The sequence below is a fragment of the Pseudomonas sessilinigenes genome, from assembly GCF_003850565.1.
Lineage (GTDB): Bacteria > Pseudomonadota > Gammaproteobacteria > Pseudomonadales > Pseudomonadaceae > Aquipseudomonas > Aquipseudomonas sessilinigenes.
Genome location: NZ_CP027706.1, coordinates 1,255,793 through 1,480,458, shown reverse-complemented (window position 1 = coordinate 1,480,458; position 224,666 = coordinate 1,255,793). Strand labels below are relative to the sequence as shown.

The 224,666-nt window shown below is 62.3% G+C and carries 229 protein-coding genes and 2 tRNA genes (2 of these 231 running past the window's edge); 77 read left to right on the top strand and 154 right to left on the bottom strand.

Translation table 11 applies throughout. The features are described from left to right. A protein-coding gene (locus tag C4K39_RS06830; RefSeq protein WP_124345934.1) for a lysophospholipid acyltransferase family protein crosses the window boundary here: on the top strand, positions 1–424 show its 3' portion. It extends 371 nt beyond the left edge of the window; 424 of the gene's 795 nt are visible here — the last part of the coding sequence; its start codon lies beyond the left edge, outside the window; its stop codon occupies positions 422–424. 7 nt (positions 425–431) lie between these two features. Here the strand turns inward: C4K39_RS06830 and C4K39_RS06825 are convergent, their stop codons facing one another. Continuing rightward, entirely contained in the window at positions 432–1,022 is a 591-nt protein-coding gene (locus C4K39_RS06825) for an acyl carrier protein phosphodiesterase (protein ID WP_068582039.1), read from the bottom strand. Positions 1,023–1,176: 154 nt separating this feature from the next. Here C4K39_RS06825 and C4K39_RS06820 point away from each other — a divergent pair, with 154 nt between their 5' ends. The 3 genes from C4K39_RS06820 to C4K39_RS06810 are packed head-to-tail and all read left to right on the top strand — an operon-like array spanning position 1,177 to position 3,747. Beyond that, positions 1,177–1,479 carry an ArsR/SmtB family transcription factor gene (locus tag C4K39_RS06820; protein ID WP_068582035.1) on the top strand — a complete coding sequence of 101 codons (303 nt, stop codon included), beginning with the start codon at positions 1,177–1,179 and terminating at the stop codon, positions 1,477–1,479. An 18-nt stretch (positions 1,480–1,497) separates the two neighbouring features. Next, positions 1,498–2,664: an MFS transporter gene (locus C4K39_RS06815; protein ID WP_124345933.1), complete on the top strand. Its 1,167-nt coding sequence runs from the start codon at positions 1,498–1,500 to the stop codon at positions 2,662–2,664. A gap of 33 nt (positions 2,665–2,697) precedes the next feature. Next, positions 2,698–3,747, top strand: coding sequence for an alkene reductase (locus C4K39_RS06810; RefSeq protein WP_124345932.1), 1,050 nt, complete (start codon positions 2,698–2,700; stop codon positions 3,745–3,747). A gap of 97 nt (positions 3,748–3,844) precedes the next feature. Here the strand turns inward: C4K39_RS06810 and C4K39_RS06805 are convergent, their stop codons facing one another. Next, entirely contained in the window at positions 3,845–4,729 is an 885-nt protein-coding gene (locus C4K39_RS06805; protein ID WP_068582023.1) for a DMT family transporter, read from the bottom strand. 162 nt (positions 4,730–4,891) lie between these two features. Then, entirely contained in the window at positions 4,892–5,524 is a 633-nt protein-coding gene (gene emhR / locus C4K39_RS06800) for an efflux system transcriptional repressor EmhR (RefSeq protein WP_068582020.1), read from the bottom strand. Between the two features lie 265 nt (positions 5,525–5,789). Here emhR and emhA point away from each other — a divergent pair, with 265 nt between their 5' ends. From emhA to adeC, 3 genes are read left to right on the top strand one after another with little or no spacing between them, the layout of a single operon-like run. Beyond that, on the top strand, positions 5,790–6,947 hold the full coding sequence (emhA, locus tag C4K39_RS06795) for an efflux RND transporter periplasmic adaptor subunit EmhA (RefSeq protein ID WP_068582014.1): 1,158 nt from the start codon (positions 5,790–5,792) through the stop codon (positions 6,945–6,947). A 3-nt stretch (positions 6,948–6,950) separates the two neighbouring features. Further along, entirely contained in the window at positions 6,951–10,091 is a 3,141-nt protein-coding gene (locus C4K39_RS06790) for an efflux RND transporter permease subunit (protein WP_068582012.1), read from the top strand. Next, the gene (gene adeC, locus C4K39_RS06785) at positions 10,088–11,551 is read left to right on the top strand and encodes an AdeC/AdeK/OprM family multidrug efflux complex outer membrane factor (protein ID WP_068582010.1); all 1,464 of its coding nucleotides are present in this window, start codon (positions 10,088–10,090) and stop codon (positions 11,549–11,551) included. Before C4K39_RS06790 ends, adeC begins: the two co-directional genes overlap by 4 nt. A 75-nt stretch (positions 11,552–11,626) precedes the next feature. On the opposite strand, the gene pcaC is transcribed toward adeC, so the two are convergent. The 9 genes from pcaC to pcaR form a co-directional block, all read right to left on the bottom strand. Beyond that, positions 11,627–12,025, bottom strand: a complete 399-nt coding sequence (gene pcaC, locus C4K39_RS06780) for a 4-carboxymuconolactone decarboxylase (protein ID WP_124345931.1) — start codon at positions 12,023–12,025, stop codon at positions 11,627–11,629. A gap of 21 nt (positions 12,026–12,046) precedes the next feature. Then, on the bottom strand, positions 12,047–12,835 hold the full coding sequence (gene pcaD, locus C4K39_RS06775; RefSeq protein ID WP_068582003.1) for a 3-oxoadipate enol-lactonase: 789 nt from the start codon (positions 12,833–12,835) through the stop codon (positions 12,047–12,049). Between the two features lie 11 nt (positions 12,836–12,846). After that, positions 12,847–14,211, bottom strand: coding sequence for a 3-carboxy-cis,cis-muconate cycloisomerase (locus C4K39_RS06770; protein ID WP_068582000.1), 1,365 nt, complete (start codon positions 14,209–14,211; stop codon positions 12,847–12,849). A gap of 48 nt (positions 14,212–14,259) precedes the next feature. After that, positions 14,260–15,555 carry an MFS family transporter gene (locus tag C4K39_RS06765; RefSeq protein ID WP_124345930.1) on the bottom strand — a complete coding sequence of 432 codons (1,296 nt, stop codon included), beginning with the start codon at positions 15,553–15,555 and terminating at the stop codon, positions 14,260–14,262. Between the two features lie 114 nt (positions 15,556–15,669). Beyond that, positions 15,670–16,875 carry a 3-oxoadipyl-CoA thiolase gene (gene pcaF, locus C4K39_RS06760; RefSeq protein WP_178083982.1) on the bottom strand — a complete coding sequence of 402 codons (1,206 nt, stop codon included), beginning with the start codon at positions 16,873–16,875 and terminating at the stop codon, positions 15,670–15,672. Continuing rightward, on the bottom strand, positions 16,872–17,651 hold the full coding sequence (locus C4K39_RS06755; protein WP_068581991.1) for a CoA-transferase subunit beta: 780 nt from the start codon (positions 17,649–17,651) through the stop codon (positions 16,872–16,874). The genes pcaF and C4K39_RS06755 overlap by 4 nt, the downstream gene beginning before the upstream one ends. Beyond that, positions 17,648–18,508 (bottom strand): CoA transferase subunit A, encoded by an 861-nt coding sequence (locus C4K39_RS06750; RefSeq protein WP_068581988.1) that lies wholly within the window; start codon positions 18,506–18,508, stop codon positions 17,648–17,650. Before C4K39_RS06750 ends, C4K39_RS06755 begins: the two co-directional genes overlap by 4 nt. A 268-nt stretch (positions 18,509–18,776) precedes the next feature. Beyond that, complete coding sequence (pcaK, locus tag C4K39_RS06745; protein WP_124345928.1) at positions 18,777–20,123, bottom strand: 4-hydroxybenzoate transporter PcaK; 1,347 nt, start codon at positions 20,121–20,123, stop codon at positions 18,777–18,779. Between the two features lie 114 nt (positions 20,124–20,237). Beyond that, positions 20,238–21,080, bottom strand: a complete 843-nt coding sequence (gene pcaR / locus C4K39_RS06740; protein ID WP_068581983.1) for a pca regulon transcriptional regulator PcaR — start codon at positions 21,078–21,080, stop codon at positions 20,238–20,240. A 656-nt stretch (positions 21,081–21,736) separates the two neighbouring features. On the opposite strand from pcaR, the gene C4K39_RS06735 reads away from it, so the two are divergent. Both C4K39_RS06735 and C4K39_RS06730 read left to right on the top strand, forming a co-directional pair. Continuing rightward, on the top strand, positions 21,737–21,937 hold the full coding sequence (locus tag C4K39_RS06735) for a hypothetical protein (RefSeq protein WP_068581982.1): 201 nt from the start codon (positions 21,737–21,739) through the stop codon (positions 21,935–21,937). Positions 21,938–22,312: 375 nt separating this feature from the next. Next, positions 22,313–23,788: an inorganic phosphate transporter gene (locus tag C4K39_RS06730; protein ID WP_053135489.1), complete on the top strand. Its 1,476-nt coding sequence runs from the start codon at positions 22,313–22,315 to the stop codon at positions 23,786–23,788. A gap of 148 nt (positions 23,789–23,936) precedes the next feature. On the opposite strand, the gene ccoM is transcribed toward C4K39_RS06730, so the two are convergent. Both ccoM and C4K39_RS31480 read right to left on the bottom strand, forming a co-directional pair. Continuing rightward, positions 23,937–24,053, bottom strand: coding sequence for a cytochrome c oxidase subunit CcoM (ccoM, locus tag C4K39_RS31950; RefSeq protein ID WP_007959205.1), 117 nt, complete (start codon positions 24,051–24,053; stop codon positions 23,937–23,939). A gap of 144 nt (positions 24,054–24,197) precedes the next feature. After that, positions 24,198–24,359, bottom strand: coding sequence for a hypothetical protein (locus tag C4K39_RS31480; RefSeq protein ID WP_164487266.1), 162 nt, complete (start codon positions 24,357–24,359; stop codon positions 24,198–24,200). 164 nt (positions 24,360–24,523) lie between these two features. On the opposite strand from C4K39_RS31480, the gene gcvA reads away from it, so the two are divergent. The 3 genes from gcvA (at position 24,524) to C4K39_RS06715 (ending at position 27,179) form a co-directional block, all read left to right on the top strand. Then, positions 24,524–25,414: a transcriptional regulator GcvA gene (gcvA, locus tag C4K39_RS06725; protein ID WP_437179367.1), complete on the top strand. Its 891-nt coding sequence runs from the start codon at positions 24,524–24,526 to the stop codon at positions 25,412–25,414. 65 nt (positions 25,415–25,479) lie between these two features. Next, the gene (locus C4K39_RS06720) at positions 25,480–25,950 is read left to right on the top strand and encodes a RidA family protein (RefSeq protein ID WP_124345927.1); all 471 of its coding nucleotides are present in this window, start codon (positions 25,480–25,482) and stop codon (positions 25,948–25,950) included. Continuing rightward, positions 25,947–27,179: an aminotransferase class V-fold PLP-dependent enzyme gene (locus C4K39_RS06715; protein WP_068581974.1), complete on the top strand. Its 1,233-nt coding sequence runs from the start codon at positions 25,947–25,949 to the stop codon at positions 27,177–27,179. The genes C4K39_RS06720 and C4K39_RS06715 overlap by 4 nt, the downstream gene beginning before the upstream one ends. On the opposite strand, the gene C4K39_RS06710 is transcribed toward C4K39_RS06715, so the two are convergent. After that, positions 27,149–27,490 (bottom strand): aspartate-semialdehyde dehydrogenase, encoded by a 342-nt coding sequence (locus C4K39_RS06710; RefSeq protein WP_068581972.1) that lies wholly within the window; start codon positions 27,488–27,490, stop codon positions 27,149–27,151. The two genes, C4K39_RS06715 and C4K39_RS06710, sit on opposite strands and share 31 nt — an antisense overlap. A 218-nt stretch (positions 27,491–27,708) precedes the next feature. On the opposite strand from C4K39_RS06710, the gene rapA reads away from it, so the two are divergent. Beyond that, positions 27,709–30,558 (top strand): RNA polymerase-associated protein RapA, encoded by a 2,850-nt coding sequence (rapA, locus tag C4K39_RS06705; RefSeq protein WP_068581971.1) that lies wholly within the window; start codon positions 27,709–27,711, stop codon positions 30,556–30,558. A 69-nt stretch (positions 30,559–30,627) separates the two neighbouring features. Here the strand turns inward: rapA and C4K39_RS06700 are convergent, their stop codons facing one another. Beyond that, positions 30,628–31,974 carry a spinster family MFS transporter gene (locus C4K39_RS06700; RefSeq protein WP_124345926.1) on the bottom strand — a complete coding sequence of 449 codons (1,347 nt, stop codon included), beginning with the start codon at positions 31,972–31,974 and terminating at the stop codon, positions 30,628–30,630. A 313-nt stretch (positions 31,975–32,287) separates the two neighbouring features. On the opposite strand from C4K39_RS06700, the gene C4K39_RS06695 reads away from it, so the two are divergent. Together C4K39_RS06695 and C4K39_RS06690 are read left to right on the top strand one after the other, a co-directional pair. After that, complete coding sequence (locus tag C4K39_RS06695; RefSeq protein ID WP_068581968.1) at positions 32,288–32,656, top strand: YkgJ family cysteine cluster protein; 369 nt, start codon at positions 32,288–32,290, stop codon at positions 32,654–32,656. Positions 32,657–32,798: 142 nt separating this feature from the next. Continuing rightward, positions 32,799–35,075: a putative bifunctional diguanylate cyclase/phosphodiesterase gene (locus C4K39_RS06690; protein WP_124345925.1), complete on the top strand. Its 2,277-nt coding sequence runs from the start codon at positions 32,799–32,801 to the stop codon at positions 35,073–35,075. Here the strand turns inward: C4K39_RS06690 and C4K39_RS06685 are convergent. After that, on the bottom strand, positions 34,969–35,862 hold the full coding sequence (locus tag C4K39_RS06685; protein WP_124345924.1) for an NAD(P)-dependent oxidoreductase: 894 nt from the start codon (positions 35,860–35,862) through the stop codon (positions 34,969–34,971). The two genes, C4K39_RS06690 and C4K39_RS06685, sit on opposite strands and share 107 nt — an antisense overlap. A 197-nt stretch (positions 35,863–36,059) precedes the next feature. On the opposite strand from C4K39_RS06685, the gene C4K39_RS06680 reads away from it, so the two are divergent. Next, positions 36,060–38,240 (top strand): hypothetical protein, encoded by a 2,181-nt coding sequence (locus C4K39_RS06680; RefSeq protein WP_068581955.1) that lies wholly within the window; start codon positions 36,060–36,062, stop codon positions 38,238–38,240. 287 nt (positions 38,241–38,527) lie between these two features. Here the strand turns inward: C4K39_RS06680 and C4K39_RS06675 are convergent, their stop codons facing one another. Continuing rightward, positions 38,528–38,833 (bottom strand): DUF2288 domain-containing protein, encoded by a 306-nt coding sequence (locus C4K39_RS06675; protein ID WP_068581949.1) that lies wholly within the window; start codon positions 38,831–38,833, stop codon positions 38,528–38,530. 338 nt (positions 38,834–39,171) lie between these two features. Between C4K39_RS06675 and C4K39_RS06670 the strand changes: the two genes are divergently transcribed. The 9 genes from C4K39_RS06670 to C4K39_RS06630 all read left to right on the top strand — a co-directional run bounded on the left by C4K39_RS06670 (position 39,172) and on the right by C4K39_RS06630 (position 46,811). Next, positions 39,172–40,299: a branched-chain amino acid ABC transporter substrate-binding protein gene (locus C4K39_RS06670; protein ID WP_068581943.1), complete on the top strand. Its 1,128-nt coding sequence runs from the start codon at positions 39,172–39,174 to the stop codon at positions 40,297–40,299. Positions 40,300–40,529: 230 nt separating this feature from the next. Beyond that, a complete protein-coding gene (livH, locus tag C4K39_RS06665; protein ID WP_068581942.1) occupies positions 40,530–41,453 on the top strand; it encodes a high-affinity branched-chain amino acid ABC transporter permease LivH in 924 nt (307 codons plus the stop codon). Further along, positions 41,450–42,706, top strand: coding sequence for a high-affinity branched-chain amino acid ABC transporter permease LivM (locus C4K39_RS06660; protein ID WP_068581938.1), 1,257 nt, complete (start codon positions 41,450–41,452; stop codon positions 42,704–42,706). Before livH ends, C4K39_RS06660 begins: the two co-directional genes overlap by 4 nt. Beyond that, positions 42,703–43,470: a high-affinity branched-chain amino acid ABC transporter ATP-binding protein LivG gene (livG, locus tag C4K39_RS06655; protein ID WP_068581936.1), complete on the top strand. Its 768-nt coding sequence runs from the start codon at positions 42,703–42,705 to the stop codon at positions 43,468–43,470. Before C4K39_RS06660 ends, livG begins: the two co-directional genes overlap by 4 nt. Then, positions 43,471–44,172, top strand: coding sequence for an ABC transporter ATP-binding protein (locus tag C4K39_RS06650; RefSeq protein WP_068581931.1), 702 nt, complete (start codon positions 43,471–43,473; stop codon positions 44,170–44,172). Between the two features lie 154 nt (positions 44,173–44,326). Continuing rightward, positions 44,327–44,629: a BufA1 family periplasmic bufferin-type metallophore gene (locus C4K39_RS06645; protein ID WP_022642707.1), complete on the top strand. Its 303-nt coding sequence runs from the start codon at positions 44,327–44,329 to the stop codon at positions 44,627–44,629. A gap of 28 nt (positions 44,630–44,657) precedes the next feature. Then, on the top strand, positions 44,658–45,542 hold the full coding sequence (gene bufB / locus C4K39_RS06640; protein ID WP_437179377.1) for an MNIO family bufferin maturase: 885 nt from the start codon (positions 44,658–44,660) through the stop codon (positions 45,540–45,542). Continuing rightward, a complete protein-coding gene (locus C4K39_RS06635; protein WP_124345922.1) occupies positions 45,539–46,291 on the top strand; it encodes an HvfC/BufC N-terminal domain-containing protein in 753 nt (250 codons plus the stop codon). The genes bufB and C4K39_RS06635 overlap by 4 nt, the downstream gene beginning before the upstream one ends. Positions 46,292–46,310: 19 nt before the next feature. Beyond that, the gene (locus tag C4K39_RS06630; protein ID WP_124345921.1) at positions 46,311–46,811 is read left to right on the top strand and encodes a DoxX family protein; all 501 of its coding nucleotides are present in this window, start codon (positions 46,311–46,313) and stop codon (positions 46,809–46,811) included. Between the two features lie 238 nt (positions 46,812–47,049). On the opposite strand, the gene C4K39_RS06625 is transcribed toward C4K39_RS06630, so the two are convergent. Further along, positions 47,050–47,958 carry a LysR family transcriptional regulator gene (locus C4K39_RS06625; RefSeq protein WP_124345920.1) on the bottom strand — a complete coding sequence of 303 codons (909 nt, stop codon included), beginning with the start codon at positions 47,956–47,958 and terminating at the stop codon, positions 47,050–47,052. Between the two features lie 105 nt (positions 47,959–48,063). On the opposite strand from C4K39_RS06625, the gene C4K39_RS06620 reads away from it, so the two are divergent. The 3 genes from C4K39_RS06620 (at position 48,064) to C4K39_RS06610 (ending at position 51,134) form a co-directional block, all read left to right on the top strand. After that, entirely contained in the window at positions 48,064–48,663 is a 600-nt protein-coding gene (locus tag C4K39_RS06620; protein ID WP_068581913.1) for a short chain dehydrogenase, read from the top strand. A gap of 70 nt (positions 48,664–48,733) precedes the next feature. After that, the gene (locus C4K39_RS06615) at positions 48,734–49,408 is read left to right on the top strand and encodes a COG3650 family protein (RefSeq protein WP_068582203.1); all 675 of its coding nucleotides are present in this window, start codon (positions 48,734–48,736) and stop codon (positions 49,406–49,408) included. Positions 49,409–49,520: 112 nt separating this feature from the next. Then, complete coding sequence (locus tag C4K39_RS06610) at positions 49,521–51,134, top strand: NAD(P)/FAD-dependent oxidoreductase (protein ID WP_124345919.1); 1,614 nt, start codon at positions 49,521–49,523, stop codon at positions 51,132–51,134. Positions 51,135–51,174: 40 nt separating this feature from the next. On the opposite strand, the gene C4K39_RS06605 is transcribed toward C4K39_RS06610, so the two are convergent. Then, positions 51,175–52,269: a PLP-dependent cysteine synthase family protein gene (locus tag C4K39_RS06605; protein WP_124345918.1), complete on the bottom strand. Its 1,095-nt coding sequence runs from the start codon at positions 52,267–52,269 to the stop codon at positions 51,175–51,177. A 322-nt stretch (positions 52,270–52,591) separates the two neighbouring features. Between C4K39_RS06605 and nhaA the strand changes: the two genes are divergently transcribed. Continuing rightward, positions 52,592–53,779, top strand: coding sequence for a Na+/H+ antiporter NhaA (gene nhaA, locus C4K39_RS06600; RefSeq protein ID WP_068581907.1), 1,188 nt, complete (start codon positions 52,592–52,594; stop codon positions 53,777–53,779). 77 nt (positions 53,780–53,856) lie between these two features. Here nhaA and C4K39_RS06595 read toward each other — a convergent pair whose 3' ends face one another. Beyond that, entirely contained in the window at positions 53,857–54,321 is a 465-nt protein-coding gene (locus C4K39_RS06595) for an outer membrane lipoprotein (protein WP_031321034.1), read from the bottom strand. Positions 54,322–54,495: 174 nt separating this feature from the next. On the opposite strand from C4K39_RS06595, the gene C4K39_RS06590 reads away from it, so the two are divergent. Then, a complete protein-coding gene (locus tag C4K39_RS06590; RefSeq protein WP_068581899.1) occupies positions 54,496–54,732 on the top strand; it encodes a hypothetical protein in 237 nt (78 codons plus the stop codon). A 10-nt stretch (positions 54,733–54,742) separates the two neighbouring features. Here C4K39_RS06590 and pdxH read toward each other — a convergent pair whose 3' ends face one another. The 5 genes from pdxH to dinG form a co-directional block, all read right to left on the bottom strand. Beyond that, entirely contained in the window at positions 54,743–55,390 is a 648-nt protein-coding gene (pdxH, locus tag C4K39_RS06585; RefSeq protein WP_124345917.1) for a pyridoxamine 5'-phosphate oxidase, read from the bottom strand. A 21-nt stretch (positions 55,391–55,411) separates the two neighbouring features. Then, the gene (locus C4K39_RS06580; RefSeq protein WP_124345916.1) at positions 55,412–56,653 is read right to left on the bottom strand and encodes an OmpA family protein; all 1,242 of its coding nucleotides are present in this window, start codon (positions 56,651–56,653) and stop codon (positions 55,412–55,414) included. Between the two features lie 141 nt (positions 56,654–56,794). Then, a complete protein-coding gene (locus C4K39_RS06575; RefSeq protein ID WP_124345915.1) occupies positions 56,795–57,940 on the bottom strand; it encodes a serine hydrolase domain-containing protein in 1,146 nt (381 codons plus the stop codon). 103 nt (positions 57,941–58,043) lie between these two features. After that, on the bottom strand, positions 58,044–60,404 hold the full coding sequence (locus C4K39_RS06570; RefSeq protein ID WP_124345914.1) for a beta-galactosidase: 2,361 nt from the start codon (positions 60,402–60,404) through the stop codon (positions 58,044–58,046). A 189-nt stretch (positions 60,405–60,593) separates the two neighbouring features. After that, complete coding sequence (gene dinG / locus C4K39_RS06565; protein ID WP_022642691.1) at positions 60,594–62,738, bottom strand: ATP-dependent DNA helicase DinG; 2,145 nt, start codon at positions 62,736–62,738, stop codon at positions 60,594–60,596. 99 nt (positions 62,739–62,837) lie between these two features. On the opposite strand from dinG, the gene C4K39_RS06560 reads away from it, so the two are divergent. After that, positions 62,838–63,302: a CopD family protein gene (locus tag C4K39_RS06560; RefSeq protein WP_068581889.1), complete on the top strand. Its 465-nt coding sequence runs from the start codon at positions 62,838–62,840 to the stop codon at positions 63,300–63,302. Between the two features lie 52 nt (positions 63,303–63,354). Here the strand turns inward: C4K39_RS06560 and C4K39_RS06555 are convergent, their stop codons facing one another. From C4K39_RS06555 to C4K39_RS06545, 3 genes are all read right to left on the bottom strand, one after another. Then, positions 63,355–64,113 carry a hypothetical protein gene (locus C4K39_RS06555; protein WP_068581887.1) on the bottom strand — a complete coding sequence of 253 codons (759 nt, stop codon included), beginning with the start codon at positions 64,111–64,113 and terminating at the stop codon, positions 63,355–63,357. Continuing rightward, positions 64,106–64,384, bottom strand: coding sequence for a DUF1145 domain-containing protein (locus tag C4K39_RS06550; protein ID WP_068581884.1), 279 nt, complete (start codon positions 64,382–64,384; stop codon positions 64,106–64,108). Before C4K39_RS06550 ends, C4K39_RS06555 begins: the two co-directional genes overlap by 8 nt. A 197-nt stretch (positions 64,385–64,581) precedes the next feature. Further along, complete coding sequence (locus C4K39_RS06545; RefSeq protein WP_068581871.1) at positions 64,582–65,271, bottom strand: PA1041 family peptidoglycan-binding anchor lipoprotein; 690 nt, start codon at positions 65,269–65,271, stop codon at positions 64,582–64,584. 190 nt (positions 65,272–65,461) lie between these two features. Between C4K39_RS06545 and C4K39_RS06540 the strand changes: the two genes are divergently transcribed. The 4 genes from C4K39_RS06540 to C4K39_RS06525 are packed head-to-tail and all read left to right on the top strand — an operon-like array spanning position 65,462 to position 67,185. After that, positions 65,462–65,959, top strand: a complete 498-nt coding sequence (locus C4K39_RS06540; protein ID WP_068581869.1) for a DUF6231 family protein — start codon at positions 65,462–65,464, stop codon at positions 65,957–65,959. Between the two features lie 4 nt (positions 65,960–65,963). Continuing rightward, on the top strand, positions 65,964–66,440 hold the full coding sequence (locus tag C4K39_RS06535; RefSeq protein ID WP_068581866.1) for a YchJ family protein: 477 nt from the start codon (positions 65,964–65,966) through the stop codon (positions 66,438–66,440). A 52-nt stretch (positions 66,441–66,492) separates the two neighbouring features. Further along, positions 66,493–66,978, top strand: coding sequence for an LEA/WHy family protein (locus C4K39_RS06530; RefSeq protein ID WP_124345913.1), 486 nt, complete (start codon positions 66,493–66,495; stop codon positions 66,976–66,978). 6 nt (positions 66,979–66,984) lie between these two features. Continuing rightward, positions 66,985–67,185 carry an SEC-C metal-binding domain-containing protein gene (locus tag C4K39_RS06525; RefSeq protein WP_010221064.1) on the top strand — a complete coding sequence of 67 codons (201 nt, stop codon included), beginning with the start codon at positions 66,985–66,987 and terminating at the stop codon, positions 67,183–67,185. A gap of 55 nt (positions 67,186–67,240) precedes the next feature. Here the strand turns inward: C4K39_RS06525 and C4K39_RS06520 are convergent, their stop codons facing one another. Next, the gene (locus tag C4K39_RS06520) at positions 67,241–67,801 is read right to left on the bottom strand and encodes a cysteine hydrolase family protein (protein WP_124345912.1); all 561 of its coding nucleotides are present in this window, start codon (positions 67,799–67,801) and stop codon (positions 67,241–67,243) included. A 134-nt stretch (positions 67,802–67,935) separates the two neighbouring features. Between C4K39_RS06520 and C4K39_RS06515 the strand changes: the two genes are divergently transcribed. The 7 genes from C4K39_RS06515 (at position 67,936) to C4K39_RS06485 (ending at position 75,674) form a co-directional block, all read left to right on the top strand. Then, positions 67,936–68,574, top strand: a complete 639-nt coding sequence (locus tag C4K39_RS06515; protein ID WP_068581854.1) for a glutathione binding-like protein — start codon at positions 67,936–67,938, stop codon at positions 68,572–68,574. A gap of 147 nt (positions 68,575–68,721) precedes the next feature. Then, entirely contained in the window at positions 68,722–71,151 is a 2,430-nt protein-coding gene (locus tag C4K39_RS06510; RefSeq protein ID WP_124345911.1) for a penicillin acylase family protein, read from the top strand. Positions 71,152–71,478: 327 nt separating this feature from the next. After that, positions 71,479–72,261 (top strand): transporter substrate-binding domain-containing protein, encoded by a 783-nt coding sequence (locus tag C4K39_RS06505; RefSeq protein ID WP_031321029.1) that lies wholly within the window; start codon positions 71,479–71,481, stop codon positions 72,259–72,261. A 56-nt stretch (positions 72,262–72,317) separates the two neighbouring features. Further along, positions 72,318–73,046, top strand: coding sequence for an ABC transporter permease (locus C4K39_RS06500; protein WP_068581847.1), 729 nt, complete (start codon positions 72,318–72,320; stop codon positions 73,044–73,046). Further along, positions 73,043–73,753 carry an ABC transporter permease gene (locus tag C4K39_RS06495; protein ID WP_068581843.1) on the top strand — a complete coding sequence of 237 codons (711 nt, stop codon included), beginning with the start codon at positions 73,043–73,045 and terminating at the stop codon, positions 73,751–73,753. Before C4K39_RS06500 ends, C4K39_RS06495 begins: the two co-directional genes overlap by 4 nt. A 24-nt stretch (positions 73,754–73,777) precedes the next feature. Further along, on the top strand, positions 73,778–74,896 hold the full coding sequence (locus C4K39_RS06490) for a succinylglutamate desuccinylase/aspartoacylase family protein (protein WP_124345910.1): 1,119 nt from the start codon (positions 73,778–73,780) through the stop codon (positions 74,894–74,896). Between the two features lie 13 nt (positions 74,897–74,909). Then, entirely contained in the window at positions 74,910–75,674 is a 765-nt protein-coding gene (locus C4K39_RS06485) for an ABC transporter ATP-binding protein (RefSeq protein ID WP_068581838.1), read from the top strand. A 48-nt stretch (positions 75,675–75,722) separates the two neighbouring features. On the opposite strand, the gene C4K39_RS06480 is transcribed toward C4K39_RS06485, so the two are convergent. Both C4K39_RS06480 and dcd read right to left on the bottom strand, forming a co-directional pair. Next, entirely contained in the window at positions 75,723–75,935 is a 213-nt protein-coding gene (locus C4K39_RS06480) for a hypothetical protein (RefSeq protein ID WP_083235678.1), read from the bottom strand. A gap of 105 nt (positions 75,936–76,040) precedes the next feature. After that, positions 76,041–76,607: a dCTP deaminase gene (gene dcd / locus C4K39_RS06475; protein ID WP_012313046.1), complete on the bottom strand. Its 567-nt coding sequence runs from the start codon at positions 76,605–76,607 to the stop codon at positions 76,041–76,043. A 351-nt stretch (positions 76,608–76,958) separates the two neighbouring features. Here dcd and C4K39_RS06470 point away from each other — a divergent pair, with 351 nt between their 5' ends. Next, entirely contained in the window at positions 76,959–77,168 is a 210-nt protein-coding gene (locus C4K39_RS06470; protein ID WP_017902777.1) for a cold-shock protein, read from the top strand. 93 nt (positions 77,169–77,261) lie between these two features. Here C4K39_RS06470 and C4K39_RS06465 read toward each other — a convergent pair whose 3' ends face one another. Then, positions 77,262–78,269: a DUF481 domain-containing protein gene (locus C4K39_RS06465; RefSeq protein WP_124345909.1), complete on the bottom strand. Its 1,008-nt coding sequence runs from the start codon at positions 78,267–78,269 to the stop codon at positions 77,262–77,264. A gap of 160 nt (positions 78,270–78,429) precedes the next feature. Here C4K39_RS06465 and C4K39_RS06460 point away from each other — a divergent pair, with 160 nt between their 5' ends. The 4 genes from C4K39_RS06460 to C4K39_RS06445 all read left to right on the top strand — a co-directional run bounded on the left by C4K39_RS06460 (position 78,430) and on the right by C4K39_RS06445 (position 83,208). Beyond that, positions 78,430–78,783, top strand: a complete 354-nt coding sequence (locus C4K39_RS06460; RefSeq protein ID WP_068581832.1) for an MGMT family protein — start codon at positions 78,430–78,432, stop codon at positions 78,781–78,783. 44 nt (positions 78,784–78,827) lie between these two features. Then, positions 78,828–80,393, top strand: a complete 1,566-nt coding sequence (locus tag C4K39_RS06455; protein WP_124345908.1) for an AmpG family muropeptide MFS transporter — start codon at positions 78,828–78,830, stop codon at positions 80,391–80,393. A gap of 128 nt (positions 80,394–80,521) precedes the next feature. Next, positions 80,522–82,237, top strand: a complete 1,716-nt coding sequence (locus tag C4K39_RS06450; RefSeq protein WP_124345907.1) for a proline--tRNA ligase — start codon at positions 80,522–80,524, stop codon at positions 82,235–82,237. Positions 82,238–82,254: 17 nt separating this feature from the next. Then, the gene (locus tag C4K39_RS06445; protein ID WP_124345906.1) at positions 82,255–83,208 is read left to right on the top strand and encodes a hypothetical protein; all 954 of its coding nucleotides are present in this window, start codon (positions 82,255–82,257) and stop codon (positions 83,206–83,208) included. 44 nt (positions 83,209–83,252) lie between these two features. Here C4K39_RS06445 and dinB read toward each other — a convergent pair whose 3' ends face one another. Further along, on the bottom strand, positions 83,253–84,317 hold the full coding sequence (gene dinB / locus C4K39_RS06440; RefSeq protein WP_124345905.1) for a DNA polymerase IV: 1,065 nt from the start codon (positions 84,315–84,317) through the stop codon (positions 83,253–83,255). Between the two features lie 297 nt (positions 84,318–84,614). Here dinB and C4K39_RS06435 point away from each other — a divergent pair. The 4 genes from C4K39_RS06435 to C4K39_RS06420 all read left to right on the top strand — a co-directional run bounded on the left by C4K39_RS06435 (position 84,615) and on the right by C4K39_RS06420 (position 89,175). Then, positions 84,615–84,691 (top strand) — tRNA-Met (locus C4K39_RS06435). A 198-nt stretch (positions 84,692–84,889) separates the two neighbouring features. Next, a tRNA-Met gene (locus tag C4K39_RS06430) sits at positions 84,890–84,966 on the top strand. A gap of 277 nt (positions 84,967–85,243) precedes the next feature. Beyond that, entirely contained in the window at positions 85,244–87,883 is a 2,640-nt protein-coding gene (mprF, locus tag C4K39_RS06425; RefSeq protein ID WP_068580572.1) for a bifunctional lysylphosphatidylglycerol flippase/synthetase MprF, read from the top strand. After that, the gene (locus C4K39_RS06420) at positions 87,883–89,175 is read left to right on the top strand and encodes an AcvB/VirJ family lysyl-phosphatidylglycerol hydrolase (protein WP_124345904.1); all 1,293 of its coding nucleotides are present in this window, start codon (positions 87,883–87,885) and stop codon (positions 89,173–89,175) included. Before mprF ends, C4K39_RS06420 begins: the two co-directional genes overlap by 1 nt. A gap of 282 nt (positions 89,176–89,457) precedes the next feature. Here C4K39_RS06420 and C4K39_RS06415 read toward each other — a convergent pair whose 3' ends face one another. Beyond that, positions 89,458–91,299, bottom strand: coding sequence for a potassium transporter Kup (locus C4K39_RS06415; RefSeq protein ID WP_430736135.1), 1,842 nt, complete (start codon positions 91,297–91,299; stop codon positions 89,458–89,460). 357 nt (positions 91,300–91,656) lie between these two features. Between C4K39_RS06415 and rimO the strand changes: the two genes are divergently transcribed. From rimO to tsaA, 5 genes are all read left to right on the top strand, one after another. Further along, positions 91,657–92,994 (top strand): 30S ribosomal protein S12 methylthiotransferase RimO, encoded by a 1,338-nt coding sequence (gene rimO / locus C4K39_RS06405; protein ID WP_124345902.1) that lies wholly within the window; start codon positions 91,657–91,659, stop codon positions 92,992–92,994. Between the two features lie 108 nt (positions 92,995–93,102). After that, positions 93,103–93,576, top strand: coding sequence for a GNAT family N-acetyltransferase (locus C4K39_RS06400; protein ID WP_068580565.1), 474 nt, complete (start codon positions 93,103–93,105; stop codon positions 93,574–93,576). An 82-nt stretch (positions 93,577–93,658) separates the two neighbouring features. Continuing rightward, positions 93,659–94,369 (top strand): rRNA pseudouridine synthase, encoded by a 711-nt coding sequence (locus C4K39_RS06395; protein WP_068580563.1) that lies wholly within the window; start codon positions 93,659–93,661, stop codon positions 94,367–94,369. A gap of 61 nt (positions 94,370–94,430) precedes the next feature. Next, positions 94,431–94,892 (top strand): YehS family protein, encoded by a 462-nt coding sequence (locus tag C4K39_RS06390; RefSeq protein ID WP_068580561.1) that lies wholly within the window; start codon positions 94,431–94,433, stop codon positions 94,890–94,892. Between the two features lie 12 nt (positions 94,893–94,904). Continuing rightward, positions 94,905–95,600, top strand: coding sequence for a tRNA (N6-threonylcarbamoyladenosine(37)-N6)-methyltransferase TrmO (gene tsaA, locus C4K39_RS06385; protein ID WP_124345901.1), 696 nt, complete (start codon positions 94,905–94,907; stop codon positions 95,598–95,600). A gap of 67 nt (positions 95,601–95,667) precedes the next feature. Here the strand turns inward: tsaA and fpr are convergent, their stop codons facing one another. Then, complete coding sequence (gene fpr / locus C4K39_RS06380; RefSeq protein WP_003198368.1) at positions 95,668–96,447, bottom strand: ferredoxin-NADP reductase; 780 nt, start codon at positions 96,445–96,447, stop codon at positions 95,668–95,670. Between the two features lie 119 nt (positions 96,448–96,566). Here fpr and C4K39_RS06375 point away from each other — a divergent pair, with 119 nt between their 5' ends. Beyond that, positions 96,567–97,493 carry a LysR family transcriptional regulator gene (locus C4K39_RS06375; protein ID WP_068580557.1) on the top strand — a complete coding sequence of 309 codons (927 nt, stop codon included), beginning with the start codon at positions 96,567–96,569 and terminating at the stop codon, positions 97,491–97,493. Here the strand turns inward: C4K39_RS06375 and C4K39_RS06370 are convergent. Further along, positions 97,490–97,858 (bottom strand): diacylglycerol kinase, encoded by a 369-nt coding sequence (locus C4K39_RS06370; protein ID WP_176719838.1) that lies wholly within the window; start codon positions 97,856–97,858, stop codon positions 97,490–97,492. The two genes, C4K39_RS06375 and C4K39_RS06370, sit on opposite strands and share 4 nt — an antisense overlap. A 68-nt stretch (positions 97,859–97,926) precedes the next feature. Next, positions 97,927–98,577, bottom strand: coding sequence for a response regulator transcription factor ErdR (gene erdR, locus C4K39_RS06365; protein WP_068580553.1), 651 nt, complete (start codon positions 98,575–98,577; stop codon positions 97,927–97,929). Positions 98,578–98,814: 237 nt separating this feature from the next. On the opposite strand from erdR, the gene C4K39_RS06360 reads away from it, so the two are divergent. Beyond that, positions 98,815–99,723, top strand: a complete 909-nt coding sequence (locus C4K39_RS06360) for a DMT family transporter (protein ID WP_124345900.1) — start codon at positions 98,815–98,817, stop codon at positions 99,721–99,723. Here the strand turns inward: C4K39_RS06360 and C4K39_RS06355 are convergent. Then, positions 99,707–100,417, bottom strand: a complete 711-nt coding sequence (locus C4K39_RS06355) for a tRNA-uridine aminocarboxypropyltransferase (RefSeq protein WP_068580549.1) — start codon at positions 100,415–100,417, stop codon at positions 99,707–99,709. The two genes, C4K39_RS06360 and C4K39_RS06355, sit on opposite strands and share 17 nt — an antisense overlap. A 190-nt stretch (positions 100,418–100,607) precedes the next feature. On the opposite strand from C4K39_RS06355, the gene C4K39_RS06350 reads away from it, so the two are divergent. Next, positions 100,608–101,033 (top strand): quorum-sensing-regulated virulence factor family protein, encoded by a 426-nt coding sequence (locus C4K39_RS06350; protein ID WP_068580547.1) that lies wholly within the window; start codon positions 100,608–100,610, stop codon positions 101,031–101,033. Here C4K39_RS06350 and C4K39_RS06345 read toward each other — a convergent pair whose 3' ends face one another. Next, a complete protein-coding gene (locus tag C4K39_RS06345; protein WP_124345899.1) occupies positions 101,034–101,228 on the bottom strand; it encodes a hypothetical protein in 195 nt (64 codons plus the stop codon). Positions 101,229–101,679: 451 nt separating this feature from the next. Here C4K39_RS06345 and C4K39_RS06340 point away from each other — a divergent pair, with 451 nt between their 5' ends. Further along, positions 101,680–102,798 (top strand): LOG family protein, encoded by a 1,119-nt coding sequence (locus C4K39_RS06340; RefSeq protein WP_124345898.1) that lies wholly within the window; start codon positions 101,680–101,682, stop codon positions 102,796–102,798. A gap of 38 nt (positions 102,799–102,836) precedes the next feature. Here the strand turns inward: C4K39_RS06340 and recX are convergent, their stop codons facing one another. From recX to C4K39_RS05955, 79 genes are all read right to left on the bottom strand, one after another. Further along, complete coding sequence (gene recX / locus C4K39_RS06335; protein ID WP_124345897.1) at positions 102,837–103,304, bottom strand: recombination regulator RecX; 468 nt, start codon at positions 103,302–103,304, stop codon at positions 102,837–102,839. Between the two features lie 8 nt (positions 103,305–103,312). Continuing rightward, entirely contained in the window at positions 103,313–104,365 is a 1,053-nt protein-coding gene (recA, locus tag C4K39_RS06330; protein WP_068580539.1) for a recombinase RecA, read from the bottom strand. 83 nt (positions 104,366–104,448) lie between these two features. After that, on the bottom strand, positions 104,449–104,949 hold the full coding sequence (locus C4K39_RS06325; protein WP_124345896.1) for a CinA family protein: 501 nt from the start codon (positions 104,947–104,949) through the stop codon (positions 104,449–104,451). A gap of 114 nt (positions 104,950–105,063) precedes the next feature. Beyond that, the gene (locus C4K39_RS06320) at positions 105,064–105,426 is read right to left on the bottom strand and encodes a hypothetical protein (RefSeq protein WP_068580535.1); all 363 of its coding nucleotides are present in this window, start codon (positions 105,424–105,426) and stop codon (positions 105,064–105,066) included. Between the two features lie 213 nt (positions 105,427–105,639). Continuing rightward, the gene (locus C4K39_RS06315; RefSeq protein ID WP_124345895.1) at positions 105,640–105,822 is read right to left on the bottom strand and encodes a hypothetical protein; all 183 of its coding nucleotides are present in this window, start codon (positions 105,820–105,822) and stop codon (positions 105,640–105,642) included. A gap of 247 nt (positions 105,823–106,069) precedes the next feature. After that, entirely contained in the window at positions 106,070–106,432 is a 363-nt protein-coding gene (locus C4K39_RS06310; RefSeq protein ID WP_176719837.1) for a hypothetical protein, read from the bottom strand. A 17-nt stretch (positions 106,433–106,449) separates the two neighbouring features. Continuing rightward, positions 106,450–106,626 carry a Com family DNA-binding transcriptional regulator gene (locus tag C4K39_RS06305; protein ID WP_083236101.1) on the bottom strand — a complete coding sequence of 59 codons (177 nt, stop codon included), beginning with the start codon at positions 106,624–106,626 and terminating at the stop codon, positions 106,450–106,452. Positions 106,627–106,690: 64 nt separating this feature from the next. Beyond that, positions 106,691–107,701, bottom strand: a complete 1,011-nt coding sequence (locus C4K39_RS06300; RefSeq protein ID WP_124345894.1) for a contractile injection system protein, VgrG/Pvc8 family — start codon at positions 107,699–107,701, stop codon at positions 106,691–106,693. Positions 107,702–107,710: 9 nt separating this feature from the next. Then, positions 107,711–107,923, bottom strand: coding sequence for a tail protein X (locus tag C4K39_RS06295; protein WP_022642643.1), 213 nt, complete (start codon positions 107,921–107,923; stop codon positions 107,711–107,713). Next, on the bottom strand, positions 107,916–108,299 hold the full coding sequence (locus tag C4K39_RS06290; protein ID WP_068580530.1) for a phage tail protein: 384 nt from the start codon (positions 108,297–108,299) through the stop codon (positions 107,916–107,918). The genes C4K39_RS06295 and C4K39_RS06290 overlap by 8 nt, the downstream gene beginning before the upstream one ends. Next, positions 108,299–110,635, bottom strand: a complete 2,337-nt coding sequence (locus C4K39_RS06285) for a phage tail tape measure protein (RefSeq protein ID WP_124345893.1) — start codon at positions 110,633–110,635, stop codon at positions 108,299–108,301. Before C4K39_RS06285 ends, C4K39_RS06290 begins: the two co-directional genes overlap by 1 nt. Before the next feature lie 6 nt (positions 110,636–110,641). Next, positions 110,642–110,767 carry a hypothetical protein gene (locus tag C4K39_RS31945; RefSeq protein WP_022642640.1) on the bottom strand — a complete coding sequence of 42 codons (126 nt, stop codon included), beginning with the start codon at positions 110,765–110,767 and terminating at the stop codon, positions 110,642–110,644. Then, a complete protein-coding gene (locus tag C4K39_RS06280) occupies positions 110,764–111,333 on the bottom strand; it encodes a phage tail assembly protein (protein WP_124345892.1) in 570 nt (189 codons plus the stop codon). The genes C4K39_RS31945 and C4K39_RS06280 overlap by 4 nt, the downstream gene beginning before the upstream one ends. A gap of 247 nt (positions 111,334–111,580) precedes the next feature. Beyond that, positions 111,581–112,087, bottom strand: coding sequence for a phage major tail tube protein (locus C4K39_RS06275; protein ID WP_068580522.1), 507 nt, complete (start codon positions 112,085–112,087; stop codon positions 111,581–111,583). Further along, on the bottom strand, positions 112,087–113,253 hold the full coding sequence (locus C4K39_RS06270) for a phage tail sheath protein (protein WP_022642636.1): 1,167 nt from the start codon (positions 113,251–113,253) through the stop codon (positions 112,087–112,089). The genes C4K39_RS06275 and C4K39_RS06270 overlap by 1 nt, the downstream gene beginning before the upstream one ends. Before the next feature lie 2 nt (positions 113,254–113,255). Then, on the bottom strand, positions 113,256–113,459 hold the full coding sequence (locus C4K39_RS06265) for a hypothetical protein (RefSeq protein ID WP_022642635.1): 204 nt from the start codon (positions 113,457–113,459) through the stop codon (positions 113,256–113,258). A gap of 87 nt (positions 113,460–113,546) precedes the next feature. After that, a complete protein-coding gene (locus C4K39_RS06260) occupies positions 113,547–113,783 on the bottom strand; it encodes a tail fiber assembly protein (RefSeq protein ID WP_053135617.1) in 237 nt (78 codons plus the stop codon). Between the two features lie 11 nt (positions 113,784–113,794). Beyond that, positions 113,795–114,547, bottom strand: coding sequence for a hypothetical protein (locus C4K39_RS06255; RefSeq protein ID WP_085599271.1), 753 nt, complete (start codon positions 114,545–114,547; stop codon positions 113,795–113,797). A 107-nt stretch (positions 114,548–114,654) separates the two neighbouring features. After that, positions 114,655–115,191 carry a phage tail protein gene (locus C4K39_RS06250; protein WP_068580518.1) on the bottom strand — a complete coding sequence of 179 codons (537 nt, stop codon included), beginning with the start codon at positions 115,189–115,191 and terminating at the stop codon, positions 114,655–114,657. Continuing rightward, positions 115,188–115,922, bottom strand: a complete 735-nt coding sequence (locus C4K39_RS06245; RefSeq protein ID WP_124345891.1) for a phage tail protein I — start codon at positions 115,920–115,922, stop codon at positions 115,188–115,190. Before C4K39_RS06245 ends, C4K39_RS06250 begins: the two co-directional genes overlap by 4 nt. Further along, the gene (locus tag C4K39_RS06240) at positions 115,919–116,914 is read right to left on the bottom strand and encodes a baseplate J/gp47 family protein (protein ID WP_068580513.1); all 996 of its coding nucleotides are present in this window, start codon (positions 116,912–116,914) and stop codon (positions 115,919–115,921) included. Before C4K39_RS06240 ends, C4K39_RS06245 begins: the two co-directional genes overlap by 4 nt. Then, positions 116,911–117,243 carry a phage baseplate protein gene (locus C4K39_RS06235; protein WP_124345890.1) on the bottom strand — a complete coding sequence of 111 codons (333 nt, stop codon included), beginning with the start codon at positions 117,241–117,243 and terminating at the stop codon, positions 116,911–116,913. Before C4K39_RS06235 ends, C4K39_RS06240 begins: the two co-directional genes overlap by 4 nt. A 10-nt stretch (positions 117,244–117,253) precedes the next feature. Next, the gene (locus C4K39_RS06230; protein WP_124345889.1) at positions 117,254–117,865 is read right to left on the bottom strand and encodes a phage baseplate assembly protein V; all 612 of its coding nucleotides are present in this window, start codon (positions 117,863–117,865) and stop codon (positions 117,254–117,256) included. Positions 117,866–117,868: 3 nt separating this feature from the next. Next, positions 117,869–118,393 (bottom strand): hypothetical protein, encoded by a 525-nt coding sequence (locus tag C4K39_RS06225; protein WP_124345888.1) that lies wholly within the window; start codon positions 118,391–118,393, stop codon positions 117,869–117,871. Between the two features lie 18 nt (positions 118,394–118,411). Next, complete coding sequence (locus C4K39_RS06220) at positions 118,412–118,927, bottom strand: hypothetical protein (protein WP_124345887.1); 516 nt, start codon at positions 118,925–118,927, stop codon at positions 118,412–118,414. A 30-nt stretch (positions 118,928–118,957) separates the two neighbouring features. Continuing rightward, positions 118,958–119,521: a glycoside hydrolase family 19 protein gene (locus tag C4K39_RS06215; RefSeq protein ID WP_022642626.1), complete on the bottom strand. Its 564-nt coding sequence runs from the start codon at positions 119,519–119,521 to the stop codon at positions 118,958–118,960. A gap of 12 nt (positions 119,522–119,533) precedes the next feature. Next, positions 119,534–120,142 carry a tail fiber assembly protein gene (locus C4K39_RS06210; RefSeq protein WP_068580506.1) on the bottom strand — a complete coding sequence of 203 codons (609 nt, stop codon included), beginning with the start codon at positions 120,140–120,142 and terminating at the stop codon, positions 119,534–119,536. Between the two features lie 7 nt (positions 120,143–120,149). Then, positions 120,150–121,190 carry a phage tail protein gene (locus tag C4K39_RS06205; RefSeq protein ID WP_124345886.1) on the bottom strand — a complete coding sequence of 347 codons (1,041 nt, stop codon included), beginning with the start codon at positions 121,188–121,190 and terminating at the stop codon, positions 120,150–120,152. An 82-nt stretch (positions 121,191–121,272) separates the two neighbouring features. Next, positions 121,273–121,764 carry a tail fiber assembly protein gene (locus C4K39_RS06200; RefSeq protein ID WP_124345885.1) on the bottom strand — a complete coding sequence of 164 codons (492 nt, stop codon included), beginning with the start codon at positions 121,762–121,764 and terminating at the stop codon, positions 121,273–121,275. Beyond that, positions 121,765–122,694 carry a gp53-like domain-containing protein gene (locus C4K39_RS06195; RefSeq protein ID WP_124345884.1) on the bottom strand — a complete coding sequence of 310 codons (930 nt, stop codon included), beginning with the start codon at positions 122,692–122,694 and terminating at the stop codon, positions 121,765–121,767. A gap of 138 nt (positions 122,695–122,832) precedes the next feature. Beyond that, on the bottom strand, positions 122,833–123,351 hold the full coding sequence (locus C4K39_RS06190) for a phage tail assembly chaperone (RefSeq protein WP_068580498.1): 519 nt from the start codon (positions 123,349–123,351) through the stop codon (positions 122,833–122,835). Then, entirely contained in the window at positions 123,351–124,271 is a 921-nt protein-coding gene (locus C4K39_RS06185) for a glycine-rich domain-containing protein (RefSeq protein WP_124345883.1), read from the bottom strand. The genes C4K39_RS06190 and C4K39_RS06185 overlap by 1 nt, the downstream gene beginning before the upstream one ends. A gap of 13 nt (positions 124,272–124,284) precedes the next feature. Further along, positions 124,285–124,683, bottom strand: a complete 399-nt coding sequence (locus C4K39_RS06180; protein WP_124345882.1) for a phage tail assembly chaperone — start codon at positions 124,681–124,683, stop codon at positions 124,285–124,287. 2 nt (positions 124,684–124,685) lie between these two features. Next, positions 124,686–125,624: a hypothetical protein gene (locus C4K39_RS31750; protein WP_225926562.1), complete on the bottom strand. Its 939-nt coding sequence runs from the start codon at positions 125,622–125,624 to the stop codon at positions 124,686–124,688. Positions 125,625–125,634: 10 nt separating this feature from the next. Beyond that, positions 125,635–126,234 (bottom strand): YmfQ family protein, encoded by a 600-nt coding sequence (locus tag C4K39_RS06170; protein ID WP_124345881.1) that lies wholly within the window; start codon positions 126,232–126,234, stop codon positions 125,635–125,637. Continuing rightward, the gene (locus C4K39_RS06165) at positions 126,222–127,262 is read right to left on the bottom strand and encodes a baseplate J/gp47 family protein (protein ID WP_124345880.1); all 1,041 of its coding nucleotides are present in this window, start codon (positions 127,260–127,262) and stop codon (positions 126,222–126,224) included. Before C4K39_RS06165 ends, C4K39_RS06170 begins: the two co-directional genes overlap by 13 nt. Beyond that, complete coding sequence (locus C4K39_RS06160; protein ID WP_124348320.1) at positions 127,252–127,650, bottom strand: phage GP46 family protein; 399 nt, start codon at positions 127,648–127,650, stop codon at positions 127,252–127,254. The genes C4K39_RS06165 and C4K39_RS06160 overlap by 11 nt, the downstream gene beginning before the upstream one ends. Further along, a complete protein-coding gene (locus C4K39_RS06155; RefSeq protein WP_068580487.1) occupies positions 127,650–128,159 on the bottom strand; it encodes a phage baseplate assembly protein V in 510 nt (169 codons plus the stop codon). The genes C4K39_RS06160 and C4K39_RS06155 overlap by 1 nt, the downstream gene beginning before the upstream one ends. An 83-nt stretch (positions 128,160–128,242) precedes the next feature. Then, positions 128,243–129,283, bottom strand: a complete 1,041-nt coding sequence (locus C4K39_RS06150; protein ID WP_085599305.1) for a phage baseplate assembly protein — start codon at positions 129,281–129,283, stop codon at positions 128,243–128,245. Between the two features lie 3 nt (positions 129,284–129,286). Then, entirely contained in the window at positions 129,287–130,525 is a 1,239-nt protein-coding gene (locus tag C4K39_RS06145; RefSeq protein ID WP_068580484.1) for a DNA circularization protein, read from the bottom strand. Beyond that, positions 130,512–132,473: a phage tail tape measure protein gene (locus C4K39_RS06140; protein WP_225926561.1), complete on the bottom strand. Its 1,962-nt coding sequence runs from the start codon at positions 132,471–132,473 to the stop codon at positions 130,512–130,514. Before C4K39_RS06140 ends, C4K39_RS06145 begins: the two co-directional genes overlap by 14 nt. Positions 132,474–132,603: 130 nt before the next feature. Next, positions 132,604–132,900 carry a phage tail assembly protein gene (locus tag C4K39_RS06135; RefSeq protein WP_031321005.1) on the bottom strand — a complete coding sequence of 99 codons (297 nt, stop codon included), beginning with the start codon at positions 132,898–132,900 and terminating at the stop codon, positions 132,604–132,606. Further along, positions 132,897–133,244, bottom strand: a complete 348-nt coding sequence (locus tag C4K39_RS06130; protein ID WP_022642610.1) for a phage tail tube protein — start codon at positions 133,242–133,244, stop codon at positions 132,897–132,899. The genes C4K39_RS06135 and C4K39_RS06130 overlap by 4 nt, the downstream gene beginning before the upstream one ends. Positions 133,245–133,307: 63 nt before the next feature. Beyond that, on the bottom strand, positions 133,308–134,804 hold the full coding sequence (locus tag C4K39_RS06125) for a phage tail sheath subtilisin-like domain-containing protein (protein WP_068580480.1): 1,497 nt from the start codon (positions 134,802–134,804) through the stop codon (positions 133,308–133,310). After that, entirely contained in the window at positions 134,804–134,986 is a 183-nt protein-coding gene (locus C4K39_RS06120) for a DUF2635 domain-containing protein (RefSeq protein WP_022642608.1), read from the bottom strand. Before C4K39_RS06120 ends, C4K39_RS06125 begins: the two co-directional genes overlap by 1 nt. Then, positions 134,983–135,567, bottom strand: coding sequence for a phage tail terminator protein (locus C4K39_RS06115; RefSeq protein WP_124345879.1), 585 nt, complete (start codon positions 135,565–135,567; stop codon positions 134,983–134,985). Before C4K39_RS06115 ends, C4K39_RS06120 begins: the two co-directional genes overlap by 4 nt. A gap of 380 nt (positions 135,568–135,947) precedes the next feature. Continuing rightward, complete coding sequence (locus tag C4K39_RS31475) at positions 135,948–136,118, bottom strand: hypothetical protein (RefSeq protein ID WP_164487265.1); 171 nt, start codon at positions 136,116–136,118, stop codon at positions 135,948–135,950. Continuing rightward, positions 136,084–136,470 carry a hypothetical protein gene (locus tag C4K39_RS06110; protein ID WP_124345878.1) on the bottom strand — a complete coding sequence of 129 codons (387 nt, stop codon included), beginning with the start codon at positions 136,468–136,470 and terminating at the stop codon, positions 136,084–136,086. The genes C4K39_RS31475 and C4K39_RS06110 overlap by 35 nt, the downstream gene beginning before the upstream one ends. Further along, positions 136,470–137,204 carry a pyocin knob domain-containing protein gene (locus C4K39_RS06105; RefSeq protein ID WP_124345877.1) on the bottom strand — a complete coding sequence of 245 codons (735 nt, stop codon included), beginning with the start codon at positions 137,202–137,204 and terminating at the stop codon, positions 136,470–136,472. Before C4K39_RS06105 ends, C4K39_RS06110 begins: the two co-directional genes overlap by 1 nt. Positions 137,205–137,216: 12 nt before the next feature. Continuing rightward, positions 137,217–138,056 carry a hypothetical protein gene (locus C4K39_RS06100; RefSeq protein WP_124345876.1) on the bottom strand — a complete coding sequence of 280 codons (840 nt, stop codon included), beginning with the start codon at positions 138,054–138,056 and terminating at the stop codon, positions 137,217–137,219. 297 nt (positions 138,057–138,353) lie between these two features. Continuing rightward, a complete protein-coding gene (locus C4K39_RS06095) occupies positions 138,354–142,133 on the bottom strand; it encodes a TipJ family phage tail tip protein (protein WP_124345875.1) in 3,780 nt (1,259 codons plus the stop codon). A 60-nt stretch (positions 142,134–142,193) separates the two neighbouring features. Next, complete coding sequence (locus C4K39_RS06090; protein WP_124345874.1) at positions 142,194–142,802, bottom strand: tail assembly protein; 609 nt, start codon at positions 142,800–142,802, stop codon at positions 142,194–142,196. Between the two features lie 64 nt (positions 142,803–142,866). Then, the gene (locus C4K39_RS06085; protein WP_022639480.1) at positions 142,867–143,502 is read right to left on the bottom strand and encodes a tail assembly protein; all 636 of its coding nucleotides are present in this window, start codon (positions 143,500–143,502) and stop codon (positions 142,867–142,869) included. A 55-nt stretch (positions 143,503–143,557) separates the two neighbouring features. Beyond that, positions 143,558–144,334, bottom strand: a complete 777-nt coding sequence (locus tag C4K39_RS06080) for a C40 family peptidase (RefSeq protein WP_124345873.1) — start codon at positions 144,332–144,334, stop codon at positions 143,558–143,560. Between the two features lie 2 nt (positions 144,335–144,336). After that, positions 144,337–145,020, bottom strand: coding sequence for a phage minor tail protein L (locus C4K39_RS06075; RefSeq protein ID WP_053134540.1), 684 nt, complete (start codon positions 145,018–145,020; stop codon positions 144,337–144,339). A gap of 236 nt (positions 145,021–145,256) precedes the next feature. Beyond that, positions 145,257–145,595, bottom strand: coding sequence for a phage tail protein (locus C4K39_RS06070; RefSeq protein WP_022643403.1), 339 nt, complete (start codon positions 145,593–145,595; stop codon positions 145,257–145,259). Between the two features lie 38 nt (positions 145,596–145,633). After that, a complete protein-coding gene (locus C4K39_RS06065; RefSeq protein ID WP_124345872.1) occupies positions 145,634–147,049 on the bottom strand; it encodes a phage tail tape measure protein in 1,416 nt (471 codons plus the stop codon). A 57-nt stretch (positions 147,050–147,106) separates the two neighbouring features. Then, positions 147,107–147,361 (bottom strand): hypothetical protein, encoded by a 255-nt coding sequence (locus tag C4K39_RS06060; RefSeq protein ID WP_031321344.1) that lies wholly within the window; start codon positions 147,359–147,361, stop codon positions 147,107–147,109. A gap of 29 nt (positions 147,362–147,390) precedes the next feature. Then, on the bottom strand, positions 147,391–147,738 hold the full coding sequence (locus C4K39_RS06055; RefSeq protein WP_022643399.1) for a phage tail assembly chaperone family protein, TAC: 348 nt from the start codon (positions 147,736–147,738) through the stop codon (positions 147,391–147,393). An 8-nt stretch (positions 147,739–147,746) separates the two neighbouring features. Then, positions 147,747–148,238 carry a phage tail tube protein gene (locus tag C4K39_RS06050; RefSeq protein ID WP_124345871.1) on the bottom strand — a complete coding sequence of 164 codons (492 nt, stop codon included), beginning with the start codon at positions 148,236–148,238 and terminating at the stop codon, positions 147,747–147,749. A 91-nt stretch (positions 148,239–148,329) separates the two neighbouring features. After that, positions 148,330–148,521, bottom strand: a complete 192-nt coding sequence (locus C4K39_RS06045; RefSeq protein ID WP_022643397.1) for a hypothetical protein — start codon at positions 148,519–148,521, stop codon at positions 148,330–148,332. Between the two features lie 51 nt (positions 148,522–148,572). Continuing rightward, positions 148,573–149,724, bottom strand: a complete 1,152-nt coding sequence (locus tag C4K39_RS06040) for a glycosyl hydrolase family 18 protein (RefSeq protein WP_225926560.1) — start codon at positions 149,722–149,724, stop codon at positions 148,573–148,575. 87 nt (positions 149,725–149,811) lie between these two features. After that, the gene (locus C4K39_RS06035) at positions 149,812–150,855 is read right to left on the bottom strand and encodes a phage late control D family protein (RefSeq protein WP_124345870.1); all 1,044 of its coding nucleotides are present in this window, start codon (positions 150,853–150,855) and stop codon (positions 149,812–149,814) included. A gap of 58 nt (positions 150,856–150,913) precedes the next feature. Then, a complete protein-coding gene (locus C4K39_RS06030; protein ID WP_022643394.1) occupies positions 150,914–151,120 on the bottom strand; it encodes a tail protein X in 207 nt (68 codons plus the stop codon). Then, positions 151,095–151,940 carry a phage tail protein gene (locus C4K39_RS06025; RefSeq protein ID WP_068580453.1) on the bottom strand — a complete coding sequence of 282 codons (846 nt, stop codon included), beginning with the start codon at positions 151,938–151,940 and terminating at the stop codon, positions 151,095–151,097. The genes C4K39_RS06030 and C4K39_RS06025 overlap by 26 nt, the downstream gene beginning before the upstream one ends. A gap of 9 nt (positions 151,941–151,949) precedes the next feature. Next, on the bottom strand, positions 151,950–154,556 hold the full coding sequence (locus C4K39_RS06020; RefSeq protein WP_124345869.1) for a phage tail tape measure protein: 2,607 nt from the start codon (positions 154,554–154,556) through the stop codon (positions 151,950–151,952). A 135-nt stretch (positions 154,557–154,691) separates the two neighbouring features. Next, entirely contained in the window at positions 154,692–154,997 is a 306-nt protein-coding gene (locus C4K39_RS06015; protein WP_022643388.1) for a phage tail assembly protein, read from the bottom strand. Positions 154,998–155,009: 12 nt separating this feature from the next. Continuing rightward, on the bottom strand, positions 155,010–155,519 hold the full coding sequence (locus C4K39_RS06010; protein ID WP_124345868.1) for a phage major tail tube protein: 510 nt from the start codon (positions 155,517–155,519) through the stop codon (positions 155,010–155,012). A gap of 12 nt (positions 155,520–155,531) precedes the next feature. Then, complete coding sequence (locus C4K39_RS06005) at positions 155,532–156,698, bottom strand: phage tail sheath subtilisin-like domain-containing protein (RefSeq protein ID WP_053134521.1); 1,167 nt, start codon at positions 156,696–156,698, stop codon at positions 155,532–155,534. 99 nt (positions 156,699–156,797) lie between these two features. After that, positions 156,798–157,154: a tail fiber assembly protein gene (locus tag C4K39_RS06000; RefSeq protein ID WP_124345867.1), complete on the bottom strand. Its 357-nt coding sequence runs from the start codon at positions 157,152–157,154 to the stop codon at positions 156,798–156,800. Further along, positions 157,154–159,118, bottom strand: coding sequence for a phage tail protein (locus C4K39_RS05995; protein ID WP_124345866.1), 1,965 nt, complete (start codon positions 159,116–159,118; stop codon positions 157,154–157,156). Before C4K39_RS05995 ends, C4K39_RS06000 begins: the two co-directional genes overlap by 1 nt. Beyond that, positions 159,115–159,720 (bottom strand): phage tail protein I, encoded by a 606-nt coding sequence (locus tag C4K39_RS05990; RefSeq protein WP_124345865.1) that lies wholly within the window; start codon positions 159,718–159,720, stop codon positions 159,115–159,117. The genes C4K39_RS05995 and C4K39_RS05990 overlap by 4 nt, the downstream gene beginning before the upstream one ends. A gap of 1 nt (position 159,721) precedes the next feature. After that, a complete protein-coding gene (locus tag C4K39_RS05985; RefSeq protein WP_124345864.1) occupies positions 159,722–160,603 on the bottom strand; it encodes a baseplate assembly protein in 882 nt (293 codons plus the stop codon). Next, positions 160,600–160,926 (bottom strand): GPW/gp25 family protein, encoded by a 327-nt coding sequence (locus C4K39_RS05980; RefSeq protein ID WP_053134502.1) that lies wholly within the window; start codon positions 160,924–160,926, stop codon positions 160,600–160,602. Before C4K39_RS05980 ends, C4K39_RS05985 begins: the two co-directional genes overlap by 4 nt. 4 nt (positions 160,927–160,930) lie before the next feature. After that, positions 160,931–161,116 (bottom strand): hypothetical protein, encoded by a 186-nt coding sequence (locus C4K39_RS05975; protein WP_022643381.1) that lies wholly within the window; start codon positions 161,114–161,116, stop codon positions 160,931–160,933. 43 nt (positions 161,117–161,159) lie between these two features. Beyond that, on the bottom strand, positions 161,160–161,750 hold the full coding sequence (locus C4K39_RS05970; RefSeq protein ID WP_124345863.1) for a phage baseplate assembly protein V: 591 nt from the start codon (positions 161,748–161,750) through the stop codon (positions 161,160–161,162). Further along, positions 161,747–162,268, bottom strand: a complete 522-nt coding sequence (locus C4K39_RS05965; RefSeq protein WP_124345862.1) for a hypothetical protein — start codon at positions 162,266–162,268, stop codon at positions 161,747–161,749. The genes C4K39_RS05970 and C4K39_RS05965 overlap by 4 nt, the downstream gene beginning before the upstream one ends. 185 nt (positions 162,269–162,453) lie before the next feature. Beyond that, complete coding sequence (locus C4K39_RS05960; RefSeq protein ID WP_022642604.1) at positions 162,454–162,804, bottom strand: phage holin family protein; 351 nt, start codon at positions 162,802–162,804, stop codon at positions 162,454–162,456. 522 nt (positions 162,805–163,326) lie between these two features. Beyond that, a complete protein-coding gene (locus C4K39_RS05955; protein ID WP_068580368.1) occupies positions 163,327–164,070 on the bottom strand; it encodes a LexA family transcriptional regulator in 744 nt (247 codons plus the stop codon). 186 nt (positions 164,071–164,256) lie between these two features. Here C4K39_RS05955 and mutS point away from each other — a divergent pair, with 186 nt between their 5' ends. Both mutS and fdxA read left to right on the top strand, forming a co-directional pair. Continuing rightward, entirely contained in the window at positions 164,257–166,836 is a 2,580-nt protein-coding gene (mutS, locus tag C4K39_RS05950; RefSeq protein WP_124345861.1) for a DNA mismatch repair protein MutS, read from the top strand. A 143-nt stretch (positions 166,837–166,979) separates the two neighbouring features. Further along, the gene (gene fdxA / locus C4K39_RS05945) at positions 166,980–167,303 is read left to right on the top strand and encodes a ferredoxin FdxA (RefSeq protein WP_007924025.1); all 324 of its coding nucleotides are present in this window, start codon (positions 166,980–166,982) and stop codon (positions 167,301–167,303) included. Between the two features lie 527 nt (positions 167,304–167,830). Here fdxA and rpoS read toward each other — a convergent pair. The 8 genes from rpoS to C4K39_RS05905 all read right to left on the bottom strand — a co-directional run bounded on the left by rpoS (position 167,831) and on the right by C4K39_RS05905 (position 175,067). Further along, positions 167,831–168,838: an RNA polymerase sigma factor RpoS gene (rpoS, locus tag C4K39_RS05940; protein WP_068580372.1), complete on the bottom strand. Its 1,008-nt coding sequence runs from the start codon at positions 168,836–168,838 to the stop codon at positions 167,831–167,833. A gap of 105 nt (positions 168,839–168,943) precedes the next feature. Then, a complete protein-coding gene (locus C4K39_RS05935) occupies positions 168,944–169,816 on the bottom strand; it encodes a peptidoglycan DD-metalloendopeptidase family protein (protein WP_124345860.1) in 873 nt (290 codons plus the stop codon). A gap of 208 nt (positions 169,817–170,024) precedes the next feature. Beyond that, positions 170,025–170,660 carry a protein-L-isoaspartate(D-aspartate) O-methyltransferase gene (locus tag C4K39_RS05930; protein WP_176719770.1) on the bottom strand — a complete coding sequence of 212 codons (636 nt, stop codon included), beginning with the start codon at positions 170,658–170,660 and terminating at the stop codon, positions 170,025–170,027. Positions 170,661–170,701: 41 nt separating this feature from the next. Next, positions 170,702–171,451, bottom strand: coding sequence for a 5'/3'-nucleotidase SurE (gene surE, locus C4K39_RS05925; protein ID WP_124345859.1), 750 nt, complete (start codon positions 171,449–171,451; stop codon positions 170,702–170,704). Further along, on the bottom strand, positions 171,439–172,497 hold the full coding sequence (gene truD, locus C4K39_RS05920; RefSeq protein ID WP_068580377.1) for a tRNA pseudouridine(13) synthase TruD: 1,059 nt from the start codon (positions 172,495–172,497) through the stop codon (positions 171,439–171,441). Before truD ends, surE begins: the two co-directional genes overlap by 13 nt. Next, positions 172,494–172,967 (bottom strand): 2-C-methyl-D-erythritol 2,4-cyclodiphosphate synthase, encoded by a 474-nt coding sequence (gene ispF / locus C4K39_RS05915; RefSeq protein WP_068580380.1) that lies wholly within the window; start codon positions 172,965–172,967, stop codon positions 172,494–172,496. The genes truD and ispF overlap by 4 nt, the downstream gene beginning before the upstream one ends. Positions 172,968–173,018: 51 nt before the next feature. Beyond that, complete coding sequence (gene fghA / locus C4K39_RS05910; protein ID WP_068580382.1) at positions 173,019–173,864, bottom strand: S-formylglutathione hydrolase; 846 nt, start codon at positions 173,862–173,864, stop codon at positions 173,019–173,021. 90 nt (positions 173,865–173,954) lie between these two features. Further along, entirely contained in the window at positions 173,955–175,067 is a 1,113-nt protein-coding gene (locus C4K39_RS05905; protein ID WP_068580384.1) for an S-(hydroxymethyl)glutathione dehydrogenase/class III alcohol dehydrogenase, read from the bottom strand. 108 nt (positions 175,068–175,175) lie between these two features. On the opposite strand from C4K39_RS05905, the gene C4K39_RS05900 reads away from it, so the two are divergent. Then, complete coding sequence (locus C4K39_RS05900; protein WP_124345858.1) at positions 175,176–176,075, top strand: LysR family transcriptional regulator; 900 nt, start codon at positions 175,176–175,178, stop codon at positions 176,073–176,075. A 26-nt stretch (positions 176,076–176,101) separates the two neighbouring features. Here C4K39_RS05900 and ispD read toward each other — a convergent pair whose 3' ends face one another. The 23 genes from ispD to rpsB all read right to left on the bottom strand — a co-directional run bounded on the left by ispD (position 176,102) and on the right by rpsB (position 202,379). Continuing rightward, a complete protein-coding gene (ispD, locus tag C4K39_RS05895; RefSeq protein ID WP_068580390.1) occupies positions 176,102–176,809 on the bottom strand; it encodes a 2-C-methyl-D-erythritol 4-phosphate cytidylyltransferase in 708 nt (235 codons plus the stop codon). Next, positions 176,806–177,084 carry a cell division protein FtsB gene (gene ftsB / locus C4K39_RS05890; RefSeq protein ID WP_068580393.1) on the bottom strand — a complete coding sequence of 93 codons (279 nt, stop codon included), beginning with the start codon at positions 177,082–177,084 and terminating at the stop codon, positions 176,806–176,808. Before ftsB ends, ispD begins: the two co-directional genes overlap by 4 nt. Positions 177,085–177,256: 172 nt before the next feature. Beyond that, entirely contained in the window at positions 177,257–178,546 is a 1,290-nt protein-coding gene (gene eno / locus C4K39_RS05885) for a phosphopyruvate hydratase (protein ID WP_068580395.1), read from the bottom strand. 155 nt (positions 178,547–178,701) lie between these two features. Then, positions 178,702–179,547, bottom strand: coding sequence for a 3-deoxy-8-phosphooctulonate synthase (gene kdsA / locus C4K39_RS05880; RefSeq protein ID WP_124345857.1), 846 nt, complete (start codon positions 179,545–179,547; stop codon positions 178,702–178,704). Between the two features lie 5 nt (positions 179,548–179,552). Continuing rightward, positions 179,553–181,184, bottom strand: a complete 1,632-nt coding sequence (gene pyrG, locus C4K39_RS05875) for a CTP synthase (RefSeq protein ID WP_068580396.1) — start codon at positions 181,182–181,184, stop codon at positions 179,553–179,555. Positions 181,185–181,458: 274 nt separating this feature from the next. After that, the gene (tilS, locus tag C4K39_RS05870; protein ID WP_124345856.1) at positions 181,459–182,775 is read right to left on the bottom strand and encodes a tRNA lysidine(34) synthetase TilS; all 1,317 of its coding nucleotides are present in this window, start codon (positions 182,773–182,775) and stop codon (positions 181,459–181,461) included. A gap of 134 nt (positions 182,776–182,909) precedes the next feature. Continuing rightward, positions 182,910–183,857 carry an acetyl-CoA carboxylase carboxyltransferase subunit alpha gene (locus C4K39_RS05865; protein ID WP_068580400.1) on the bottom strand — a complete coding sequence of 316 codons (948 nt, stop codon included), beginning with the start codon at positions 183,855–183,857 and terminating at the stop codon, positions 182,910–182,912. Between the two features lie 139 nt (positions 183,858–183,996). Next, positions 183,997–187,521, bottom strand: a complete 3,525-nt coding sequence (gene dnaE, locus C4K39_RS05860) for a DNA polymerase III subunit alpha (RefSeq protein ID WP_068580402.1) — start codon at positions 187,519–187,521, stop codon at positions 183,997–183,999. 205 nt (positions 187,522–187,726) lie between these two features. Then, the gene (gene rnhB / locus C4K39_RS05855) at positions 187,727–188,359 is read right to left on the bottom strand and encodes a ribonuclease HII (RefSeq protein WP_124348317.1); all 633 of its coding nucleotides are present in this window, start codon (positions 188,357–188,359) and stop codon (positions 187,727–187,729) included. A gap of 11 nt (positions 188,360–188,370) precedes the next feature. Beyond that, complete coding sequence (lpxB, locus tag C4K39_RS05850) at positions 188,371–189,501, bottom strand: lipid-A-disaccharide synthase (RefSeq protein WP_124345855.1); 1,131 nt, start codon at positions 189,499–189,501, stop codon at positions 188,371–188,373. 2 nt (positions 189,502–189,503) lie between these two features. Then, positions 189,504–190,280 carry an acyl-ACP--UDP-N-acetylglucosamine O-acyltransferase gene (gene lpxA / locus C4K39_RS05845; RefSeq protein WP_124345854.1) on the bottom strand — a complete coding sequence of 259 codons (777 nt, stop codon included), beginning with the start codon at positions 190,278–190,280 and terminating at the stop codon, positions 189,504–189,506. Then, positions 190,277–190,717, bottom strand: a complete 441-nt coding sequence (fabZ, locus tag C4K39_RS05840; protein WP_068580407.1) for a 3-hydroxyacyl-ACP dehydratase FabZ — start codon at positions 190,715–190,717, stop codon at positions 190,277–190,279. Before fabZ ends, lpxA begins: the two co-directional genes overlap by 4 nt. Before the next feature lie 109 nt (positions 190,718–190,826). Continuing rightward, positions 190,827–191,882 (bottom strand): UDP-3-O-(3-hydroxymyristoyl)glucosamine N-acyltransferase, encoded by a 1,056-nt coding sequence (lpxD, locus tag C4K39_RS05835; protein WP_068580409.1) that lies wholly within the window; start codon positions 191,880–191,882, stop codon positions 190,827–190,829. A gap of 3 nt (positions 191,883–191,885) precedes the next feature. Continuing rightward, positions 191,886–192,389 carry an OmpH/Skp family outer membrane protein gene (locus C4K39_RS05830; RefSeq protein ID WP_068580411.1) on the bottom strand — a complete coding sequence of 168 codons (504 nt, stop codon included), beginning with the start codon at positions 192,387–192,389 and terminating at the stop codon, positions 191,886–191,888. A gap of 45 nt (positions 192,390–192,434) precedes the next feature. After that, the gene (gene bamA / locus C4K39_RS05825; protein WP_124345853.1) at positions 192,435–194,825 is read right to left on the bottom strand and encodes an outer membrane protein assembly factor BamA; all 2,391 of its coding nucleotides are present in this window, start codon (positions 194,823–194,825) and stop codon (positions 192,435–192,437) included. 74 nt (positions 194,826–194,899) lie between these two features. Then, complete coding sequence (rseP, locus tag C4K39_RS05820; protein WP_124345852.1) at positions 194,900–196,252, bottom strand: sigma E protease regulator RseP; 1,353 nt, start codon at positions 196,250–196,252, stop codon at positions 194,900–194,902. A 49-nt stretch (positions 196,253–196,301) separates the two neighbouring features. Continuing rightward, positions 196,302–197,492, bottom strand: a complete 1,191-nt coding sequence (gene ispC / locus C4K39_RS05815; protein WP_124345851.1) for a 1-deoxy-D-xylulose-5-phosphate reductoisomerase — start codon at positions 197,490–197,492, stop codon at positions 196,302–196,304. Then, positions 197,489–198,295: a phosphatidate cytidylyltransferase gene (locus tag C4K39_RS05810; RefSeq protein WP_068580420.1), complete on the bottom strand. Its 807-nt coding sequence runs from the start codon at positions 198,293–198,295 to the stop codon at positions 197,489–197,491. Before C4K39_RS05810 ends, ispC begins: the two co-directional genes overlap by 4 nt. Next, positions 198,295–199,050, bottom strand: a complete 756-nt coding sequence (uppS, locus tag C4K39_RS05805; RefSeq protein ID WP_068580422.1) for a polyprenyl diphosphate synthase — start codon at positions 199,048–199,050, stop codon at positions 198,295–198,297. Before uppS ends, C4K39_RS05810 begins: the two co-directional genes overlap by 1 nt. A gap of 16 nt (positions 199,051–199,066) precedes the next feature. Beyond that, positions 199,067–199,624: a ribosome recycling factor gene (gene frr / locus C4K39_RS05800; RefSeq protein ID WP_124345850.1), complete on the bottom strand. Its 558-nt coding sequence runs from the start codon at positions 199,622–199,624 to the stop codon at positions 199,067–199,069. After that, positions 199,621–200,364 (bottom strand): UMP kinase, encoded by a 744-nt coding sequence (gene pyrH / locus C4K39_RS05795; RefSeq protein ID WP_007924076.1) that lies wholly within the window; start codon positions 200,362–200,364, stop codon positions 199,621–199,623. The genes frr and pyrH overlap by 4 nt, the downstream gene beginning before the upstream one ends. A 208-nt stretch (positions 200,365–200,572) precedes the next feature. Beyond that, positions 200,573–201,439, bottom strand: coding sequence for a translation elongation factor Ts (gene tsf, locus C4K39_RS05790; RefSeq protein ID WP_022642576.1), 867 nt, complete (start codon positions 201,437–201,439; stop codon positions 200,573–200,575). Between the two features lie 202 nt (positions 201,440–201,641). Next, positions 201,642–202,379, bottom strand: coding sequence for a 30S ribosomal protein S2 (rpsB, locus tag C4K39_RS05785; RefSeq protein WP_058434568.1), 738 nt, complete (start codon positions 202,377–202,379; stop codon positions 201,642–201,644). A 405-nt stretch (positions 202,380–202,784) separates the two neighbouring features. Here rpsB and map point away from each other — a divergent pair, with 405 nt between their 5' ends. From map to dapC, 3 genes are read left to right on the top strand one after another with little or no spacing between them, the layout of a single operon-like run. Beyond that, positions 202,785–203,567: a type I methionyl aminopeptidase gene (map, locus tag C4K39_RS05780; protein WP_068580424.1), complete on the top strand. Its 783-nt coding sequence runs from the start codon at positions 202,785–202,787 to the stop codon at positions 203,565–203,567. A 48-nt stretch (positions 203,568–203,615) separates the two neighbouring features. After that, complete coding sequence (locus C4K39_RS05775; protein WP_068580427.1) at positions 203,616–206,318, top strand: [protein-PII] uridylyltransferase; 2,703 nt, start codon at positions 203,616–203,618, stop codon at positions 206,316–206,318. 39 nt (positions 206,319–206,357) lie between these two features. Then, on the top strand, positions 206,358–207,557 hold the full coding sequence (dapC, locus tag C4K39_RS05770) for a succinyldiaminopimelate transaminase (RefSeq protein ID WP_124345849.1): 1,200 nt from the start codon (positions 206,358–206,360) through the stop codon (positions 207,555–207,557). Between the two features lie 121 nt (positions 207,558–207,678). Here dapC and C4K39_RS05765 read toward each other — a convergent pair whose 3' ends face one another. Further along, positions 207,679–209,325: a Na+/H+ antiporter gene (locus tag C4K39_RS05765; protein ID WP_124345848.1), complete on the bottom strand. Its 1,647-nt coding sequence runs from the start codon at positions 209,323–209,325 to the stop codon at positions 207,679–207,681. A gap of 288 nt (positions 209,326–209,613) precedes the next feature. Between C4K39_RS05765 and C4K39_RS05760 the strand changes: the two genes are divergently transcribed. From C4K39_RS05760 to C4K39_RS05745, 4 genes are all read left to right on the top strand, one after another. Beyond that, positions 209,614–209,922, top strand: a complete 309-nt coding sequence (locus C4K39_RS05760) for an arsenate reductase (RefSeq protein WP_241108959.1) — start codon at positions 209,614–209,616, stop codon at positions 209,920–209,922. Between the two features lie 33 nt (positions 209,923–209,955). Beyond that, positions 209,956–210,990 carry a 2,3,4,5-tetrahydropyridine-2,6-dicarboxylate N-succinyltransferase gene (gene dapD / locus C4K39_RS05755; RefSeq protein WP_068583804.1) on the top strand — a complete coding sequence of 345 codons (1,035 nt, stop codon included), beginning with the start codon at positions 209,956–209,958 and terminating at the stop codon, positions 210,988–210,990. 81 nt (positions 210,991–211,071) lie between these two features. Further along, positions 211,072–212,277: an aminotransferase class V-fold PLP-dependent enzyme gene (locus C4K39_RS05750; RefSeq protein WP_068583801.1), complete on the top strand. Its 1,206-nt coding sequence runs from the start codon at positions 211,072–211,074 to the stop codon at positions 212,275–212,277. Then, complete coding sequence (locus C4K39_RS05745; RefSeq protein WP_068583799.1) at positions 212,274–212,681, top strand: SufE family protein; 408 nt, start codon at positions 212,274–212,276, stop codon at positions 212,679–212,681. The genes C4K39_RS05750 and C4K39_RS05745 overlap by 4 nt, the downstream gene beginning before the upstream one ends. Positions 212,682–212,819: 138 nt before the next feature. Here C4K39_RS05745 and tcdA read toward each other — a convergent pair whose 3' ends face one another. Then, entirely contained in the window at positions 212,820–213,629 is an 810-nt protein-coding gene (tcdA, locus tag C4K39_RS05740) for a tRNA cyclic N6-threonylcarbamoyladenosine(37) synthase TcdA (protein ID WP_068583815.1), read from the bottom strand. A gap of 219 nt (positions 213,630–213,848) precedes the next feature. Here tcdA and C4K39_RS05735 point away from each other — a divergent pair, with 219 nt between their 5' ends. From C4K39_RS05735 to C4K39_RS05720, 4 genes are all read left to right on the top strand, one after another. Next, entirely contained in the window at positions 213,849–216,440 is a 2,592-nt protein-coding gene (locus tag C4K39_RS05735; protein ID WP_068583796.1) for a glycosyltransferase, read from the top strand. A gap of 195 nt (positions 216,441–216,635) precedes the next feature. Continuing rightward, complete coding sequence (gene dapE / locus C4K39_RS05730) at positions 216,636–217,787, top strand: succinyl-diaminopimelate desuccinylase (RefSeq protein ID WP_068583793.1); 1,152 nt, start codon at positions 216,636–216,638, stop codon at positions 217,785–217,787. Then, positions 217,787–218,596, top strand: a complete 810-nt coding sequence (locus C4K39_RS05725) for a putative RNA methyltransferase (protein ID WP_068583788.1) — start codon at positions 217,787–217,789, stop codon at positions 218,594–218,596. Before dapE ends, C4K39_RS05725 begins: the two co-directional genes overlap by 1 nt. Before the next feature lie 85 nt (positions 218,597–218,681). Beyond that, entirely contained in the window at positions 218,682–219,059 is a 378-nt protein-coding gene (locus C4K39_RS05720; RefSeq protein ID WP_068583779.1) for a hypothetical protein, read from the top strand. A 94-nt stretch (positions 219,060–219,153) separates the two neighbouring features. Here C4K39_RS05720 and C4K39_RS05715 read toward each other — a convergent pair whose 3' ends face one another. Continuing rightward, positions 219,154–219,363, bottom strand: a complete 210-nt coding sequence (locus tag C4K39_RS05715) for a cold-shock protein (RefSeq protein ID WP_022642562.1) — start codon at positions 219,361–219,363, stop codon at positions 219,154–219,156. A gap of 247 nt (positions 219,364–219,610) precedes the next feature. On the opposite strand from C4K39_RS05715, the gene plsB reads away from it, so the two are divergent. Genes plsB through C4K39_RS05700 form a run of 3 tightly spaced genes read left to right on the top strand, consistent with a single transcriptional unit; the run spans position 219,611 to position 223,279 of the window. Then, positions 219,611–222,115 carry a glycerol-3-phosphate 1-O-acyltransferase PlsB gene (gene plsB / locus C4K39_RS05710; RefSeq protein WP_068595522.1) on the top strand — a complete coding sequence of 835 codons (2,505 nt, stop codon included), beginning with the start codon at positions 219,611–219,613 and terminating at the stop codon, positions 222,113–222,115. Positions 222,116–222,166: 51 nt separating this feature from the next. Next, entirely contained in the window at positions 222,167–222,565 is a 399-nt protein-coding gene (locus C4K39_RS05705; protein ID WP_124345847.1) for a YbaY family lipoprotein, read from the top strand. 24 nt (positions 222,566–222,589) lie between these two features. Then, the gene (locus C4K39_RS05700) at positions 222,590–223,279 is read left to right on the top strand and encodes a DUF4197 domain-containing protein (protein ID WP_068583754.1); all 690 of its coding nucleotides are present in this window, start codon (positions 222,590–222,592) and stop codon (positions 223,277–223,279) included. A gap of 49 nt (positions 223,280–223,328) precedes the next feature. On the opposite strand, the gene C4K39_RS05695 is transcribed toward C4K39_RS05700, so the two are convergent. After that, positions 223,329–224,666: the end of an efflux RND transporter permease subunit gene (locus C4K39_RS05695; protein ID WP_124345846.1), read on the bottom strand. The gene runs 1,719 nt beyond the window's last position; only the last 1,338 of its 3,057 coding nucleotides appear in the window; the start codon falls outside the window, past its right edge; it ends in the stop codon at positions 223,329–223,331.

Here is a 224,666-nt window from a genome sequence, read left to right as displayed (position 1 = left end):
GGATAGCCAATTGATCCGCAAGCAAATGACCCGGCACCTGCAGGAGCAGCATCCCCTGCTGCTGTTTCCCGAAGGCACCACGACCGACGGCCGGGGCCTGCGTACCTTCCATGGTCGCTTGCTGGCCAGTGCCATCGAGGCCGAGGTGTGCCTGCAGCCGGTGGCGATCCGTTACCTGCGCGATGGCCAGATCGATAACCTGGCACCCTTCGTGGGCGACGATGACCTGCTGTCCCACCTGCTGCGCCTGTTCGCCAACGACCAGGGCCAGGTGGAAATCCACCTGCTCAAGCCGATTCCCTGCCTGGGCCAGGAACGCGCGGCGCTGGCCTTCCAGGCCCAGCAGGCGGTGCACAAAGCCCTGTTCGATGATGTATTGCAGCCAGACGAACCGCGCCGCAATGGCGAACTGGTCGCCGCCTGAAAGGGCTTCAGCGCCCCGGCGACGGGGCGGTGTACTGCGCGGCGAAGGCCTGCAACTGCGGGTAGAACTCGCGAAAATCCTCGCTCAAGGGCTGGTATAGCCGCTCCAGCTCGCCCATCGCCGCGGTCAGTTCCTCAGGCCGCGACAGACGCCGGGCAATGCCCCTCAGAACCTGCTCCAGCACCTGAAAATCCCGATAGGACCCCAGCCAGTCATCGGCCGCCATGTAGGGCGCGATCTGTGCCAGGCGCCCTGGTAGCTGCGGCTCGGCGGCCAATACCTGGTACACATTGGCAGTGAACGACTGCAGCGGGTGATCGGCGTACTGGACCCAGTCCCGGGCCAGGCAGTGATCGAAGAACACGTCGATGACGATGCCGGCGTAACGCCGCCGGGTCAGGGAAAAACGTCCCAACGCCGCCGTCACCAGCGCATGGCTGTCGGTGTAGGTGTCGATACGCCGATGCAGCTGGATCGCCGCCTCGACCTCCGGGGTGAACTCCCCTTGCAGGCGGCCTTTGACGAAGTCGCCGTAGAGGCTGCCAAGTAATTGACCCGGGCGCTGGCCGCCGAGGTGCAGATGTGCGAGATAATTCATTTGCGCAGCTTAGCACCGCGCCCACCATATCGTTATAACCCGATATACCGATAAATGCTTAAGTAAGATCAAAATCATATTGGTATATCGCGAAATAACGATTTAAATTTCGCCTCATCGCGATACAACGTTTCATGGAAAAGCGAGCAACGCCATGTCCATCGACCTCGACGAAATAATAAAAGCCCTGGCGCACCCGGTTCGCAGGGAAATCCTGCACTGGCTGAAAGACCCGACAGTCGAATTCCCCGACCAGGCCCACAGCAACGAGCACGGTGTCTGCGCCGGGCAGATCGATCAACGCTGCGGCCTGTCGCAGTCGACCGTATCGGCCCACCTGGCCACCTTGCAGCGCGCCGGCCTGGTCACCAGCCGCAAAGTCGGCCAATGGCATTTTTTTAAACGCAACGAGGACACCATCCAGCAGTTCCTCACGCAAATGAGCCAACAGCTCTGATCTGACAAGGACCCGATAATGCCCCTTTCGCTTCTCATCCTGGCCTTGAGTGCCTTCGCCATCGGCACCACCGAGTTCGTCATCATGGGCTTGCTGCCCGATGTGGCGGCGGACCTCGGGGTGTCGATTCCCGGCGCAGGCTGGCTGGTGACCGGCTACGCCCTGGGCGTGGCCATCGGCGCGCCATTCATGGCCCTGGCCACCGCCCGGCTGCCACGCAAGGCCGCCCTGGTGACCCTGATGGGGATATTCATTATCGGTAACCTGCTGTGTGCACTGGCCAGTGATTACAACGTGCTGATGTTCGCACGGGTGATTACGGCGCTGTGCCACGGAGCCTTCTTCGGTATCGGTTCAGTGGTGGCAGCCGGCCTGGTGCCGGCCAACAAGCGCGCCTCGGCCGTGGCCCTGATGTTCACCGGCCTGACGCTGGCCAACGTGCTCGGCGTCCCCCTGGGAACTGCGCTGGGCCAGGAAGCCGGCTGGCGCTCGACCTTCTGGGCGGTGACGGTGATCGGCGTGGTAGCGTTGATTGGCCTGCTGCGGTTCCTGCCAGCCAAGCGCGACGAGGAGAAACTCGACATGCGTGCGGAACTGGCGGCCCTCAAGGGTGCCGGGATCTGGCTGTCCCTGGGCATGACCGCACTGTTCGCAGCCTCGATGTTCACCCTGTTCACCTACGTGGCCCCGCTGCTGGGCGAAGTCACTGGCGTATCGCCCAAGGGCGTGACCTGGACCCTGCTGCTGATCGGCCTGGGCCTGACCCTGGGCAACATCATCGGCGGCAAGATGGCCGACAAGCGCCTGGGCGCCACCCTGGTGGGCGTGTTCGCGGCCATGGCCGTGGTCTCCACCGTGCTGACCTGGACCAGCGTCGCGCTGATCCCCACGGAGATCACCCTGTTCCTCTGGGCCACCGCCTCCTTCGCCGCGGTCCCGGCCCTGCAGGTCAACGTAGTGACCTTCGGCAAGGCCGCGCCCAACCTGGTTTCGACCCTGAACATCGGCGCCTTCAACATCGGCAACGCCCTGGGCGCCTGGGTCGGCGGCAGCGTCATCGCCCACGGTTTCGGACTCACCAGCGTGCCGCTGGCAGCCGCAGCGCTAGCGATCCTGGCCCTGCTGGTGACGCTGATCACTTTCCGCCAGGGCGGCAATGCCGAACTGGCCCCTGCGACTCACTGAAACGTTCCTTTCCTTTAAAGAAGGCTGCATTCCATGACCACTCTCTTTGATCCGCTCAAACTCGGCGACATCGAACTGCCCAACCGCATCATCATGGCGCCGCTGACCCGCTGCCGTGCCGATGCCGGCCGGGTGCCCAATGCCCTAATGGCCGAGTACTACGTACAGCGGGCCTCGGCCGGGCTGATTCTCAGTGAAGCCACGTCGGTGACGCCGATCGGCGTCGGCTATCCCGATACCCCTGGCATCTGGTCCAACGACCAGGTCCGCGGCTGGGCCAACGTGACCAAGGCAGTGCACGGCGCCGGCGGCAAGATCTTCATGCAACTGTGGCATGTGGGACGGATTTCCCATCCGATCTACCTGGACGGCGAGGCGCCAGTGGCACCCAGCGCCATCCAGCCCAAGGGACATGTCAGCCTGGTGCGGCCACTGGCCGACTTCCCAACGCCACGGGCCCTGGAAACCGCCGAGATCGCCGATGTGATCGAGGCCTACCGCGTCGGTGCGGAGAACGCCAAGGCCGCCGGCTTCGACGGTGTGGAAGTCCACGCCGCCAACGGCTACCTGCTGGACCAGTTCCTGCAAAGCACGACCAACCAGCGTACCGACCAGTACGGTGGCTCCCTGGAGAACCGTGCCCGCCTGCTGCTGGAAGTCACCGATGCCATGATCGAGATCTGGGGCGCCGGCCGCGTCGGCGTGCACCTGTCGCCACGTGCCGACCTGCATGACATGGGCGATGCCGACCTGGCACAAACCTTCCTTTATGTCGCCCGTGAACTGGGCAAGCGTGGCATCGCCTTCATCTGTGCTCGCGAGAAGGAAGGTTCTGACAGCCTCGGGCCACAGCTCAAGGAAGCCTTCAGCGGCCTGTACATCGCCAATGAACGCTTCACCAAGGACAGCGCCAATGCCTGGCTGGCCGAAGGCAAGGCCGATGCCGTGGCCTTCGGCGTGCCCTTCATCGCCAACCCGGACCTGCCTGCCCGCCTGAAAGCCGATGCTCCATTGAACGAGCCGCATCCGGAAACCTTCTACGCCAAGGGCCCGGTCGGCTACATCGACTACCCGGTGCTGTAAGGCCCCGTGAGAAAGAAGCCCCGACTCGCCAGAGCCGGGGCTTTTTATTGCCTGTCGATCATTCGATCCCGGTGCCGCATATGGCAGCGACTCGGGTTCAGCGCTTGCGTTGGGTCCAGGCCACTGCCAGGCCGCTGAGGCAGATCACCGTGATCCCCACGAGCCCATAGTTGTCCGGGGTATGGCCAAAGATCAGGTAGCCGTACATCCCGGCAAACAGGATCTGCCCGTAACTGAAGGGAGCCAGCATGGCGGGCGCAGCATGGCGGAACGCCTGGGTCAGCAGCAGGTGGCCGAGCATGCCGCAAGTGCCCAGGCCAATCATGAACAGGCCATGGAGCAACGTCGGTGTACTCCAGAAGAACGGCAGCAGTGCGCTCATGATCAGGCTGTTGAGGATTCCAGTGAGGAAGTTGCTGGTGGTCGGGCTGTCGATGCCACTGAGCTTGCGGGTCAGCAATTGATAGAAACCGAAGCACAGAGCCGATCCCAGGGGTAGCAGGATCGCCGGGGTGAACAAGGCGCCACCGGGACGCACCACGATCAGCACCCCGACAAACCCGGCCAGTACGGCCAGCCATTGGCCACGGCCGACCCGTTCGCCCAGCAACGGTACGGACAGGGCTGTAACCAGCAAGGGAGCGAGAAAGTTGACGGCGGTAGCCTCGGCCAGGGGGATGTAGCGCAGGCCATTGGTGAACAGCATGCTGGTTCCGATCAGGCACAAGGCCCGGAGAAACTGCAAGCCGGGACGCTTGGTCCGCACCACCGCGGAAAAACCGCTACGCGGCACGAACACCACCAGCATCAGCAAGGTATGCACCACATAGCGAGCCCATACCACCATGACGATGGGGTAAAAGGCCGAGAGGTACTTGGACAGGGTGTCGTGGCTGGCAAAAAGCAAGACGGCCAGGCAAATCAGGACAATCCCCTTCAGGGGCTGCTCTGTGTCGTTGAACGGTGAAGGACTCACACTCATTCACACACCCGCAACAAATTACCTACAAAATACGTAGCTCGCTATCTATCAAGATATGCCTGGCACGGTATATAAAAGCACCCCGCCGCGACCTGGCGAGAGCAAGAGTGAACTCCCTTGTCATAAATCTTGACACAACCAGATTCAATTACGCATTTTGTCTTAATGACGAAGGTTCGGACTCAGGCGCAACATGTCGAGTCCAATGTCAATCCAGCGCTCCGCTTCGGTATGCAGGGCAAAACTGTCCGGGGCCAACAGCCACTGGTAGAGAATGCCATCGATAAAGGCCCGCATGCTGATAGCCGCCCGCCTTGTATCGAGGTTTTCCGGCAACTGGCCGCGATTGACTGCGTTGCTCAGCACCAGTTCGATATGCAGGTTGCACTCCAGGCTGGCCGCACGGCGCTGACGACGCAGGTCGCACATTTCATCGGTGAACTCACACTTATGAAACAGAATTTCATTGATGCGTCGGGTTTTCGGGTCCAGGGCTATTTGATGAAACAGATGAATGAGCAGCTTGCGCATCCAACCCAATGGATCCAACTCTTCTACATTTTCACCGGCGGCCGCCATTTCGCTCAAGGGTTCGCGCATGCTGTCGAACATGGCCTGCACCAGGTCGGCCTTGTTACTGAAGTGCCAATAGATCGCCCCGCGCGTCACGCCTGCCAGCGTCGCAATATCGGCCAGGGTAGTACGCGCCACGCCACGTTCGTAAAAGGCCTTTTCGGCCGCTTCGAGTATCTGGGCACGGGTTTCTTGAGCTTCCTCTTTGGTACGACGGACCATGGCAGTAAAACCTCGATCAGGTCCCTCCAACGATACGCGAGGGCCTTCTGAATAAATATGGAACGACATCTCGGGTGCCGTTTACCCAGCCTACAATTCAACACCAGCGGGAGCTTTTTTAACCGGATGGGTACTCCGCTAAGGTATTTACAAACAACCATGTACGTAAGTATATTCATTAGCAAGCTACTAATCCACTCAGCCAATTCTTTTTATCCTTCCACTTTTCTTGTGCGCATCTTGCGTGCCTGACCCGAGGATCTTCATGCAATTCAAGCCAGCTGTTACCGCCCTGGTCACTGCCGTCGCCCTGGCATCGCTGCTCAGCGGATGTAAAAAGGAAGAGGCGGCCCCTGCCCCTCAAGCCCCTCAGGTCGGCGTCGTCACCTTGCAACCACAAGCCTTTACCTTGACCTCCGAACTCCCGGGGCGGACCACTGCGTTCCGTATTGCTGAAGTTCGTCCACAGGTAAACGGGATCATTCTCAAGCGCCTGTTCAAGGAAGGCGGTGATGTGAAGGAAGGCCAGCAGCTTTATCAGATCGATCCATCGATCTATGAAGCCACGCTGAAAAGTGCCGAAGCGAACCTGCAGTCGACCAAGTCGATTTCCGATCGCTACAAGCAACTGGTCAGTGAACAGGCCGTGAGCCGCCAGGAATACGACACTGCCGTGGCCAACCGCCTGCAGTCCGAGGCCTCGCTGCAAAACGCCCAGATCAACCTGCGCTATACCAAAGTGCTGTCGCCACTGACCGGCCGCATTGGCCGCTCCTCGGTGACCGAGGGCGCCCTGGTGAGCAACGGCCAGGCTACTGCCATGGCAGTGATCCAGCAGTTGGATCCGATCTACGTCGATGTCACCCAGTCCTCGGTTGAGTTGCTGGAGCTGCGGCGCGAGCTGGAAAGCGGTCGCCTGCAGAAAGTTGGCGACAACGCTGCCAAGGTCAAGCTGACCCTGGAAGACGGCAGCCAGTACAAGCTCGACGGCAAGCTGGAGTTCTCCGAAGTCTCGGTGGACGAGACCACCGGCTCGGTGACCCTGCGTGCAGTGTTCCCGAACCCGGAACACACCCTGTTGCCTGGCATGTTCGTACATGCCCAGTTGCAAGCCGGGGTGAACAGCGCGGCGATCCTGGCGCCACAGCAAGGCGTGACCCGTGACCTCAAGGGTGCCCCTACCGCGCTGGTAGTGGGTGCCGACAACAAGGTCGAGCTGCGCCAGCTCAAGGCCAGCCGCACCGTCGGCAGCCAGTGGCTGGTTGAAGACGGCCTGAAGGCCGGCGACCGCCTGATCACCGAAGGCCTGCAGTTCGTCAAGCCGGGCATTGAAGTCAAGGCCAGCGAAGCCACCAACGTACCTGCGAAGAACCCGGCCCCTGCACAGGCAACTGACAAGACTGCAGGCGGCAAAGGGGAGTAAACCATGTCGAAATTCTTTATCGACCGTCCGATCTTCGCCTGGGTAATCGCCCTGGTGATCATGTTGGTCGGGGCTCTAGCGATCCTCAAACTACCGATCAACCAATACCCGAGCATCGCACCACCATCGATCGCGATCTCCGTGACCTACCCAGGTGCTTCTGCACAAACCGTGCAGGACACCGTGGTCCAGGTGATCGAGCAACAGCTCAACGGTATCGACAACCTGCGTTATGTGTCCTCGGAAAGTAACTCCGACGGCAGCATGACCATCACTGCCACCTTCGAGCAGGGCACCAACTCGGACACCGCGCAGGTCCAGGTACAGAACAAGCTGAACCTGGCCACCCCGCTGCTGCCCCAGGAAGTGCAGCAACAAGGTATCCGCGTTACCAAGGCCGTGAAGAACTTCCTGCTGGTGATCGGCGTGGTATCCGAGGACGGCAGCATGTCCAAGGACGACCTGTCGAACTACATCGTGTCGAACATGCAAGACCCGATTTCCCGGACTCCGGGCGTCGGTGACTTCCAGGTGTTCGGTGCCCAGTACGCCATGCGTATCTGGCTCGACCCGGCCAAGTTGAACAACTTCAACATGACCCCGGTGGATGTGAAGACCGCGGTTGCCGCACAGAACGTGCAAGTGTCCTCCGGCCAGCTCGGCGGCCTGCCTGCCATGCCTGGCCAGCAACTGAACGCCACCATCATCGGCAAGACCCGCCTGCAGACTGCCGAGCAGTTCAAGGCGATCCTGCTGAAGGTCAACAAGGATGGTTCGCAGGTACGCCTGGGTGACGTTGCAGATGTGGCCCTGGGTGGCGAGAACTACGCCATCAGCGCCCAGTTCAACGGTAATCCGGCTTCCGGCCTGGCGGTGAAGCTGGCCAACGGTGCCAACGCCCTGGATACCGCAAAAGCACTGCGCAAGACCATCAGCGATCTGGAACCCTTCTTCCCGCAAGGCATGAAGGTGGTATTCCCGTACGACACCACCCCGGTGGTGACCGAATCGATCAAGAGCGTGGTCGAGACGCTGGTGGAGGCCATCGTCCTGGTGTTCCTGGTGATGTTCCTGTTCCTGCAGAACTTCCGCGCCACGGTGATCACCACCATGACGGTTCCGGTAGTACTGCTGGGTACCTTCGGCATCCTCGCGGCAGCCGGATTCAGCATCAACACCCTGACCATGTTCGGCATGGTACTGGCCATCGGCTTGCTGGTGGACGACGCCATCGTCGTGGTGGAGAACGTCGAGCGGGTGATGCAGGAGGAAGGCCTGTCGCCCAAGGAAGCGACCAAGAAGTCCATGGGCCAGATCCAGGGCGCCCTGGTGGGTATCGCCCTGGTGCTGTCGGCTGTATTGCTGCCGATGGCGTTCTTCAGCGGCTCCACCGGCGTGATCTACAAGCAGTTCTCGATCACCGTGGTTTCGGCCATGGCCCTGTCGGTACTGGTAGCCCTGATCTTCACCCCAGCCCTGTGCGCCACCATGCTCAAGGCCATCCCTGAAGGCCATGGCGAGAAGCGCGGCTTCTTCGGCTGGTTCAACCGTACCTTCGACTACAGCGTAAAACGCTACGAGCGCGGCGTCGCCAGCATCCTGCGGCACAAGGCGCCGTACCTGCTGGCCTACCTGCTGATCGTGGTGGGCATGATGTGGCTGTTCACCCGTATCCCGACCGCGTTCCTGCCGGAAGAAGACCAGGGCGTACTGTTCGCCCAGGTACAGACGCCAGCCGGCTCCAGTGCCGAGCGGACCCAGGTGGTGGTCGACGAAATGCGTTCCTACCTGCTGGACAAGGAAAAGGACACCGTTGCCTCGGTGTTCACCGTGAACGGCTTCAACTTCGCCGGCCGCGGCCAGAGCTCCGGCATGGCCTTCATCATGCTCAAGCCATGGGGCGAGCGCTCTGCGCAAAACAGCGTGTTCAACCTGGCCCAGCGCGCGCAGATGCACTTCTTCAGTTTCCGCGACGCGATGGTGTTTGCCTTCGCCCCGCCTGCGGTACTGGAGTTGGGTAACGCCACCGGTTTCGACGTGTTCCTCCAGGACCGCGCCGGTATCGGCCACGAGAAACTGATGGCTGCACGCAACCAGTTCCTCGGCATGGCAGCCCAGAGCAAGGTGCTGTCGCAGGTCCGTCCGAACGGCCTGAACGACGAGCCGCAATACCAGCTGACCATCGACGACGAGCGCGCCAGCGCCCTGGGCGTGACCCTCAGCGATATCAACAACACCCTGTCGATCGCCCTGGGTAGTAGCTACGTCAACGACTTCATCGACCGCGGTCGGGTGAAGAAGGTGTACATCCAGGGCCAACCCGGTGCGCGCATGAGCCCCGAGGACCTGAAGAAGTGGTACGTGCGCAACAGCGCCGGGACCATGGTGCCGTTCTCGTCCTTCGCCAAGGGTGAGTGGATCTACGGTTCGCCGAAGCTGGCCCGTTACAACGGTGTGGAGGCCATGGAGATCCTCGGGGCCCCGGCTCCTGGCTACACCACCGGTGAAGCCATGGCCGAGGTCGAGGCCATTGCCGCCAAGCTGCCGCCAGGTGTCGGTATCTCCTGGACCGGCCTGTCCTACGAGGAACGCCTCTCGGGTTCCCAGGCGCCAGCGCTGTACGCCTTGTCCCTGTTGATGGTGTTCCTGTGCCTGGCGGCCCTGTATGAAAGCTGGTCGATTCCGATCGCGGTCATGCTCGTGGTACCACTGGGGATCATCGGTGCGCTGATGGCCACCAGCCTGCGCGGCCTGTCCAACGACGTGTACTTCCAGGTAGGTCTGTTGGTGACCATCGGCCTTGCGGCGAAGAACGCCATCCTGATCGTCGAGTTCGCCAAGGAACTGCACGAGCAGGGACGCTCTCTGATCGATGCCGCGGTCGAAGCCTGCCGCATGCGCCTGCGGCCGATCATCATGACCTCCCTGGCCTTCGTCCTCGGGGTCGTGCCCCTGGCCACCTCCAGTGGTGCAGGTGCCGGTAGCCAGCATGCCATCGGTACCGGTGTAATTGGCGGTATGCTTACCGCGACGATCCTGGCGATCTTCTGGGTCCCGCTGTTCTTCGTCGTCGTGTCGTCCATGGGCCGCAGGAAAGCGGACCAATCAGAAACCACTGAAAATTCTAATGAGGCTGGCCAATGAGCAAGTCGCTACTCTCCCTGGCAATCACCGCCATCGCGCTAAGTGGTTGCTCGCTGATACCGGATTATCAGCGCCCGGACGCGCCGGTGGCGGCGCAATTCCCCCAAGGCCCGGCCTACTCGCCAAAGGAGGCCGCCAACGTGGCGGCCGCCGAACAGGGCTGGCGGCAGTTCTTCCATGACCCGGCGCTGCAGCAGCTGATCCAGGTTTCCCTGGAAAACAACCGCGACCTGAAGGTCGCGGCGCTGAACATCGATGCCTATGCGGCGCAGTACCAGATCCAGCGGGCGGACCTGTTCCCCGCGGTTTCCGCCAACGTCAGCGGCCAGCGCCAACGCACGCCGGCCCGGGTAAACGGGACAGGTGAGGACCGGATCACCGGCCAGCACTCGGCTACCGTGGGCATCAGTGCCTACGAGCTGGACCTGTTCGGTCGCGTGCGCAGCCTGAGCGAGCAAGCGCTGCAGAACTACTTCTCCACTGAAGAAGCGCGGCGCAGCACCCAGATCAGCCTGGTGGCCAGCGTTGCCAACGCCTACATCACCTGGCAGGCCGACAAGGAACTGCTGAAGCTGACCCAGGAAACCCTGGCGACCTACGAAGAAAGCTACCGCCTGACTTCCCGCAGCAACGAGGTCGGCGTCGCTTCCGCCCTGGACCTGAGCCAGTCGCGTACCTCAGTGGAAAACGCCCGGGTGCAACTGGCCCGCTACACCCGCCAGGTGGCCCAGGATGAAAACAGCCTGACCCTGCTGTTGGGCACTGCGATCCCGGCCAACCTGTCAGCCTCGCAACCGCTGTCGGCCGACCTGCTGAGCGAACTGCCAGCGGGCCTGCCGTCGGAATTGCTACAACGCCGTCCGGACATCCTCGAGGCCGAGTACAAGCTCAAGGCAGCCAACGCCAATATCGGCGCGGCCCGCGCGGCATTCTTCCCGCGCATCAGCCTGACGGCCAACGCCGGCAGCCTGAGCCCGGATCTCTCCGGCCTGTTCAAGGGCGGCTCGGGTACCTGGTTGTTCCAGCCGCAGATCAACCTGCCGATCTTCAACGCCGGCAGCCTGCGCGCCAGCCTGGACTACTCCAAGATCCAGAAGGACATCAGCGTCGCGCAGTACGAGAAGTCCATCCAGACCGCCTTCCAGGAAGTCTCCGATGGCCTGGCCGCACGCCAGACCTACAACCAGCAGTTGCAGGCCCAGCGTGATTTCGTCAGCGCCAACCAGGACTACTACCGTCTGGCCGAGCGCCGCTACCGCATCGGGGTCGACAGCAACCTGACCTTCCTCGACGCCCAGCGCTCGCTGTTCAGTGCTCAACAAGCGCTGATCACCGATCGCCTGGCGCAGCTGACCAGCGAGGTCAACCTGTACAAGGCCCTAGGTGGCGGTTGGAGCGAGCAGACCGCGAAGAACGAGCAAACGGCGGAAAAGAAAGCCCCCGCGCTGCACCTGTTCTAAAGCCTGACCTGGCTGCATGAAAAACCCACCTGACGGTGGGTTTTTCGTTTGTACCTGAACGCCACGCCCCCTCGCCTAAGGCGCCCGGCGAGACTCCACTCCCAACTCGTCCCACACTGACTCGGCCAGGTGAAAGGTGGCGTTGGCCGCAGGAATCCCGCAGTAGATCGCGCTTTGCATGATCACCTCCTTGATTTCCCCCCGGCTCACACCATTGTTGGCAGCCGCCCGCAGGTGCAGCTTGAGTTCCTCGTTGCGATTCATGCCGATCAGCATGGCGATGGTCACCAGGCTGCGGGTATGCCGTGGTAAGCCCGGACGGGTCCAGATGTCGCCCCAGGCATGGCGGGTAATCATGTCCTGGAACTCCGAATTGAACTCGGTCAGGGCCGCCAGGCTGCGCTCGACATGGGCATCGCCCAAGACCGCACGCCGTACTTCCAGACCTTCGGCATAACGCTGTTTCTCATCCATGCAAGGCTCCTTCGATCGATCTCAAGCCAGCAGGAAATCCACGACCCGAGCGCTGAACGCATCGGCAGCCTGGACATTGGAAAGGTGCGCGGCACGAAACTCGGCGTACTCGGCACCCGCTACCTGCTGCTGGATAAAGCGCCCTCCGGCAGGTGGAGTCACCGCATCCTCGCTGCCGGCGATCACCAGGGTCGGCACCTTGATCGCCGCCAGTTGTTCGCGCAAGTCGGCATCACGCACCGCCGCACAGTTGGCCGCATAGCCCTCGGGCGAGGTGGCGGCCAGCATATCGGTGATCAGCTTGGCCTGGTCCGGATGGGCCTCGGCGTAATCGGCAGTGAACCAGCGAGCGATGGAGGCATCCCGCAGGGCTACCATCGCAGCCTGGCCGTCACGCAAGACCGTCTCGATCCGCGGGTTCCACACCGTAGGATCAGCGATCTTCGCGGCGGTGTTGCACACCACCAGCTTGTCCAGGCGTTCACCGGCGTTGATCCCCAGCCACTGGCCGATCAGCCCACCCATGGATAGGCCACAAAAATGAGCTCGCGGGATATCCAGGGCATCGAGCAAGGCCAGGACATCGCGCCCCAGTTGCTCGATGCTGTAGGGCCCATCGGTGACCAGGGACCGGCCATGACCCCGCGTATCCATGCGCAGCACCCGCCAGTGCTGGCTGAAGATCGGCATCTGCTTGTCCCACATGTGCAGGTTGGTACCCAGGGAATTGGACAACACCAGCACCGGCGCCTGCGCCGGGCCTTCCAGTTGATAGTGCAGTTCGCCCCCGGCGAGTTTCACGAATCCCACGGCTTTCTCCTTCAGGCCTTAAAGGCAAAATGTTCAGCCACGGCGCACTCGATCCAGGCTTGCGCCTGGCCCAGGTAATGCGCCGGGTCCAAGAGGCGATCCAGTTCCGCCGCCGACAGTTCGGCGGCGACCTTTTCATCGTCGCCCAATACCGCACGCAGATGGCGCTGTTCGGCCACCGCACGCCTGCAACACTGCTCCAGCAGATGATGGGCGGCCTCCCGCCCCAGCCGTTGGGCCAGGGCGATACTCACTGCCTCGGCCAATACCAATCCCTGGGTCAGCTCCAGATTGCGAGCCATGCGTTGTCCATCCACCTCCAGGCCTTCCACCAACAACAGGCCCTGGCGCAAGGCGCCAGAAACCAGGCAGCAGATCTCTGGAAGGGTTTCCCATTCCGCATGCCATAACCCCAGGCTGCGCTCATGCTCCTGGGGCATGACACTGAACAGGGTCGCCAGTAACCCGGGAATCCGGGTCGCTGCGCTGATCAGCACGGCCGAGCCCACCGGATTGCGCTTATGGGGCATGGTGGATGAACCGCCCTTGCCCGCCGCCGCAGGCTCGAATACTTCCGCAGTTTCGGTCTGCATCAACAGGCTGACGTCCCGCCCCAACTTGCCCAGGCTACCGGCCAGCAAGCCCAGCACCGAGGCGAACTCCACCAGGCGGTCGCGCTGGGTGTGCCAGGGCTGTTCCGGCAGGCGCAGTTGCAACTCCTCGGCCAGGGCCCGGGCCACCGGCAGTGCCTGCTCGCCCAAGGCCGCCAGGGTGCCGGAGGCGCCGCCAAACTGCAGCACCAGAAGGCGCGGCTTGAGTTGTTGCAGGCGCTCGCGACTGCGCGTCAGCGCCCCCAGCCAACCAGCGATCTTCATCCCCAGGGTCACCGGAGTGGCCTGTTGCAACCAGGTCCGGCCTGCCAGAGGGGTCAGGGCATGGCGCTGGGCCTGGGTAGCGAGCACATCGCCCAGGCGCTGCAGGTCCTGCTCCAGCAAGAACAAGGCACTGCGTAATTGCAGGACCAGCCCGCTGTCCATCGCGTCCTGGCTGGTGGCTCCCAGATGCACATAACGCTCGGCCTCGATACTGTGCTGAGCCACCTGCTGGCCCAGGGCCTTGACCAGGGGAATGGCCGGATTGCCGGCCGTGGCGATGGCCTCGCCCAGGGCCTCAAGATCATAAAGGCCGGCTTGGCAGGCAGCCTCGATAGGCCCTAGCGCACTGGCCGGAACCAGCCCAGCCCGCACTCCGGCTCGGGCCAGCCCGGCTTCGAAGTCGAGCATGCCCTGGACCCGCCCCTGGTCGCAGAACACGCCGCGCATTTCCCGGGCAATGAAATAAGCATCGAACAGTTGGTTGCTCGCAGCTGGGGTCATAAACAGTCCTTTGGCAACCTGCTCCCTGTAGCGGTGCAGGTCGGCCAGTCAAAGATCGTGGTGCAGGTACGCGGCTTGCTTGGGCAATCGCAGACTGAACAGGAAGGCGATCGCCATCATCGCCGTAACGTACCAGTAGAAGGTGTTCTCCATGCCCATGTTCTTGAAATTCAGGGCCACCCATTCCGCCGAGCCGCCGAAGATCGCATTGGCCACCGCGTAAGCCAGCCCTACCCCCAGCGCCCGCACCTGTGGCGGAAACATCTCGGCCTTCACCAGACCGCTGATTGAGGTGTAGAAACTGACGATGGCCAGGGCCAGGGTGATCAGAACGAAAGCCAGGAACGGGCTGCTGACGGTCTTCAGGCTCAACAGCAACGGCACCGTGAACAACGTGCCCAAAGCACCGAACCAGAGCATGGAGTTACGCCGGCCGATCCGGTCCGCCAGCATGCCGAACAACGGCTGCATGCACATGTACAGGAACAGCGCGCCAGTCATTACATAGCTGGCCGTCTTGGCCGGCATGCCGGCGGTATTCACCAGGTACTTCTGCATGTAGGTGGTAAAGGTATAGAAAATCAGCGAACCGCCGGCGGTGTACCCCAAAACAGTAATGAACGCCGCCGAATGATGCTTGAACAAGGCGGCAACGCTGCCGGCTTCCTTGTCCTCGCGGGTTTCCCTGCTGCTGGTTTCCTTCAGCGAACGCCGCAACAGCAGCGAGATCAACGCGGCAATGGCGCCGATCACGAACGGAATGCGCCAACCCCAGGCCTTGAGCTCAGCCTCGTCGAGAAATTGCTGGATGATCACCAGGACCAGCACCGCCAGCAATTGCCCACCAATCAGGGTCACGTACTGGAAAGAGGCGAAGAAGCCACGCTGGCCCTTGAGCGCCACTTCACTCATGTAGGTCGCAGTGGTGCCGTACTCGCCCCCCACCGACAACCCCTGGAACAGGCGTGCCATCAGCAGCAGGAACGGCGCCCAGGCACCGATACTGGCGTAGGTGGGCAAAAAGGCGATGACCAGGGAACCGGCGCACATCATCAAGACCGAGATCATCATCGAGTTCTTGCGCCCATGGCGATCGGCGACCCGGCCGAACAACCAGCCACCTATCGGACGCATCAGGAACCCGGCGGCGAATACCCCGGCGGTATTGAGCAACTGCACCGTAGGGTCGTCGGAAGGGAAGAAAGCCGGGGCAAAGTAAATGGCACAGAAGGCGTAGACATAGAAGTCGAACCATTCCACCAGGTTGCCGGACGAAGCGCCGACGATGGCAAAGATCCTTTTGCTGCGTTCCTCTCCGGTGTAGTGACTTGTCGTTGTAGTCATGTCTTTTCACTCATGGGGGACAGTGTGAGTCTAGACACACTTGGCAACATTCCCGTTCCACGCAATCAGTGAACAGCGGCCAGCAGCCGCTGCGGCGGCCACTGGCGCACCGCATCAAACCCGCTCGATGGCCAACGCCAGGCCTTGGCCCACCCCCACGCACATGGTGGCCAGGCCTCGCTTACCGCCGGTCTTCTCCAGCTGATGCAGGGCCGTCAGTACCAGTCGCGCGCCGCTCATGCCCAAGGGATGCCCCAGGGCGATGGCCCCGCCATTGGGATTGACCTGCGGCGCATCGTCGGCCAGCCCCAACTCACGCAATACCGCCAGGCCCTGGCTGGCGAACGCCTCGTTGAGCTCGATCACGTCGAAGGCATCGACTGCCAGGCCCAGGCGCTCGGTGAGCTTGCGTACCGCCGGTACCGGACCGATACCCATGACCCGCGGCGCGACTCCTGCACTGGCCATGCCCAGTACCCTGGCCCTGGGTGTCAGGCCATGCTTGTGCACCGCCTCGGCAGAGGCCAGGATCAGCGCCGCAGCGCCGTCGTTGACTCCAGAAGCATTGCCGGCGGTGACGGTCTTGCCTGGCCCGTTGATCGGCTTGAGCTGCCCCAGCGCCTCCAGGCTGGTATCCGCGCGGGGATGCTCATCCTGTGCCAACAGCGTCTCGCCCTTCTTGTGGACGATCCGCACCGCAACGATTTCCTCGGCGAAGAAGCCAGCGGCCTGAGCGGCAGCGGCGCGTTGCTGGCTGCGCAAGGCGAAGGCGTCCTGGTCTGCCCGGGAGACCCGATAGTCGTCTGCCACGTTGTCGGCGGTCTGTGGCATGGCATCCACGCCGTACTGGGCCTTGAGCAGCGGATTGATGAAACGCCAACCGATGGTGGTGTCCTCCAGCTGCATGCTGCGGGAAAAGGCACTGTCGGCCTTGCCCATGACAAAGGGCGCGCGCGACATGGACTCGACACCGCCGGCGATGGCCAGCTCCATCTCACCGCAGGCAATGGCGCGAAACGCCGTGCCGATGGCGTCCATGCCCGAGGCACAAAGGCGGTTCAGGGTCACCCCCGGTACGCTGTCGGGCAGGCCGGCGAGCAACAGGGCCATGCGCGCCACGTTGCGATTGTCCTCGCCAGCCTGGTTGGCACAACCGAGGAACACTTCATCCAGCGCACTCCAGTCCACTCGTGGATTGCGCTCCATGAGTGCCGTGATGGGCAGCGCCGCCAGGTCATCGGCCCGTACAGTCGACAAACCACCGCCAAAGCGGCCGATGGGGGTGCGAATGGCATCGCAGATGAATACGTCGCGCATCAGGCTTCTCCTGGGGCTTGGCCATGGGCCTGGGCGGTGCGCGCCTCCAGCTCACGCAAGGCCGTCAGCTCGCGAGCGGTGGGAGCGGCGGTCTCGGCGACTTCATCGGCGAAACGAATGGCCCAGCCGGTGGCGGCCGTTACCTGCTCGCGAGTGACCCCAGGGTGCAGGGAGGTGACGATGAACTCGTTGCTATCGGCCTCGGGCTCCATGATGCACAGGTCGGTGATGATCCCCACCGGCCCGGCTCCCGGCAGCCCCAGGCGCTTGCGTGAATCACCGCCCTCGCCGTGGCCGACCGAAGTCACGAAGTCCAGTTTGTCGACGAAGGAACGAGCGGACTGCTTGAGGATGATCAGCACGCTTTTTGCCGAGCCGGCGATCTCCGGAGCACCACCGGCCCCGGGCAGGCGAACCTTGGGTTGGTGGTAGTCACCGACTACCGTGGTGTTGATGTTGCCGAAACGGTCGACCTGGGCTGCACCGAGAAATCCTACGTCGATCCGCCCACCCTGCAGCCAGTAGCGGAAAATCTCACCGGTGGGCACCACGGTATCGGCGGTCTCCGCCAGCTCGCCATCGCCAATGGACAGCGGCAGGACACTGGGCTTGGCACCGATGGGACCAGACTCATAGATCAGCACCACATCGGGCGAGGAAGTCAGGCGCGCCAGGTTGGCGGCCTTGGATGGCAGGCCGATACCGACGAAACACACCGAGCCGTTCTGCAACCGCCGGGCCGCAGCGACAGTCATCATCTCACTCGTGGAGTAGGTCATTGCTTGGCCTCCGGGGCTGCGGCCAGCTTGGCCTGGAATTCACTGAAATCGGCGGTGCCGCGGATGTAGTGGTCGATCCATGCGGTGAACGTCTCGCGATCCCGGGCAATCGGGTCCCAGGCCTGATAGAAACGGTTGTCACGCTCGGAGTAACCATGGGCGTAGGACGGATGAGCACCGCCCGGCACATGGCAGACCGCACTCAAGGCCCAGGTCGGCAGCACACAGGCGTTCATCGGCGCGGCCAGGTCGTCGACGATTTCCTCGACGGTGACAATGCAGCGCTTGGCCGCCAGGGCTGCTTCCTTCTGTACCCCGAGGATGCCCCACAGCAACACATTGCCCTTGCGGTCGGCCTTCTGGGCATGAATCACCGTGACATCGGGACGAACCGAAGGTACTGCCGCCAGCACCTCGCCAGTAAAGGGGCACGTCACGCTCTTGATCAGCGGATTGACCTTGGGCAGGTCGGAGCCGGCATAGGCGCGAAGCACCGCGAACGGCAAGCCCGAAGCACCGGCGACATAGGCGTTGGCCAGGTCGGCATGGCTGTGTTCTTCGATCTCCAATGGCCGCGGCCAGTGTTTCTCCACGGCATCGCGCAGGCGGTGCAGCGACCCCACTCCAGGATTGCCCCCCCAGGAAAACACCAGCTTGCGAGCACAGCCGGCACCGATCAACTGGTCGTAGATCAGGTCCGGGGTCATCCGCACCAGGGTCAGGTCCTGCTTGCCCTGGCGAATGATTTCATGGCCTGCGGCCGTAGGGATCAGGTGGGTGAAGCCTTCAAGCGCGACGGTATCGCCGTCGTGGATGAACTGCTTCACGGCCTCGCGTAGCGAGAGGATTGCAGCCATGGATGGATCTCCCGGTTGGTGTCCAGCGACTGGAAAAAGACGCCGTGGCGCCTGGCAGTGGCTGAAGGTTAAGCCGGGCAAAAACGTCGAACAATCCGATAATCGACTAAGTGTTCGATTATCGAACATATTCTTGCAAAGCTATCGATTGCTCTTTCAGCGCGGGAATTCCGGGTCCTGGACAGGTCTGTCGGCTCTGACAGGCGCTTGCCCTCGCAATGACCCTCCCCGGCGGCCAGGCGCGACCTGCAATCGCCAACGGTGGATTTCAGGTGGCATCAGCCCGGCTGACCAGGCCCTTGATCACGACCGCGGCAGTGGCCAGGACTGCTGGAACCACCAGGGCCGTCAGGACTTGCTCGAAGCTCCACCCCAGGCCCAACAGGGTCGCACCCATCCAGGCTCCGAGGATGGCGCCGAAACGACCGATGCCCAGCATCCACGAGACTCCAGTGGCCCGGCCCTGGGTGGGATAGAAGCGTGCGGCCAGGGATGGCATCGCCGACTGCGCGCCGTTGACGCACATCCCGGCGATCAGCACCAGGGTGGCGAGCAATGTGATATTGCCCAGGCTCTGGCCGATGGCATAAGCCAGGACCCCGGCCAGCAGGTAGCAGGCTCCAATGACCCGGTGCGGATCACAGCGATCCATCGCCCACCCCACCAGCACCGCGCTGAGCACGCCCCCCAACTGGAACAGGGCGCCGATGACGGCTGACTGCTCCATGCTCGCCCCGCTGTCGCGCATCAAGGTGGGCAACCAGCTGGTAAGCAGGTAGACAATCACCAGCCCCATGAAATAAGTCAGCCACAGCAGCAAGGTGCCGATGCCGCTGGTCGCGCCAAAGATCACGGCCAAGACATTGCGCGCCTTGACCGCTTGCAGTTCCGGCACACTGAAACTGCCGGCCTGATGGACCATGGACGGAGCGATCGGTGCCAGGGCCTTGCGCACCTTGTCGGGAGCATGATGGCGAACCACCAGGTAACGCGCCGACTCCGGCAACCACACCATCAGCACCAGGGCCAGGAAGATCGGCAAGATGCCACCCACCAGCAGCAAGCTGTGCCAACCGAAGGTGGGGATCAATGTGGCAGAAATGAATCCGCCACCGGCCATGCCCAGGTTGAAACCGCAAAACATGCCGGTCACCAACAACGACTTGTGGCGTTCGGGGGTGTACTCGGCAAGCAACGTAGTGGCGTTGGGCATTCCCGCTCCCAGCCCCAACCCGGTCAGAAAACGCAGCACCAGCAACTGATCGACGCTAGTGCTATAGGCCGAGGCGAGGCTAAAGATGCCAAATAGCAGCACCGCGCCTACCAAGACCATCTTGCGCCCGAAACGGTCAGCCAGCGGGCCGGAGCCCAGGGCTCCAAATACCATGCCGATCAATGCGGCGCTCATCACTGGGCCAAGGCTGGCGCGCTCGATCCCCCAGTCCAGGGACAGCGCCGGGGCGATAAAGCCCATCGCCGCGGTGTCCAGGCCATCGAGGAAGACAATCAGGAAACACAACAGCACCACGCGCCACTGATACAGCGACAAGGGCTGGTTATTGATAAAGGACTGCACATCCAGGCAGTTTCCTACAACGGATTGCGGCTGGTTCATTGTTATTGTTTCCAGGCTGGAACACAGGTCACCCATCTCGCTGCAGCGACATTAAAGAGCCAGGGGAAACAGCGTCAATTCACCAACGGCATATTCGTGCGTTTATCGAACGACTTAAGCGAACAACTGGGCACTGAGCTCACGACTAGCGCTGAGTAGGCCAGGCAGGAAACGTTGCTCCAGTTCGCCATGGCTGACCCGAGCAGCATGGGTGCTGACATTCAGCGCCGCCAGCACCTGCCCCGAAGCGTCGTACACCGGCACCGCGATAGAACGCAGCCCTTGCTCCAGTTCCTGATCGACAATGCACCAACCCTGCTGGCGAACCTGGTGCAAACACTCGAGCAGGGCCTCTGGGGTATGCAGGGTACGACTGGTCTTGGCTTGCAGATCGGCACGCTCGAGGTACTCACGCAACGATGAGTCATCCAGCGCAGCCAGCAGGATCCGACCCATGGAGGTGCAATAGGCTGGCAACCGCCCGCCCACCGAAAGGTCGACGGAAATCAGCCGCTGGGTGGTGGCCGAACGAGCGATATAAAGGATGTCATCCCCCTCCAGGGTGGCCATGTTGCAAGCTTCGTGCAGTTGCTCGCTCATGCGATCGAGGTAAGGCTGCGCGGACACGGCCAGGGGCGTGGACGACAGATACGCGTGGCCCAGGGTCAGGACCTTGGGCAACAACGAGTAGGTACGCCCGTCGGTAGTGGCATAGCCAAGCTTGATCAGGGTGTGCAGGCAACGCCGCACCGCTGCCCGGGGAATCTCCGTACGGTGGCTGATCTGGGCAATCGTCAGGTGCCGCTTGCGCTCCTGAAACGCCTGTATCACCGCCAGGCCCCGGGCCAGGGAGGTCATGAAGTCCGGGTCACCGGCAAATGCCTGAATCCTCTTCGCCGCGGACGCTACGATCGGCGGCGCCGCCGAGGTGAAGGAGTTGCGCATCTGGTCGTTCATGGCGGGCTCTGTGCGGCGAAATTCTGCCGTATTACAAACTGCATTGGAGATGCAGTACAAGTTCTTGCCAGCGACCCAGGGCGATTATCGAACTATGGGGCGCTCATCGTAGCCTATGGATTCGGGCACGGTATCCCTGCTTCATGGGCCCGCATCGCTGCCAGTGGAAGCTCTATGCGCTGCAATGCCATTTTTGTAACCCGTAACCGGTAGATTCACTTCATTTGGACTTGTACAAACCGACACTAGGCGCTCCTTTTTTGAGCAACCATTACACTTCTATGTAACAAAACTCTCATAATAAAGTTGGCTATTTTAAGCTTCTCAGTCATAGAGTTATTCTTTAGCAAAGCTATACTAGTCGAGTGTGGAGTGCAGAATCAGTTCTGCGATATCTCGCCCAGGTGACCTCAAGCTTTAGTTGGTCGCCGAATGCAAGCGCTTGACCCTAAACTAGATTCGGTTCATTCGCCTGCAACAAACAACACTGTTGCTACGACAGTTGTCTTCATCCGGTGGCGTAGCCGCATACAACAAGAAGGTACGAGCGAAAGAGCCAGGAGCAAGGAGCTCTAGTGGGCGATGCCCAAGCTCTTTACAGCCGTACCCAGCCATGCGTTACACCGGGATGGACCTTTACTCAATTAGGTAACACTGTGACGAAAGACGAACTGCGCGCGGAACTTGAGCGCCAGGAACAACGTTACAAGGAAGTTTACGGTGGCGAAGTCACCCTTTATGCCGCCCAACCAGAGCCTGAACGTAAACCTTGGCGCAAACGTGCAAGCATCGCCGACCAAGCCTTCAGCCAAGAACTGCAAAAGATGGAAAAAGAGCTCAAGACCGAACAACCGTGACGTTATCGGCCTGACACGCCTGGGGCTTGCTCCTGGTCCGATCGATGATCTCGACGGCCAGGCCAGTCATCGACGCTCAACACCCCGAGCCGCTCTCTGTCTAGCTCCATCCTGGCGAGAGACAGCACCCGACAAGCCCTTTCCCTGAAATTTCATACAAACGTTTTAACCTCGAGAAAACCTGGCTCCGACTTGCGTTCAACCCGCCCTCCCCCAGTGAAATCAGTGGGTTGCGGCCTCTGTTGTGGATCGGAAAAAACTCTGCCCTGGGTCAGCTTTTTCGTTGAAGAATGTTACCGGTGAGCACCTTGTGCATTGATTAGCAGGGTTTTCTGGCATAATCGCGCCCCCTTATGACCGGGTCAGAAAACCTTCATGATCGATTTATTCAGCGGACTGGATGCTTGGGTGCTTGTGAGCCTCTTGCTCGCCCTGGCTTTTGTCCTCGCCTACGAGTTCATCAACGGCTTTCATGACACCGCAAATGCGGTTGCCACTGTTATCTACACCAAAGCCATGCCGCCGCACCTGGCCGTATTCTTTTCCGGTGTATTCAATTTCCTCGGCGTGCTCCTTGGCGGTGTCGGCGTGGCCTATGCCATCGTCCATCTGCTGCCGGTCGAGTTGCTGATCAACGTCAACACCGGCCACGGCCTGGCCATGGTCTTCTCCTTGCTGGCCGCGGCCATCGCCTGGAACCTGGGCACCTGGTACTTCGGCATCCCGGCTTCCAGCTCTCATACCTTGATCGGCTCGATCCTCGGTGTCGGCCTGGCCAATGCCCTGCTCAACGACATCCCCCTGGGCGACGGGGTGAACTGGCAGAAGGCGATCGATATCGGTGCATCCCTGGTGTTCTCGCCCATGGCCGGCTTCATTATTGCAGCGCTGGTATTGATCGGCCTGAAGTGGTGGCGCCCGATCTCGAAGATGCACAAGACCCCGGAGCAACGGCGCAAGGTCGACGACAAGAAGCACCCACCGTTCTGGAACCGCCTGGTACTGGTGATCTCGGCCATGGCCGTAAGCTTCGTCCACGGCTCCAATGATGGCCAGAAAGGCATCGGCCTGATCATGCTGGTGCTGATCGGCATCGTGCCCGCGCAATTCGTGCTGGACCTCAACAGCACCACCTACCAGATCGAGCGTACCCGCGACGCCACCCTGCACCTGAGCCAGTTCTACCAGCGCAACCATGAATCCCTGGGCGAGTTCCTGGCCCTGGGCAAGAGCGTGAAGGACGACCTTCCCGGCAAGTTCCGCTGCAACCCACAGCAGACCGAACCGACCATCAGCGCCCTGCTGAGCAGCCTCAAAGGCGTTTCCGACTACCACTCGCTGTCCCCGGAAGACCGTATCGAAGTGCGTCGCTACCTGCTGTGCCTGGACGACACGGCGAAAAAGGTCGGCAAGCTGCCTGGCCTGGCCGCCCGTGAAAAGGCCGACCTGGACAAGCTGCGCAAGGACCTGACCGCCACCACCGAGTACGCACCATTCTGGGTGATCCTGGCCGTGGCCCTGGCCCTGGGCCTGGGCACCATGATCGGCTGGAAACGCGTGGTGCAGACCATCGGCGAGAAGATCGGCAAGCAAGGCATGACCTATGCACAGGGCATGTCGGCGCAGATCACCGCAGCCGGCCTGATCGGCCTGGCCAACGTGTTCAGCCTGCCCGTCTCCACCACCCACGTGCTCTCCTCCGGCGTGGCCGGGACCATGGTCGCCAACAAGAGCGGCCTGCAGAGCGGCACGGTGAAGACCATCCTGATGGCCTGGGTCCTGACCCTGCCCGCCACCGTAGCCCTGTCGGCCGGCCTGTTCTGGGCCGCTTCCAAGGTCCTGGGCAGCTGACGAGCGAGTCCCGGCCAGAAAAAAGGTGCGCCCCAGGGCGCACCTTTTTTATGCCTGGCATTCAATGCCGGACCACTTTTTCGCGGGCAAAAAAAAGGGCAACCGAAGTTGCCCAAAATGCCTTGCGTGCTCGTTGCTCTGGAGAGACTTAAGGTTTTTTACGCTTGTTTGCGTCTTTCCAGATGAAGAATCCAAAACCTGCGAAGAACAAAACCATGAGGCCGACTGTCAGCACTCCGGCGAACACCACATTGTCGAAAAACATGACCAGCCTCCTGCTCGTGCCTCGTTGCGATGGAGCTAAGTTAACCAAAGAGGCGCAGGGGAAAATTGACCGGCGTCAATGACGCCAAAGACGGGGAACGAGGAAGGGGGAATAACTGACCTATATCAACGGAAAACGCCCTGATCAGCGCTTTTTCGGTTTGTTTTTTGGCTTTTTCTTGGTCTTGCCCAAGGGCATCGCCTGTTCGAAAGCCTGGCGTACTTCATTCAGGCGCTTCTCATTGAGGTCATGTACGCGCTTGGCGCGTTCGGCATTCAGATCGATCAGCTTGGGTTCTTGATTCATGGCTTGCCTGGTATCACAGAGGTTCAATGGCGAATGGGATCAATAATGCGGTTTGACGCGGCCCCTGACCAGCCATCAGACCCGCAACCGGGCTATAAAATCGCTGCCGCCGGGATTTTTTATCCGCACAATGGCCCATTCGGAACCGCCCCAGGAAACGCTTAGTGGACATGCCCAAGCACCTGCCGCCACTGTTGGCGCTACGCGCCTTCGAAGCCGTGGCCCGCCACCTGAGCTTTATCAAGGCCGCCCACGAACTGTGCGTGAGCCAAAGCGCAGTCAGCCATCAAGTCCACAAGCTTGAGGACTACCTGGGTCAATCGCTGTTCGTCCGCCGCACCCGGGCCATCGACCTGACTGCCGTGGGAGCCGCCTATTACCAACAGATCCGTCCAGCCCTGGAGCAAATCGCCCTGGCAACCCAGGAGCTGCTCGCCCCCAGCACCCGGCAGGTCCTGCGCGTGGGCCTGCTGGCCTCCTTTGCCACCTTGTGGCTGGCACCGCGACTGACGGACTTCAGCCGACGCCATCCAGAGATCCAGCTGGAACTGCAGCCGGCCATCGAACTGGCGAACGTCGCCGGCGCCGAAGTCGACCTGGCCATTCGCTACGGCAAGGGCCCCTGGCCGAAGGTCCATGCCACACGTTTTCTCGCCGAGCAGTTGTCTCCCGTCTGCAGCCCTGAACTCAAGGCCACCACCCTGGCTCAGGCACCGCTGTTGATGTCCCGCTCCCACCAGCCCTTTGAATGGGACGACTGGAGCGCCAGGTACGGCGTCAACCTCGCCCCGCACCCGCAGGTGATGCTGCACGACTACAACATCGTGGTGGAAGCTGCGGTAGCCGGCCAGGGCATCGCCATGGGGCGCCGCCAACTGATCCAGCGCCACCTGGCCCAGGGCAGCCTGGTAGATGCGTTCGACCTGCCCGCCCTGGAAAGCCAGATCGGCTACTGGCTGGTCAGCGCCGAAGATCGGCTGAATCCGGCGGCGCAGTGTTTCGCCCAATGGTTATCGGGACAGGCACCCATGAGAAATATAGATACGTCGGATTAGATCTATCCGTTTGTCGCTCCTGGAGCGAAGGCCGAAGCTGCCAGCCTTCCACTCGAGGACCGACCATGCACGACTCACTCAAGCAGCGCATACGACAACTGGGCCTGGAACTGCCTGAACCCAGCCAGCCCGCCGCCAACTACGTCAACCAGGTGCGCAGCCAGAACCTGCTGTTCATTTCCGGGCAGATTCCCCTGCAACAGGGCCGCCCGGCCCTGCTCGGGCGGCTTGGCGAAAGCCTCTCGCCGGAACAGGGCGCCGAGGCTGCCGAGCTGGCCGCACTGGGCTTGCTGGCCCAACTGGGGGCGGCCCTGGACGATGACTTGGCACAACTGCAACGCATCGACCGGCTGGGCGTCTTCATTGCCGCCAGCGGCGACTTCCAGGACCACAGCACCGTGGCCAATGGCGCCTCCAACCTGCTGGTCAACGCCCTCGGGGAGAAAGGGCGGCATGCCCGTACCGCCGTTGGAGTGGCCAGCTTGCCGGCCGGTGTTGCCGTAGAAGTGGACGCGATCTTCGAGCTCAGGCCATGAACAATCTGGACCCGGGGCACCTCGCTCGTTTGCGCCAGGCGACCCCTGGCTGCGCCCGGGTCTGCCACTTCAACCACGCCGGAGCGTCGCTACCCAGCCAGGGCACCCTGGATGCCATGCTTGGGCAACTGCAACACGAGGCCCATGCAGGGCCGATGGAGGCCGCAACGGCTACAGACTGGTCGGAACAAGCCCGCCAGGCCGCAGCCCGCCTGCTCAATACTTCAACTACCGCCATCGCCTTGACCAGCAGTGGCTCGGCTGCCTGGGGCATGGCCTTCAGCGCCCTGCCCCGCTGGCAACCCGGCGATCGAATCCTCGTGGGACGACATGAATGGGGCGGCAACCTGGCCTGCATGGCCAGTGCCGTGGCGGCCGGCGCCCAACTGGAGGTGATTCCCTGCGACAGCCATGGCGCGGTATCGGTGTCGGCATTGGAGTCCATGCTCGATGCCCGAGTCCGGCTGATCGCCCTCACCTGGCTTCCGGCCAATGGCGGCCTGATCAATCCGGCGGCTGCCATTGGCCAGGTGGCGCGCCGCTGGCGCATTCCCTACTTCATCGATGCCGGGCAGGCCCTGGGGCAGATACCCTGCGATGTCCAGGCCCTGGGCTGCGACGTGCTCAAGGGCGCTGGACGCAAGTACCTGCGCGGCCCACGGGGCACTGCACTGCTCTATATCAGGCCTGGCTTCCTCGAACGCTTGCAACCCCAGCCCCGGGATGTGCTGTCGGCCCCCTGGAATGGGCAAGGCTTCAGCCTGCGTGGCGATGCCAGGCGCTTTGAAACCAGCGAGATGTCACAAGTACTGCTGGCCGGACTGGCCAATGCCCTGCAGGAACTCAACGCGATCGGCATCGCGGCCATCCACCAGCGCATCCGAGACCTCAGCGACCGGCTGCGCCCGGCCCTGGACCGCATCCCCGGCCTGCAACGCCAGGACCTGGGCACACCCGGGCAGCAATCGGGGTTGATCGCCTTCACGCTGGCAGGTTGGGACAGTTTTGCCCTCAAGGCACAGCTGGCGCGCCAGGGCATCAATATCGGAGCCAACGGCGTGGCCTACACCCCGCTGGACATGCAGGCCCGCGGCCTGACCAGCATTGCGCGGATCGCCCTGAGCCACTTGACCGGCGAGGAAGAAATCGAGCGCCTGCTGCAAGCGCTTCGGGAACGGGCCGCTTGCGGCCCCGGGAGTCAGACCTCGACGTCGACCCACAACCCCTGACGCGGGGCATCTTCGATCAATGGCACCACCGGCACCGTGTTGTCGGCATTCAATTCGTCGCCGGGCACCGCCAGATGCTGCTCCGGATCCTCGTGCTCTTCACGCTGGCGACGTTGCCGCTCCTGCTGGCGTTGCTGCTCCTCGCGCAAAAGCAGGGCCGACTGCTCGGCATCGCGCTTTTGCAGGTCGATCGTGCTTTCGTTGGAGCTCTCCTGCACCGGCACCACAGGCGGGATATCCGGTCGCTGGCGGATCGGATCCTGCTGGGAGGTGACGGGCACGGCGCTCAAGGGGAGCATCGGTGGCAACATGTTATTGGTCTCCTGTCGGCAGGCTGTCGGCCGCGGCATGGGCGACTTGAGCCATCGGTCGCAAAAGTGTGACCCAGTCGTCAGCCAATAGTGCCCTGCGCCCCGACGAATACGCCGCTTACGCTACTTTTTCTCCAAGGGTTTTAATCAGAGTTCTTTGGACTGCAAGCTACGTTCCGTTAAGATAGTCGGCTTTTTCAAAGCGGGAGTCAGGCAGCATGGCGCAGCAGTATCAACCGGGGCAACGCTGGATCAGTGACAGCGAAGCCGAGCTAGGTCTAGGCACCGTTCTGGCACAGGACGGCCGCTTGCTGACCGTGCTCTATCCGGCCACTGGCGACACTCGCCAGTATGCGCTACGGAATGCGCCCCTCACTCGCGTGAGGTTCTCGCCGGGTGACAGCATCACCCACTTCGAAGGCTGGAAAATGACCGTCCAGGAAGTCGAGGACGTCGACGGCCTGCTGGTCTACCACGGCCTCAATGGGCAGAACGAACCGGTCACCCTGCCGGAAACCCAGCTGTCGAACTTCATCCAGTTCCGCCTGGCCAGCGATCGCCTGTTCGCCGGGCAGATCGACCCGCTGGCCTGGTTCTCGCTGCGCTACCACACCCTGGAACACACCAGCCGCCAGCTGCAATCGCCACTCTGGGGCCTGGGCGGCGTGCGTGCCCAACCCATTGCCCACCAGTTGCATATCGCCCGTGAAGTCGCCGACCGTATCGCGCCACGGGTCCTGCTGGCGGACGAAGTGGGCCTGGGCAAGACCATCGAGGCCGGCCTGGTGATCCATCGCCAGCTGCTGTCGGGCCGTGCCAGCCGGGTGCTGATCCTGGTTCCGGAGAACCTGCAGCACCAGTGGCTGGTGGAAATGCGCCGGCGCTTCAACCTGCAGGTCGCACTGTTCGACGAAGAACGCTTCATCGAAAGCGATGCCAGCAACCCGTTCGAAGACACCCAGTTGGCCCTGGTGGCGCTGGAATGGCTGGTGGACGACGAAAAGGCCCAGGACGCGCTGTTCGCCGCCGGCTGGGACCTGATGGTGGTGGACGAAGCCCACCACCTGGTCTGGCACGAAGAACAAGCCAGCCCGGAATACGCCCTGGTCGAGCAACTGGCCGAGACCATCCCTGGGGTGCTGCTGCTGACTGCGACCCCGGAACAACTGGGCCAGGATAGCCACTTCGCCCGCCTACGCCTGCTGGACCCGAACCGTTTCCACGATCTGGCGGCTTTCCGCGCCGAGAGCGAGAACTATCGGCCGGTGGCCGAGGCCGTGCAAGAACTGCTGGACCAGGGCCGCCTGTCTCCCGAAGCGCACAAGACCATCCAGGGCTTCCTCGGCAACGAAGGTGAAGCCCTGCTGGCCGCCGTCAATGATGGCGACAGCGAAGCCAGCGCACGCCTGGTACGCGAACTGCTGGACCGCCACGGCACCGGCCGCGTGCTGTTCCGTAATACCCGCGCCGCGGTCCAGGGCTTCCCGGAGCGCAAGCTGCACGCCTATCCGCTGCCGTGCCCGGACGAATACCTGGAACTGCCCCTGGGCGAACACGCCGAGCTGTACCCGGAAGTCAGCTTCCAGGCCCAGCCCGATGCCGGCGACGACGAACAGCGCTGGTGGAAGTTCGACCCTCGGGTCGAGTGGCTGATCGACCAACTGAAGATGCTCAAGCGCACCAAGGTCCTGGTGATCTGCGCCCACGCCGAGACCGCCATGGACCTGGAGGACGCGCTGCGCGTACGGTCCGGCATCCCGGCCACGGTCTTCCACGAAGGCATGAACATCCTCGAGCGCGACCGCGCCGCCGCCTACTTCGCCGACGAAGAGTTCGGCGCCCAGGTGCTGATCTGTTCGGAAATCGGCAGTGAAGGCCGCAACTTCCAGTTCGCCCATCACCTGGTGATGTTCGACCTGCCCTCGCACCCGGACCTGCTGGAACAGCGGATCGGCCGCCTGGACCGGATCGGCCAGAAGCACGTGATCGAGCTGCATGTGCCGTACCTGGAGACCAGCCCGCAAGAGCGCCTGTTCCAGTGGTACCACGAGGCGCTGAACGCCTTCCTCAATACCTGCCCGACCGGCAATGCCCTGCAGCACCAGTTCGGCCCACGCCTGCTGCCATTGCTGGAAAACGCCGACGACGGCCAGTGGCAAGCCCTGATCGACGAAGCCCGTGGTGAACGCGAGAGCCTGGAATCGGAGCTGCACGCAGGTCGCGACCGCCTGCTGGAGCTGAACTCCGGTGGTGCCGGCGAAGGCGAGTCCCTGGTGGAAGCGATCCTCGAGCAGGACGACCAGTTCGCCCTGCCGATCTACATGGAGACCCTGTTCGACGCGTTCGGCATCGACAGCGAGGACCATTCGGAAAACGCCCTGATCCTCAAGCCCAGCGAGAAGATGCTCGACGCCAGCTTCCCCCTGGGCGACGACGAAGGCGTGACCATCACCTACGACCGCGGCCAGGCCCTGTCCCGCGAGGACATGCAGTTCATCACCTGGGAACACCCGATGGTGCAGGGCGGCATGGACCTGGTGCTGTCCGGGTCCATGGGCAACACCGCCGTGGCGCTGATCAAGAACAAGGCGCTCAAGCCCGGTACCGTGCTGCTGGAATTGCTCTACGTCAGCGAAGTAGTGGCTCCGCGCTCGCTGCAACTGGGCCGCTACCTGCCGCCGGCCGCCCTGCGCTGCCTGCTGGACGCCAATGGCAACGACCTGTCGCCACGGGTGGCCTTCGAAACCCTGAACGACCAATTGGAAAGCGTGCCCAAGGCCAGCGCCAACAAGTTCATCCAGGCCCAGCGCGACCAGCTGGCGCCGAAAATCAACGCCGGCGAGGCCAAGGTCGCCCCCCGTCACGCCGAGCGCGTGGCCGAGGCCCAGCGTCGCCTGGCCGCCGATACCGATGAAGAACTGGCGCGCCTGACCGCGTTGCAGGCGGTCAACCCTACCGTCCGCGACAGTGAACTGGTCGCCTTGCGCAAGCAGCGCGAGCAAGGCCTGGCCATGCTCGAAAAAGCCGCCCTGCGCCTGGAAGCGATCCGGGTCCTGGTGGCCGGCTGACCACCGGTTGCGCCGCCATGAAAAAGGCCCGCTCATGCGGGCCTTTTTTATCGTCGTCCGTAGGAGCGATCAGGCGGTCGCTGGCGCTCCAACCGGTTCGCCCGGCGCCAGCCCCTCGCGCATGCGCTGGGCATCACGCACGAAGCTGCGTGAAGCCATGAGCAGGAACACCAAGGTCAACAGCAGCGCCACCGGGATCAGGTACATGGCGTCGTGCAGGCCGATGGCCTTGAACGCTTCGGTCATCTGCCCCGCCTCGGCGGCATACATCGCCGAATGGGCGAAGTGATCGGACAGCGCCCCCACCACCACCGGCCCCAGGCCGCCCCCCAGCAGGTACAGACCGGCGAAGAACAGCGCCATGGCGGTGGCCCGCAAACGGGGCTCCACCACATCCTGGATCGCGGTGTAGACGCAGGTATAGAAGTTGTAGGCAAACAACCAACCGATACTGAACACCGCCACGAACACGCCAATCTCGATCCTTCCCGCATGCAGGGCCCAGGCCGTGCACAGGGTAGAAATCAGCAGGCTGGCGGCGGCGAACAACAACCGGCCGTTGGCGACGCGCTGGTGAATCTTGTCGGCCCCCCATCCCCCCAGGGTCAGGCCGACCAGGCCGGTTACCCCGACGATCAGCCCCGTAGCCACCGCCGCCTCCTGCAAGGGCATCAGGAAGTAGCGCTGCAGCATCGGCACCAGGAACGAGTTGCAGGCATAGGTAGCGAAGTTGAAGGTCAGGCCCGCCAAGGTCAGCCAGAGAAAGGTCGGGATCGCCAGTACCCGGCGGATCGGCCGCTCGATTCGCTCCTGGGACACCTTGGTCGCTTCCGCTGCCCCACGCTTGGGCTCCTTGATGAAGAACATGAACACCGCCAGCAGCAGGCCCGGTACTGCGGCGATGAAGAACGGCGCGCGCCAGCTATCGAATGCCTTGACCATGGCGCCGATGGTGAAGAAGGCCAGCAACAGGCCCAGGGGCAGGCCAAGCATGAAGATGCCCATGGCCCGGGCCCGACGGTGGGCCGGGAACAAATCGCCGATCAGCGAGTTGGCCGCCGGAGCGTAGCTGGCCTCACCGATGCCGACGCCCATGCGCACCAGCAGGAAGCTCCAGAAGCTGCCGACCATGCCATTGACCGCAGTCAGCCCACTCCAGACCGCCAGCCCCCACCCCATCAGTTTGCTGCGCGAGCCGGTATCGGCCATCCGCCCCAGGGGCAGGCCGGCGATGGCGTAGACGATGGTGAAGGCGGTGCCGATGATCCCCAGCTGGAAATCGCTCAAGTGCCATTCCATGCGGATCGGTTCGATGATGATCGCGGGGATGGTGCGATCGAAGAAATTGAACAGGTTGGCCAGGAACAACAGGAACAGGATGCGCCAGGCATTTGCCGCTTGAGTCGAGTTATCCATGGGTCGACCTCTTTTATTGTTATTGGACCAGGCACGAGCCTGGACACTGCAATCTAGTCAGCCGCGCCGCGCCTGTCTGTGATCATTCGCCAGCCTGATACCCGGGCATCCCGCCAGGCTCTCGCAGAGGCGCCTGCGCCAGGCTCTCGAACGTCGCCACAGCCCCCGCATCCCGGGGCTTTGCTAGTCTTTTCAAGGGCTTGGCAGAGGTCAAAAAAATACCTTGCGCCCCCCCTTCCCAAGGCCGATGCGAAGCCTAGAATAGCCGCCTTGCCTGCCCCCTCATCCACACCTTCCTCCGTTGAATACGCCTATGTCCGAAGCCAGTCCGTGTCTGAATTGCGGTGCCTGCTGTTCATACTTTCGTGTGTCTTTTTTCTGGGGCGAATGCGCCTCCTCGGGCGGAACGGTCCCCGACGAACTGGTCCAGAGCATCAGCCCCAGCCGGGTGGCGATGCTGGGCACCGACTGCAAGTCGCCACGCTGCATCGCCCTTGAAGGGGAGGTCGGCAAAGGCGTGAGCTGCTCGATATACGCCCAGCGCGCCAGTCCGTGCCGGGAATTCGAGGCCTCCTGGGTCGACGGCCAGCACAACGGCGATTGCGATGCAGCCCGCGCCGCCTTCGGCCTCGCCCCGCTGGAACCGGCAAACGACGAGCCCTGGTACGAGGAAAGCGCTTAGCACTATTGGCGATAGGTTCAATAAGCAAATCATTAGAACCAAAGTGCCACCGCCCATTGCAGCCACCGGGTGCCTTCTATACTCCAAGCACTTATTGGCGCACGAGTCCGCCAATGCCAGATGACTCAATAATGGGCACGCTATGGATTGGCTGGGTTTGCATTTCATTACCGAGCTTCCGGACAGCGGGCAGGTGGTTCTCCATTGCAGCCACAATCCGGTGCTGGTACTCCTGGCTTACCTGGTGGCCTGCGCCGCCAGCTTCGCCACGCTCGACATGGCCGAGCGCGTCAGCCATGTCGAACACGCCACCAGCCAACGCCTGTGGCGCTGGGTCGGCGCCTGCTGCCTGGCTGGCGGTATCTGGGCCATGCACTTCATCGCCATGCTGGCATTCGAGGCCCCCTTCGAGATCAGCTACGACCTGCCCCTGACCCTGTTGTCACTGTTCATCGCCCTGGTCGCGGCCTGGATGGCGATGGATACCCTGAGCCACGCCCAGTTGCCGCTATGGCGCTATGCGCTGGCCTCGTTGTGGATCGGCCTGGGCATCAGCGCCATGCACTACGTGGGCATGGCGGCCATCCGCTCGGTCGCCAGCCAGTACTACGAACCTTCGCTCATGGTGTTGTCGCTGCTGGTGGCTATCGCCTGCAGCCTCGCCGCCCTGCTGCTTTCACGCTATTTGCGTGACGGCAGTGGAATGTTCCATCAATTGCTCAAGTACGCCAGCAGCCTGGTACTGGGTGGCGCCATCGTACTCATGCACTTCACCGGCATGTGGTCCATGACCCTCGTCCTGCCAGCCGGCAACCCGCCCGGCCCGATAGTGCCCAACGGCCACCTGCAACTGGGGCTGACCCTGTGCGTGATCATTCTGCTGATCATTGGCAGCGGTATCAGCGCAGCCCTTGCGGACAAGAAGCTGCAGCACAAGGAACGCGACCTGCGCCGGGTCAATACCCTGCTCTCGCAACTGGACCAGGCCCGGGTGTCGCTGCAACACGTGGCCCACTACGACGCCCTGACCAACCTGATCAACCGACGCGGATTCAACCAGCTGTTCGCTGAAAAACTCATGGAAAAGTCCACCTTCGGCGGCATGCTGGCGGTGATGTTCCTCGATATCGACCACTTCAAGCGTATCAACGACAGTCTCGGCCACGATGCTGGGGACGAACTGCTCAAGGTGATTGCCGGGCATATCAAGAACTCCACCCGCAATCACGAGGACGTGGTAGCGCGCCTGGGGGGCGATGAGTTCTGCATCCTCATCAACCTGTATGACCGCGAAGAGGCACGGAACATGGCCCATCGCATCATGCAAAAGATGAAGGAGCCGATCGAGCTGGGCGGCCGGCGCATGGTGATGACCACCAGCATCGGCATCAGTATCTTTCCCGACGACGGCAAGACGTGCGAGGAACTGCTGAAGAACGCCGACCTGGCCCTTTACCAATCCAAGGATGCAGGTCGCAACAACCTGCACTTCTTCAGTTCCAGCCTCAAGACCAGGGCCACCCTGGAGCTGCAACTGGAGGAGGAACTGCGTAACGCCCTGCGTGACAACCAGGGGCTGCAGCTGTACTACCAGCCGATCTACGATCTCAAGGGCGCCAGGGTCACCAAGCTCGAAGCCCTGGTGCGCTGGCAACATCCGCAGCACGGCCTGCTGAGCCCGGATCGCTTCATCAGCATCGCCGAGGCCAACGGCATGATCGCCGAGCTGGATAACTGGGTGCTGCGCAAGGCCTGCCAGGACCTGGCCTACCTCTCGCGCCACGGCCGTGGCGAGTTGAAGATCGCAGTCAATTGCTCGGCCCTGAACCTGACTCGCGAGGAACTGGCAGGAGAAATCGAAAGCGCCCTGCACAACGCCCAGGTAGCGCCGCAACGCCTGGAGCTGGAGGTCACGGAGAACGCCTTGATGGGCAACATCTCCAGCACCCTGGCATTGCTCAAGCAGATTCGCGGCCTGGGCGTGTCGTTGTCGATCGACGACTTCGGCACCGGCTATTCATCCCTGGCCTACCTCAAGCGCCTGCCACTCAATACCTTGAAGATCGACCGCTCGTTCATCCAGGACATTCCCAAGTCGACCCAGGACATGGAAATCGTCCAGGCGATCATCGTCATGGCCCATACCCTGCATTTGCAGGTGGTCACCGAAGGGGTCGAGACCCTGGAGCAGCAACAGTTCCTCGAGCACTACGGCTGCGACTACCTGCAGGGCTACCTGCTCAGTCGCCCGGTCACGCTGCAGGAATTGCATGCCGTGCTGGAGGAGCTCGACCAGCGCCATGCCGGTGGTGTCAACCCGCTGACGGGTCTCGGAATAGCCGAACCAGAGTCGCTGGATCTTTTTCCAGATAGCCTTGCCCACCATGCAAGCGCATCAACTGCGCAGCTAACCCGCTGATCGGCGTCGCGGCGCCCTGCTCCCGGGACAGCTTCACCGCGCCGTCCAGGTCCTTGAGCAGGGTGCGCACATGCCACTTCACGGGTTCGAAACGGCTTTCGGCCATTTGCGGCGCCAGGATCTGCAAAGGCCTGGAGTCGGCGAACCCTCCTGCCAGGGCCTCGGCCAACAAGCGTGCGTCGACCCCGGATCGCTCGGCCAAGGCCACGACCTCAGCAATCACCAGGGCGTTGCAGGCAACGATCATCTGGTTGCAGGCCTTGGTCACCTGACCCGCCCCCACGGCCCCCATGTGTGTCACCCGCTGCCCCATGGCCAGCAGCACCGGACGCACTCGCTCGACGTCTGCCGGCTCGCCACCGACCATGATCGCCAGGCTCCCGGCCTCCGCCCCCTGGGTCCCCCCGGACACCGGAGCGTCGACCCAGCCCATGCCGGTATCGCGGGCCAGCGTGGCGGCCATTTCCCGGGTAGCGGCCGGCTCCAGGCTCGACAGGTCCAGCAACAGTTGGCCAGGTCTGGCGCCCTCGGCGATGCCGGCGGCGCCAAAGACCACCTCGCGTACCACCTCGGTATTGGCCAGGCACAACAGCACCAGGTCGGCCTGCTCGCAGAGCTGCGACGGCGCGGCAACTTGTCGCGCCCCGGCGGCCACCAGCGGTGCGCACTTTCGCGGATCGCGGTTCCACACCGTCAGCGAATAGCCCGCAGCCAGCAGGCGCCGGCACATTGGCAGGCCCATCAGGCCAATTCCGGCAAAACCGAGCGAAGGTAACGCTGACATCATATTGCCCTCATTGGATTAAAGATCATTGAATACTGGCCGATCCATGATGATTCAGGAAAGGATTCCCCCGAGCGTCTTTCAGAAAACCTTTGGCGCCTTGGGCAAAATTCGCGCTCCACCCAGCGACGAGGTCCCATTCCGTGATGGTTCGACGACACCTTGTCCCCGAGCCAACCTGACCAGGCATATGGCGCACAATGACTTCTAAGAATAATCCTGCCAACGCAGTTTCCGAGATGACGCTGACCTCTCCCCTTCCAAGCCACTCAGATACGAAGCCATTGTCCAGTTCACGCCCTCAGTCGCCCCAGCAATACCTGTACTTCACCGAAACCAATACCGACCGCATCCTCGACAACCTCGACGGCCTGCGCGACACCGTTTTCCCGCGCCCGGCGCACCTGGAGGACGAGCAGGAAAACCGCCGCGACCAGGAGTTCCCTTCGGTCTGCCTGATCGGTCTGGGCCGCTGCGGCTCCAATATCGCCCTGGACGTCGCGGAGCTGGTGTACAACGCCCGCAAGTTCTACCTCAACGAATTCAACAATGAGGACAAGGCCTACGAGGGCAGCTACAGCCCCGGCCAGTGGATCCGCCAGAACCTGCGCCTGGGACAGAACAAGGCCAGCAAGCCGGTGTTCCTGGTCGAACCGCTGGTGATGCTCGGCGACCTGGACAAGGACATCGCCGGCCGTATCCGTTTTTCCCGCAAGGGTGAAAAGAGCGGCTTCATCCGCGACTACAGCAAGATGAAGATCATGGACCTCTCCGAGGTCCATGCTGGCGGTGCCGGTAACGCACCGATCCTCGGCCAGTACCTGGCCAAGATCATCCTCAACAAGGACACCCAGCGTTTCTCCAGCCCCGACTGGAAGATGATCCACTCGTACCTGATCGATTCCTGCGGGATCAAGGCCAACCAGTCGCGCCTGTATTTCTCGATCTTCAGCGCCGGTGGCGGTACGGGTTCGGGCATGGCCTCGGAGTTCGGCCTGGCCCAGCAGTACTCGTACATGAACAAGACCTTCGACACCAAGCCGATGGACGAGCACGACAGCAAGAGCGGGCACTCCTTCGTCTTCGAGCCGATCTTCACCAGCGGCATCTGCGTGCTGCCGAACATCTCCGACCATCGCAGCGAGATGTCCGAGGCCCTGCACATCAACGCCGGCCGCCTGTTGTGCAAGTACCTGTCCGAGGAGTGGGACTTCTCCTACAACTTTGATAACGAAGACAGCAGCGAAGCCAGCGTGATGGGGCGGATCCGCCCATGGAACGCGATGATGCTGATCTCCAACGACATCATGCGCTACGCCGAAGAAAGCGATGACGGCAACATCCAGAACATCGACGTCAACGCCATGGAGAAGCACGCCAACCAGTACATCTCCCAGCAGATCTTCAACATCCTCACCGCCCAGGCGGTGACCACCGACTACGACCAGAACTACTTCCGCCGCGCCGGTATCGATATCGGCGAGACCATCCGCCTGGATGCCAACGACCTGTTCATGAGCCTGGCCGGCCCGGTGGCGATCGCCTATGCCGAGTCCGTGGTGCCCGAGCAACCGGTGCCCACTGGCGACAAGTTCAAGGTGTTCGAGAAAGAGCCGCAGCGCCTGAACATCGACGACCTGTTCTTCCGCTCCATCGACCTGCCGCACTTCAACAAGCAGACCCAGGCCATCGAGGGCATCAGCCTGCTGCCCATAGAGTCCAAGCGCTATCGCGCGGCACTGGAGCAATACAAGGCCTCGGGCTTCGACGCCGCGGCGCTGCACGACCTGCACTTCTTCAAGAACTGCTCGTCGGTGGTGTCCATCGTCTCGCTGCCCAAGGACTACAAGCTGTCCTACATGGACCTGAACCGGCTCAAGACCCACCTCAACAGCCTGTTCCCCAACACCACGCTCAAGCGCTACGCGTTGGTGATCGGCGCCTCGGCCAACTTGTCGCTGACCACCCTGATCGCCAAGAGCCCCTGCCTGTCGGATGACTTCCTGACCCTGATCGTGGCCTTCATCAAGCGCTGCTTCGCACGCAATCCGTACCGCTTCGACGACACCCTGGACAATTCCGTCCTGGATTTCATCACCAGCGACCACTTCGAAGAAGACCGTATCGACGACTTGCTCAACGAGTTCGAGAACCCGGCGAAGATCCTGGATACCAACTGGTATGCGATCAAGCCGATGTACGAGAAGAAGTACCGCGAACTGATCAACGACAAGGACAAGTTCGTCTCGATCAATGACATCCGCCTATCCCGGGATTGCGTGAAGAAGGCCATCAAGTACCTGCGGGAAATCTACCGTCATCGCATCGGCAAGACCCGGGTCATCTCCCTGAATAGCCACACCGGCAAGACCGCCTATTGAGGCCTCGCCAGCCCGCCGGCTCCACTACGAACCGAGGCAGCAGCCTCGGTGACGCACGAGCCGGCGAGCCAGCGAATGAATCGCTCAAGGCCGGCTGGCATGTTCAGGTTGCACAACAATTGAGCAGCCCGTCGGCTGGGCTTGAAACTGTTCCCATTCCGTGAACGTCACCCTGGCCGAATAACGGGTGGGGCGTTTCTCTACGGCAAGATGCCATCACTGGATTCACGGTTACTCGGCTACACACTTTTGTCCGACAAAAGCACGCACCAGATCGGCGCACAGCCTCAGCTCGACGCTCGTTCCTGGGTCAGGATCCAGGGCGATACCACCACCGCCCACAGCGTCGGATCACGCTCCAATAGATCGGATGCCCGCGTCGCAGACAGCTTTTCAACCTTCCCTTCGGCCAACCAGGCCGCCACTTTTTCCGCCTGATTCTCGGCCACCGCCTGGGCGGCTTCGATCAGATCCAGGTCGGCATCGACCCACAATAGGGCACCCTTGGCGAAGAACGGTTCCAGTTCCTTCCAACTGATCGATGCGGTCTCACCAAGCAGCTTGGCATAGAGGGTGCTAGGTTCTTGAGTCATGGGACTGTCCAGAAAAGAAATCGGCGCAATCATAACGTCGGTGCCCTGGCAGAAAAACCCAGAAGCAAAAGCGTCAAAGATCGAGAAGCTCAGAAGCGCCAGGGATTGACGCCGATTCGTTGCGAAAGCCACGCCGCAAATCTGTCTTTTTCTTTCAAGCAAGCGACATTCCGCGTTTTTGCCCCCAGCAGCCAGCTTTTCAAGCGAACGACCGGCGCACTACACTGTACCGGTACAGTTGCCAGGGACATTTCCGAGGGATATCGCGATATCTGACTCGGTTCTGCGACTCAAGGCCGCCGGAACTATAAAAATTACAACAGTAAGAGTGGAGCACTATGAATAAGGCTACTAAGCAGATTTCCAAACTGTTTGCCGCTATGGTCCTGGCAGGTGTTGCCGGCCATTCGTTCGCAGCTGACACCATCAAGATCGGTATCGCCGGCCCCAAAACCGGCCCTGTAGCACAGTACGGAGACATGCAGTTCAGTGGTGCCAAGATGGCCATTGAACAGATCAACGCCAAGGGCGGCGTCAACGGCAAGAAACTCGAAGCCGTCGAATACGACGACGCCTGCGATCCAAAACAAGCCGTCGCAGTCGCCAACAAGGTAGTCAACGACGGCGTCAAGTTTGTCGTCGGCCACCTCTGCTCCAGCTCCACTCAACCAGCCTCCGACATCTATGAAGATGAAGGCGTGGTCATGATCACCCCCGCCGCCACCAGCCCGGACATCACCTCCCGTGGCTACAAGATGGTGTTCCGCACCATCGGCCTGGACAGCGCCCAGGGCCCGGCCGCCGGCAACTACATCGCCGACCACGTGAAGCCCAAGATCGTCGCCGTGCTCCACGACAAGCAGCAGTACGGTGAAGGCATCGCCACCGCCGTGAAGCAGACCCTGGAGAAAAAAGGCACCAAGGTTGCGGTGTTCGAAGGCATCAATGCCGGCGACAAGGACTTCTCCTCCCTGATTGCCAAGCTCAAGCAAGCCAACGTCGATTTCGTCTACTACGGCGGCTACCACCCAGAGCTGGGCCTGATCCTGCGCCAAGCCCAGGAAAAAGGCCTGAACGCCAAGTTCATGGGTCCGGAGGGCGTGGGCAACGACTCCATCTCGCAGATCGCCAAGGAGTCCTCCGAGGGCTTGCTGGTCACCCTGCCGAAATCCTTCGACCAGGACCCGGCCAACGTCGCCCTGGCTGACGCCTTCAAAGCCAAGAAAGAAGACCCGAGCGGTCCTTTCGTATTCCCTTCCTACTCCGCAGTTGAAGTCATCGCCGGCGCCATCACCAACGCCAAGAGCGAAGACGCGGCCAAGGTGGCTGAAGCCATCCACGCCGGTACCTTCAAGACCCCGACTGGCGACCTGAGCTTCGACTCCAAGGGCGACCTGAAGGACTTCAAGTTCGTGGTCTACGAGTGGCACTTCGGTAAGCCCAAGACCCAAGTCTCGCCCCAGTAAGGCTGCGCCTGGCTGACTGCCGATAGAGCCCACGGCTTGCCGTGGGCTTTGTTTTACGAATCTATGGGCCGTGCTCCCGTGATCCGGAAGCCTGTCCACCTGAAAATCTCAAAACCGTCATCAGCGGTTCGCTGGCAAAGTCCAGCCCGAAGTGGGTGCAGACCCACGGGGCCTGGGCGGGAAAATGACTCCACCAGTGAAATGCGTATCAGGTTTTTAGGAGCGTTGTAATGCCTGACATCTATCACTTCTTCCAACAGCTGGTTAACGGCCTGACCGTTGGCAGCACGTATGCCCTGATCGCCATCGGCTATACGATGGTCTACGGCATCATTGGAATGATCAACTTCGCCCACGGCGAGGTCTACATGATCGGTTCCTATGTGGCGTTCATCGCCATCGCGGGGCTGGCCATGATGGGACTCGACAGCGTCCCACTCCTGATGACCGCAGCCTTCATCGCGAGCATCGTCGTCACCAGTGCCTATGGCTACAGTATCGAACGGATCGCCTACCGCCCCTTGCGTGGCAGTAACCGCCTGATCCCGCTGATCTCCGCCATCGGTATGTCGATCTTCCTGCAGAACACCGTTCTGCTGGCACAGGACTCCAAGGACAAGTCCATTCCCAACCTGATCCCGGGCAGCTTTTCCATCGGGCCGGGTGGCGCACAAGAAGTGCTGATCTCCTACATGCAGATCGTGGTGTTCGTGGTGACCCTCATCGCCATGCTCGGCCTGACCCTGTTCATCTCCCGCTCTCGCCTGGGCCGCGCCTGCCGTGCCTGCGCCGAGGACATCCGGATGGCCAACCTGCTGGGGATCAATACCAACAACATCATCGCCCTGACCTTCGTGATCGGTGCTGCGCTGGCGGCCATCGCCGCCGTGCTGCTGAGCATGCAGTATGGCGTGATCAACCCCAACGCCGGCTTCCTGGTGGGCCTGAAGGCCTTCACGGCGGCGGTCTTGGGCGGCATCGGCAGTATCCCGGGCGCGATGCTCGGCGGGCTGGTGCTGGGGGTGGCCGAAGCCTTTGGTGCCGACGTGTTCGGCGACCAGTACAAGGATGTCGTGGCGTTCGGCCTGTTGGTTCTGGTGCTGTTGTTCCGGCCGACCGGCATTCTGGGCCGTCCGGAGGTTGAGAAAGTATGACTAGGAATATTAAGCAAGCGCTCTTCAGCGCACTCTTGGTATGGGCCGTGGCGTATCCGATCCTGGGCCTGAAACTGAGCATCGTCGGCATCAACCTGGAAGTCCACGGCACCAGCCCGGCCATCCTCACCACCATTGCGGTGTGTTCGGTGCTGATGTTCCTGCGGGTGCTGTTCCATACCCAGGTCAGCGCCATGTGGAAGTCCTCGCCGAAAATGCCGCTGATCCCGGCCAAGGCCAGCAACTTCCTGACCCTGCCGAGCACCCAGCGCTGGCTCATCCTGGCCCTGATCGTCGGCGCCCTGGTCTGGCCGTTCTTCGGCTCCCGGGGAGCGGTGGACATTGCCACGCTGATCCTGATCTACGTGATGCTCGGCCTGGGCCTGAACATCGTCGTAGGCCTGGCCGGCCTGCTGGACCTGGGCTATGTGGGGTTCTATGCCGTTGGCGCCTACAGCTACGCGCTGCTGTCGCACTACTTCGGCCTGAGCTTCTGGATCTGCCTGCCGATCGCTGGCCTGATGGCGGCCACCTTCGGCTTCCTGCTGGGCTTCCCGGTGCTGCGCCTGCGCGGTGACTACCTGGCGATCGTGACCCTGGGCTTCGGTGAAATCATCCGCCTGCTGCTGCGCAACATGACCGACCTCACCGGTGGCCCCAACGGCATCAGCAACATCGAGAAGCCGACCTTCTTCGGCCTGACCTTCGAGCGCAAGGCTGCAGAAGGCCTGCAGACCTTCCATGAGTTCTTCGGCCTGGAATACAACTCGATCAACAAGGTGATCTTCCTGTACCTGGTGGCACTGCTGCTGGCCTTGTTGGCGCTGTTCGTGATCAACCGCCTGCTGCGCATGCCGATCGGGCGTGCCTGGGAAGCCCTGCGTGAAGACGAGATCGCCTGCCGCGCCCTGGGCCTGAACCCCACCGTGATCAAGCTCTCGGCGTTCACCCTGGGTGCCTGCTTCGCCGGTTTCGCCGGCAGCTTCTTCGCTGCTCGCCAGGGCCTGGTGACCCCGGAGTCCTTCACCTTCATCGAGTCGGCGATCATCCTCGCCATCGTGGTGCTCGGTGGCATGGGCTCGCAACTGGGGGTGATCCTCGCGGCGATCGTGATGATCCTCCTGCCTGAACTGATGCGTGAATTCAGCGAATACCGGATGTTGATGTTCGGCGCCATGATGGTGCTGATGATGATCTGGCGTCCCCAAGGTCTGCTGCCCATGCAACGCCCTCACATGGAGCTGCGAAAATGAGCCGCGAGATCCTCAAAGTAACCGGCCTGTCCATGCGTTTTGGCGGCCTGCTGGCGGTTAACGGCGTGGCCCTGACCGTCAAGGAAAAACAAGTGGTGGCGCTGATCGGCCCGAACGGCGCCGGCAAGACCACCGTGTTCAACTGCCTCACCGGCTTCTACCAGCCCAGCGCCGGCAGCATCCTGCTGGACGGCGAGCCGATCCAGGGCTTGCCCGGCCACAAGATCGCCCGCAAGGGAGTGGTACGGACCTTCCAGAACGTGCGGTTGTTCAAGGACATGACCGCGGTCGAGAACCTCTTGATCGCCCAGCATCGCCACCTGAACACCAACTTCCTGTCCGGCCTGTTCAAGACCCCGGCGTTTCGCAAGAGCGAGCGCGAGGCCATGGAGTACGCCGGCTACTGGCTGGACAAGGTCAACCTGCGCGAGTTCGCCAACCGCCCTGCCGGGACCCTGGCCTATGGTCAGCAACGGCGCCTGGAAATCGCCCGCTGCATGATGACTCGCCCGCGAATCCTCATGCTCGACGAGCCGGCCGCCGGCCTCAACCCCAAGGAGACCGAGGACCTCAAGGCCCTGATCAGCATGCTGCGCGAGGAGCACAACGTCACCGTGCTGCTGATCGAGCACGACATGAAGCTGGTCATGAGCATTTCCGACCATATCGTCGTGATCAACCAGGGCACGCCACTGGCCGACGGTACGCCGGAGCAGATCCGCGACAATCCCGAAGTGATCAAAGCCTACCTGGGGGAAGCGTAAATGCTGCAGTTCGAGAACGTTTCCACCTACTACGGCAAGATCCAGGCGTTGCACAGCGTCAACGTCGAGATCCGCCAGGGCGAGATCGTCACCCTGATCGGAGCCAACGGCGCCGGCAAGTCCACCCTACTGATGACCCTCTGTGGTTCGCCCCAGGCCCACAGCGGCAGCATCCGCTACCTGGGCGAGGAATTGGTAGGGCAAAGCTCGGCGCACATCATGCGCAAGAGCATTGCCGTGGTGCCCGAAGGACGCCGGGTATTCGCCCGCCTGACGGTAGAGGAAAACCTGGCCATGGGCGGTTTCTTCACCGACAAGGGCGACTTCCAGGAGCAGATGGACAAGGTCCTGCACCTGTTCCCACGGCTCAAGGAGCGCTTCACCCAGCGTGGCGGCACCATGTCCGGCGGCGAGCAGCAAATGCTCGCCATCGGCCGGGCGTTGATGAGCAAGCCCAAGCTGTTGCTCTTGGACGAACCGTCCCTGGGCCTGGCGCCGATCATCATCCAGCAGATCTTCGACATCATCGAACAACTGCGCCGTGACGGCGTGACGGTGTTCCTGGTGGAGCAGAACGCCAACCAGGCGCTGAAGATCGCCGATCGCGCCTATGTCCTGGAAAACGGCCGGGTGGTGATGCAAGGCACCGGCGAAGCCTTGCTGACCGATCCCAAGGTACGCGACGCCTATCTCGGCGGCTAAGCGCCAGCGGAACCAGAAACGGCCCTTCGGGGCCGTTTTTTTTCAGGGCCAATAAAAAATCGCCAGGGGCTGTAACGAATCGCCAGGTGCCATCTCTAGTAGGACAAGCGAGCACAAATGCTTCCTTGTCCAAACCCAAACCTGGAGAAACAACATGAGCCATCCTCGTACCCTGTCCGCCACTGCCCTGGTCCTGGCGCTGGGCTCTGCCCTGAGCATCGCCGCCCTGCCGGTCACGGCCCATGCCGAGGGCGACATGGAGAAGTGCTTCGGCGTCGCCATGAAGGGCAAGAACGATTGTGCGGCAGGTGCTGGAACCACCTGCGCGGGCACCTCGAAGACCGACCATCAGGCCAACGCCTGGAAACTGGTGCCCAAGGGCACCTGCGAGAAAACCGCCAGCAGCACCTCCCCCACCGGCTTCGGCCAACTCGCGGCCTTCAAGGCCAAGTCCTGATGCCGCGGCCTGAGTGTCGATCATGAACATGCCCCTGAACCCGCACCGCCACAACGACACTCGGGCCTTGGCGCCAAGCCTGCCGCCTCGTGCTGGCCTGGGGCTCAAGACCGAGCACTTCAAGCAAGTGCTCGGCCAACGGCCCGACATCGGTTTCTTCGAGGTCCATGCCGAGAACTACATGGTGGACGGCGGCCCCTTCCATCACTACCTGGGCCTGATTCGCGAGCACTACCCGCTGTCGCTGCATGGTGTCGGCCTGTCCATCGGTGGCGAAGGCCCGCTGGACAACCAGCACCTGGCGCGCCTGGCGGCCTTGATCGAGCGCTACCAGCCCCAGTCCTTTTCGGAGCACCTGGCCTGGTCCAGCCATGGCCCGGTGTTTCTCAACGACTTGTTGCCCCTGGCCTATGACCAACCGACCCTGCAACGGGTCTGCGAACACATCGACCAGGTACAGCAACGCCTGGGTCGCCAGCTGTTGCTGGAGAACCCGGCCACCTACCTGCAGTTCCAGCGCTCGACCCTGGATGAGCCGGACTTCATCAGCGAGGTGGTCCGCCGCAGCGGTTGCGGCCTCTTGCTGGACATCAACAACCTGCATGTCTGCTGCGTCAATCACCAGCGTGAGCCGCTGGCCTACCTACAGGCGCTGCCATTGCATGCCGTAGGGGAAATCCACCTGGCAGGCTTTGCCGAGGACCGCGATGGGCTGGGAGATCGCCTGTTGATCGACGACCACGGCGCCCCGGTGGACGATGCCGTCTGGGCCCTGTACCAGCAAGTCCTGGAACGTATCGGCCCCATGGCCACGCTGATCGAAAGGGACAATCGCATTCCGCCCTTCGCCACCCTCCAGGCCGAAGCCGGCAAGGCCGAGGCGTTGCTGCGCCAGCTCAAGGAGCGCACATGAGCAGCCAGGCTGATTTCACCAGGGCCCTGCTGGACACCGGGCAGGCCTGCCCGCCGGGCCTGTACAGCAGCAACGGCGCCGATCCGGCCAGCCGCTTCGCGGTCTATCGCAACAATGTGCAGGGCTCGCTGATCAACGCCCTGGCAGACAGCTACCCGGTGGTGGAGCAACTGGTGGGCCAAGCGTTTTTCAGGGCCATGGCCCGAACCTATATCGAGCGCCAGCCTCCCAGCACCCCACGGCTCAACGATTACGGCGAGGGGTTTGCCGAATTCATCGATGACTTCGCTCCGGCCGCCTCCTTGCCCTACCTGGCCGATATCGCCCGCCTGGAACGCTTGCGGGTCGAGAGCTATCACGCCGCCGATGCCCGGCCATTGGCAGCGGCGCAACTGCAAGAAGCCATGAGCCGACCGGAGCAGCTTGGCCGGTTGCACCTGCACCTGCATCCATCGCTGCGCAGTCTGCAATCGAACTACGCCGTGGCCAGCCTGTGGGCCGCGCACCAGGATGGCCGGCAATGGCCATCGTTCTACCTGCATCGGGAACAACACATCCTGGTGCTACGCAACGCCCTGGAGGTCGAGGTACTGGCCGTGGATGCCGGCTGCCTGGCCTTCACCGACAGCCTGCGCACCCGGCAACCGCTGGCGGTCGCCGCCGCCCAGGCCCTGGACGCCCAAGCCGACTTCGACCTGGGCCGTTGCCTGGGCCTGCTGCTTGGCCACGGCGCACTCATTGACTTGTAACCGCAGAAGAAGACCGATCATGAATACCCGGACCCACTCCCCTATCGCCAGCCTGCTGATGCGGGCCTGCCAGAAACTGGAACTCATCCCCTACAGCCTGGTGGCCTTCATCGCGCGCTTCAGTATCGCCGCGGTGTTCTGGAAATCCGGGCAGACCAAGGTCGAAGGACTGGCCATCGACCTGGTTTCCGGGACGTTCGAGTTCGGTTGGCCGCACCTGGCGGACTCGACCATTCCCTTGTTCCAGAGCGAGTACCACTTGCCGATACTGGCTCCGGAACTGGCGGCGCACCTGGCGGCCTTTGCCGAGCATTTTTTCCCGGTGTTGATTCTGTTCGGCCTGGCCACGCGCTTTTCTGCCCTGGCGTTGCTGGGCATGACCCTGGTGATCCAGCTGTTCGTCTACCCGGACGCCTACCCGACCCATGGCACCTGGATGGCCATTCTGCTGTTGCTGATGGCTCGCGGGCCTGGGGTGCTGTCTGTCGACCACCTGCTGCGTCGCCGACTTGGACATTGAAGCGACTCTGCATCCTGTAGCCGGATCGATTGAATAATGAGCTTGGCCGGGCTGGCGCTGGAAGCTCCTGCGGACCTTGGCGCAGCCTCGCAGGCTCGGCAGCGGCTACAACAGCCAACTCGTTTCGTGTAGCCGCTGCCGCAGGATCGTCCGGAGAACCCGCCTGAGCGGTCGTGCGCAAAGGCCCTACGCCAAGCTCGCTTCGTGTGGCCATGGCCGGCGGATCGGCTCGAGGCGGCTACAAGCGGTCCAGGGCTTCGCCGCTGCGGCGGAACCAGTCCATCAGGTAATCGGCCAGGACCTGGGTGCGCCTGGGTAATCCCCCCTGGTAGGGATGCACCAGGTACATGGGCATGCTGCGGGTCTGGTAGTCCCGCAGCAGCCAGCGCAGGCGACCATCGGCCAGCTCGCCATGCAGTACATAGGATGGCAGCCGGGCGATACCGGCCCCCACCAGGGCGGCCTTTTTCAGCAGGTTGTAGTGATTGCTGGCGAACGGCCCGTTGACCCGCACCCGCAACAGCTCGTGACGCTGGTGGTAGAGCCATTCCTCACGCCCGCTGTAGTGACTGTTGAGCAGGCAGCGATGGTTGGCCAGCTCCATGGGTGTGCGGGGCTCACCGTATTGCTCCAGGTATGCCGGACTGGCGCAGGTCATTTCATGCCAGGCCAGCAGCGGCCGGGCCACCAGGCGCTGGTCATTGTCCACCGCGGAGCGCACCGCCAGGTCGAAGCCCTCCCGGGCCAGGTCGCGGTAGGCATTGCTCAGGTCCAGTTCGATCTGCACCTGGGGATACTGCCGGGAGAACTCCAGCAACAGGCCGTCGAAAAAGGTTTCCCCCAGGGACACCGGCACCGTCAGGCGCACCGGGCCTGCGACATCGTCCTTGAGCCGGGCCAGGGCCTGGTGGGCGCGCTCCACCTGGGCCACCAGCGCCTGGGCCTGGGGCAGCAGCGCGGCACCGGCGGCGGTCAGGTCCAGGCGGCGGGTGGTGCGTTGCAGCAGCACCACTGCGAACCGCGCCTCCAGGGCGCTGATGCGCTTGGACAACTGGCCCTTGCTGCACCCCAGGCGCTGGGCCGCCAAGGTGAAACTGCCTGCCTCCACCAATACGGCAAAAGCCGCGAGGTCATCCATCTCGCTCATGGATTGTTTCCACCAGAAAACCAAAGGTTGCCTATTAGCGCGTTAATTCATGAAAAAAACCACTCTAGACTGCAACCTCATCTCCCTTCTCACGAGGAACAGCCCATGAAGATTCTCCTGATCGGTGCCAACGGCACTGTTGGCTCGGCGGTGGACCGGGAACTGGCACAGCGCCACGAAATCGTCCGTATCGGCCGCAGCAGCGGCGACTTCCAGGTGGATATCAGCGACAGCCAGTCGATCCGCGCCCTGTTCGAGAAGACCGGCCGCTTCGATGCCCTGGTGTGCGCCGCCGGCAACGTCACCTTCGCGCCCCTGGGGGAGATGACCGCTGAGCATTTCCAACTGGGCCTGCAAGACAAACTGATGGGCCAGGTCAACCTGCTGTTGATCGGCCGCGAATACGCCAACGATGCAGGCTCCTTCACGTTCACCAGCGGCGTGCTGAGCCATGACCCGATCCGCAGCGGGGCCTCGGCCGCCCTGGTCAACGGAGCCATCGACAGCTTTGTCCGCGCGGCGGCCATCGACCTGCCGCGGGGCCTGCGCGTCAACTCCGTGAGCCCCACCGTGCTGCTGGAGGCCATGGACAGCTACGCTCCGTACTTCCGCGGCTTCAAGCCCGTAGCGGGCGCCGACGTGGGCCTGGCCTATGCCAAGAGCGTGGAAGGCTTGCAGACCGGCCAGACCTATCACGTCGGTTGAGCGCTGAATCCGGGGTTGTGGTGAGCGGTCGGGCTGCGTAACGTGTCGGCTTCCGCCTGGAGGCCCCATGATGCGCACCGCCCGTTCCCTGCTTTGTTTTGCCTTGTTGCCGCTGTTTGCCGGCTGCCAGGTGCTGCCCCTGTTCAATGATCAGCCTAGCGCCCCTTCCATGGCCGGCCTGACCCGGATGCAGGGCGAACTCAGCGCCGCCGACGGCCAGTTGCTGTTCAAGCCTTGCAGTGAAGATCGCCGCTACGTCATCACCGATGGTGGGGGCACCAGCGTGCTGCAAGAGGCCGCGACCCTGGCTGAAAAGCAGGGCAAGCTGTTCGCCGACCTGCGAGGCAAGTTCTCTGCCAGTGGTAGCGGCGATGGCCAACTGGACCTGCGCCAGTTGTATCGGGTCGAGCGTTCCAGTGCCTGCGGCGATCCCAACTTCCAGCGCCTGATCCTGCGGGCCAGTGGCAAGAACCCGGTGTGGAACGTCGATGTCAGCACCCGGGGCATGATGATCGAACGAGTCGGCCAACCGACCCTGGCCCTGCCCTATCTGGAAGAACAGCTGGGCGACGGCCGCTTCAACCTCACCAGCGAAGCCAACCACCAACGCGTGGAACTGTGGGTTGCACCACAACGCTGCGTCGATAGCGTCACCGGCAGCGTCCAGCACCTGAGCGCGGAGCTGCGGGTGGATGGCCAGGTCCAGCGCGGTTGCGGTTATTTCGGGGCCTCGCGCAACGACTGATTCGACGAGCAACCGTTTTAGCCTCACGGCAAGGGTGGATTGCGGCTTATAATCGCCGGTTTGTGCAAAGCAAGCCGGCGCACTGTTGCGCACCGCCTACCCGGACCCTGTCATGTTACGAATCACCGAACTCAAGTTGCCGCTCGACCACCCCGATGAAGACCTGCGCGCCGCCATCGTGCAGCGCCTGGGCATCGCCAGCGACGACCTGCTGGACTTCACCTTGTTCAAGCGCAGCTACGACGCGCGCAAGAAGTCCTCGGAACTGTTGTTCATCTACACCATCGACCTCACCGTACGCGACGAGGCGGCCCTGCTGCAGAAGTTCGCTGACGACCGTAACGTCAACCCGGCGCCGGATGTCAGCTACAAGGTCGTGGGCCAGGCCCCGGCCGACCTCCAGGAACGGCCGATCGTAGTGGGCTTCGGGCCCTGCGGGATCTTCGCCGGCCTGCTGCTGGCGCAAATGGGCTTCAAGCCGATCATCCTCGAGCGCGGCAAGGAAGTGCGCCAGCGCACCAAGGACACCTGGGGCCTGTGGCGCAAGAGCGTGCTCAACCCCGAGTCCAACGTGCAGTTCGGCGAGGGCGGTGCCGGAACCTTCTCCGACGGCAAGCTGTACAGCCAGATCAAGGACCCCCAGCACCACGGTCGCAAGGTCCTGGTTGAGTTCGTCCGGGCCGGCGCGCCGCAAGAGATCCTCTACATCAACAAGCCGCACATCGGCACCTTCCGCCTGACCAGCATGGTGGAGAAGATGCGCGAAGAGATCATCGCCCTGGGCGGTGAAGTGCGCTTCGAGCAGAAAGTCACCGACCTGCTGGTGGACGGCGAGCAACTGACCGGCGTGGTCCTGGAAAGCGGCGAGCAGTTGCATTCGCGCCATGTGGTCCTGGCCCTGGGCCACAGCGCCCGCGACACCTTCCGCATGCTCCACGCCAAGGGCGTGTTCATGGAGGCCAAGCCGTTCTCGGTCGGCTTCCGCATCGAGCACCCGCAATCACTGATCGACAGCGCCCGCCTGGGCAAGTACGCTGGGCACCCGAAACTCGGCGCCGCCGACTACAAGCTGGTGCACCACGCCAAGAACGGCCGCTCGGTGTACAGCTTCTGCATGTGCCCGGGAGGCACCGTGGTGGCGGCTACCAGCGAGCCGAACCGCGTGGTCACCAACGGCATGAGCCAATACTCGCGTAACGAGCGCAACGCCAACTCCGGCATCGTGGTGGGCATCACCCCGGAAGTGGACTATCCGGGCGGCCCGCTGGCGGGTATCGAGCTTCAGGAACGCCTGGAGTCCCACGCCTTCGTCCTCGGCGGCAGCAATTACCAGGCGCCGGCGCAGCTGGTGGGTGACTTCATCGCCGGCAAGCCCAGCACCGCCATCGGCAGCGTCGAGCCGTCCTACAAGCCTGGGGTAAACCTGGGTGACCTGGCGCTGGCCCTGCCGGACTTCGCCATCGAAGCCATCCGCGAAGCCCTGCCGGCCTTCGAGCGGCAGATCAAGGGTTACTCCCTGCATGACGCGGTGCTGACCGGGATCGAGACCCGTACCTCGTCACCACTGCGCATCACTCGCGATGCCTCGATGCAGAGCCTGAACCTCAAGGGCTTGTACCCGGCCGGTGAAGGCGCCGGTTATGCCGGGGGCATCCTGTCCGCCGGCGTCGATGGCATCCGTATCGCCGAAGCCGTGGCCCGCAACATCCTCGGTATCCAAGGCTGAGGTCGGAATGAGGGAGCTGCCGGTGCAGCTCCCTCATCATTCAGATACCAGCGCGCAATACGCTGGCAGGCAAGGCAGCCCCCTGCTCTACGCTCGCGGCCACTGCCTCGATCAAGGCCGCCAATTCATAGCCCTGCTCCGCCAGCCACTGCTCATCGTAGTAGGTGGTCGCATAACGCTCGCCACCATCACAGAGAATCGCCACGATCGACCCCGCCTCGCCGGCAGATGCCATCTGCTGCGCGGCCATCAGGGCACCGATCAGGTTGGTGCCGCTGGAACCACCGACCCGCCGCCCGAGGCGCTGGGCCAGGTAGTGCATGGCCGCCAGGGACAGGGCGTCCGGGACCTTGACCATGGCATCGATGACCTGGGGCAGGAACGAGGCTTCGACCCGGGGCCGGCCAATGCCTTCGATCCGCGAACCGCAATCCAGGCGCAAGCTGGCATCTCCGCTGTTGTAGTAGTCGAAGAACACCGAGCGCTCGGCATCGGCGCACAGCACCCGGGTCTGGTGCTGGCGGTAACGCACATAGCGCCCCAGGGTTGCAGTGGTGCCGCCAGTACCCGGGCTGGAAATCAACCAGGCAGGCTCCGGGTAACGCTCGAAGCGCAATTGCTGGAAGATCGACTCGGCGATGTTGTTGTTCGCCCGCCAGTCGGTAGCGCGTTCGGCGTAGGTGAACTGGTCCATGAAGTGCCCGCCGCTTTCACGGGCCAAGCGCTCGGACTCGGTGTAGATCTGCGTGGGGTCCTGCACCAGATGGCTCTTGCCGCCATAGAAGGCGATCTGGGCGATCTTTTCCTGGGAGGTGGTGGCCGGCATCACCGCGATAAAGGGCAAGCCCAGCAGTCGCGCGAAGTAGGCCTCGGAAATCGCCGTGGAGCCGCTGGAGGCTTCGATCACCGGCGCCCCGGGCTTGAGCCAGCCATTGCACAAGGCATAGAGGAACAGCGAACGGGCCAGGCGGTGCTTGAGGCTACCGGTGGGATGGCTGGATTCGTCCTTGAAGTACAGCTCGATGCCCGGACGCCCAGGCAACGCCAACGGGATCAGGTGAGTATCGGCGCTGCGCTGGAAATCGGCTTCGATGATGCGGATGGCCTCACGGGCCCACTGGCGATTGTCGCTCATGTTCTATTCTCTGCGGATCGAACGCCATACCGGCGCAAGAAGATGAAATGCACCCTGCATAGGTGATCCAGGCCCGGGACGACAAGGCACTTCCCGTTGTCGGGAAAGGCCCTGCAAGCCACGGGGATGGACATGTTAGGAAATATCTTCCAGCCCTGACAGGTACAGCTGTGAAGCAATTGGAAACACAACTGCCAGCGGACTTTTTCAGCAGGCCGCTTGCTTCCTGCTTATAACAAAAAAGAATATAACTTTTGTTTTAACAACCAAGTGTACGGGTTAGGGTGTGCCACCTTTGTCTGGTTTTAAATGGAGAGCGACCTTGCCTCTGCGTAGTACTTTCACCCGTTTCTTTGCCATGGAAGCCGCCAGCGGACTGCTGTTGATCGCTGCTGCCGTCCTGGCCTTGATCATCAACAACTCGCCGTTGTCCTGGCTGTACAACGGCCTCCTGGAAACCCCGGTGGTTGCCCAGGTGGGCGCCTTGAAGATCGCCAAGCCGTTACTGCTGTGGATCAACGACGGCCTGATGGCGCTGTTCTTCCTGCTGATCGGCCTGGAGGTCAAGCGGGAAGTCCTCGATGGCCAGTTGTCCAAGCCTTCGCAGATAGTCCTGCCTGGCGCTGCGGCCATTGGCGGCATGCTGGTGCCGGCATTGATCTACTGGTACCTGAACCGCGACAACCCGCCAGCCCTCAGCGGCTGGGCGATTCCTACCGCCACCGACATCGCCTTCGCCCTCGGGGTACTGGCGCTGCTGGGCAAGCGGGTACCAACCTCGTTGAAGCTGTTCTTGATGACCCTGGCGATCATCGATGACCTGGGGGCGATCGTGATCATTGCGATCTTCTATTCAGGCGCCCTGTCGACCCTGTCGCTGATGCTGGCGGCAGCTTGCATCGCCGCCCTGGTCGCGATGAACCGAATGGGCGTGGTGAAGCTCGGACCCTACATGATCATCGGCCTGATCCTCTGGGTCTGCGTACTCAAGAGCGGTGTCCATGCCACCCTGGCAGGCGTGACCCTGGCCTTCTGCATTCCCCTGCGCACTCGTAACGCCGAGCCGTCGCCACTGCTGGCCCTTGAGCATGCGCTGCACCCTTGGGTGTCGTTCGGCATCTTGCCGTTGTTCGCCTTTGCCAACGCCGGGCTGTCGCTCAGCGGCGTGACGCTGGAGAGCTTCACCCACTTCGTACCGATGGGCATCGCCGTCGGCCTGCTGCTGGGCAAGACGGTCGGTGTATTCGGCCTGACCTGGCTGGCGGTCAAGACCGGTCTTGCCGCACTGCCTGCCGGCGCCAATTGGGGACAGGTGTTCGGTGTGGCGATTCTCTGCGGAATCGGCTTCACCATGAGCCTGTTCGTCGGTTCCCTGGCCTTTGTACCTGGCGCCAGCGAATACGCGGGCATGGATCGCATGGGTATTCTCACCGGCTCACTGCTGGCCGCGCTGATCGGTTATGCCGTGACGGCTGCCGCCAGCCGCAAGAGCAATCCAGTAGCCTCCTGATATCCCAAGGAGCCCTGGCTTAAAAAACAAAACCCCGGTCAGTCGCCTGGCCGGGGTTTTGTTTGGCTGATGGAAAATCAGCGAGTTACACGACTGGTGCCGTTGACGGTCATGATGCGAACGCGGTCGCCAACACGGAACACTTCGTTTTCCTGAACTTGTTGTACATAGGCGCGCATGCTGCCGTCGTCTTCACGCACGGTGATCTCCACGCCCTGGGTACGGGTCAGCCCTTCTTCGGTAGCCGAGCCGAGCAGGCCGCCAGCCACAGCACCGATGACTGCAGTGACGATACTGCCACGGCCACCGCCGATGGCGCTGCCACCCACACCGCCGATCACTGCGCCAGCAGCGCCGCCGATTGGGGTCTTGGTGCCTTCGATCTTCACTGGACGCAGGGATTCGATGGTGCCCAGACGCACGTTTTGCACACGACGCGCTTCATCACGGGAATAGGAATCACCGGTCAGGTTGGAGGCGCAACCGCCGAGCAACATGGCCATCGTGGTAAAGGACGCAACCAGCAAAACAGACTTACGCATAGGATCAACTCCAAGGGACAATAAATCATTAGACTCCGCAGCTTGACACCTGTCACGGCGCGGCCCGGATAAAATTGCTTTCATTCAGCCCAAGTACAGGCTGAATGAGCACCTGGCACCCTCGCTACGGTAGCCCCAGCCTCCAGCATAACGCTATCGAACAAAGGATTTTCCATGGATTACTTCATCATCTTCGTGGTCACGGTCGCCGGCCTGTATTTCCACTGGTGGCTGTACGTACGCATCAAGCGCTGGACAGACCGGGACCTGGCGCTGTCCATGGCAGGCAGCGACGAACAGAAGAAGCAGTACATGTTGCAGCGACTGGCAGAAGCCCAGCGCCAGAAAGTAAAACGCCGGGACCTGCCGCAATGGCTGGAGGCCGCTGCGGCCGGTTATCCCGGCGAGTGATCGGCAAGGTTCAGGGAGCCAGGCGTTCGCGGACCCACTCCCCGGCCTGCAGGCGGTAGTTCAAGCGGTCATGCAGGCGACTGGCACGCCCCTGCCAGAACTCGATGCGTTCCGGCACCAGGCGATAGCCTCCCCAATGCTCGGGGCAATCGGGCTGGCTATCGCTGAAGCGGGCCTCGGTGGCCTTGAGCAGCTCCTGCAACTCGGCACGATCGGCAATCACCCGGCTCTGCGGTGATGCCCAGGCTCCCAGGCGACTTCCCAGGGGACGCACCTGGTAATAGGCATCCGATTCCTGCGCACTGACCTTCGCTACCCGCCCCTCGATCCGTACCTGGCGCTCCAGGGTCGGCCAGAAGAAGGTCATGGCGGCAAAGGGCCGTGCAGCCAGTTGCTGTCCCTTCGCGCTGTCGTAGTTGGTGAAAAAGGTAAAACCCTGTTCGTCCAATCCCTTGAGCAGCAGCACCCGGCAGTGGGGACGGCCGTCGGCATCGACGGTCGCCAGGGTCATCGCATTGGCCTCCACCGGTGGCTGCTCGGTTTTCACCGCATCGGCAAACCACTGGTGGAACAACGTGAAGGGCTCGACCGGGGCCTGGGCCTCGGACAAGCCGTCACGGGTATAGTCGCGGCGCATATCAGCCAGAGACTGAGTCATGCTGCTTCCTTATCCTGCAAATCAGTTCTTGGCCTGGGCGGTGGCCGTAGGGTTCTTGGCAGCCGCGACGGTTTTCTTGGCCGGAGCCTTCTTGGCCGCTGGCTTCTTGGCCGGGGCCTTCTTGGCGGCAGCGGCTTTCTTGCTGGCCGGGGCTGGGACCGGAGGCTTGGCGTCCTGCACGGCAACCATTTCAGTCTCGGACGGCGTCGGCTGGTTGTACTTGCTCAGCAGGCCAAGCATGGTGCTGCGCTGGGTCAGCATGATTTCCACGCGACGGTTCAGCGAGCGACCTTGTGGGCTGTCGTTGGCGGCACGCGGCATCACCGCGCCCATGCCACGCAGCATCAGGCGGTCTTGCTTCAAGCCGCTGAGGCTGAAGATAGCAGCCACGGACTGGGCACGATCACGGCTCAACTTCTGGTTGGCCAGGGTCGGGCCGGTGGCGTCGGCATGGCCGAGAATCAGCACGGCAGTCTTAGAGTCGCCTTCCACCGCCTTGGCCACGCGAGTGAACGGGCCGAGGGTGACGGGCAGCAGCATGGCCGGACGATCCGGGTTGAAAGAAGCATCGACCAGCGCGGTAACCACCAGCACGTTCTCGCGACGCTCCACTTGCAGCTTGCTGTCCTTCACCGCTTCACGCAGGCGAGGCTCGTAGTCGTCCAGCCAGGCCTGGGTGATTTTCGGGTCAGGCATCGGAATGTCCGCCACGTTGACCTTGCTCAGGGGCTTGGGCTGGCTCTTGCCAAATGGCCACCACCAGTTGCTCTCGGAGTCGGCGGCCTTGGCCACCGCTGGAGCTGGAGCTGGCTCGGCCTTCTTGGCATCGACTACCGGCTTGTCGGCCTCATCCTTGGAGGAAGAGAACGGCCACCACCAGTTGCTGCTCTCGGCCTTGGCGACCGGAGCGGCTGGAGCTGGGGTTGGGGCTGGGGTCGCGGCGACAGGAGCCGGGGCAGGCTCGGCAGCGGCGGTTGCAGCAGGCTTGCCAGCGGAAGGCTTGGCGGCAGGAGCGGCCTGCTTGGCCGACGCGGTGGCCTTGCCAGCAGCAGCCGGAGCGGCTGGCTTGCTCGCCGGGGCAGCCGGAGCGGCTTCGGCGGTAGCGGGTTTGTCGTTGGCAGGGGCAGCCGAAACTTCCTTGCTGCTGGCCTTATCGGTACCGAACGACCACCAATGGCCGCCGTCCGCTTCATTTTGTGGGGTTTGTGCACAACCGGTTACGGTCAAGCAGATGGCCAAGGCTAGAGACTTGTTCGACGACATGGGATATCCACAAAATGAGATAAAAAATTCGGTCTAAATAACCGTTATAAACAGACGCTTGGAAATTATAAAAGCCACAGGGTTCCATCCTGCAGCTTTCCACGCATGTTTAAGCAAAAAAAGTTCTTAACAGCAACCTTTTTACAGACAATCCGACAAAATCCGCACCAGTTTCTGTGCACGAGGATCCATCAACACGTAGGGTCCCAGGGTATTTGTGACAAATCCGAACGCTACATCGCGCTCCGGATCGGCAAAACCTACCGAACCACCCGCCCCCGGATGCCCGAAGGCCCGCCCACCCAGACCGAAAGTGGCATTGGCCACATCGGGCTGGTCCAGCATGCAGCCCAGGCCAAAGCGCGTCTGGGTCAACAGGGTCTTGTCCATGCCCAGGCTGTGCTCGCGGGTCAGCTCATCGAGCATCTCGGCCTCCAGCAAACTGCCATCGAGCAAGCCACTGTAGAACCCGGCAAGGCTGCGGGCATTGCCATGGCCGTTGGCCGCTGGCTGCTGCATGCGCCGCCACTCCGGCTTATTGGTGCTGGTCAGGATAGACGGAGGATTGGTAAAGGCCCGGGTAGTCATCGCCTCAGGCTCGCGCATGGTCACTTGCAACAAGCGCTGGGCCGCAGCGTCGCCGACATTGCCCTTGCCCCGTGCGACATGCGCCACCCGGTGGAACTCCTCGTCGGCCAGGCCGATATGGAAGTCCAGTCCCAGGGGCTTGGCTACGCGGGCCACGATGGATTCGCCCGGGCCGCGGCCATCGGCCCGCCGGATCAGCTCGCCCACCAGCCAGCCATAGGTAATGGCGGCATAACCGTGCCCCTCCCCCGGCGTCCACCAGGGTTGCTCGGCCGCCAGGGCGTCGACCATGGTTTGCCACTCGTACAGCGCCTGGGGCGGCAACATCTCGCGCAGGGCTGGCAAACCGGCCTGGTGGCACAGTAACTGGCGCAAGGTGATGGCCGCCTTGCCCGCCGCGGCGAACTCCGGCCAGTAGTCGGCCACCGGCGCGTCCAGCTTGAGCTTGCCCTCGGCCACCAGTTGCAACGCGGTCACGGCGGCAAAGGGCTTGGTGCAGGAAAACAGGTTGGCGATGGTATCGCTGTGCCAGGCCTCGGCGCCGTCCTTGTCAGCCGTGCCGGCCCAGAGGTCGACCACGGTTTCCCCGCCGACCTGGATGCACAGCGCGGCGCCACGCTCCTGGGGATCTTCGAACAGCGCTGCGAAAGCCTCGCGTACCGCCTCGAACTTGAGCTCGTAATGACCTTGAATCTGCACCCCTGAATCCCCCTGCGACAATGCTCGGCAACGTGGCGCGCATTGTTTCAGCCTCGAGGGGATTTGGGAACAACCGGGCCCACCCGGCGGGGCCCGAAAGTCGTCAGTGGCCGTTGCCGGAATGGCCACCGGCGTGCGCTTCACCCGTGGCGCTCGGTGCGTTCCGGTTTTGCGCCGCAGGCCCGCTGGCGGCCGCCTGCTCGGCCTGGACCCGCGCGAGCTGCGCCGCCTTGCCCAGTTGCTCCAACGCCAGCAGGTTGCCCTTGCGCACGGTCTCGACAAAGCCCTGGAACGGCACATCGGTAATACCCACCAGGCCGAAATGACCGTTCTCACCGTCCAGCAGGCGTCCGGTCACCGGCTGGTCCAGGTATTGGAACCAGTGCACACCGACGATGGATGGCTCGCTCAGCGCCTGCTTGAGGAAGTTGGCATAGGCCGGTCCCCGCTCCTCCTCCCGGGCCAGTTCGGTGACTGCGCCCCAGAACGGGCCGCGATCCCGGGAGCCAAAGTTGAACTCGGTGACCAGCACCGGCTTGTCGAGACTGCGCAGGTAGGCGAAGTCCTGCCCGTCCTGGGGCTTGAGGGTGTACATATTGAAGCTCAGCACGTCGCAATACTGGGCGCAGGAAGCCACCGCCTCAGGTGTGCTGACGGCAAACCGCCCTCCCAGCAGCAGGTGGTTGGGGGCGTGCCACTTCAACGAATCGGCGATGGTCTTGAAGTAGGTATCGGCGAAGACTCGCTGGAAATGCCGGTAGTCAGCCTCGATCTCGGGATGCTCAGGGCTTGGCAGCGGCGCCTCGAAGCCCGGGTCTTCCAGCAACTCCCAGGCCGGCAGATCGATCCCCCAAGCCTTGGACAGCCCCTGCTGGTTGCGATACTTGTCGCGCAGTTGCTTGAGGAAAGCGCGCTTGGCCGGGACATCGGTGGTCAGGCGCAAAGTGCCGTAGGCCAGGGCGAAGCGAGATTTCGCGTCATTTCCCGGACCTGCCCAGGCCAGCTCGTTGTCGGCGAAGTAACCGATCAACCACGGATCGTCACGATGATCCCGGGCGGCGATGGCCACGGCGCGCTCGGTGGCCATGGCAAAGCGCGGATCGAAGGGATCGGGCATGCCGCCCCACCAATCGCTGCCGGTACTGATGCTGGCGTAGTCGCCGACGATCGACAGCGGCAGGGTGTAGGGCACCCGGGCGGCCAGGCCCAGGGCCGGCGCGCTCCAGTTGCCGATGGTGTTGAAACCCCAGGCTTGCAGGCGGTCCAGGGTGTGGCCGAGCCAGCGCTTCTGGTCGAACCCCGGTGCCGCGCAGGGGGCCGCCTGGTCGGGCGCCGACACGGCCGCGCCAGCAGCGGCGCAAGGTGCGCCATAAGTACGCTGCAGGTTGGCCCGGTAGAAGTCATACCAGCGCCCGCTGTTGTAGCCCCGGCCCCGGTCGGCGCCGTTGCCACCACGGTTGTCGCCGTCACCGTAGTAGGCCGCCAGCGGCTCGCCGTCCTTGGGCAGGTCGCTGAACATCCATTCGCGCCCGGCGACATAGGTGCGGTTGTTGTCCGCAGTCAGGGTGTTGACCCCCAGGGAATAGAACGGATGCCCCTCGGGAGTCACCAGGAACCAGCGACCATCACGCTTCTGGGTGCGAAAGAAGCCGCTGGCCTTGAAGGCCGGCCCCTGGCTCAAGCCGCCGAAGCGATCCAGGGGGGCCTTTTCGCGCTCGGCGAGCCAGCCCTTGAGCTGTTGCTGCTCCTTGCTGGCTGCAGCCTTGAGCTGCTCGTCGCTGGCGACCTTCTCCGGCCAGCGGTCCCGGGTCGACTGGCCATAGCCATCCACCAGGGAGCCATACACGGCACGAACCACACCCTCGCTGTCCTGCACACCAAAACGCTCGAGGAGGATGCTTTGCGAAGCCTTGGGGTTGTCCAGAGAGAGGGTCACCGATACCACCTGGCTGCGGTCCAGCTGCCCTTCGCTGCTGGCCAGCAGGATGCGCTGGCCGTCCACGGTCATGGGCATCGGCGGCGCAGCCTTCATGCCCTGCTCCAGGGCACTGCTGGCCACCAAGGGCACCAGCAGCGTCTGCGCCGGGCCGGCGGGTAAATCGACTCGGCTGACCAGGGTCTGGCCATCGTTGCTCTGGATGGTCACGTAGAGGGTCAGGGCCCAATTCATCGCACTCTGGATACGCAGGCTCATCAGCCCCGATTGCGACCAGTCCCAGGCACCCTCCTGGGGGCTCAGGCGCAAGCTGGGACGCAGCGTCGGGTTGAACGTCACCCGCCGCAGCACTTCACCCTCGGCCGTCTGTTCGGCGTTGTACTGCGGCAGGTTGGCATCCTGGGTCGCTACCTGCACCACCGAGGCCGGGCGGACAAAGTTGAACAACGTTTGTTGTCCGGCAGGGGCCGCCAACACAGGCGCGGCAAACAACAGGGCAAGTACGACGGGCAACGAGCGGCGAATCATATGGGCCGGTTTCTCCTTGTAGGGCCGCTGGGCGGCCGGTGCTCAAGCATTGACGTGAAATAGACAGCGGGGCGCGCAAAGGCGCGGCCCTGCCCGGTAAACCAGGGAAAATACCCTGGACGATGTGGATACCCCAGCCGTCGCCGGGCGGCGTGCTCGCCTGCCCGGCGCAATGCGGTCTGGGCCAGCCTAGGATATTTCCCGGCGAAAAGGCGGCAGGGCGTTGAGGATCGCCTTGCCATAGCGCTGGGTGACCAGGCGCCGATCCAGCAGGGTGATGGTGCCGCGGTCCTGCTCGGTACGCAGCAGCCGGCCACAGGCCTGGACCAGCTTGAGAGAGGCATCCGGCACCGAGATTTCCATGAACGGATTGCCGCCCCGGGCCTCGATCCACTCCGCCAGCGCGGCCTCCACCGGATCGTCCGGAACCGAGAACGGGATCTTGGCGATCACCACGTGCTCGCAATAGGCGCCAGGCAAGTCCACCCCTTCGGCGAAGCTGGCCAGGCCGAACAGCACACTGGAATCGCCACCATCGACCCGGGCCTTGTGCTTGTTGAGGGTCTCCTGCTTGGACAGGTTGCCCTGGATGAACACCTGCTTGCGCCAGTCGCGATCCAGGCCGTCGAACACGTCCTGCATCTGCTTGCGCGAGGAGAACAGCACCAGGCTGCCCCGGGAGCCTTCCACCAGTTCCGGCAGGTCGCGAATGATCGCTGCGGTATGGGCCGCGGCATCCCGTGGGTCGGCCCGCAGGTCGGGAACCCGCAGCACGCCAGCGTCGGCATGGTGGAACGGGCTGGGCACCACGGCGGTGACCGCTTTCTTCGGCAAGCCGGCACGCATGCGGAAGCGGTCGAAGGTGCCCAGGGCGGTCAGGGTCGCCGAGGTCACAAGGGCGCCGTAGGCCACGTTCCACAAGTTGCGGCGCAGCATTTCCGCGGCCAGGATCGGGCTGGCGTTGACCTCGATATCGAACAGCGAGCCACTCTCGGCCAGGGTCAACCAACGGGCCATGGGCGGGTTGTCCTCCGGGTCCTCGACGGTGAAGGCCGTCCACAGTTCCCAGTTGCCCGAGGCCCTGGCCAGCAGGCTGCCGAACAGCGGGTACCACTCCTCGGCCTGGTTGCTGGCGATGCCGATGTTGACCTCGCCATCCATGCCTTCCTTGAGCAGGTCGGTCAGGCGGGTGAACAGGTCGGTCAGGCGCGAGAAGCCTTTCTTCAGCTCGATGCCCATCTCGCGCATGTGATCGGGAATCAGCCCGCCGACAAAACGATGGCGCGGCCGCTCGCGGCCTTCCATGTCTTCACCGGTCTTGAAATCGGCGATCTGCTCGCAGGCGGTGAACATGAACTGCTGCTGGGTCTTGATCTCCCGCGCCAGCTCCGGCACCTGCTCGATCAGCCGCCCCAGGTCACCCGGCAGCGGGTGCTGGGCCAGGAGCTTGGTGAGGTTTTTGGCGGTCTGTTCCAGCCAATCGGCGGTGGAGCGCAGCCGGGTGTAGTGGGCGAAGTGGCCGATGGCCTTGTCCGGCAGGTGATGGCCTTCGTCGAACACATAGAGGGTGTCGCGCGGGTCGGGTAGCACGGCGCCGCCGCCCAGGGCCAGGTCGGCCAGGACCATGTCGTGGTTGGTGACGATCACGTCGACCTTGCCCATGCCTTCCCGGGCCTTGTAGAAGGCGCACTGGCCGAAGTTGGGGCAATGGCGATTGGTGCACTGGCTGTGGTCGGTGGTCAGGCGCGCCCAGTCGGCGTCTTCCAGGGCGTTGGGCCAGCTGTCGCGGTCGCCGTCCCACTTATTGCCGGCCAGTTTCTCGATCATGCTGGTGAACAGCTTCTGGCTGGCCTCGTCCACCTCGATCTTGAAGCCTTCTTCCTCGAACAGCTGGGCGGTGGCGGTCTGCGCGTGGCCTTCCTGCAGCAGCATGTCGAGCTTGGACAGGCACATGTAGCGCCCGCGCCCCTTGGCCAGGGCGAAGCTGAAGTTCAAGCCGCTGTTGCGCATCAGGTCGGGCAGGTCCTTGTAGACGATCTGCTCCTGCAGGGCGACGGTGGCGGTGGCGATCACCAGGCGCTTGCCGGCGGCCTTGGCCGTGGGGATCGCCGCCAGGCTGTAGGCCACGGTCTTGCCGGTACCGGTGCCGGCCTCTACCGCGACCACCGCCGGATCGCCGCTGCGCCGGCCCTCGTCGTCGGTATCGACGTCACCCAGGACCTTGGCCACCTCGGCGATCATCAGGCGCTGGCCATAGCGCGGCTTGAGGCTCTTGGCTTCGAGAAAACGCGAGTAGGCGCCCTGGATCGTGGTTTTGAGTTCGTTGCTGATCATGGTTCTTCAGGCGCACAAAACGCTGGATAAATTTTCAGTGGTTCGAATCGGCCGCTATCATACCCCGCTAATTCATCCTGCGCAGAACGGAGTACCCGAATGACCGCTTTCGCCCTCGCCTACAGCTTGCACGTCCTGGCCGCCCTGGTCTGGGTCGGCGGCATGTTTTTCGCCTGGATGGTCCTGCGCCCTGCAGCCGTGGCGGCCCTGGAGGGTCCACAGCGGCTTCAATTGTGGGCCCAGGTATTCCCGCGTTTTTTCGCCTGGGTCTGGGTAGCGGTGGTGATCCTGCCGATCAGTGGCATCGGCCTGCTGCATTTGCGCTTCAACGGTTTTGAAACCGCTCCGCGCTATGTGCAGATCATGATGGGGATCTATCTGGTGATGACTGCCCTGTTCATCCGCATCCAGTCGCTGCAACTGCCGGAGCTGCGCCAGGCAGTGGCGAGCCAGGACTGGCCGGCCGGGGCCGCGGTGCTGGGGCGCATCCGCCGCCTGGTAGGCATCAACTTGATCATCGGCCTGCTGCTGGTGGCCCTGGCGGCAGCCCGACCGACCTTCTGAAACGAAATCGCCCGCGAAAGCGGGCGATCTATATAGGCGACTGACGGAACGGCTACAGGCGCTGCACCGTCAGCGACCCTGCCGCGCCCACCGCCCCGGGCTCGCCTTGGGCGCCGGGACGCCCGCTCTTGCCGCCATCGGTGCGATAGACCAGGCAGCCCTTGGACTTGCCACCGGCCCCCGGCTTGCCACCGACACCGGCCAGGCCACCGGCGCCACCATCGACCAGGACCTTGATCTGCTCACTCGGGAAATCCCGCGGCAGCTCCAGGCGAACCTGGCCACCCGCCGCGCCTGGGTGCCCGTTGCCGCCATTGTCGCCATCGGCACCACGCCCGGCCTCGCCCCAGGTGCAGCCAGGCTCCTGGCCATTGGCACCATCGAGACCGACATACCCTGGTGCCCCGGCACCGCCCCGGGCATCCACCGACAACTCCTGGGCGTCCAGCGACTCGATGCGCAAATTCAGGTTGCGACCGGGCTTGGCCGTCTTCTCATAGGTACCCGGCGCTCCTCGGGAGGTGATCTGGCTGCCAGCGTCCAACTGCGCATGTCGGACCAGCAACTGCAGGCTCTGCTGCGTGGGCACGATGGCAATCCGCGCTTCGCGCCCCAAGTGCATCTGCTCGACCTTGAGCTCGGTCACATTGGCCGGCACCAGCAAAGTGGCATGGTCGGCGACGTCCAGCCGCTGCAACTGCAAGGTGCTGGCGGTATTGGGCAACCGCATGAACGAGTTGGTGTCGACCTTGACGTCCTGGGCCATGGCCAGGGGGCTACACAATAGGGCGAGCAGGCAGAGCTTACGCATGGTCGGCCTCGACAACGACAGGGGTTGGAAGGGTTTGCAGGTGGAAGACGCCTACCAGCAGGATCTGCAAGCGATCACGCCAGGGATGCGCCCGCCCCGTGAGGCTGCCATTGAACAGCGCCAGCTCCAGCAGGTGGGTCAGCAACAAGAGACAACCGGCCAGATTGACCAGCAGGTGCAGCGGGTTGATCAATGGCTTGGCCAGGTTGATCAACACCACCAGCCAAAACACCAGCGTTAGAAACTTCCCCAGCCCCCATAAAACCTTCATATGCTCCCCTTGTGAATTATTCTTTGCGCGCACAGTAACGACTTCTTACCGGGATAAGCCAGAGGGCGATGCAAATTCTCCCCGACGACAGTTTAGCTGCCGGATCGACGAGGATCGCGCCCCTGATCTTCTGGTCACCCTCTCTGAAATGCCCCCGGGACCCCGCGCGCTCCATGGGACGCGCGGGGCGATATGCCTCAACGATTGATCTGGATTTCGGTGCGCCGGTTCATCGCCCGTCCTTCAGCTGTCTTGTTATCCGCCACCGGCTTGCTGGCACCGGCACCGGTGACCGAAACGAAGCTGGAGCGGGAAACGCCGTTCTCGATCAGGTACTCCACCACCGAGTGAGCGCGTTTATCAGACAGTTTCTGGTTATAGGCTGCCTTGCCGACGCTGTCGGTATGGCCAGTCACGCGCAGCTGCGCCGAAGCGGACTCCTGCTTCAGGCGAGTCACGATGGTGTTGAGCTTGGCCTTGTCGGCATCGGTCAGCTTGGCCGAGTCGAAATGGAAGTGCACATCGCGAATGACGATGGTTTCTTCCTTGACCACCACGACCTCTTCCACCACGGGTGGAGGCAATGGGCAGCCGTTGGCATCGACCTGCACGCCTTTGGGCGTATGCGGGCACTTGTCGCGACTGTCCGGCACGCCATCGCCGTCCTCGTCGCCATCGCCATGCACCCAGCAGTAGGCGCCTGCCAGGCCGCCGACAAACAGTGCGCCACCGCCCGCCCATGCCGAGCTTTCGGTGGCGCCCAGCGCCGCGCCCGTGACGCCACCCACCGCGGCACAGATCGGCCAGTCGGTTTTCTGCAGGCCTGCACAACCAGTCAACACACCGGTCAACAGAACCAGGGGTACTGCCGTACGAATGATGCTCATCTGATTTCTCCTCAGGGATCGGCTCGAGGCCGATTCACGGAGTAAAGACCTGGCTATTGATCTGCGCCAGCAAAGGGCCAGCCCCGGTTTTGTCCCGTAAATACGGGGGGATCGTGGATTAATTGGCGAACCGCTCTAGGCCCGAGGATGCCGGCACGCTAGTCTTGGGCGCTCTGACCGAGGACCGATGATGAGTGCCAGCATTTCTTCCCGAACACCACAACAGGCACTGGCCGCCCTGCTGGAGCGCTATGCACCCAAACAGCTGCTGCTGATCGGGGCCAGCGACTTCCCGGCCCTGGCTGCCTTCAAGCAAGCCCACCCTGCATGCGACGTCTTCCAGGCCGCCCCCGGCCCCTTGCCGGCAGACCTGGCGGCACGACGCTTCGACCTCGCCCTGGCGGTGGATTGCCTGGAGCACCTGCCCAAGCGCGACGGCTTGAACCTGTTGGGCGGCATTCGCAATCTCAATGCCAGCCGTATCGCCGTGCTGGCCGACCTGGCCGCCTGCAACTGGCAGGAAACCGATTTTTTCTCCCTGGCCCTGCAAGCCAGCGAACGCTTCCAGCGGGAACAGCAGGTGCTGACCCTGTTTACCTACGATCTGCTTGAATACAAGCAAGTGCCCGACTGGCTCAACTCACGCTTCTGGGCAAACCCGGAAAATTTTGGAAAGTACTGGTGGTAACACAATGAGTGCCTCGATTTGTCCCTGCGGCAGCGGCAACCTGCTGGATGCCTGCTGCGGCCACTACCACGCGGGCCATCCGGCGCCCTGCGCCGAAGCCCTGATGCGCTCGCGCTACAGCGCCTATGTATTGGGGCAGGTGGATTACCTGCTGGCCACGACCCTGCCGGTGCAGCAGCCGGGTCTGGATCGCCAGTCCATCAGCGACTGGAGCGCGCAAAGCACCTGGCTGGGGCTGCACGTGGAAAGTTCGGAGGTCTTCGGCGGCCAGCCCGAACACGCCTTCGTGACCTTCACCGCCCGCTGGCACGATAGTCAGGGCGAGCACAGCCATCGCGAACGCTCGTCCTTCGTCCAGAACCAGGGACGCTGGTATTTCATCGACCCCACGGTGCCCCTCAAGGCTGGGCGCAACGACGCGTGCCCCTGTGGCAGTGGACAGAAATACAAGAAGTGCTGCGCCAGCTACTTCATCCGCTGAAGATCGATCCAGGCCCAGGATGGGCAGCAGCCACTACAAAGGGAGTCTTGCAATGTTCGGTGAGCTACGCCTGCTACGCGCCATCTGCCTGCCAGTGATCCTGGGCCTGTCCGGTTGCGCGTCCTGGTTCACCGACGAGCAGCCCGACCCCGAGGTGCATCTGGTGAAGGTCGAGGTGGTCAAGGCCAACCTGCTGGAACAGCGCTTCACCTTGCACCTGCGGGTAGACAACCCTAACGACGACGACCTGACCGTGCGCCGCCTGACCTATCGGGTCTACCTGGAGCGCTTCCTGCTCAGCGACGGTGAGCATGAGCAATGGTTCACCGTCAGCCCCCACAGCAGCCGCTACTTCAAGGTGCCGGTACGCACCAACCTGTGGCCGCAGATTCGTGACCTGGTGAAACTCCTGCACAAGCCCGACCATCCCATTCCCTACCGCCTCGAAGGAGAACTGGAGGTGGGATTATTCATCGGCAAAGACGTGCACCTGAAGCGCAATGGCGTGATAATTCCCGGCGATTTTATCCCGGAGTGACCCGCAATGACCCAGCAACCCCATGTCCATGGCCCTGACTGCAACCACGATCACGACCATCATGATCACGACCATGGCCATGTTCACGGCCCGCACTGCAACCACGGCCACCAGGAGCCTGTGCGCAACGCGTTGAAAGACGTCGGTCGCAACGATCCTTGCCCATGCGGCAGCAGCAAGAAGTTCAAGAAGTGCCACGGCGCCTGATCAAGTCGTGAACCGACGCCTGCCGGCACTGGCTTGCCGGCAAGCGCTCCCCCTATCAGGCAGTTCCTGCAAGGAGCTGTTCCAGATTCACCACCGTGGCGTACTCGCCATGCAGATTGGCCAGCGACATGTCATGTACCTCCTGGGCCGTGCGTCGCCGTCCGGCAAAATCGGGCTTGTCGAAGGTGTAGCAGGCATCGGCCACCACCCACACGGCAAACCCCAGGTTGCCAGCCGTCCGCGCCGTTGCCTCTACTGAGTTATTGGTGGCCACGCCGACAATCACCAATTGCCCGATCCCCTTCTGGCGCAACTGCGCTTCCAGCGAGCTGGCGCAAAATGCGTCCGGCACCTGCTTCTGGAGCAGCCCTTCGGCCTCCTGCGGGCGAAAGCGTGGCTGGAACTCCACTCCGGCTTGCCCGGGCCAGAACACCGACTCCGTGGAGCGCGACAGATGCTGTACATGAATCACCAGCCAGCCTCGGTCACGCCAGTGGGCCAGCAACTGCAACATGCGTTCCTCGGCCTGAGGGTTGTTGCGCGGGCCAAGCCGCGGGTGCAGGATGCCTTGTTGCTGGTCGATGATGATCAGTGCCGTATCAGCGTTGAGGGACATGGAGTCGATTCTCCCGGGACGATCAGCGGATTGTACCCACTTCAGCATGGCCTCCCTCGCCCAGCGAGCCATCGAGTACCCAGCCCCCGAATTTGCTGTCGTCGACCCCGGATACTTCCCACCTGGAGCACTGCATGATCGACCTGTACTACTGGACCACCCCCAACGGTCACAAGATTTCCCTGTTCCTGGAAGAGGCCGGACTGCCCTACACCCTGTACCCGGTCAACATTGGCCGGGGCGAACAGTTCAAGCCTGACTTCCTCAGGATCGCCCCCAACAACCGCATACCGGCCATCGTCGATCACCAACCCCTCGACGGGGGCGCGCCCCTGTCTCTGTTCGAGTCCGGCGCCATCCTGCTGTACCTGGCGGAAAAAACCGGCCAGTTCCTGCCCAAGGACCTGCGCGGCCGCCAGGAAACCCTGCAGTGGTTGTTCTGGCAAATGGGGGGCCTGGGACCGATGGCCGGGCAGAACCATCACTTCAGCCATGCCGCACCGGAACAGATTCCCTACGCGATCAAGCGCTACATCGATGAAACGGCGCGGCTGTACGGGGTGCTGGAGCGGCGCCTGGCAGACCGGCCGTTCGTCGCCGGCCAGCAGTACAGCATTGCCGACATGGCGATTTATCCATGGGTCGCGTCCCACAAGAAACAGAGCCAGCGACTCGAGGACTTCCCCCGCCTGCACCGCTGGTTCGACAGCATCCAGGCGCGTCCGGCCACCGAGCGTGCCTATGCCCTGGTGGAGCGGGTCAACCCGGCCTGATCAAGGCGTCCGCCCACCGTCCACCGGCCTGCTGGCGAAGGTCATGTGCGCAGCGCCCGACAAATACCTGTCGCCCCGCTTGCGCGGCACTCGCCTGCTCACTAACGTAGCGCCTTTATCGACGCTACCCCCCGCAGGAGCTTTGCCATGGCCTCGCCAGCCTTCTTACATTTTCTTCCCCGGTTCGGCGTCGCCGCAGCAGTGGCCGGCGCCCTGAGCCTGGCCGGATGCCAGTCCTGGAATGCCCAGGACAGCCTGCCTCCGGCCTCTGGCGTGCAACCCCTCAAGGGCCTGGCACAGAACGTTTCCGTGCGACGCAACGCCGTCGGCGTTCCCCTGATCGAAAGCAACAGCTTCCACGATGCCCTGTTCACCCTGGGCTACGTGCATGCCAGCGATCGCATCGGCCAGATGGTGACCCTGCGCCTGCTGGCCCAGGGCCGCTTGGCCGAGATGTCCGGTGCCGAGGCCCTGGACGTCGATCGCCTGATGCGCGCGGTCAACCTGAAGAAAAGCGCCGACGAGCTGTACAAGGCCTCGTCGCCACGGATCAAGCGCTTCTTCGAAGTCTATGCCCGGGGCGTCAACGCCTACCTGTTCCGCTATCGCGACAAGCTGCCACCGGACCTGGCGGCCCATGGCTATACCCCCGAATACTGGAAGGCCGAGGATTCGGCGCTGATCTTCTGCCTGTTGAATTTCGGCCAGTCCGCCAACCTGCTCGAAGAGATCAATACCCTGGTACTGGCGCAAAAAGTCGGCACCGACAAGCTGCCATGGCTGACCCCCAGCTACCCCGATGAGCCTCTGCCCCTGGCCGAGGCCGACAAGCTCAAGGGCCTGAACCTGGCCATTCCCGGGCTGGGCGACGTCAGCCAGGCGGCCAACCGGCTGGCCCAGCTCAACAGCCTGGGCCTCAGCGGCGGCAGCAGCCTGGCCATCGCTCCCCAGCGCAGCCGCAGTGGCCGCAGCCTGCTGGCCAGCGACAGCCAGATCGCCGCCTGGCACTACGTCCAGATCCGGGCGCCGAAGTACCAGGCCGCCGGCGCCTCGATCGCCGGCCTGCCAGCCATTCTCCAGGGCTTCAATGGCAAGGTGGCCTGGAGCCTGAGTTCGGTGGTGGGCGACAACCAGGACCTGTTCCTGGAAAAACTCAAGCGCCAGGGCAACTCGCTGTACTACCAGAACAACGGCAAATGGCAGCCGGTGACCGTGCGCAATGAGACCTACTTCGTCAAAGGCCAGCGGCCGATTCGCGAGGCGGTGTACGAAACCCGCCACGGCCCGCTGCTCAACAGTGTCCAGGGGTATGCACTGGCCAACGGCCTGGGCCTGGCGCTGCAGACCCCCGAACTCAAGGACGACCGCACCCTGGACGCCTTCTTCGACCTGTCCCGGGCCCAGAATGCCGAGAAGGCCTCGGACGCCAGCCGGGAAATCCGGGCCATTGCCCTGAACCTGGTGTTCGCCGATGCCAGCAACATCGGCTGGCAAGTCACCGGCCGCTTCCCCAATCGCCGTGAAGGCGAAGGCCTGCTGCCCTCCCCGGGCTGGGACGGCCGCTACGATTGGGATGGTTATGCCGACCCGATGCTCCACCCCTATGACCAGGACCCGCCCCAGGGCTGGATCGCCATTGCCAACCAGCGAGTGATCCCCCATGGCTACGGCATGCAGCTGTCCAATTCCTGGTACGCCCCGGAACGCGCCGAGCGCATGACGGCACTGGCCTCCAGCGGCAAGCAGGACAGTCGCAGCCTGATCGCTTTGCAATACGACCAGACCAGCCTGTTCGCCGCAAAGCTGAAGACCATGTTCGAAGCCCCCGGCATGGCCCAGCCATTGAAGAAAGCCATCGAGGCCCTGCCCGACGCCGAGCGGGCCAAGGCTCGCGAGGCCTACAGCCGGTTGATGGCGTTCGACGGCAAGATCAGCGCGGGCTCGGCGGACGCAGCGCTCTATGAGTTGTTCCTGCAGGAAAGTGCCCGGCAGATCTTCCTCGACAAACTGGGCCCGGAATCCGCAGCGCCCTGGCAGGCCTTCATCGCCAATGGCGAGCAGTCCTACGCCGCCCAGGCCGATCACCTGCTGGGCCGGGAAGACAGCCCATTCTGGGACGATTCGCGCACCCCGCAGAAGGAGGATAAACCGGCGATCCTGGCCCGCAGCCTGGCCGCCAGCATCACCAAGGGCGAGCAGTTGCTGGGCAGCGATCGCAAGTCCTGGCAGTGGGGCAAGCTGCACAGCTATCGCTGGACCGACGACAACGGCAAAGCCATCCGTGGCCCGCTGCAGGCCGGGGGCGACCACAACACCCTCAACGCGGCGCCGTACCACTGGGGACAGGATTTCACCATCACGGCGACTCCGGCCCTGCGTTTCATCGTCGACTTCGGCCTCAGCGAACCCTTGATGGGCCTCAATAGCAGTGGCCAGTCCGGCAACCCGGTCAGCCCGAACTATGCCAACGGTATCGATGGCTGGCTCAAGGCCCAATACCTGAGCCTCCCGATGCAACCGCAAAACTTCGACCGTAGCTACGGCAAGACCCGCCTGACCCTGGTTCCTGGCAAGTAACACCGCACGCCAGACTCTCCCGCCTGCGCCCTGCGCAGGCGGTTGTGCCTCGATAACCAGCCGCACCAACCCAGGGCAACATCCGCCCCTGGCACCGCATCGCGCGCCCGTGGAGCACGCTCTGCCTGCACCCCGCACCGTCCTGGCCCCTCCCCAAAACCGCCCTCTTTCAGCGCACGCCGCTGCTTGTCCGCCGCCCAGCCCGAGCTTTTAAAACACCTGTTCGGGACTCTGGTTCGGAAATTGCTACTTTCATTAAGTCTCATACGCTGCAGTAACAGCACCCATGCGCCACAAGCGCTCATATCGGCTCTTAGGGATTGAATAATGAAAAAAGCATTGCTGACCCTCTCTGCACTGGCTCTGTGCATGGCCGCCGGCTCGGCCCTGGCCAAGGAGTACAAGGAACTGCGCTTCGGCGTCGATCCCTCGTACGCCCCTTTTGAGTCCAAAGCCGCGGACGGCAGCCTGGTGGGCTTCGACATCGACCTGGGCAACGCCATCTGCGCCGAGCTGAAGGTCAAGTGCAAATGGGTCGAAAGCGACTTCGACGGCATGATCCCGGGCCTCAAGGCCAACAAGTTCGATGGTGTGATCTCGTCCATGACCGTGACTGCGGCCCGGGAAAAAGTGATCGATTTCTCCAACGAGCTGTTCTCGGGCCCCACCGCCTTCGTGTTCAAGAAAGGCTCGGGGCTGAGCGAAGACACCGCCTCGCTCAAGGGCAAGACCATCGGTTACGAGCAGGGCACCATCCAGGAAGCCTACGCCAAGGCCGTGCTGGACAAGGCCGGGATCAAGACCCAGGCCTACCAGAACCAGGACCAGGTCTATGCCGACCTGACTTCCGGGCGCCTGGATGCCTCGATCCAGGACATGCTGCAAGCCGAGCTGGGCTTCCTCAAATCGCCCCAGGGCGCCGACTATGAGATCAGCAAACCCGTGGACGACCCCCTGCTGCCGGCCAAGACTGCAGTGGGTATCTCGAAAGGTAACAAAGAGCTGAAAGCGCTCTTGGATAAAGGTATCAAAGCGTTACACGATGATGGCACCTACGCCACCATCCAGAAAAAACACTTCGGTGACCTGAACCTCTACAGCGGTAAATAACCTGCCGGCGCCCATCCTCGATGGGCGCCTTTTTTATCGTCACAGGTCACTGATCGATGCTCGAACAACTCCTAACGAACCTGGGGCTTTCCGCGTTCAGCCTGAAGGGTTTCGGCCCCTTGCTGCTGGAAGGTACCTGGATGACCGTCAAATTGTCGGTCCTGTCGCTGCTGGTCAGCGTGCTGCTGGGCCTGATCGGTGCCAGCGCCAAACTCTCCAGCCTTGCCTTGCTACGCATACCTGCCCAGCTCTACACCACCTTGATCCGCGGCGTGCCCGATCTGGTGCTGATGCTGCTGATCTTCTACAGCCTGCAGACCTGGTTGACCTCCTTCACCGACTTCATGGAGTGGGAATACATCGAGATCAATCCGTTCAGCGCCGGGGTGATCACCCTGGGCTTCATTTATGGTGCCTATTTCACCGAGACCTTCCGTGGCGCGATTCTCGCCGTGCCCCGAGGCCAGGTGGAAGCGGCCACCGCCTACGGCCTCAAGCGCGGCCAACGCTTTCGCTTCGTGGTCTTCCCGCAGATGATGCGCTTTGCCCTGCCTGGTATCGGCAACAACTGGATGGTGATGCTCAAGGCTACGGCCCTGGTGTCGATCATCGGCCTGGCCGACCTGGTCAAGGCCGCCCAGGATGCCGGCAAGAGTACCTACCAGCTGTTCTACTTCCTGATCCTGGCGGCGCTGATCTACCTGCTGATCACCAGCGCTTCCAATTTCGTCCTGCGTCGGCTTGAACGGCGCTATGCCGCAGGCGCCCGGGAGGCCGTGCGATGATCGAACTCCTGCAGGAATACTGGCGCCCGTTCCTCTATAGCGACGGTTACCACATCACCGGCCTGGCCATGACCATGTGGCTGCTCACGGCCTCGATCGCCATCGGTTTCCTGGTGTCGATCCCGCTGTCGATCGCCCGGGTCTCGCCCCGGCGCCTGGTGCGCTGGCCGGTGCAGTTCTACACCTACCTGTTCCGCGGCACGCCGCTCTATATCCAGTTGCTGATCTGCTACACCGGCATCTACAGCATCGCCGCCGTCCGCGCCCAGCCCGTACTGGATGCGTTCTTTCGCGATGCGATGAACTGCACCATCCTCGCCTTCGCCCTGAACACCTGCGCCTATACCACGGAGATCTTCGCCGGGGCGATCCGCAGCATGGCCCATGGCGAGGTCGAGGCCGCCAAGGCCTACGGCTTGAGCGGGTGGAAGCTGTATGCCCATGTGATCATGCCCTCGGCCCTGCGTCGCTCGCTGCCCTACTACAGCAATGAAGTGATCCTGATGCTGCACTCCACCACGGTGGCCTTCACCGCGACCATTCCCGACGTGCTGAAAATCGCTCGCGACGCCAACTCGGCGACCTTCCTGACCTTTCAGTCGTTCGGCATCGCCGCCCTCATCTATCTGTGCGTGACCTTCACCCTGGTGGGCCTGTTCCGCCTGGCCGAACGTCGCTGGCTGGCCTTTCTCGGCCCGGCTCACTAGGACTTGCAGCAGGAAACCCAAGCAATGCGTCATGAAATCCACGACCTGCTCGCCCCATTGCCGGGCACCGCGCGGCAGGTCCACAGCTTTCACTTCGGCCCCGCCCAGGCCCAGGGCAAGATCTACATCCAGGCCTCCCTGCATGCCGACGAAATGCCCGGCATGCTGGTGGCCTGGCATCTCAAGCAACGCCTGGGACAACTCGAGGCCAGTGGCCGCCTGCGCCATCAGATCGTCCTGGTACCGGTGGCCAATCCCATCGGCCTGGAACAGGTACTGATGGACGTTCCCCTGGGACGCTATGAACAGGAGAGCGGACAGAACTTCAATCGCTGGTTCAGCGACCTGAGCGAGCAGGTGGGCGACGCCGTCGCCGGGCTGCTCAACGACGACCCGCGGCACAACCTCGAGCTGATCCGCCGACACTTGGCCGATGCCCTGTCGCGCCAGCACCCCGAGACACAATTGCAATCCCTGCGCCTGGTCCTGCAGCGGCTGGCCTGCGATGCCGAGATGGTGCTGGACCTGCATTGCGACTTCGAAGCGGTTGAGCACCTCTACACCACTCCCGAAGCCTGGCCACACGTGGAACCCCTGGCCCGCTATATCGGCTCCCAGGCCAGCCTGCTGGCCACCGACTCAGGGGGCCAGTCATTCGACGAATGCTTCACCCTGTTCTGGTGGCGGCTGCAACAACGCTTTGGCGAGCGCTTCGCCATTGCTCCTGGAAGCTTTGCGGTCACGCTCGAGTTACGTGGCCAGGGCGATGTCGATCACCCCACCGCCAGCCAGGACTGCCAGGCCCTGCTGGACTACCTGACCCACTACGGCGCCATTGACGGCCAGGCGCCGGAGCTGCCCGACCTGCCATTCCCGGCCACGCCCCTGGCCGGGGTCGAGCCGGTGGTGACGCCAGTGGGCGGCCTGCTGGTCTTCACGGCCTTGCCAGGGCAGTACCTGGAAGCCGGACAGCAATTGGCCGAAATCATCGACCCGATCAATGATCGGGTCACTCCCATTCATTGCACCAATGCCGGGCTCATGTACGCCCGCTCCCTGCGCCGCATGGCCACGGCCGGCATGGCGATCGCCCATGTCGCAGGCCATGCGGCCTATCGCAGCGGCTATCTACTTTCGCCTTGAGGATGCACGCCCCATGTACAAATTGACCGTTGAAGGCCTGCATAAATGCTATGGCGATAATGAAGTGCTCAAGGGAGTTTCCCTCAAGGCCAAGACTGGCGACGTGATCAGCCTGATCGGTGCCAGCGGCTCGGGCAAGAGCACCTTCCTGCGTTGCATCAACTTCCTGGAGACCCCGAACGATGGCGCCATGAGCCTGGACGGCCAGCAGATCCGCATGGTCAAGGACCACCATGGCATGCATGTGGCCGATCCCGCTGAGCTACAACGAATACGCACCCGGCTGGCCATGGTGTTCCAGCATTTCAATCTGTGGAGCCACATGACCGTGCTGGAGAACATCACGATGGCCCCGCGCCGGGTGCTGGGGGTCAGCACCCAGGAGGCCGAGGAACGGGCCCGACGCTACCTGGACAAGGTCGGCCTACCGGCCCGGGTCGCCACCCAGTACCCGGCCTTTCTCTCCGGCGGCCAGCAACAGCGGGTAGCCATTGCCCGGGCCCTGGCCATGGAACCGGAGGTCATGTTGTTCGATGAGCCCACATCGGCCCTGGACCCGGAACTGGTGGGAGAAGTGCTCAAGGTGATCCAGGGCCTGGCGGAAGAGGGCCGGACGATGATCATGGTGACCCACGAAATGAGTTTTGCCCGCAAGGTCTCCAGCCAGGTGCTGTTCCTGCACAAGGGCCTGGTGGAGGAAGAAGGAGCCCCCGAAGACGTACTGGGCAATCCCAGGAGCGAGCGACTCCAGCAGTTTCTCAGCGGCAACCTGAAGTAGCAGCCAAGGTTTGCCCGTATCCGCAACCTGGATACGGGCAAGGAAGAGTCAGGCCACGGGGACCGGTGGCGGCTCGTCCGGCAATGTCGGTTCGCCCGGTTCGTGGGGTTCGGGAGGCTGGGGGGAATCAGGATCTGGCTGACCAGGAATACCGCCGGCCATGCTGACAGGAGGGTGCGCCAGGAGGGTCCAGGCCAGTACCCCAACCTGATTGGGTTCCAACCTCGCCAAAGTGGCACTTATTAGAGGATCTATCTTCATGGGGCACTCCTGGGCTGTACCCGGTACGCCTTGCGCGTACCGGCAGACACTTCAATAGAGTGTCTGCCTGCCCAGGAATTCCCGCTGTTCGTCAGACGAACGGATTCAGGTGCGTGGCAGGGTCACGCCACGTTGGCCCTGGTACTTGCCGCCACGATCCTTATAGGACACTTCGCACTCTTCATCCGACTCCAGGAAGAGCATCTGCGCCACACCTTCGTTGGCGTAGATTTTCGCCGGCAAGGTCGTGGTGTTGGAAAACTCCAGGGTCACGTGGCCTTCCCACTCCGGTTCCAGCGGGGTCACGTTGACGATGATGCCGCAACGGGCATAGGTGCTCTTGCCCAGGCAAATGGTCAGTACGTTGCGCGGAATACGGAAGTACTCGACGGTACGGGCCAGGGCGAAAGAGTTCGGCGGGATGATGCAGACATCGCTCTTCACATCGACGAAGCTGCCGGCGTCGAAGTTCTTCGGATCGACGGTGGCCGAATTGATGTTGGTGAATACCTTGAATTCATCGGCGCAGCGTACGTCGTAGCCGTAGCTGGAAACGCCGAAGGAAATGACCCGGCTGTCGTGCTCGCCACGCACTTGGCGCTCGACGAACGGTTCGATCATGCCGTGCTCTTGCGCCATGCGGCGAATCCACTTGTCCGATTTGATGCTCATGGCGGATGTCCTGAAATAACGAGGTGAAAAATTCTGAACGGCATCTTACCGGGGCGCGAGGCAGGGTTCAAAGTCCAGGGGGCTTTTCTTGCTCCATCCCACGATTTTCAAGGGCTGGAAGGCTGTCACCCAGCCATCGATCACGAAAACTGAGAAACCTTCGCACTGACCATTGGCACGTTCAGGAAAAAGGGTTAAGGTGGCGCCACTGTGCTGCTTGTGTCACTGAGAATCTCTACACGATGTTGAATTTCGATCCAACCATCTCCAAGAATTTTTCCTGCTCTTTGCACTCAGTCTCGGCCCAGGCTTTTCCTGAGTCGCAGTTAACTTTGTCCAAGGAGATACACCATGTCTAATCGCCAAACCGGTACCGTTAAGTGGTTCAACGATGAAAAAGGCTTCGGCTTCATCACCCCACAATCCGGTGACGACCTGTTCGTACACTTCAAAGCCATCCAGGCTGACGGTTTCAAAACCCTGAAAGAAGGCCAGCAGGTTTCTTTCATCGCTACCCGCGGTCAGAAAGGCATGCAAGCTGAAGAAGTACAAGTTATCTAACTTGCACTGATCCAGTAAAAAGCCCCGCTCTCATCAGCGGGGCTTTTTTGTGCCTGCAGGTTTCCCCTCCCCCGCAGGCCAGCAGATCCGAACTTACCAAGCCACGCCGAAACCTACGGTGTAGCGGGTCTTGTCCAGGTCGCTGCTTTGCGTACCACGAATCAGGTCCTTTTCTGCCTTGAGGTTCAGCGAAGCCCAGTCAGTGACCTTGTAACGCAACCCCAATTCGGCATCGAGGGCATAGTCGGCTACCCCGGAAAGCGGCTTGCTGACCTCGCCACCAGTGAAGAACTCGACCCGTTTGCCAATCAGGTAACGGTTGTAGTCCCACTTCATGGCCAGGGAATAGAAGTTGTCCTTACCGCCACTGGCATAGGTGTAGTCCGTCCGGTTGAGTAGCCCCCCCAGGGAGAAGGCGCCCAGTTCATCGTCCCAGAACTGGTAGCCGGGACCGGTACCCACCACCCGCTGTTGCTTGAGGTCCTCGACTTTGTCGCGCTTGTAGGTCAAGCGCCCCTGCCAGAACCACTGCTGGGTAATGAAACGGTCCAGGGCGTACTCGGCGCTCCAGTTATCAGTGGTCACCACCTTGTTCTGGAATTCGCGGTTGTACTCGCCTTCGGCGTTATGCCTCCAGGCACCATGGCGCGCCGAGGTCTTGAAGTCGATGTCATAACGATCGGTATCCTTTTCCGCCCGCTTGTAGTCCAGGGCAAGGTCGACATTGCCCTTCCACACGATGTCTTCCACCAGCGGCTTGGGCTTCATGATCTGCTGGATACTCGCCAGTTCCACGGTCCTGGGCGCTTCGCCATTGGCCAGGGTGACCTTGCCCTCTGCCGCCGGCTGCAACGACTTGGCCTTCTCTCCGGAGTAGGCGTCCTGCTTGACCAACAGCTCCTGATCGCTCTCCAGGGTCTTGACCTGCTTCCAGTCAATCGAGATGGCGCCGCCATAATCAGTCTGGATCAGTAGCTTGCCACCATCGAAAACCTTGATCTTGCCACTGAGGCGGTCGCCATTTTTCAACCACACGGTATCGGCCCAAACCGGCATGGAGGCGCCGAGTACCGCGAAACACAGCAAAGTTCTAGACAACATAAGTAAATACAGGACTCGATCTTGCAAAAAAGCGGCATTATTCCCACCGAATAATGCCTTAATCACGACTGACCAGGGTATTGAGAGTGAGTTCAATCCTCATTTGCCTTTCATCAGCACAATCGAGCAGGGCCTCTTCCTTTTATCTGGAACCGCGAATGTGACCGAGCCCACCGAAGCGCCACAAACCCCGGCACAAATCCGACGCACGGCGCTGTACCTGACCCTTGCCCAGGTTCCCCAGGGCAAGGTGGTCAGCTATGGCCAACTGGCAGAAATGGCGGGCCTGGGACGGGCGGCCCGCTGGGTAGGCCGTACCCTCAGCCAACTACCCGAAGACACCAGCCTGCCCTGGCACCGGGTGCTGGGTGCCGGCGGCCGCATCAGCCTGCCGGCCGGTAGCCCATCAGGCGACGAACAGCGCGCGCGACTGCGCGACGAGGGAGTCCCTGTACGCAACAATCGCGTGGATATTCAACGTCATGGCTGGCGCCCGGTAGAGCACAGCGGTTAGAGTGCGCGCTTTGTTTCCGTAATTCTTGAGGCAGACTCCAGCCCATGCCCCGTAAAACCTGGCGCGCCGCACTTGCCGCCTATGCCAGCCCCTCGACGCTCGTGCTGTTGCTGCTTGGTTTCGCTGCCGGCATGCCCTACATGCTGGTGTTCTCGACGCTTTCAGTGTGGTTGCGCGAGGCCGGTGTGGCCCGCGAGACCATCGGTTATGCCAGCCTGATCGGCCTGGCCTATGCCTTCAAATGGGTCTGGTCGCCCCTGCTCGACCAATGGCGCCTGCCGTTGCTGGGCAAACTGGGGCGACGACGTTCCTGGCTGGTGCTGGCACAAGCGCTGGTGATCCTGGGCCTGATCGGCATGGGTTTCTGCGATCCGCAGAAGCACCTTTCCTGGTTGATCGCCATCGCCGTGGTCGTAGCCTTCGCTTCGGCCACCCAGGACATCGCCATCGACGCTTACCGCCTGGAGATCGCCGACGATAGCCGCCAGGCGGCCCTGGCAGCCAGCTACATGTCCGGTTATCGGGTAGCGGTGCTGCTGGCTACCGCTGGCGCGTTGTTCTTTGCCGAGGGCTTCGGCTCCACCGGCTTCAGCTACAAGCATTCGGCCTGGACCGGCACCTATGTGCTGTTCGGGGTCCTGATGATCCCGGCCCTGGTCACCACCTTGCTGATGCGTGAACCGGCGGTGCCGTTGCGCACCCAGCTATCGGCCGGGCGCTACAGCTTCGCCCACCAGTTGATCTCGGTATTCGTATTGATCGTGCTGCTGGTTTCCGTGCCCGCCACCTTCACCCAGTTGTACAACACCGACTTCGCCAGCGTGATCTTCCATGGCGTCAGCCTGCTGGACCTGCTGCAGGAAGACCGGGCCTTCCTGCGCGCCATTCTCTACATAACCCTCACTGCACTGTGCTTGTCGGCCATGGGCCGTCGAGGCCTGGCACCGGTGCTGACGCCCGTCAACGACTTCATCCTGCGCTACCGCTGGCAAGCCTTCCTGTTGCTGGGGCTGATCGCCACCTACCGCATGTCGGACACCGTCATGGGGGTCATGGCCAACGTGTTCTATATCGACCAGGGCTTCACCAAGGACCAGATCGCTGGGGTCAGCAAGATCTTCGGCCTGATCATGACCCTGATCGGTGCCGGCATGGGCGGCCTGCTGATCGTGCGCTTCGGCATCCTGCCGATCCTGTTCATCGGTGGCGCCGCGTCCGCCGCGACCAACCTGCTGTTTCTCATGCTCGCCGACATGGGGCCGAACCTGAAGATGCTGATCGTCACCATTTCCCTGGACAACTTCAGTTCAGGCATGGCCACTTCAGCGTTCGTCGCCTACCTGTCGAGCCTGACCAACCTCAAGTTCTCGGCGACCCAATATGCGTTGCTCAGCTCCATCATGCTGTTGCTGCCACGCCTGATCGGCGGCTATTCGGGAGTCATGGTGGAGAAGTTCGGCTATCACGATTTCTTCTTCATCACTGCGATGCTCGGAGTACCGACACTGATCCTGATCGCCGTGCACTGGTTCCAGGAAAGCCGCCGCGACGGTCCCAAGCCTGAAGCCGAAACCACCACCAACGGCAATGCCGTCGGCGAAGAATCCTAGAAAATCCCGGGGGTTGCGGGCTTTTCGCTCCCCTTACCCCCCCTCCAAGCACAGTTCTGTACGCCAACGGAACTCGCCCGTACAATGCTCCGTCACTTCCAGTCTTAAGCAACCGACAACGGCCTACCATGCGCACCAGTCAATATTTGCTCGCCACACAAAAAGAAACGCCTTCCGACGCGGTCGTGATCAGCCACCAGCTGATGCTGCGCGCCGGCATGATCCGCAAACTGGCTTCCGGCCTGTACACCTGGCTGCCGATGGGCCTGCGGGTAATGCGCAAGGTCGAAGCCATCGTTCGCGAAGAAATGAACGCCGCGGGTGCGCTTGAAGTGTTGATGCCGGGCATCCAGCCCGCGGAGCTGTGGCAGGAATCCGGCCGCTGGGAACAGTACGGTCCTGAGCTGCTGCGCCTGAAAGACCGCCATAACCGCGACTTCTGCGCCGGCCCGACCCACGAAGAAGTGATCACCGACCTGGTCCGTAACGAGCTGAGCAGCTACAAGCAGTTGCCGCTGAACCTGTACCAGATCCAAACCAAGTTCCGTGACGAGATTCGTCCACGCTTCGGCCTGATGCGCGGTCGTGAATTCATCATGAAGGACGCCTACTCCTTCCACGCCGACCAAGCGTCGTTGCAGGTCACCTACGACCGCATGCACCAGGCCTACTGCAATATCTTCACCCGCCTGGGCCTGAAGTTCCGCCCGGTGGAAGCGGACAACGGTTCGATCGGCGGCGCCGGCTCCCACGAGTTCCACGTACTGGCCGAATCCGGCGAAGACGACATCATCTTCAGCAATGGCTCCGACTACGCGGCGAACATCGAGAAAGCCGAGGCCCTGCCTCGTGAAACCTCGCGCCCTGCACCAACCGAAGCCATGCGCCTGGTAGACACTCCTGACGCCAAGACCATCGCGCAACTGGTGGAAGGCTATAACCTGCCGATCGAGAAGACCGTCAAGACCCTGGTGGTGCATGCCGAAGAGCCAGGCAAGCTGATCGCCCTGATCATCCGTGGCGACCACGAACTCAACGAAATCAAGGCCGCCAAGCAACCTGGCGTTGCCGATCCGCTGGTCATGGCTTCCGAGGCCGAGCTGCGCGCCGCCATCGGCGCTGGCGCCGGTTCCCTGGGCCCGGTGAACCTGCCATTGCCGATCATCATCGACCGCTCCGTGGAGCTGATGAGCGACTTCGGTGTGGGCGCCAATATCGACGACAAACACTACTTCGGCGTGAACTGGGAACGCGACCTGCCGGTCCCAGCCGTGGCCGACCTGCGTAACGTGGTAGCCGGCGATCCAAGCCCGGACGGCAAGGGCGTGCTGGAAATCAAGCGCGGCATCGAAGTCGGGCACATCTTCCAGCTGGGCAACAAGTACAGCCAGGCGATGAAGTGCGAAGTGCTGGGCGAGAACGGCAAGCCGGTCACCCTGGAAATGGGCTGCTACGGTATTGGCGTCTCCCGCGTGGTCGCTGCCGCCATCGAACAGAACTACGACGAGAAAGGCATCATCTGGAGCGATACCCTGGCGCCATTCCAGATCGCCCTGGTTCCTCTGCGCTATGAAACCGATCTGGTTCGCGAAGCGACCGACAAGCTTTATGAGCAGCTCACCGCCGCCGGCTTCGAGGTCCTGCTGGACGATCGCGACAAGAAGACCAGCCCGGGTATCAAGTTCGCCGACATGGAACTGATCGGTATTCCACACCGGATCGTGGTCAGCGACCGCGGCCTGGCCGATGGCAACCTGGAGTACAAGAGCCGTACCGAGGCCGAGGCACAAGCGCTGCCTGTAGCCGACGTATTGTCCTTCCTCCAAGCCCGTATCCGTCGCTGAAACCAGATAGAGACGTCATGCTCAAGCGAAACACCTTAAGCCTCGGTGGCGCCGCCTTGTGCGGCGCCCTGCTGGTCAGCGGCTGCGCCAACCAAATGTCGCAACGCAGCGAACACGAGGAGCGGATCGAGCGCAAACTGCTCGACCACAGCCTGCAAATCGATGTCGGTGAGCCTAAGGTGCTTGAGCTGCCGCAACGCCGGGTACGCATCCACGAGCAAAAGACTTTCGAAGTGACCGAGTTCGAAGTCACGCGCCGCTACGACCGCTATACGCCCTACCAGCCCTGGCGCAAGGTCTACGAGATCCCGCTGGGCGCAGTAGCCCTGGTGGCCGGTGCTGGCGCCAACGTGGTCAATGTATTCGCCCTGGGCAACCTGCCGGACAGCGTCACCAAGGACTGGCTCAGCTACGGCGTATCCGGGCTCAACCCGTTCATGAACATGCCATCCCATGGTCGTGCCCAGCAGAACCTGGCGGCGATCGACGAAGTCCAGCGTGACAAACGCGTGGAATATTCGAGCCTGCCCTGGAGCGAACGCCCGGTACAGGTCAAGGCCGGCAAGCAAAGTTATGAGTTGAGCACCGATCGCAATGGCATCTTGCGCCTGAACCTGTTGGACGATCCTTTTTCCGAACAGGACCTGAAGCAAATCGGCAAGCTGCAGATCAGCGTCGAGGATGCACAGGATGAAGTGCATTCGGACTCATCCCTGAGCATCAGCAATGGCTTGCGCAGCAAATTGCTGGAAGCCCACGCCCTGATCTACGACGATCTTGAAGACGACGAAGTGAGCGAATGGGTACACCGGGTCAAGCGCCTGTCGCAGCTGGGCCTGGAAGAAGAAGCGAGCGAACTGGAGCAGAGCCTGATCGAGCTGACTCGCAACGATCCTGAGCTGCAAAAAGAGTTTCTCAAGTCACTGACCAAGAATGCAGGCCGCCTGGTAGCCGATCCCGGCAGCAACTGACCCTCCCCACCGTGCCATGGACCCGCCATGGCACCCAACGCCCGCTACTGGCCCTGGAACAACTCCAGCTGTTCATGGCCACCGCGCAAGTCATGCAGACGCACACCAACCCCCAGCAAGCGCACGGGCTTGCCACCACGCTTGAAGGCCTGGCTGAGCAACTGCCGATAACTGTCCAGGTCACGCCCGGCCCCGGCCTGCTCCAGGGTGGTCTGGGTAAAGTCATGGAACTTCACCTTGACGAACGGCTTGCCTGGCCGATAGCTGCTATCGATGCGCTCTATCCGCCCGGCCAGGGTTGCCATCAGCTCGGGCAATTTCTCCAGGCAGCTCTCTAGATCCGGCAGGTCAACATCGTAGGTATTTTCCACGCTGATGGATTGCCTGCGGCTGTCATTGTGTACCGGTCGCTCATCGATACCCCGGGCCAAGCCCCAAAGCCGTTCGCCAAAACTGCCGAATTCGCGCACCAGCGCCAGCTTGCCCCAGTCCCGCAGTTGCAAGCAGTTGGCAATGCCCAGCCGCCCCAGCTTGTCCGCAGTCACCTTGCCCACGCCGTGCAATTTTCCCACCGGCAGTTCGGAGACGAAATCCTCCACTTGATCCGGGGTAATCACAAACAGTCCGTTGGGCTTTTTCCAGTCGCTGGCGATCTTGGCCAGAAACTTGTTCGGCGCGACACCGGCCGACACCGTGATATGCAACTGGTTGGAGACCCGGCGACGAATGTCCTGGGCAATGCGCGTGGCGCTACCGGAAAAACTCAAGCTGTCGGAGACATCCAGGTAGGCTTCGTCCAGCGATAACGGCTCGATCAAGTCGGTGTAGTCGCGAAAGATCCCATGGATCTCTTTCGATGCCTCACGATAGGCATCCATTCTCGGCTTGACGATGACCAGGTCCGGGCACAAGGCCAGCGCATGCCGCGATGACATGGCCGATCGCACACCGTACGCCCGCGCCTCATAATTGCAGGTAGCGATCACTCCCCGCCTCTCTGCTGAGCCGCCCACTGCCAAAGGCTTGCGGGCCAGCTGCGGGTCATCGCGCATTTCGATGGCCGCATAGAAGCAATCACAATCGATGTGGATGATTTTGCGTTGCATCATATGAAGGCAGGGATCATGAAAAGACGGGGGCTTGAGTGGAAACAGAAACAAGTATCTACCTACACCTGTATATAGCACCAGTACCTTGCATCATCGCCAGGCAACACAGGCGAGCCAGATGAAATTTATTCGCTCAATGGCCTCACAGCCTCCAATAGAGCTGAAAGCCCCGCCCCACCTGGCCCCAAGCCATTTGAAAAGCCCTTGATCGAGTGCTAAGCATTTGAACAGGAAGCCTTTTTTAAAATTTAATGATTGACACACTTAAAATCCTCTGTAGAATTCCGCCACATCAGACGCGGGATGGAGCAGCCTGGTAGCTCGTCGGGCTCATAACCCGAAGGTCGTCGGTTCAAATCCGGCTCCCGCAACCAGATATAGAAAAAGGCCACTTCTTTGAAGTGGCCTTTTTTTTTGCGTGTTCGTTTTCCAAAAACTCACTGACCCAAGCGATAAACTCTTTGCCTGGCCTTCAGTTAGAGAGCGAACCGGGGCATTCGACACTTATTTGACCCTTTTGGGCATTAACGGTTGACACTCGACGGTTCGCCTGTAGAATGCCGCCCCACAGACGCGGGATGGAGCAGTCTGGTAGCTCGTCGGGCTCATAACCCGAAGGTCGTCGGTTCAAATCCGGCTCCCGCAACCATATATCAAAAAAGGCTGCTCGAAAGAGTGGCCTTTTTTGTGTGTGTGAAAAAATCCTTTCGCAACAATGACCTGCAAAAGTATTACGTACCTTCAGCGATACTTCGACTCTTCAGTATGCGAGCTATGCTCTGTCTCGAGTACCTGCCTTGTTGCTGGTCGCACAAGGTCGCCGGGCCACGGTGAGACGCGTTAATATTTGAAATTATTTTTTCTACAGGGATTGGTAACTTGGCTGGATACCCCCATCCTGTCGCGCACAATCCACGAGGTGATTGATGCGCGCCAACACGTCTGACTCACAAGACACCGATACCGTACAACCCATTGCAGCCACTCGTTTGCGCTGGCTGGACCTGTTGAGCAAATATCGCCAACCACTGGGGCTGGTGGTGACACTCCTGCTGTTCGCCATTGCCTTGATCGCCTGCCGCCACCTGCTCAGCGAACTGGACTTCTACGCACTCCACGATTCAATCCTGGAAGTACCCAAGCCAACCCTGCTCGGTGCATTGGGCGCAACCATCGCAGGCTTCATCATCCTGCTGGGCTACGAGTGGTCCGCCAGCCGGTACGCCGGTGTCAGCCTGAGTGGACGCACCCTGGCCCTGGGTGGTTTCACGGCCTTCGCCATTGGCAACGCCATCGGCTTGTCGCTGCTCTCCGGCGGCTCGGTACGCTACCGCCTTTATGCGCGCCATGGCCTGGGGGCCTCCGACGTCGCCCACATGACCCTGTTCGCCAGCCTTTCCCTGGGCTGTGCCTTGCCGCCCCTCGCGGCCCTGGCAACCCTGAGCAACCTGCCGGCGGCCTCCGTGGCCCTGCACCTGCCTGAAAGCCTGTTGGCGGGCATTGCACTGGCGGTCCTGCTACTCGGCGCCGTCCTGGCCATCGGTATCTATCGGCGGCGCCTGCCCGAACAACCCCTGCGCGACAACCTGCTGGTGCGAGTCGGACGCCGTACCCTGCGCCTGCCCGGGCCACGCCTGACCTTCCTGCAGTTGATCATCACCGCCCTGGACGTAGCCGCAGCCGCCACCGTGCTCTACCTGCTGCTGCCCGAAGCCCCACCGTTCGGCGCCTTCCTGCTGGTCTACCTGCTGGCCCTGGCTGCCGGGGTGCTCAGCCATGTTCCTGGCGGTGTCGGGGTATTCGAAGCGATCCTGCTGGCGGCGTTCGCCGATAAGCTCGGTGCCGCTCCCCTGGCCGCCGCGCTGCTGCTGTATCGCTTGATCTACGTAGTGCTGCCCATGCTCGTGGCCTGCGTGCTGTTGCTGATCAATGAGGCCCAGCGCCTGTTCCAGACCCGGCAATCGCTACGGGTGGCCTCCGGCCTTGCTGCGCCTATCCTTGCCGTGCTGGTGTTCCTCTCCGGCGTCGTCTTGCTGTTCTCCGGCGCCACTCCGGAAATCGACACACGCCTGCAACATGTAGGCTTCCTGATTCCCCACCGCCTGGTGGATGCTTCGCACTTCGGCGCCAGCCTGATCGGCGTACTCTGCCTGCTACTGGCCCAGGGCCTGCGCCGGCGCCTGTCGGCCGCCTGGATGCTCACCACCATCCTGTTGCTGGTGGGTGCCCTGCTCTCGCTGCTCAAGGGTTTTGACTGGGAGGAAGCCTGCCTGATGACGCTGACCGCCAGTCTGCTGGCGGTCTTCCGTCGCTCGTTCTATCGCCCTAGCCGCCTGACCGAACTGCCCTTCTCACCGCTGTACCTGGTGGCCAGCTTCTGCGTGCTGGGAGCCTCCATCTGGCTGCTGTTGTTCGCCTACCAGGATGTCCCCTACAGCCACCAGCTGTGGTGGCAATTCACCCTGGATGCCGATGCGCCCCGTGGCCTGCGCTCATTGCTGGGAGCCGCAGTGCTGTTGCTGGTGGTATCCCTGACCTGGCTGCTGCGCACCGCGCGCCCCGTGATCCACCTGCCCACAAGCGAGGAGTTGGACAAGGCGGCGAAGGTCCTCATGGCCTCGTCCCAACCCGATGGCGGCCTGGCGCTGACCGGCGACAAGGCGCTGCTGTTCCATCCCAACGACGATGCCTTCCTGATGTATGCCCGTCGTGGCCGCAGCCTGGTAGCGCTGTACGATCCGATCGGTCCGACCCAGCAACGCGCCGAGATGATCTGGCAGTTCCGCGACCTGTGCGATGTGCATCACGCGCGCCCGGTGTTCTACCAGGTGCGGGCGGAAAACCTGCCTTACTACATGGACATCGGCCTGACGGCGATCAAGCTCGGCGAAGAAGCCCGGGTCGATCTCAAGCGCTTCGACCTCGAGGCCAAGGGCAAGGAGATGAAGGACCTGCGCTACACCTGGAACCGTGGAACCCGCGACGGCCTGTCGCTGGAAATCCACGACGCCGGGCAAGCGCCGATGGACGAGCTGAAGGTCATCTCCGATGCCTGGCTGACCGGCAAGAACGTCCGGGAGAAAGGTTTCTCCCTGGGCCGCTTCAGCGACGAATACCTCAAGTACTTCCGTATCGCGATCATTCGCTTTGAAGGACGCCCGGTGGCCTTTGCCAACCTGCTCGAGACCTACAACCATGACCTGGCCAGTCTCGACCTGATGCGCGCGCACCCGGATGCTCCAAAGCTGACCATGGAGTTCATGATGGTCGGCCTGATCCAACATTATAAAAATCATGGATATGCCCGCTTCAGCCTGGGGATGGTGCCCCTTTCCGGCCTGCAACCGCGCCGTGGAGCACCGCTGACCCAACGCCTGGGCTCGATGGTGTTCCGCCGCGGCGAGCAGCTCTACAACTTCCAGGGCCTGCGCCGCTTCAAAGACAAGTTCCAGCCTGACTGGGAACCCCGTTACATGGCCGTGCCAGCAGGGCTGGACCCGCTGGTCGCACTGGCCGACACCGCCGCCCTGATCGCGGGCGGCCTGACTGGATTGGTGAAACGCTGATGATTCAACGTTCTTTGCGGTATCTGCTGGCCACCCTGGTGGTCCTGGCTGTGATTGCGGGTGGCGGCTATTGGTGGTGGAACCGCCCGGCACCGGAACCAGCCCTGGAGCAACTGACCCAGGCCGACGGCTCGACCCTGACTCGCGTAACCCCCGGCACCACTGCCAAGGCCCACGTCATCGTGGCGGTACTGCCGGACTCGACCCTGAGCGACAAGCAACTGCTGGCCCTGAGCCGTAGTGGCGCGGCGCAAATCGTCCAGGTAGTCCTGCCCAAGGATGACTGCAAGCTGCAGGAGCAAGCGCTGCAAAACGCCCTGCCGCAACTCAACGGCCCCGCTACCCTGGTCAGCGGTATCGGCCCGGGCGCGGCCCTGGCCTGGCGCTGGATCGCCTCCCAAAGCGACGACAAGGCCCAGGCGGTATCGGTGGGCTTCACCATCAACCCGGCACCCGGCTGCACCGACCCACTGCCCAAGACCCTGGCCCACGGCCACTGGCTGGTCGCCTGGAACGACAACCCGGACGACGAGAGCGCCGGCTTCGTGCGCGACACCCCCAACGCCACCACCAGCATCAGCGACTACGACATCCACCTGCCACAAGTACTGAACAACGAACTGCGCAAGCTGCTGGTAGGTTCGGACAATGGCGGGCTGAACATCCCGGTGGTGGAAGTCCCGGCCGGCCAGGCCAAGGACACCGTGACCCTGTTCCTCTCCGGGGACGGCGGCTGGCGCGACCTGGACCGCGACGTAGCCGGGGAAATGGCCAAGATCGGGTATCCGGTGGTGGGTATCGATACCCTGCGCTACTACTGGCAGCACAAGACTCCGGAACAAAGCGCCACCGACCTCACCGAGCTGATGCAGCACTACCGGCAGAAGTGGGGCACCAAGCGCTTCGTCCTGACCGGCTACTCCTTCGGCGCCGACGTACTGCCAGCTATCTACAATCGCCTGCCGGAAGCCGAGCAGCAACGAGTGGACGCCATTATCCTGCTGGCCTTCGCCCGCACCGGCAGCTTCGAGATCGAAGTCGAGGGCTGGCTGGGCAACGCCGGCAAAGAAGCCGCCACCGGGCCGGAAATGGCCAAGCTGCCAGCAGCCAAAGTGGTGTGCATCTACGGCGTTGAAGAGGTCAACGAGAGTGGCTGCACCGACAAGACCGCGGTTGGCGAAGCGATGAAGCTGCCAGGCGGCCACCACTTCGACGAGAACTACCCAGCCCTGGCCAAGCGCCTGGTGGAGATCATCGAGAAACGCCAGGGCAAGGAAAACGCCAGCAACTAAGTGGCACCCGGGTCACCGGACACGGTGACACCCGCAAAATAGAAGCCCTCCCAGCGAGGGCTTTTTTTCGCCTGGTACAACACCGCCCGCCCTATAGGCAGGCACAAAAAGGCCCCCGCCAGGTGGTAGTGCTTGATCCCGTTTAGGAGCAGCCGGTCGACGCTCGATTGCTCGCGATGGTCGTAGCACGTGTCTACTGGGTAAACGCAGCGCTCTGAAGTCCATCGCGGGCAAGCCTTGCTCCTACACTGAGCCAGGCGGGGGCTTTTTGTTTGGGCGGCCTCAGATCTCGACCTGGGTTCCCAGCTCGATCACCCGGTTCACCGGCAGCTTGAAGAAGCGCAGGTTGCCGTTGGCGTTCTTCAACATGAAGGCGAACAGCACTTCGCGCCAGCGGGCCATGCCCACCAGCTTGGAGGCGATCACCGTCTCGCGACTGAGGAAATAGGTGGTGCGCATCGGGCTGAAGTCCAGCTCGTCCAGATGGCACAGCTTCAGCGCTTCAGGCACGTCCGGCTCGTCGGTGAAGCCAAAGTGCAGGATCACCCGGAAGAAGCCTTCGCCGTAGGAGTCCACCTCGAACCGGCGTTGGGTCGGCACCCGCGGAATGTCCTCGTAGACCACCGTCAGCAACACCACTTGCTCATGCAGCACCTGGTTGTGCAACAGGTTATGCAGCAAGGCATGGGGCACGGCATCCGGACGAGCAGTGAGGAACACCGCGGTGCCCTGTACCCGATGCGGTGGCTGCACGCGGATGCTGCCGATGAAGATCGGCAATGGCAGCCCCCCTTCGTCCAGGCGATCCACCAACAGCTCCTTGCCGCGTTTCCAGGTGGTCATCAGGACGAACAGCACGATCCCCGCCAGCACCGGGAAGGCACCGCCCTGGACGATCTTCGGTACGTTGGCGGCGAAAAACAGCCCATCCACCAGCAGGAAGCCCAGCAGGATCGGCATGATCAGTACCGGCGACCACTTCCACAGCAACAGCATCACCGCCGACACCAGGATGCTGGTGATCAGCATGGTGCCGGTCACCGCCACGCCATAGGCCGAGGCCAGGGCGCCGGAGGACTCGAAGCCCAGCACCAGCAGGATCACCCCGACCATCAGCGACCAGTTCACCGCACCGATGTAGATCTGTCCTTGCTCGGCACTGGAAGTGTGCTGGATGTACATCCGCGGGATGTACCCCAGCTGGATGGCCTGGCGAGTCAGGGAAAAGGCCCCGGATATCACCGCCTGGGAGGCGATCACCGTGGCCAGGGTCGCCAGCCCCACCAGCGGGATCAGGGCCCAGCTCGGTGCCAGCAGGTAGAACGGGTTGCGTGCCGCCTCGGGGTTTTCCAGCAGCAACGCGCCCTGGCCGAAGTAGTTCAGTACCAGCGCCGGCAGCACCAGGGCGAACCAGGCCCGGGCAATGGGCTTGCGCCCGAAGTGGCCCATGTCGGCATACAGCGCCTCGGCACCGGTCAGGGCCAGTACTACGGCCCCCAGGATCGCCACACCCATGCCCGGATGGGAGATGAAGAAGCGCACGGCCCATACAGGGTTCAACGCCTGCAGCACTTCCGGATGCTGGGCGATACCGTGGATACCCAAGCCTCCAAGGACCAGGAACCAGGCCACCATCACCGGACCGAACAGCTTGCCGATGCGGTCGGTACCGTGTTTCTGGATCAGGAACAGTGCCACCAAGACCACCAACGCCAACGGCACGACCCAATGCTCCAGGCCACTGAACGCCAGCTCCAGCCCCTCGACCGCCGAGAGCACCGAGATCGCCGGGGTAATCATGCTGTCGCCATAAAACAACGAGGCGCCGATCAGGCCAAGGATCACCAGCACCGAACGCAGTCGCGGATACGACGCCGATGCCCGACGGGCCAATGCCGTCAGGGCCATGATCCCGCCCTCGCCCTGGTTGTCGGCGCGCAGGATGAACAGCACGTACTTGATCGAGACGACCCAGACCAGCGACCAGAAGATCAGCGCCAGGATGCCGAATACGCCATCGTGGTTGACCTGGACACCATAACTGCCGGAAAAGACTTCTTTGAGGGTATAGAGCGGGCTGGTACCGATGTCGCCATAAACCACCCCTACCGCGGCGACCAGCATGCTCAACGGCCGTGCGGCCGAATGCTCGGCGCCCGCCGCCTGACTACTTGCCTGACCCATCCAATACTCCTGATTCCAGACCCGGCTTTTTAGAATGAAACGCTATGCTTTGGTATTGCAGCATGTGCGGCTTTACTTGTTGTTACAGACGTTTGATTGACTGCAAGAATTCTCATGCATGCAACGGCGCGAAGCATAGCGCAGCACTCGTCGTATTTCCCCGCATAAAGCTGGTCAAGTGCGCTGCTCATCGCTAGAATTGCGCACTTTTTGATCAGAGGCGCCCAAAGCGCCCGTTCACCGCCAGCGCATCCATCCAGATCGCCGAGCGGCCAGACACCTATACCGAGGTTAGACATGTCCACCCCTACTGCGCCAGCCAACCCCAAGGTCGGCTTCGTTTCCCTGGGTTGCCCCAAGGCTCTGGTCGACTCCGAGCGCATCCTCACTCAACTGCGCATGGAAGGTTATGACGTGGTGTCCACCTACCAGGACGCCGACGTCGTGGTGGTCAACACTTGCGGCTTCATCGACTCGGCCAAGGCCGAATCCCTGGAAGTGATCGGCGAAGCGATCAAGGAAAACGGCAAGGTCATCGTGACCGGCTGCATGGGCGTGGAAGAAGGCAATATCCGTGATGTGCACCCCAGCGTGCTGGCTGTAACCGGACCACAGCAGTACGAACAGGTCGTCAGCGCCGTGCATGAAGTGGTACCGCCCAAGCAGGACCACAACCCGCTGATCGACCTGGTGCCGCCACAAGGTATCAAGCTGACCCCACGGCACTACGCCTACCTGAAGATTTCCGAAGGCTGCAACCACAGCTGCAGCTTCTGCATCATCCCGTCGATGCGCGGCAAGCTGGTCAGCCGCCCGGTGGGCGACGTGCTTGACGAGGCCCAGCGCCTGGTCAAGTCCGGGGTCAAGGAACTGCTGGTGATTTCCCAGGACACCAGCGCCTATGGCGTCGACGTCAAGTACCGCACCGGTTTCTGGAACGGCGCACCGGTCAAGACCCGCATGACCGAACTCTGCGAAGCCCTGAGCACCCTGGGCGTCTGGGTCCGCCTGCACTATGTCTACCCGTATCCGCACGTCGACGAGTTGATCCCACTGATGGCCGCCGGCAAGATCCTGCCGTACCTGGACATCCCGTTCCAGCACGCCAGCCCGAAAGTGCTCAAGGCCATGAAGCGCCCGGCCTTCGAAGACAAGACCTTGGCCCGCATCAAGGCCTGGCGCGAGATCTGCCCCGAGCTGATCATCCGCTCCACCTTCATCGTCGGTTTCCCCGGCGAAACCGAGGAAGACTTCCAGTACCTGCTGGACTGGCTGACCGAGGCCCAGCTGGACCGCGTCGGCTGCTTCCAGTACTCGCCGGTAGAAGGCGCCCCGGCCAACGACCTGGACCTGGAAGTGGTGCCGGACGACGTCAAGCAGGATCGTTGGGAGCGCTTCATGGCGCACCAGCAGGAAATCAGCTCGGCGCGCCTGCAACAGCGCGTCGGCAAGGAAATCGAAGTACTGATCGACGAAGTCGACGAGCAAGGCGCCGTAGGCCGCTGCTTCTTCGATGCCCCTGAGATCGACGGCAACGTGTTCATCGACAATGCCAGCCACCTGAAGCCGGGCGACAAGGTCCGCTGCCGGGTGACCGACGCCGACGAGTACGATCTCTGGGCCCAGATCCTGTAAGGCGTAAAAAAACTGCCGAGCCCCGCTCTCGCGACGAGATGCGGGGCTTTTTTGGGTCTATCGTTTGCTCTGGACTACGCGTCAATCCTTAACCCAGGAGCAGGCGGCATGCGCCAACATTCGGTCATCCAGACTCCGAAATTCAGTGACTACGCAGAACTGACCCAGGTCTGGGAAGCCTCCGTACGTGCCACCCACGACTTTCTTCCCGACAGCTACATCGAGCAACTGCGAAAGCTGGTGCTGACCCGCTACCTGGATGCCGTGATGCTGATCTGCACCCGCGACCAGCGGCAACGCATCACCGGTTTCGCCGGCGTCGCGGCAGGCAAGGTCGAAATGCTGTTCATCCATCCCGCCCACCGCGGCCTGGGCCTGGGGCGACAGTTGCTGAACTATGCCGTGGAGCACCTGAATGCCCGGCAACTGGACGTCAATGAGCAGAACCCCCAGGCCCTGGGCTTCTACTTCAAGCAGGGCTTCGAGATCGTCGGGCGTTCGGCGCAGGACGGCATGGGCCAGCCCTATCCCCTGCTGCACATGCGCCTGAAACCTGCGCAGTTGCAGGTCGGACGCGGCTAATGGCCACAGCCCGCAAATGGACTCGCGATTAACCGACGCCAGGCAGGTACAATAGTCGCCCTCTTTTGCAATGGTTTGCGTCATGACTGACCCGATTCGCCTTTCCAAACGCCTTATCGAACTGGTTGGCTGCTCCCGCCGGGAGGCCGAACTGTTCATCGAAGGTGGCTGGGTCACCGTGGATGGTGAAGTCATCGATGAGCCACAGTTCAAGGTCGGAACACAAAAGGTAGCGCTAGACCCCGAAGCCAAAGCCACGGCACCGGAACCGGTCACCATCCTGCTCAACGTACCGGCTGGCCAGGATCTGGACAGCGCCCGGCTCTCGATCAATGCCGCCAGCCTGTCGGATGAACACCGCTTCGGCAAGCGTCCGCTGCGTGGGCACTTCGTGCGCCTGAGCGCCAGTGAGGACCTGCAGGCGGACGCCAGTGGCCTGCTGGTGTTCACCCAGGATTGGCGAGTGCTGCGCAAGCTCACCGCCGATGCCGCCAGGATCGAGCAGGAGTATGTGGTGGAGGTTTCCGGGCAAATGATCGAGCATGGCCTCAATCGCCTGAGCCACGGCCTGAGCTACAAGGGTCGCGAGCTGCCTGCGGTGAAAGCCAGCTGGCAGAGTGAAAACCGCCTGCGATTCGCCCTGAAGAACCCTCAGCCCGGGATGATCGCCCTGCTCTGCCAGGCCGTCGGCCTCAAGGTCGTGGCCATGCGCCGTATTCGTGTCGGTGGCGTGTCCATTGGCAAGGTGCCATTGGGCCAGTGGCGCTACCTGTCGACCAAAGAGAAATTCTGAACGCCTTCCCTGCCCCGTGCCCTTGCGCGGGCGCTCCATGCGCATAGACCAGGACCCCAACATGATTCATAACGATGTACTGCGCAGCGTGCGCTACATGCTCGATATCAGCGACAAGAAAGTCGTCGAGATCATCAAGCTCACCGGCTTCGACGTCAGCCTGGAACAGATCGTCAGCTACCTGAAGAAAGACGAGGAAGAAGGTTTCGTGCATTGCCCTGACGAGGTCATGGCGTATTTCCTCGATGGCCTGGTGATCTTCAAGCGGGGCAAGGACGAAAGCCGCCCGCCGCTGCCTGTCGAACTGCCAGTGACCAACAACATCATCCTGAAGAAACTGCGCGTCGCCTTCGAACTCAAGGAAGATGACCTGCACGCTGTGCTCAAGGCTGCCAACTTCCCGGTATCCAAGCCCGAGCTGAGCGCACTGTTTCGCAAGTTCGGCCACAACAACTACCGTCCTTGCGGCGACCAGTTGCTGCGCAACTTCCTCAAGGGCCTGACCCTGCGCGTACGCGGCTGAGCTTCCCGGACCATGGCCTACAGCGTCTCCCCCATCGGCTTCGTGCGCTCCTGCTTCAAGGAGAAGTTCGCCATTCCACGCCAACCGCAACTGGCCCCGGCGGCCCGCGGCGTACTGGAACTGGTGGCGCCCTTCGATCAAGGTGAGGCGGTGCAGGGCCTGGAGCAGGTCAGCCACGTCTGGCTGCTATTCCTGTTCCACCAGGCCCTGGAAGACAAACCCCGGCTCAAGGTGCGCCCACCGCGCCTCGGGGGCAACAAGTCCATGGGCGTCTTCGCCACAAGAGCCACCCACAGGCCCAATGGCATCGGCCAGTCGGTGGTCAAGCTGGACAAGGTCGAAGCGGGACGCCTGTGGATTTCCGGCATCGACCTGCTCGATGGCACGCCCATCCTGGACATCAAGCCCTACGTGCCCTATGCCGACATCGTCAGCGGGGCCTACAACGAGATCGCCAGCGCCGCGCCGCAGCTCATTCCAGTGCAATGGCAAGACCAGGCATTGGAGCAGGCGAAGATGCACGCCCTGCGACTTCAGGAACCGTTGGTGGAGCTGATCGAGCAATGCCTGGCCCAGGACCCTCGCCCGGCCTACCAGACACCTGGCCCCGAGCGAGAATACGGCGCCCAGTTCTGGGACCTGGACGTACGTTGGCATTACCCCGAGCCGGGGCTAATCCGGGTGCTGGAAGCCGTGCCCGCCAACTGAAACCCGAAAACAAAAAAGCCCGCGTTGCCTGGAAAGGCAACGCGGGCTTTTTATCTGATACGGGTGCTTACTTCTCGACGAAAGCGCGCTCGATCAGGTAGTCGCCTGGCTCACGCATGCGTGGCGAGACGGTCAGGCCGAAGCTGTTGAGCACTTCGCTGGTTTCATCCAGCATGCTCGGGCTGCCACACAGCATGGCGCGGTCGTCCTGAGGGTTGATCGGCGGCAGGCCGATATCCCGGAACAGCTTGCCGCTGCGCATCAGGTCGGTCAGGCGGCCTTCGTTCTCGAATGGCTCGCGAGTCACGGTGGGGTAGTAGATCAGCTTCTCGCGCAGGGCCTCGCCGAAGAACTCGTTCTGCGGCAGGTGCTCGGTGATGAACTCGCGGTAGGCGACTTCATTGACGTAGCGTACGCCGTGGCACAGGATCACTTTTTCGAAACGCTCGTAGGTTTCCGGATCCTGGATTACGCTCATGAACGGTGCCAGGCCGGTACCGGTGCTGAGCAGGTAGAGGTGCTTGCCTGGCTTCAGGTCATCCAGTACCAGGGTACCGGTTGGCTTCTTGCTGATGATGATCTCGTCGCCTTCCTTCAGGTGCTGCAGCTGGGAAGTCAGCGGACCGTCAGGAACCTTGATGCTGAAGAATTCGAGATGCTCTTCCCAGTTCGGGCTGGCAATGGAGTAGGCACGCATAAGCGGACGGCCGTTGGGCTGTTGCAGGCCGATCATCACGAACTGACCGTTCTCGAAGCGCAGGCCCGGATCGCGGGTGCACTTGAAGCTGAACAGAGTGTCGTTCCAGTGATGAACACTGAGGACACGCTCGTGGTTCATGTTGCTCATGTACGGGGACTCCTAGAAATTGCCTGCGCTGACCATGAGCGCAATTGCACAGCATTCTAATGGCGGCGACAATATCTGTTAACTGGATTATTAAGATAAGGGTTATCGGTTATATCGATATGCGATTCACTATCCGTCAACTCCAAGTCTTCGTCGCCGTCGCCCAGCAAGAGAGCGTTTCCCGGGCTGCCGGGCTATTGGCCCTGTCGCAATCGGCGGCGAGTACCTCGATCACCGAACTCGAGCGCCAGTCCAGTTGCCAATTGTTCGACCGGGCGGGCAAGCGCCTGAGTCTCAATGCCTTGGGCAAGCAATTGCTGCCCCAGGCCGTGGCGCTGCTGGACCAGGCCAAGGAAATCGAAGACCTGCTCAATGGCAAGTCCGGCTTCGGCTCGCTGTCGGTGGGCGCGACCCTGACCATCGGCAACTACCTGGCAACCCTGCTGATCGGCAGCTTCATGCAGGTGCACCCGGAGAGTCAGGTCAAGCTCCATGTGCAGAACACTGCGCATATCGTGCAACAGGTTGCCCACTACGAAATTGATCTGGGTCTAATCGAAGGCGACTGCAATCACCCGGACATCGAAGTGCAAAGCTGGGTCGAGGACGAGCTGGTGGTGTTCTGCGCACCGCAACACCCCTTGGCCAAACGCGGCCACGCCACCATGGAGGAGCTGACTCGCGAAGCCTGGATCCTTCGCGAACAGGGTTCGGGAACACGCCTGACCTTCGACCAGGCCATGCGTCACCACCGTAGTGCGCTGAATATTCGCCTGGAGCTCGAACACACCGAGGCCATCAAGCGCGCCGTGGAATCAGGATTGGGGATTGGCTGTATTTCCCGGCTGGCGCTGCGCGATGCGTTTCGTCGCGGCAGCCTGGTACCGGTGGAGACACCGGGCCTGGACCTGGCCCGGCAGTTCTACTTCATCTGGCACAAGCAGAAATACCAGACCTCGGCCATGCGTGAGTTCCTGGAGCTGTGCCGTTCGTTCACGGCAGGCGTGCGACGCAGCGACGAGATCGTCCTGCCAAGCATTCCCTAGATCAGGATGACCGCCCAGACGATCGTGATCATGCTCAGGGCGACGAACTGCGCGGCGCTGCCCATATCCTTGGCGTTCTTCGACAAGGGGTGACGATCCAGGGAAATCCGGTCGATGGCCGCTTCTACCGCCGAGTTGAGCAGTTCCACGATCAGCGCCAGCAGGCACACGGCGATCAACAACGCCCGCTCGACCCGGCTGACGTTGAGCAGGAAGCTCAGGGGGACGAGGATCACATTGAGCAGTACCAGCTGCCGAAAGGCCGCCTCGCCTGTGAAAGCCGCGCGCAAGCCATCGAAGGAATAACCTGCGGCATTGAGGATACGTTTAAGACCGGTTTGACCTTTGAAAGGCGACATAAGCAGAGCAACTGAAAAGAAGGAGTGAGGAAACTAGTTCAACAAAAGTCAAAAAAGCGTGAACGAACCGCCGATCAATGACCGGAAATTGACTCAAGTTGTTGCAGGAGCAAAGCAGCCTGGGTACGGGTACGAACCCCCAGCTTACGAAAGATCGCGGTCACATGGGCCTTGATCGTCGCCTCCGACACACTCAACTCATAAGCGATCTGCTTGTTCAGCAAACCTTCGCACACCATGGTCAGAACCCGGAACTGCTGGGGCGTCAGGCTCGCCAGGCCTTCGCTAGCGGCCTTGGCCTCTTCCGAGACGCTGACTTCTTCGAAGGCTTGCGGCGGCCACCAGACATCACCATCCAGCACGTTGCGCACGGCTTGCTGGATAACCTCCAGGGAGCTGGATTTGGGAATGAAGCCACTGGCACCGAACTCGCGGGAACGGACCATGACGGATGCTTCTTCCTGGGCCGAGACCATCACAACCGGAATCTGCGGGTACTGGCCTCGCAGTAGCACCAACCCGGAAAAGCCATAGGCGCCGGGCATGTTCAGGTCCAGAAGGACCAGGTCCCAATCGGCTTTTTCGGTAAGGCGGGTTTCCAGTTCGGCGATGCTCGCCACCTCTACCAGTCGCACATCAGGCCCCAGGCCCAAGGTAACGGCCTGGTGCAGCGCACTGCGAAAAAGCGGGTGGTCATCGGCAATCAGGATTTCGTATGTGGCCATTTTTCAGATGATCCTGTTTTCATGGCTGGGCCGATACATTCAGCCCAGGCCAAAACAATCAGGGTACTCGCCAGAATGCGGTACCCAAAGAGCAAGAACGCCGCGAAAAGCCTGAGTAAAAAGGCGGTTCAAACAGCGCTGGCGCCCTAACCGGCGCCAAGCATGCCCAGCGAAGCCGGGGTGGTCAAGTTTCAAGCTTTGCGGCATCTTGGCCCGCTAACTAATAAGAGAGCTCCCATGCGCAAACAAGCCTTGCGTGCCGATGTCCTGATGCTGATTACCGCAGTGATCTGGGGTTCGGCTTTTGTCGCACAAACCTCCGGCATGAATCACATCGGTCCCTTCCTTTATTCCGGCTTGCGTTTTGCCTTGGGCTCACTTTGCCTTTTACCGCTGGTGCTACGTAGGCCTGCAACCGATCGCCCAGCCGAACCCTTTCTTACCCCGGGCCTATTAAGGGGGGGCATGCTCATGGGGCTGGCCCTGGCCCTGGGAATCAACCTGCAACAAGTCGGGCTGATGTTCACCAGCGTCACCAATGCCGGATTCATTACCGGTCTCTACGTCATTGTAGTGCCGCTACTGGGCCTGTTGCTTGGCCACAGGACTGCACTGGGCACCTGGCTTGGGGCGGTGCTGGCGGTGGTGGGCATGTTCCTCCTGAGTGTCGGCGAGGGTTTCCATGTCGCCTCCGGAGACTGGTTGCAGCTGATCGGGGCTTTCGTCTGGGGTGGGCACGTGATCCTGGTAGGCCTGTTCGCCAGCCGGCATGACCCGATCCGCCTGGCCTTCCTGCAATTTGCCACCTGCTCGGCAGCGAGCCTGACCCTTGCCCTGTGCCTTGAGCCGATCCATTGGCCGGCCATCGTCGGTGCCGGTCCGGCCATTCTCTATGGTGGCGTCGTTGCCGTTGGCATCGGCTACACCCTGCAAGTCATCGCCCAGAAGCACGCCATCGCCTCCCACGCGGCCATCATCCTGTCCCTGGAAGCGGTATTCGCCGCCATCGCCGGAGCCTGGTTGCTGGATGAGTCCCTGCAAATGCGCGGCTACATGGGTTGCGCCTTGATGCTCAGCGGAATGCTGGTTGCCCAGCTATGGCCACAAAAACCATCCCAGGCAGGCAGCTCTACACAAAAGGCTTGAGTCGAGTGTGAACCTCATCATCCGGGTCGATCGCTTTCTGGAACTTCGCTGACAGGTAATGGGTGCTGAATACATCAAGGTAGGCATCCAGGACCTGGCTGACCTGCTCATCCCCCGCCAACTCCAGGCACAAGGCTGCAACTTCCGCGGTGCAGAAATGATCATCACGCTTGGAACGCCGTAGCTTGTAGCGCGAGAGCTTTTCGGACGAAAGGCTCAAGACCGGCAAGTGCTCCAGGTAAGGACTCTTGCGGAACATCTTCCGCGCCTCGCTCCAGGTCGCGTCCAGCAGGATGAACAACGGACGCTTGCCCTCTTCCCGGCTGACCTCGCTGACGACTCGCTCAGGGGCCACGAACTCTCCCGGGAACACGATATAGGGCTGCCATTGCGGATCGGCGAGCAAGGCCAGCAATTGCGGATCGACCTCGGTACGTGACCAGTGAAAGGCCGAGGTATCGGTGACCACATCGGCAATCAGCCAACCGGTATTGCTCGGTTTGAGCGGTTCGACATCGTGCATGATCAGGCACATGGCCGAATCGCTCCTGACGTTTGGCCGCCAGGCACACAGGCAATGAGTGGGAATCACCCGGCAACGAGGGCAACGCTCAGCCCGGGAACCCCTGGCTAAAAAGGGCTTGACCACACGAGCCATGCGCTGGTCGCGCAAACGGGAAACCGCATGGCTCATTGCTGGCCGCACCAAAGGAGGGAGAGATTCGACACGAAAATGACTCGAGAAAAGAAAAGTCCGAGAAGTTTATCAGAGCCGTCCATGCAAACCTGTACCGCCTTCCCGACTCTCCCCCTATAATCCGTCGCCACTGAACGCACAGTCGAGTGACTGGTCGAAGCATCAGTCACTGCACCAGGAGAGTTTCATGTTGCGCTTTACCATTCCTACCGTCGCCCTTCTGCTGGCCCTGCCCCTGGGCGTCCAGGCCGCATCCCTGCAAGAGTTCGAACTGAGCAAGATGCTGGAGAAGGTCGCAGAAGAGAGCAACATCGGCACTCCTCGGGAAATCAACGAGAATATCCTCGATCAAGGCTATACCGTTGATGGCAAGGAGCTGATCAACCACCTCAGCGTCCAGGCCGGGCATGCTGCCGAAATGCGCGCCAACCCCAAGGCGGTTTACCTGCAATTGGGCGCCAGCGTCTGCCGTAACCCCAACTATCGCAAGCTGATGGCCAAGGGCGCGGTCATGCGTTACGAGTTCACCGAGAACCGAACCAACCGTCCAGTCGCTTCGGCGCGTTTCCAAGAGTCGGACTGCCCTTCGCAGAGCGCACCCAAGAAGAAATAATCATGTACGGGTTGCGCGCCGCTGTTGATCATCGGCGCGCAACTCCGCTACCAAGGCCTGCAGGTATCTCGAGGGCCGCTCCTCTCCCGCCAATCGGCGCCGGCACTCCTCTTCCAGGCTCAATCGATGGGCCAGCGCAGCTTCTTGCAACAGCAGGTAAAGCTGTGGATCGATTTCCAGCACCACAGTGGTCATCCATCGCCTCCATGCCCTTGGCCTGTACCGACAAGAGCGACCTGGACCGCCTCCCGGATACCGCTTCCGAGCCAAGCGCTACAGCTCAGTAAATCAGAGCCTCAGAGGGTTGCCGCCCGTTCTGATAAGCGGCGTTCATCCCTTGAAAACCCAGCAAGAAACGGTTGCCAGCCAAGACTTTATGGGCACATGATCAAGTCATGTTCGAAGGTTCCCATCAACTGCCCAACGGCGGCCCAGGAGTCCGCCACCTGAGTCTTGAGTGCACGTTTTTCTCACATAAAGGAAAGCAGAACCTCTGAGGATGAGCCGGGCACACCCAACGACCCACCGGTGATCGGCTCGAAACACTGCTCGGGCGTTGGACCAGGCAGGCAGCGACACAGGCAGTGTCGTGGCGCGCTCGAACATGTCGAGCGTGCGCAAGGTTCTGTGCAGAAGGAGAAGCTGAATGCCCTACCAAACGAATGACCTCTTGGCCCGTCATTTTCAAAGCAACGGCGTCGACCTCACAGGCCAGGTCGAAGAACAACTCAAGCGGGTTGCTCCCAACAGCCCGAATCTCCCCCTCTACCGCGATATGGTCCTTACTGTCCTGCGCATGGCGGAAGAGGATCTCAATCGCTGGAATGCCAAGATCGTCCTGCAGGCGCTGCGCGAACTGGAACATGCCTTTCGGGTGCTGGAACAGTTCAAAGGGCGGCGCAAGGTGACCGTCTTCGGCTCGGCACGCACCCCCAGCGAACACCCGCTGTATGCCATGGCCAAGGAATTGGGGGCCGCCTTGGCTCGTTCCGACCTGATGGTCATTACCGGAGCCGGTGGCGGCATCATGGCGGCAGCCCACGCTGGCGCCGGATTGGAACATAGCCTGGGCTTCAACATCACCCTACCATTCGAGCAGCACGCCAACCCGACCGTAGGTGGGACGGAAAACCTGCTGTCATTCCACTTTTTCTTTACCCGCAAACTGTTCTTCGTCAAGGAAGCCGATGCGCTGGTCCTCTGTCCTGGGGGCTTTGGCACCCTCGATGAAGCCCTGGAAGTGCTGACCCTGATCCAGACCGGCAAGAGCCCGTTGGTACCGGTGGTGCTGCTGGATACCCCTGGCGGGCAATTCTGGCAAGGCGCGCTGGACTTCATCCGCGACCAGCTGGAAGCCAATCGCTATATCCTGCCCAGCGACATGAAGTTGATGCGCCTGGTACACAGCACCGAAGAAGCGGTGCAGGAAATCCAGCAGTTCTATGCCAATTTCCACTCCAGCCGCTGGCTCAAACAGCAATTCGTCATCCGCATGAACCACCCCCTCAATGAGCAAGCATTGGCCGTCATGCAGGACGAATTCGCCGATCTGTGCCTGAGTGGCCAGTTCCAGCAGCAGGTCTACAACCCTGAGGAACAGGATGAGGCACAGTTCAGTCACCTGACGCGACTGTCATTCGCCTTCAACGCTCGAGACAATGGTCGTCTGCGGGAGTTGATCGACTTCATCAACCTGCCGGAAAACGGGCCCAGGCATCAGCCCCGACCAACTCAACGGGAAAGGGAAACCAGCAAGGTCAACTGATCGGCGACCGCCCACTGCACCCTGCAGTGGGCACTGCCTCAATCATCCAGGCTGCGACGACTCAGCAAGCGGTTGATCATGTCCATGGAATACCCGCGATAAACCAGGAAACGTCCTTGCTTGGCACGCTCCCGGGCATCTGCGGGCAATTGTCCGGAAAACTTGCGCTGCCAGACATCCCGCAATTGCTCTTGCCAGTCGATTCCGCACTCGCGCAAGGCCTGCTCGATATCAACACGCTGTAAACCACGCTGGCCAAGTTCCTCACGGATCCGCATCGGTCCATAACCGGAACGGGCGCGATAAGAGATGAAACTTTCAAGATAACGGGATTCAGACAACAAGCCTTCTTCCGTCAAGCGGTCAAGGGCAGTGTCGATCATTTCAGGAGAGGCGCCGCGCTGACGCAGTTTACGCGTCAGCTCGACTCGACCATGCTCGCGTCGCGCGAGCAGGTCCATTGCAGCTCGCCGCACAGCGACGAGGGTATCGAGTACGGCGATCATGGGGTCAATCAGAAGTCAGCGTCGGCCATGTCGTCTTCGGTCTCTTTGACCGGGTTGGACTTGAGGTCCGGCGAACCGCTCAACAGCTTGTCGCGGATCTGCTTCTCGAGGGCATTGCCGATCTCAGGGTTGTCCTGCAGGAACTTGGCAGAGTTGGCCTTACCCTGGCCAATCTTGTTGCCCTGGTAGCTGTACCAGGCGCCGGATTTCTCCAGGAAACCATGCAGCACGCCCAGGTCGATGATCTCGCCGTTAAGGTAGATACCCTTGCCGTAGAGGATCTGGAACTCAGCCTGACGGAACGGTGGAGCCACCTTGTTCTTGACGATCTTGACCCGGGTCTCGCTACCCACCACCTCGTCGCCTTCCTTCACGGCACCGGTACGGCGGATGTCGAGACGAACAGAAGCGTAGAACTTCAGGGCGTTACCACCGGTGGTGGTTTCCGGGCTACCGAACATCACGCCGATCTTCATACGGATCTGGTTGATGAAGATAACCAGGCAGTTGGCGTTCTTGATATTGCCGGTGATCTTGCGCAGCGCCTGGGACATCAGGCGAGCCTGCAGGCCCACGTGCATGTCACCCATTTCGCCTTCGATCTCGGCCTTGGGCACCAGGGCCGCCACGGAGTCGACGATGATCACGTCAACCGCGTTGGAACGCACCAGCATGTCGGTGATTTCCAGGGCTTGCTCGCCAGTGTCAGGCTGGGAAACCAGCAGGTCGTCGACATTGACGCCCAGCTTGCCAGCGTATTCTGGATCGAGGGCGTGTTCGGCGTCGACGAACGCACAAGTGGCGCCGGCTTTCTGCGCCTGTGCAATGACCGACAAGGTCAGGGTAGTCTTACCGGACGACTCAGGACCGTAGATTTCAACGATACGGCCTTTCGGCAGACCGCCAATGCCCAGAGCGATGTCCAGACCCAGAGAGCCAGTGGAAATGGCCGGGATCGCCTGACGGTCGTGATCGCCCATACGCATTACGGCACCCTTGCCGAATTGACGTTCGATCTGACCCAGGGCCGCAGCCAAGGCTTTCTTCTTGTTGTCGTCCATTAAAGTCCTCACGTAATCAATAAGGCCTGACGGCCAACACCTGTATAAGTAGCCAGTATTATTCCACAGCGTTCGAGGATCGCCTACCCCTGATTTGCGATTTCTGCCGCCGCATGTTGCAGCAGCCCCTCTAGGGCGGCCTTCACCGTTTGTCGGCGGACCTCGTCCCGGTTCCCCGGAAAGTGCCGGCACTCGGTAATCAGCCTATCCCCCACGCCCCAGGCCAGCCACACCGTGCCCACGGGTTTGTGCGGTGAACCGCCATCCGGCCCGGCAACGCCACTGACCGCCACGGCAAAACGCGCACGACTACGAACCTGGGCACCACGGGCCATGGCCTCCACCACCTCGCGACTGACCGCCCCCACCGACTCGAAAAGCCCGCTGGGCACCCCCAGTTGCTCGGTCTTCTGGCGATTGGAATAGGTCACATAGCCTGCCTCGAACCAGGCCGAGCTTCCTGGAATCCGGGTGATCGCCTCGGCGATCCCGCCCCCGGTACAGGACTCTGCCGTGCTGACGTGGGCATTGAGAACCTGCAGGCGACGGCCAAGTTCCGCGGCAAGCTGAGTGATTTCTTTCACATTGATCTCCTGATGAGGCGGGCATGTGCCTAACCTACACCAGGCCCCATGGCTTGCAAGTGACAAGCCGTCCCAGGGCCCTCAACCCTCGTGAGGCCCAGGCCCTGGGGCAGATCAACCCAGGAAGTCCCAGGTCAGGGCAATGCCAGCGGGTCGTGGGGTACTGGCAGGCACCGAAGTCCCCAGCCACAGCCCTTTACCCGCAGGAACGAACAACGGATAGGGCAGCACGACTTCCGAATGCGACCCGGCGGCGCTGTTGCCATTGCCCGAGAAAATGATGGGCACGGTCCTGTCGCCGGGGATTGTCGGCGCCACCTGACCACAGTAGAGGTCGACGGCGCCGTTGGATGGCGCGATGTACCCCGTGCGAAGGGTGACGCCATGGGTGTTCTTGGCCGGGTCCACGATGGTGGTGATACCGGCAGGAATCGGATAGATCGATACGAAGTGGTTACCCACTGGAACTGCTTCCATTTTTTCACCTTGAAGTCGATTGTCCTGCGCAGGATTGCGCAGGGTCTGTCGCTCAAAGGCGATAAGGCGGAGCTCCAGGCTCTCTCGTTTGCCACTGTGCCGGGTGTCCCGTGCCCAGTGCACGCCACAGCTTGCGCAGGGCTCTGATCCGTAGCGTTCGATGGCAACCACACAGGACTGCCACACTCACGGAACGCTGCCTGCCACGGCAACCTACACCGCGTTCAACGCCACCTTCAGCGCCGCCAGGGTGTTGGTGACCTGGTAGTTGTTGGTGTCCGACCCCTGGTAGATCACGCGATAGTTACCCTGGTCGATCACTTTGGAAACGCTGCCCACGGAAACCAGCGCTGCCTGACCGTTCACGGCGGTCACCGAAATGTATTTCTCAGCCATGTTTGTTTCTCCTTGTGATTGAAATGCTCCCCGGACACCCTTGCCCGGGAAGTTTTTTGCACCCGACCAGCCACGCGGCAGATCACCGCCCCAGCGGTCGTTAATGGCACAAAACAGAGAGCTACCGCCCGGCCAATCGGCCTTGGGCAATAGCCTTGGCCGCCTGTCGCGGCAAGATCGTGCGGCATCCAACAGCTTCAGTATCCAAGCCGTTATCCGCACATAGAGGACGGTCCCGCCCCAGGCGTCAGCCCAGCAAATCCCACGACAGCCCCAGGCCACCGGTGGGGGCCGCGCCAGCCTGGAAGCTGCCGCTGCTGGCCCAGATACCGTGCCCTGCCGGAATCAGCAGCGGATAGGGCAGGAACACCTGGGACTGCTCGCCGGCACGCCCCGGGTTGTTGCTGCAAAAGACGATACGAGTGTCGATATCGCCCGGGCTGGAAGGTGCCTTGGGCGAGGCATAGAGGTTCACATAGCCGTTGCCGGCAGCGGCGTTGGCGTAGCGAATGCACAGGCCGTCGGTGTTCTCCGAAGGGGCGACCAATTGCACCACGCTCCCGTTGGGGTACAGCGCACGAAAGTGTTTACCGATTTTTGCAGCTTCCACAGTTTCACCTATTGAGTTCAATGATCTGGCGCGCTGGATTGCGCAGCCATGTCGCTCGATGGCGATCGCCCGAGGTTCAAGCCCTTCACATGATTCAAGGTGCCGCAACGCGAGCACTTGATCTGGAGCTCCGTAAACTCGCCCACCCGGGCGAGCAGTCGTTTGCAACTACCGCATCTGCATTCTTTGAGCATTTCTCAACTCCTTTGATTTCAACCGTCCTGGCCCGCAACGCCCAGGCCACGCGCCACCCCGCCCCTAGTCACCCAGGCAGCTGGCGTTGACCAGGCAGCGATAGCTCTGCTCGTGGCTGCCGCTGGCCGTCACCTTGTCGATCGACCAGCGCCCCTGCATGAACCCCGGCCAGCTTGAGTCCAGCAGCAGCAAGCCTTCGGCCGCCAGGGCGGGATTGCCCGGGCAGTCGATGTTGACCTTGCGCGCCGCCCGCTCCAGCTTGCGTATCTCGCCTTCCGCCGCTGCCCGTGCCTCGGCCTCGCTCTGATACCGCTGGCGCAAGGTCTTGAACGGCTTGATCCCCAGGCTCACCCGCCGCTCCTGACCCGCCGCAGCGTCCCACCAGGCCGTGATGCAACCGCTGTACTTCATCCGTGCTTCCTCATCGAGTGAGGCGGTGATGAAGGCCCGGTCCCCCGGTCGGTTGTCACGGGTCACGCTCAGCGTCACATCTTCCAGCGGCTTGCCCGAGAGGGACTTGACCTGGCCGCTGCGGGCCAGCACATAGAGCCCGTTGATCGGCTTGGTGACCGCGTCGTAGCGCCGAGCCAGGCGCGTCAGGAAGCCCATGTCGGTCTCGTTGGACTGGTCGATGTGCTCGATGGCCTTGCCTTCGAGCTCCGGGGCCACCCGGGGCGAAAAACCATGGCGGCTGACCAGTTGGCGAAACAGTGCGCCCAGGGTCGTTGGCCCATGGCTGGCACTGCGACGCTGGCGGAAACCACTCTCATCGGCCGCGCCAAAGGGCGCGGCGGTGGCCACCAGCTTCAAGCGCATGGGGAACAGCAACGGGGTGCGCTGGTTCACCACGAACAAGCCCTTGTCCACCAACCCGGTTTCCCGATAGCCGACCCGCAAGCCGATCTTCCCGCCCAGGCTCGGCAGGCCCTCCAGGCCCTCGATGTCCAGAGTCAGCTTGAGCTGGTCGGACTCGATGCCCGCGGCATCCACATGCTGCCAATCCAGCAAGCGCTGCATGATCAGCTCCGAGTTGGCGCCGTAGATCTCCACCACGGGTGTAAATCCAAGTGTCATGTGGCCTCCTCAATCCCAGGCCGAAACCGGCGCCAGCGCCCGCGGCCGCGCTTCCACTTCCGGCAGCAGCACCCAGACTCCGGCCGGCAACACAGGCCCCAACTCCGCGAGACCGGGATTGAGGCGCCAGAACGCCTCCTCGACCTCGTCGTCGCTGCGGGCCAATTCGCGGTACAGCAACAGGTTCGCCGAATCGCCGGCGATGCTTCGAGCCCTACGCATTGACGAACTCCTCCAGATCCAGCACCCAATCGATCAGCATCGCCGTACCGTCGTCGATGACCGAGCTCTGGGTTTCGGTGACGCTCTTGATCACCCAACGCCCCCAGTTGCGCCCCACACCGTCGATCAACGGCAGCGGCACGCGGCGGGCTTGCAAGGCGCGCAACTCGTCCAGACGCGCCATGGCCACGCCGTACATGGCCTTGCCGGTGATTTTCAAGGTTTCCAGGCCCTGCCCGCCCTGGTTGGTGCGCGGTTTGCTCACCAGGATGTTCAGGGGCTTCCAGCCCCCATCGGTGGTGCGCACCAGGGAGTCATAGGCAAAGCTGCGGGACAGGCCGAAGATGAAATCTCCCAATGCCATCTGCTGTTTCATCACGCCACTCCATCGGTCAACGCCGCGCCACGCCGCACGGCCAGTGAATCGCCCATCAGCGGCAGCCACTGCGCCTGCAGTTGCTGAACCACCCGGTCAGCCAGTTGCTGGGCACTGGCCTGGTCCTGGCCGTGGATATGCACCACCGGGGCAAAGTTGATCTGCCGGTTCTCCGCCTGGGCTGCCGCCAGGTTCTGGCTGACCGCCGCCGGCGCGGCCAGGCGGTCCGCCTGGCGCCCAAGCTTGTCACCGAGCCAGGTACCGGCTTCGCCGCCGGCCAGGCCACCCAAGGCGCCACCCAACAGGCCACCGATGGCAGTACCGACACCCGGGAAGATCAGCGTGCCGATCGCCGCTCCGGTGCTGGCCCCGGCATACGTGCCCGCCAAGCCACCGCCGACCGAACCCACGGCGGCCCCGACCTTGCCGGAGTCACCCTCGCGCCAGCCCTGTACCAGGTCGACTCCAGCCTCGATCAGGCTCAAGGGGCGGAATAGCTTGCCCATCAGCTTGCCCCCGGCCCCTCCTGGAAGTCGCGGCGCCCCGCCGGAAAAACGCCGGCCCATCGTGGAACCCACCCGCTCAGCGGCCAGGCGCGCCATGGCCGTCGCTCGGGTGGCCAACCCGGCCATCGCGGTTCCCAACCGCGATGACAGCTGCCCGGCGCTGGCAGCCACCCTGGCAGAAGCCTGCCGGGTCATCGTGGCCAATCGGGTCCCGAGGCCAGACACCGCCGCGCCCAGCCCCCTGCCCGCCGCTTGCACGGCGGCCGCGCTCCTGCCGGCCAGGTTCGCAACCGTGCCCGCCATGCGCGAGAACACCGGGCCCAGCCGTGAGCGAATACCACCGCCACCCGCCCCTCCCGCCGGAGGTTGGGGCCCGCGAGGCTTCTTGCCCAACGAGAACAGGTCACTGACATCGGTGTAGAGGCCCTTGAGCTTCACCAGCGCCGAAACCGCAGCCACCGAGACCGCCAAGGCAGCGGCCACATGAGGGAACATCTGCGCCAGTTCGCCGAACTTCTGCAGCACCGCCCCAGCGCCGGTCAACGAATTGCCATAGTCGGCCAGCACCGCCGAACCCACGGAGCTCTTGAAGCCATCGACCTGGGCATCGAGGCGGTTCCACTGGGCCTGGGGCGTTTGCGCGGCCTCCTGGGCAGCCTTGGCCACCGCCCCCTGGCCATCCCGCAGCGAGCTGGCGTACTGCGGCTTGTCCGCCACCAAGGCAAAGGCCTGGGCCAGCCCGTCCAGGCGTGGCAACAGCGCCTGCAACGCGCCATTGTCGGCGAACAGCTGCGCGGCGATGGCGCCCTGGCGTTCGGCCGGTTGCGCCTGCAACGCCGCAAGCACCGACTGGATCGTCTGCGGCGCCTGGGTTTGCATATCGCGAGCCACGGCTCGCGGATCGAGCTTGAGCTCACGCCAGGCCGCAAGCTGCTCCGGCGAGGCCTTGTCACCCTGGACCAGGGCCTGGCTGAACTGGGCCAATGCCACTCCGGCACTGGCCTGGTCGGCCCCCGACTTGAGCAAGGCGGCCAGCAGCGCGGCCGCTTGTTCCGGGCTCATGCCCGCGGCCATGGCGTTACCACCATAACGGCCGAGGATCGAACCGATGTCCGCCGCCGAGACCTTGAGCCCGCTGCCCAAGTGCTGGGTGGCATCGGCCAGGTCCAGGCGTTGGCCGCGGTCGAGCTGCATCGCACTGCGCCAGCCCAACAGCAAGTCCCCCGCCTGCTTGACCTTCAACTCCAGGCCGGAGCCGACCAGCGCCGCATCCCGGGCAAAGTCCAGCACCTGCTGCGGCTGGTACTGGGCCGAAGCGCCCGAACCCTCGACGCCGACCCCAGCCTTGGCCGCCGCCAGCCCGACCCGCACCAGGTCGGTGGCCGTGGCACCGGTGGGCGCCACCAAGGGTTCGTTGGCCAGCTTGATGTGCTGCTCCACCATCTGCCGCTGCTGCTCGGCGGTCAGCGGCAGCACCCGCTTGAGCTCCACCATCGCGGTATCCAGGCCGATGGCCGGCTTGAGATGGCTCAGGGGCTTGTTGTCCAGCACCGAGGCCTTGGCTGGCTGCGTCGCAGCAGGTGCGGCCAGGACCTGGCGGTCATTGAGGGTCATCAGCAACGAACGCTGGGAGACCAGCACGCCCCTTAGGGATTCGACCACCGCCAGCAGTCGTTCCTGCCCGCGAACCAGCTGCCTGAGCCCGCCGCCAAGGGCGCCATCGCGCTCCGGCAAAGGGGCCGACCACTGCAACGTCGCTGCAACATCGGCGGACAATCCGCCAGCCTGTTGCACCGCGGCGAACCTCAGGGAAAAGTTACCTTGTGCCATCGCACGCTACTCCTTGTTCAGGCCCAGGCGGGTCATCGCTATGTCGTAGCGACGCATTGCCTTGCCGGCGTCCCACTCCAGGATCTCGGCCTCGGTCACCGAGTAGATCAGCGGCACCACATCGAGGATCACTTCGATGTCGCGCTGCGAAAGAAGTCCGCCGGTTTGTTTAAAAAATCGTCGATGCGCACCTGCAACTGGGTCCAGTCCGGCACGGTCAGCATGGCCAGGTCCGGGATCATCAGACCGGTGCAATGGGCGGTGATGAACTCGGCCCGTTCCTTGGGCGTCGCGAGTTTCTTCATCACCCTGGTCGCGCGCAGCGCTGGCATCTCCAGGGTCAGCGACGTCCGGCCCTGGCCGGCCAGGGCCAGCGGCAACAGCAGCGGTACCTGGTCCGGGTCGGCCTGCTCGTCCTGCTCCAAGAAGTAGGAAGTCGGACGGGTCGACATATCGTGTACGTACTGGGCAATGCTCACGTAGTCCGGACGTTTGAGCTGGTCCAGCTCCTTGTCGGACAGCCCCGTGGCGAGCTTGGCCAGGGCGAAGAACTGATCGTCTTCATCATCCCCGGCACGGGCCAGGGCGTCTTTTTGCGCAGCGTAGAACAAAGGCTTGAGCGTGATCCGCTCAAGGGTGCTGCCATCGTCGCCGGTAATCGGCGCCAGCAGCACATGGACCGGAGGTGTCCAGGACATGAGATCAATTCCTTGGAAAAACAAAAACGCCGCCGGCGGCAGAACACGTCAGGCACCGGAGGCATGGAAGGGCAATGCCGATCAGTTGGGGAACTTGCAGGAGCGAGGCTTGCCCGCGATGGACGCCAGAGCGCTGGGTTTATCCACTGGCTTTAACGCCCCTCGCGAGCAATCGAGCGTCGACCAACTGCTCCTACAGGGGATCACCGCGCTTGACTGACTGGCATTAGCAGAAGGGTCGCGCCTTTTAGGGCAGCAACACCGCACGCCGCGCCGCGCCGAGGATGTCGACCCCGTTGAGCATGAACTTCTGGGTGCGCACATCGACGTCGATCACCGGCACGCCGTTTTCCAGGCGGTTGTAGGTACGGCAGCTCAATTCCAGGGTGGTCTTGGGCTGCTCGCCCATCTTCAGCGGAGCCTCTTCCAGCGACTTCAACTTGCCGCCCACGGTGTGGTAGATGAAGTAGGTGTTGCCGTCCTGGTCCTGCCCGGCTTCCCGGACGTTGAGCAGGATGTCGTCACCCACGCTGACGCCCAGGGCCAGCATGATTTCCGGACCTGCGCCCTGCAGCACCAGCTTGGCCCCCAGGACCTTGCCGCCCTTGGCCATTTCCTCGCCGATGAAACGCCCACCACGCATTTCCTGCATCTCGAACTCGATCTTCGGTGGCGTGAACTCCTCCACCGTCGCCGACAGCGGCAGGCCTTGCAGGGTGGCCGCGATGGCCTGTCTGACTCGGTTGGTAAACATTAGAGAACGTCCTCCAGGAACTGCTCGATGATTTCATCGCGGGCATTGAGTTGATAAATCATGTGCTCGTTCGGCGCGTAGCGGCCGTAGTCGATGACCACGTACCAGGTGCCGTTCTTGTACTTCTCGACGCTGTTGAGCTCGGGGTGCAAGTAGACCTTGCCGCCCGGGATGGTCTCGTCGGCCACCAGGGTCTGCAGCCAGTCGTTGATGCGCTTGACCTCCTGGTCCATGAACGACTTGGTCAGGTTCTTGGCCATGGCCTTCTGCCCGGCCTTGACCAGCTTGCGGCTGATGGCGTCCTCCAGGCCGACGTAGCTGATGAACTTGCCGGTGATGGAGCGGTTGCCCAGCAGCGAGAAGCCGCCCAGCACGGTGCGTGCGTAGTAGCTGATGCCGTAGCGGTTGAGCAGGTCGCCCTCGGTGGAGGTGTCGAGGATGTTGTATTCCACGCTGCGCGAAACATCTTCGGCGAAGGTCACCTGGTTACCCGGGCTCTCCCACTGCTTGACCTTGGCCAGGGCCGCGATGGCCAGGCTCGACGGGGCCAGGAACACATTGGCCTTGGCCGCCTTGGAGTACACCGCCGGCAGGTTGTGCACCACCAGGCAACGGTCGAAGCCCAGGTCGGCGCCGCCCAGTTCCTTGCTGTACGCCACCTGGTCGGCCACCGAGGCATCCTTGCCATCGAGGACCACCCGCGCCTTGATGCGCTTGCCGAACGCGGCGAACTCACCGGCCACCGCCTTGCTGCCGGTGAAGCCCGGGGCGCCGATGATGGTCAGGTCCTCGGGCACGCTGCTCAGGGCCGCCAGGCCCAGCTTGCGCCCGGTCACCGCCTCGTCGCCGCCGATCACGTTGTTCAGGGTGTCGGCCGGGGTCGCGCCCTCGTCGACGATCACCACGTAGACCGGCACCTTGACCACCTTGAGGATCTGCAGCACCGCCTGGAACAGCGTGCCGGCCTCGGCGCCGGTAGGGTCCAGCAACGCCTGGGTGCTGAAGTTGCTGATGCGGATCGGCGTGTTCTTGGCCAGCGAGGCATGGGCGTTGGGCGCGGTGCCCACCAGGCCAATGACGTTGTCACCCAGGCCACCCATGGCCTCGGGGGATTCGCTGGCATTGACGGTAATGCCGTTGTGCTCGAAGTTCAAAACCTCAGCCATGGTCAGTCAGCCTTCTTGGTCGCGGCCTTGGCGGCCTTGGTGGATGGGGTCTGCGCCGCAAGGACGCTGGTCAGCTCCAGGCGCCCGGCACTGCGCAGCGCGCTGGCCTGGACATCGAGCAGGTCGAGTTCTTCGCCGACGCTCGACCAATGCCCACCACCGGTGGGGAATGGCACGAGCACGGTGTATTTCTGGCGGATAGCCATATGCATGTTTCTCCAGAGACAAAAACGCAAAAACCCCGGGACGGGGCTTTGTTCAGGCGTAAAAAAACCGCTTGCGCGGCAGAAGGGTTACTTGAGGAATTCCGGCTTGGCCGGCCAGGCGACCGCATCCGGATCGCTGCCCTGCTCGGGAATATCCCGCAGCCCCTGGCGGTAGGCGGCGAACGCCGGACGATTGGCTTCGCCCATGGGGTAGTCGGGCATGGCGGCATAGTCACTGGCGGCCAGGTCTTCATCGCGCGCCTTGCGAATCATTTCCCACTTGATGATCGGATGCAGCTCGGCAGGTACAAAGGTAGGTTTCATGGTGTTGTTCCTTAGCTAATGGCCAGCATGGTGCCCCAGTCACCTGGATTGGTGACCGCGCCGGTGCAAGCACCGGCCAGCATGATTTCAATCAGTCCGTTGGACGAAGTTCGCATTGGATGCAAGTGGAAATAGGCTCCAAACAACGCCGAAGGAGACATCACGGTCGAGCACCAGCGCCATTTGCCCTTCTCGGCACCGTGACTCCAGGCGCCAGCGATCGACCCTTCAATCACTCGCACGAAAGCACCCAGGGTCAGCGAGGTGTTCAGCGGTACCGCAGCGGCACCGTTCGCCAATGCCTGGTCGCTGGCGTAGGGAAAGGCCAACCAGGGGCTGGAGTCGATCTGGGTCCATTTCATTTGCCAGACGTTGATCGCCCCGCGCCAATAGTCCGATGCCCGGATATCGAAATTCGGATACTGCTCCCGGACATCCGCCTGCACCTTCAGCATGAAGTCGACATCCGCAACCGGGCGCCCCATCGCCTGGGACACCGAAGAAATGGCACGCAGTTGAGTCGTGGTGACCTGGGCATGAATGCCCCAGTTGTCGATCAGTGTCCCGGCCGAGTTGGGTAAAAGGGTGAAGTTCTTGGTAACGGCCAGGCGTGGCAGGCGACCCTGGAGATCCGCAAGTTGCGAGTCATATTGCTGGCGAGCCTTGGCAATGGCCTGGTCGATCTCGCCGATCTTGCCCGTGACAGTATTGGTCAAGTTGTTCGCCGCGTTTACCACCGCGGCCAGTTGCTGTTCTGTACTCAAAGTCCTAACTCCTTAGATTGCGTTGCGACTGTTCACAACGGCGTTGCCTATTCAGCACCAGTGACTGAACCACTTCACTGGCACCTGCAAGCCTGATTCGAGGCCCGTCAGACGGTCCTTTTTTCCAGGGCTCGCAGGCGAAACAGCACGTCGAGGCCCCGGTTCATATGGTCGATGCTGGCCGCCGAGAGCGTGGCCAGCTCATCTGCCAGCAAGATGTTGAGATTCTCGCTCCCGACCACCACGGTCACGCTCTGGGCCGGCAACGGCGAGATATCCAGGGTGAATTTCTGCAGCACCCGGGCAGCGGCGGCCTTGTACGTCAGCAGCTTGCCGGCCACCGAATACACCGCCAGCAACGTACCGCTGGCCAGGTAGAAACCGAACTCGCCAATCTCGTATTCGTCCGCGCCATCGAACAGCGCCGCCATCCGTAGCTGGTTCGAACCCAGGTCCTCGTAATCCACGATTGCCACCCGTTGCCGCTCATCGCGAAGGCTGGTTTGCGAACCGCTCGGATCGTAGCGACCGGTACCGGCGCCGATGTGGGTGATCTGCCCTTTCAAGCCTTGGTTCTTGGCCGCCAGCACTTCCTCCAGACCGGCGGAAGTGAAGCGAACCAAGCGCGTAATGTCTTCTGTCATAGCTGCGCCCTGAGGTCGTAGTCGTTGATGGTGTAGTGCTGGGCAACCCCAGCATTGTTGAGTCGGGCATCGAGCCCGAATTCAGGCAGCACGCCGGCCAGGCACAGCTCGCCATCGCTCAATGGCGTACCGGCCCCAGCGCCCAGGCCCAAAGCCCCATGCAGGCGGATCTGCGGCAATGCGCCCGGGTGGCTGTCGTCGCCGATGCTCAGGCCCGGCTCGGCCGCCGCAGCCACGCCCAGGCCGGCAGCGGTCTGGTGAACCACGGTGATGGTGCCCTCGTCGCGCTCGCTCCTGGCGGCGTTGATGCGCCGTATCAAGCGGTTGTGATCGCCACTGGACCAGTCCCGCACGATGACGGCCTGCACATCGAAGGTGTAGGGGTGTGCCTGGGGCCGTTGTTCGTACCAGGCCGCGATATTGGGCTTAAAGCCCAGGGACTCGACCGCATGGCTCAAGGCCTTGTGGGTCCCGGCCTGGCGCTGGATCTGCCAGGACAACGCCACGGTCAGGCGCTTTTCGGCTTCACCGGCTCCGGCATCCCACTCGTTGACCCCACGGTCTGCGGCCAGGTAAGGCAGGAACTGCGCCGGGGTACGGGCCGGGTCCATCAACTGGGGAAACGGCGGTGCCACACGCTCCAGCAACCGGGCAAACCCCAGGTCGAGAGCCTTTTCCAGTGCCGAGCTGTTGCTCGGTAGCAAGCTCGAAGGTGCATTGTCTTCGTTCATAGAATCCGCACCTCCACTTCAACCCCCAGGCAATAAGGCGCCTGGAATGCACTGGTGACTATGGGCTGCAAGGGTTCGAGGATCTCCAGTTGCACCGCGCCGGCCTTGTGCAAGGTGAAATCGATCCAGCTCGGGTCGACCCGCCCCTCCAGGCGGTGACAGCTGTCGGCGTAGGCCTGGAGCTGTTGCTGTGTCGCGACCTTGGTCAATCCGGAATCGGGTCCCGGATTGATCTTGGCCACCACGCGAATCCGGTAGGGCAAGATTTGCGCTGCCTGGACGGTGACCCGATCCGTTTCCGGCTTCACATCCGGGCGGGCGAAGTGCCTGCGCACGCCATCAAGCAACTCTGCCGATGGCGTGCCATCCCCGGAGCGTGACAGCACCGTCACCATCACCTCCCCCGGCGCCGTGCGCCGGGCGTTGCCATCCTTGACCTGGGCGGCGAAGCCATCCGGGTCGAAGGTGTAGGTGACCGTCACCACCCCGGCGGCGCCGGAGTCGACCTTGACCACCGGCCGCTCCCCCAGGGTGAAGATCTCCCGTCGATACTGCATGCGCGAACCGGCCGCTGGCGCGTGGGGCGCCAGGTAGTAGCGCAGCCGCGCATCGTCGTCGCTTTCGTATACCGGCGGCACCGGCGGAAAGGCCTGGTCGTCGCCCGGCACCAGCAGCTGGCGCTCCAGGCCCATGTCGGCCAGGCGCGCGTCCAGGTTGCTGCCGGTGGCCCACCACGCCAGCATCTGGCGGATCCGCGCGTTGTACTTGCGCTCGTGGGTCTGCAAGCGCACGCAGAAGGCCTCCAGCGCCATGGTCAGCAGTTCGCTTTCGTTGTCCAGGCTGGTGCGCAACTTGGTCGCCTGCTCCGGGGAACGGGCAGCCACATAGTCAAGGACGAAGGCCTTGAACTCGGCCAGCAACGGCTCGAACTCATCGACCTTGACGATCTCCGGTTCTTCGAGCTGGTTCTGCCCGGGAATCAGCATGCTCATGTCACCACCTCGAAGGATTGCCGGCGGTTGTTCCAGGTCCCGGCGAAGCGCAGCAGCAAACCCGCGCCCTGGCGGCTGGCGACGATGACCTCGGGCTCGAAGTCGGCAATGCCGTTAGCCTTGTTGTAGAACGCCTCGGCGGCGTGGCTCTGGGCCAGGACCAACAGGTCGTCGCCAAGATTGCGCCCCAGCAACTGGGGAATCAGCGAACCGTACAGCGGCCGCTTCTGCCGGGTGCCCAAAGGGGTGGTCAGCGCCCGGGTGGCACGCTGGACAAATTGCAGCCAGTCATCGACCGCTGCCCCGGTGTATCTATCAACGCCGATCATGGCGAACTCCTTATGCGGTACTGATGACTCGGCCCTGGTGCTCCACCAGCGGGCCGCGCAAGTGCACACCTCCGGCGTCCAGCCGCAGGCCGCTGGCGCCCAGGCTCAGGTCCACGGCATCGGCAGTCATCACCAGGCGGGCATTGCCAAGGCTCAACTCCAGCGCCTCACGGCTGCCGCTGAATGCCGCCGGGCCGTTGCTCCAGTTCAGGGTGTGGCTGGTGTCGTCGTAGCTGCTCTGGCTGCCGTCGCGGTATTGCCGACGGGTCAGGCCGGCGACCGTGGCGGCCGGGGGAAAGCGCTGGCTGTTGAGGCCGAACAAAGCCACCGACTGGCCCCCGCCCTCCCCCGCGCCATGGTTGAGCAACAGGCATTGCTCGCCCACCGAAGGAATGCGCGACTCGCTCTGCTCCCCGGCGCTGGGGTTGAAGAAACGGATGGCCGGGGTCAGCAGGTCGCCATGGCTGACCCGGCAGGTATTGCTGGCGGCGTCCACCGAATGGCAAATGCCGATCCGGCAGAAACTCTCGGCACGCCGATGCAGGTCGTCCAGCTCGGTTTCCATCTCGGCCAGGCGCTCGATGATCGGGGCCAGTTGCACCCTAAGGAAGGCATCGAACATGGTTCAGTCCTCCAGGGCTCGGTATTGGCTCGGATCGTCGATGCTGGAGACTTCCCAGGTACGAGCGAACAACGGCTTGCCCACAGGGTCATCCAGCAGCGCCGGCCCCAGGTAGATGGCCTGGTCGAAACTCAAGCTCCAGGCGTCATGGGTCGTCTGCGGATCGGTCACCGGCAAAGGCTGCGCGACGATGTTGCCCGCCGCGCCACACTGCTCGGCCGACCAGCCCCAGCGGTTATCCGCCAGCACCGTCAGCAGCCGGCTGGCCAGGTCCCAGGCGGCCTGGGTCGAACCCGCCTGGCGCGGCACACACAGCTGCAGGACGATGCGCAGCAACTGCACCTGGCGCCCCTGGGAGGAACGCGGGGCCTGCTGGTTACGCTCGATATCCAGCAAAAACCACGGCTGCCCGGAGGTGTTGCCGAAGTCCTGGCGCGTGCCCACCTGCAGGCCTGGTTCGGCCTGGCGCAAGCCTCGCTCGATGGCCTGCAGCAGTTCGGAAGGTTTACGAATATCCGGTACGGACATGAAAGTCTCCTGTTCCCCTCAGGGATGCCGGGCCACCGCTGGGGCGCCCTGCAGCAGCGCCTGGGACTCGCGCACCCACTGCTGCAACGCCTTCAGTTGCTCGGCGTTGGCGTGGCACTGGTTGTAGTTGTCGACGACGCTGGCGGCGACGGTAGAGAGTGCAAGGCCCGAGGCGGCGCCATCAGTGCCGCGGGGGCCTCCGGCCACGGGCAGGTTGCGGGCGCCGGCGTCGTGCACCCGGACAAAACCGGCAGGCACCACGCAAGCACTATCAGCGGCTTGGGAAACATAGATAGGAACCTCCTTGGTAATCGTGGCGCCCGCCTGGTAGACCTTGACGATGCGGTCGACGTACTCGACCACCACCTTCTCCTTGACCGTACCCAGGGCCTGGCCCTGTTCGAAGGACTGGCGCAGGCGCGCCTCGTCCAGGACGTGGTTGCGGCTACGCTCGCTGCCAACCCCGGTGATGTAGCCCAGGGCATAGAGCAGCCCGGCCATGACCGCCACGGCCAGCCAACTGCGAATGTTCATGCTGATTCTCCTTGGCGCACGCCGGCAGCCTCAGGCGGCCGGCAGGCCCAGTACCGAGCGCGCCCGGCCCCAGAGCTGGCGGCGATCTTCCAGGCCGTTCAAGCCGCCATTGATGCGCCGGGTGATGGCGTTGAACTCATCACGATCGGCCAGGGCATTGAGCCCCGCCCGCTCCCAGAACCAGGCTGCCGATTCGGCGGCCCATTGCGCCTGCTCCAGCAGCTCGGGCAACTCCAGCAGGCGCTCGTCGCCGAACAGGCCGAGGCTGCACTGGCGATAGTTGCTGCGCCCGGTGACCTGGATCAGCCCACGCCCGCGATAGCGCTGGCCGTCGCCATCGGCCTCGGGGGTATTGCCCAGCCGCGCGGCCAGGGTGCCGGTGTCGTACTTGCTCAGGTACTGGTCGTTGCCCAGCTCGCGCACGTACTGCAACTGCCCCGATTCATGGCCGATCTGCGCCAGGAACGCCGCCTGGCGCTTGGGCGTATCGATCTGCCGGCGAGCCATGGCAGCGTTGAGCGGGGATACGAAAACGCCCGCTTGGCGGCGGGCGTTCGGCATGATCTTGAGCAACTGCTCTTCAGTGATCGACATAGAGAATTCCTTTCATTTGTTCTTCCCACGAAACAGCGCGAACAGTGGGTTGGATGGAGCCTTCAATACGGAAGGCGCCAGTACCGGCCACTCGATCTCGGACGGATATCCGGGCTGCTGTTCGATACGATTCAAGGCGATGCAATAGCGCTTCCAATCGAGCAAGGCGTTTTTCTCCTCGGTAGAGGCCTCTCCAAGGTCGACGGCGTACTGCAGGGGGGCCAGGCGGATAGCTGCCTCACGCAAACGGTTGTCTCGCTCCAACAGCAGCTGTTCCAGAGTCGCGGACTCCCGGGCCTCACGGTCAAGCTGCCAGCGATCATCGTGCCAAACGTGATAGGGATCGGGACGGGGCTGGGTGGTCAGTCCCTCGGGCAGATCACCCAGGCGCTCCCAGGTACTTGCCGCGCCACCATGGATCTGGAATACCTGGCCGCGATGATCAGGCAACAGTTGGGGAGCACCATCGACCCAGGCCCAGGCAAATCCCTTTTCGGGCGGACTCAACTCGCTGGGCAATTCCACGGCATTGGCCGGCAACTGCACACCCAGCCCGGGAACCACAGGAAATACCACCGGCCCGATCAACGCTCCGGCAGGGCTCACAAGATATTCAGGCATGAGAACCTCAGATAAGTTTGATACGGCCGGGATAGGCGATGTTTCGCGGACGCACCATGCCCCAGTAGATACTGGAGATCACCTGCGTCGCACCCGCAGCGTTGTAATAGATCATTCCATTGAACGAGGTCGGATCGACCCCCACGTTAGCCAGTTCGCCAATACCGTGCACCGCCGGGGCCTGGCCGTTGTCGCCGGTGATATTGGTCCCGGTTTGCCAGCTGCCCGCCCCACGCCCGACATCGACCCCACGATCCTCGTCAAGTACCCGCAGGAATTCGCCCTGGGCCTCGGGCAGGCGAAAAGTCGATACACCATCACCGTAGCTCCAGCCCCCCGCACGATCGTTGTCGGGGCGCAACATGCCCGATTGCTTCGCGTGATCCCACAACCAGGGCCAGTCGGCGCGGTTCAGCAACTTGCCGTTCAAGGCGCCATATCCACCCGGGCTGAACTGGGTCGTGGTCTCGAAGAACATTCGCCCAAGGGCAGCGTTGTCATAGCGCCCGACCGGCCACCAGCCTCCCGCCCCATCACTGCGCAGATGCCAAAAATCACCAGCGCCCATCAACACCAGGAAACCGTACCCTGCGGCACGCAGATGGGTGTGGAACTTGATGGTGTCAGCCCCCGTGCATTGCACCAGTACCCGGTTGCCACCGTTGTCGAGCCGCCGCACGATCACGTCGCGCACACCCAGTACCGAGTCCGCCGCAGGTAGCGTCAGCGTAATCGGTTCCTGTGCGCCGTTGACCATCACCAGACCCAGGTCCTGCGCGGCCAGGCTTCTGGAATGGTTGATCTGGAGCACGCGCGAAAGCATGGGACTGGCGTTGGCCAACATGACCTGCAACGCCTTGAGCAGCTGAGCGGTATCCGCTTCATCCGGTACAAGCCCGGCGCGGCCAATCACCGTCAACAGCTCCTGGGTAATGCTGTTGCCCCAGGCGGCGGGGATCAGCGACCCGGGAGTTCCGGCCACAGGATTCTCATCGACGAACTTGCCGTTGAGCAGGCCTATGCCAGGAACGCTTTTGGGATAATCCACTGTTCTACTCCTGCATGTTTTTTCCAATGAACAAGGCCTGGGCATGCCGCCCCATCGGCCTCACGACGCCTGCTGGCCCGCATCAGGACGCTGCATCCGGTGCCGGTTGCGCGGGCTTTCTGGCCCGGGTGCGCTTCACCGCGGGAGCCGCTGCCGGTGCCGGCATCACTTGTACGGGGCGCTTGTCGCTAGCGGGGAATTCGTCCTGGGCCGGCCATTGGCGCAACAGCCGCCGATAATCCTGCAGGCTCTGGAATTGAGCCGCCGACAAGCTGGTGGCGCCACCGGCGTCCAGCTCATCGCGATGGCGCGCCACCACGCCGTCGGTCTCCTGCAATTGGCCGTCGCGCCAGGCCCGCTCGATCAGCGCCAAGGTCTCGGCCGAAGGCCCGGGGCGTTCCACCAGGATCGGCCGGCCCAACTCGTCGGCAGCGATGGCCTGGCCCTGGGCCTGGCCCTCGAACAGCTTCTGGTACTCCAGGTCGGTAATCTTCACCGCCTGCTCCAGCAGCGCCGGTTCATGCTCGTCGGAGCACAGGAAACCCAGGGTCTGCGCTAGAAAATACTTGCTCATTCAATACCCCCAAACCAGGATGCGGCCGCCAATGGGATTGGGCACCGGTACGTTGTTGCCGATGATGTCCCGGGACTTGGCCACCACCACCGCCTTGTTGCTGCTGGGCAGGTCGAAGGCCCAGACCGTGGTCCGGCCCGTGGTTCCCCAGCCCTGGGGATGACTTTCGTTGGCGATGCCGCCCAGCACTGCGTTGGGAAACTGGATGGGGAGCGACAGAGTCATGTTGCCATTGCTGTCGGAACCGCCGATGAGCCATTGCACGATCAAGCCACTGGGCAATTTCTGGTACCCCGTGGTGTTCAACGAACAGGCAAAACCCGGCATGTAGCGCATCGGTACGCTGCCCAGCAGCGCCGTCCACTCGCCATTGAGATGCTTGACCAGCACCACCGAATCGCCCACGCCGAACTCGAAGCTACTCAGGTAGCCGTTGCCGACGGCGATCTTGTCGCCACCATTGACCACCACGGTCATGGCCCCGGTGCCGGTGTTCATCAGGTACAGGGCGCTGCCATTGGCGATGGCCGGTCCGGCCGCGGGCAAGGTGATGCTGTAGCCGCCATAACCGAAGCGCACGCAACGACCGATATCGGCGGCGGTCAGGGTGGTGGCCGCGTTGTAGACCGCCACATCGCGCAGCGAGCCCAGGGCGCGTTGCACGAACTCGGTGGTGGCCGCCGACTTGCCGTTGTCGAACTGCGGTTTGGTCTGGAACAGCGCACCGCTGCGCAGCGCGGTGATCAGCTGGTTGTTGCTGCCTTCCAGCGGAGCGATGCCCGCGGCCGACAGCACATTGAGGATTTCATCGGTGATCGCGTTGCCCCAGCTGGCCGGGATCAGCGACCCCGGTGTGCCGGCAACCGGGTTTTCATCGATGAACCGGCCATTGACCAGCCCGGAGCTGGGCACGCTTTTTGGATAGTCCACAGGTGATGTCCTGATAAGGACGCCCACCGCTACGTCCCGGGTGCAACGCGGCTCGGCCAGCGGCCAGGCAACGTCGGCACCCGGGTGGCGGGCAGGCGTCTTGAGATGATTGAAAACGGCTCGAGGGATTCGCGCCGGTCATTGGCCAGGCAGGTTGCCTGGCAACCATTGGGGGGCTTGCGGGCGCGCCGCCACGGCCGGAAACCCCTGGCAACCGGGCCATTCGCGCAAGGCCTGGCGATACTCCAGCAACTCCAGGTACTGCTGCGCGCTAAGGCTGGTGCCGCGACCCAGGTCCTGTTCATCGCGGTGCCGGGCCGCCAGCCACTGGCTGGCTTCCAGGCTGTCGCTGCGCCATTGGCGCTCCCGGGCTTCCGCCCCCTGGGCCACCACTTCGGCCACATGGGCCCGGGCCACGGCCTCCAGCTTGTCGCCTGGCGGTGTCGCCAGCGGCGCAGCCACCGGCTCACTTGCTTCAGCCACCGAAGCCGGCACAGGGCTGGCCTGCAACTCCATGCCCACCCGCACTTCGCGCCCCGGGGGCGCAGGGTGGATTGACGCGAGGAACTGCGGGGCGAACAAATCAGCGATGGCGTAGTCGCCGGTCTCGATCAACTCGACCACCACGCCCTCTTCCACACGGACATAACGGGCCATCACGCGTACTCCCAGATTTCACAAAAGGCACCGCCACCGGCGCCGCTCAAGCAGGCAGCGCTGGCGTTGTATGAACAACTACCGCCACCGCCCGAACCCCGCACCCCGGCGAAGCCTGTGGTGTTCAAGCCCGTAGCCGCTGCCCCGCCGTCGAACGGACTGGCTGCGCCGCAGCCCGCCAGCGTGCCCCAGTTCGGATTGCTCATGGCATAACCGCCCTGTATGCCACGGGCGCTGGAAAGGTTGCCGCCCGTCACCACGCCGCCGCCTACGCCCCCCTGGACGAATCCGGGGGCAGTCGAAACAAAGGTGATCACCTGGCCCCCCGTACCTCCAGAGGCACTCATGTAGCTGCCGAAAGAGGCGCTACCGCCGCTGGTGCCCGCGACTGCACGCGCCTCGCCACCGGCACCCAGGGTAATAGGCACCCCCGCCAGCATCTGTGGGGTCACGTCGAACAAGCCCTCGGCATAGGCGCCGGAACCACCGCCGCCGCCCACGGTGAAACTACCTGCGGGCACCGGCTGGCAGCCGCCGCCGGAACCACCGGCGCCCACCAGGCGTACGCGAATGCGCTTGGCCCTGGGATCGGGTCGGTACAGGGTGATGCCCACGGTTTCGAACTGCTTCACCGCCAACAGACGCCCGCTGGCATCGCTGATGCCGTAGCCGCCCAGGGTGGTGGGGGTGTTCTTCAAGCGCTTGAAGTCGAGCAACTCGCCAATGGCCTGGGTCAGCTGGTCAGTCTTGCGTTCATCCGGCACCAGGCCGGCCGCCTTGATGACGTTGAGGATCTCCTGGGTGACGCCATTGCCCCAGTCGGCGGGAATCAGCGATCCCGGCGAGCCGGTCAGCGGGTTTTCATCGACGAAGCGGCCATTGACCAGGCCCGCACTGGGTACGCTTTTCGGGTAATCCATGGTTCATGTCCTGTCAGTGGGGCAACTTCGCCAGCCACTTGGGCGGCTCGGGTCGCGCTTGGGTTTGCGACTCGCCGGCCGAGGCCGGCCAGTCCCGCAGGGCCTGGCGGTAAGCCAGCAGCTTGGCAAACTGCTTGCGTCCCAGGGTCGCCGGGGCATCGGCGTCGAGTTCATCGCGGTGGCGGGCCACCAGCCAGTCGGTCCCGGCCAGGGCCGTGCGGCGCCAGTCGCGCTCGGCTTGTAAAAGCGGCTGCTGTGGTTCGGCGGCAAGGCTGTCCGGAGCCGGGCTGAACAGCTCATCCTGGTAGCGCCAGCCGACGGTCACCGCAAGGCCTGGCGGCAGCTCGACGCCACCGTCGATATCGCCGCTCACCAGGGCCGTCACGACGCCCTGTTCGATAAAGGCTTTCATTCCTAGGCCTCCCATCTGACACGGGCGTTGATCACCCCTGCGCTACTGGTGTTCTGCGCCCAGGACAGGATCAGTACACGCCCCATGTAGCGATCGCTGAAACCACCTTCGGGCATGACCGATGTCGCCGCCCTGAAGTTATGGCCAGTGTCCTCGGCCACGATGCTGTAGTCGGTCTTGACGAGATCGTCGTAGTCCATCATTCCCGCAACGTAGGCCCGGGGTTTCCTGGCCCAGTTCAGAGGCAGCGAGTAACTGCCGCTTGCTCCGGACCAGACCCCCACGGCTTCCAGCCGCGCCTTGTTGGCCAGCAAGGTCAGCTTGGGCAAGGTCCCGGCACCGGCGGTGACCACCTTGGCCAGGAGCAGGTCGATGCAGGTGGAATCGAAACCACCTCCGGAGGCGCCGGCGGCGCCCTTGAGCGCAGGGGGAACGGCGTCGTTGTCGGAGCCCTTTTGCAGGTAACAACCCAACGCCCCACCCATGACCTGCATGCGCAAGAAATACGTGCTGTTGATATCCAGGTCTGGGGAAATCCAGGGCACACTGTACAGCGCCCGCGGACGGGCGGTGATGCCCACCAGGGCTTCTTCGCCCAGGCTGACCAGCACCCCGCCGGGCACCATGACCGTGCCGCCCGCCGCAGCCGTACCCGGTGTCACCGCGATACGCCCGTCGGCCGTGGCCACGGTGGGAAAAGCCAACGCGGCCAGGGGCTGGGCATCCTGGGCCAGCACGCCCTTCAAGGCCCTGAGCAGCTGGTCCGATTCGCTTTCGGCTGGCGTGATGCCCGCCGCACGAATCACATTGAGCAACTCCTCGGTCACGCCATTGCCCCAGGCGGCGCTGATCAACGAGCCCGGCGTCCCGGTCAGCGGGTTTTCGTCGGCAAACCGGCCGTTGACCAGCCCCGCGCTGGGCACACTTCTGGGAAAGTCCATCACCTGCCCTCTAGTCGTAATTGATATGCACCCGGGTATGGGCCGGGGCGCTGCGGTGGATCAGGCACTCCAGGGCCGATCCGGGGTTCATGCCGAAGCGTTCGCCCCAGTAGCTGGCGCCGTAGCGCCGCCCGAGCAGCAGCCGGCCGCCGGTGTTGAGCGTCCACATGAACTGCGCCTGCCAGGTGCCGAAGTGCGCCGAGCCGAAGCGGGCGCGGCCCATGCGCGGAGCCTCCAGTTCGGTAATGGTGGCGTTGGGGTAACCCTGGCTGCGGGCGATTTCCACGTAGTAGCTCAGCGCCTGGCTACCCACCGCCAGCAAGCGCCGGCGCACCGCCAGGCGGCGGTCGTCGAACAACGGCGTGGCCCCCAGGCAGGGGTCGGGCAGCTCCATCACCCGCTCCCAGTCCGGCACCAGTTCGCTGACCCCGGCCGGGTCCATCTCGTTGAGCAGGTCGGCGGCCCTGGCATCCAGGCGCGCCAGTTCCTGGGCGATGCCTTCGAGCACCTGCTCCAGTTCCGGTACGTGCTCCGGGTCCCAGGCTGGGCCGCTGGGCAACAAGCTGCGCAGTTGTTCCTGGTACTGGGCCGCGCTTCTCATTCCAGCCATACGCAACCTCCGAAGGTCAGCAGCTGGTTGTTGGCGGCCGGTACGTCGGCGCTGGGCGCCATCAGCTTGTGGTCGTTCTCGCCGGCGGCACTGCTGATGGCTTCGGCGATATGGGTCAGCAGCAAGGTTTCGCCGAGACCGGCTTCACGGTGGTGCAGGTCGCGCAACTGGGCTTGCACCGCGGCGCGCACGGCGCTGGTGTCCGGGCTCAGGCGCAGGCGATAGGTCACCGGCTGCTGCACCGGGGCCAGTACGTGGACCTCGGCGGTCACCGGTCGCAGCGGCTCGATATGCGCTTGCACCTCGGCCAGTTGCGCAGCATCCGGCACCGGGTGCGGATCGTCGTCACGCATCACGAACAGGCCCACGGTGCCCGGCCCGAGGTAGCTGCCGCGGCACCAGGCGCGGGTCACGCCGGGGCACTCCAGGGCCCAGGTCTCGTAGTCCTGGGCCGAGCCGCCATGGGGAATGACCCGGTACGAACGGATCACCCGCGAGCGCAGCGACTCCAGGCTTTCGCGCGCGACGCCGCCCACCAGCCCTGGCGCCAGCACCGTGAAACTGCCGCTAATGCCCTGGATCGGCTGCACCGGGATCAGGCTCAGGCCGGCCTCGGCATTGCCCAGGGAACCGGCATCCAGGGCAGCGATGCTGGTGCTGTTCAGGCCGCTGCTGGTGGTCCGCGCGGCGGTTACCTTGTAGCTGCGGCCATCGCTGGACTGCAGCAGCGTATCGACATCCAGCACCGCCCCGGCCGACGCCATGAAGCTGACGTTGCCGCTGGCCGCCTGGGCGGCCTTGCGTGGCTGGTTCAGGCGCAGCGCGGCGATCCGTTCCAGGGTCGACTCATCGGCCTTGTCCGGCAGGATCTGCTCGGCGATCCAATCCAGGTAGCCATACAGGCCAAAGGCGGCGCCGCTGAGGGTTCGGGCCAGGACTTGGGCATCGGACTGGCGCAGCGAATCGCTGGCCAGGTCGCTTTGGGTGCGCTTGATCAGCACCGGCAGCGAAGGCGTTTCAAACGGCATAGGTCACCTGCCAACTGTGTTCGGGGTTGATGTCCAGGCGCTCGCCACCGGCCAGTCCCAGCACGATGCGCAGGTTCAGGCGTTGGGCGTCGAGGCGTTCGCTGCTGATGTCGACGGCGCTGCAATGGCCATCGTCGATCAGCCATTGCAGGGCTTCGCGGGCGTAGAACTCGGCATCGAGCTGGGTCTGGCGGGTCAGCTTGACCCGGCGCAGCAACCACAGCCGCGAGCCGATGCGGTCGTCGGCCACCGTGGGAAAACTGTCGCCCCACCAGCCGAAGCGCTCGTCATCGTCGAGCACGTCATCGTCGGCGGCGCGGCGCCAGGTGTAGAGGCTGATCAGCACCGCGCGGGTCAGCGCGGTCTTGAGGTCGTGGCTGAGGAACATCATGGGCCTCCCACCGGTGCGCCGGTCTGGCCTGGGCCCGGCTGCACGCCGGCATGCGGGTGGCGCATCTGGCTGATGCCGCCGGCCACCTGGTCGCCCTGGGAGACGATCTTGCCGGTCTGGGTCAGGGTCGGTGTATCGATGTTCACCGCCGTGGCCGCCCGGATGTTCAGGGTGTCGGTCTGGATATCGATCACCCGGCCACGCTTGAAGTGCACCTTGTCGCCTTCGTCGGTGTAGATCGCCACCTCGCCGGGCGCCAGGGCCTGGAGGCGGTAGCGGCGGTCAGCGACCACCAGCACCACGGCGTGGGAGCGGTCGCCACCGAGGAAGGTGGCGATGCCTTCGGCCCCGGCCAGCGGATTGCTGGTGAAACCGTAGGGCTCGAAATGCTCCATGTCGTCATTCACCTCGCCGGCGGTCAGGCGCATCTGGAGCGATTGCAGTTTGTTGGCCGAGTTGGCGAGCACGACGGTGCCGCGCGCCAACAGGCGTGTCAGTAGGCTCATGGTGGATTCCTTGGCTGGCCCGGGCCCGACGCATCGGGCAGGCAATGGCAGGCCCCGGTGGCCTGTACGCCGCCGGGGGCGGCTCAGGTTTTCGCGGGGACGGGGTTGGCGTCGAAGGTGTGCGGCGGCGCCACTTGCAAGGTGGTGATCGAGCCTTGTTCGGAGAGCGAATAGGTGACCTTGGAGATCAGCATGTCCTGGTCGAAGCCCAGGACCTTGTCGATCACCCGCACCAGGGTGTTGTGCCGCCACAAATCACCGTTGCCCTGGCGCCAGCCCTGGACCCGATAGCTGGTGGTCAGCGCCTTGCCCATGCGGGTGGCGCTCTCCCAGTCGGCCCGCTGCTGGGCCAGTTCGGGGGTCAGCTGCGCGCTTTCGCTGATCACCGTGACCCGCTTGCGCGCCATGCTCGGGTCCCGGGCCTGGCCCGAGACCTCGGCGACCGCAGCGCCGCTTTTCTGGTCGCTGCCCTTGTGCTGGCCGATGACCCGGTACTCGGAGAACACCTGGCTGAAATCCATCGGCGCATTGGCCGACAGGATGTTCTTGCCCAGCTCCAGGGCATCGCTGGCCCGCCCGCTACTGCCGGGCTTGGCCAGCAGCACGCGGCCCTCGGCGTCATCGGTGGAGAACACCCGGTACAGGGTCAGCAACCGGTCGATGGACTGGAACACCGTCTCCCCGGGCACGATGCTGTGCTTGCCAAGCTTGGCGGTCTGCGGGATCTCGCTGACCACGCCCACGCCATAGGCGCCCGCCAGGGCCTGGACGATGCTCAACAGGCTCTGCTCCTGCCACTGGCTCGGGCGGTTGATGGCTGCGCAGTCGGCCAGGTCCTGGGTCAACGAACTGCCTTCGATGCTCAGGCTGACCTGGTGCGCGTCATAGCTGACCGGCGCCTTGTACACGTAGCCGGTGAGCACCAGGTCGCTGCCGATACGCACCTGGCAACGCGAGCCGGGCTTGATCGGCTTGACCTCCAGTTGCCCCGGCCACTGCCAGGTGATGTTGAGGCTGAAGCTGCGGAATTGGCGCTCCAGGTCCGCGCTGATCTCGACGCTTTTCCAGCCGCCGTAGTCCAGGCCGTCAACGGTCAGGGTGACGGCATCTTGTGCTGGGTTCATGGCCTACACCTCGGCGATTTTCAGGTCGGCCGGCGGCAGGAAGCCTGGATGCACCGCCTTGTTGCGCTGGCTCACCTCCCCCACCCGGGTGGCATCGCCAAACCGCTGGTAGGCCACCACCAGGGCCGGCAGGCTCTGCTTGGGCGACAGGGTCAGCAGCCGCACCCCGGTGGACGACACCGCCGTGAGATGGCCGAACAGCTGCTGGCGCAGGCTGTTGAGCGCCTGGTAATGCAGGGCATCGGCCTTGAGCGCGGCCTGCCAGATCACCTCATTGAGGGCATCGCGCAGGCTCAGCACATCCTCGGCCACCGGCACATCCAGGCGGCGTACCGGCTGGACCGCCTGCTGGGCCACCGAAGGCGTGGAGTTGAGCTTGACCACCGGCGCCGCCGCCGGCATCTGCGCGACCTGGTAGCCGAGCTTCACCAGCAGCATGTCCTGCACCAGGTTGGCCATGGCCTGGGCCGCGGCCACCGTGTCCTTGCCGGTGGTGAGCTTGGGCGTATCGATCTTCTTCGCCGCCTCGACCTGTTGCGAAGCATTGGCCAGCACCCCGCGATAACCCTCGCGGGCGAAGTCCTTGAGCTCGCGGATGTCCTTGAGCAAGCCCTTGAACTCGGCGCTGACCTCCCGGGGCAACTCCTTGAGCGCCAGCACCAGCTGGCGCAGGTCCTTGTAGGTGTCGATCAGTTCCTTGAACTCATGCTCGATCACCGCGTAGACGTCCTTGAGGCAATCGCGCAGTTCCTTGACGGCGATCCGTGCGGCCTTGATCAGGCTGATGGCCTCCTCGAAGCGCCGTACCGCCGAACCCAGCAGGCTGTCGGCGGCCACCAGCAATTGCTCGCGGGAGTTGACCACCGCCGTGGGGAACAGCAACGGCTGGTCGGGGTGGAACTTGAGGGCGAACGTCACCAGGCCGCCGTCCTGGCGGGTATGGGTCATTTCGCACTCGCCGACCTTGACCTGCATCCGTCCCAGCCAAGGGTGGACCAGTTCCCCGGCCCCCTGCTCCAGGGCCTGGAGCAGCTGGTCGCGCTGCTCCAGGCAGTTCTCGCCCACGATGAAGGCCGTCAGGTCGTGGACCTTGGCCTGCTGGCCGAGCCCTTCGTAGAAGGGCTGGTCGCGCTGGGGGTACTCATGCAACTGGCCCTTCTGGCCCACCGGGGTCTTGGCCTGGTCGACCCAGAAACCGACGCCGCGAAACGACGCCGGCAACAACCGATCACGCCAGCTCATTGGAACCTCCTAGGGAAAGTGAGCGATAGCCGATGCGCGGAGTCACCGCCAGGCCCGGCTGGTTGGTCTGCGGCTGGCTGGTGCGCATGCCCGCCGGGGCGTTTTCGAAGCGCACCGTCAGGCCGCCTTCGAGTTGCGTGCGGTTGTTGGCCGCACTCTGTTGCACCAACGCACCAGAGCCCTGGGTCAGGTTGCGCGCCGCCGGCGAAGCCTCGGCACCGAAGAATGCCGGGGCCAACTGGCCCTTGCCTTCGGCGTTGGTCCGCTGCTGGGCCTCGGTCAGGCCTTCGACCTTGCCGGTGATCTTGGCGATGAAGCCGCCAAAGCTGCCGCCGAGCATTTCCCGGATGCCGCCCAGGGTGCCCTTGAGCTTGTCCCAGAACGCCGAGAACCAGTCGGCGATCGGCTGCCAGTTGGCCGTGACCATGTCCATGGGCGACCAGTTGAACAGCTCCTGGAGGAACCCCTGGACCGGCGCCGTGATCGCCAGCAGCGAGTCCCACAAGCCACTGAAGAATCCGGCTACGGGCTCCCAGGCCGCATTGATCAGCGGCATCGGCGACCAATCGAACAGCGCCCGAAAGAACTCGCCCACCGGCGCGCTCAGCGCCAGCAACTGGTCCCAGGTGGCCGAAAAGAAGTCCATCAGCGGTTGCCAGTTATTGATCACCAGGCCCAGGGGCGACCAGTCGAACAGGGTCTTGAAGAACCCCAACAGCGGTTCCGCCTGGGCCCGCAGGCCATCCCAGCACTGCCCGAAAAAGCCCAGCAGCGGCTGCCAGTGGTTGATCACCAGGCCCAGGGGCGACCAGTCGAACAAGGTCTTGAAGAAGCCCAGCACCGGTTCCGACAGCGCCCGCAAGCCATCCCAGCAGCGCCCGAAAAAGCCCAGCAGCGGCTGCCAGTTATTGATCACCAGGCCCAGGGGCGACCAGTCGAACAGGGTCTTGAAGAAGCTCATCACCGGCACCGACAGTGCCCGCAACAGCTCCCACAGCGCCGAGAACAACCCGGTCAATGGCTGCCAGTTATCGATCACCAGCCCCAGCGGGCTCCAGGAAAACAAGGTCTTGAAGAAATCCAGCAGCGGCAACGCCAGGGCCTGGATGCCCTGCCACAAGCCACTGAAGAACTCGCTGAGCGGCGCCCAGGCCTGGGTCGCCTCGCCGACCACCGAGCTCCAGAGCCCGGAGAAGAACCCCGTGAGCGCGCCCCAGGCACCGGCCAGGGCCTGCAACGGGCTCCAGCCGAACAGGCTCTTGAAGGTGGCGAAGGCCACCTGCGCCGCCTGCTGCAGGCTATTCCAGATCCCGCTGAAGAACTCGGATATCGGCTCCCAGTAGGCCACGATCAAACCGGCGGCCACGGCGATCGCCGCCGCCACGATCCCCACCGGCGAGGCCAAGAGGCCGACCACCGCCGCCAGGCCCATGGCCCCGGTGGTAACCACGGTGAAGGCCACGGCCGCAGCGGCCAAGCCTTCCACCAGGGCCGGGTTGTCGGCAACGAAGGCACCGACACTGCTGATCAGCGGGGTCAGCCCGGTGATCAAGTTGTTGACCGCCGGCAGCAGTGCCTGGCCCATCTTCAGCGACACCCCTTGCAAGGCGTCGTCGAACTGCTTGAGGTGGGCCGAGGTTTCTCCCAGGGGCACTTGCGGTGCCTTGAGCTGGGTGAGTTGCTGGCTGCTGGCTTGCAGGTCGTCCTCGGCCTTGATCGCCTGTTTGATGCCATGGATGAACGGCTCCAGCAAACCGCCGCCCTTGATGAAGCCGCCCAGGTCGAGGGAGCCGAGGCCACTGTCCTCGATGCTCTTCTTGAAGGCGCCGATCCTGGCGCGGATCCCCGACATCTGGGCTTCGAGTTTCTGTGCGCCGAGCACCACCACGGACATGTGCACCGTGGTCTGGATGTTCGTCAGGCTCATGCTTTGTTGAATATTCGCCATCACTGCACCTGCTGCATCGCATTGATCCGTTGCGCGTGCTCCAGTGACTCGCGGAGCACATCCAATGGCCTGGCCATCATCTGTTCGGGGTCAACCTTCCAGAACCAGGCCAGGTCATAGGCGGCCGCGATCAGGTCGCCGATGGCTGCGACGCCGCACTCATGAAAAAACTCGCGACGGCCCAGCTCAGGCCGTTGAGGTCGGCCAGGTCCAGCTGGTTCACCGAGGACGGTGGGATACCGGCGCAGACCGCGATGTACTTGGCCGCGACATCCATGTCCAGGCTCACTTCCTCGCTCTTGTCGATCCGATACGGCAGCGCCTTGATGTTGCGCACCTCCTGCACCGTCGGGCGGCGCAGGGTCAGTTCGTCGAGCGTTTCGCCGTGGGCTTCGATGGCCACTTGCAGCTTCACGACTTGAGTCATTGCCAGGTCCCCTTCACGCCGTTGAACACCAGCGCGATGCTGGCGTCGTCGCCCTTGGATACCGGCTCGTCCACCAGGTAGGCGCCGGCCAGGACGAAGACCTTGCCGTTGTTGAATTCGCAGGTGACGGTCATGTCGGTACCGGCCACCAGCTGCTTGAGCGGAAAGTCCGGGGTGTGCAGCGCCGTGACCTTGAACGTCGGGGTGACCTCGACTTCCTTGTAGAAACCCGGCACGACGGTTTCACGCTTGGTGGACATCAGCGGCGCCTCGCAGCCGCCGTTGATCGTCAGTTGAGCACCGTCGACCTTGACGTAGCAGGTGCCCGCAATCACTTGACCCATGGTGTTTCTCCCTTCAATAAAAAGCCCACGCAAGGTGGGCTGGATTCACAGTCGAACGTGCGTTCAGGCGACGTTGTCGTACTGCAGGCGGAACTGGTTGAGCAGCGCGAACACTCGCAGGCCGTTGATGTAGTCCGGCGGGAACAGCACGTTGATGCGGTTCGGGTCCCGGGCATCGCGTTCCACCACCAGGTGCTCGGCGAACAGCTCGGCGTTTTCCACATGGCCTTCCAGCTCCAGCTTGGCGTACTGGGCGATCAGCTCGCCGCGAATGGTGCTCGGGGTGACGATCGGCTGGCCGGCGCCGAAGCGGGTGCCGTCGGCGGCCAGCTTGTGGCGCCCGTACTTGCTGGTGATCACGCTTTGCAGGCGGCGCACGATGTAGGCCGACTGGTGCAAGGTCTCGCTGTCCAGGTAGGAGTTGTCCGCCTGGCCGAAAGCGTTCTTCTGGTAGGTGGTGATCGAACGCTGGATGCGCACGTAGCCGCCTTCGTAGTAGGCGGTGGCGATGCCGTAGTTGAGCAGCGACTGGCGCTCGGTCAGGGTGAAGCGCTCGCTGGCCGCGGCCGGGTCCAGGCCTGGCAGGCTGCCGCTCTGGGTCGGACGGCTGGCATCGGCGGAGATGAACACCGCGGTGCGCGCGGCCAGTGCCGCAGCCTGGACCCAGGCCGGTTGCGGAACGCCCGGTTCCAGGGCCTGGATGGTCATGTGCTGGTCGTTACGCGCCTGCCCGGCGGCGACCAGGGTGCCCACGGTGCCGCGCTTGGCGGTGTAGACATGGCCGAACAGCTGCTTGGCCCAGGACCAGCGACCCACGCTGTCATCCATGACCGCTTGCCAGGTGTTGAGGCTGGCGACGTCGGTCCAGGGCATGCAGATGAACTCGAACGGCTCATCGCCCAGGGCAGCGACCGCGGCGACCTGGTCAGGCACGCCGGCACCACCGGCCATCTTGCCGATGACGATGGCCAGGCCTTCCGGGGTGCTCTCGCCGTTGCTCTTGCCCAGGCGATTGAGCTGCAGGCTGATGTCGTTGCCGCTGTCGCCGGTCCACTTGGCGTTCAGGGTCACCACGCCTTCGGCGGCGCTGGCACTCAGCGGCAGGTCGGCCGAGGTGTTGATCTTCTGCACCAGGGCGGTGGCCGCCTGGGCTGCGGTGGCGCCCTTGACGATGGCGGCCTGGACCCGCACGCCGCCCACATAGAGGTTGAGCACGCCGCTCTCGGTGGCGCTGCCGGTCAGGGTCAAAGTGCCCTTGGCCACGCTGCCTTCACTGTTGTGCAGCGGCAGGCACCAGATCTCGCCGACCGGGTCGGTCTTGCGGAAGGTCTCGTACATGGAGGCCAGCATCGAACCCTGGCCGCCGATGCTCTTGGCCAGGGCCACGCTGGACACCAGCACCAGCTTGCCCACGTCGCTGGCGGGCACATTGTCGTTGACCTGGGCGACGATCAGGCGGCGCATGGCCGACGAGGCGCTATTGGCCGCCGAGTTGTCCATCTCGGCATAGAACAGCGGAACACGAATGTCCGCGGGGATATTGCTGAATCCGATCGCCATTATTGGGCTCCCTTCGGTTGTGCCGCTTGCACGGCGTTGATGGTGATATCGCCATCGGCCAGACGGCGACGCCACCAGGCGTTGTCCGTGACTTCACGGCCGGTGACCGGCAGCAGGTCGCCCGCTTCCGGATCGGGTACGGCACGGCCAGCGGCCGGCAGCACGGTGATGCGTTTGCTCATTGCTTCAGCTCTCCTGAGAAAGTCAGCTCCAGGCGCCCATCGGGACCCGGGCTTTTCAAATTGGGGTCCGCCGGATCGATGGCATCGACCCGCACCGTGACCCCGGTAAAGGACGGCAAGCCGTCGAGTTCACGTTCATGCCAGGTTTCCGCCGGCTGCCCGGAACGATTGCGCCCCAACTGGAACTCGGCGAAAAAGCGCAGGCGATAGAGCAACCGCTCATTGCCCACCGGCACCAGCTCACCACCCTCGTACTGAATCGGGCTGTACTCGGCCCCGGGCTTGAAACCCACCAGCGCACGCCAGACCTCGGCCCGCAGGTCATGGAGCTGGTCCAGGGCCTGTTGCGGGTGAGTGGCATCGAGCAGCAAGGCGACTTCGAAGCGGTCGCGGATGATCTGGCGGAAGGTGTTTTGTGCGGTGGAGGGGGTGGCGAGGTCGTTGATTGGAGCGAGGTAGGCAGCGGGAAGAGCTTGGGTAGTGTTACTTGTCGATACTCCTGGGCTAAATCCAATAACGAAACGATTCGTTAATAGAGGGCAATGCTCTTGGAGTTGCCTTAGACATGAATCGAATAACATAAATCACCATCAAATAATTAGACAAACCTCACAAAAAACCTCAAAACCTGAGAAAGCCAAACATTAAACAACAGCAATACACAACAACATCAATTAAAGCCAATTAAACAAATAAGCTTAACACCCCACAGCAATCCAACCTAACGCTCCATTACGCAGAACTATCGACACAACCAGTTCGCAACACCCAATATAACGCCTAAAATATTGATTAACACTTCAAGTGCTACAACAATATTCTCCCTATAAAAAATCATTTGGGCTCTGACTACGCGGGAAAGCAGCCCTATACACTAAAACGGGATTGATCGAACGCGACAGTGTTGCCTTAGATAAAAATATGTACGTGTGGTGACAGGTAGCATGAGATGTCATTGGGCCTAGAGTTGGTTACGTGCCTCAACACGCTTCTCTGCGATATCGGCGGGGATCTCCTTGCCGATTTCCAACTTACGTACCACCAGCCAATCGGTCTGGCGCAGGTACTCCCGGGCCTCGTTGGCTTTCTGATCCTGCTCAGTGAAGGTTTTCTTGCTCTGAGAGAAGTCCATGGTTGTCCTCGACGGTTGGGGTTACGGGGGGCTGTGCGGGGTGATCGGTGGGGATTTCCACCGGGCCGGCAGCGGTGACGGTTACAGATTCAGGGAAGCGAATGGCGTCAGTGGCCACGGTTTCGTCGTAGGGCATGAGGATCGCCACGGAAAGCACGCCTTCAAACGACATGACGGCGCGATCTACAAACCAGTCCGACTTAATGTCGACCTGTTCAAGCTGGTAGCCAGGCTGTAGCTCGGTGAAGTCGAACACCTCGCCGTTAAGCGTGATGGCGTAACCCTTGACGGATAGCGATTTGAGCGGCTCAAGGGTGGTCGATGCGATGGGTGAAAAGCGGATGTTGATCATTATTTCCAGCGCCCTGTGGCGAAATACTGAGGGTAGGCGGTGGCAGTGCCACTTGGCGATACCAGGTTACCAATGGTGATCGTGTCGTTTGATGCTGCATGAACACCCCATACGAGCGACCCGGCCGCACCACTTGTGCTCCAGGTGACAACTGGAGCCGAAACGAACGGAACAGGGAACGTATAGGTGTACTGAGGCGAGCCGAATAGCGACCCAATCGGAAGCGTTGTAGCCCCTGCTGATCCAGAACTAAACCAGCATTGGAGCGCTCCGCACTTGTGCTTAATAGCCCTGCCATTGGCATTCTCGATGTATTGAGCCTCGTCACCAGCGATCAGAAACTCGCGCCAGCCGCCCCAGCCACCAGCCTTAATCCGGGTGTAGAACTGGCCGCTACCGATGTTGATTGCCGTCTGACCAACGTACGATGCGTTGAGCGGGTACGTTACAACGTAGTAGTCGGAAGCGCTCGGAAGCCTTGACAGCCCCTTGTTCCTGACGAGCGCCGAGCATGTCACATTGATCCAGTCGACCAGATCCTCGCCTATATCAAGGATCGATGACCCAATGCCGTATTTGAGGAGGATGGCTTTCACGGCATCCTCATGCCCTTGCCCTGTAGTAAGTCCGTACAGCTCCGTTGTCATGTCGTTTACTTTGACCATTGCCGAGCGAAATGTATCGCCGCCCTGGCCGCTCGGGATGACTCCAAGTTCAATGTTTTTGCGTGCCATGATTTAACTTCGCTAAGTGTTAAATGGGTATGGATATTCGGAAAGTTCAATATAAGAGCATGCCGGCCTTAGGTCGTTTTGCATATTAAACCACCCAAAACGTGTTGTTGTGTGCACCGAGGCAAAGCTAGTTTCGGGTGATGCCCAGATTATGTGTGCAACGGCCCCATCCTCACCGTAACATCCCTCTTCCCCGCCACCACGCCACCTGTCTGTGCCAACACCAGAAAGATACCCAACCCACTCTACACCACGGTTCCACGGTATATGAGCCGCATACTTCTTTGACGCGTCAAGCGGAACGCGTATTCTCGTTGAAAATATTCCGGCCCTTGACCCGTTACCGCCTGCTGGCAGCATTGGCCAATCCGGAGGGTTTGTCCCACCAGTAAATGGCCATAGTGTTCCGTTATCGAAGTATTTTACTGGCGGAGGTGTTGACGTGCCTTTCACGTTGAGCGGAAATTGCAAGCTATTAAATGTAAGTCCGCCATCTTCGCCACGCGTCTTTAATGCCGGCCCCGTAAAAATTGGGCGCATCAGATCGAAACAATAGACCTGTATGCCTGACACTGGACCGGCAAAGTAAAATACCTGCTTGTTCCCTTCCATTGACTGGAACGGCTTTCCGCTTTTTCCATAAACAAATACGATAGGACTTACTGCATTCTCGACTTCGAACTTGTATATATCATCAGCGAAGTACGACGGCTTATTGCCTTTGTTCGGGTCTAGTCGATTCCACTGCCCGGCGGCCACTACAGGACCTGCCTTGATGAGCCCATAAGCTGCTTTCGAGGTGTCGTACAGTATTGAGTTGTTAGGCTTTCGAACGATTAATGCGGCTACCATATCAATAATACCCGTAGTAAACCCTGCACTTCATGGCGAAGCCACTTGGCATTAGGTATCTCCATGAAATTAGATCCTTTGTTAATGTAATCCCTGGCCTCTTACCCTTAGTTCGTTGAGCGTCTTGAAGCGGGACAATGATGTAAAAGTAATTACGACCTACTGGTAGCGAGATTACTTTAGATCCAGTTAATGAGACTGCTGGGTTAGTATCAACAAAACCAGCAGACTGACTAAGAAATTTAGTCATATCTGCCGTAATCTTGTTATCACTGTTCCTTGTGACTAAGCCGACCATTACGAAGCATCCACGCTAAGATCAATCGCCTTAACGCCGTTCGGGTAATAGATATAAATTCCGCTGTTGTTGATCACCAATTTATTACCCCCTGGCGCAGTCGCCATCATCTGAAAAGTCCCGTCGGGCAGGAATGCCCAGCCTTGAACGTCTTTTTCGTAGTTGCTTGAAGTCAGGTTGTTACCGATCTTCAGCATGTTGATCGAGCCGTTCTGTATGAATGCTGACTTCATGAAAACCTGGCCGCCTTCAACAGTGAATGGAACATTGCCGCCCTGCTGAATTGCGAACATGTCCGCGTCAATTACGAACTTCGACTGCACTACGCCATTGGGGCCGTTCTCAATGCTCAGGCCAATACCTGCGAACTTGTATTCTCCAGTTCCAGGGTTGTACTGCAGGCGCATAGACCACATTTGCGAGAACTTGCCGTTGACTTCCTGGGCAACACGAAGCCCCTCGTCGGCCTTCAGCGATACGCCGTTGAGGTTCGTCTCAACTGTGCTTGTGCGCTGCGCTACAGCGCCCACCGCGTCAACCCGGGCCTTCGTTTCGTCACGGATGGCCGCGGTGTTCTGGCCGACCTTGGCGTCCACCTGAGTGATTCTTTCGCCCAGGGCAGAATCAGCCGTAGCCATTGCTGTAGTTAGGTCCACGACCCTAGCGTTTGTCTTTCCAAGATCGGCCTCTACGGTCTCCGTCTTCTTTGCTTGTACGTAGTCGCCCTCGGCAACGGCGGACCACACCGACCACACCCCCGCGTAGCCAGTGTCCTGGCCCACAAGCTCGTTGCTGTCGCCAGCCATTTTGGGATTGAGCTGTACAAAGACCCCGTCAACCTTTTCAGATACCGCCGTCAGCTTGCCGTCGATGTTGGTGATCTGTTGCATCAGGTTGTGCACCTCACCAGCCAGGGCGTTGGCTTCTTCGAGAATCGTCCCGACGTCTTTCCAGTACTGCGCATTCGGCGGTTGGGTGCCAGCAGGAACCGGGCCGAGGGCCTGGTACAGATTCTGCCCCTGCCGCACAATCTCGCCCTTGCTGTAGGTCTTCGCAGAGTCCCAGGCCAGCGCGTCGGTGTACTGCTTGATTAGGTCCTTGATCGCTTCCAGGCGTTCGTTGATCGATCCCGGGCCGTCGCCGCTGATCTTGTCGATCTCGTCCTTCAAGTGCTGGCCGAGCGAGGATTCCTCGATCTTGCCCTTGATGTAATCGAGGATTAGGTTTGCGTCGGCGCTGGCCTGCCCTCTAACGCCAGTACCAGACGGATAAAGCGGCCCGACATTACCAGTACGATCCACCAAGCGTGCCCAGAAGAAAAACTGAGCACCTGCAGCTAACCCTTGCATCGTGGAATCAGCTTGTGGGTAAGCGTAATCACCGAGTTTAGAAGCAGTTTCAACTTGATCAGTTGGGCTGTACCAGATCTCGGTCCGTTGCAGGTCGGCGGTGCTCAGCCCGGCCGGGATGCTCCACTTGAGCTTGATGCCGAACACGATCGACTCGGCGTTGAAGGAAGCCACCATCGGCGGCGGTGTGGTCTTGCCACTGAGCACCGTCTCGGCCGAGGTGGCGAACACCGAGCCGATGTCCAGGGCGTTGATCGCCCGGACCTTGGCCACGTAGCGCCCGGCATAGATACCGCTGACTTCGAAGGCGTTGCCCCCGGTACGTCCGGCGAACACCCAGTCCCCGTCGTTCTTGCGCCAGTGCACCTCGTAGGCGATGGCGTTGTCCGGGCGTTCCCAATCGATGGTCATGACCCCGACCGCGCTGCCCTGGTCGACGAAATGCTCGTTGCGCACCCGCACGTTCTTCGGTGGGTTCTGCACGCTCGGCGGGATCACCGTCACCGGTGGCTGGTCGATGCGCGCGCCGTTGTCGATCGCCGCGAACTTGGCACCGACATGCTTGACCGCACTGATGCTGTACTTGATCGCCGAGTCGGAAAAATCCTCGGCCACCGACAACACGCGAAACTGCTGGACCGCCAGGGTCGGCGAATCGATGGCCCACATCGAGTGCACCGGTGGCAGCTCCTCGAGTTTTTTCTCCAGCACCACCCGCTGCACTTCAGCGGGAAAGCCGGTGGTGTCGAGGGTGGTGGCGCCACTGTCCCAGGTGATGCCGGTGCTGTCCCAGGTCAGTGGGTAGCCCACGGACTTGATCACCCGGGAGATCGCCTTGCCGGTGGGCATGATCAGGGTCAGGGTATCGCCGGGGTAGGCCTTGACGTCGGCATCCAGCACCAGGGCGTCCAGGGTCGCCGAGCGCAGGCGCCCGCCGATCCGCCGGCCGGCCCGGTCGTTGTCCGCCACGCGGATCACCTGCCCCGGACGCACCAGGGTGCCGTCCAGGCCCACGGAAAAACTCACGCTTTCGGTTTCCAGGCGGTTGGTCAGCAGCGCCCACTTGCCGATGCGCTGGGCCTGGGCCTGGGAGGTGCAGCCAGTGGCGGTGATCTCGGTCTGCTGCACGCCATAACGGGCGATGCCTTCCGGATCGTCGACGTACTGCACCTTCTGCCGGTAGAAGTCCGCCGGGTCGTTCCAGCTCACCAGGGCCACGCTGTAGCGGGTCTTTTTCGCCGAGCCGCCGTAGACGAACTTGCCGTCGATCACGTTGGCGTTGCTGTAGGTGTACACCGGGTCTTCCGGCATGTCGGCCACCGCCATCACCGAGCCTGCGCCCCAATAGGCCATGCCGCGGAAGGTGGTGGCCAGGTCCTGCAGCACTTTCAGCGCATCGGCGCGCACCGAGAGGTAGAGGTTGCAGGTAAAGCGCGGCTCGGTGCCGCCCTTGCCATCGGACACCGGCTGGTCGCAGTACTGGCCGATGCGGTACAGCTCCCACTTGTCTACCTGGCCGGCGTTGAGCAGGTGCCCGAGGCCATAACGCTGGTGCAGCAGCAGGTCGTAGTAGATCCAGGCCGGGTTGTCGGTCCAGGCCGACTTGAAGGTGCCGTCCCACACGCCGCTGTAGGCCCGGGTGGCCGGATCGTAGTTGCTCGGCACGCGGATGATCCGCCCTTGCAATTCGAAGGAGCGGTTGGGAATCGACTGGAACTGCGAGGCATCGAACTGCAGGCCGATGATCGCCGAACCCGGGTAACGCAACTTGGCGTCGATCACGTCGGTGATGGACTCCACGCTGGTGGTATCGGCGATCGCCCCGCTGCTGGAGTTCGCCGTCAGCCGGCGCACCCGCACGGTCCAGCCGGCCTTGGCCGCTGGCAGGTCGACCCGGTGGGAGCGCTCGTACTTGCTGGAGCTCTTGCCGCTGAAGGCCGATTGCAGCACTTCGACGAACGCCCCGCCATCGGTGGACAGCTCGATGACATAACGCACCGTGTAGCCGTTGGTGTCGCCGTTGCTGGTGTTGGTCTGGGCCAGGCGCGAGACCGCCAGGCGGATACGCACCGCCGACAGTTGCAGGTTGGTGATGGCGCGGGTCCAGGGTTGGTCGCTGCGCAGTTCCACCGCCACCTGGGACTCGTTCTCCACCGCCGGAAAGCCCGGGATGTAGGTCTGGTCCTGGCTGCCGTTGCGGGTCTCGAGGCTGACCCCGGAGAAGTTCAGGCTGCCGTCGGCGTTGGCCAGAGGCGTCTCGTTGAGGAACACCGAGCGCTTGCCGTTCTTCAGGCCCACGATCTCGCCTTCACTGACGAGATCGAGGATCCGGGCATAGGCCGTGCTGTGCAGGCTGTCCGGGGCTTCCACGGAGGGACGGGGCGGCTTGGCGCCGCCGCCCTTGCTACCGGCGAGAATGGGGTCGGTCATGGCTTTCCTTCAGGCGAAATGAGGCCCGCGGCATCGCAGGCAGGTGGAAGACGGGAATGCTTAGAGTTGGTCCTGGGCGTAGATGCCGGAGCTGATCACGGTGCTGCCGATGGTCAACTGGCCATAGAGCAGGCCCACCGGATTGCCCTGGGCCGTGGTATTGACCGACCCGTTGAAGCTGTAGCTGGGGCGGTTTTCCGGGCGTTCCTGGGCGCCCAGGCCCTTGGGCATGGGCGCGAGCATCTGCGTCACGCCGCCCATCACCATGGTCGCTCCGGTCATCATCATGGCAGTGACTGCCGGGCCGGTGAGAAAGCCGAAGGGGTTGTAGTAGGCCACGGCCATCAGTACCGCCCCGAGAATGGTCTGCAGGCCCCCAGCGCGCTTGGAGCCGCCGAGCACCGGGGCGATGCGGATCACCTGCTTGCCCAGGGGCTGGTGGATATCGGTCTCGGACAGGTTGCGCCGGCCGTTGAACACGGCAAAGCGCAGGCCCTTGTCGGCGCTTTGCACCATGTAGCGCTCAAAACCCGGGAACTGCCGGAAGTAACCCATCACGTCCTTGAAGCCTGCGCTGATGGCCACCCGGTGTTCACGCCCGAACAGCCGTGCCAGGGAGCCGGACAGCAGCACGGTTTGCATCTTTTGTGGTTCTACGGCCAAGCCCATGGGGTTCTCCTGGCGATAAAAAACCCGCTGCGGCGGGTTTGGATGGACAACGCAGACCGCTGTTTCAGAGCTGGTCCTGGGCGTAGATGCCGGCGCTGATCACCGAGCTACCGACGATCAACTGGCCATAGAGCAGGCCCACCGGGTTGCCCTGGGCCGTGGTGTTGACCGGGCCGTTGAAGCTGTAGTTGGCGCGGTTGTCGGGACGGTCCATGGCCCCCAGGCCCTTGAGCTGCGGCGACATCATCTGCATCACCCCGCCCATGGCCAGGGAAATGCCCATGCTGGCGGCGAAGGTCCAGCCGCTGGAAGCGCCGGTGCCGATCAGGCCTGAGGCAGTACTGCCAGTGGCGGCTATGCCACCGGTGAAATAGGAGGCTGCCACCACCAGGGCGACGCCGATGATGGTCTGCAACCCGCCTGAGCGCTTGCTGCCGATGAGCAGCGGGGCAATGCGGATATCGCTGTTGCCACAGGGAGCGTGCAGGCGATCCTGGCCCAGGTTGTCGCGTCCGAGGAACAGCGAGTAGGTCACCCCGCGATCCTTGGATTCCATCAGGAAGGCCTCGAATCCCGGCACCAGCACGCACAAGGCGCGGATCGCCTCCGCAGCGCTGCCCACCGCCAACCGATGCACCCGGCCGAAGCGGGCTCCCAGCGAGCCGTACAAACGCACGACCCGGACTTTTTGCTGATTCATCACATGACTCCCAGGAAGAAAGATCCCCGGTTGGCAGCCGGGAAAGGCAGCGGCCTCAAGCCGACGCCATGAGCTGGCGATGGCGCCAGATGCTGACCGTGACCTCGTCCCAGTAGCCGCCATAGGTGTCGCGCTTGCTGTCGCGGCCATAGAGGTGGTGCAGGATGGAGCCCGGCGCCGGGTAGTGCGCCGGCTCACTCTTGAGCACGCCGTCGGCCAGGTAGATGGCCGCGTGGTTGGGTACTGGCGAGCGGATCTGCATCAACACCACGTCGCCCTGGCGCAGGTCCCCTACCCGCTCGAAACCGGCCTCGGGCAAGTGCTCCAGGTACAGGTTGCCGCCCTTGTCCCACCAGCCGTCCTCGCGCTGGTAGTTGCCCAGGTCGATGCCCAGCTCGCGCCGGTAGTAGTCGAGGATGATGCTCAGGCAGTCGTGCACGCCATGGGCGAAGGCCCGGCCAACCAAGGGTGCCTGGTAGCCGTTGGGCGCCAGTTGGGCCCACTGGCCAATACGCGGCTGGCCGGCGTCGTCCGCCAGCACCTGGACGATGTGCCAGGGCAATCCGGAGGCCTCGCAGGCCACCCGGTCCGCCTCGCTGGGCGTGGCCGGGTAATCCGGGTGGCTGTGGATCACCGCCAGCACCTCGCCGCGCTCCTCGGCTGCCGCGTAGTCCGCGGGAGCCAGGCGAAAGTGCTCGCTGGGGGTCGCGGCGGTATTGCGACACGGCACATAGACCCGCCGCCGGCCCTCGCGAATCAGCAACCCGCAACACTCGCGGGGGTATTCGGCCAGGGCGTGGCGCTCGATGGCCGCAAGGTTCGCCTTGTTCATGTTCAGCTCCGTAGCAGGCCCGCCGCAGGAAACGAACCGTAGGGCAGCGGGTTGTTCTCGCCGAAACGCAGCTTGCAGCTGCTCAGGCGCCCGCCGCATTTATCCTTGGCGGCATCGGTGACGATCACGTCGTTGACGTCCGCCACCGGGCCGCCGTTGTAGCCACAGTAAGGGCCGCGATAACCGCCGCAGCTGAGCCACCAGCAGACGTTGGCGACGATCTGCCGCCGTGGCAGCTGCACGCCGTTGAAGTCCAGGGCGCTGGACAGCTCGAACTGCACCACCTCGTTGTCTTCGGCGACCTTGCGCTCGACGTACCAGATGTCCGGCGGCAGCTCCTCCTCGGGGTCGGCTTCGGGCTGGCCGTCCAGGTACTTGCCCAGGGTCCGGTGGCGAATCAGCCGGGCCCCTACCAGGTCTTCGAAATACAGCACCAGGGCGGTGATGAAACCATCGACGTTGCCCACCGACAGGGTCGGGGTCGGCTGCGAGCCCTTGCCGGTCATTTCGAAGCCCTCGGCCTGGATCGGCCAGGGGGAATACTCGAGCCCCTGCCAGAAGATCGACGACTGCTGGGGGTAACCGTGAAAACGGTAGAGTTCGGCGCCGAGGCTGGTGGCGTCGAGCTCGAAAAGCTCCACCCACGCGCCAGGCTCCAGGGTCTGGATATCGGCCGTAATTGGCATCGTGTTTCCTCAAGGCAAAAAGAAACCCGCGCGATGGCGGGTGGGGTGGGCGCTGGCTGTGCCTAGATCAGGCTGCGGGCCTCTGCGCGTTTCTCTGCGATATCTGCCGGGACTTCTTTACCGATCTCAAGTTTTCGCACCACCAGCCAGTCGGTCTGGCGCAGGTATTCCCGGGCCGCCCATAATTTTCTGACTTACATCGTTGGGCTGGGCGCCCGCCTTGATGGTTTTGAGGGTCATGGATGGAAGGCCTGTTCGAAGGTGGCGCTGAGAGTGTACATCCCTGCGCCCAACGGCGAGGGCTGGTAGGTCTTGCAGCGGTACAGTCCCTGTTCTCCCAGGGGTGGGGTCCAGTAGAACGGCGTGGCGCCGCGATGGGCGTCGATGAAGGCGATGATCGGCTTGATCCGGCTTTCGTCGCCGACGAAGGTCAGCGGCCAGGACTGGGTCTTGTTGTTGATGCCGTCCTGGACCACCTGCTGGTAGCCGTCGCCGAAGCGGGCCGACTTGAGGCGGAATTCGACGGTGCCCACGGGTTCCACCTTGGGCACCCAGGCGAAGGTTTCGATGGTCATGCTTTTCTCCGGGCGTGAGCCGTCGCGGCCGCTGGGTATCAGCGGCCGTTGATGACGGACCAGATCTGGCCGCCCGGCTTCAGGTCACGGGCGATCTGTTCGGCAGCGCCTTGTCGGGCGGCGCTGGCATAGGCGTTGGCGAGGTTCTGCTGGTTGGCGCCGGCTCCCTGGGCAGCGCCCTGGCCTTCGCCGACGTTGATGGTCTGCTGGATCACCACCTGCTGGTTGCTGGTGCTGCCGGCCGGTGCGCCCCCCAGCGCCACCACGCCCAAGGAACCATCGGCACCCCGGCTCAGGGGCATGATCGCCTCGGGCCCGGCTTCGCCGAACAAAGCCATGGGCGCCAGGGTCGGAGCGCTGGCCACGGTGTTGCTGAAGACCCCGCCCTTGGCATGAGCGAATACCGGCATCGGCATTTTCGAAGTGTCAATCTGTGAGTTGAAGACAGTGGTGGCATCCCCCACCTTGAACTGCTGGGCAGCAGGAGACGCAGCAGCAGAACCCGGCCACAGGCTCATCAGGGCCGAGCCGGCCATGCTGAACAGCGAACTCAACGCCCGCGATGCGGCCGTCTTGGCCGCCAGCATCGCCATGTCCTTGAGTACCGAACTGGCGAAGTCGGAAAAGGAAAACTTGCCCGTGGTGGCGAACTGCACGATACCCGCGCCCATCTTGTCGAAGGCGTTGGCGAACACGGCCTTCGACTGGGCTGCGGTGTTGTCGGAGGCGTTCATGTAGTCGTCGAAGGCTTCCGAGGCGCCGTTCTTCCAGTCCTGCATCGCGTCCGTCATCTGCTGGTAGTTGCTCTGGATCTGCAGTGCGGTTTCGTTGTGCTTGGTCTTGAGCTCTTCGAGCCTGGTGGCGTATTCGTCACCCTGTTCACCGCCTTTGCCGTAGGCATCGCCGGAGGGGAACTTGATCCCGGCCTGGTCGGCATAGGTGGCCGGCGCCTGGGTCGCTCCCGTTGGAAACTGGGCATCCAGGGCCTTGCGGGCCTGGGCATACTTCAGGTCGTTGTCGCTCAGGAGCTTGGCCCGTTCCTTCTGCCGCGCGCCCATGCCCACCTGGGCCGCTGCCAGCGCGCCGTCGCTGCGCAACTTGTCGAATTCATCGGAATACGTCGCGAGTTTTTTCCCCGATTTTTCCAGGGTCTGCGCGTAGTCGGTTTCAGCGCTTTTGTTCTGCTTGAGCAACGCCGCCAGGCTGCCCTGTTTCTTGATGTACTGGTCGACCGCGGTGGTGGCCGGGTCATAGGCCTTGCGCATGTCGTCGAAGGCACTGGCGCTGGCGTCCAGCGCCGAGGCGGACGACAGGGTCATGGACTCGGCGATTTTCTTGCCGGCCTCGTCGATGCGCCGCTGCATGTTGCGCATGGCCTGGTCGGTGATGCGCTGGGCCTTGTCCAGGGCCCGCTCCAGGCCGCTCAGGTCCAGCCCTTGGGAAGCTGTTGCCATGGGGTTCTCCGGGTCATGAAAACCCGTCGAAACGGGTTCGGGAAAAGTGGCCTGGGATCAGCGCCACTCGTTCATCGCGCGTTCGAGCGACAGGCCCAAACGTTGTTCATGGGGCATGAAGTCCAACAACTCCGCCACGCCCCCGCCCAGCCGGTGGGTCTGCAGCGCCACCAGGGCGCTGCCCGCCTCCAGCCGCCTACCGGTATGCAAGGAGCCATATCGGTCGATATAGCGTCCCCATGCCAGGGCTTCGTGGTAGGTCATGCGTTCCTTGGCTTCGGCAATCGTCCGGCCGCCGACTCCGTTCAGCACCAACTCGTGCCAGAACTCATCGGCGGCCGTCAGTTTTTTGCCGCACCGCCGGTGCCGTTGACCTCATTGACCGCATTGAGGATCAAAAACCCCAGGGTCGGCTCCAGGCCGTAGGCATCCTCGTAGCTCAGGGCCTCGCCGCCATCGGTGCCCAGTGCCACCGAAGCGGCGATGTAGCGGGCGTTGCGGCTCTGCTCGTTGTCGCTGTCGGCGAACAGCCGCTCAATGACCCCGAAGGACTGCCGGCGGATGTGCAAGGTGAAGGTGTCGGTCACCTCCTTGCCGGTCTTGCTGTCCAGGTGAGTCCAGCTCACCTGTTTCTTCACGGGCAGGGCATCGACGATGCCGCCCTTGGCTTTGAGTTGCTTGAGGTTCATGGCGATGCTCAGGCCTTCTTGATCCAGGTGGAGCCACCGGTGCGCTGGATGGTCACGGTGGTGGTGACCACGGCGTTGAGGGCGAAGTTGAACGGGAAGTCCGAGACGTAGCCGTCGAAGGCGAACCAGGTGCGAGTGGTGGGCAGCTCGAAGTTGTCGCCCTTGGTGTTGACGGTCGGCGCGATGCCCTTGCCGTCGGACCAGCCCACGACCCACTTGATGCTGGTCTCGCCATTGGCTTCGGACAGCTGGTGCAGGCGCACATGGCTGGCATTGGCCGGGTCGGCGTTGAGCCCCAGGCTGGCAGTGCCAGGGGTACGCAGGCCTTTCTTGTAGCTGCGCTCCTGGGCGTCGAGGGTGGTGTCCTCGATCTGCTCGGCAGGTGCGCCGCCGGGCTCGAAGGAAGTGACGTGCTCGACTTCCAGCACGGTGTAGGGGCCGCTGCCGGTCACAGGCGGGACCAGGGCGAAGATTTGCGTACCTTGGGTAAGAATCGACATCGGGTGTTCTCCAGAAAACAATGAAAAACCCGCGGTTGGCGGGTCGAGGGTGTGTTGCTCGGGTGCGGACCAAAGGCGCCGGTGCCAGGGCTCAGGGAGTTGGCGAGCCGTCCAGGTAGGGTGGCGCGTTGGGGTCCGGCTCTCGGCTCTTGATCAGGTCCACCAGGGCCTGGTTGCTCTGCGCCAGCAGGCGGATCGCGCCGTTCAAGGCGGACTGGCCATCGGCCTGGGCCTGGAGGGCGGCGATCAGACGATTGATGGCCGCCAGTTCTTCGTCATTCATGGCTGGGTGCTCCGTATCCATCGAAGGTTATTGGGCGAGCGCGGGACTGCGTCATTCGCGTCCGCTGGGCAGCAACGCCGGGGCCTTGGCCAGGCCGGCCTGCAGTGCGCTCCAGAAACTTGCGTCTTCGTAGCCCATGGCCCAGACGCTGGTGCCGCCCAGGCCCAGGCGCCCGACCAGGGCGGCCTTGCTGCGAATGCTCTGGGCGTCGTCATACCAGAGCACCGGCTGCGCTCGCTCCGCAGTCCACTCGACGCCGTCGGTGAAGCTGTTGACCGGACCCCAGGTGGCGTAAGGAGTGGCCGAGGGGGCGTCCAGGTGGGTGACGGCGTTGTGCTCGGCGATGATTTCCTCATAGGCCGACCAGTGCACCCGATTGCCGATGCTGTAGTCCTGGCCGTAGGCCGCCAGCCCGGACAGCAGCTTGCCGGCCGGTACTCGCGTTACCGCGTAGGCCAGCAGCGCTTGCTGCCAGTCAAGGCCCGAGCCCGGGCCCGGCCAGACTTCGCCGTGGAAGCCGCCGCTGCTCCAGCCCGGGCCCACCTGGTCGTAGGTCATCAGCTGGAAGTAATCCACCGCTGCTGCCAAGGCCCGGTAGTCGTAGCCTTGCAGGTATTCGGGCTGCTGGTCGTCGAGCTTGGGCGGCACGCTGATGATCAACTTGCGCCCTTGCGCATGCAGGGCCTGGCCCAGGGCTTTGACATAGGCGGAAAACGCCTTGGCGTTGCGCGGTTCCACCTGTTCGAAGTCCAGGTTGATACCGGCGAACCCGTTATCCCGGGCCAGCGTCACCAACTGCTTGATGGTGCTGGCACTCAAGGCCTTGCTGTTGACGATGGAGTGGGAAATGGCCGGGTCGAAAGCCGCGATGTCCTGGTTGTAGTCCGATACCGTCGGGTACAGCGGCAAGGACTTGGACTTGGCGAACGCGATGATCTGGCGAGTGGTGTCGTTCATGCCCTCCTGGTGCAACTGGCCGGTGACCGTCAGGCCGTAGGTGCTGCCCAGGCCCACGGCCGAGAGGTTGCGATAAAAAGCCTTGAGGTTGCTGTAGGAGGTCTCGACCTGGCCGTCGGTGTAGGCCAGGACCAAGGGCGCGGCCTGGGCCGCACTGGCCAGTGCCAGGGCGCAGCCACCAAGCAGGCCACGCAAGAACCGCCGGATGCCTCGCGTCGAGGCCGGCTGGATGATGTTGGAATTCATGAAGTCTCCTGCGGGTGAACCGCATCGGGAAAAAAACCGGACGTCCGCAAAGGGGCCGCCCAAAGGCTTGCAGCGGGCGCCGCCGACCTAGAGTTGCAGCACCTTCAGCGGCTTGGCCTTGGGTTTCGGCTTGCCCTTGGCCCGGGCCTTGCCCTGCTTGCCGCCATTACACTCCACCGTGGTGCTCCAGCCCGACGGGCTGAAGACCTGCTCCACCGAATCCACCAGGTACTCGCCATCCAGCCCGGCCTTGAAACCCTGGGCGTCGATCAGGCGTTCGGCGAACAGGTCGATGCGCCCGGGCAGATCCAGGCGCAGGGCCGCGGTGCTGCGGTTGAACGCCGCCAGGCGCGCCTTGGCGGCCTGCTCTGCCGCGGATTTGTTCGGGTAGATATGCCGGTCGGTGTGCACCGCGGGCACCCCGGCCGGGGCACTGTCGTTACCCAGTTCGATCACCTGCAGCTTGCCGCTCTTCTTGTCCTGGTGACGGGTCTGCACCGCCTTGTGGCTGCTGGTGTCGCCCAGGCGAAACTGATAGCGGCTCACCTCGCGGCGGTGGATGGTGACCTTGCCCAGGGCCTTGCCGCTGGCGCTCTGTCCCGCCTGGCGCGGCAGCACCAGCAACTTGCCTTCGGCGACCTTGGCGGTGCAGTCGTATTGCCGGGCCAGACGGGTGATGAAGTTGAAATCGGACTCGTTGAGCTGGTCGACCCGCAGGACCTTGATCGCCACCGGGCACACCGGGGTCCAGCCGTTACGGGCCGCCAGGTCGCGGACCACCTGTTGCAGCGGTACGTCTTCCCAACTGCCGCTGCGGGTGGTCTTGCCACTGCCGCGCATGTCGCTGGCCTTGCCGCGGATCTCCAGGGTGTCCGGTGGCCCGGAGACCACCACCTCATCCACGGTGTAGCGCCCGAGGCGGGTCAGCCCCTGGCCGGCATACCCCATGAACACCTCGATGCTGGCGCCACGGCTGGGCAGCGCCACTGCACGATCGCGGTCGTCGATGCGCAGCTCGAATTCGTCCGACTCCATGCCGGGTTTGTCCGAGGTGCGCAGGGACAGCAACCGGTCGTTGATCTGGCTGGTAATGTCCCGGCCATCGGCAACGATACGAAACTCTGGGGTCATAAAACGCCTCGCACTGGGTGCCGATCAGTAAAGGAATTTGCAGGAGCAAGACCAGGGCTCAGTCCCATAGCTGGACCAGCGCCTGCTCCGGCGCCGGCAGGTCCGGCAAGAGGATCAGCACCCCGGCCCGCAATGGCTGAGGCTCGTCGGCCAGGCCCTGGTTGGCATCCAGCACTGCCTCGACGGTGCCGTTCAAATGCCCGTAATAGTGCTGGCACAAGGTGTCGAGCAGATCGCCGTCAGAGGTTCTGCAAGTCGTCGCCATAGCTTACGAACTCCAGTGAGAAGGCCTGTTTGCGTGGAATGCCGCCGGCCAGCAAATGGCCCTGGTCTTCGTCGATGCTGGTCAGGCACCAGGTGCCCAGGACCTCGCCGTAGCCGGTGGTCAGGCTCAAGGGGCGCAACTGCCGGCCGATGCTGCGCAAGGCCTGCAACTGCCCCAGTCCGCCCTTGAACCCGGGGAAGATCGCACCCTTGAGGCTGATGCGTTCGTCGCCCAGGCCCACCGCCTGCTGGGCACTGCTGCGCCCCAGGCGCTCCTGGCCAGTCCAGCGAAAGCTGGTCTGGCGCCGCAGTTCATCGAAGGCCGCCGTGTCCAGGTTGAAGTAATAGGGTTGGGAAGCAGCCCCCAGGGGTTGGAGGATCAGCAGGTGCGGGAACGGCTTGACCGCTTCGGCGGTGGGCGTTTCCTTGGCAGCGAACAGGCTGCTGGGAAAAATCGTGCCCAGGGCCGGGCTGATCTGCCCGCCAATACGGTTGATCGCCGCCCCGACCTTGGCCGTCTGCTCTTGCAAGGCGCCGAGGCGCTGTTGCACCTGCCCGGCTACCGTGACGGCCTGGTTGTACTGGGCCGCCACCTCGCCGACCCGGCTTTGCGCGGCATCGATACCACGCAGGATGCGGCGCAGCCGGGTGCCGACTTGCGGCCCGACCACGGGCAGGTTCTCCAACTCCAGGGCGGCGCCGGTGATATCGCCGATGGCCCCGTTCATGGGGCCCAGCATCTCGTCCGCGCTGCGCCGCCCCGCCTCCGCTGCCGCCACCAGGGATTGCAACCCCGATTGCAGCTGTTCCATGTAGGCCATGGCGTCTCCTTAAACATGAGGTGCATCGGACAGCTGGCGAGCCGAGGCCTGGCGGCTGTACTCGTCGAACTGCCAACGCAGGTAGGGCTCCAGTTCCCGGGCCAGTTGCGCCGGGTCCTTGACATCACCCTGGACCGTGACCGATATCGCCGGCGCAAAGCTGAACTGCTGCTCGATCGCCGGCGCCAAGGGGGCCTTGAAGGGTTCGGCCAGGGTGCTCGACGTGCCGGGCGCCGACGGCATGGAACGCACCACCTGGCCCATCAGCGGCGGGGTCTGCCCGCTCTTGAAGGAGTTGGCGATATCGTCCATGACCGGCGGGATGTTCTTGCCGGCGTCACGCATCATCAGCGGGCCGGCGACGGGCATCGACTTGAGCGAGTCATCGCCGCCGAACATCGATTTGCCAAGGCGCCCACCCAGGGCATCACCGCCCCAGTAGCCAAGAGCGCCCCCTACCAGGCCGCCTACGCCTGCGCCAATGGCGGTTCCAAGCCCTGGGACGATAGAGCCGATAGCAGCCCCTGCTGCCATACCGGCCTTGGTTCCGAGCATGGCGCCTGCCAGCCCACCTGCGGCGCGACCATAGCCTTCGGCCTTTTCGTCCTTGGTCTTGGCATTCAGGTAGGTATCGGCAACCTGGAGACCCGCACCCAGCACAGCCTGCGCCACGTTGCCCCCGCCCTTACCCTTGATCTTGGGCCACAGATACTGAGCCACCGTCTTGATCCCTCGCCAAGCCGACATGCCCAGATTCGCAGCCCCCCTGAGCGTCGACATGCCCAGGCTGGCCGCTCCTTGTGCAACCCGTCCCACAACGCCCGGCCTGAAGGCATTTCTAACCGTCTGGGCGGCTCTACCGGGCCAGCTGCGGCCTGGTTTAGCGCCCCGGCCACCCCTGCGTCCCTTGCCTCCTTTCTTGTCACGGCTGGTGTCGATGTCGTAGTCACCGCCACCCAGTGCCCCCGGGTTGGTGACCAGCACCTTCTGGATGAAGTCCGGGTTGCCCATCATCGAGCCCCGGGCCACGTTGAACAGGCCCTTGCCGAGGGTGTAGGCCGCTTGCAACTTCTTCAGCGCCAGCAGGCTGCCGGCCAGGACGGTCACCCCCAGTACCGCCGGAGCGGCCTGGTGGGTCAGCTCGGTCATGCCATTCGCCAACCAGGTGATGCTCTGGCCCAAGCGGTCCGTGGCCGGGGTCAGAGCCTGGCCGAACGCCTGCTGCAGGTTGTCGACCGCACCATCGGCTTCCTTCCAGATCTGCGCCGACGTCCCCCGGCGCTCGGCCTGGTTCTTGTCCAGCACACCGGAGGCCGTCAGCGAGTCCTGCTTGAGCTTCTGGTACCCATCCTGGCCCTGGGCGTAAGCCTGCAACGCCGCATTGACCTGCATGTTGGCGAACAAGTTGTCGCCGCGCAGCGACTGCGCCAGGGCGGCCAGCATCGCCTGGGCCTTCTGCGGATCGGTTTGCTGGCTGATCTGCGCCTGGGCCGCGGTCATCTGCGCGGCCTTGGCCGGGTCGGTGACCTGGATGTACTTCATGGCCAGGGCGAAGCTCGCCTCCAGGGTCGACATGCCTTTTTCCAGGCCGGTCTGCAGCGATCCCTCATAGTCGATGCCGGCCTTGGCATAAGCCGCGGCAGTGGCCGGTGAGCGAATCTCGCCCATCCAGTTCTTCAGGTTGCCGGCGGCCTCATCGGCGCCGTTGGCCGTCGACATCTGCAATTGCAGCATCGACCCCACCTGGCTCACCGCATCCATGCCGGTGAGCTTCATTTTCGCAGCGCTCTCCAGCAGGTCGGGCAGCAAGCGAGCCATGTCGGCCGCCTCGAAGTTGCCCGCCTGGCCTTGCAGGGCCATGGCTTCCAGGGCCCGCTCCAGGGTCTTGGGATCGGTGATCCCGGCCTGCGTCTCCAGGGCCCGGATCAAGGTCGCGGTGTCGCCGACGCCGGCCCCCTGGCCAACCACGAACTTGGCCGCCAGCCCGGCGTACTGCTGGGCCTTGTCCAACGACGTGCCATTGGCGGTCATCCCGGCGATGAGGCTGGCGACCTCGCCGCGACCCAGCCCGGAGTCCCGGGAAACCTGGAGGACATTGCGTGCCAGCTGCGCCTCTTGCGGGGTATTGGCGATATTGCCCTTGATGGCGATGTCGCGGATCGTCGCCTGGTAGTCGGCGTTGATCTTGACCGGCACCGCCAGCGCCCCAACGGCTTTCTTCGCCAGCTCGTAGCTGGACTTGAGGTCCGTCTTGCCCTGCTCGATCTGCCGCTGGCCCGTGGCCCTGAGCTCAAGGCTCCGGGCCGCACGGCCCAGGGCCTGGTACTCCTGGTTCAGCTTGCGTACCTGGATGCCCTGCTTGCGTAATCCGTCCAGGCTGCTGTCCAGCTTGGCCTGCAAGTCACCGACCGAGAGCGCGCCTTGTTTGCGGGCCTGGTTCAGCTCCCGGCGCAGGCGCTGGGTTTCACCGATGGCCGTCGCCAGCCCCCGGGCCTTGCTGGCCTGCTCGTCGAGCGCCTTGATCCGGTCTTCCACCGTCTTGGTGGCAGCAGCCCAGGTCGCGTCCAGGGCGCCGCCGATCTTTATCACTGTCGATACCAGCGTGTTGTTCGCCATTTGCCGCCCCCGTGGTGACAGGCTCAATCCGTGAGCCACCAGACCATGTCGCAATAGCGCATGGTCATGATTTCCTCAGCGCAAAAATGCAGCTCGCGAGCGAGCCGCTTCGCCGCCACCTTCATCACTGCCGGGTCAAAGCTCGTCGTCTTGCACCAGGCGAAAATAACCGGCCTGCAGGCGTTGGTAGTCCTTGAGGGTCAGGCCCTCCAGGTCCTTGCTGCCGACCTCGGCCAGGCTGGCGAACAGCATCAGCTCGCGCTGTTCGTCATCGCCAGCCGCCGCGCTGTTGGCAGCGCGGATATCACGCACGGTGGGGGCGCGCAGAGTGAGCTTGTCGCACTGCACGCCGTTCATCGACACCGCCTTGCTGAGGCTGATCACCACGTTCTCGGGGCTCAACACCATCCAGGACGGCGTGCCATTGATTGCTTCAGACATCGAGGAAGTTCCTTACAGGCCCAGGGCCGAACGTTGGGCGGCGAGCTGGTCGACACCGTTGATCACGCGTTTCATGCCCAGGGCATCGATCTCGTAGATCAGGCGCCCGTCGACTTCCAGCTTGTAGTAGCTCACGGCGACGCTGTGCTTGATCTCGGCCTTGTCGCCGGACTTCCAATCGCCCATGTCGACTTCCTTGAGCAGGCCGCGCAGGGTCACGATCACCGGGGTGGTCTTGCCCTTGAGGCCCTTGAAGGCGCCACGGAACACGCCGTTGAAGGCGCTGCTGTCGGTCAGGCCGAACAGCTTGAGGGATTCGCGGCGCACACCGGTGGTGGTGAAGCCGGCTTCTTGTTTCTCCATGCCCATGTCCAGCTCGATGGGCAGGTCCATGCCGCCGACCCGGTGTTCCTCGGTCTTGAGGGTGAGCTTGGGCAGGGTCAGGCTCGGCACGTCGCCTTGAAAGCTGATGCCATCGACGAACAGGTTCATGTTCGCCAGGGTTTCGGGAATCATTGCCATTGCTGCGGCTCCTTAAGCGGTTTTATCGAGGACTTCGGTCAGCCACTGGTTGGTGACTTCGACGCGGAAATTCGGGTTCTCGGCAGGCGGTACATCGGTGAAGCGGATGTTCCAGTACACCTTGCCCTGCTCCAGCTGGCTGGCGGTGTTCAACTCAGGGTCGGCATAGACCTCGAAGTTGATGATCGCGCCCTGGTTCTTCAAATCGCGCATGAAGGCCTGCAGGCCCTCGGTGACATCCTTGACGTAGGTGGCGGTGATGGAGCGGTCCACTGCCCACTTGTGGCCGTAGAGGATCGCGTCCATGACGATGTCCATGGTCCGCACCCGGGTGACGAAGGCCCATTTCGGATCGCTGGACAGCGTGCGGTTGCCCCACAGGCGGAAGCCGGCATCACGAATGATGGTGGTGATGTTGGCGTTGTTCAGCAGGTTGGCGCGGCAGGTCTCGTCGCCGTCCAGGAACTCGATGGCCCGGGAGGTACCGGTGACCCCGACGAACTCCTTGTTCGAAGGCGAGGCCCAGAAGCCGTACTCGTTGTCGGTCCAGGCGAACAGGCCGGCGACCCAGGCCGAGGCCGGGGCATCGACAGTGGCGCTGGCGGCGGTGTCCCAATACTGGATGCCCGGGTCGACCATGAACGCGCGCTTGGCGCCGAAGTTCTTGGCGTAGGCCATGGCCGCTTCATCGGTGCTGTTGGGGCCGTCGATGATGGCCAGGCCGCGCAGCTTGTCCGCCAGGCCCACCAGGGCCGTACCGACCGCCTGGGTGGCACTGTGCTTGGGCGCCACCAGCAGGCGTGGCTGGGCGTTGAAACGGCTCTTGCCGTCCAGCAGCGCTTGCAGGCCGGTGCGCTTGCCGTTGGCCAGGACGCCGCCGATGATCGCCGAAGCCTGCTGCTCGGCATCTTCGACCTTGGTCACGCCACAGGCGACGATCACCGCCTTGGCCCGCTGGTAGATGGCCTGGCAGGCCTTGGTGATCGCGGCATTCGGGCCCCAGGCCGCAATGGCTTCGCGCTCGCTGGTGATCAGCAGCAGGTCATTGGCCTTGGCGCTGACGCCCGGGCCCTCGGTGAAGGTGTCCACCAGGCCGATGATCGAGGACGTGGGCAGCGCGATGGTGCGCGCGCCGGTGTCCACGTTGGTGACGGTGACGCCGTGGAAAAAACCACTCATGGATAAACTCCAGACATGAAAAAGCCCCGGGTGGCGGGGCTGGAAGAGAAGACGGTGCGCTAAGGCGCGGATATGAAAACGCCCCGGATGGCGGGGCGTTTAGGGGGTTTGTTCACCAGGCACCGGTGGCCATACGATGGAACTAGGAAAACCTTGTTGCAGTTCGATACGGTTCAGTTCGATTCGGTAGTCTTTCCACATGTCCAGCATCCTGACTTCGTCTGGAGTGGCCTTGTTGCGTTCCACCGCATCTTGAAGGGGCCCCATTCGATTTGCTGCGACGCTTAACAGTTGTTCTCGCGCCTCCCTGGCCCGGTTTGCCGCCTCACCCGCGCTAAGCGGCAAGGCAATCGGAGTCGGTGGTACACCTTCATAGTACGTTTCATGTGATTCAATATCCTCCGGACCATCAATAGCGCGGAAGCCCTGACCATCTTTTCTAACCGCATAACTCATCAATACAACTCCCACCCCGTAATAGAAATCCCAGAATTGGCACCATTAATTGCCACATAAATATTTGTACTTTGCAGACACATACTCAATGGGGTAGACATCGCCGCATAATAACCTGGCGACCCTATGCTCTGAATTGAAAAAGAGACATGATTCAAAGGAGTAGGTGCATAGTAGTCACCTGCCACTGAACCATTCGGATTAATAAGAACCGTAGAACCTGGCATGTTTGCACAATGCGACGTCATTGAAATAGAACAAGCACCAGGGGGAACATGGGCAGTAACAGAAACAGGAACAAGCGAAATCGGATTAACCGTGCCCTGAATACCCGCCACAACAAGTGGAAAAGTAGGAAGGTTTCCCGAAATCCCCGGTGTGTATTGAGCCTTTTTGCCCATCTGTATGAAAGGCAAAATAAATCGGTTGGCTGTCCCATCAGTCCGCGCATATCCCAGCCGGGCCTTGCCCGTATAACCAGGTGGCATGACTGGATCAGAGTCACTTAATGATGCAAGAAGTGCGAAGGCAACACCCGGAGCTTCGATCATCCAGATCGAATACCACCGTGAAGGCTCTAGAACCCCGATATCAAGTCCATTGGCCCCCGAAGCCATAAGATTGACAGCCCCCGACCATCCCGGGACAGTCCGATAGTTACCATCTGTATGCCTAATGGCAACCTCTTCAAAGCTGACATTAACCATCGCGTTTTGGCCAGTCGCTAAAAGTTTTAGCTTCGAAGCAGTTCCACTGACGGGGCCGTTATACAAAACGCTTGTATAAGAAACCTTGTTTGCTAACTCATTGGCCAGCTCGTTCTTACTCACTCCATCCGTGATTCCATAACCTGTTAAAGTCGAAGACTTGTTAGCCTTATCCTGTGGATTGAAATTACCCGAATGCCAAGCCGTACTACCGAAAAATGATGCAGACTTTCCTGGAACATCAATCACCAACGGAAACTCGGTTTGTCCGTTGAAGTAAGAAAAGAACCGAAGAGTTCTATTTATAACATCGGCATAGACTTCAAGTTCCGGCGTCTTCCACGCTATTTCTGGAGAGTCCCCTGTTCCATTTGCCAGATAAATAGGACCCGAGACTATACCGCCAGCTTTAGGCAGTAACCCGCTGACTGCGCTATTAAGGTCCGATTTGGTCGCTCCATCTACGATTCCGTAGCCCCCTAAAGTCGTCGCTTTGTTGGCTTTCGCCGCAAGGGCGTTGGTCATGGTGGTAGCAAAATTCGGGTCGTTGCCCAATGCGTCCGCAAGTTCTTTCAGGGTGTCGAGAGTGCCCGGGGCCGATGCGACCAGCGCAGCCACCGCCTGCTGGATCGCTGCTGTGGTTTCCGGCTTGGTGTACGCATCGGTAATGCCATAACCGGCCACTGTCGTCGGGTTGGTCCCGGTGAGTACGACACCGCGTTTATCAATGGTGACCTGCCGATAAGTGCCTGCTGCTTTGTTCGCTGGCAGCGCTGTGGCCAGCGAGTCATCCACATACTGCCGGGTGGCCAACACCACCGACGGATCGATCTTGAGCACGATCTGCGCGGTGTTCGACACGATGAAGTTCATGCGGATGATCTGGGTCTTGCCGGTGCCCTGGGCCAGCAAGGGCTTGAAGGTGGGAGCACAGTTGGCCACCGCCACCAGGTCACCGTCGGCATCGAACAGGCCGATTTCACGAATCCAATGCCCACCGACATCAGGGGGGATCACCTGCTCGGTGATGATGACATTCGGGTTGGCGGGGTCGGTTCGCACTTGGTTGACCGGCGCCCGACGCCATTCGTTGATCAGCTTGGTCTGCCTCTTGTTCGGCACGGGGTCGGTGCCATTGGCATCCCCCACCGCCATCTCCTTGAAGGTCCAGGGAATGCCCAGGGCGGTGGCGTTGGCCTGCTTCGCCTCGCCCAGCGCGGTGAGGGTGGCGAAGAACTGACTGTTGGAATCGATCATGGGTACACATCCAGGGTGTCTATTTCGTCAATGCACACGACCGGCGCCAAACGGCCGATCACTTCGATATCGCGAGATGCCGGGGGATACACGTCAAGCTCTTCGCCCTGCTCCAGGAAGACGCCGTAACCGATAGTCCCGGCGGTTTCCAGGCTGATGGCCAAGCCACTCATATGGCGGCTGACCGGCTTGGCGTCGTCGATCAGTTGGGTCAGCTCCTGGTAGGTCGCTTCGGAAATGCCGGTCTGCATCACTCCAACTTTCAGGGCGAAGGTGCCCGGCTCGCCCTGGGGCACCATCTGCCACCACTCGACCACTTCGATCAGGTAGCCCAGAGGTTCCACCACCCGGCGCAGCGCACCGATGGTGCCCTTGCGGGCATGGATGAAGAACGAGGCCTTGATGGCGTTGCGCTTGACCGTCTCGGACCAGGTCGGGTCCCAGCGGTCCACCGACCAGGCCCAGGCCAGTTGCGAGAGCAGGTGCGCCGGGCAGGTGTCGGGGTTGTACAGGGTACGCAGGACGACGGCGGTGTCGCCGGTGCTGGCGGCGGCCAGGGCGCGCTCCAGCGGGGTGGCGTTGATCGGCAGCAGGCTGCTCATGTCAGCCTCCCAGCGTGATGCTGTAGCCGGTGCAGTAGGCTGCCTGGGCCGGGGTCGGGGCGATGTCCTGCCAGTTGGCCAGGTCGACCCGGGAGACCCCGGCGACGTGCAACTGGGCATCGATGGCCGAGCGCGGCACTTCCAACCCGAGGCGCCGGCGTGGATTGATCCAGGCCGCCAGCTTGCGCCGGGCCTCGGCCAGCGCGGCATCGCTTTCCGGCCCGGGGCCTTTCATGTGCAGCACCGCATCGATGCGGTAGGGCAGCACCTGGGCGCTCTGTACCGTGACCCGATCGCCCAGAGGCCGCACGTCCTCGTCGTTGAGGGCGGTGGCCACCGTCGCCAGTAATTCGGGGGCGACACTGCCATCGCCCTCCAGCCCCAGCACGGTGACGGTGACGCAGGCCGGCGACGGGCTCTGGGCCGCGGCATCGGCCACCAGGGCCGAAGCGTTGCGGGCATGCAGGATGTAGCTGTTGCGCGGCCCGGCAGTGGTCAGGCCTTCGTAGGCCAGCTGGATGCGTTCGCGCAGGGCGTCGTCGGTCTCCTTGACCTCCGGCGTGGGCGGCAGCGCCTGCGGGTCGGCCGGGCGGATGACCAGGCGCTTGAGCTTGACGTTGGCCGCCAGTTGGTCGAGGTCGCTGCCCTGGGCGTGGGCCAACAGCAGGGCCTTGGCCGCATCGTTGACCCGGGCCCGCAATTGCAGGTCGCGGTAGGCCGCCAGCTCCAGCAGCTTGACCACCGGGTCGCTCTCCAGGGCGGCGCTCCAGTTGCCGCCCATGTGCTGGCGGAAGGTCGCCAGCTTGTCTTGGTACAGCGCTTCGAAATCCAGGGCTTCCAGCACCTGTGGCGCCGGTAGCGCCGATAAATCCAGGGTGCTCATGCCGTCACCTCCAAAATCGCACTATTGCCCAGGTATTGGCCCGTCAGTTGAAAGGTGATCTGGCCCGCCACCACCGAAACCACCTGCACCTGCTCCAGCTTCAGCCGCGGCTCCCAGCGCAACAGCGCCCGGGCGACTTCGGCCTGTACTGCGCTTTTCCAGCCACCGGTCACTGGCAGGTCGACGAAGCGCCGCAGGTTGCTGCCGTATTCCGGGCGCATGCGCCGGCTGCCCAGGGGCGTGCTCAGGATGTCCTCGATGGACTGGCGCACATGGGCGATGCCCGACAACGACTGGCCGGTGCGGCGATCCATTCCGATCATCGCGTCACTCCTGCGCTTGCAGATCCGGGTGCTGGCCCAGGTAATCCCGGGCGAGGTTGTCACTGGCCTCGACCGCGACCTGGCCATTGGCGACGTTCAGCATCCGCCCATCGGGCAGGACCAGGACGCGGGAGGTGTAGACCGTGTCGCGGAACACGACCGGGCCGGTGTTCTTTTTCTTGCTGCTCATGGTTGCTCCAGGCATAAAAAAGCCCGCGGTGGCGGGCGGTTGGTCATTGCGGCGTGGCAGTCGAGCCACCGCCGGGCATCACGCCCGGATGGGTATGGGTGGAACCGACGTTCACCCCGTTGTGCTGCAGGTTGGCGCCGTTGATCTGCACATCACCGTTCAAGGTGATGTGCCCGGTCAGGCTGATGGTGTCGGCCTTGGCCGTGATCGCGCTATCGGTGATCACCGCCAAGCTGCCGGCCACCTGGATGGTCACTGTGCCGCTGGGCAGGCTGATGCTGTAGCTCTTGGCCTGCCAGTCGTAGACCAGCGAGCCGCCATCGTCGAAGCGCCAGACCTCGACGTGGTCGCGGTTGTCCGGCTGGGTCCCGGCGTTGCCATACAGCCCCGGGACGAAGGTGCCCTGGGCCGGCTCGCCGCTGGGGCTGATCAAGGCCCCCTGCTCGCCCAGGCTCGGCGCCCGCCAGTGCCGGGCCTTGCCGGCGGCCTGGCTGTGCCAGCGCACCCAGGCGCTGGTCCAGCCGGCGCCGTCGGACACCCGCACCATGGCGGCGGCCAGGTCGACCCCGACCACGCTGCAGGGAATGATCAGGCCGGCGAGCATGCGATCGTGAGTCGCGGCGACAAAGCTCATGCCAGCTGCTCCGGAGAGAAATAGCTGTCTTCCTTGCCGGGTCCGGTGTCAGGGCTGAAACCGAGCAGTAGCGATCCCGGCCCCTGGTTGTCCCAGGGCCACTGTTCCTGGCCGAGGTACATCAACTGCTGCCATTGCACGGTCCAGGCCTTCTTGCGCCATGACTCGCTGGTGGCGTCGGCAGGCTTGGCCCGCACGCTGGTGGTGCCCTCGACGAAGTCGAGGTTCCAGTGCTGGCAATGCAATAGGTCGGCCATTTGCGCCGCCAGTTCGACAGCTTGCAACGCGGCCCCTGGCAGGTTGGCGTCCACCAGCATGCTGGCCTCGAACGTGGTCTTCACGCAGCTACGGCCATCGCCCGGATCAGCCCCCGGGTCCATGGCGGTGATGGCAAAGACGATTGCCGGCCTGGCCAGGCCATCGGGTGTCTCGGGGAACGCCTCCACCGCTCGGACAGCGGGCATCGCCGCCTTGATCGTGGCGGCGATAGCGTCGTGCAATATCGTCAGTTCGCTCATTATCCAGTCCTGGCATCGGGCCGACGGCGACACCGGCGAAGACCTGGCCCGCAGGCCGGCGCGCTGGTACCACTGTCGATCAAGACGCATGAAAAGCGCCGGCCGGCGCTCGACCGGCCAGGCACAGGCAAGGGGCACCCGCCCGGGCTTGCCGGCCGGTGCAAACGGGGTTGATGAAAGGCCGTTCAGGATCGATCGGAGTGCGAGTCACGCTCGGGCACCTCGCACACACCGATGCGTTTGGCCGCCCAGCGCTCGTAGAGGCCGATGGCGACGTCGGCACCGGCCATGGCGGTCAGGCAACCGAAGGCGCAGGCGGTCCAGATCGAGACGCCGGCGGCATACAGCAGCATGATCGCCGAGACACCGCAGATCACACAGGCTCCAGAACGCAGCACCAGGCGTCGCAGCAGTGCCCAGCCACGGGCGCCCTCCTTGTCGGCACGCCACATTTCACCGGACACGCCACCCAGCAGCGCCAGGACGATGACCATCCAGATCGGCATATCCAGCAACGCTTGTTGCTCGTTTGTCATTCAGGTCTCCCGTGTGGATTGGGGCCAAAGCAGCGGCCGGTTGATGAAAAACTCGAAACGATGATTCAAGGGGTCCCTGTCTATTGGCGGCCCACGTTAGGCAGGCATTCCAAAAAGCCCGGTCGCCCGGGCTTTTCAGTAATGCAATCCTTGGTCTTTCGGCGCTACTGGCGCGGTACGGACCCATTTAAATTGTTCCTCCGACCGCGACCCCTGTCCGCCGGATAACTGCTTCTGGTGCTTTACGCTGCACACCCGGGTCAGTTGCCAACCCTCTGAACCGTCGAGGCCGGTTCATCGCTGCCTTTTGCTTGTGCCACTAAAGAGCGTTGTTGCAGCCGTTTTCGAACGGCTTGAGACGAATATTATGCATTCATGCATATGCAGTCAATGCGTAAATGCATTTATTTATGCGCATTTTTTGCTCCCATGCATGGAGGCCGCATAGGCGCTGGGGGTGAAGGGGTTTTTCAGGACAAAAAAAAGCCCGCTCAGGAGCGGGCTTGGCTTGCAGGTGACGGGTTAGCGGGCGTACATGCCCCACCAGAAGACGTGACCGAGGATGCTGATCTGCTCTTCCTGGATATCCTGGAAGCTGTAGTCCTCGTCAGGGTGCTCATCGCGGTTGAAGCTGCGCAGGCGAATACCGGTGGGCAGGCGGTACAACTGCTTCACCCGCAACTGGCCATTGTGATTGATGGCATACAGGTCGCCATCGACGATATCGCCAATGGCACATTTACCGGCATTGACCCCGACCGTGGCGCCATCACGCAGCACCGGCAACATGCTGTTGCCGCGTACCGTCACGCACTTGGCCTGGTCGAACTGCACGCCGTTGTGCCGCAGGCTGCGCTTGCCAAAGCGCAGGCTGGCGCGCTCGCTTTCCTCGATGACGAATCTTCCTGATCCAGCAGCCAATTCAACCTCGCGCAGAAAGGGAACCGACACCTCGTCGTCATCGACGGGGGTGTCATCGTCCCACAGGCTTATGTCCTTGAGTTCCGAATGAATCTCGTCGCGCACCGCACTGCGGACCGGCGCAATAGCCGCACGTCCACGCAGTTGATCGGTGCTCACCTGGAAGTACTCGGCGATCCGGGAGATGTGTTTATCCGAGGGATCGACGATCTTCCCGCTGAGAATCCGCGAGAGGGTGGATTGAGGAACGCCGGTGCGACGGTGAAGCTCCGTGGGGGAGATCCCATCGCGATCCAGCAGTTCTCTTAAGACGGTAGAAACGTTGCGTATTTGCATAAAGCGCATATTGCGCGAACTTTCAAGGGAAGACAAATGCTGATTTGCATATTTAATGCATTTGCCCGACAAGCGTAGCGTCCCCTGGCGCCTGCGAGGCCGCGGGAACCCGTGGTAACCTTGCCGCCATCAGCAAAAAGCCAGGCTCCTGGGGCCCCTTTGCGTCAGCCATTCAACGAATCCGCCTATATACCAATGAGTAAAAATACCTCCGACTTGTCTTCCCACACGCCAATGATGCAACAGTACTGGCGTCTCAAGAATCAACACCCTGATCAGCTGATGTTCTATCGCATGGGCGACTTCTACGAGATCTTCTACGAAGACGCGAAGAAGGCCGCCAAGCTGCTGGACATCACCCTGACCGCACGGGGACAGTCGGCAGGCCAGGCCATTCCCATGTGTGGCATCCCCTACCATGCCGCCGAGGGCTACCTGGCCAAGCTGGTCAAGCTTGGCGAGTCGGTGGTGATTTGCGAACAAGTGGGCGATCCGGCCACCAGCAAGGGCCCGGTGGAGCGCCAGGTCGTGCGTATCATCACGCCGGGGACCGTAAGTGACGAGGCGTTGCTGGACGAGCGCCGGGACAACCTGATCGCTGCGGTACTGGGTGACGAACGCCTGTTCGGCCTGGCCGTGCTGGATATCACCAGCGGCAACTTCAGCGTCCTGGAAATCAAGGGCTGGGAGAACCTGCTGGCCGAGCTGGAGCGCATCAATCCGGTGGAGTTGCTGATCCCGGACGACTGGCCACAGGGCCTGCCAGCGGAAAAGCGCCGTGGCACAAGGCGGCGTGCCCCCTGGGACTTCGAGCGCGACTCGGCGCACAAGAGCCTTTGCCAGCAATTCTCCACCCAGGACCTCAAGGGTTTCGGCTGCGAGACCCTGACCCTGGCCATCGGCGCCGCCGGCTGCCTGCTCAGCTATGCCAAGGAAACCCAGCGCACCGCCCTGCCCCATTTGCGCAGCCTGCGCCACGAACGCCTGGACGATACCGTGGTGCTGGACGGCGCCAGCCGACGCAACCTGGAACTGGATACCAACCTGGCGGGCGGTCGCGACAATACCCTGCAATCGGTGGTCGATCGCTGCCAGACCGCCATGGGTAGCCGTTTGCTGACTCGCTGGCTGAACCGGCCGCTGCGTGACCTGAAGGTCCTGGAGGCGCGCCAGTCCTCTATCACCTGCCTGCTCGATGGCTATCGCTTCGAACGCCTGCAGCCGCAGTTGAAGGAAATCGGTGATATCGAGCGGATCCTCGCGCGGATCGGCCTGCGCAACGCTAGGCCACGGGACCTGGCCCGCCTTCGGGACGCTCTCGCCGCGCTACCGGAACTGCAAGTGGCCATGGCCGAGCTGGAAGCCCCCCACCTCAAGCAGCTGGCCATCACCACCGCTACCTATCCGGAACTGGCGGCTCTGCTGGAGAAAGCCATCATCGACAACCCGCCAGCGGTGATCCGCGACGGCGGCGTGCTCAAGACCGGCTACGACAGCGAACTCGACGAGCTGCAATCGCTGAGCGAGAACGCTGGCCAGTTCCTGATCGACCTGGAAGCTCGGGAAAAAGCCCGGACCGGACTGTCCAACCTCAAGGTCGGCTACAACCGCATCCACGGTTACTTCATCGAATTGCCGAGCAAGCAGGCCGAACAGGCCCCTGCGGACTACATCCGGCGCCAGACCCTCAAGGGTGCCGAGCGCTTCATCACGCCTGAACTCAAGGCTTTCGAAGACAAGGCACTGTCGGCCAAGAGCCGTGCCCTGGCGCGCGAGAAGATGCTCTACGACGCGCTGCTGGAAACCCTGATCAGCCACTTGCCTCCCCTGCAGGACACCGCAGGGGCCCTGGCTGAGCTGGATGTGCTGAGCAACCTGGCCGAACGGGCGCTGAACCTGGATCTCAACTGCCCGCGTTTCGTCAGCGAGCCTTGCATGCGCATCAGCCAGGGCCGTCATCCGGTGGTGGAACAGGTGCTGACCACGCCGTTCGTGGCCAACGACCTGAGCCTGGACGACAGCACCCGGATGCTGGTGATCACGGGGCCGAACATGGGCGGTAAATCCACCTACATGCGACAAACCGCGCTGATCGTGCTGCTGGCCCATATCGGCAGTTTCGTGCCGGCGGCAAGTTGCGAGTTGTCCCTGGTGGACCGGATCTTCACCCGGATCGGCTCCAGCGACGACCTGGCCGGCGGGCGCTCGACCTTCATGGTGGAAATGAGCGAAACCGCCAACATCCTGCATAACGCCACCGAGCGCAGCCTGGTGCTGATGGACGAAGTCGGTCGTGGTACCAGTACTTTCGACGGTCTTTCCCTGGCCTGGGCTGCGGCAGAACGTCTCGCCCACCTGCGGGCCTATACGCTGTTCGCCACCCATTATTTCGAGCTGACGGTACTGCCGGAAAGCGAACCGTTGGTGGCCAACGTGCACCTCAATGCCACCGAGCACAACGAACGAATCGTCTTCCTGCACCATGTGCTACCCGGACCTGCCAGCCAGAGCTATGGCCTGGCCGTAGCCCAGCTGGCTGGGGTTCCGAGCGCTGTGATCACGCGCGCACGAGAGCATTTGAGCCGCCTGGAAACTACGAGCCTGCCCCATGAGGCCCCCAAGCAGGCCCCTGGAAAAGCCTCGGTCCCGCAGCAAAGCGATCTATTCGCTAGCCTGCCGCACCCGGTACTGGAAGACCTGACCAAACTGGATCTGGATGGCATGACACCCCGCCAAGCACTGGAAATGCTCTATACATTGAAGACACGCATCTAACGCGAACGCCTTCAAGCTGTTAGAATCTCGCGCGGTTTGGGATGCTGTGGACTATTAGCCTGGTCCACAGACTATCGCTCCCAAACCTGGCGACCCCAATCCTGTAGGGGCTCCGCTGCCGCCGCCTGAGGAGAAAATTAGAAATGACCTTCGTCGTCACCGACAACTGCATCAAGTGCAAGTACACCGACTGCGTAGAAGTCTGTCCGGTGGACTGCTTTTACGAAGGCCCGAACTTCCTGGTAATTCACCCGGATGAGTGCATTGACTGCGCGCTGTGCGAGCCTGAATGCCCTGCTGTAGCCATCTTCTCCGAGGATGAAGTCCCGGAAGAGATGCAAGAATTCATTCAGTTGAACGTCGAGCTGGCAGAGATCTGGCCGAACATCACTGAAAAGAAAGATTCGTTGCCCGATGCCGAAGAGTGGGATGGCGTCAAAGGCAAGATCAAGGATCTCGAACGCTAATTGCTGCCGCGTTCCTGAAAGGCCCCTTGCGCGGGCCTTTTTGCATTTCTGGGACCTGGAATTCTGCGAGCCACTTTTCTACAGGCGAAAAAAGGGGCGGTATGACCCGCCCACATTTTTTCCCTAGTCCCTGTGTTCCTTGTCATCGTCCTGATGAATCGCTTCTTGCGATGTCCTGACCATCGTCCTTGATGGCTGTGTCTATCCGTCGACACAGGGCTGATATTAGAGATTTCCCAGATAACGGCAATCGCACTATCAGCGGGAAATTCTGTCCAATCAGTTCAATACAAAACAAAAAATCCTTTTAAATCAATAAGATAAAAAATACCTCAAGCTTATCTAGACAACTCAGAAGTCGCAAAAAACCAATAGATTACGAAAAAGTAATCTTTGGCTTACATAGCGATTAAGAACACTTCCGTTTCTCACCCCTAGCGTCTGGCAACGCGCTTTCATACCGCCCATGAAAAAGCCCCGAACCAGTTGTAATGCCAGTCGGGGCTTCTTGTCGGCCGGTTCAGAGGCTACTGAAACAGCGACTCACTGGACAAGCCGTTCTTCTCGAGAATTTCCCGCAGGCGCTTGAGGCCTTCCACCTGGATCTGCCGTACCCGCTCACGGGTCAGGCCAATCTCCAGGCCAACATCTTCAAGAGTGCTGCTCTCATGGCCGCGTAAGCCAAAACGGCGCACCACGACCTCGCGTTGCTTCTCGGTCAGCTCGGAGAGCCATTGATCGATACTTTGCGAAAGGTCGTCGTCCTGCAACAGTTCACAAGGATCCGTCGGGCGCTCGTCGGTCAACGTATCCAGCAAGGTCTTGTCCGAATCCGGCCCCAGCGAGACATCCACCGAAGACACTCGCTCATTCAAGCCAAGCATACGTTTGACTTCTGCCACCGGCTTCTCGAGCAGGTTGGCAATTTCTTCAGGAGAGGGTTCGTGATCGAGTTTTTGCGTCAGCTCACGAGCGGCGCGCAAGTAGACGTTGAGTTCTTTGACCACATGGATCGGCAACCGGATGGTCCGGGTCTGATTCATGATCGCCCGTTCGATAGTCTGACGAATCCACCAGGTGGCATAGGTCGAGAAGCGAAAGCCGCGTTCCGGGTCAAACTTCTCCACCGCCCGTATCAGGCCCAGGTTGCCCTCTTCGATCAGGTCCAGCAGCGACAACCCGCGATTGACATAGCGCCTGGCGATTTTAACCACCAGTCGCAAGTTACTTTCAATCATGCGTTTTCGCCCGGCAGGATCGCCACTCTGCGACAGACGCGCAAAGTGCACTTCCTCTTCGGGAGAGAGCAATGGAGAAAAGCCGATTTCATTGAGATACAACTGTGTCGCATCGAGCGCACGAGTGTAGTCAATATATTTGTGTTGCTTTACTGCAGCGGAGCTTTTGGATTTGGTGCGAACGGAAGGTGGAGTTGCCCCCTCATTATTCGACATCGAATCCATATCGATTCCGCTCTCCATCAGGAGAACTTCATCGTCGATGTCAAACTCCGGCACTTCTTTACTGAGAGCCATTGTTATAGTCCTTTGGTGAGTTCGACCTCAGGCTCAAGCGGCGCCTTTATCCTTGGCATCGCTGGAACCTGTTCCCTCTACGTGACGGAACAGGCTGGTAACGGATCAACGACGTGGCAGGAATTGCAGCGGATCTACAGGTTTACCTTGTCGGCGAATCTCAAAGTGCAGTTTCACCCGGTCTGTACCAGTTGATCCCATCTCGGCAATTGTCTGTCCGACTTTGACCTGCTGCCCCTCCCGAACCAGTAGCTTACGATTGTGACCATAAGCGCTGACGTAGGTTTCGTTGTGTTTGATGATGACTAATTCGCCGTAGCCCCTTAAGCCACTCCCGGCGTAAACCACCGTCCCATCAGACGCAGCTAAAACAGGCTGTCCCAAATCCCCGGCGATATCAATGCCTTTATTCAAACTACCGTTTGAAGAAAATTTTCCAATGAGAACGCCACTCGAAGGCCAGCCCCAACCTGTCGGCGCAGGGCCTGCGGGCACCGCTGGAACGGGCGCCGGAGCTGGTGCGGGCTTGCCAGCGGGGCTGGAATTGGCACCTGTTGCAGGAGTTGTAGTCGTCGTCGCCGGACGACGAATGACCGTCGTCTTGCTGGAAGAGGAAGCACTGGTTTGGGTGCTGGTCACCACGGTCGCCGGTGCTGTACCAGTACGCCCATCAAAGCGAATGGTTTGCCCCGGATGAATGGTGTAGGGCTCGGCAATGTTGTTACGGGCCGCCAACGCCTTGTAGTCCCAACCGTAGCGAAAGGCGATGGAAAACAGCGTATCGCCGCGACGCACCACATACTGGCCAGTCGTTACAGTCGGACGCTGCGGCGCCGCATTACTGTTGCGATCAACCACACCCACGCTGCTGGACTTGGTGCTGGAGCAACCGACCAACAAGGAACTCAAGACAAGGCCAATCATCAGTCGCTGAAAGCTTGTTGTACCCATACGCTGCGCAATGACTGTGAGACTCACCCGCCGCTCCCTTTCTGGTGTTTGACGATATAGATTGCCTGGCTCAGGCACGAAATGACGCAAGTATAACCGGGTGCCAGCGCTTTACCGCCGGCACAGCGTACGACACAACCAGTGTTTGTTACGGGTCGTAGCCCCACTCATTGACGATCAATACGCCAGTAAGACACAGCCAATCGGAGAGAATTCACCCCGCCCCGAGAAATGCTCAGGCCAGAGGGCCATTGAGCAGGGGCACAAAACGCACTGCTCCCAGGACATGCCGGGCAAAACCGTGTTCTTCACGAATGATCAGCATCAACTGCTGTACCTCGCCAGCGCCGACCGGAATCACCATCCGCCCGCCGGGAGCGAGCTGATCGAGCAGAGCCTGGGGAATATCGGTAGCCACGGCAGTCACGATGATACCGTTATAGGGCGCCAGTGCCGGCCATCCCTCCCAACCATCACCCCAGCGAAACACCACATTGCGCAGGTTAAGCTCCTGCAGGCGCTCCTTGGCCCGATCCTGCAGAACCTTGATCCGCTCAACCGAAAATACCCGCTCCACCAACTGCGACAGTACTGCCGTCTGGTAGCCCGATCCGGTACCGATCTCCATCACCTTGTCCAACGGGCCGGCCTCCAACAGCAGCTCGCTCATGCGTGCCACCATATAGGGCTGGGAGATGGTCTGGTTATGGCCAATAGGTAGCGCCGTGTCTTCATAGGCACGATGGGCCAAGGCCTCATCGACGAACAGATGTCGCGGTGTACGCCGTATGACCTCCAGCACCTGGGGATTGGACAGCCCTTCATCATAAAGCCGCTGGATCAAGCGCTCACGGGTGCGCTGGGAGGTCATGCCGATCCCCCGCCGTAACAGATCGTCTTGCTCGCGGGCCATCAGCGCAGCCCCTCCAACCAGCCATCCAGGCTCCTGAATGCATCATTGAAGGTGCGATCCAGCTGCAATGGCGTGACGGACACGTACCCCTGCATCACGGCATGAAAGTCGGTACCAGGACCGCCATCCTCGGCGTCGCCAGCAGCGGCGATCCAATAGCCGGCCTTGCCGCGAGGGTCCACCACCTTCAGGGGGGCGGCGGCACGGGCTCGATGCCCCAGGCGAGTCAGTTGGATGCCACGAATATGATCGAGAGGCAGGTTGGGAATGTTCACGTTCAACACCGTCCGTGGTGGCAAGTCCAGCAAACCTTGTGCTTGAACCAGCTTGCGCGCGAAATGAGCGGCGGTGGCAAGATTTTCCACCTGCCGCGATACCAGCGAAAAAGCAATGGCCGGGCGTTGCAGGAAGCGCCCTTCCAAGGCCGCAGCAACGGTTCCCGAGTACAGCACATCGTCCCCGAGGTTGGCCCCCAGGTTGATACCCGATACCACCATGTCCGGCTCATGCTCCAACAGGCCATTAAGCCCCAGGTGAACGCAATCGGTGGGCGTGCCGTTGATGCTGATATAGCCATTACCAAGAGTATGCGGGTGCAACGGGCGGTCGAGCGTGAGCGAGCTGCTGGCGCCGCTTTTGTCTTGGTCCGGTGCGATAACCACACATTCGGCGTGATCAGCCAGCGCAGCATGCAGCGCGGCGATACCGGGTGCAGTTACCCCATCATCGTTAGAAATCAGAATACGCATGGGCTGTCCGTCTGCCCTGCCGGCACCAGATCGACGAGCTCGCGCACCAAGGCGGTGGCGAAACATCCGGCCGGAAGGACGAATTCCAGTTGCAGAATATCAGGCACGGGATAATGCCACGTCAAACCGCCAATGGGCAGCCGCAGGATGCGTCGTTCGTGCGCCATACCAGCTTTTATCAACCATTTGCACAACGCTTGCTCGCGATCGGCAACGCCTTGCTCCACTGCCTGGATTGCGCCCCCGGCAGGGGAGTCGCCCTCGCCCCACAACGGCCCGGTGGGATGCAGGTCGAGGATATCCAGCCGCGGGTCCGAACACTCGGGTTGTCCGGCCATGAAAAAGCTGCGGCTGTCGGTGAATGCCAACAAGTCCCCCACTTGCGCTCGCCGCCAACTACCGTCGGCCACTCGCGTTGCCAATACCTGATTGAATACGTAGCTGCGAGCCGTCGAAAGCAATCGCGAACGAACGTTGCGTTGCTCTGGCAAGGCCTCGCGTGCCGCCCAATCACGAGCATCGACCAGGTTACCGCCTTCATGACCGAAACGCTGGGCACCGAAGTAGTTGGGAATCCCCTGCTCGGCGATCAGTTTCAGGCGCTCATCGATGGCCGCGTGATCGGCCTTGAGCTCCGTCAGACGCAAGGTAAAGCCGTTAGCCGCATGGGCTCCGCGCTGCAGCTTGCGCCTGTGGCGCATGGCCTTGAGAATCTTCAGGGTGTGGTTTTCAGCGGCGGCAAGATCCGGATCGGCCTTGCCGGGCAATTGCACACTGAACCACTGACGGGTCAAAGCCTGTCGATCCTTGAGCCCGGCATAGCTGACCGTGCGCAATGGCACCCCGGCCGCCTTGGCGATCCGGCGTGCCGCTTCCTCGGTGTTCAAACCGCGCTTTTCCACCCACAACCACAGGTGCTCGCCATCGCCGCTAAGTGGGATATCGAGGACTTCATCAACCTGGAAATCCTCGGCCGTAGCCTTGAGCACAGCGCTTCCCAGGGCCTCGCCATAGGCCAGTGGGCCCAACAGTTGCAGTTCGTTCATGTGCGTTGCAACAAGGCCACGGAATGTACCGCGATCCCTTCCTCTCGACCGGTGAAGCCAAGCTTCTCGGTGGTCGTCGCCTTGACGTTCACTTGATCGAGCTCGACCTGCAGGTCGGCGGCAATCAAGGCCCGCATGCTTTCTATATGGGGCGCCATCTTCGGAGCCTGGGCAACGATAGTGTTGTCGACATTGCCGACCTTCCAGCCCTTGGCATGGATCAGGGCGACAACATGCCGCAGCAAGACACGGCTGTCGGCCCCCTTGAACTGAGGGTCGGTGTCAGGAAAGTGCTTGCCGATATCGCCCAGCGCGGCGGCGCCCAACAAGGCGTCGCTGAGTGCGTGCAGCAACACATCGCCATCAGAATGGGCCAATAGCCCGGAATGATGGGCGATACGCACACCCCCCAAGGTGATGAACTCGCCCTCAGCGAAACGGTGCACATCGTAGCCGTGGCCAATACGCATAAAAAACGCCCCGAAAAAGTCAGGGCGTGATTCTACCTGCTTTGGCGAGCATTAGGCGTTAAGAGCGCGTGCATGGTGCCGTAGGTGGTCGTCGATGAAACTGGCGATGAAGAAGTAACTGTGGTCGTAGCCCGGCTGCAATCGCAGTGTCAGCGCATGCCCCGCATTCTTCGCCGCCTGTTGCAGGGCCTCGGGCTTGAGCTGGCTCGTCAAGAAATCATCCCGATCGCCTTGATCGACCAGCAGTGGCAGTTTCTCGCTGGCCTCAGAGATCAAGACACTGGCATCCCACTCGCGCCAGCGCGAGCGCTCCTCGCCCAGGTAACGGGAAAATGCCTTCTGTCCCCAGGGGCAATCCATGGGGTTGCTGATGGGGGCAAACGCCGACACCGATTGGTAACGACCTGGATTACGCAACGCACACACCAAGGCTCCGTGCCCGCCCATGGAGTGTCCGCTGATACCTCGCTTGTTCGAGGCGGGAAAATGAGCTTCCACCAGCTCCGGCAGCTCATTGACCACGTAGTCGTGCATCCGATAGTGCTGGGCCCATGGCGCCTGGGTCGCGTTGAGATAGAACCCGGCGCCAAGGCCAAAGTCCCAGGCTCCGTCCGGATCGCCAGGCACCCCGGCACCGCGAGGGCTGGTATCAGGAGCGATGATGATCAGCCCCAACTCTGCCGCCATGCGCTGGGCACCGGCCTTTTGCATGAAGTTCTCGTCGGTGCAGGTCAACCCGGACAACCAATACAGCACCGGTAGCTTGCCACCTTGCTCGGCCTGGGGAGGCAGGTAGACAGCGAACACCATGTCACAGCCCAGCACCTGGGAATGATGCTTGTAGCGTTTATGCCAGCCGCCGAAGCTTTTCTGGCAGGAAAGATTTTCCAGACTCATGGCAGACCTCCAGCCACAAGCCGCAAGCGTCAAGCTGCAAGCAGGTAGCGAACCCTATTGCAGCCCATGGCTTGCAGCTTGACGCCGCTCTTAGAAGTGGATGACCGTACGGATGCTCTTGCCTTCGTGCATCAGGTCGAAAGCCTTGTTGATATCCTCCAGGCCCATGGTATGGGTGATGAAGGTATCCAGCGGGATCTCGCCCTTCTCGGACATTTCCACATAGCTGGGCAGCTCGGAGCGGCCACGTACGCCACCGAATGCCGAGCCGCGCCAGACCCGACCGGTCACCAGTTGGAAGGGACGGGTGGCGATTTCCTGGCCGGCACCGGCCACGCCGATGATCACCGACTCGCCCCAGCCCTTGTGGCAACACTCCAGCGCTGCCCGCATCAGTTGCACGTTGCCGATGCACTCGAAGGAAAAATCCACACCGCCATCGGTGAGATCGACGATCACTTCCTGGATCGGGCGATCGTAGTCTTTGGGGTTGATGCAGTCGGTAGCGCCCAGCTGGCGGGCGATCTCGAACTTGGCCGGGTTGATATCGATGGCGATGATGCGAGATGCCTTGGCCTTCACGGCGCCAATCACCGCCGACAGGCCGATACCACCCAGGCCGAAGATCGCCACGGTGTCACCCGGCTTGACCTTGGCGGTATTGAGCACCGCGCCAATACCCGTGGTCACGCCGCAGCCCAGCAGGCAGACCTTCTCCAGCGGCGCTTCTTTCTGGATCTTGGCCACGGAGATTTCCGGTAGCACGGTGTACTCGGAGAAGGTCGAGGTGCCCATGTAGTGGAAGATCGGCTGGCCTTTGTAGGAGAACCGGGTAGTGCCGTCCGGCATCAGCCCCTTGCCCTGGGTCGCGCGGATCGCCTGGCAGAGGTTGGTCTTGCCCGAGAGGCAGAATTTGCACTTGCCGCATTCCGGGGTGTACAGCGGAATAACGTGGTCCCCCACGGCCACCGAGGTCACGCCCTCGCCCACCGCTTCCACTACTGCGCCACCTTCATGGCCGAGAATCGACGGGAAGATCCCTTCCGGGTCGGCACCCGACAAGGTGTAGGCGTCGGTATGGCAGACCCCGGAAGCCACGACCCGCAACAGCACCTCACCGGCCTTGGGCATGGCGACATCGACTTCAACGATCTCAAGGGGTTTCTTGGCCTCGAAGGCAACGGCAGCGCGCGACTTGATCATCCTGGGTCCTCCAGTGAATAAAAACGAGACAGGGAGTGTAAAACAGCGCCCTGTGAGGGAATAATCCGGACAAAAGCAAAACATTATTGCCATACAGGGATAATCGACATGAACGAAAGCCGCTGGGAAGGCATCGATGAGTTCGTCGCCGTTGCCGAGTGCTGTCAGTTCACCGCAGCAGCGGAGCGCCTTGGAGTCTCCCCCTCCCATATCAGCCGACAGATCGTTCGCCTGGAAGAGCGCCTGCAGACGCGTCTCTTGTACCGCAGCACCCGGCGGGTGACGCTGACCGAGGCCGGTCAGACGTTCTTGCAGCATTGCCAGCGCCTGCAGGATGGACGCGAAGAAGCGCTACGTGCGGTAGGTGACCTGGGCAGCGAACCCAAGGGCATGTTGCGCATGACTTGTGCGGTAGCCTACGGCGAGCGTTTCATCGTGCCGCTGGTGACCAGCTTCATGGGCCTCTACCCACAATTGCGGGTAGATATCGAGCTGAGTAACCGCACCCTGGACCTGGTGCATGAAGGGCTGGACCTGGCGATTCGCCTCGGGCGGCTGCAGGACTCGCGACTGGTGGCCGCAAGGCTGGCGCCACGGCGCATGTACTTGTGTGCTTCGCCGTCTTACCTGGAGCGTTACGGACGCCCCCATAGCCTTTCAGAGTTGAGCCGCCACAATTGCCTGATCGGTAGCTCGGATATCTGGCAACTGGAACTGGACGGTCGGGAGTTCGCGCAGCGGGTGCAAGGCAACTGGCGCTGCAACAGTGGGCAAGCGGTGCTGGATGCTGCTCTGCAGGGGGTCGGACTATGCCAGTTGCCGGATTACTACGTGCTGGAACATCTGCAGAGTGGCGCGTTGATTTCCCTGCTCGAAGCCCATCAGCCGCCCAATACCGCAGTGTGGGCGCTCTACCCGCAACAACGGCACCTGTCGCCCAAGGTGCGCAAGCTGGTGGACTATCTCAAGGAGGGCCTGGCCCGGCGTCCGGAATACCAGGAGCGGTAGACGCAACAGGCTGGCTACAGGGGGGATCAGCGGCGGTTGGCCCAACGCTGGCGCAACCACTCCAGGTCTTCGGGACGTGTGACCTTGAGGTTGTCGGAGCGTCCTTCGATCAGGCGCGGTGCCTGCCCGGCCCACTCCATCGCCGACGCTTCGTCAGTGATCGCGACGTCAGCCACCAGGCTATCGGCCAGGGCTCGATGCAAGGCGCCGAGACGGAACATCTGCGGGGTATAGGCTTGCCAGATCAAGCTGCGATCCACGGTTTCCAGGACCCGGCCATGCTTGTCGATGCGCTTGAGAGTGTCCCGGGCCGGCACTGCGAGCAGGCCACCCACAAGATCGTCAGCCAGCTCAAGCAGTAGCTTGTCCAGGTCTGAGCGGGCTAGGTTCGGTCGTGCCGCATCATGCACCAGCACCCAGTCATCATCGGCTGCCCCCTGGGCATGCAGGTGAAGCAGGGCATTGAGCACTGAGCCAGATCGCTCCGCGCCACCATCGACCCGCTGGATCCGCGCGTCCTGGGCACAAGCCAGGGTCGGCCAGTAGGGATCGTCCGGTGCCACACTGACGACCAGCCCCTTGAGACCGGGGTGGTCGAGAAAGCAGCCGAGGCTGTGTTCGAGAATAGTGCGCCCGCCCAATTGCAGATACTGCTTGGGGCGGTCCGCAGCCATACGGGCACCCACGCCCGCGGCAGGAATCACGGCCCAGAAGGCCGGCGACAACTCGCTCATTGGGCCAACTGGTAGAGGGTCTCGCCCTCCTTGACCATGCCCAGTTCATGACGAGCCCGCTCTTCGACGGTCTCCATGCCCTTCTTCAATTCCATGACTTCCGCATCGAGTACGCGATTACGCTCCAGCAGGCGCTCGTTTTCAGCGTGCTGGTCGGCAATCTGCTGGGTCAGTTCTGCTACCTGGGCCAAGCTGCCATTCCCCACCCACAGGCGGTACTGCAAGCCAGCCAGCAGCAAGAGCAAGACCAGGAACAACCAATTGGGACTGCGCATCGAATATCGGGTATCCAGTGAAAAAAGACAGCCATGCCTACAACTTCGGTCCTACTGATAGCACGAAGCCTGGAAGAACCAGGCTTGTGCTCTTAAGGCATCAGATTAGTGGCAAAAAACTCGCTGTAGCGATTTTCTCGACACAATCCGGTGTCTTTTTACCATCTACTGCTTAGCCGCGAAACTCGCTACGACCGTTGTACTTGGCCTTGCCGTTCAACTGCTCTTCGATACGCAGCAGTTGGTTGTACTTGGATACGCGATCGGAGCGGCACAGCGAACCGGTCTTGATCTGGCCAGCTGCAGTACCCACGGCCAGGTCGGCGATGGTGGAGTCTTCGGTTTCGCCGGAACGGTGGGAGATCACGGCAGTGTAACCAGCGGCCTTGGCCATCTGGATGGCTTCCAGGGTTTCGGTCAGGCTGCCGATCTGGTTGAACTTGATCAGGATGGAGTTGGCGATCTTCTTGTCGATGCCTTCCTTCAGGATCTTGGTGTTGGTCACGAACAGGTCGTCGCCCACCAGTTGCACCTTGTCGCCGATCTTGTCGGTCAGGATCTTCCAGCCAGCCCAGTCGGACTCGTCCAGGCCATCTTCGATGGAGATGATCGGATAGCGCTGGGTCAGGCCCTTGAGGTATTCGGCGAAACCTTCGTTGGTGAACACTTGGCCTTCGCCAGCCAGGTTGTACTTGCCGTCTTCATAGAACTCGCTGGCAGCGCAGTCCAGGGCCAGGGTCACGTCGGTGCCCAGGGTGTAGCCGGCGTTGGCCACGGCTTCGGAGATCACCTTCAGGGCGTCTTCGTTGGAAGCCAGGTTCGGAGCGAAACCGCCTTCGTCACCTACAGCGGTGTTCAGGCCACGAGCCTTCAGCACAGCCTTGAGGTGGTGGAAAATCTCGGTGCCCATGCGCAGACCTTCCGAGAAGGACTTGGCGCCAACCGGCTGCACCATGAACTCCTGAATGTCGACGTTGTTATCGGCGTGCTCGCCACCGTTGATGATGTTCATCATCGGTACCGGCATCGAGTAGACACCAGGGGTACCGTTGAGGTTGGCGATGTGGGCGTACAGCGGCAGGTCCTGGTCCTGGGCGGCGGCCTTGGCGGCAGCCAGGGATACGGCGAGGATCGCGTTGGCGCCCAGGTTGGCCTTGTTCTCGGTACCGTCCAGCTGGATCATCGCCTGGTCCAGCGCCTTCTGGTCGATCGGGTCTTTACCCAGCAACAGGTCGCGGATCGGACCGTTGATGTTGGCTACCGCCTTGAGCACACCCTTGCCCAGGTAGCGGCTCTTGTCGCCATCACGCAGTTCCAGTGCTTCACGGGAACCGGTGGAAGCACCGGACGGAGCGCAAGCGCTGCCGATGATGCCGTTGTCGAGAAGCACGTCCGCTTCGACAGTGGGGTTGCCACGGGAGTCGAGAACTTCACGACCTTTGATGTCGACGATTTTTGCCATTGTTGTAAACACTCCAAAGTTGACGAAAACGACGCAGCTGTAGGAAATCTTCTACCGTCGGCAAGGTAGGGAAAGCAGGCAGTCTTGCAGACGATAAGGCTCAGGCCCGGGGGCCTGAGCAATAATCGTGCGGTACTTTACCGGAGAAACCGGTCTTACGCGGTTTCTACCGTCGGAAAACTCTTGACCAGCTCGTCCAGGGCCTTGAGCTGGGCCAGGAACGGCTCGAGCTTGTCCAACCGCAGGGCGCAAGGGCCATCGCACTTGGCGTTGTCCGGATCCGGATGGGCCTCGAGGAACAGGCCGGCCAGGGACTGGCTCATGCCAGCCTTGGCCAGGTCGGTGACCTGGGCCCGGCGACCGCCGGCCGAATCGGCACGACCACCCGGCATCTGCAGGGCGTGGGTCACATCGAAGAACACCGGGTACTCGAACTGCTTCATGATGCCGAAGCCGAGCATGTCCACCACCAGGTTGTTGTAGCCGAAGCTGGAACCGCGCTCGCAGAGGATCAACTGGTCGTTACCCGCTTCCTCGCACTTGGCCAGGATGTGTTTCATTTCCTGGGGTGCAAGGAACTGGGCCTTCTTGATGTTGATCACTGCGCCGGTCTTGGCCATGGCCACGACCAGGTCGGTCTGACGCGACAGGAAGGCCGGCAACTGGATGATGTCGCATACCTTGGCTACCGGCTCGCACTGGTAAGGCTCATGCACATCGGTGATCACTGGCACGTTGAAGGTCTTCTTGATCTCCTCGAAGATCTTCAGCCCTTCTTCCATGCCCGGACCACGGTACGAGGTCACCGACGAACGGTTGGCCTTGTCGAAGCTGGCCTTGAACACGTAGGGGATACCGAGCTTCTCGGTCACCCGTACATATTCCTCGCAAACCTGCATGGCCATGTCGCGGCTTTCCAGCACGTTCATGCCGCCGAACAGCACCATGGGCTTGTCGTTGGCGATCTCGATGTTGCCTACGCGGATGATCTTCTGCGCCATCAGGTTCACGCCTTCTTCTGGTGTTGAGCCAGGGCCGCCTTGACGAAACCGCTGAACAGCGGGTGACCGTCACGCGGGGTGGAAGTGAACTCCGGGTGGAACTGACAGGCGACGAACCATGGATGATCCTTCGACTCGACCACTTCGACCAGTGCGCCGTCTTCGGAACGGCCCGAAACCACCAGGCCGGCTTCGACCAGTTGCGGCAACAGGACGTTGTTGACTTCGTAGCGGTGACGGTGACGCTCGGTAATCACATCCTTGCCGTAGCAATCGTGGACCTTGGAGCCGGAAGCCAGTTGGCAATCCTGCGCGCCCAGGCGCATGGTGCCGCCCAGGTCGGAGGCTTCGGTGCGGGTCTCGACCGCGCCGGTGGCGTCGGACCATTCGGTGATCAGGCCCACGACCGGATGGCCGCTGGCACGATCGAACTCGGTGGAGTTGGCGTCTTTCCAGCCCATCACGTTACGGGCGAACTCGATGACCGCCACCTGCATGCCGAGGCAGATACCCAGGTACGGAACCTTGTTCTCACGGGCGTATTGCACCGCGGTGATCTTGCCTTCCACGCCACGCAGGCCGAAACCGCCTGGAACCAGGATGGCGTCAGCGCCTTCCAGCAGGCCGGTGCCCTGGTTCTCGATGTCCTCGGAGTCGATGTAGCGCAGGTTGACCTTGGTACGGTTGGTGATGCCGGCGTGGCTCATCGCTTCGATCAGCGACTTGTACGCGTCCAGCAGCTCCATGTACTTGCCGACCATGGCGATGGTGACTTCTTTCTCGGGGTTCAGCTTGGCGTCCACGACCTTGTCCCACTCGGACAGGTCGGCGCTGTTGCACTGTAGGCCGAAGCGCTCGACGACGAAGTCGTCCAGGCCCTGGGCGTGCAGTACGCCAGGAATCTTGTAGATGGTGTCGACGTCTTCCAGGGAGATCACCGCACGCTCTTCAACGTTGGTGAACAGCGCGATCTTGCGACGCGACGAAGCATCGACCGGGTGGTCGGAACGGCAGATCAGCACGTCAGGCTGCAGGCCGATAGAGCGCAGTTCCTTGACCGAGTGCTGGGTTGGCTTGGTCTTGGTCTCGCCAGCGGTGGCGATGTACGGAACCAGGGTCAGGTGCATCAGCATCGCACGCTTGGAACCGACTTCGACCCGCAGTTGGCGAATGGCTTCGAGGAACGGTTGCGACTCGATGTCGCCCACAGTGCCGCCGATCTCTACCAGGGCCACGTCGGCATCGCCGGCGCCCTTGATGATGCGGCGCTTGATTTCGTCGGTGATGTGCGGGATCACCTGGATAGTGGCGCCCAGGTAGTCACCGCGGCGCTCTTTGCGCAGCACGTGCTCGTAGACACGGCCGGTGGTGAAGTTGTTGTTCTGGGTCATGGTCGTGCGGATGAACCGCTCGTAGTGGCCCAGGTCCAGGTCGGTCTCGGCGCCGTCATGGGTGACGAACACTTCACCGTGCTGGAACGGGCTCATGGTGCCCGGGTCGACGTTGATGTACGGGTCCAGCTTGAGCATGGTGACCTTAAGTCCCCGCGCCTCCAGGATGGCCGCCAATGAAGCCGAGGCAATGCCTTTCCCCAATGAAGAAACAACACCGCCCGTGACGAATATGTAGCGCGTCATGAAAAACCCTAGAAGTCTGCGTTAAAGCGGTCAGTGCCGCCGGGGAAAGCGAAGGAAGGCCGAAGCCCCCGATCACCTGCATTAATCACAGTGCATCTTTCAAAAAAACCGCCGCGTTGTGACAGACCGGATGCAAAAACACCGGTACGTTGCTCGCTACACATTTTTTGGAATCGCCCAGCAAAGACTGCTTGGTAATCGGCAACTCCTGCAATTCAGGCGAATCCACAGAAGTTGTATCAAGAAGGGAGCGTAGTCTACCGGAAAGCCCCTTTCAGCTCAAACCTTGATCGCTGGTCGGTGGTCGCCAATGCAATTGCCAGCCTGCCTGGGTATTCGCGCCAGCCATCGGCAGGTTCGCCACCGCCAGCAGTTGATCGCCCGCATACAGCAGCGGCAATCTGCCACGGACGAATCCCGGCACCCTGGCTTCGTTCAACAGCCGCTTGAGATCACGATGACCACGCCCGGCCAGTTGCATGACTTCGCCCCCTTGGCGATAGCGAATGCACAATGCCCCCTCGGGCCTGGGTCCGATCAGCGAGACCTGGCCATTCCCGGGCAACAGCAATGGGCAAGATGGGTCGCTCCATTCAACTCCCCCCCCGACCGGTCGCAGCCAGGGACCGCGAAGCCACCAGACATTTCCCGCAGCACGATGCAATTCGCCATCCGCCAAGCGCCAGATCGGTCGCCCCTCTTCCCGGGCATCGCGCACGCTCTCCCAGCCTCGCCAATGATCGGTATCCGGCAAGCGCGTGAACCCGCTCAACCAGTAGCGCAAGCCATTACGCTGGCGCGCTGGTGATAGTTGCCGCAATGGCTCCAGGGCCAAGGCAGGGAGGCCGAGCCAGGAAAACTCAGGACATTGGGCCGCGCTTGCCAGGTCCATCCGGGCCAACTCGTCGAGCAAGCCCTGGGCCTCGCCAAGGTGCTCGGCGCTACGGCTCATGCTCGCCGCAGCCTGGGGCCAGTGCGCGTGCAGCATGGGCAAGACTTGATGCCTCAGGTAGTTACGCGAGTACCGCTGGTCGGCATTGGAAGGGTCCTCGATCCACTCCAGGCCGTGCTCGGCAGCATAGCGCTCAAGCTCAGCACGTGGCACGTCGAGCAGGGGCCGAAGCAGATGTCCGGCCCCCAGCGAACGACTCCGCGGCATCGCTGCCAACCCGCGGGCTCCGGCGCCTCGCAACAGACGAAACAGCAGGGTCTCGGCCTGGTCGTCCCGATGCTGTGCCATCAGCAGCAGGTCACGGGGAGCCAGGACCTCCTCGAAAGCCGAGTAGCGCGCCTCACGTGCCGCCCGCTCAAGACTGGCACCACCCCGCACCTGCACCCGCACGACTTGCAAAGGAATACCCAGGGCCTCACAGATTGCCTGGCAATGCGGCGGCCAGGCATCGGCCACCCCTTGCAAGCCATGGTGGACATGCACGGCCGAGAGGGGCGGAAGGGAATGTTCGGATGCCAGGCCGGCAAGCACATGCAGCAAAACGGTGGAGTCGAGCCCCCCCGAGAACGCAATGCGCCAGGCAGCGGCTTCACGCCAGGGCGCCAGGTTTCGCAGCACAGTGTTGGAAAGAGAAGTCATCACGCTATCAGGACCTGCATGAGCGATCGGGCAACCTTGCGCTGGTCCCACAAATAACATGGCGCCGTGATCGAGTCGATCAACGGCGCCAGGTTTCCAGCACGCCTACTCCTGCAATGCAGGGTAGCGGTCGATCAGAGACCGTAGCTCATCAAGCGGTCATAACGACGAGCCAGCAAGGTGTCGTTATCCATTTCCTTGAGCATGGCCAGCTGCGAGCTGAGCTCGGCACGGATCAGCGCGGAGGTCGCTGCCGGATCGCGATGAGCACCACCCAGTGGCTCTGCAATCACCTTGTCGACAATGCCCAGGCCCTTGAGACGCTCTGCGGTGATACCCATGGCTTCGGCGGCATCAGGAGCCTTTTCTGCGGTTTTCCACAGGATGGAGGCGCAGCCTTCTGGCGAAATCACCGCATAGGTGGAGTATTGCAGCATGTTCAGTTGGTCACACACACCGATGGCCAAGGCACCGCCGGAACCACCTTCACCGATCACGGTGGCGATGATCGGGGTCTTCAGGCGCGCCATGACCCGCAGGTTCCAGGCAATGGCTTCGCTCTGGTTACGCTCTTCGGCGTCGATGCCTGGATAGGCACCCGGGGTGTCGATAAAAGTCAGGATCGGCATCTTGAAGCGTTCGGCCATTTCCATCAGGCGGCAGGCCTTGCGGTAGCCTTCCGGACGCGGCATGCCGAAGTTGCGGCGAACCTTCTCGCGCACTTCGCGGCCCTTCTGGTGGCCGATGATCATCACCGGCTGCTCGTCCAGGCGGGCAACGCCACCGACGATCGCGGCGTCGTCGGAGAAGTGGCGATCGCCATGCAGCTCGTCGAACTCGGTGAAGATGTGCTGGATGTAGTCCAGGGTGTAGGGACGACGCGGGTGACGCGCCAGACGAGCGATCTGCCAGCTGGTGAGCTTGCCGAAGATGTCCTCGGTCAGGGTCTTGCTCTTGTCCTGCAGGCGGGAGATCTCATCGCCGATATTCAGCGAATTGTCATTACCGACCAAGCGCAACTCTTCGATCTTGGCTTGCAGGTCGGCGATCGGCTGTTCGAAATCAAGAAAATTCGGGTTCATAGGCGTCCGTCTGGGGTCGACATCCAGTGAAGCTGGGGCCGGCCGGTTGTCTGTTCGCGCCCTACCTTAAGGGACAGGCGCGATGAGGTCGATATTAAAAATTCAAGTAACGACGAGGCGCACTGATGGCACCTCACCGTCAACGGTATTGCAGGAAGACGTTGTCTTTCCCGAACTGGTCACGCAAGGCCTGAATCAAGCTGTCCGCCGGGTCGATGCGCCAGGCCTCGCCGAACTGCAGCAGGGTCTTGGCATCGTCGCGACTGTACTCCATGGAAATCGGGCACGCGCCGCGATGGCGCTTGAGCAGATCGCCCAGCCAGCGTAGCTGATCGCCCTTCAGGGCATCGCTGTGGACTTTCAGGCGCAGGCTTTCGGCCAGGTTGGTCCGGGCATCCTCCATGCTCATCACCCGCTTGACCCGCAGGCGCAGGCCACCGGAGAAGTCATCGTTACTGACCTCGCCCTCCACGACCACCATGGCGTCGGTCTGCAGCAGGGCCTGGGCAGCCATGAAGGAGTCGGCGAACAACGAGGCCTCGATCCGCCCGGAACGGTCGTCGAGGGTGATGAAGCCCATCTTGTCGCCCTTCTTGTTCTTCATCACCCGCAGGGCAATGATCATCCCGGCCACGGTCTGGGTGTCGCGCGCCGGCTTCAGGTCAATGATGCGCTGGCGGGCGAAACGACGGATCTCGCCCTCGTACTCGTCGATCGGGTGGCCGGTCAAATACAGGCCCAGGGTGTCCTTCTCGCCCCGCAGGCGTTCCTTGAGGGTCAGTTCGCGAGCCTTGCGGTGGTTGCCATAGACGTCGGCATCCTCCTCGACGAACAACCCGCCGAACAGGTCGGCATGGCCGCTATCGGCGGTCCGGGCAGTCTGTTCGGCCGCCTTGATCGCCTCCTCGAGGGCCGACAGCAATACCGCGCGGTTGCGATCAATATTGGCCTGGTAGGCCTTGAGCTCGTCATGGAAGTAAGGCCCCAGGCGGTCCAGGGCGCCACTGCGGATCAGCGCATCCAGGGTGCGCTTGTTGATGCGCTTGAGGTCGACCCGGTCGCAGAAGTCGAACAGGTCCTTGAACGGACCGCCTTCGGCCCGGGCCTCGACAATCGCTTCCACCGGGCCTTCGCCCACGCCCTTGATCGCCCCCAGGCCATAGACGATACGACCATCGTCGTTGACCGTGAACTTGAAGTCGGAGCTGTTCACATCCGGCGCATCGAGGCGCAGCTTCATGCTGCGCACTTCCTCGATCAGCACGACCACCTTGTCGGTGTTGTGCATATCCGCCGACAGTACCGCGGCCATGAACGGCGCGGGGTAGTGGGTCTTGAGCCAGGCGGTCTGGTAGGAAACCAGGCCATAGGCCGCCGAGTGGGATTTGTTGAAGCCATAACCGGCGAATTTTTCCACCAGGTCGAAAATGTTACCGGCCAGGTCCGCTTCGATGTTGTTGGCTACACAACCCTCGATGAAACCACCGCGCTGCTTGGCCATCTCCTCGGGCTTCTTCTTACCCATGGCTCGACGCAGCATGTCCGCACCACCCAGGGTGTAGCCGGCCATGACCTGAGCGATCTGCATCACCTGTTCCTGGTACAGGATGATGCCGTAGGTGGGCGCCAATACGGGCTTGAGGCCTTCGTACTGATAGTCCGAATGCGGATACGCCAGTTCGGCACGGCCGTGCTTGCGGTTGATGAAGTCGTCCACCATGCCCGATTGCAGAGGGCCCGGACGGAACAGCGCCACCAGTGCGATAAGGTCTTCCAGGCAGTCGGGCTTGAGCTTCTTGATCAGCTCCTTCATGCCGCGGGATTCGAGCTGGAACACGGCCGTGGTCTCGGCCTTCTGCAGCAGCTCGTAGGTTTTCTTGTCATCCAGCGGGATGAAGTCGATGTTGACGTCGGGCAGGTTGCTCTTGGCCTGCTCGCGGTTGATGGTCTCCATCGCCCATTTGATGATGGTCAGGGTCCGCAGGCCGAGGAAGTCGAACTTCACCAGGCCCGCCGCCTCGACGTCGTCCTTGTCGAACTGGGTCACCAGGCCGCCGCCCTCTTCGTCACAGGCGATCGGCGAGAAGTCGGTGAGCTTGGTCGGCGCGATTACCACGCCGCCGGCGTGCTTGCCGGTACCGCGGGTAACCCCTTCGAGCCTCAAGGCCATGTCCCAGATCTCGCGGCCGTCCTCATCGGTCTTGAGGAAGTCGCGCAGCATCTCCTCCTGCTCGTAGGCCTTCTCCAGGGTCATGCCGACCTCGAAGGGGATCATCTTCGACAGACGATCGGCCAGGCCGTAGGATTTACCCTGGACCCGCGCCACGTCGCGCACCACCGCCTTGGCGGCCATGGTGCCGAAGGTGATGATCTGGCTTACCGCGTTGCGCCCATAGGCCTCGGCCACGTAGTCGATCACCCGGTCGCGGCCGTCCATGCAGAAGTCGACGTCGAAGTCGGGCATGGAAATACGTTCAGGGTTGAGGAAACGCTCGAACAGCAGGTCATAGGCCAGCGGGTCGAGGTCGGTGATCTTCAGCACATAGGCCACCAGGGAACCGGCACCCGACCCCCGGCCCGGACCGACGGGGACGTCGTTGTTCTTGGCCCACTTGATGAAGTCCATAACGATCAGGAAGTAACCTGGGAAGCCCATCTGGATGATGATATCCAGCTCGAACTTCAGGCGATCCAGGTAGAGCTGGCGCTTCTCTTCATAGTTGGGCGTGGTGTCCTTGGGCCAGAGCACCGCCAGGCGCTCTTCCAGGCCTTCGTGAGACACGTGGCGCAGGTAATCGTCGATGCCCATGCCGTTGGGCGTCGGGAAGTCAGGGAGGAAGTACTTGCCCAGCTGCACCGTGATATTGCAGCGCTTGGCAATCTCCACGGTGTTTTCCAGCGCCTCTGGCAGGTCGCTGAACAGCTCGGCCATTTCCTCGGCGCTCTTGAGGTATTGCTGGTCGCTGTAATTCTTCGAGCGGCGCGGATCATCCAGGGCACGGCCTTCACCGATGCATACCCGGGTCTCGTGGGCCTCGAAGTCGTCCTGCTTGATGAAACGCACATCGTTGGTCGCCACCAGGGGCGCGCCGATCTTGTCGGCCAGAGCCACCGCACCGTGCAGTTGCTCTTCGTCATTGGGCCGGCTGGTGCGCTGCACTTCCAGGTAGAAGCGATCCGGGAAAACCGCCATCCACTCCAGGGCCAGGGCCTCGGCGACCTGCAGGTCACCATCCACCAGGGCCATGCCGATCTCGCCCTCCTTGGCTGCCGACAGCATGATCAGGCCTTCGGCCGCTTGTGCCACCCACTCGCGCTCGATGATGGTCAGGCCATTGCGCTGGCCCTCGGTAAAGCCACGGGAAATCAGCTCGGTGAGGTTGCGATAGCCCTCGGCGTTCATCGCCAGCAGGCTGATACGGCTGAGGGGGCCGTCCTGATCCTTGCTCGACAGCCACAGGTCGGCACCACAGATCGGCTTGATCCCAGCCCCCATGCTGGTTTTGTAGAACTTGACCAGGGAGCACATGTTGCTCTGGTCAGTGACGGCTACCGCTGGCATGCCCATGCCAGCCAGGGCCTTGACCAACGGCTTGATCCGCACAAGGCCGTCGACCAGGGAAAATTCAGTGTGCAGGCGCAGGTGAACGAATGAAGCCGGCATAGTGATCCTGTAAATAGCGCGAAAACAACAAGGCCCGGACATCGGGCGGTTTAAAGACTCGAACTCGGCGCTACCGCGCAGGCCAACCCGCGTAAACGCTCATCGGCCGAGGCCAGGTGCGCTTTATCGCCAGTGTTTTTCTTGCCGTCGTTCTTGGAGCTTCAAAGCAGCCGGATTGTACCGGGCCTTAATTAAAACATCAGCCTCAGGACTGAACCTGGCCCAGCGCTTCTCGCGCCTCATAGGCCAGACGTACGGGAGCGAAGGAACGCCGGTGAATCGGTGTTGGCCCCAGGCGCGCCAAGGCTTCCAGATGCACAGGCGTCGGGTAACCCTTGTGGCCGCCGATGCCGTACCCTGGGTAGATCAGCTCGAAAGCCGCCATCTCCCGATCGCGGCTGACCTTGGCCAGAATCGACGCCGCGGCGATCGCTGGAACCTTGCTATCGCCCTTGACCACCGCCTCGGCCGGCATCGCCAGCCTTGGGCAACGATTGCCATCGATCATGGCCAGCTTGGGAGTCACGCTCAACCCCTCGACCGCCCGCTGCATGGCCAGCATCGTGGCGTGGAGGATGTTCAGCTCATCGATTTCCTCGACTTCCGCCCGCGCAATGCACCAGCTCAGAGCTTTTTCGCAAATCTCGTCGAACAACTGCTCACGACGGGCCTCGGTGAGCTTCTTGGAATCGTTGAGACCGAGAATCGGCCGCTTCGGATCGAGAATCACCGCCGCCGTAACCACCGCCCCACACAGCGGGCCACGCCCGACTTCATCGACACCGGCGACCAGGTCTTCGGCATCAGCGACCAGGGTGAAATCCAGCCCCATCTGCATCTTGGAGTTGCTCATTGGGCTTTACCTATCAGTCCGAGTACCGCTTGTGCGGCCTGGTTGGATGCATCTCGCCGCAAGGTGCGCTGAATCTGGTCGAAACCGCTGGTCTGCTCCTGGCCCCCATCGATCAATGGCAACAGCGTCGCAGCCAGGGCGTCGGCCGTCGCATCGTCTTGCAGCAATTCAGGCACCAGCAAGCGCTGGGCCAGAAGGTTCGGCAAGGAAATATAGGGGCTCTTGACCATGCGCTTGAGAATCCAGAACGTCAGCGGCGCCAGACGATAGGCCACCACCATCGGTCGCTTGTAGAGCAGGGCTTCGAGCGTCGCGGTACCAGAGGCAATCAGCACGGCATCACAAGCTGCCAACGCCTTGTGCGACTGCCCATCGAGCAGGGTCAATGGCAGGTCGCGCCCCGCCAGCATCTCTTCCAACTGCGCACGACGCTGGGCGTTGGCACATGGCAAGATGAAGTGCACGCCAGGGCGCAAGGCCAGCAGGCGCTGGGCAGCATCCAGGAACAGGCTGCCCAGGCGCCCGACTTCGCCGCCCCGACTGCCGGGCATCAGAGCCACCAAGGGGCCCTCGGGCAATTCCAGTTCAGCACGAGCCCCGGCACGATCCGCATCCAGAGGAATGGCATCGGCCAGCGAGTGGCCAACGAATTTCACCGGCACGCCTTTCTCTTCGTAGAACTTGGCCTCGAAAGGAAACAAGGTCAGCATCAGATCGCAACCCTCGCGGATCTTCAGCACCCGTTTCTGCCGCCAGGCCCACACCGACGGGCTCACATAGTGCACCGTCTTGATCCCGGCCTGACGCAGCTTGAGCTCGATGTTCAGGGTGAAGTCCGGTGCGTCGATACCGATGAACACATCCGGCTTTTCTGCAATCAGTGTCTGGACCAGCTTCTTGCGCCGCGCCAGCAGTTCACGCAGGCGCCCGAGAACTTCCACCAGCCCCATGACCGCCAGGCGCTCCATGGGGAAATAGGAAACAAGCCCCTCGGCCTCCATCAACGGACCACCGACACCGATGAACTCCACCGCCGGATGCTGGGCCTTGAGGGCGCGCATGAGACCGGCGCCGAGAATGTCGCCGGAAGCTTCGCCAGCTACCAGCGCAATACGCAGAGTGCTCATGATTAGCGGGTGATGCCGCGGGTCGAAGACTGGATCGAGTCACGAAACAGTGCGACCTCAGGATACAGCTCGGCCGACTCGGCCAATTCGGCCAGGGCCTGGTCCACCGTCAGCCCCTGGCGATAGACCACCTTGTAGGCGCGACGCAGGGCGTGGATCGAATCATCGCTGAAACCACGACGGCGCATGCCTTCGAAGTTCATGCTGCGGGCTTCGGCCGGGTTGCCGAACACGGTGACGAACGCCGGGACGTCCTTGCCGATGGCGGTACCCATGCCGGAAAAGCTGTGGGCACCGATGTGGCAGTACTGATGCACCAGGGTGAAACCGGAAAGAATCGCCCAGTCATCCACATGCACGTGGCCGGCCAATGCGGTGTTGTTGACCAGGATGCAATGGTTGCCGATCACACTGTCGTGGCCGATGTGGGCATAGGCCATGATCAGGTTGTGGTCGCCCAGGGTGGTCTCGCAACGGTCCTGGATGGTGCCACGGTGAATGGTTACGCCTTCGCGGATCACGTTGTGATCGCCAATCACCAGGCGAGTTTCCTCACCCTTGTACTTAAGGTCGGGCGTATCCTCGCCTACCGATGAAAACTGGTAGATGCGATTGTGCTTGCCGATCCGGGTTGGCCCCTTGAGAACCACATGGGGCCCGATCACTGTACCCTCGCCGATTTCCACACCAGCGCCGACGATCGACCATGGGCCAACCTCAACGTCGTCGGCCAGGATGGCCGTCGGATCGATGATTGCGCGAGGGTCAATCAAACTCATAGTTTGCGTTCCGCACAAATGATCTCGGCGGAACAAACGGGCTTGCCATCAACCGATGCCTGGCACTCGAACTTCCAGATCTGGCGCTTGCAGCTAATGAACTTGGCTTCGAGGATCAGTTGATCGCCCGGCAGTACCGGCTGGCGGAAGCGCAGCTTATCGGAGCCTACGAAGTAGTAGAGGGTGCCATCAGCCGGCTTCACGTCGAGCATCTTGAAACCAAGAATGCCCGCAGCCTGGGCCATCGCCTCGATGATCAGCACGCCCGGCATGATCGGGTGCGCAGGGAAGTGGCCATTGAAGAATGGCTCGTTGATGCTGACATTCTTGTAGGCACGAATGCTCTTGCCCTCAACATCCAGGTCCACCACCCGATCCACCAACAGGAAAGGGTAACGGTGAGGCAAGTATTCGCGAATCTCGTTGATGTCCATCATTTCGGGGGGAAGCCTGTAGTAAAGATTGGGAGCACGCGGTTAACGCACGCTCCTCTAGCAAATCAAGGAGGCAGTCTAGCGGCTGTGCACACTTGATGTGGAAATGGTATCAGCCATCTGATGAAGCATTGCCGTCGGGGGTCACGTCCCCAACACGCTTTTCCAACTGGCGCAAACGCCGCGCAAGATCGTCGAGCTGACGGATGCGTGCCGCGCTTTTGCGCCACTCGGCAGCCGGTTGCATGGCTGTACCGGAAGAGTAGGCACCCGGCTCGGTAATCGAGTGGGTCACCATGGTCATCCCGGTGAGGAACACGTTGTCACAGATTTCAATATGCCCAACCAGGCCGACGCCGCCAGCAAGCATACAGTGCTTGCCAATCTTGGTACTGCCGGAGATGCCTACGCACGCAGCCATCGCAGTGTGATCACCGACCTGGACGTTGTGAGCGATCTGGATCTGGTTGTCGAGCTTCACACCGTTGCCGATGATGGTATCGGCCAGGGCACCACGGTCGATGGCCGTGTTGACGCCGATTTCCACATCATCGCCGATGGTCACGCCGCCGACCTGGGCAATCTTGTGCCAGATGCCCTTGGAGTTGGCAAAGCCGAAGCCTTCACCACCCAGTACGGCCCCGGATTGGATGACCACGCGCTTGCCGATGCGCACATCGTGATACAAGGTCACGCGCGGCGCCAACCAGCCACCTTCGCCGATCACGCTACGAGCACCAATCACGCAATGAGCGCCGATGGTTACGTCGGCCGCAATCTGAGCGCCGCTCTCGATCACTACGAACGCACCAACGCTGGCTGTCGGGTCCACCACGGCATCAGCCGCGACTACCGCCGAGGGATGAATGCCGGCTGGCGCCTTGGGCTTGGGATCGAACAGGTGGGAAACACGGGCATAAGACAGGTAAGGGTCCGCCACCACCAGTGCATCACCGGAATAGGACTGCGCTTCGGCTTCCTTCAACAACACAGCACCGGCCTGACTATCGGCCAGATACTTGCGGTATTGGGGATTTGCCAAAAAGCTCAATTGAGCTGGGCCGGCTTCCTGCAAGGTAGCCAGCCCAGTGATTTCCTTTTCCCCGTTGCCATGCAAGGTGGCACCGAGGAACTCGGCCAACTGGCCGAGTTTCATGGTTACAGTCATGTCTTACTTCAGCTGATTCATGCGCTCGATAACTTGGCGAGTGATGTCGTACTGAGGCTTGACATCAATCACTGCGCCACGCTCGAAGACCAGGTCGAAACCGCCCTTCTTGATGACTTCTTCAACAGCGCTGTCCAGCTTTGGCTTGAGCTGCTTGAGCATCTCGCGGTCAGCCACGGCCTTGGCTTCGTTCAGTTCCTTGGATTGGAACTGGAAGTCGCGGGCCTTCTGCTTGAATTCGAGCTCCAGGCGCTCACGCTCGCCTTGCTGCATCTTGTCGCCACCGGCCACCAGACGATCCTGGATGCCCTTGGCACTGCTTTCCAGGGTCTTGAGCTTGTTCAGCTGAGGACCGAACTTCTTCTCGGCATCCACGGCGTACTTCTTCGCTGCGTCCGATTCCAACAGGGCCATCTGATAGTTCAGGACGGCGATTTTCATTTCGGCAAATGCCGGGCTCGCGACCAGAACGGAGGCCAGGAGAACCAATTGAGTCAACTTACGCACGATGCACTCCTACAAAATCCATTGTCGTTATCTTGGGTCAGGCGCTTAGAAGGTCTGGCCGAGAGAGAATTGGAACACCTGAGTTTCAGCGTCGTCCGGTTTCTTGATTGGCATCGCCAGGGCAAAACTCAATGGCCCCAGAGCGGTTACCCAAGTCACACCGACACCCACCGAGCTGGCCAGGTTGGTGAAGCTGATATCGTCGCACTTACGTTTCAGGTTCGACGAAGGGATGGTGTTGGACGTGCTCTCGCAACGAGAGTCGAAGACGTTACCCACATCCCAGAACAACGAGGTACGCAGGGAACGCTGATCCTTGACGAACGGCAGCGGGAACAACAACTCGGCGCCGCCCTGGATCAACACGTTACCACCGAACGGCAACGGATCCTGATCCGAATCATTGATTGTCCCGGCGTTACCAGTCACACCCACACCACGGCTAGGCGTACTGCGCGGACCCAGGGTGCTGTCCTTGAAACCACGAACCGAGTTGAAACCACCGGCATAGTAGTTCTCGTAGAACGGCAAGCCCTTGGTATCGCCAAAGCCATCGCCATAACCCAGCTCGGTATGGAAACGCATGGTGTAGTTGTCGCTCAACGGAGTGAACAACTGGCCACGGTAATCGAGCTTGAAGAACGACAGGTCACTACCCGGCGTCGTGGTTTCCAGCACCAGGCTTTGCGAGTGACCGCGAGTCGCCAGTACGCCTTTGTTCAGGGTCGACTCGGACCAGCCGGCAGACGCCTTGAAGTTCAGGTAGCTCTTGCCCTGCTTGTTCACGAAGTCGAAGATTTCGTCGACGGTGTAACGACCCGTCTTGATCTTGTCTTGCTGCGCGCTAAGACCGAAGGTCAGGCGCGAAGTCTCGCTGATCGGGTAGCCCACATTGACGCCGGCACCCAGGCTGTCCACCGCATAGCTGGCTATGTCGGAATTAAGTTCCTTGTAGTCGGTGGTGCGATAGAAAGCGTTGTAGCCCAGGCTCACGCCATCGGCAGTCCAGTAGGGGTCGACATAACCGAAGTTGTAGCGGCTCTGGTACTCACTGCGGGTCAGACCGATGCTGACCTTGTTACCGGTACCCAGGAAGTTGTTCTGGGTGATGGAACCACCGAGGATCAGACCAGCGCTCTGGGCGAAACCGACACTGGCGGTGATCGAACCGGAGGCCTGTTCTTCCACGGCATAGTTGACATCGACCTGATCGTCGACACCCGGAACAGCCGGAGTCTCGACGTTGACTTCCTTGAAGAAGCCCAGGCGCTCAAGACGGGTCTTGGACTGGTCGATCAGGTAGGTCGATGCCCAGCCCCCTTCCATCTGACGCATTTCCCGACGCAGCACTTCGTCCTCGGACTTGGTATTGCCGCGGAAGTTGATGCGATTGACATAGGCACGCTTGCCTGGATCCACCACGAAGGTGATATCGACGGTGTGATCGTCATCGTGAGGCTGCGGCACGCCGTTGACGTTGGCGAAGGTGTAGCCATCGTTACCCAGGCGACGGGTAATCAACTCGGAAGTGGTGGTCATCAGCTTGCGCGAGAACACCTGCCCTTTCTCTACCAGCAACAGCGCCTTGACCTGGTCTTCAGGCACTTTCAGGTCACCGCTGAGCTTGACGTCACGAACGCTGTACTTCTCGCCTTCGTTGATATTGACGGTGATGTAGACGTGTTTTTTATCCGGGGTGATGGACACCTGGGTCGAAGCGATATCCATGTTGATATAGCCACGGTCCAGGTAGTAGGAACGCAGGCGCTCCAAGTCACCGGAAAGCTTTTCACGGGCATACTTGTCATCGTTCTTGAAGAACGACAACCAGTTGGTGGTCTTGAGTTCAAAGAGGCCGATCAGGTCTTCGTCGGGGAAAACGGTGTTGCCCACCACGTTGATGTGTTGGATGGCCGCGACGGTGCCTTCATTGATCTTGACCTTCAGGCCGACACGGTTGCGTGGCTGCGGAACCACCTCGGTTTCAACGGTAGCCGAGTAACGTCCCTGGGCGACATATTGACGCTGCAGCTCGTTACGCACCCCTTCGAGGGTCGCACGCTGGAAGATCTCGCCTTCGGCCAGGCCAGACTGTTTCAAGCCTTTCATCAGGTCTTCGGTAGAGATCGCCTTGTTGCCTTCGATCTCGATACTGGCGACCGATGGTCGCTCCACTACCGTGATGACCAGGACATTGCCCTCACGCCCCAGTTGGATGTCTTGAAAGAAACCGGTCTTGAACAGCGCACGAGTGGATTCCACCAGGCGACGGTCGTCCGCCTGTTCGCCGACGTTCAACGGCAAGGCACCAAAGACGCTACCCGCGGAAACGCGCTGAAGGCCGTTGACGCGAATATCGGAGATAGTGAAGGACTCGGCGTGAACTTCGGCGATCATCAATACGGAGAGAACCGCAGTTAGCAGCAGACGTTTCATGAAGTCCTTTCTTATTCCAACTGGCAATAAACAAACTGCCGCAAAATGCGGCAGATTCGCAATTCAGCGAAGCATTACAGACGACCCAGATCGTTGACCAGAGCAAGCAGCATGACTCCGACCACCAAGCTGATACCGATCTGTACCCCCCAACCTTGCACCCGATCCGACAAGGGACGACCACGCGCCCACTCGATCAGATAAAACAGCAAATGCCCCCCATCCAACACCGGGATGGGCAACAAATTCAGAACGCCCAGGCTAATACTCAGATAAGCAAGGAAATTCAAGAAATCAGCAATGCCCGACTGGGCAGAAGCGCCCGCCACTTTAGCAATGGTTATCGGTCCACTCAAGTTTTTTACCGAGAGCTCGCCGAACAACATTTTCTTCAGAGATTCGAGGGTCAGGACACTCATGGTCCAAGTACGCCGGGCACCTTCGCCGATCGCCTCGATCGGCCCATAACTGACCTCGCGAAGCATCTGTGGCGGCCAATCCACGGCCTTCACACCAGCGCCCAAGTATCCATTTGGCGCCTTGCTTTCGCCGCGACTGGACAGGGTTACAGGGATGTCGAGTTGAGCGCCATCGCGCTCGACATGCAGCACGACTTTGGCATCCGGGCGCACGCGCACCCAATCGACGACCTGCTGCCAGTCATCCAGGGGCTTGCCATCAAGCGCCAGCAGGCGATCGCCTGTTTTCAGACCAGCGGCCTGGGCCGGCCCTTTCGGGTCCAGCTCCGCCAGGACCGGCGGCAAGGCAGGACGCCAAGGACGAATCCCCAGGGAACGAATCGGATCCGGCTCATCGGCTCCCTTGAGCCATTTGTCCAGAACCAGTTGGCGCGACGAATCCGCGGTAGCCCCTTGCTCCCGGACCACCAACTGCAAGGTTCCACTCTCGCCAAGACGCCGTACCAGCTGCAGGTTCACCGCCGCCCAACCGGAAGTTGGCTCACCGTCGATGGAGACGATTTCCTGACCTGAGCTCAAACCAGCCTTATCGGCGAGACTACCGATCTCGACCTCGCCAATGACCGGCTTGACCTGCTGGCTGCCCAGCATCGCCAGGGCCCAGAAGAAAACCAGCGCCAGGAGGAAGTTGGCAATGGGGCCGGCAGCGACAATAGCGATACGCTGACGAACGGACTTGCGATTGAAGGCTTGGTCGAGCTCACCGACGGGCACTTCACCCTCACGTTCGTCCAGCATCTTCACGTAGCCACCCAGGGGGATGGCGGCGATAACGAACTCGGTACCCTGACGATCGCTCCAGCGAACCAGAGGCATGCCGAAGCCCACGGAGAAACGCAGCACCTTGACGCCACAACGCCGGGCGACCCAGAAGTGACCGAATTCATGGAAGGTGACCAGCACGCCCAGGGCTACCAGGGTGCCGATAATCATATAGAGAGCGCTCATCTACTTTCTCCGCAATCCTATTCGCCGTCACTCGTGCGGGTCGCGAATCCTATCGCCCGTTACGTTGCAGCCATTGTTCAGCCAGGACCCGAGCCTTGGCGTCCGCCGCGAATACTGCGTCCAGCTCATTGACTGCGACCGCAGCCTCGCGGCTCAAAACCTCGTCGATGATACTCGCGATTTCCAGATAACGAATACGCTGATCGAGAAACGCCGAGACAGCCACCTCGTTGGCGGCATTCAACATTGCCGGCGCACTGCCCCCGGCCTCGGCCGCCTGGCGCGCCAGGCGCAGACAAGGGAAGCGCTGCTCGTCAGGCACTTGGAAATCCAGGCGCGCAATGGCGAACAGATCCAACGGTGCCACCCCGGAGTCAATACGTTCCGGCCAGGCCAGGGCATTGGCGATCGGGGTGCGCATATCAGGATTCCCCAACTGCGCCAGCACCGACCCATCGACATAATCCACCAGCGAGTGGATCACACTTTGCGGGTGCACGACCACCTCGACCTGTGCAGGACGAGCATCGAACAGCCAGCAAGCCTCGATCAGCTCCAGGCCCTTGTTCATCATGCTTGCCGAATCCACCGAGATCTTGCGCCCCATGGACCAGTTCGGATGGGCACAAGCCTGCTCCGGCGAAACGTGCTCAAGCTCGGCCAGTGGAGTCTGGCGAAATGGGCCGCCCGACGCGGTCAGGAGAATCCTCCGCACGCCAACCTGACTCAAACCACGGGAAAAGTCTGCTGGCATGCATTGAAAGATCGCGTTGTGTTCACTGTCGATCGGCAGCAGCACCGAACCGCTGCGCTTTACCGCCTGCATGAACAACGCGCCGGACATCACCAGCGCTTCTTTATTGGCCAGAAGGATCTTCTTGCCCGCGTGCACGGCCGCCAGAGTCGGGCGCAAGCCTGCAGCACCGACAATCGCAGCCATCACGGCATCGACTTCGGGGTCAGCTGCGACATCACAAAGCCCCTGCTCGCCTACCAACACACCCGTTGGCAAACCGGCCGCCCGCAACCCCTCCTCCAGGAGCCTGGCTGCCGCCGCATCAGGCACCACCGCGTAACGGGGTTCATGACGTACACATAGCGCCAACAACTCGGCCAGACGGCTGAAACCTGTTAGAGCGAACACCCGATAACGGTCAGGATGACGAGCGATGACATCCAGCGTACTCAGGCCAATGGAGCCGGTGGCCCCCAGCACGGTAATCTGTTGCACGGCATTCACGGCGCAGCCATCCACAGCAGCACGGCAAATACCGGGATAGCTGCCGTCAGGCTGTCAATACGATCCAGGACACCGCCATGACCCGGCAGCAGGTTGCTGCTGTCCTTGATACCAGCCTGGCGCTTGAACATGCTCTCGGTCAGGTCGCCGACCACCGAGATGAAGACCACCACAGCCGCCCCCAGCAACCCCATGAAGAGCTGCGCAAAACTCCAACCACGCACCAAGCCGACCACTGCGGTGATCACCAGGCACAAGGCCAGGCCTCCATACACACCTTCCCAGCTTTTGCCTGGGCTGACTTGCGGGGCCAGCTTGCGCCTGCCAAAGGCCTTGCCCGAAAAATAGGCACCGATATCCGCCCCCCAGACCAGTACCATGACCGCCATGATCAACCAGTTACCCATAGGAAGCTGCTTGATGAAGACCAACCCCTGCCAGGCCGGCAACAGGATCAACAGGCCGATCAGCAGCTTGGGGGCTGCGCCAGACCACTGCTCGCGAGTGCGCGGATAGGTCAGCACCAGGAACGTCGCCACTCCCCACCACAGCACCGCCGCTCCCAAAACCCAAGGCGCAACGCCCGGAACCAGGTGCATCAGGAACAGCAAGGCCGCCACCACCAGCGCATAGAGCACTCGAGCCGGCTGCGCGTCAAAACCTGCCAGGCGCGCCCACTCCCAGCCTCCCAGAGCCACGACCAAGCCAATGAACAAGGCAAAGCTGGACCCTTCGAGCAGGAAAAAACCGCACAAGGCGATTGGCAGCAAAACCAGCGCAGTAATGATTCGTTGTTTAAGCATTAACTCCGGGCTCCAGCCTCGACCTGCTCGCTCGTCTTACCGAAGCGCCGCTGGCGAGATGCGTAATCGGCCAGCGCATCGCGCATGGCATCGTGTTTGAAGTCCGGCCAGAACAGGTCGGAGAAGTACAACTCGGCATAAGCCAGCTGCCACAACAGGAAGTTGCTGATGCGGCGCTCGCCGCCGGTACGGATACACAAGTCCGGCAGCGGCAGGTCGCCAGTGGCCAGACAGGTCTGCAGCAGTCCCGGGGTAATGTCTTCCGGGCGCAAATGACCGGCCTGGACCTCACGCGCCAGGCGCTGGGCAGCCTGGGCGATATCCCACTGCCCACCGTAATTGGCAGCGATCTGCAGGATAAAACGATCACTGCCAGCCGTAATGGCTTCAGCTTCACGCATCGCAGCCTGCAGCTCAGGGTGAAAGCGCGAACGGTCGCCAATGATCCGCAGGCTGATGTTGTTGTCGTTGAGGCGCTTGGCCTCACGACGCAACGCCTTGAAGAACAGGTCCATCAAGGCGCTGACCTCATCAGCTGGGCGCTGCCAGTTTTCACTGGAAAAGGCAAACAGGGTCAGAACCTCGACCTTGGCCTCGGCACACACTTCGATGACTGCACGTACCGCGTCAACACCCGCCTTGTGCCCGGCAACGCCCGGCATGAAGCGTTTTTTTGCCCAGCGGTTGTTTCCGTCCATGATGATCGCGACGTGGCGCGGCACCGAAGACGGCACAGGCTGTTTGGTCTTTTCCATGAAAACGTCCTGATCCTTATACGGCCATCAGGTCTTTTTCTTTTTCCTCGGTCGCCTTGGCGATCTGGCCCTCGAACTCCTTGATCAGCTTGTCGATTTCGGCACCTGCGCGGCGCTCCTCGTCCTCACTGATAGCCTTGTCCTTGGACAGTTTCTTCAGCTCGCCCAAGGCATCGCGGCGAATGTTGCGCACTGCAACCCGGGCATCCTCAGCGGCGGCACGCGCCTGCCTGGTGAAGCCCTTGCGGGTCTCCTCGGTCAGCGGCGCCATCTTGATCAGCAGCAGCTCACCCAGGTTGGTCGGGTTGAGGTTCAGGCCGGCACTGCCAATGGCCTTGTCGATCGCCCCCAGCATGTTGCGCTCGAATGGCACGACCTGCAGGGTTTGGGAATCTTTTACAGTAACGTTGGCGACGCCGCTCAACGGAGTGTCGGCACCATAATAAGGCACCATCACGCTGCCCAGGATGCTTGGATGCGCCTTGCCAGTACGGATCTGGCCAAATGCATGGGCCAGGGACTCCAAGGACTTCTTCATGCGCTCCTGAGCGTCTTTCTTGATTTCGTTGATCATTGTTCGCCTTCCTCGATCAGGGTTCCTTCAGCGCCACCATGCACGATGTTCAGCAGGGCGCCGGGCTTGTTCATGTTAAATACGCGCAATGGCATCTTGTGGTCGCGGCACAGGCAGATAGCCGTCAGGTCCATCACGCCCAGCTTGCGATCCAGCACTTCATCGTAAGTCAGATGATCGAACTTCTCGGCATGCGGGTCTTTGAACGGATCTGCGGTGTAAACACCATCGACCTTGGTGGCCTTGAGCACGACATCGGCGTCGATCTCAATGGCCCGCAGGCAGGCTGCAGAGTCGGTGGTAAAGAACGGGTTACCAGTACCAGCCGCGAAAATTACCACCTCTTTGGAGTTCAGGTGGCGCATCGCCTTGCGACGGTCATAGTGATCGGTCACGCCAACCATGGAAATAGCCGACATCACGATGGCCGAGATATTCGCACGTTCCAGCGCATCGCGCATGGCCAGGCCGTTCATCACGGTGGCCAGCATTCCCATATGGTCACCGGTGACCCGATCCATACCGGCAGCACTCAAGGCGGCACCACGGAACAGGTTGCCACCACCAATCACCAGGCCGACCTGGACGCCGATGCCAACCAGTTGACCGACCTCCAACGCCATGCGATCCAGCACCTTGGGGTCGATCCCGAACTCTTCCGAGCCCATCAGGGCCTCGCCGCTAAGCTTGAGTAGAATGCGTTTATAGCGAGCTTGATAACCACTGCCCTGCTGAGCCATTGCGAATCTCTCCTGCGGCGTATTTAAAAAATTCTTTGCGGACTGTTTTCAGTCAGCTTTCACTCTAGCTTGACGCTGTCACAGCGCCATCAGAACACGACTTTGCGGGCCGGTTCCGGGAGCGGGAAACTAAATTGCCCCGCCCATTTGAAAAGAGGCTGCGCGCGTGAGCGGGCAGCCTCTTTCGGGCGACAGTTGTAAAACCGTCTTACTGTTGCTTGGCAGCAGCCAGTTGTGCAGCAACTTCTTCGGCGAAGTTGTCTTCTTTCTTCTCGATGCCTTCGCCTACGGCGAAGCGAGTGAAGGAAACGATTTCAGCGCCGCCTTTCTTGGCCAGAGCACCAACGGTGACTTCTGGATCCTTGACGAAAGCTTGCTCAACCAGGCTGGCCTCGGCCAGGAACTTGCTGATACGACCAGCGATCATTTTTTCAACGATGTCGGCTGGCTTGCCTTTCATCTTGTCTTCGTTCAGCTGCAGGAAGACGCCTTTTTCGCGCTCGATGGCTTCGGCGGAAACTTGCGATGGCAGCAGGAACTCAGGGTTGCTGGCAGCTACGTGCATGGCGATGTCTTTGGCCAGTTCTACGGAACCGCCTTTCAGGACAACCGCAACACCGATCTTGTTACCGTGCAGGTAAGTACCGACCACGTCACCTTCAACGCGAGCCAGACGACGGATGTTGACGTTTTCGCCAGTCTTGCCAACCAGGATCAGGCGATCAGCTTCTTGAGCTTCGATCAGCGGAGCTGCATCGGTCAGCTTGTCAGCGAAGGCTTTTTCAACGCTGGCAGCGACGAATGCCTTGAAGTCATCCTGCAGAGCCAGGAAGTCGGTCTGCGAGTTAACTTCCAGCAGAACGGCGGCTTTACCGTCGTCCTTGATGGCGATAGCGCCTTCAGCAGCAACGTTGCCTGCTTTCTTGGCAGCCTTGATCGCGCCGGAAGCACGCATGTCATCAATGGCTTTCTCGATGTCGCCGCCAGCCTTGGTCAAGGCTTTCTTGCAGTCCATCATGCCTTCGCCGGTACGCTCGCGCAGTTCTTTAACCAGCGCTGCAGTAATCTCTGCCATTTTCAAAATCCTCTTGGATAGGTTTTCAACCATTCCACCCGATCGAACGGGCGCTCAATTCTTGGGCACTACCCCGAATCACTTCATAGCAGCCGCGCATTACAGAAACTGTCGGGGCGCTACGACGAAATGATTTTCGAGTTGGCAAAAAGGGGGCCAAGCCCCCTTTTTGCGTACTGAGTAAACGCTAAGCGTCAGTTACTCAGGCTTCAGCCGCCGGTGCTGCAGCTTCTTCGAACACTTCGGTGCCGCCAGCAACGTTGTTGCGACCACGGATCACGGCATCAGCCATCGAACCCATGTACAGCTGGATGGCGCGAATGGCGTCATCGTTACCTGGGATGATGTAGTCAACGCCTTCTGGGCTGCTGTTGGTATCGACAACGCCGATGACCGGGATACCCAGCTTGTTGGCTTCGGTGATCGCGATGCGCTCGTGATCAACGTCGATTACGAACAGCGCGTCAGGCAGACCGCCCATGTCCTTGATACCACCCAGGGAACGATCCAGCTTTTCCAGATCGCGAGAGCGCATCAGCGCCTCTTTCTTGGTCAGCTTGGCGAAAGTACCGTCTTCAGCCTGGACTTCGAGGTCACGCAGACGCTTGATCGAGGCACGGATGGTCTTGTAGTTGGTCAGCATGCCGCCCAACCAGCGGTGATCGACGTACGGCGAACCGCAACGTGCTGCTTCTTCAGCAACGATCTTGCCAGCGGAACGCTTGGTGCCGACGAACAGAATCTTGTTCTTGCCCTGGGCCAGACGCTCTACGAAGGTCAGAGCCTCGTTGAACATTGGCAGGGTTTTTTCCAGGTTGATGATGTGAATCTTGTTGCGCGCGCCGAAAATGTACTTGCCCATTTTCGGATTCCAGTAACGGGTTTGGTGACCGAAGTGCACACCGGCCTTCAGCATATCGCGCATGTTGACTTGGGACATGATAGTTCCTTAATAAGTCGGGTTAGGCCTCCACGTATCCCAATGACCAACCAACAGCTTAGGCTGAGGGCACCCAGGTCATCGTGTCGACACGTGTGTGGGTTTGTGCTTTTCGAGGTCATCCCCGGAAAGCGGCGCATTTTATACCACAGCAAGGGCGAAAACGGAACCCGGATTCACACCCACCGATCAGCCTGTTCTTTTGCACGGCCATTGGGTTCGCCTCAAATGCAACACTGTATAGAAGCAAGCGCCGGCAGAACCTCAGATTTAGGCCGTGCCTCTGTTAGAATCTCATCTTTGCGGCTTCTGAAACCTCGCTGTCCAGTCTCGGGCCGAGCCTTGGGCAGGCGAGTTTTCTAGCCATTCCGTGTTTACCGCGCCCTGAGCGTCAAGAGAGCCTGTATGACCGTCACCCTCAAAACTCCCGAGGACATCGCTAAAATGCGTGTCGCCGGCAAACTGGCCGCCGAAGTGCTGGAAATGATTGCCGAGCATGTCAAACCCGGCGTCACCACCGAAGAACTGGACCGCATCTGCCACGACTACATCGTCAACGTGCAGGGTGCGATCCCGGCCCCCCTGAACTACAAGGGCTTCCCGAAGTCCATCTGCACCTCGATCAACCACGTGGTGTGCCACGGTATTCCCAACGAGAAGCCGCTGAAGGACGGTGACACCCTGAACATCGATGTCACCGTCATCAAGGACGGCTACCACGGTGACACCAGCCGTATGTTCCACGTCGGCACCGTACCCGTCTGGGCCGAACGCCTGTCGCAGATCACCCAGGAATGCATGTACAAGGCCATCGAGCTGGTCAAGCCGGGCTGCCGCCTGGGCGATATCGGCGAAGTGATCCAGAAGCACGCGGAAAAGAACGGCTTCTCCGTAGTTCGCGAATTCTGCGGCCACGGCATCGGCAAGGTATTCCACGAAGAACCACAGATCCTGCACTACGGTCGCGCGGGCACCGGCATGGAACTCAAGGCTGGCATGACCTTCACCATCGAACCCATGATCAACCAGGGCAAGGCCGACACCAAGGTCCTGGGCGACGGCTGGACCGCCATCACCAAGGACCGCAAGCTGTCGGCGCAGTGGGAACACACGCTGCTGGTGACCGAGACCGGCTACGAGATCTTTACCTTGCGCAGCGACGACACCATTGCCCGAGTGTCCGCCTGACCCAACACGCCGCGTCCCGACCTTATAGATAGAAAGGAAAGCCAATCGATGCCGCAGGTGGATCCCGAACTCTTCGACCGCGGCCAGTTCCAGGCGGAACTGGCCCTGAAGGCCAGCCCCATCGCGGCCTTCAAGAAAGCCATCCGCCAGGCACGGGAAGTGCTCGACAACCGCTTTCGCAGCGGTCGGGAAATCCGCCGGCTCATCGAAGATCGCGCCTGGTTCATCGACAACATCCTGCAAAAGGCCTGGGATCAGTTCAAATGGAGCGAAGAGGCCGACATTGCCCTGGTGGCTGTCGGAGGCTACGGTCGCGGCGAGCTGCACCCCTATTCGGACATCGACCTGCTGATCCTCCTGGACCAGGCCGATCATGAAATCTTTCGCGACTCCATCGAACGCTTCCTCACCCTGCTCTGGGACATTGGCCTGGAAGTCGGGCAAAGCGTGCGTTCGGTGGACGAGTGCGCCGAACAGGCCCGCTCGGACCTGACGGTCATCACCAACCTGATGGAAAGCCGCACCATCGCCGGCCCCGAGCGCCTGCGCCAACGCATGCTGGACGTCACCAGCACCGAACACATGTGGCCAAGCAAGGATTTCTTCCTCGCCAAGCGCGCGGAACAGAAGGCTCGCCACCACAAGTACAACGACACCGAATACAACCTGGAACCCAACGTCAAGGGCTCGCCCGGCGGCCTGCGCGATATCCAGACCATTCTCTGGGTCGCCAGGCGCCAGTACGGCACCCTGAACCTGCGAGCCCTGGCGGGAGAAGGATTCCTGCTGGAAAACGAGAATGCGCTGCTGGCCGCCTCCCAGGAATTCCTGTGGCGCGTACGCTACGCCCTGCACATGCTCGCCGGACGCGCCGAGGACCGCCTGCTGCTCGATCACCAGCGCTCTATCGCCTCCCTCCTGGGGTTCGAAGGCGACGACGCGAAGCAGAGCATCGAAAGCTTCATGCAACAGTACTACCGCGTGGTGATGAGCATCGCCCAACTGAGCGACCTGATCATCCAGCACTTCGAAGAAGTGATCCTCGCCCCGGAGGATGCCGCGCCAGTACAACCGATCAACGCGCGCTTCCAACTGCACGATGGCTATATCGAGGCGATCAACGACAACGTGTTCAAGCGCACGCCGTTCGCCATGCTGGAGATCTTCGTGCTGATGGCCCAGCACCCGGAAATCAAGGGTGTGCGCGCCGACACCATCCGCCTGCTACGTGAGCACCGGCACCTGATCGATGACGACTTCCGCCACGATATCCGCAACACCAGCTTGTTCATCGAACTGTTCAAATGCGAGATCGGCATCCATCGCAACCTGCGCCGGATGAACCGCTACGGCATTCTCGGACGCTACCTGCCCGAGTTCGGCTTCATCGTCGGGCAGATGCAACACGACCTGTTCCACATCTATACCGTGGACGCCCACACGCTGAACCTGATCAAGCACCTGCGCAAGCTGCAGTACACGCCCATTTCCGAGAAATTCCCGCTGGCCAGCAAGCTCATGGGCAAGCTGCCCAAGCCGGAGCTGATCTACCTGGCTGGCCTCTATCACGACATCGGCAAGGGCCGTCACGGCGATCACTCGGAAATCGGTGCCGTGGATGCCGAGGCCTTCTGCATCCGCCACCAACTGCCACTGTGGGACACCCGGCTGATCGTGTGGCTGGTACAGAACCACCTGGTGATGTCCACCACGGCCCAGCGCAAGGACCTGTCCGATCCGCAGGTGATCCACGACTTTGCCCAGATCGTGGTGGACCAGACTCGCCTGGACTACCTCTACGTCATGACCGTGGCCGACATCTACGCCACCAACCCGACCCTGTGGAACTCCTGGCGCGCCAGCCTGCTACGCCAGCTCTACACCGAGACCAAGCGCGCCCTGCGTCGCGGCCTGGAAAACCCGGTGGATCGCGAGGAGCAGATCCGCCAGACCCAGAGCGCAGCCCTGGACATCCTGGTACGCAATGGCACCGACCCGGACGAAGTGGAACAACTCTGGTCGCAACTGGGGGACGACTATTTCCTGCGCCATACCGCCGGCGACGTCGCCTGGCACAGTGACGCCATCCTCCAGCAACCGGCCGACGGCGGCCCGCTGGTGCTGATCAAGGAAATCACCCAACGCGAGTTCGAAGGCGGTACCCAGATCTTCATCTACGCGCCCGACCAGCACGACTTCTTCGCGGTGACCGTGGCCGCCATGGACCAGCTCAACCTGAACATCCATGACGCCCGGATCATCACCTCCAGCAGCCAGTTCACCCTCGACACCTATATCGTCCTGGACAACGACGGCGAATCCATCGGCAATAACCCAGAGCGGGTCGAGCAGATCCGCAAGGGCCTGACCGATGCCCTGCGCAACCCCGACGACTACCCGACCATCATCAAGCGCCGGGTGCCGCGCCAACTCAAGCACTTCGCCTTTGCTCCCGAGGTGACCATCCACAACGACGCCCAGCGTCCGGTGACGGTGCTCGAGCTCAGCGCTCCCGATCGCCCAGGCCTGCTGGCGCGCATTGGCAAGATCTTCCTGGAATTCGACCTGTCGTTGCAAAACGCCAAGATCGCCACCCTGGGCGAGCGCGTAGAAGACGTGTTCTTCATTACCGACGCGCACAACCAGCCCCTTTCCGACCCCCAGCTGTGCAGTCGCCTGCAGGATGCGATCGTCAGCCAGTTGAGCGTCAGCCATGAACCGACTATCGAAATGACCCGCCTGAGCATCTGACAGGTCATGAACCGACGCTTTGATTGAGACCCCGCATCGATGAACAACGCTCTGAACCAGTTGCAACCTTACCCGTTCGAAAAGCTCCGCGCCTTGCTCGGCGGCGTCATTCCCAACCCTGGCAAGCGGCCCATCGCCCTATCCATTGGTGAACCCAAGCACCGTTCGCCGAGCTTCGTCGCCGAGGCCCTGGCCAACAACCTCGACCAGATGGCGGTGTACCCCACCACCCTGGGCATCCCCGCCCTGCGCGAAGCCATCGGCGCCTGGTGCGAGCGGCGCTTCGGCGTACCGGAGGGCTGGATCGACCCGGCGCGTAACGTGCTGCCGGTGAACGGTACCCGCGAGGCGCTCTTCGCCTTCACCCAGACCGTGGTCAACCGTGGCGAGGACGCCCTGGTGGTCAGCCCCAACCCGTTCTACCAGATCTACGAGGGCGCAGCCTTCCTGGCCGGAGCCAAGCCGCACTACCTGCCCTGCCTGGACGAGAACGGCTTCAACCCGGACTTCGACGCGGTACCGGCCGAGATCTGGCAACGCTGCCAGATCCTGTTTCTGTGCTCGCCGGGCAACCCCACCGGCGCGTTGATTCCGCTGGCGACCTTGAAGAAGCTGATCGCCCTGGCCGATGAGCATGACTTTGTGATCGCCGCCGACGAATGCTATAGCGAACTGTATTTCGACGAGCAATCGCCGCCGCCCGGCCTGCTCAGCGCCTGCGCCGAGCTGGGCCGCAAGGACTTCAAGCGCTGCGTGGTGTTCCACAGCCTGTCCAAGCGCTCCAACCTGCCAGGCCTGCGCTCGGGCTTCGTCGCCGGCGATGCCGAGATCCTCAAGGGCTTCTTGCTGTACCGCACCTACCACGGCTGCGCCATGCCGGTGCAGACCCAACTGGCCAGCGTCGCCGCCTGGAACGACGAAGTCCACGTGCGGGCCAACCGTGCGCTGTACCGCGAGAAATTCGATGCGGTATTGGCAATCCTTACACCAGTGATGGACGTGCAGCGCCCGGACGGCAGCTTCTACCTGTGGCCGAACGTGGCCGGTGATGACGCAGTGTTCTGCCGCGACCTGTTCGAACAGGAACACGTGACCGTGGTCCCGGGCTCCTATCTTTCCCGCGATGTGGACGGCACCAACCCCGGCGCCGGCCGCGTGCGCATGGCCCTGGTGGCACCACTGGCCGAATGCGTCGAGGCCGCCGAGCGGATTCGCGATTTCGTCCAGCGCCACAAGTAATATCACGAACCTGTAGGAGCGAAGCTTGCTCGCGATGAACGATAACGCGGTGCATCAGGTGCATTGCGCCGTCTGTATCGCGGGCCAGTCGGATCGCCGCCCGCTCGCTCCTACACCAGCGTCACTTCACCTGCCCCAGGTTCGCCTCGCTCAAATCCAGTTCCGCCAGCACTTCACGCAACACATCGTCGCCGATCTGATGCTGGCGGCTCAGTCGATACAGCTCCAGCCGTTGCGCCCGCAGGGCCTTGAGCCGCAGGCGCCGCTCCAGCAAGTCCATCTGCTGGGCCAGGGCCTGGGCCTCGGCAGAATCGTTGTAGACCTCCAGCTGGTGCCGATACTCGGCCATCAACCGGCCCTTGAGCTCGCTGCTCAGGGCGGCCTGGGCGGCATCCGGAGCCTCGCCGGACTCGGCGACCTCCTCGGCTTCGAGCGCATGGATCGCCGCCTCGGCAGTCTTGCGCCAGGCATCGCGCACTTCACCCCGACGCTTGTCGTCAGGGCTCTTGACGATGCCACGCAGCAACAGCGGCAAGGCGATGCAGGCCGCTACCAGGGACAGCAGGATCACCCCGGCGGCAATGAAGATCAGCAGGTCACGTTCGGGAAAGGCTTCACCCGCGCCCAAAAATAGAGGCACCGACATCACGCCGGCCAGCGTCACCGCCCCGCGCACCCCGCCCACGGTCAGCAGCCAGCAGGAGCGCGCGGTGGGCACCAGGGTCAGCTCGCCCTTGCCGCGCCAGCGCCGCAGCAGGCCCGACAGGCGCCAGATGCTCTGCACCCAGATGAAACGCAGCACCAGCAACACCAGGAAGATTGCCACCACATCCAGGCAGCGATAGGCCAGGGTCGGCCAGAGTGAAGTCTCGTGGCTGACCACCGCCTTGATGATGTCCGGCAGTTGCAGGCCCAGCAGCAGGAAGATCAGGCCGTTGAAAGCGAACTCCAGCAACGACCAGACACTGCGATTGAGCAGGCGGGTGCTGGTCTGGCGCGGCAGCAGGTCGAGCCAGCTCTGCATCATCCCCGCCGCCACCGCCGAAAGGATGCCCGAGGCCCCCAGGCGCTCGGCCAGCACATAGGCGGCGAACGGCAGCAGCAACATGAACACCACGTGAGTTGCCGGATCGTCCCAGCCACGGGCGATCATCCAGGCCCGCAGGCGTCCCACCAGCCAGCTCAGAGCCACGCCCACTGCCAGGCCACCCACCGCCACCAGGACGAAAGTCAGGCTGGCATTGGCCAGGGAAAATACCCCGGTGACCGCCGCCACCAGGGCGAACTTGAAGGTCACCAGGCCCGAGGCGTCATTCATCAACGCCTCGCCCTGGAGCATGTGCATCAACGGCGTCGGCAGGCGATTCTGGGAAATCGCCGAGACCGCCACGGCGTCGGTAGGCGACAACACCGCCGCCAGGGCGAAGGCCACCGGCAAGGGGATGGTCGGCAGCAGCCAGTGGATGAAATAACCGGCACCGACCACGGTAAACAACACCAGCCCCACGGCCAGGGTCAGGATCGGGCCACGCAAGCGCCAGAACTCGCGCTTGGGCATGCGCCAGCCATCGGAAAACAGCAGCGGCGGCAAGAACAGGAACAAGAACAGCTCCGGGTCCAGGGCCACGTGCAGGCCCAGGGTCGGCCAGGCCAGCAGGGCCCCGGCACTGATCTGCACCAGGGGCAGTGGCAGTGGAATCACCCGCCCGACAAGACGCGAGAGGCTCACCAGCATCAGCATGATGAGGACGGTATAGGCGGTTTGCATAAAGCGGGGTTCCTGGTTCGGACTTTCAGAACAGACACACAAACGCGGCAACAATTCGCCGCAGAAGTGCCATATTAGCCCCTTAAGCTGCACTCACACCGCTGCACGAAAGTCGCAACGCCCAGGTCCGCGCAACACAATGCGACAAAGCCCCGCCGCCGCCGACGCCTAAGCGCCGCCGTCGTGGCATAATCCCGGACCTTTGATTACCAGCACTCCAGAGGGGGCAATTCCTTGACCGCTTCAAGCAAAACGTTGCACCTTTTCGGCATCAAGGCCTGCGACACCATGAAGAAGGCGCGCACCTGGCTCGATGAACACGCTGTCAGCTATGACTTCCACGACTACAAGACCTCCGGCATCGATCGCGAGCACCTGAACCAGTGGTGCGCCGAGCACGGCTGGGAAGTGGTGCTGAACCGCGCGGGTACTACCTTTCGCAAGCTCGATGACGCCAGCAAGGCCGACCTCGACCAGGCCAAGGCCGTCGAACTGATGCTCGCGCAACCGTCGATGATCAAGCGTCCGGTGCTCGACCTCGGAAACAGAACCCTGATTGGCTTCAAGCCAGACCTTTACGCAGCGGCGCTCAAGTAAGCCTGCTCAATCAATTTCGCAAGAGGTAACTGCATGTCCACTACCCTGTTCAGCCTGGCATTTGGTGTCGGCACCCAGAACCGCCAAGGCGCTTGGCTGGAAGTGTTTTACGCAGCACCGCTGCTCAAGCCAGCCGCTGAAATCGTCGCCGCCGTAGCGCCGATCCTCGGCTACAGCGAAGGCAACCAGGCCATCACCTTCAGCACCACCCAGGCCGCGCAGATGGCCGACGCCCTCAAGGGTATCGACGCCGCCCAGGCCGCCCTGCTGACTCGCCTGGCCGAAAGCCACAAGCCCCTGGTCGCCACCCTGCTGGCCGAAGACGCCCAGCTGACCAGCACCCCCGAGGCCTACCTCAAGCTGCACCTGCTGTCCCATCGCCTGGTCAAGCCCCATGGCCTGAGCCTGGCCGGCGTGTTCCCGCTGCTGCCGAACGTCGCCTGGACCAGCCAGGGCGCCATCGACCTGGCCGAACTGGCCGAGCGCCAACTCGAAGCACGCCTGCGCGGCGAACTGCTGGAAGTGTTCTCGGTGGACAAGTTCCCGAAAATGACCGACTACGTCGTGCCAAGCGGCGTGCGTATCGCTGACAGCGCACGGATCCGCCTGGGCGCCTACATCGGCGAAGGCACCACCGTGATGCACGAAGGCTTCGTCAACTTCAACGCTGGCACCGAAGGCCCGGGCATGATCGAAGGCCGCGTATCGGCTGGCGTGTTCGTCGGCAAGGGTTCGGACCTGGGCGGCGGCTGCTCCACCATGGGCACCCTGTCGGGTGGCGGCAACATCGTGATCAAGGTCGGCGAAGGCTGCCTGATCGGTGCCAACGCCGGCATCGGCATCCCGCTGGGCGATCGCAACACCGTGGAATCGGGCCTGTACGTGACCGCCGGGACCAAGGTGGCGCTGCTGGACGAGAACAACCAGCTGGTCAAGGTCCTCAAGGCCCGGGAACTGGCCGGCCAGCCTGACCTGCTGTTCCGTCGCAACTCGGAAACCGGCGCGGTGGAGTGCAAGACCCACAAGTCGGCCATCGAGCTGAACGAAGCGCTGCACGCTCACAACTAAGCGAGCCCAGCACTCGGTTCCACCGGAACCCGCCGGGCGCTTATCATCAGCGCCCGGCCTGTTCGAACGAGTTTCGCCATCATGCTTTTACCCTCCCCCTGGCGCGCCGATTTCCCGGCCATCGCCGCCCTGCAACGCCAGGACCAGACCTACCTGGACAACGCCGCCACCACTCAGAAGCCCCAGGCCCTGCTGGACGCCCTGGCGCACTACTACGCCAATGGCGCGGCCAACGTGCATCGTGCCCAGCACCTGCCCGGCGCCCATGCCACCCAGGCCTTCGAAGACAGCCGCAGCAAGGTCGGGCAATGGCTGAATGTCGGTGACAGCGGGCAGGTGGTCTTCACCCACGGCGCGACTTCCGCGCTGAACCTCTTGGCCTATGGCCTGGAGCATCAATTCGAGGCTGGCGATGAGATCGTCGTCAGCGCCCTGGAACACCACGCCAACCTGCTGCCCTGGCAGCAACTGGCCCAACGCCGCGGGCTGAGCCTGGTGATCCTGCCTCTGGACGCCGATGGCCTGGTGGATATCGACGCCGCGAGCCGCCTGATCGGCCCGCGTACCCGATTGCTGGCGGTCAGCCAGCTGTCCAACGTACTGGGAGCCTGGCAACCCTTGACCCCGCTGCTGGCCATGGCCAGGGCCCAGGGTGCGCTGACCGTGGTCGATGGCGCCCAGGGCGTGGTCCATGGCCGGCACGATGTGCAGGCCATGGGTTGCGACTTCTATGTGTTCTCCAGCCACAAGCTGTACGGCCCGGAAGGCGTCGGCGTGCTCTTCGGTCGTCATTCGGCGCTCAAGGGCCTGCGCCATTGGCAATTCGGTGGCGAGATGGTCCAGGACGCCGACTACCAGCACGCCAGGTTCCGCCCGGCGCCCCTGGGTTTCGAGGCTGGAACCCCAGCGATCGCCGGGGTCATCGGCCTCGGCGCCACCCTCGACTACCTCGGCGGCCTGGACCAGCAAGCCGTGGCCGAACATGAGGCGAAGTTGCATGCCTACCTGCTGCACGGGCTGCAGGCGCGCAACGGCATCCGGCTGCTGGGCACGCCGCAGCTGGCGCTGATCAGCTTCGTGGTCGACGGCGTGCACAGCGCCGACCTGGCACACCTGCTGACCGAGCAGGGTATCGCCGTGCGGGCCGGCCATCACTGCGCCATGCCCTTGCTCAAGAGCCTTGGCTTGCATGGAGCGATCCGCGTGTCCCTGGCGCTGTACAACGATTCAGAGGACCTGGAGCGCTTCTTCGAAGCCCTGGACCAGGCCCTGGAGCTGCTGCGATGAGCCTGCCGGAAGAGGCCAGCACGGCGCTGCGGGTCTTCCAGGAAGCCGCGGGCTGGGAACAGCGGGCGCGCCTGTTGATGCAATGGGGCGAACGCCTGCCGGCCCTGGACGACAGCGCCAAGGTCGAAGCCAATCGGGTGCACGGTTGTGAAAGCCAGGTCTGGCTGGTGGCGACCCTGGATCAAGGCCGCTGGCAGTTCGCCGCGGCCACCGATGCCCGGCTGATCCGTGGCCTGGTGGCGCTGTTGCTGGCGCGGGTCAACGGTTTGTCGGCGCAAGAGCTGCGTGAGGTGGACCTGGCGGACTGGTTCAACCAGCTGGGGCTGTCGCGCCAGCTCTCGCCATCGCGCGCCAACGGCCTGAATGCCGTGTTGCAACGGATGGGCGAACTGGCCAGCGTGTAACTCACCGCCGAGCCCGCGAGGCTGCGACAAGGCCCGAAGGACCCTCAGCGGATTCAAGACCCAGCGGCCGCTGCGCGCCCGTACACAGCCTGCGGCAGCTGTTACACGGGCCAGTCCGTGATGCCTATGGCCGCAAGGCTACACCGCCTTGTTGCGCTCGGACGGACGGCGCACGCCCGCTACCAGCTTGTCCACCGCCTTGGTCGCCGCGACCATGCCGAACGTCGCGGTCACCATCATCACCGCACCAAAACCACCGGCACAATCGAGCTTGACCCCATCCCCGACGAAGCTCTTCTGCAGGCAGATGCTGCCGTCCGGCTTGGGATAGCGCAGTTGCTCAGTGGAAAATACGCAAGGCACGCTGTAGTGCCGGGTCACGGTTCGCGAAAAACCATAATCGCGCCGCAAGGTAGAGCGCACCTTGGAGGCCAGTGGATCGTTGAAAGTGCGGTTCAGGTCGCAGACCTGGATCAGGGTCGGGTCGATCTGCCCGCCGGCCCCACCCGTGGTGATGATCTGGATCTTGCGCCGCTTGCACCAGGCGATCAGCGCCGCCTTGGCGTTCACGCTGTCGATGCAGTCGATCACGCAATCGATATCTGGGGTGATGTACTCGGCCATGGTGTCACGGGTGACGAAATCCGAAACCGCATGCACCGTGCAATCCGGATTGATGCCTCGCAGGCGCTCGGCCATGACCTCGACCTTGGGCCGGCCCACGGTGCTGTCCAGGGCATGCAGTTGGCGGTTGCTGTTACTGACGCAGACATCGTCGAGGTCGAATAACGAGATTTCCCCTACCCCGCAACGGGCAATGGCTTCCGCCGCCCAGGAACCGACGCCGCCGACACCAACGATCGCCACATGGGCCGCCCGCAGCCGCTCCAGGCCCTCGATGCCATACAAACGAGCGACACCAGCAAACCGTGGATCTTCTGTACTCATGACCATCACCCAAAAAAACCGGCGCGCATTATAGGGCTTCGCCGCGACAAGTTTTAAGTCGCAAGCTACAAGTAAAGAACTTAAACCCAATTACGGTGCCCAAGGTCTCGCTGTCCCCTGTGCGCTGTACGCTCAGTTGAGGGCCAGTGTAGGATGCGCGCCGTTTTGGCGCCTGCCGCCCCTTCCCTCGTTCCACACTTCTTGGAACCCGAAATAGCTATGTCATCGCGTAAATTTGGACTCAACCTGGTGATAGTGCTGGCCATCGCCGCGCTGTTCACTGGTTTCTGGGCGTTGATCAACCGCCCGGTCTCGGCCCCCGACTGGCCGGAACAGATCTCCGGTTTCTCCTACTCGCCCTTCCAGCTGGGTCAGTTCCCACAAAAGGACCAGTACCCGTCCGACGATGAAATGCGTCGCGACCTGGAGATCATGAGCAAGCTGACCGACAACATTCGTACCTACTCGGTGGACGGCAGCCTGGAGGACATTCCCCGGCTGGCGGAAGAGTTCGGTTTGCGGGTAACCCTGGGGATCTGGATCAGCCCGGACCTGGAGCGCAACGAACGCGAGATCATGCGTGCCATCGAGCTGGCCAATACCTCACGCAGTGTCGTGCGGGTGGTGGTGGGTAACGAGGCGATCTTCCGCAAGGAAATCACCGCCGACCAACTGTCCGTGGTCCTGGACCGGGTCCGCGCCGCGGTGAAGGTGCCCGTCACCACCTCCGAGCAGTGGCACGTCTGGGAAGAGCATCCGGAACTGGCCCAGCACGTCGACCTGATCGCCGCGCACATCCTGCCTTACTGGGAGTTCATTCCAGTGAACAAGGCCGAGCAGTTCGTGCTCGACCGGGCTCGCGACCTGAAGAAAATGTTCCCGAAAAAACCGCTGCTGCTGTCCGAAGTGGGCTGGCCGAGCAACGGCCGGATGCGTGGAGGGGCTGACGCCAGCCCGGCGGACCAGGCGATCTACCTGCGGACCCTGGTCAACCAGCTCAACCGCCAGGGCTACAACTACTTCGTCATCGAAGCCTTCGACCAACCGTGGAAGGCCAGCGACGAAGGTTCGGTGGGCGCCTACTGGGGCGTGTTCAACGCCTCCCGCCAACAGAAATTCAACTTCGAAGGCCCGGTCGTTGCCATCCCGCAATGGCGGGTACTGGCCATCGGCTCGGTGGTCCTGGCGATGCTGTCCCTGGCAATCCTGCTGATCGACGGCTCGGCCCTGCGCCAGCGTGGCCGGACGTTCCTGACCTTCATCGCCTTCCTCTGCGGTTCGGTGCTGGTCTGGATCGGCTATGACTACAGCCAGCAATACAGCACCTGGTTCAGCCTGACCGTGGGCTTCCTCCTGGCCCTGGGCGCCCTTGGGGTGTTCATCGTCCTGCTCACCGAGGCTCACGAACTGGCCGAGGCCGTGTGGGTGCGCAAGCGCCGGCGCGAGTTCCTGCCGGTGGAAGGCGATTCCGGCTACCGGCCGAAAGTCTCGATCCACGTGCCCTGCTACAACGAGCCACCAGAGATGGTGAAGCAGACCCTGGATGCCCTGGCCAACCTCGATTACCCGGACTACGAAGTCCTGATCATCGACAACAACACCAAGGACCCGGCCGTCTGGGAACCGGTCCAGGCCTATTGCCAGACCCTGGGCCCGCGCTTTCGCTTCTTCCATGTCTCGCCCCTGGCCGGTTTCAAGGGCGGCGCGCTGAACTACCTGATCCCGCATACCGCCAAGGACGCCGAGGTGATCGCGGTCATCGACTCCGACTACTGCGTGGAGCGCAACTGGCTCAAGCACATGGTGCCGCACTTCGCCGATCCGAAGATCGCCATCGTGCAGTCGCCCCAGGATTACCGCGACCAGAACGAAAGCACCTTCAAGAAGCTCTGCTACGCCGAATACAAGGGCTTCTTCCATATCGGCATGGTCACCCGCAACGACCGGGACGCCATCATCCAGCACGGCACCATGACCATGACCCGGCGCTCAGTGCTCGAAGAGCTGGGCTGGGCCGACTGGTGCATCTGCGAGGACGCCGAGCTGGGCCTGCGGGTGTTCGAGAAGGGCCTGTCGGCCGCCTACCACCACGAAAGCTACGGCAAGGGCCTGATGCCCGACACCTTCATCGACTTCAAGAAGCAGCGTTTCCGCTGGGCCTATGGCGCGATCCAGATCATCAAGCGCCACACCGCCAGCCTGCTGCGCGGCAAGGACACCGAGCTGACCCGCGGCCAGCGCTACCACTTCCTGGCGGGCTGGCTGCCGTGGGTGGCCGATGGCATGAACATCTTCTTCACCATCGGCGCACTGTTGTGGTCGGCGGCGATGATCATCGTGCCCAAGCAGGTGGACCCACCGCTGCTGATCTTCGCCATCCCGCCCCTGGCGCTGTTCGTGTTCAAGGTCGGCAAGATCATCTTCCTCTACCGCCGTGCGGTAGGCGTGAACCTCAAGGATGCCTTCTGCGCGGCCCTGGCCGGCCTGGCCCTGTCCCATACCATCGCCAAGGCAGTGCTGTACGGTTTCTTCACCAGCAGCATCCCGTTCTTCCGCACGCCGAAGAACGCCAACAGCCATGGTTTCTGGGTGGCGATTTCCGAGGCTCGGGAAGAGCTGTTCATCATGCTGCTGCTGTGGGGCGCGGCGTTGGGGATCTTCCTGGTCCAGGGCCTGCCGAGCAACGACATGCGCTTCTGGGTGACCATGCTCCTGGTGCAGTCGCTGCCCTACGTGGCGGCACTGGTCATGGCCTTCCTGTCGTCGCTGCCCAAGCCGGCGCCGGAGCCTGAACCGGCCCCTGCAGCCTGAATCGACGCAAAGCACTAAACGGCGGCCTGAGGCCGCCGTTTTGCTTTAAGATATCCGCCATTTTGCGCGCCTTGCCCCCATTACAGTAGGAGCCAGGCTTACCCGCGATGAAACCTTTGCGGCGCCTTGGGCAAACCGCTTCGCGACCATCGCGGGCCAGCCTCGCTCCTACCTATAACGTCTCCGGAGTTTCCCATGACGGCCCATGCCGAGCTTTCGCCGACCCTGCAACTTGCCTGTGACCTGATCCGTCGCCCTTCGGTGACCCCGGTCGATGCCGACTGCCAGAAACTGATGATGCAGCGCCTGGGCGATGCCGGTTTCCAGCTGGAACCGATGCGCATCGAGGACGTGGACAACTTCTGGGCCACCCATGGCAAGCACGAGGGCCCGGTGCTGTGCTTCGCCGGCCACACCGACGTGGTGCCCACCGGCCCGGTCCAGGCCTGGCAGAACGATCCGTTCGAGGCCCTGATCGACGAACACGGCATGCTCTGCGGCCGTGGCGCGGCGGACATGAAAGGCAGCCTGGCGGCGATGCTGGTGGCCGCCGAGCGCTTCGTCGGCGATTACCCGGACCACAAGGGTTCGGTGGCGTTCCTGATCACCAGCGATGAAGAGGGCCCGGCGCACCATGGCACCAAGGCCGTGGTCGAACGCCTGGCGGCACGCAAGGAGCGCCTGGACTGGTGCATCGTCGGCGAGCCGTCGAGCACCAGCCTGGTGGGCGATGTGGTCAAGAACGGCCGTCGCGGCTCCCTGGGCGCCAAGCTCACGGTCCGCGGGGTCCAGGGCCACGTGGCCTATCCGCACCTGGCCAAGAACCCGATCCACCTGGCCGCCGCGGCCCTGGCGGAACTGGCGGCCGAGCACTGGGACGACGGCAACGCCTTCTTCCCGCCCACCAGCTTCCAGATCTCCAACCTCAACTCCGGCACCGGCGCCACCAACGTGATCCCCGGTGAACTGGTGGCCCTGTTCAACTTCCGCTTCTCCACCGAGTCCACCGTCGAAGGCCTGCAGCAGCGGGTCGCGGCGATCCTCGACAAGCACGGGCTGGATTGGCATGTGGAGTGGGCGCTGTCCGGCCTGCCGTTCCTCACCGAGCCCGGCGCCCTGCTGGACGCGGTATCGGCCAGTATCAAGCAGGTCACCGGCCGCCAGACCAAGGCCTCCACCAGCGGCGGTACATCCGATGGCCGCTTCATCGCCACCCTGGGCACCCAGGTCGTGGAGCTGGGGCCGGTCAACGCCACCATTCACCAGGTCAACGAGCGGATCCTGGCCAGCGACCTCGACGTGCTGACCGAGATCTACTACCAGACCCTGGTCCGGTTGCTCGCCTGATGCTTGCCTGTCCTCTTTGCAGCGCGCCGCTGAACACCCAGGACAACGGCGTGGTGTGCCCGGCCGGGCATCGCTTCGACCGTGCCCGCCAGGGCTACCTGAACCTGCTGCCGGTGCAGCACAAGAACAGCCGCGACCCGGGCGACAACCAGGCCATGGTCGAGGCCCGCCGCGATTTCCTCAACGCCGGGCACTACGCCCCGGTGGCCGCGCGCCTGGCCGAGCTGGCTGCCGAACGGGCACCACAGCGCTGGGTCGACATCGGCTGTGGCGAGGGTTACTACACTGCGCAGCTGGCCCAGGCCCTGCCCGACGCCGATGGTTACGCCCTGGATATCTCCCGGGAGGCGGTCAAGCGCGCCTGTCGCCGGGCGCCGCAACTGACGTGGATGGTCGCCAGCATGGCGCGCATCCCCCTGGCCGACGCCAGCTGCCAGTTCCTGGCCAGCGTCTTCAGTCCCCTGGACTGGCAGGAAGCCAAGCGCCTCTTGAGCCCTGGTGGCGGCCTGATGAAGGTCGGGCCAACCAGCGGCCACCTGATGGAACTGCGCGAACGCCTGTACGACGAAGTCCGTGAATACACTGACGACAAGCACCTGGCCCTGGTGCCACAGGGCATGGCCCTGGCCCATAGCGAGGTCCTGGAGTTCAAGCTAAGCCTGGAACGACCGGAAGATCGCGCCAACCTGCTGGCGATGACGCCCCATGGCTGGCGCGCCAGTGCCGAACGCCGGGCCGCGGTGATCGAACAGCCGCAGCCTTTCGAGGTCAGCGTATCGATGCGCTACGATTACTTCGTGTTGCAATAACCCTATTTGAACCCAAGGCCTCGGGCATGGACCCGGGGTCGAATGAATCCGCGAATGGATTTTCAGACCGGCAATGAGGACATCCATGCGCCAGCCCGATATCGAGATTTACCTGAAAGACGCCGACGTCGACTACAAGGCCATCGCCGCCTGGCTCGGCACCGTGCTTGGCCCCTGCAGCGCCTGGGTCCAGAAAGGCCAGACCTACAAATGCACCGCTGGCGAGGTTCCGGTGACGTGGTTGCCCAAGGCCGTGGGCAAATGGAACAGCCTGTACCTGGAAAGCGACCAGACGCCCTGGGATGACGACATCGCTTGCGCTCGCGCCGCCTTTGCCGCACTCAACGTCGAAGTGCGCTGTGCGCCGGGCAGTTGGGTCGAGGAAGAAGGTGAGGAGTCCGCCGATCGCTGGATTCGCATCAGCGCCGATGGAGAAGAAGAGATTACCTGGCGCACCGCCTGATTGCGCTTACGCCTGATTCCAATTTCGGTAGGAGCGAGGCTTGCCCGCGATAGCGTTTATCGCGAGCACGCCTCGCGCCTACAGGGCATAGCCCTTACAGGCCGACGACGTCTTCGGCTTGCAGACCTTTCTGACCTTCCACCACAGCGTATTCCACCTGCTGGCCTTCAGTCAGCGAGCGGTGGCCTTCACCGCGAATCGCTCGGTAGTGGACGAACACGTCCGCGCCACCTTCACGTTGGATAAAGCCGTAGCCCTTGGCGTCGTTGAACCACTTCACGCTGCCAGTCTCACGAGTAGTCATGAATCCATCCCTCAATTTTTTATTATTGGATTGGCGCTATGCCGCCAAACCTGGAGAACTTTCCCTTGGAGTGCTTCTCTATGAGTGCAAGCGTCAAGACCGCGGGAGAGTTGGCCGAGTATATGACAGGCGCAAAAACTCTCAACTCAATCTTGTTTAGCGGCGTTTTTGCCGATTTTCGACGAATCCGGCACACTACTCTCCCCGAGCGCTTGCTCGGTTTTCTATTCACTCACGCAGAAACCGTATGACCCGCTCCCCGATCCGCCGTCTCGTGTTTGGCACCCTGCGCCGCCTGCTGTACCTCTGGGTGCGCTCGGAAACCATCAATCAGTCATCCTTCACCCTTGACCTGGATCGCAGCCGGCCGGTGTTCTACGTCCTGCAAAACCCTTCCCTGAGCGACCTTGCGGTGGTGGATACCGAATGCACCAAGGCCGGGTTGCCCCGCCCGGTGCTGCCCGTGTCGGTGGGCACTCTGCTGGAGCCTGCGGCCTTCTTCTACCTGACCCCGGAGCCGGACTGGCTCGGCCGCCAGGACAAGCGCGGAGCCCCGCCCACCCTGACCCGCCTGGTCAGTGCCCTGACCCAGAATGCCGCCGAAGACGCGCAGATCATTCCGGTCAGCGTGTTCTGGGGCCAGTCCCCGGACAGCGAATCGAGCCCCTGGAAACTGCTGTTCGCCGACAGCTGGGCCGTCACCGGGCGCCTGCGTCGCCTGCTGAGCATCATGATCCTGGGGCGCAAGACCCGGGTGCAGTTCTCGGCGCCGATCAATCTGCGGGAGCTGATCGAGCACAACAAGGGTCACGAGCGCACCGTGCGCATGGCCCAGCGCATCCTGCGGGTGCACTTTCGCAACCTCAAGGCCGCGGTCATCGGTCCGGATATCTCCCACCGGCGCAACCTGGTCAAGGGCCTGCTCAACCAGCCCCTGGTGAAGCAGGCGATCCAGGATGAGGCCGAACGCGAAAAGATTTCCCCGGAAAAGGCCAAGGCCCAGGCCCTGCGCTATGGCAACGAGATCGCCTCGGACTACACCTACACCGCGATCCGCTTCCTGGAAGTGGTGCTGAGCTGGTTCTGGAACAAGATCTACGACGGGATCAAGGTCAACCACCTCGAAGGCGTGCAGAAGATCGCCCAGGGCCACGAAGTGATCTACGTCCCCTGCCATCGCAGCCATATCGATTACCTGTTGCTGTCCTACCTGCTGTTCCGCAATGGCCTGACACCTCCCCACATCGCCGCCGGCATCAACCTCAACATGCCGGTGATCGGTGGTTTGTTGCGGCGCGGCGGTGCGTTCTTCATGCGCCGCACGTTCAAGGGCAACCCGCTCTATACCTCGGTGTTCAACGAGTACCTGCACACTCTGTTCACCAAGGGTTTCCCGGTGGAGTACTTCGTCGAGGGCGGCCGCTCGCGTACCGGGCGCATGCTGCAACCCAAGACCGGGATGCTGGCCATCACCCTGCGCAGTTTCCTGCGTTCCTCGCGCATGCCCATCGTCTTCGTGCCGGTGTACATCGGCTACGAGCGCGTGCTGGAAGGACGGACCTACCTGGGCGAACTGCGCGGTGCCAGCAAGAAGAAGGAGTCGATCTTCGACATCTTCAAGGTCATTGGCGCGCTCAAGCAGCGCTTCGGCCAAGTGGCGGTGAACTTCGGCGAACCGATCAAGCTGGCAGAGTTCCTCGACCAGGAGCAACCGGGCTGGCGCGCGCAGGAACTGGGCCCGCAATACCGCCCGGCCTGGCTCAACGAAACCACCAATCGCCTGGGCGAACGGGTAGCGCAGCACCTTAACGAAGCCGCCGCGATCAACCCGGTGAACCTGGTGGCCCTGGCCCTGCTCTCCACCAGCCGCCTGGCCCTGGACGACCGTGCCATGGCCCGGGTCCTGGACCTGTACCTGGCCCTGCTGCGGCGCGTGCCCTATTCGCCCCACACCACACTGCCCGAAGGCGATGGCCGGGCGCTGATCCAGCATGTGAAAGACATGCAGTTGCTGGCCGAGCAGAGCGACGCCCTGGGCAAGATCCTCTACCTGGACGAGCAGAACGCCGTCCTGATGACCTACTACCGCAACAACGTGCTGCACATCTTCGCCCTGCCGGCCTTGCTGGCGAGTTTCTTCCAGAGCTCCTCGCGCATGAGCCGCGAGCAGATCCTGCGCTACACCCGGGCCCTGTATCCCTACCTGCAGGCCGAGCTGTTCATCCGCTGGCCCCTGGAGGAACTGGACGCGGTGGTGGACCAGTGGCTGGAAGCCTTCGTCGAACAAGGCCTGCTGCGCTTCGAGAAAGAGATGTACCAGCGCCCGGCGCCCAGCTCGCGACACTTCGTCCTGCTGACCCTGTTGTCCAAGAGCATCGCCCAGACCCTGCAGCGCTTCTACATGGCCATTTCGCTGTTGCTCAACAGCGGCCAGAACAGCATCAGCGCCGAAGAACTCGAAGACCTGTGTACCGTCATGGCCCAACGCCTGTCGATCCTGCATGGGTTGAACGCTCCGGAGTTCTTCGACAAGAGCCTGTTCCGCCATTTCATCCAAACCCTGCTGGACCAGGATGTGCTGCGGCGCGACGACGCCGGCAAGCTGAGCTACCACGACTTGCTGGGAGAACTGGCCGAAGGGGCCGCCAAGCGCGTATTGCCCGCGGAGATTCGCCTGTCGATCCGCCAGGTCGCCCTGCACCGCAGCGAAGATGCTGCCGAACAGGACGCAGCCGAGGCCCAGCCTGACTAGATGCTGATCCGCGCCGCCTGATCGGCGGCGCCTTCAAGAGGGAGAACCGCAATGAAAAGACTCATCCTGCTGGCCGCTGCCGCACTGCTGGGAGCCTGTCAGTCCACATCGCCAGCGGCCAAGGCCAGCCTCGACGGTGAGGTGTTCTATCTGCAACGGATCGCCCTGCCGCCTGCCGCCACGCTCAGTGTGACCCTGCAGGACGTCTCCCTGGCCGATGCGCCAGCACGGGTGCTGGCCGAGCAACGAGGGCCGGTCAAGGGCCAGGTACCGTTGCCCTTCCATCTCGATTACGATCCGGCCCAGGTCAAGCCTGGCCATACCTATTCGATCAGCGCGCGCATCGAGGTCGATGGCCAGTTGATCTTCATCACCACCGAACACAACGGGGTCAAACTCGATGGCAGCGATGCACAGCCATTGAAACTCCGTGTCGACGCTGTCCGTTAATCCTCACCGCACAAGGAAGCCGCCATGCTCCGTACCTCGCTCCGTTTCACCAGCCTGTGCGCTGGCCTGATGATCTCCGCCAGTGCCCTGGCCCTGTCCCTGAGCGACCTGTCCCAGGGTGACGCCAACGGCGGCCTCAAGGATGCCCTGACCCAGGGCGCGCAGATCGCCGTCAAGCAGCTGGGCACCCCCGGCGGCTTCAGCAACAACCCCGATGTACGCATCGAGTTGCCGGGCAACCTCGGCAAAGTGGCAAAAAAGATGAAGCAGTTCGGCATGGGCGAACAGGTCGAGCAGTTGGAAACCAGCATGAACAAGGCCGCTGAAGCAGCGGTGCCGCAGGCCCAGGCCCTGTTGGTGGATGCAGTGAAGAAAATGACCGTGGCCGATGCCAAGGGCATCCTCGCCGGCGGCAAGGATTCCGCCACCCAGTACCTGGACAAGAGCAGCCGCGAGCAGATCCGCGCCAAGTTCCTGCCCATCGTCAAGCAGGCCACCGACCAGGTCGGCCTGGCCAAGCAGTACAACTCCTTCGCGGGCCAGGCTGCAACCCTGGGCGTGCTGGACGCCAAGAACGCCAATATCGAAGGTTATGTCACCGAGCAGGCGCTCAATGGCCTGTTCGAGATGATCGGCAAGCAGGAAGAAACCATTCGCCAGAACCCGGCCGCCGCAGCCACCAGCCTGGCCAAGAAAGTCTTCGGCAGCCTGTAACCCCCGCGTCACCCACAGGAGCCGGACTGCCGGCTCCTGTTACTCGCTCTCACGTCTTCTTGACCCTGAACCATGCCGCATACAGTGCCGGCAGGAACAGCAAGGTCAGCACCGTAGCAACGATCAGCCCTCCCATGATGGCCACCGCCATCGGCCCGAAGAACACGCTGCGCGACAGCGGGATCATTGCCAGCACCGCCGCCAGGGCAGTCAGCACGATAGGCCGGAAACGCCGTACCGTCGCCTCGATGATTGCATCCCAGGGCTTCTGCCCGGCCTTGATGTCCTGTTCGATCTGATCCACCAGGATCACCGAGTTGCGCATGATCATCCCCGACAAGGCGATGGTGCCCAGCATCGCCACGAAACCGAAGGGCTGGCGGAACACCAATAGGAACAGCGTCACGCCAATCAGGCCCAACGGCGCGGTGAGGAACACCATGGCCGTGCGCGAGAAACTGCGCAGCTGGACCATCAGCAAGGTCAGCACCACCACGATGAACAGCGGTACGCCGGCTTTCACCGAGTTCTGGCCGCGAGTCGAATCCTCCACGGTGCCGCCGACCTCCAGCAGGTAGCCATCCGGCAGTTCGGCACGGACCGGTTCCAGGGTCGGCAGGATCTGCTGGACCAGAGTCGCCGGTTGCTCCTTGCCATAGATATCGGCCCGCACGGTCACGGTGGGCAGCCGATTACGGTGCCAGATCACCCCTTCTTCAAAGCCATATTCCAGGGTCGCTACCTGGGACAGCGACACACTCTGGCCATTGTCGGTGGGTATCGCCAGGCTCGGCAGCAACGACAACTCGGTACGCTCCTCGCGGGTTCCACGCAGGAGAATCTCGATCAGCTCGTTATCCTCGCGGTACTGACTGACGGTCGAGCCGATCAAAGAACTCTGGAGGAACTTGGACAAGTTGGCGGTGCTCACGCCAAGGGCCCGGGCCCGATCCTGGTCGATGTTCAGGTAGACCACCTTGCTCGGCTCTTCCCAGTCCAGGTGAACGTTGACCACATGGGGATTGTCCCGCACCTTCGTCGCCACCTTGCGGGCCAGGGCCCGGACTTCCTCGATGTGCTCGCCGGTCACCCGGAACTGCACCGGATAGCCGACCGGTGGACCGTTCTCCAGGCGCGTGACCCGTGAACGCAAGGCCGGGAACTGTTCGTTGAGGGTGTCGATCAACCAGCTGCGCAGGCTCTCGCGGTCTTCGATGCTCTTGGCCAGGACCACGAACTGGGCAAAGCTGGTGGCCGGCAACTGCTGGTCCAGCGGCAGGTAGAAGCGCGGTGAACCGGTACCGACGTAAGCCACGTAGTTATCGATGCCCGAATGCTCCTTGAGCATCGCTTCCAGGCGCTTGACCTCATCGGCGGTGTTGCTCAG

Bases quoted from the DNA above. Each gene is read 5' to 3' on its own strand.
- C4K39_RS06265 (WP_022642635.1), bottom strand. From the start codon at position 113,459: ATGGCTATCCGCCAGAAATACACCGTGCTCGTGCCATTCCCCACCGGT.
- C4K39_RS05700 (WP_068583754.1), top strand. From the start codon at position 222,590: ATGCTCCGTACCTCGCTCCGTTTCACCAGCCTGTGCGCTGGCCTGATG.
- C4K39_RS06140 (WP_225926561.1), bottom strand. From the start codon at position 132,473: ATGGCGAATATTCAACAAAGCATGAGCCTGACGAACATCCAGACCACG.
- recX (WP_124345897.1), bottom strand. From the start codon at position 103,304: ATGATCGCCGTACTCGATACCCTCGTCGCTGTGCGGCGAGCTGCAATG.
- C4K39_RS06375 (WP_068580557.1), top strand. From the start codon at position 96,567: ATGCGATTCACTATCCGTCAACTCCAAGTCTTCGTCGCCGTCGCCCAG.
- C4K39_RS06650 (WP_068581931.1), top strand. From the start codon at position 43,471: ATGCTGCAGTTCGAGAACGTTTCCACCTACTACGGCAAGATCCAGGCG.
- C4K39_RS06125 (WP_068580480.1), bottom strand. From the start codon at position 134,804: ATGGCGATCGGATTCAGCAATATCCCCGCGGACATTCGTGTTCCGCTG.
- C4K39_RS06305 (WP_083236101.1), bottom strand. From the start codon at position 106,626: ATGCTCAAAGAATGCAGATGCGGTAGTTGCAAACGACTGCTCGCCCGG.
- C4K39_RS06285 (WP_124345893.1), bottom strand. From the start codon at position 110,635: ATGGCACAAGGTAACTTTTCCCTGAGGTTCGCCGCGGTGCAACAGGCT.
- tsaA (WP_124345901.1), top strand. From the start codon at position 94,905: ATGGCCTACAGCGTCTCCCCCATCGGCTTCGTGCGCTCCTGCTTCAAG.
- adeC (WP_068582010.1), top strand. From the start codon at position 10,088: ATGAGCAAGTCGCTACTCTCCCTGGCAATCACCGCCATCGCGCTAAGT.
- emhR (WP_068582020.1), bottom strand. From the start codon at position 5,524: ATGGTCCGTCGTACCAAAGAGGAAGCTCAAGAAACCCGTGCCCAGATA.
- C4K39_RS06625 (WP_124345920.1), bottom strand. From the start codon at position 47,958: ATGAGCGAGATGGATGACCTCGCGGCTTTTGCCGTATTGGTGGAGGCA.
- C4K39_RS06105 (WP_124345877.1), bottom strand. From the start codon at position 137,204: ATGGCACGCAAAAACATTGAACTTGGAGTCATCCCGAGCGGCCAGGGC.
- C4K39_RS06135 (WP_031321005.1), bottom strand. From the start codon at position 132,900: ATGACTCAAGTCGTGAAGCTGCAAGTGGCCATCGAAGCCCACGGCGAA.
- C4K39_RS06190 (WP_068580498.1), bottom strand. From the start codon at position 123,351: ATGGCCCGTTATGTCCGTGTGGAAGAGGGCGTGGTGGTCGAGTTGATC.
- C4K39_RS05990 (WP_124345865.1), bottom strand. From the start codon at position 159,720: ATGAGCAGCCTGCTGCCGATCAACGCCACCCCGCTGGAGCGCGCCCTG.
- dinB (WP_124345905.1), bottom strand. From the start codon at position 84,317: ATGATGCAACGCAAAATCATCCACATCGATTGTGATTGCTTCTATGCG.
- C4K39_RS06540 (WP_068581869.1), top strand. From the start codon at position 65,462: ATGAGTGCCAGCATTTCTTCCCGAACACCACAACAGGCACTGGCCGCC.
- C4K39_RS05865 (WP_068580400.1), bottom strand. From the start codon at position 183,857: ATGAACCCGAATTTTCTTGATTTCGAACAGCCGATCGCCGACCTGCAA.
- rimO (WP_124345902.1), top strand. From the start codon at position 91,657: ATGTCCACCCCTACTGCGCCAGCCAACCCCAAGGTCGGCTTCGTTTCC.
- C4K39_RS06820 (WP_068582035.1), top strand. From the start codon at position 1,177: ATGTCCATCGACCTCGACGAAATAATAAAAGCCCTGGCGCACCCGGTT.
- C4K39_RS06485 (WP_068581838.1), top strand. From the start codon at position 74,910: ATGTACAAATTGACCGTTGAAGGCCTGCATAAATGCTATGGCGATAAT.
- C4K39_RS06550 (WP_068581884.1), bottom strand. From the start codon at position 64,384: ATGAAGGTTTTATGGGGGCTGGGGAAGTTTCTAACGCTGGTGTTTTGG.
- C4K39_RS06555 (WP_068581887.1), bottom strand. From the start codon at position 64,113: ATGCGTAAGCTCTGCCTGCTCGCCCTATTGTGTAGCCCCCTGGCCATG.
- C4K39_RS06690 (WP_124345925.1), top strand. From the start codon at position 32,799: ATGGATTGGCTGGGTTTGCATTTCATTACCGAGCTTCCGGACAGCGGG.
- C4K39_RS06815 (WP_124345933.1), top strand. From the start codon at position 1,498: ATGCCCCTTTCGCTTCTCATCCTGGCCTTGAGTGCCTTCGCCATCGGC.
- C4K39_RS05775 (WP_068580427.1), top strand. From the start codon at position 203,616: ATGCCGCAGGTGGATCCCGAACTCTTCGACCGCGGCCAGTTCCAGGCG.
- C4K39_RS06660 (WP_068581938.1), top strand. From the start codon at position 41,450: ATGACTAGGAATATTAAGCAAGCGCTCTTCAGCGCACTCTTGGTATGG.
- C4K39_RS06675 (WP_068581949.1), bottom strand. From the start codon at position 38,833: ATGACTCAAGAACCTAGCACCCTCTATGCCAAGCTGCTTGGTGAGACC.
- C4K39_RS06590 (WP_068581899.1), top strand. From the start codon at position 54,496: ATGGATTACTTCATCATCTTCGTGGTCACGGTCGCCGGCCTGTATTTC.
- ispF (WP_068580380.1), bottom strand. From the start codon at position 172,967: ATGCGTATTGGCCACGGCTACGATGTGCACCGTTTCGCTGAGGGCGAG.
- C4K39_RS05970 (WP_124345863.1), bottom strand. From the start codon at position 161,750: ATGAGCTTTGTCGCCGCGACTCACGATCGCATGCTCGCCGGCCTGATC.
- C4K39_RS05735 (WP_068583796.1), top strand. From the start codon at position 213,849: ATGTCATCGCGTAAATTTGGACTCAACCTGGTGATAGTGCTGGCCATC.
- C4K39_RS06505 (WP_031321029.1), top strand. From the start codon at position 71,479: ATGAAAAAAGCATTGCTGACCCTCTCTGCACTGGCTCTGTGCATGGCC.
- C4K39_RS06605 (WP_124345918.1), bottom strand. From the start codon at position 52,269: ATGAGCGACAATCGCCAGTGGGCCCGTGAGGCCATCCGCATCATCGAA.
- C4K39_RS06765 (WP_124345930.1), bottom strand. From the start codon at position 15,555: ATGACTACAACGACAAGTCACTACACCGGAGAGGAACGCAGCAAAAGG.
- C4K39_RS06810 (WP_124345932.1), top strand. From the start codon at position 2,698: ATGACCACTCTCTTTGATCCGCTCAAACTCGGCGACATCGAACTGCCC.
- C4K39_RS06095 (WP_124345875.1), bottom strand. From the start codon at position 142,133: ATGACCGACCCCATTCTCGCCGGTAGCAAGGGCGGCGGCGCCAAGCCG.
- C4K39_RS06560 (WP_068581889.1), top strand. From the start codon at position 62,838: ATGACCGCTTTCGCCCTCGCCTACAGCTTGCACGTCCTGGCCGCCCTG.
- C4K39_RS06155 (WP_068580487.1), bottom strand. From the start codon at position 128,159: ATGAGCCTACTGACACGCCTGTTGGCGCGCGGCACCGTCGTGCTCGCC.
- C4K39_RS06535 (WP_068581866.1), top strand. From the start codon at position 65,964: ATGAGTGCCTCGATTTGTCCCTGCGGCAGCGGCAACCTGCTGGATGCC.
- C4K39_RS06510 (WP_124345911.1), top strand. From the start codon at position 68,722: ATGGCCTCGCCAGCCTTCTTACATTTTCTTCCCCGGTTCGGCGTCGCC.
- C4K39_RS06480 (WP_083235678.1), bottom strand. From the start codon at position 75,935: ATGAAGATAGATCCTCTAATAAGTGCCACTTTGGCGAGGTTGGAACCC.
- fghA (WP_068580382.1), bottom strand. From the start codon at position 173,864: ATGAGTCTGGAAAATCTTTCCTGCCAGAAAAGCTTCGGCGGCTGGCAT.
- C4K39_RS06025 (WP_068580453.1), bottom strand. From the start codon at position 151,940: ATGGCCTACATGGAACAGCTGCAATCGGGGTTGCAATCCCTGGTGGCG.
- eno (WP_068580395.1), bottom strand. From the start codon at position 178,546: ATGGCAAAAATCGTCGACATCAAAGGTCGTGAAGTTCTCGACTCCCGT.
- ccoM (WP_007959205.1), bottom strand. From the start codon at position 24,053: ATGTTTTTCGACAATGTGGTGTTCGCCGGAGTGCTGACAGTCGGCCTC.
- C4K39_RS06240 (WP_068580513.1), bottom strand. From the start codon at position 116,914: ATGAGCATGCTGATTCCCGGGCAGAACCAGCTCGAAGAACCGGAGATC.
- C4K39_RS06065 (WP_124345872.1), bottom strand. From the start codon at position 147,049: ATGGCAACAGCTTCCCAAGGGCTGGACCTGAGCGGCCTGGAGCGGGCC.
- C4K39_RS05720 (WP_068583779.1), top strand. From the start codon at position 218,682: ATGCGCCAGCCCGATATCGAGATTTACCTGAAAGACGCCGACGTCGAC.
- C4K39_RS06580 (WP_124345916.1), bottom strand. From the start codon at position 56,653: ATGTCGTCGAACAAGTCTCTAGCCTTGGCCATCTGCTTGACCGTAACC.
- C4K39_RS06790 (WP_068582012.1), top strand. From the start codon at position 6,951: ATGTCGAAATTCTTTATCGACCGTCCGATCTTCGCCTGGGTAATCGCC.
- C4K39_RS06610 (WP_124345919.1), top strand. From the start codon at position 49,521: ATGTTACGAATCACCGAACTCAAGTTGCCGCTCGACCACCCCGATGAA.
- fdxA (WP_007924025.1), top strand. From the start codon at position 166,980: ATGACCTTCGTCGTCACCGACAACTGCATCAAGTGCAAGTACACCGAC.
- C4K39_RS06230 (WP_124345889.1), bottom strand. From the start codon at position 117,865: ATGTTCGATGCCTTCCTTAGGGTGCAACTGGCCCCGATCATCGAGCGC.
- C4K39_RS06010 (WP_124345868.1), bottom strand. From the start codon at position 155,519: ATGGCAATGATTCCCGAAACCCTGGCGAACATGAACCTGTTCGTCGAT.
- C4K39_RS06695 (WP_068581968.1), top strand. From the start codon at position 32,288: ATGTCCGAAGCCAGTCCGTGTCTGAATTGCGGTGCCTGCTGTTCATAC.
- C4K39_RS31480 (WP_164487266.1), bottom strand. From the start codon at position 24,359: ATGAATCAAGAACCCAAGCTGATCGATCTGAATGCCGAACGCGCCAAG.
- C4K39_RS06220 (WP_124345887.1), bottom strand. From the start codon at position 118,927: ATGAACATTCGCAGTTGGCTGGCCGTGGCGGTCATGGCCGGGCTGCTC.
- C4K39_RS06215 (WP_022642626.1), bottom strand. From the start codon at position 119,521: ATGTCGATCACTGAAGAGCAGTTGCTCAAGATCATGCCGAACGCCCGC.
- C4K39_RS31475 (WP_164487265.1), bottom strand. From the start codon at position 136,118: ATGGACTTCTCTCAGAGCAAGAAAACCTTCACTGAGCAGGATCAGAAA.
- rpsB (WP_058434568.1), bottom strand. From the start codon at position 202,379: ATGTCCCAAGTCAACATGCGCGATATGCTGAAGGCCGGTGTGCACTTC.
- truD (WP_068580377.1), bottom strand. From the start codon at position 172,497: ATGAACGAACTGCAACTGTTGGGCCCACTGGCCTATGGCGAGGCCCTG.
- C4K39_RS06720 (WP_124345927.1), top strand. From the start codon at position 25,480: ATGCACGACTCACTCAAGCAGCGCATACGACAACTGGGCCTGGAACTG.
- C4K39_RS06355 (WP_068580549.1), bottom strand. From the start codon at position 100,417: ATGAGCCATGCGGTTTCCCGTTTGCGCGACCAGCGCATGGCTCGTGTG.
- rseP (WP_124345852.1), bottom strand. From the start codon at position 196,252: ATGAGCGCTCTCTATATGATTATCGGCACCCTGGTAGCCCTGGGCGTG.
- mprF (WP_068580572.1), top strand. From the start codon at position 85,244: ATGCGCGCCAACACGTCTGACTCACAAGACACCGATACCGTACAACCC.
- C4K39_RS06350 (WP_068580547.1), top strand. From the start codon at position 100,608: ATGTTGCGCTTTACCATTCCTACCGTCGCCCTTCTGCTGGCCCTGCCC.
- C4K39_RS06755 (WP_068581991.1), bottom strand. From the start codon at position 17,651: ATGACCTACTCCACGAGTGAGATGATGACTGTCGCTGCGGCCCGGCGG.
- lpxA (WP_124345854.1), bottom strand. From the start codon at position 190,280: ATGAGTTTGATTGACCCTCGCGCAATCATCGATCCGACGGCCATCCTG.
- dinG (WP_022642691.1), bottom strand. From the start codon at position 62,738: ATGATCAGCAACGAACTCAAAACCACGATCCAGGGCGCCTACTCGCGT.
- dapE (WP_068583793.1), top strand. From the start codon at position 216,636: ATGACGGCCCATGCCGAGCTTTCGCCGACCCTGCAACTTGCCTGTGAC.
- kdsA (WP_124345857.1), bottom strand. From the start codon at position 179,547: ATGGCGCAGAAGATCATCCGCGTAGGCAACATCGAGATCGCCAACGAC.
- C4K39_RS06090 (WP_124345874.1), bottom strand. From the start codon at position 142,802: ATGGGCTTGGCCGTAGAACCACAAAAGATGCAAACCGTGCTGCTGTCC.
- C4K39_RS05725 (WP_068583788.1), top strand. From the start codon at position 217,787: ATGCTTGCCTGTCCTCTTTGCAGCGCGCCGCTGAACACCCAGGACAAC.
- bufB (WP_437179377.1), top strand. From the start codon at position 44,658: ATGCCCCTGAACCCGCACCGCCACAACGACACTCGGGCCTTGGCGCCA.
- C4K39_RS06290 (WP_068580530.1), bottom strand. From the start codon at position 108,299: ATGAAACAGCAGATGGCATTGGGAGATTTCATCTTCGGCCTGTCCCGC.
- dnaE (WP_068580402.1), bottom strand. From the start codon at position 187,521: ATGCCGGCTTCATTCGTTCACCTGCGCCTGCACACTGAATTTTCCCTG.
- C4K39_RS06545 (WP_068581871.1), bottom strand. From the start codon at position 65,271: ATGAGCATCATTCGTACGGCAGTACCCCTGGTTCTGTTGACCGGTGTG.
- C4K39_RS06685 (WP_124345924.1), bottom strand. From the start codon at position 35,862: ATGATGTCAGCGTTACCTTCGCTCGGTTTTGCCGGAATTGGCCTGATG.
- C4K39_RS06260 (WP_053135617.1), bottom strand. From the start codon at position 113,783: ATGAAACCTACCTTTGTACCTGCCGAGCTGCATCCGATCATCAAGTGG.
- livH (WP_068581942.1), top strand. From the start codon at position 40,530: ATGCCTGACATCTATCACTTCTTCCAACAGCTGGTTAACGGCCTGACC.
- C4K39_RS06710 (WP_068581972.1), bottom strand. From the start codon at position 27,490: ATGTTGCCACCGATGCTCCCCTTGAGCGCCGTGCCCGTCACCTCCCAG.
- C4K39_RS06245 (WP_124345891.1), bottom strand. From the start codon at position 115,922: ATGAACGAAGACAATGCACCTTCGAGCTTGCTACCGAGCAACAGCTCG.
- C4K39_RS05995 (WP_124345866.1), bottom strand. From the start codon at position 159,118: ATGATCGATTCCAACAGTCAGTTCTTCGCCACCCTCACCGCGCTGGGC.
- pcaK (WP_124345928.1), bottom strand. From the start codon at position 20,123: ATGAACCAGCCGCAATCCGTTGTAGGAAACTGCCTGGATGTGCAGTCC.
- surE (WP_124345859.1), bottom strand. From the start codon at position 171,451: ATGCGTATTCTGATTTCTAACGATGATGGGGTAACTGCACCCGGTATC.
- pyrG (WP_068580396.1), bottom strand. From the start codon at position 181,184: ATGACGCGCTACATATTCGTCACGGGCGGTGTTGTTTCTTCATTGGGG.
- recA (WP_068580539.1), bottom strand. From the start codon at position 104,365: ATGGACGACAACAAGAAGAAAGCCTTGGCTGCGGCCCTGGGTCAGATC.
- C4K39_RS05955 (WP_068580368.1), bottom strand. From the start codon at position 164,070: ATGCGCTTTATGCAAATACGCAACGTTTCTACCGTCTTAAGAGAACTG.
- C4K39_RS06030 (WP_022643394.1), bottom strand. From the start codon at position 151,120: ATGGCGACGACTTGCAGAACCTCTGACGGCGATCTGCTCGACACCTTG.
- C4K39_RS06150 (WP_085599305.1), bottom strand. From the start codon at position 129,283: ATGAACCCAGCACAAGATGCCGTCACCCTGACCGTTGACGGCCTGGAC.
- dapD (WP_068583804.1), top strand. From the start codon at position 209,956: ATGTCCACTACCCTGTTCAGCCTGGCATTTGGTGTCGGCACCCAGAAC.
- C4K39_RS05975 (WP_022643381.1), bottom strand. From the start codon at position 161,116: ATGAGCAGCAAGAAAAAGAACACCGGCCCGGTCGTGTTCCGCGACACG.
- C4K39_RS06075 (WP_053134540.1), bottom strand. From the start codon at position 145,020: ATGCCAATTACGGCCGATATCCAGACCCTGGAGCCTGGCGCGTGGGTG.
- C4K39_RS06615 (WP_068582203.1), top strand. From the start codon at position 48,734: ATGCGCACCGCCCGTTCCCTGCTTTGTTTTGCCTTGTTGCCGCTGTTT.
- C4K39_RS06730 (WP_053135489.1), top strand. From the start codon at position 22,313: ATGATCGATTTATTCAGCGGACTGGATGCTTGGGTGCTTGTGAGCCTC.
- C4K39_RS06130 (WP_022642610.1), bottom strand. From the start codon at position 133,244: ATGGGTCAAGTGATTGCGGGCACCTGCTACGTCAAGGTCGACGGTGCT.
- lpxB (WP_124345855.1), bottom strand. From the start codon at position 189,501: ATGAGCACTCTGCGTATTGCGCTGGTAGCTGGCGAAGCTTCCGGCGAC.
- C4K39_RS06680 (WP_068581955.1), top strand. From the start codon at position 36,060: ATGACTTCTAAGAATAATCCTGCCAACGCAGTTTCCGAGATGACGCTG.
- C4K39_RS06295 (WP_022642643.1), bottom strand. From the start codon at position 107,923: ATGCGTAGGGCTCGAAGCATCGCCGGCGATTCGGCGAACCTGTTGCTG.
- C4K39_RS06110 (WP_124345878.1), bottom strand. From the start codon at position 136,470: ATGATCAACATCCGCTTTTCACCCATCGCATCGACCACCCTTGAGCCG.
- rapA (WP_068581971.1), top strand. From the start codon at position 27,709: ATGGCGCAGCAGTATCAACCGGGGCAACGCTGGATCAGTGACAGCGAA.
- erdR (WP_068580553.1), bottom strand. From the start codon at position 98,577: ATGGCCACATACGAAATCCTGATTGCCGATGACCACCCGCTTTTTCGC.
- C4K39_RS06520 (WP_124345912.1), bottom strand. From the start codon at position 67,801: ATGTCCCTCAACGCTGATACGGCACTGATCATCATCGACCAGCAACAA.
- C4K39_RS06455 (WP_124345908.1), top strand. From the start codon at position 78,828: ATGCCCCGTAAAACCTGGCGCGCCGCACTTGCCGCCTATGCCAGCCCC.
- C4K39_RS05930 (WP_176719770.1), bottom strand. From the start codon at position 170,660: ATGACCTCCCAGCGCACCCGTGAGCGCTTGATCCAGCGGCTTTATGAT.
- C4K39_RS31750 (WP_225926562.1), bottom strand. From the start codon at position 125,624: ATGGACTTTCCCAGAAGTGTGCCCAGCGCGGGGCTGGTCAACGGCCGG.
- C4K39_RS06315 (WP_124345895.1), bottom strand. From the start codon at position 105,822: ATGGCTGAGAAATACATTTCGGTGACCGCCGTGAACGGTCAGGCAGCG.
- C4K39_RS06200 (WP_124345885.1), bottom strand. From the start codon at position 121,764: ATGAGCAAGTATTTTCTAGCGCAGACCCTGGGTTTCCTGTGCTCCGAC.
- C4K39_RS05750 (WP_068583801.1), top strand. From the start codon at position 211,072: ATGCTTTTACCCTCCCCCTGGCGCGCCGATTTCCCGGCCATCGCCGCC.
- frr (WP_124345850.1), bottom strand. From the start codon at position 199,624: ATGATCAACGAAATCAAGAAAGACGCTCAGGAGCGCATGAAGAAGTCC.
- tilS (WP_124345856.1), bottom strand. From the start codon at position 182,775: ATGACTTCTCTTTCCAACACTGTGCTGCGAAACCTGGCGCCCTGGCGT.
- C4K39_RS06360 (WP_124345900.1), top strand. From the start codon at position 98,815: ATGCGCAAACAAGCCTTGCGTGCCGATGTCCTGATGCTGATTACCGCA.
- pyrH (WP_007924076.1), bottom strand. From the start codon at position 200,364: ATGGCTCAGCAGGGCAGTGGTTATCAAGCTCGCTATAAACGCATTCTA.
- pdxH (WP_124345917.1), bottom strand. From the start codon at position 55,390: ATGACTCAGTCTCTGGCTGATATGCGCCGCGACTATACCCGTGACGGC.
- C4K39_RS05985 (WP_124345864.1), bottom strand. From the start codon at position 160,603: ATGAGCACCCTGGATTTATCGGCGCTACCGGCGCCACAGGTGCTGGAA.
- C4K39_RS05980 (WP_053134502.1), bottom strand. From the start codon at position 160,926: ATGATCGGAATGGATCGCCGCACCGGCCAGTCGTTGTCGGGCATCGCC.
- C4K39_RS06395 (WP_068580563.1), top strand. From the start codon at position 93,659: ATGACTGACCCGATTCGCCTTTCCAAACGCCTTATCGAACTGGTTGGC.
- C4K39_RS06595 (WP_031321034.1), bottom strand. From the start codon at position 54,321: ATGCGTAAGTCTGTTTTGCTGGTTGCGTCCTTTACCACGATGGCCATG.
- C4K39_RS06630 (WP_124345921.1), top strand. From the start codon at position 46,311: ATGAATACCCGGACCCACTCCCCTATCGCCAGCCTGCTGATGCGGGCC.
- C4K39_RS06825 (WP_068582039.1), bottom strand. From the start codon at position 1,022: ATGAATTATCTCGCACATCTGCACCTCGGCGGCCAGCGCCCGGGTCAA.
- C4K39_RS06495 (WP_068581843.1), top strand. From the start codon at position 73,043: ATGATCGAACTCCTGCAGGAATACTGGCGCCCGTTCCTCTATAGCGAC.
- C4K39_RS06635 (WP_124345922.1), top strand. From the start codon at position 45,539: ATGAGCAGCCAGGCTGATTTCACCAGGGCCCTGCTGGACACCGGGCAG.
- C4K39_RS06470 (WP_017902777.1), top strand. From the start codon at position 76,959: ATGTCTAATCGCCAAACCGGTACCGTTAAGTGGTTCAACGATGAAAAA.
- uppS (WP_068580422.1), bottom strand. From the start codon at position 199,050: ATGGAAAAGACCAAACAGCCTGTGCCGTCTTCGGTGCCGCGCCACGTC.
- C4K39_RS06320 (WP_068580535.1), bottom strand. From the start codon at position 105,426: ATGGAAGCAGTTCCAGTGGGTAACCACTTCGTATCGATCTATCCGATT.
- C4K39_RS06445 (WP_124345906.1), top strand. From the start codon at position 82,255: ATGCTCAAGCGAAACACCTTAAGCCTCGGTGGCGCCGCCTTGTGCGGC.
- C4K39_RS06040 (WP_225926560.1), bottom strand. From the start codon at position 149,724: ATGAATTCCAACATCATCCAGCCGGCCTCGACGCGAGGCATCCGGCGG.
- C4K39_RS06145 (WP_068580484.1), bottom strand. From the start codon at position 130,525: ATGAGCTGGCGTGATCGGTTGTTGCCGGCGTCGTTTCGCGGCGTCGGT.
- dapC (WP_124345849.1), top strand. From the start codon at position 206,358: ATGAACAACGCTCTGAACCAGTTGCAACCTTACCCGTTCGAAAAGCTC.
- C4K39_RS06750 (WP_068581988.1), bottom strand. From the start codon at position 18,508: ATGGCTGCAATCCTCTCGCTACGCGAGGCCGTGAAGCAGTTCATCCAC.
- C4K39_RS06225 (WP_124345888.1), bottom strand. From the start codon at position 118,393: ATGTCCGTACCGGATATTCGTAAACCTTCCGAACTGCTGCAGGCCATC.
- C4K39_RS05905 (WP_068580384.1), bottom strand. From the start codon at position 175,067: ATGATCAAGTCGCGCGCTGCCGTTGCCTTCGAGGCCAAGAAACCCCTT.
- pcaR (WP_068581983.1), bottom strand. From the start codon at position 21,080: ATGAACGACCAGATGCGCAACTCCTTCACCTCGGCGGCGCCGCCGATC.
- pcaC (WP_124345931.1), bottom strand. From the start codon at position 12,025: ATGGATGAGAAACAGCGTTATGCCGAAGGTCTGGAAGTACGGCGTGCG.
- C4K39_RS06270 (WP_022642636.1), bottom strand. From the start codon at position 113,253: ATGGCTGAGGTTTTGAACTTCGAGCACAACGGCATTACCGTCAATGCC.
- map (WP_068580424.1), top strand. From the start codon at position 202,785: ATGACCGTCACCCTCAAAACTCCCGAGGACATCGCTAAAATGCGTGTC.
- C4K39_RS06715 (WP_068581974.1), top strand. From the start codon at position 25,947: ATGAACAATCTGGACCCGGGGCACCTCGCTCGTTTGCGCCAGGCGACC.
- fpr (WP_003198368.1), bottom strand. From the start codon at position 96,447: ATGAGCAACATGAACCACGAGCGTGTCCTCAGTGTTCATCACTGGAAC.
- tcdA (WP_068583815.1), bottom strand. From the start codon at position 213,629: ATGAGTACAGAAGATCCACGGTTTGCTGGTGTCGCTCGTTTGTATGGC.
- C4K39_RS06170 (WP_124345881.1), bottom strand. From the start codon at position 126,234: ATGGCTGGAATGAGAAGCGCGGCCCAGTACCAGGAACAACTGCGCAGC.
- fabZ (WP_068580407.1), bottom strand. From the start codon at position 190,717: ATGATGGACATCAACGAGATTCGCGAATACTTGCCTCACCGTTACCCT.
- C4K39_RS06345 (WP_124345899.1), bottom strand. From the start codon at position 101,228: ATGACCACTGTGGTGCTGGAAATCGATCCACAGCTTTACCTGCTGTTG.
- C4K39_RS06770 (WP_068582000.1), bottom strand. From the start codon at position 14,211: ATGACCCCAGCTGCGAGCAACCAACTGTTCGATGCTTATTTCATTGCC.
- C4K39_RS06275 (WP_068580522.1), bottom strand. From the start codon at position 112,087: ATGTTTACCAACCGAGTCAGACAGGCCATCGCGGCCACCCTGCAAGGC.
- ftsB (WP_068580393.1), bottom strand. From the start codon at position 177,084: ATGCGCAGTCCCAATTGGTTGTTCCTGGTCTTGCTCTTGCTGCTGGCT.
- C4K39_RS06050 (WP_124345871.1), bottom strand. From the start codon at position 148,238: ATGTCGATTCTTACCCAAGGTACGCAAATCTTCGCCCTGGTCCCGCCT.
- C4K39_RS05965 (WP_124345862.1), bottom strand. From the start codon at position 162,268: ATGAGCGAACTGACGATATTGCACGACGCTATCGCCGCCACGATCAAG.
- tsf (WP_022642576.1), bottom strand. From the start codon at position 201,439: ATGGCAGAGATTACTGCAGCGCTGGTTAAAGAACTGCGCGAGCGTACC.
- C4K39_RS05760 (WP_241108959.1), top strand. From the start codon at position 209,614: ATGAAGAAGGCGCGCACCTGGCTCGATGAACACGCTGTCAGCTATGAC.
- rnhB (WP_124348317.1), bottom strand. From the start codon at position 188,359: ATGCAGATGGGGCTGGATTTCACCCTGGTCGCTGATGCCGAAGACCTG.
- C4K39_RS05765 (WP_124345848.1), bottom strand. From the start codon at position 209,325: ATGCAAACCGCCTATACCGTCCTCATCATGCTGATGCTGGTGAGCCTC.
- C4K39_RS05900 (WP_124345858.1), top strand. From the start codon at position 175,176: ATGAACGAAAGCCGCTGGGAAGGCATCGATGAGTTCGTCGCCGTTGCC.
- C4K39_RS06805 (WP_068582023.1), bottom strand. From the start codon at position 4,729: ATGAGTGTGAGTCCTTCACCGTTCAACGACACAGAGCAGCCCCTGAAG.
- C4K39_RS05960 (WP_022642604.1), bottom strand. From the start codon at position 162,804: ATGACAAACGAGCAACAAGCGTTGCTGGATATGCCGATCTGGATGGTC.
- C4K39_RS05705 (WP_124345847.1), top strand. From the start codon at position 222,167: ATGAAAAGACTCATCCTGCTGGCCGCTGCCGCACTGCTGGGAGCCTGT.
- C4K39_RS06280 (WP_124345892.1), bottom strand. From the start codon at position 111,333: ATGTCCTGGACACCTCCGGTCCATGTGCTGCTGGCGCCGATTACCGGC.
- C4K39_RS06045 (WP_022643397.1), bottom strand. From the start codon at position 148,521: ATGAATGACGAAGAACTGGCGGCCATCAATCGTCTGATCGCCGCCCTC.
- C4K39_RS06115 (WP_124345879.1), bottom strand. From the start codon at position 135,567: ATGTTATTCGATTCATGTCTAAGGCAACTCCAAGAGCATTGCCCTCTA.
- rpoS (WP_068580372.1), bottom strand. From the start codon at position 168,838: ATGGCTCTCAGTAAAGAAGTGCCGGAGTTTGACATCGACGATGAAGTT.
- mutS (WP_124345861.1), top strand. From the start codon at position 164,257: ATGAGTAAAAATACCTCCGACTTGTCTTCCCACACGCCAATGATGCAA.
- C4K39_RS06000 (WP_124345867.1), bottom strand. From the start codon at position 157,154: ATGAGTTATGCGGTTAGAAAAGATGGTCAGGGCTTCCGCGCTATTGAT.
- C4K39_RS06085 (WP_022639480.1), bottom strand. From the start codon at position 143,502: ATGAATCAGCAAAAAGTCCGGGTCGTGCGTTTGTACGGCTCGCTGGGA.
- C4K39_RS06300 (WP_124345894.1), bottom strand. From the start codon at position 107,701: ATGACACTTGGATTTACACCCGTGGTGGAGATCTACGGCGCCAACTCG.
- C4K39_RS06250 (WP_068580518.1), bottom strand. From the start codon at position 115,191: ATGACAGAAGACATTACGCGCTTGGTTCGCTTCACTTCCGCCGGTCTG.
- C4K39_RS06515 (WP_068581854.1), top strand. From the start codon at position 67,936: ATGATCGACCTGTACTACTGGACCACCCCCAACGGTCACAAGATTTCC.
- C4K39_RS06070 (WP_022643403.1), bottom strand. From the start codon at position 145,595: ATGACCATCGAAACCTTCGCCTGGGTGCCCAAGGTGGAACCCGTGGGC.
- C4K39_RS06185 (WP_124345883.1), bottom strand. From the start codon at position 124,271: ATGGATTACCCGAAAAGCGTACCCAGTGCGGGCCTGGTCAATGGCCGC.
- C4K39_RS06180 (WP_124345882.1), bottom strand. From the start codon at position 124,683: ATGAAAGCCTTTATCGAACAGGGCGTCGTGACGGCCCTGGTGAGCGGC.
- C4K39_RS06120 (WP_022642608.1), bottom strand. From the start codon at position 134,986: ATGAGCAAACGCATCACCGTGCTGCCGGCCGCTGGCCGTGCCGTACCC.
- C4K39_RS06390 (WP_068580561.1), top strand. From the start codon at position 94,431: ATGATTCATAACGATGTACTGCGCAGCGTGCGCTACATGCTCGATATC.
- C4K39_RS06340 (WP_124345898.1), top strand. From the start codon at position 101,680: ATGCCCTACCAAACGAATGACCTCTTGGCCCGTCATTTTCAAAGCAAC.
- C4K39_RS06080 (WP_124345873.1), bottom strand. From the start codon at position 144,334: ATGAACAAGGCGAACCTTGCGGCCATCGAGCGCCACGCCCTGGCCGAA.
- C4K39_RS06165 (WP_124345880.1), bottom strand. From the start codon at position 127,262: ATGCCGTTTGAAACGCCTTCGCTGCCGGTGCTGATCAAGCGCACCCAA.
- bamA (WP_124345853.1), bottom strand. From the start codon at position 194,825: ATGAAACGTCTGCTGCTAACTGCGGTTCTCTCCGTATTGATGATCGCC.
- C4K39_RS06450 (WP_124345907.1), top strand. From the start codon at position 80,522: ATGCGCACCAGTCAATATTTGCTCGCCACACAAAAAGAAACGCCTTCC.
- C4K39_RS06235 (WP_124345890.1), bottom strand. From the start codon at position 117,243: ATGATCGGCGTTGATAGATACACCGGGGCAGCGGTCGATGACTGGCTG.
- C4K39_RS06015 (WP_022643388.1), bottom strand. From the start codon at position 154,997: ATGTCTGAAGCAATCAATGGCACGCCGTCCTGGATGGTGTTGAGCCCC.
- C4K39_RS06465 (WP_124345909.1), bottom strand. From the start codon at position 78,269: ATGTTGTCTAGAACTTTGCTGTGTTTCGCGGTACTCGGCGCCTCCATG.
- C4K39_RS06620 (WP_068581913.1), top strand. From the start codon at position 48,064: ATGAAGATTCTCCTGATCGGTGCCAACGGCACTGTTGGCTCGGCGGTG.
- lpxD (WP_068580409.1), bottom strand. From the start codon at position 191,882: ATGACTGTAACCATGAAACTCGGCCAGTTGGCCGAGTTCCTCGGTGCC.
- C4K39_RS06490 (WP_124345910.1), top strand. From the start codon at position 73,778: ATGCGTCATGAAATCCACGACCTGCTCGCCCCATTGCCGGGCACCGCG.
- livG (WP_068581936.1), top strand. From the start codon at position 42,703: ATGAGCCGCGAGATCCTCAAAGTAACCGGCCTGTCCATGCGTTTTGGC.
- plsB (WP_068595522.1), top strand. From the start codon at position 219,611: ATGACCCGCTCCCCGATCCGCCGTCTCGTGTTTGGCACCCTGCGCCGC.
- C4K39_RS06055 (WP_022643399.1), bottom strand. From the start codon at position 147,738: ATGAACCTCAAGCAACTCAAAGCCAAGGGCGGCATCGTCGATGCCCTG.
- C4K39_RS05745 (WP_068583799.1), top strand. From the start codon at position 212,274: ATGAGCCTGCCGGAAGAGGCCAGCACGGCGCTGCGGGTCTTCCAGGAA.
- C4K39_RS06035 (WP_124345870.1), bottom strand. From the start codon at position 150,855: ATGACCCCAGAGTTTCGTATCGTTGCCGATGGCCGGGACATTACCAGC.
- C4K39_RS06670 (WP_068581943.1), top strand. From the start codon at position 39,172: ATGAATAAGGCTACTAAGCAGATTTCCAAACTGTTTGCCGCTATGGTC.
- C4K39_RS05715 (WP_022642562.1), bottom strand. From the start codon at position 219,363: ATGACTACTCGTGAGACTGGCAGCGTGAAGTGGTTCAACGACGCCAAG.
- dcd (WP_012313046.1), bottom strand. From the start codon at position 76,607: ATGAGCATCAAATCGGACAAGTGGATTCGCCGCATGGCGCAAGAGCAC.
- C4K39_RS06100 (WP_124345876.1), bottom strand. From the start codon at position 138,056: ATGGTAGCCGCATTAATCGTTCGAAAGCCTAACAACTCAATACTGTAC.
- C4K39_RS06400 (WP_068580565.1), top strand. From the start codon at position 93,103: ATGCGCCAACATTCGGTCATCCAGACTCCGAAATTCAGTGACTACGCA.
- C4K39_RS06530 (WP_124345913.1), top strand. From the start codon at position 66,493: ATGTTCGGTGAGCTACGCCTGCTACGCGCCATCTGCCTGCCAGTGATC.
- ispD (WP_068580390.1), bottom strand. From the start codon at position 176,809: ATGAGCGAGTTGTCGCCGGCCTTCTGGGCCGTGATTCCTGCCGCGGGC.
- emhA (WP_068582014.1), top strand. From the start codon at position 5,790: ATGCAATTCAAGCCAGCTGTTACCGCCCTGGTCACTGCCGTCGCCCTG.
- C4K39_RS06525 (WP_010221064.1), top strand. From the start codon at position 66,985: ATGACCCAGCAACCCCATGTCCATGGCCCTGACTGCAACCACGATCAC.
- C4K39_RS06420 (WP_124345904.1), top strand. From the start codon at position 87,883: ATGATTCAACGTTCTTTGCGGTATCTGCTGGCCACCCTGGTGGTCCTG.
- C4K39_RS06160 (WP_124348320.1), bottom strand. From the start codon at position 127,650: ATGTTCCTCAGCCACGACCTCAAGACCGCGCTGACCCGCGCGGTGCTG.
- C4K39_RS06415 (WP_430736135.1), bottom strand. From the start codon at position 91,299: ATGCTGGTCGCCGCGGTAGGGGTGGTTTATGGCGACATCGGTACCAGC.
- C4K39_RS06210 (WP_068580506.1), bottom strand. From the start codon at position 120,142: ATGCCTGAATATCTTGTGAGCCCTGCCGGAGCGTTGATCGGGCCGGTG.
- C4K39_RS06700 (WP_124345926.1), bottom strand. From the start codon at position 31,974: ATGGATAACTCGACTCAAGCGGCAAATGCCTGGCGCATCCTGTTCCTG.
- C4K39_RS06500 (WP_068581847.1), top strand. From the start codon at position 72,318: ATGCTCGAACAACTCCTAACGAACCTGGGGCTTTCCGCGTTCAGCCTG.
- C4K39_RS06005 (WP_053134521.1), bottom strand. From the start codon at position 156,698: ATGAGTGGTTTTTTCCACGGCGTCACCGTCACCAACGTGGACACCGGC.
- C4K39_RS05810 (WP_068580420.1), bottom strand. From the start codon at position 198,295: ATGCTTAAACAACGAATCATTACTGCGCTGGTTTTGCTGCCAATCGCC.
- C4K39_RS06570 (WP_124345914.1), bottom strand. From the start codon at position 60,404: ATGATTCGCCGCTCGTTGCCCGTCGTACTTGCCCTGTTGTTTGCCGCG.
- C4K39_RS06645 (WP_022642707.1), top strand. From the start codon at position 44,327: ATGAGCCATCCTCGTACCCTGTCCGCCACTGCCCTGGTCCTGGCGCTG.
- C4K39_RS06020 (WP_124345869.1), bottom strand. From the start codon at position 154,556: ATGGCGAACAACACGCTGGTATCGACAGTGATAAAGATCGGCGGCGCC.